This window comes from Variovorax sp. GW823-FHT02B07, from assembly GCF_058797695.1.
Map to the genome: position 1 here is coordinate 31,593 of NZ_JBXAJX010000003.1, position 225,912 is coordinate 257,504.

Consider the following 225,912-nt stretch of genomic DNA (forward strand, 5'->3'; position numbering starts at 1 on the left):
GGTGCTCAGCCCGGACGACGTGGAGGTCGACAAGCTGCTGACGTTGCTGTTCGTCGTGCTCAGACCTGTGGACAGGCTGGAGATACCGCTGGTAGCAGTGCTCAGACCAGACGACGTGGACGTCGAGAGGCTGTCGATGCGGCTGTTGGTCGTGCTCAGACCCGATGACGTGGAGGTCGACAGGCTGCCGACATTGCTGTTCGTTGTGCTCAGGCCAGTCGACAGACTCGAGATGCCACTGGTCGCCGTGCTCAGACCACTCGACGTCGATGTCGAAAGGCTATCGATGCGGCTGCTGCTGGTGCTCAGCCCGGACGACGTGGAGGTCGACAAGCTGCTGACGTTGCTGTTCGTCGTGCTCAGACCTGTGGACAGGCTCGAGATGCCGCTCGTGGCCGTGCTCAAGCCAGACGACGTCGATGTCGACAGGCTACTGACGTTGCTGTTCGTGGTACTCAGGCCAGTCGACAGGCTGGAGATTCCGCTGGTCGCCGTGCTCAGCCCGCTCGACGTCGAAGTCGAAAGGCTGCTGACATTGCTGTTCGTTGTGCTCAGGCCAGTCGACAGGCTGGAGATGCCGCTGGTCGCCGTGCTCAGCCCGCTCGACGTCGAGGTCGACAGGCTGCTGACGTTGCTGTTCGTTGTGCTCAACCCCGTGGAGAGGCTGGAGATGCCACTGGTAGCGGTGCTCAGGCCAGACGACGTGGACGTCGAGAGGCTGTCGATGCGGCTGTTGGTCGTGCTCAGACCCGACGACGTCGAAGTCGAGAGGCTGCCGACGTTGCTGTTCGTTGTGCTGAGGCCAGTCGACAGACTGGAGATGCCACTGGTTGCGGTGCTCAGACCCGACGACGTGGAGGTCGACAGGCTGCTGACGTTGCTGTTCGTCGTGCTCAGGCCCGTCGACAGACTCGAGATGCCACTGGTCGCCGTGCTCAGACCGCTCGACGTCGATGTCGAAAGGCTGTCGATGCGGCTGCTGCTGGTGCTCAGCCCGGACGACGTAGAAGTCGACAGGCTACTGACGTTGCTGTTCGTGGTGCTCAGGCCAGTCGACAGGCTGGAGATGCCGCTGGTGGCCGTGCTCAAACCGGACGAAGTCGAAGTCGACAAGCTGCCGACGTTGCTGTTCGTGGTGCTCAGGCCAGTCGACAGGCTCGAGATGCTGCTCGTGGCCGTGCTCAGTCCCGACGACGTCGACGTCGACAGGCTGTTGATGCGACTGCTCGCCGTGCTCAGGCCCGACGATGTGGATGTCGACAGGCTGGCGACGTTGCTGTTCGTAGTGCTCAGGCCGGTGGAAAGGCTAGAGATGCTGCTCGTGGTCGTGCTTAGGCCAGTCGAAAGGCTCGAAATACCGCTGGTGGCAGTGCTCAACCCCGTAGAGGTCGAGGTCGACAACGACCCCACTGCGCTGGCGACGGAGAACAACTGGCTGCCATTAATCGCATCGGTCGAAGTCGAGGTCACCTGGCCCGCAGCCACGTTGGTGATCTGACGTTCCTTCCCGCCAGAACCAACGCTCACCACGCCGACCGGCGCGGTGCCGGCAAATCCACTGAGCACCACCCCATTAACCGTCGCGCTGGAAACTGCGACCGCCACGGCGGTCGCACTGTTGCTGCCCAAAGCAACGCTGTTGTCAGTACCCGCCGTGGCCCCCACCCCAATCGCTACAGCGTTTTGACCAGCGCTTGCTGCACCACCACCCGCGGTCGAGCCGCCACCAATTGCCACGCTGTTTGTGCCGCCAGCGTTGGTATACCGGCCAATGGCCACAGCCTGATCACCCGAGGCCACGGAGCCACCACCGCCAGTTCCGTTTCCACCGCCGATGGCAACCGACGACACACCATCGGCATTTGCATCGTTGCCAAGCGCGAATGCACCAGCGCCCCCCGTTGCTTTAGCCCCAGAACCGATCGCAGTCGCACTCCCTCCCGCCGCGGTTGCCGCGGCGTCATGACCAATCGCAAGGCTGTAGCCACTGCTGCCGGTAGTGCGCGCCTTGAGGCCGATGGCGATGTCTGCCGTGCCAGATACAGCTGTGTTTTGGCCAATCGCGACTGAAGCACTGCCGCTAGCACTGGCCGCGTTGCCCAATGCGACCGTGTTGTCTCCCTGGGCATTGGCATTGAAACCGATGGCGAGTGCGTTAGCACCCTGTGCATTTGCGAGCCCCTTGGCCGTCGTCGTACCGGCGCCAATCGCGATGCCAGTGGTAGAAGCCGAACCGACCGTTGAGCTAGAGCCTATGTAGCTGGCACGCGCCACACCACTCAAACCGGCTGCAGCTGAAACCACGGCAACTGCTACAACCGCAGCCACCCGCGACTTGCTCTTCTTCCCCCGCGCCGAAGTGATTTCAGACGCCGCAACCCAGGCCCCCAGGGCTTCATTCCAGATACTTCGGTAAGACTTGTTCATATTCTTCGAGCTCGGTTCGCAGAGGGCGGGCGCGGTATCAACGGCGGAGGAAGGCAACGACCGCCCGCGGTTCGTCGCCCCAGCCAGGGTCGTAGTTACCCTGACGTTCACAATGGACGCGGTAATGTACGCAGCCGTTTACATTTGCAGCCATTTCGGTCTACCGGAAACCGTGAAATGATGATTTAGTTCACAAACTTTCACGATTGGCGACAAATCCGGGCGCGGCGATGTCGCTGTGGAACGTCGATCCGAACGCCCCGCCTAGAATCGCCGCCGCTGTCTGTCACAGCGGTTTTCCTCACAAAAGGTGCCCAATGAAGCCGTTTCTCCCCCGTTTCCTGGCCGCATGCACGCTGGCCCTGGCCGGTTCCTGCGCCCTGGCGCAGGACGGCAGTTCCGCTGACGAACTCATCCAGGCGGGCCTCAGCAGCCTCAAGCAGATCGACGAAAACCGGGCAGGAGAGATCTGGGACACCGCGTCGGCGTTTGTGAAGACTCGCTTTCCCAAGGCCGAATTCGTTGCCAACACGCAACGCTCGCGCCAGACCGTGGGCGTCGTGGCCCGCCGCGACTGGGCCAGCGTGACCCGCATCCGCTACCTGGACGACAGCACCGGCATCCCAGCAGGCCTGTACGCCAACGTCGACTTCGCCACCCGCCTGACCAACGACAAGACGGTCTTCGAAAAAGTCAGCTTCCGCCTCGAACCCCAAGGCTGGCGGCTGACCGGCTACGTCCCCCGCGAAAACCAATGACCACCGCCTCGGGTGCCGGCCTGCGCATCGGCATCACGATCGGCCTCCACCACGAGGCCGAGACCCTCTGGAACAACGGCATCAAGCAGAACGCCGTGTTCCTGGCGGAGGCGCTGAAGCACTGCCCCAGCGTCGCCTCGGTGGTGCTGGTCAACACCACCGCCACGCCCATCACCCCCGCCCTGCCCTGGGACCAGGCCCGCTGGCCGACCGTGACCTTCGAGGCGGCCAAGGACAGCGTGGACGTGCTGATCGAGCTGGGCGGCCAGATCGACGGCGACCAGACCGACCACCTGAAGCGCCGCGGCGCGCGGCTGGTGTCGTACTGCTGCGGCTTCGAGTACGTGCACGCGATGGAGTCGATGCTGTTCGGCAAGCCGCTGTGGGGCCGCAACCTGTTCATCAACCAGCGCTACGACGACATCTGGATGGTTCCGCAGGTGGCCCACATCAGCCAGCCGTACTTCGAGGTGCTGCGCCGCGCCGAGGCGCGCGCCGTGCCCTTCGTCTGGAGCCCGGTGTTCCTGCAAGAGCGCGCCCGCGCTCTGCCCGACGGCGGCGCGTACCAGCCGCGCAGCGGCCCGCGGCGGCTCAGCGTGATGGAGCCGAACATCAACGTGGTGAAGTTCTGCGTCTACCCCATCCTGATCGCCGAGCTGGCCTACCGCGCCCGGCCCGACGCGATCGGGCTGCTGCAGGTCACGAACGTGGAGCGCATGGCCAAGGACAGCATGGAGTTCATCACGCTGATGAACCAGCTCGACCTGGTGCGCCAGCATAAGGCGGTCTTCCTGGGTCGGCACGAGACCCCGGTGTTCCTGGCGCAGAACACCGACATCGTGGTCTCCCACCAATGGGAGAACCCGCTCAACTACTTCTACCTCGAGACCTGCTGGCAAGGCTATCCGCTGGTGCACAACGCGCACCTGTGCGCGGACCTGGGCTACTACTACACAGAAAACGACGTGGCCGCGGGCAGCGCCCGCGTGCTCGAGGCCGTCGACGGGCACGACGCGCAGGCCCAGGCCTACCGCGACCGGCAGCGCGCGCTGATCGGGCGCTACCTGCCCGGCGACGCAGTGGCCACGCAAACCTACGACACCCTGCTGCAGGGCCTGATGCAGCGCCCCGCCCGCTAGACCCACGGAGCCCCCTCGCATGCTCGACCCGTCCGAACTCCGGCACTTCTATCCCGTGATCGTGACGCCGAGCCACGACGGCAAGTTCTTCCAGAACTACGTGGCCTCATTGCTGAACTTCACCGTGAGCGCCGAGCGTGCCGGCATGAAGGTGCAGGTGCTGATGCACCAGGGCGAGAGCCTGGTCACACGCGCGCGCAACAACTGCGTGGCCCAGTTCCTGGCCAACACGGAATGGACCCACCTGTTCTGGATCGACGCGGACATCGGCTTCTCCGCCGAAGCGGCGTTCCGCCTGCTGCTGTCGGGCTACGACATCGCCGCCGGCGTGTACCCGCTCAAGCGCGAAGACTGGCCCGCCGGCGGCGTGGCGGCCGGCACCACGCAGCAGCAGTTCGAGGCCGCGTTCACGCGCTACACGGTCAATGCCAGGGCCGAAGAAGGCGCATCGCAGATCGAGCTCGAGGTGCAGCCCGACGGCTTCATGAAGATGACCGAGGCGCCCACGGGCTTCATGGCAATCCGGCGCGGCGTGTTCGAGCGGCTCATGACCGCCTACCCCGAGCTGCAGTACGTGCCCGACAGCATCGGCGAAGCCGACCGCGGGCTGCACTACCGCTTCTTCGACGTGATGGTCGACCCGGTCACGCGGCGCTACCTGTCGGAAGACTACGGCTTCTGCCGGTTGTGGTCGGGGCTGGGCGAGTCGATCTACATCGACGCCAACTCGAACCTGACCCACCAGGGCGCCAAGCTGTACCGCGGCGATTTCGCGCACTCGTTGCAGGCCTCGCTGCCCTACGCGGTGGGCGGCCCCGCCGGTATGGCGATGGTGCTGAAGGGCCAGGAGCACCTGAAGCCGAATCCGCCGCCGGGCTGACACCGGCAGCGAACGCCCACGAAAAAGCCCCGCCGAAGCGGGGCTTTTTCATGAGGCCGGCGAACCGATCATTTGATCGCTCGCCGGCTGCAACGACCCTCAGGCCGTGACCGTGTCCGCCACGCCCTTGTAGTCTTCGATCTTGTCGAAGTTCAGGTACTGGTAGATCTGCGCGCTGGACGCATCGATCACGCCCGTGGCGGCCATGTACTCCTCGCGGGTCGGGATGCGACCCAGGCGCGAGCAGATGGCGGCCAGTTCGGCCGAGCCCAGGTACACGTTGGTGTTCTTGCCCAGGCGGTTCGGGAAGTTGCGGGTGCTGGTCGACATCACCGTCGCGCCTTCGCGCACCTGTGCCTGGTTGCCCATGCACAGCGAGCAGCCCGGCATTTCGGTGCGGGCGCCGGCGTTGCCGAACACGCCGTAGTGGCCTTCTTCGGTAAGTTGCTGCGCGTCCATCTTGGTCGGCGGCGCGATCCACAGCTTGACCGGGATGTCGCGCTTGCCTTCGAGCAGCTTCGATGCGGCGCGGAAGTGGCCGATGTTGGTCATGCACGAGCCGATGAACACTTCGTCGATGGTGGCACCGGCCACGTCGCTCAGCGTCTTCACGTCGTCCGGGTCGTTCGGGCAGGCCACGATGGGCTCGTGGATCTCGGCCAGGTCGATCTCGATGACAGCGGCGTACTCGGCGTCGGCATCGCCCTTGAGCAGCTGCGGGTCCTTGAGCCAGGCTTCCTGCGCGGCGATACGGCGTGCCAGCGTGCGGGCGTCGGCGTAGCCTTCGGCAATCATCCACTTCATCAGCGTGATGTTGCTGTTGATGTACTCCTGGATCGGTTCCTTGTTCAGGTGCACCGTGCAACCGGCGGCCGAGCGCTCGGCGGAGGCGTCGCTCAGTTCGAAGGCTTGCTCCACCTTCAGGTCGGGCAGGCCTTCGATCTCGAGGATGCGGCCCGAGAAGATGTTCTTCTTGCCTTGCTTGGCCACAGTCAGCAGGCCCGACTTGATGGCGTACAGCGGAATCGCGTTGACCAGGTCACGCAGCGTGACGCCGGGCTGCATCTTGCCCTTGAAGCGCACGAGCACCGATTCGGGCATGTCCAGCGGCATCACGCCGGTGGCGGCCGCAAAGGCCACGAGGCCGGAGCCCGCGGGGAAGCTGATGCCGATGGGGAAGCGGGTGTGGCTGTCGCCGCCCGTGCCCACGGTGTCGGGCGTCAGCAGGCGGTTGAGCCAGCTGTGGATCACGCCGTCGCCCGGACGCAGCGAGACGCCGCCGCGGTTGGCCATGAACTCGGGCAGTTCGTGGTGCATCTTGACGTCGACCTTCTTGGGGTACGCCGCCGTGTGGCAGAACGACTGCATGACGAGGTCGGCCGAGAAGCCCAGGCAGGCCAGGTCCTTCAGTTCGTCGCGGGTCATCGGGCCGGTGGTGTCCTGCGAGCCGACCGAGGTCATCTTGGGTTCGCAGTACGTGCCCGGGCGCACGCCCTGGCCTTCGGGCAGGCCGCAGGCGCGACCGACCATCTTCTGTGCGAGCGAGAAGCCCTTCTTGGTGTCGACCGGGCTTTGCGGCAGGCGGAACAGCGTCGAGACGGGCAGGCCCAGGGCCTCGCGCGCCTTGGCCGTCAGGCCACGGCCGATGATCAGCGGAATGCGGCCGCCGGCGCGCACTTCGTCGAACAGCACGTCGCTCTTGACCTGGAATTCGGCGATGACCTTGCCGTCCTTCAGGGCCTTGCCTTCGTAGGGACGCAGTTCGACCACGTCGCCCATGTTCATCTGCGTCACGTCGAGCTCGATGGGCAGTGCGCCCGAGTCTTCCATCGTGTTGTAGAAGATGGGAGCGATCTTGCCGCCGAGGCAGACGCCGCCGAAGCGCTTGTTCGGCACGAAGGGAATGTCTTCGCCGGTGAACCACAGCACCGAGTTGGTGGCGCTCTTGCGCGACGAACCCGTGCCGACCACATCGCCGGCATAGGCCACGAGGTGGCCGCGCGCGCGCAGGTCTTCGATGAACTTCACCGGGCCGCGCTTGCCGTCTTCTTCAGGGACGATGCCGGGGCGGGCGTTCTTGTGCATCGCCAGGGCGTGCATCGGAATGTCGGGACGCGTCGTCGCATCAGGAGCGGGCGACAGGTCGTCGGTGTTGATTTCGCCAGCCACCTTGAAGATGCTGACGGTGATGCTCTGCGGCACTTCGGGGCGGCTGGTGAACCACTCGGCATCGGCCCAGCTTTGCAGCACGCCCTTGGCGTGGGCGTTGCCCTTGTCGGCCTTTTCCTTGACGTCGTGGAACTGGTCGAACATCAGCAGGGTCTTCTTCAGGCCCTCGGCTGCCACGGCGCCGACTTCGGCGTCGTCCAGCAGGTCGATCATGGGGCTGATGTTGTAGCCGCCGAGCATGGTGCCGAGCAGTTCGGTCGCGCGGGCGCGCGAGATGAACGCGTTCTTCTCGGTGCCGTGGGCCACGGCCGCGAGGTAGCTCGCCTTGACCTTGGCGGCGTCGTCGACGCCGGCGGGCACACGGTAGGTGAGCAGGTCCAGCAGGAAGGCGCCGTCCTTGGCATTCGCGCTCTTCAGGAGCTCGATCGCTTCGGCGGTCTGCTTCGCGCTCAGGGGCAGCGGCGGGATACCGAGCGCGGCGCGTTCGGCAACATGATCAACGTAGGCTTGCAACATCTTCTTTTCTCCGGAAACTAGGCTATCGGGCGTGCGCTGCGGTCTCTAGCGGCCAAGCAAGAGCCGCGCCGCACCCCGGGTTCGGTGCTCTTCTTACTTCTTGGCTGCGTCGGCACCTTCGAAAAGGGCCTTCGGCGGGTTCTTCTTCATCTCGTCGGCAAAGGCGACCTGAGCGGCGGTCTGGCATTCGTCGGCGATGCGCAGGCCGGCCTTCTGATTCATCAGCATCGACTTGTTGCCCAGCTGGAGCCACATGGCGCCGGCACGCGGGTCTTCGAGGCGGATGGCGCCGGTGCGGCTTTCGACCGGGTGCATGCGGTACTTCAGGCCCTTGGTGGTCACGGTGAAGAAGCCGGGCTTCTTCTCGTCGGGCGTGACGGTCACGTCGGCGCCGAGTTCGCACTGGGCCTTGCCGATGGACACGCGTTGCGCCACGGCCAGGTCGGACTCGGACAGCACGATGTTGGTGTCGTCGGCGATCGGCGTGACCTCTTCGACGGCCTTGGCCGCCTTGCGGGTCACCTGGCGCTTCGGCGGGGTCTTCTTGGCTTCGGCCTTGGCCGCGGCCGGCTTGGTGGCGGTGGCGTTCTGGGCCACGGCGGCGAAAGGCAGGGCCAGCGCAACGGCGGCGATCAGTGCAATTTTCTTCATGAGCGGGGTTCCTTCAGGCTGATTCAGTGGGTTTCAGGAGACCGCGATGCAAACCAGGCTTTCGCCTCGGAGGGCAACGCGCGCCCTGTTGCGTGGGCGCGCGTCAGGACCTGCCAGAAGTGGCGGTAGCTCGCGCGGTCGTGCAATGTGCCATCAATTTGTGTCGGTGCCCAATCCGCGTCTACGGCTTTTGTAATGATTTTTGTGGCAATTTGAATCTGCGCCTCGTCGGGCGCGAAGGCCTCGAGGATCGGCCGGATCTGGTTCGGGTGGATGCTCCACATGCGCGTGTAGCCGAATTCGGTGGCCGCCTTGCGCGCCGCCAGGCGCATCGCATCGGTGTCGTTGAACTCGGTGACCACGCAGTGCGAAGGCACCTTGCCGTAGGCATGTGCCGCCGAGGCCAGCGCCAGCTTGGCACGCACGACCAGCGGGTGGCTGAACTGCCCCGCCGCGCCCATGCCGTCGGCGGGAATGGCGCCGGCATGCGCCGACACGAAATCCATCAGGCCGAAGCTCAGCGACTGCACGCGCGGATGCGCGGCAATTTCGAAGGCGTTGTGCACCGCCAGGGGCGATTCGATGAGCACGTGCAGCGGCAACGTGGCGGCATCGGCCGCGTCGAGCGCGGCAACAGCCTGACACACATCGGCCACGGATTCGACCTTGGGCACCATGAGGTGGCTCAGCCGCTGGCCGGCGCGTCCGGCGATGGTGACCACGTCGCCGGCAAAAGCCGGGTGGTCGACCGGGTGCACGCGCACGCCGACGCGCATGCCGGGCTGGGCGGCCAGCGCGAGCTCGGTGACGAGCGCGGCATGCTCCGCCTCGCCGCCGACCGGGGCGCCGTCTTCGCAGTCGAGGGTGACGTCGAACACGCAGGCGCCGAACTCCTGCGCCATCTCGGCCTGGAGCGCGAGGCTCTTCTTCATGCGGGCTTCGACGCCGCTGTAGTGGTCGCACACCGGCAGGGTCACGGCGCCGGCCTGTGCGCCGAGCAGCACGTCCGCGGGATGGGCAGCGGCGGTCTTCGTCGTCATGCGTCTTTTTTCTTGTGCGCCACGATGAACATGCGCGGGAAGGCGAGCAGGCGCTTGCCGTCGGTGCGCACCGGATAGGCCTCGTCCACCCGGCGTTCGTATTCGGCGAGGTAGCTCGCCTGCAGGTCGGGCGGCAGGCGGTCGACAAAAGGCTTCAGGCCCGTGCCGCGCACCCATTCGACGATGGCCGCGGCGTTGGCCATCGGGTGCTGGTAGATGGTGTGCCAGACATCGACATGGGCCGCACGCGCGGCCAAGAGGTCGTAGTAGCCGCCGAGCGGCAGCAGCAAGGTGCGCAGCTTGTCGGCATCGCCGATGGGCTCGGCCCAGGGCGCTTCGGCCGCCACCGCGCGCATCAGGCGGTGCGTGGGCTCCTGGCGGTTGTCGGGCATCTGGACGGCGAGCACGCCGCCCGGGGCCAGCGCGTCGAACAGGCGGGGGATCAGCGTCTCGTGATCCGGCACCCATTGCAGGGACGCGTTGGCATAAATGAGATCGGGCGCTTCTGTTTCACGCGGCGCCCAGGTCGCGATGTCGCTCAACTCGAAGCGCGCCGCCGGCAGGCGCTCGCGCGCGCTGACCAGCATGGCTTCGGAGTTGTCGGTGCCCGTGACCTGCGCCGTCGGGAACCGATGTGCCAGCAGCTCGGTGGAATTGCCCGGTCCGCATCCGAGGTCGACCACGCGGGCGGCCTCGGCAAGCGGGACCCGCGCCAGGAGTTCCTGTGCGGGCCGGGTGCGCTCGTCCTCGTAGCGACGGTAGAGCGCGGGGTTCCAGTCGAGCATGCGGGCGGCTTGCTTGACTTACAGCAGGTGGGCGACGCCGGCGCGTTCGCCTTCGAGCTCTTCGAGCGTCTTGTTGATGCGTTCCTGGCTGAATGCGTCGATCTCGAGGCCTTCGACCAGCTTGTACTCACCGTTTTCGCAGGTGACCGGGAAGCCGAACATCACGTCCTTCGGAATGCCGTACTGGCCGTCCGACGGGATGCCCATCGTGACCCACTTGCCGTTGGTGCCCAGGGCCCAGTCGCGCATGTGGTCGATGGCGGCGTTGGCAGCCGAAGCCGCCGACGACAGGCCGCGTGCTTCGATGATGGCCGCACCGCGCTTGCCGACGGTCGGCAGGAAGGTGTTGGCGTTCCATTCCTGGTCGTTGATCATCTTGGCGACGCTTTCGCCGTTGATGGTCGCAAAGCGGTAGTCGGCGTACATCGTGGGCGAGTGGTTGCCCCAGACGGTGAGCTTCTCGATGTCGGCCACGGCCTTGCCGGTCTTGGCGGCGATCTGGCTGGCAGCGCGGTTGTGGTCCAGGCGCAGCATGGCGGTGAAGTTCTTGCGCGGCAGGTCCGGTGCCGACTTCATGGCGATGTAGGCGTTGGTGTTGGCGGGGTTGCCGACGACCAGCACCTTCACGTTGCGCGAAGCGACAGCGTTGAGTGCCTTGCCCTGTGCCGTGAAGATGGCGCCGTTGACGGCCAGCAGCTCGGCACGTTCCATGCCGGGGCCGCGGGGGCGCGAGCCGACCAGCAGGGCGTAGTCGGCGTCCTTGAAGGCGGTCATCGGGTCGCCGTGGGCTTCCATGCCGGCCAGCAGCGGGAAGGCGCAGTCGTCGAGCTCCATCATCACGCCCTTGAGCGCCTTCTGGGCCTTCTCGTCGGGGATTTCGAGCAGTTGCAGGATGACCGGCTGGTCTTTGCCGAGCATTTCGCCGGAAGCGATACGGAACAACAGGGCGTAACCGATTTGACCGGCGGCACCGGTAACGGCAACGCGGACAGGCTTTTTGCTCATGGGAAGACTCCAGAAGGTGGTGAAACGGGTTAGCGCTCTCGTGGGGCGCCGCGGTCCAGCGGGGGGAAGCTTTCCCGCGGCGCGGGACCGGGCCGCATTTTAAGCCGATTCGACAAAGGCCGTCTTATGTCTTATATAAGATATCCTCTGGGGGTCCGCCACGGCGCACCCCACCGCTGCCATGAACACGCCCTCCACCCTCGACGAGCCCACGACGCCGTCCTTCAGTCCGCTCTACCAGCAGATCAAGACCCTGATCCTGCAGAGCCTGCAGGCCGGCGAGTGGAAGCCGGGCGAACCCATCCCCAGCGAGATGGACCTGGCCGTGCGGTACCGCGTGAGCCAGGGCACGGTGCGCAAGGCGATCGACGAGCTGGCGGCCGAAAACCTGGTGGTGCGCCGCCAGGGCAAGGGCACCTTCGTGGCCACGCATGCCGAACAGCATGTGCAGTACCGTTTTCTGAAGCTCGTGCCCGACGCCGGCAGCCCGAGCGCCGAAGGCCCGGCCGAGCGCACCATCGTCGACTGCAAGCGCCTGCGCGCCTCGGCCGACGTGGCGCGCGCGCTGAGCCTGCGCACCGGCGACGCCGTGCTGCAGGTGCGCCGCGTGCTCGCCTACGGCGGCGTGCCGACCATCCTCGAAGACCTCTGGCTGCCCGGCGCGCCCTTCAAGGGCCTCACGGCCGACCGGCTGCGCGCCTGGCCCGGCCCGATGTACGCGATGTTCGAAACCGAATTCGGCGTGCGCATGGTGCGCGCCGAAGAAAAGATCCGCGCCGTGCTGCCCGATGCCGAACAGGCGCAGCTGCTCGACGTGCCGCTGCAGATGCCGCTGCTCAGCGTGGAGCGCGTGGCGCACACGTACCACGACATGCCGATGGAACTGCGCCGCGGCCTGTACCGCACCGACACCCACCACTACCGCAACCAGCTGGGCTGATCCGATGGCGCCGAAGAACCTCGCCCGCGCGGGCACAAACGCGCACACTCAGCCCGCGCAACGCGACCTCGAGCCCCGAGCATCCGACTGCCGCAGTGCGTTGACTCCTGTGCGTCCGATGCGCGATGGTGCATTGCAATAGAATTTTGCGTTGTTTGCATTCCGCAGAAGAAACAAAAGCGTTCGCTCTCAGAACAAGCCAACAAGTCACAAAGCCACGAAAGCCATCTCCCTATGACAGAGCTTGCAACTCCCCCCCGGCCGCCGCGTCGCGAATTCCGGAACATCAACGCCTTCACCGATCTCACGACCTACCGGCTGCCGCCGGCCGGCATCGTGTCGATCCTGCACCGCGTGAGCGGTGTGCTGATGTTCCTGCTGATGCCCTTCATCATCTGGATGTTCGACACCTCGCTGTCATCTGACTATTCGTTCGCGAAATTCAAGTCTGCTTTCAACATCGGCATCGGCTTCGCTCCGGGATGGTTCTTCAAGCTCGTCGCACTGGCGCTCATCTGGGCCTACCTGCACCACTTCATCGCCGGCCTGCGTCACCTCTGGATGGACGTGAGCCACTCCGCCGTGACCAAGGAGTTCGGTCACAGCTCGGCCATGTTCACGCTGGGCGCAAGCATCATCCTCACGTTGGCGCTCGGCGCCAAGCTGTTCGGCCTGTACTGAGAAGGAGCCAACCATGTCTGTGAATTACGGCTCCAAGCGCATCGTCGTCGGCGCGCACTACGGTCTGCGCGACTGGCTCAGCCAACGCATCACCGGCGCCCTGATGGCGCTGTTCACGATCATCCTGCTCGCGCAGTTGGTCTTCTCGCGCGGCCCCATCGGTTACGACCTGTGGGCCGGCATCTTCGCCGCACAGTGGATGAAGGTCCTGACCTTCTCCGTGATCGTTGCCCTGCTCTATCACGTGTGGGTCGGCATGCGCGACGTGTGGATGGACTACGTCCAGCCTGTCGCCATCCGTCTCGTGCTGCAAGTTTTCACCATCGTCTGGCTTGTCGGTTGTGCGGGTTGGGCCATTCAAGTGCTTTGGAAGATCTGACCCACCATGACCTACACAAAAGAAAACATCACCAAGCGCAAGTTCGACGTCGTGATCGTCGGTGCCGGCGGCTCCGGCATGCGCGCCTCGCTGCAACTCGCCCGTGCCGGCCTCAACGTGGCCGTGCTCTCCAAGGTGTTCCCGACCCGTTCGCACACCGTCGCTGCCCAGGGCGGCGTGGGCGCCTCGCTCGGCAACATGAGCGAGGACAACTGGCACTACCACTTCTACGACACGATCAAGGGTTCCGACTGGCTCGGCGACCAGGACGCGATCGAGTTCATGTGCCGTGAAGCACCGAAGGTCGTGTACGAGCTCGAACACTTCGGCATGCCGTTCGACCGCAACCCCGACGGCACGATCTACCAGCGTCCGTTCGGCGGCCACACGGCCAACTACGGCGAGAAGGCCGTGCAGCGCGCCTGCGCCGCGGCCGACCGCACCGGCCACGCAATGCTGCACACGCTCTACCAGAAGAACGTCGAAGCCCGCACCCAGTTCTTCGTCGAATGGATGGCGCTGGACCTCATCCGCGACAACGAAGGCGACGTGGTCGGCGTCACGGCCCTCGAAATGGAAACCGGCGACCTGCACATCCTGCAGGCCAAGACCGTGCTGCTGGCCACCGGCGGCGCAGGCCGCATCTTCGGTGCGTCCACCAACGCGTTCATCAACACCGGCGACGGCCTGGGCATGGCCGCGCGCTCGGGCATCCCGCTGCAGGACATGGAGTTCTGGCAGTTCCACCCCACCGGCGTGGCCGGCGCGGGCGTGCTGCTGACCGAAGGCTGCCGCGGCGAAGGCGCCATCCTGCTGAACAGCAACGGCGAACGCTTCATGGAGCGCTATGCGCCCACCCTGAAGGACCTGGCACCGCGCGACTTCGTCTCGCGCTCGATGGACCAGGAAATCAAGGAAGGCCGTGGCTGTGGTCCCAACAAGGACTACATCCACATGAAGCTGGATCACCTGGGCGCCGACACCATCCACAAGCGGCTGCCGTCGGTCTACGAGATCGGCATCAACTTCGCCAACGTCGACGTCACCAAGGAACCGATTCCCGTGGTGCCCACCATCCACTACCAGATGGGCGGCATCCCGACGAACATCAACGGCCAGGTCGTCATCCAGAAGGGTGAAGACAACAGCGCCGTGGTCAACGGCCTGTACGCCGTGGGCGAATGCTCCTGCGTGAGCGTGCACGGCGCCAACCGCCTGGGCACCAACTCGCTGCTCGACCTGCTGGTGTTCGGCCGCGCGGCCGGCAACCACATCGTCGAGTTCAACGACAAGCTCAAGGAACACAAGGAACTGCCCAAGGATGCGGCCGACCGCACCCTGCAGCGCCTGAACGAGCTCGAAGCCTCCACCGGCGGCGAGTACGCGCAGGACGTGGCCGGCGAGATCCGCGCCGTCATGCAGCAGCATGCCGCCGTGTTCCGCAAGCAGGCCTCGATGGACGAAGGCGTGGTCAAGATCGCCGCCGTGCGCGAGCGCGTCAAGTCGATCGGCCTGAAGGACAAGTCCAAGGTGTTCAACACCGCCCGCATCGAAGCGCTGGAAGTCGACAACCTGATCGAAGTGGCGCAGGCCACCATGGTCTCGGCCGCCGCCCGCAAGGAATGCCGCGGCGCCCACACGGTGGAAGACTACGAGCGTCCCGCGGACGACCCGGTCGCACCGCTGGGCCGCGACGACGCCAACTGGATGAAGCACACGCTCTGGTACAGCGCGGACAACCGCCTCTCGTACAAGCCCGTCAAGCTGCAGCCGCTGACGGTGGCATCCGTGCCGCCCAAGGTCCGCACGTTCTAAGAATATTTACAAGGTCCATACGATGAAGCGCACATTCCAGATCTACCGCTACGACCCGGACAAGGACGCCAAGCCCTACATGCAGACGGTCGAGGTCGAACTCGACGGCCACGAACGCATGCTGCTGGACGCCCTGATGAAGCTCAAGGCGCAGGATCCCACGCTGTCGTTCCGCCGCTCGTGCCGCGAAGGCGTCTGCGGCTCCGACGCGATGAACATCAACGGCAAGAACGGTCTGGCCTGCCTGACCAACATGAACACGCTCAAGGGCACCGTCGTGCTCAAGCCGCTGCCGGGCCTGCCCGTCATCCGCGACCTGATCGTCGACATGACCCAGTTCTTCAAGCAGTACAACTCGATCAAGCCGTACCTGCAGAACGACACCGTGCCGCCCGAGAAGGAGCGCCTGCAGTCGCCCGAAGAGCGTGAAGAGCTCGACGGCCTGTACGAGTGCATCCTGTGCGCGAGCTGCTCCACGAGCTGCCCGAGCTTCTGGTGGAACCCCGACAAGTTCGTCGGCCCGGCCGGCCTGCTGCAGGCCTACCGCTTCATCGCCGACAGCCGCGACGAAGCCACCGCCGAGCGCCTGGACAACCTGGAAGACCCGTACCGCCTGTTCCGCTGCCACACGATCATGAACTGCGTCGACGTGTGCCCGAAGAGCCTGAACCCGACCAAGGCCATCGGCAAGATCAAGGAACTGATGGTGCGTCGCGCCATCTGACGGTTTTTCCGAGAAGCCTTACTTATGTCGACCCCCGCCAACGCCCCCGATACGCTGCTCGGCGAACGTGCGCTGAGCAAGCTCAAGTGGCGTTGCCGGCGCGGCCTGCTGGAGAACGACCTGTTCATCGCCCGCTTCTTCGAGCGGCACGAATCCCACATGACCGTCGGTCAAGCGGGAGCGATGGAGACATTGATGGACCTGTCGGACAACGACCTCCTCGACCTGCTGCTGTGCAGAAAGGAGCCCGAGCCCGCATGGGCCGGGGCCGAGGTGGTCGCATTGCTGCAGCTGATGCGTACCGACGGCGCTCAGCGTCCCGCCATTTTTTCTCCTTCGTCCTGAATCCACCTCTGAAAGTAAACCGAAATGAAAGCATCCGATACCAAGGCCACGCTGTCGTTCAGCAATGGCGGCGACAACGTCGAACTGCCGATCTACAAGGGCACCATCGGGCCCGACGTGATCGACATCCGCAAGCTGTATGCACAGACCGGCATGTTCACGTACGACCCGGGCTTCATGTCGACCGCCGCCTGCCAGTCGGCCATCACCTACATCGACGGTGACAAGGGCGAGCTGCTGTACCGCGGCTACCCCATCGAGCAGCTCGCGACCAACTGCGACTTCATGGAAACCTGCCACCTGCTGCTCTACGGCGAGCTGCCGGACGCAGGCAAGAAGGCCAGCTTCACCAAGCTCGTGACGAACCACACGATGGTCAACGAGCAGATGCAGTTCTTCCTGCGCGGCTTCCGCCGTGATGCCCATCCGATGGCCATCATGACCGGCCTCGTGGGCGCCCTGTCGGCCTTCTATCACGACAGCACGGACATCAACAATCCCGAGCACCGCGAGATCGCCGCGATCCGCCTGATCGCGAAGATGCCCACGCTCGTGGCCATGGCCTACAAGTACACCGTCGGCCAGCCGTACATGTACCCGAAGAACGAACTCAGCTATGCAGGCAACTTCCTGCACATGATGTTCGCCACGCCGTGCGAAGAGTACAAGGTGAACCCGGTGCTCGAGCGCGCGCTCGACCGCATCTTCATCCTGCACGCAGACCACGAGCAGAACGCCTCGACCTCGACCGTGCGCCTGTGCGGCTCGTCGGGCACGAACCCCTTCGCGGCCATTGCAGCCGGCGTGGCCTGCCTGTGGGGCCCGGCCCACGGCGGCGCCAACGAAGCGGCGCTGAACATGCTGTACGACATCCAGCGCGAAGGCGGCGTGGAAAAGATCGGCGAGTTCATCAAGAAGGTCAAGGACAAGAACTCGAACGTCAAGCTGATGGGCTTTGGCCATCGCGTGTACAAGAACTACGACCCGCGCGCCAAGCTGATGCAGGAAACCTGCAACGAAGTGCTGACCGAGCTGGGCCTGGAAAACGACCCGCTGTTCAAGCTGGCCAAGGAACTCGAGAAGATCGCCCTGGAAGACGAGTACTTCGTGTCGCGCAAGCTCTACCCGAACGTCGACTTCTACTCGGGCATCGTGCAGCGCGCCATCGGCATCCCCGTGCCGCTGTTCACCGCGATCTTCGCGCTGGCCCGCACGGTCGGTTGGATCGCCCAGCTGAACGAAATGATCGGCGACCCCGAGTACAAGATCGGCCGCCCGCGCCAGCTGTTCGAAGGCTCGCCCAAGCGTGACGTGAAGCCGATCTCGGCCCGCTGATCGACCGGCTGCGGAACCTCCGCCCCCTGAAAAAGCTGCCTCCGGGCAGCTTTTTTATTGCCCGTTCGGCATGCCCCTCCTCGCCAGCCGGCAGCGAGGTCATCGCGCATCGCGATGGCAAAGGCTTCAAAACAGGAAGAAAATAGCCAACTCATCGCCAAACGCGATGCCCAAACCCCCATGAGCACGTCCGAACGCAACTTTGCCCGCCGCATCGACCTCACGTCGCTGCAGCTGTTCGTGGCCGTGTGCGAGCTGGGCAGCATCGGGCGCGCGGCGGAGCGCGAGTTCATCGCGGCCTCGGCCGTGAGCAAGCGGCTGTCCGACCTGGAAGCCACGCTCGGCACCGCCCTGCTCTACCGCCATGCGCGCGGCGTCGACCTCACGCCGGCCGGCGAAAGCCTGCTGCACCACGCCCGCTCGGTGCTCTACAGCCTCGAGAAGATGCAGGGCGAGCTCAGCGAATACGCCGACGGCGTGCGCGGCCACGTGCGCGTGCACGCCAACATCTCGGCCATCGTGCAGTTCCTGCCGGAAGACCTGGGCGTGTTCTCGCGAGCCCATGAGGCCATCAAGATCGACCTCGAGGAGCACCTGAGCAGCGAAGTGATCCGCGCGGTACAAGAGGGCGCGGCCGACCTCGGCGTGTGCCACGTGGCCGGCGGCGCGGGCGAGTTGCAGAGCCTTTCCTACCGCCACGACCGCCTCGCGCTGATCGTTCCCGAAGGGCACGCGCTGGCCGCGCAGGACGCGATCGATTTCGTCGACTCGCTGGCCTTCGACCACGTCGGCCTGCACACCAACAGTTCGATCTACGTGGCGATGCACGAAGCGGCGCTGAGCGCCGGCCGCAGCGTGAAGCTGCGCATCCACGTCACGGGCCTGGACGCCATGTGCCGGATGATCGACAACGGCCTGGGCATCGGCGTGATGCCGCAGCGCGCCTTCGAACTCATGCACAACGGCATCGGCCGCGGCCTCGTGAGCGTGACGCTCAACGACGCCTGGGCGGCGCGCGAGATCCGGCTGGTGGCGCGCGACTTCTCCACCCTGCCGGTGGCGGCGCGCACGCTGGTGAACCACCTGCACGTGGCGGCCGACTCGGCCGGCGCCACCGAACGACTCGCGGCCTAGACCGCGTCGACAGACAATCCATTTCCCCACGAAAGACAAGAGACCGACATGGCACGCACGCTCTACGACAAGATCTGGGACGAACACGTCGTCCACACCGAGGAAGACGGCACCGCGATCCTCTACATCGACCGCCACCTGGTGCACGAGGTGACCAGCCCGCAGGCCTTCGAAGGCCTGCGTGAAGCCGGCCGCAAGCTGTGGCGCATCAGCTCGGTGGTGGCCACCGCCGACCACAACACGCCGACCACCGGCTGGGAGCGCGGCTACGAAGGCATTGCCGACCCGACCAGCAAGGAACAGGTCACCACGCTGGACCACAACATCGCCGAGTTCGGCGCCGCCGCGTTCTTCCCGTTCCTGAGCAAGCGCCAGGGCATCGTGCACGTGATCGGCCCGGAAAGCGGCGCGACGCTGCCGGGCATGACGGTGGTCTGCGGCGACTCGCACACCTCCACGCACGGTGCGTTCGGCGCGCTGGCGCACGGCATCGGCACCAGCGAGGTCGAGCACGTGATGGCCACGCAGACGCTGCTGGGCAAGAAGGCCAAGAACATGCTCGTGAAGGTCGAAGGCAAGCTGCCCTTGGGCTGCACGGCCAAGGACATCGTGCTGGCCATCATCGGCAAGATCGGCACCGCCGGCGGCACGGGCTACACCATTGAATTCGCCGGCTCGGCCATTCGCGACCTGAGCATGGAAGGCCGCATGACGGTCTGCAACATGGCCATCGAGGCCGGCGCGCGCGCCGGGCTGGTGGCGGTCGACGAAAAGACCATCAGCTACGTGAAGGGCCGCCCGCTCGCGCCCACCGGCGTCGAATGGGACCAGGCCGTGAGCTACTGGCGCACGCTGCAGTCCGACCCCGGCGCGACCTTCGACGCCGTGGTCGAGCTTGACGCCACGCAGATCCAGCCGCAGGTCACCTGGGGCACCTCGCCCGAGATGGTGGTCGAGATCAACGGCCGCGTGCCCGATCCCGACAAGGAAAAGGACGCCAGCAAGCGCAGCGCCATCGAGCGCGCGCTGGTCTACATGGGCCTGGAGCCCAACAAGGCCATGAACGACATCTTCATCGACAAGGTGTTCATCGGCTCGTGCACCAACAGCCGCATCGAGGACATGCGCGAAGCCGCCGCCGTGGTGAAGAAGCTGGGCCAGAAGGTCGCGAAGAACGTGAAGCTCGCGATGGTCGTGCCCGGCTCGGGCGTGGTGAAGGAACAGGCCGAGCGCGAAGGCCTCGATGTGATCTTCAAGGCCGCGGGCTTCGAATGGCGCGAGCCCGGCTGCTCGATGTGTCTGGCGATGAACGCCGACCGCCTCGAGCCCGGCGAGCGCTGCGCATCGACCAGCAACCGCAACTTCGAAGGCCGCCAGGGCGCCGGTGGCCGCACCCACCTCGTGAGCCCCGCGATGGCCGCCGCTGCCGCCGTGCACGGCCATTTCGTGGACGTCCGTACGTTCGCCTGAACCCAGAGAGATTCACATGCAGAAATTCACCGTGCACAAGGGCCTCGTGGCCCCCATGGACCGCGAGAACGTCGACACCGACGCGATCATTCCCAAGCAGTTCCTCAAGTCGATCAAGAAGACCGGCTTCGGCGTGAACCTGTTCGACGAATGGCGCTACCTGGACGCCGGCTTTCCGGGCCAGGACCCGGCCAGCCGCAAGCCGAACCCCGACTTCGTGCTGAACCAGCCGCGCTACGCGGGCGCTTCGGTGCTGCTGGCACGCAAGAACTTCGGCTGCGGCTCGTCGCGCGAACACGCGCCGTGGGCGCTCGACCAGTACGGCTTTCGCGCGATCATTGCGCCGAGCTACGCAGACATCTTCTTCAACAACAGCTTCAAGAACGGCCTGCTGCCGATCGTGCTGCCCGAGTCGCAGGTCTCGCAGCTGTTCGACGAAGCCTTCGCCTTCCCGGGCTACACGCTGACCATCGACTTGGAGCGCCAGGTGGTCGTGAAGCCCGATGGCCAGGAGTTCGCGTTCGACGTCCAGGCCTTCCGCAAGTACTGCCTGATCAACGGGCTGGACGACATCGGCCTGACGCTGCGCCACAAGGACAAGATCAAGGCCTTCGAGACCGAGCGCCTGGCGCAGAAGCCCTGGCTCGCGCACACGATGATCTCGTGATCGGCGGCCTTTCCGTTTTCAAGAAAAAACCTCAGACCAACTTATGAAAATCGCAGTTCTCCCGGGTGACGGCATCGGCACCGAAATCGTGGCGGAAGCCGTCAGGGTGCTCGAAGTCCTCGACCTGAAGTTCGAGATGGAATCGGCCCTGGTCGGCGGCGCGGCCTACGAGGCGCACGGCCACCCGCTGCCCGAAGCTACGCTCAAGCTCGCCAAGGACGCCGACGCGGTGCTGTTCGGCGCCGTCGGCGACTGGAAGTACGACAAGCTCGACCGCCCGCTGCGGCCCGAGCAGGCCATCCTGGGGCTGCGCAAGAACCTGGGCCTGTTCGCCAACTTCCGCCCGGCCATCTGCTACGAGCAGCTGGTCGGCGCCTCGAGCCTGAAGCCCGAGCTGATCGCGGGCCTGGACATCCTCATCATCCGCGAGCTGACCGGCGACATCTACTTCGGCCAGCCGCGCGGGCGCCGCATTGCCACCGACGGCCACTTCCCGGGCGCCGAAGAGGCCTTCGACACGATGCGCTACTCGCGCCCCGAGGTCGAGCGCATCGCCCGCGTGGCCTTCGAGGCGGCCCGCAAGCGCAGCAAGCGCGTGACCAGCGTGGACAAGGCCAACGTGCTCGAGACCTTCCAGTTCTGGAAGGACATCGTGACCGAGGTCGGCAAGGAGTACCCGGACGTCGAACTCGACCACATGTACGTCGACAACGCGGCCATGCAGCTCGTGAAGGCGCCCAAGAAGTTCGATGTGGTGGTCACCGGCAACATGTTCGGCGACATCCTCTCGGACGAGGCCGCGATGCTCACCGGCTCCATCGGCATGCTGCCCTCGGCCTCGCTCAATGCGAGCAACCAGGGCCTGTACGAGCCCAGCCACGGCAGCGCGCCCGACATTGCTGGCAAAGGGGTTGCCAATCCTTTGGCTACAATCCTGTCCGCTGCCATGATGCTCCGCTTCTCCCTCAACCAGCCCGAAGCTGCCGACCGTATCGAGTCGGCGGTCAAGCACGTGCTCGCCTCCGGGCTGCGCACGGGCGACATCTGGTCCGAAGGCACGAAGCGCGTCGGCACCCGCGAAATGGGCGACGCGGTCGTAGCAGCCATCACCAAAAAGACGATTACCGGCTAACCGCAGCCCGCTTCGTCACGCCCTCCCCCGGCCGACGAGTCGGGGGCAAAAAAGACTGATTTTTTCTTTCTTCACTAAGGGCAAACTGAAATGGCGAACGCATCCAAGCAACCTCTGGTCGGCCTCGTGGGCTGGCGCGGCATGGTCGGCTCGGTCCTCATGGACCGCATGCAGGCCGAAGGCGACTTCGGCCTCATCGAGCCGGTCTTCTTCTCGACCTCGAACGCGGGCGGCAAGGCCCCGGCGATGGCCAAGAACGAAACCGCGCTGAAGGATGCGAACGACATCGAGGCACTGAAGAAGTGCGACATCGTCATCACCTGCCAGGGCGGCGACTACACCAGCGAGGTCTTCCCCAAGCTGCGCGCCGCCGGCTGGAACGGCCACTGGATCGACGCGGCCTCCACGCTGCGCATGAACGATGACGCGATCATCGTGCTCGACCCCGTCAACCTGCCCGTGATCCAGAACGCGCTCGCCAAGGGCGGCAAGAACTGGGTCGGCGGCAACTGCACCGTGAGCTGCATGCTCATGGGCGTGGGCGCCCTCTACAAGGCCGGCCTGGTCGAGTGGATGACCAGCATGACCTACCAGGCGGCCTCGGGCGGCGGCGCGCAGCACATGCGCGAACTGCTGACCCAGTTCGGCACCCTCAACGCCGAAGTGCGCGCCCTGCTCGACGACCCGAAGTCGGCCATCCTCGAGATCGACCGCAAGGTGCTGCACAAGCAGCAGAACCTGAGCGCCTCCGAAATCGCCAACTTCGGCGCGCCGCTGGGCGGCTCGCTGATCCCCTGGATCGACAAGGACCTGGGCGACGGCATGTCCAAGGAAGAGTGGAAGGGCGGCGCCGAGACCAACAAGATCCTCGGCCAGGGCGCGGGCTTCGGCACCGCCGCCACGCCGGTGGACGGCTTCTGCGTGCGCATCGGCGCGATGCGCTGCCACAGCCAGGCCCTGACCTTCAAGCTCAAGAAGGACGTGCCGGTGGCCGACATCGAAGCGATGATCGCCGCCGACAACCCCTGGGCCAAGGTCGTGCCGAACACGCGCGAAGCCACCGTGAAGGACCTGACGCCGGTGGCCGTGACGGGCACCATGGACATCCCGGTCGGCCGTATCCGCAAGCTGGCGATGGGCCCCGAGTACGTCGGCGCCTTCACCATCGGCGACCAGCTGCTGTGGGGCGCGGCCGAACCGCTGCGCCGCATGCTGCGCATCCTGCTCGAAGCCTGATGCGGGCAGCTCAGGGCCTTGAAATACAAAAATGTTGCCAAAAAGCAACACAGGATGTCATCGGAAGTATGCGCGCACTGGGTAGATCAGGCGCATTGCCTTGTCAGTGCATGTTGATGATGCTAACGTCCTCTTACAAATTCAGGGCCTGAGCCGCCCCTATCAGCATGACAAGACATCTGTTGCCCGCGGCCCGCCCTTCGGCCGCCCGCCCCGCCCTGCCGTCGAATGGCTGGCGCCTTTCCATCCTGGGTGCCGCTGCGGCCCTGACGCTGGGACTGGCCAGCGCCGACGCCAGCGCCTTCGCGCTGGGACCGCTGCGGGTGCAGTCGGCACTGGGCGAACCGCTGCGCGCCGAGATCGATGTCACTGAAATGGCCGCCAACGAGGCGGAAGGCCTGAAGATCAACATCGCCACGGCCGAAGCCTTCAAGAATGCAGGCATCCCGTACAACGCGGCCCTCGGCGACGTGAAAGCCACGCTGCAGCGCCGCGCCGGCGGCCAGTACGTGGTGCGCCTGGCCGGCAACCGTCCGCTCAACGACCCCTTCATCGACCTGCTGCTCGAAGCCAATGGCGCCTCGGGCCGCATCGTGCGCGACTACACCGTGCTGCTCGATCCGCCGGCCACGCGCCAGGCGGCAGCCGCGCCGGTGACGCCCATCGCGCCGCAGATCGCCACGCCGGTCGAGCGCCCCGCGCCCGCCCCGCGCGTGCGCCGCGAACCCGCGCCTGCAGTGGCCGCAACGCCCGCACCCGCTGCGGCTGCGCCGGCCCCTGCGGCCGCACCGGCTCCTGCGCCGGCACGTGCCGCCGTTGCTGCCCCCAGCGGCGGCAGTGGCGAGCAAGTCACGGTGCGCCGTGGCGACACCGCCGGCAAGATCGCCTCTACTCACAAGCCAGCCGATGTCTCGCTCGACCAGATGCTGGTCGCGCTGCTGAACGCCAACCCCGACGCCTTCGTCGGCGGCAACGTCAACCGGATGAAGGCCGGTGCCGTGCTCGACCTGCCGAACGCCGCCGCAGCGAGCGCCGTGCCGGCCGCCGACGCGCGCCGCACGATCACCGCGCAAAGCCGCGACTTCGGCAGCTACCGCCAGCGCCTCGCCGAAAACGCCCCGACCACCAACGTGGCCGCCGCGAGCCGCCAGGCCTCGGGCAAGCTGCAGGCCAGCGTGGAAGACCGCAATGCCGCCGCCAGCGCGCCCGACAAGCTCACGGTGTCGCAAGGCAACGCCGCCGCGCGCGCCGCCGATGAAAAGGTCGCCCAAGCCCGCCAGGCGCAGGACAGCAACAACCGCGTCGCCGAGCTCACGAAGAACCTCAACGAGCTGAACAAGCTCAAGGCCGGTACCGGCACGGGCACCGGATCGTCCGCTGCCGCCGCCGCGCCCGCAGCGCCGGCCACCACGCCCGGCATCGCCGTTCCCGCACCGCTGACCGGTGCCACGACGCCGACGCCGACGCCAGCGGTAGCGGCCGCTCCTGCGCCCGCCGCGGCCCCTGCTGCCGCAGCCACCGCACCGGCAACGCCGGCGCCGGCAGCCGCACCAACCGCTCCCGCTGCAACGGCCCCCGTCGCCGCGGCCTCCGCTGCAGCACCCGCCGCAGCCGCCGCACCGTCGGCCACCGACGCAGCCGCCCTGCCCGTGGCAGCCGCAGCCAGCGCTGCAGCCGCCGCCGCGCCCATCGTCGCTCCCAAGCCCGTGGTCAAGGCCGCACCGCCGCCGCCACCACCGGAACGCAGCTTCCTCGACGAGCTGCTCGACAACCCGCTGATGCTCGCGGGGGCCGCGCTGATCGCGCTGCTGGTCGGCTTCCTGCTGTACCGCGTGCTGGGCCGCCGCCGCGAAGAGATGAGCGAAAGCGTGTTCCTCGAAAGCCGCATTCCCAAGGACTCGTTCTTCGGCGCCAGCGGCGGCGAATCGGTCGACACCAAGAACCGCGGCGACTCCACCGTGTCGTCGCTGTCGTACTCGCCGAGCCAGCTCGACGCGGGCGATGTCGACCCGGTCGCCGAAGCCGACGTCTACCTCGCCTACGGCCGCGACCTGCAGGCCGAAGAAATCCTGCGTGAAGCGCTGCGCCTGAACCCGGACCGCACCGCGATCCACCTGAAGCTGCTCGAAATCCACGCCAAGCGCCGCGATGTGCGCGCCTTCGACGGCCTGGCCACCGAAGTGCACAAGCTGACCAACGGCGCGGGCTCCGAATGGAACCGCGTGGTCGACATGGGCAAGGACCTCGACCCGGGCAACCCGCTGTACGAATCGGGCACGGGCACCGCGCGTGGCGCCAGCCAGGCCGAAACCGCCGCATTCGCCGGCGCGCTGGCCGCGGCTGCCAAGCCGGCTGCTGCAGTCGCAGTCGCCGTCGTGGCACCGCCGCCCCCGGCCGCACCGCCCGTGGCGTCGGCTCCGCCGGCCTTCATGCCCTCGGTCGCGCCGCTGGACTTCGACCTCGACCTGACCCAGCCACCCGCACCGGCGCCCGCCCCCGTGGGTGCCAGCCTGCCGAAGTCGGTCTACGCGCCGACGGCCGCACCGGCCCCGCTGAGCAACGGCCACGCCGCAGCGCCTGTCGATCTCGAAAACGACTTCGACACGGCGCCCGGCGCCCTGACCGCCCACACGCGCCCCTCGTCGCTGAACGACGCCGAGCACAACACCCGCCCGGCCATGCTGCGCGATACGCTGCCCGCCGATTCCGGCTTCATCGAGTTCGACATGAGCGCCCTCGCCGGCCTGCCGGCCCGCTCCGCCGTCGCCGAAGCACCGCGCTCCGCGGCCGTGACCACCTCGCCGTCCGCCTTGGACGACGACGGTGACGACAACCCGCACGCCGTGAAGCTCTCGCTGGCCCGCGAACTGCAGGCCATCGGCGACGTCGAAGGCGCGCGCTCGCTGGTCGAGGAAGTCGAAGCCGAAAGCGCTGGCGACCTCAAGTCGCAAGCCAAGCAGCTGCTCGCCGAACTGCGCTGAGCCGGTTGCCGACTGCCCTTCTGATCGCTTCGTGAGGCTGGCACTCGGCATCCGCTACAACGGCCAGGCATACGAGGGCTGGCAGAGTCAGCGCTCGGGCCGCACGGTGCAGGACAAGCTCGAAGCCGCCCTCGCGAAGTTCGCCGGCCTGCCCGCCGGCAGCCGGGTCAGCACGCTGTGCGCCGGCCGCACCGACGCCGGTGTGCACGGGCTGATGCAGGTGGTGCACTTCGACACCGACATCGAGCGCGATCCTTTCTCCTGGATGCGCGGCACCAACCGCTACCTGCCCGACGACATCGCGGTGCAGTGGGCGCATCCGGTGCCCGCCGAATTCCATTGCCGCGCCAGTGCCCTGGCGCGTCGCTACGTCTACGTGCTCTCGCAGTCGCCCGTGCGGCCCAGCCTCGATGCGGGCCGGGTGGGCTGGTCGATGTACCCGCTCGACGGCGATGCGATGCGCGCCGCTGCGGCGCTGCTGGTGGGCCGGCACGACTTCAGCTCGTTCCGCGCCTCCGCCTGCCAGGCCCTCTCGCCGGTCAAGGACCTGCGGCGCCTCGAGATCACGCGCGTGGGCGACGGCGAGCGCTGCCGCTGGCACTTCGAGTTCGAGGCCGACGCCTTCCTGCACCACATGATCCGCAACCTGATGGGCAGCCTGGTGCGCATCGGCCGCGGCGATGAACGGCCCGAATGGATCACCGAGGTGCTCGAGGCACGCAGCCGCAAGGTGGCGGCGCCCACCTTCTCCGCCGACGGCCTGTACTTCCTCGGCCCGTTGTACGACGCCAAGTGGGGTCTGCCGGCCGAGGCCACGTTCCAGGGCGAGCGGGCTTCGTATGATGGCCCGCCATGACATCTCCCGCCCCCCTCGCCCCGCGCACCCGCATCAAGATCTGTGGCCTCACGCGTGAGGCCGACGTGGACGCGGCGGTCGAGGCCGGCGCCGACGCGATCGGCTTCGTGCTCTACCCGAAGAGCCCGCGCGCCGTGAGCGCCGAGCGCGCCGCCGAACTGGCCTCGCGCCTGCCGCCCTTCATCACGCCCGTGCTGCTGTTCGTGAACGCGGACGCTCCCGAAGTCCTGGCCTCCCTGGCCCGCGTGAAAGGCGCCATCGCGCAGTTCCACGGGGAAGAAACGCCCGAACAGTGCGAGGAAGCCACCGGCCCGGGACGCTTTCGTTACATGCGCGCCGCCCGGATTCCGCTGGGGGCTGCCGGGGCCGGCTTCGACCTCGTAAAATACGCGTCCGATTACTCCCGCGCCCAGGCCATCCTGCTCGACGCCCATGTCGAAGGTTATGGCGGAGGCGGCAAGGCTTTCGATTGGTCACTTCTTCCACCCGCCGTCGACGCTCACCTCGTCTTGAGTGGTGGGCTCACACCTGCAAACGTGAGCGATGGCATTCACAGCCTGCGGACGCGCTGCAAGACGCTGTCCGTTGATGTGAGCTCGGGCGTCGAAATCGACGGTCCCGGGCACAAGGGCCTCAAGGACGCCGGAAAGATCCGGGCATTCGTCGCCGCCGTGAGAGCCGCAGATGCGGCGAACACAGTCAAAGCCTCGGCTGCCGACGCTTCGTCCTTCTCCAGTTAGCCGCCGCACCCGATCGCATTCGGGCTGCGGCCCATCGATCGAGAACCATGCAAAGCCAATTTCAGGACTACCAGCAACCCGACGCCAGCGGCCACTTCGGCCCCTACGGCGGCACCTTCGCGAGCGAAACGCTCACGCACGCGATCAACGAGCTGCGCGACGCGTACGCCAAATTCAAGGACGACCCGGCCTTCCTGGCCGAGTTCCACTACGAGCTGAAGCACTTCGTCGGCCGCCCCTCGCCGATCTACCACGCCGCGCGCACCAGCCGTGAAATGGGCGGCGCGCAGATCTACCTGAAGCGCGAAGACCTGAACCACACCGGCGCCCACAAGATCAACAACGTGATCGGCCAGGCGATGCTCGCGCGCCGCATGGGCAAGCCCCGCGTGATCGCCGAGACCGGCGCCGGCCAGCACGGCGTGGCCACAGCCACCATCTGCGCGCGCTACGGCCTCGAATGCGTGGTCTACATGGGCAGCCAGGACGTGAAGCGCCAGAGCCCCAACGTCTATCGCATGAACCTGCTGGGTGCGACCGTCGTGCCCGTCGAATCGGGCAGCAAGACGCTGAAGGACGCGCTCAACGAGGCCATGCGCGACTGGGTCACCAACGTCGAAAACACCTTCTACATCATCGGCACGGTGGCGGGCCCGCACCCCTACCCAACCATGGTGCGCGACTTCCAGAGCGTGATCGGCACCGAGTGCATCGCCCAGATGCCCGCCATGCTCGCAGCCGACGGCATCACCGGTGAAGCCGAGGGCAAGCAGCCCGACGTGGTGGTCGCCTGCGTGGGCGGCGGCAGCAACGCGATCGGCATCTTCCACCCCTACATTCCGTTCGCGGGCACGCGCCTCATCGGCGTGGAAGCGGCCGGTGAAGGCCTGGACAGCGGCAAGCACGCCGCCTCGATCCTGCGCGGCAGCCCCGGCGTGCTGCACGGCAACCGCACCTACCTGCTGCAGAACGACGACGGCCAGATCACCGAGACGCACAGCATCAGCGCCGGCCTCGACTATCCGGGCGTGGGCCCCGAGCACGCCTACCTGGCCGACATCGGCCGCGCCGAGTACGTCGGCATCACCGACGTCGAGGCGCTCGAAGCCTTCCACTACCTGTGCCGCACGGAGGGCATCATTCCCGCGCTCGAATCCAGCCACGCCCTGGCCTACGCCCTGAAGCTCGCCAAGACCATGCGCCCCGACCAGTCCATCCTCGTAAACCTCTCGGGCCGTGGCGACAAGGACATCGGCACCGTCGCCGACCTGTCGGGCGTCGATTTCTACGACCGCCCCTCGATGCGCGGTCTGAGCGTGAAGGGAGGCAAGTGATGAGCCGCATTGCCGCCAAGTTCCAGGCCCTGCAAACGCAAGGCCGTCGCGCGCTGATCCCCTACGTCACCGCCGGTTTCCCCTTCGCCGACATCACGCCCGAGCTCATGCACGGCATGGTCGAGGCCGGCGCCGACGTGATCGAGCTGGGCGTGCCCTTCTCCGACCCGATGGCCGACGGCCCCGTGATCCAGAAGGCCGGCGAGGCCGCGCTGGCGCTGGGCGTCGGCATGAAGCAGGTGCTCGCCATGGTGGCCGCCTTCCGCACGAAGGACACGACCACGCCGGTCGTGCTCATGGGTTACGCCAACCCGGTCGAGCGCTACGACCTCGTGCACGGCAAGAAGGCCTTCATCCGCGACGCGGCCGCGGCCGGCGTCGATGGCCTGCTGGTCGTCGACTACCCGCCCGAGGAATGCGAGGACCTCGCCGCCGACCTGAAGGCCGCCGGCATCGACCTGATCTTCCTGCTGGCCCCCACCAGCACCTCCGAGCGCATGGCGCAGGTGGCGCGCATCGCGAGCGGCTACGTGTACTACGTGTCGCTCAAGGGCGTGACCGGCGCCGGCCACCTCGACACCGAGGCGGTCGGGCGCATGATCCCGCGCATCCGCGAGCACGTGAGCATCCCCGTCGGCGTGGGCTTCGGCATCCGCGACGCGCGCACGGCGCAGGCCATCGGCTCGGCGGCGGACGCCGTGGTCATCGGCACCAAGATCATTCAACTCATCGAAGACCAGCCCCGCGACAACGTGGTGCCCACGGTGCGCGAATTCCTGGCCGGAATCCGGGAGGCGCTCGACGCGCTGCCGGCCGCCACGGCCAAGAACGCGGCTGGTCGATAATCACTGCCCTCACAAGGAGCCCCCATGAGCTGGCTTGAAAAACTGCTACCCGCCAAGATCGCACAAACCGACCCGTCCGAGCGCCGCCAGGTGCCCGAGGGCCTGTGGATCAAATGCCCGGCCTGCGAGACCGTTCTGTACAAGACCGACCTCGAGCACAACCAGAACGTCTGCCCGAGCTGCAGCCACCACCACCGCATCGGCGCCCGCGCCCGCCTGGACGCCTTCCTGGACGCCGAAGGCCGCTACGAAGTCGGCCAGGAAGTGCTGCCGGTCGACGCCCTGAAGTTCAAGGACAGCCGCAAGTACCCCGAGCGCCTGAAAGAAGCGCTGGAGAACACCGGCGAAACCGACGCACTGGTCGTCATGGGCGGCTCGGTCCACAGCATCAGCGTGGTCGTGGCCTGCTTCGAGTTCGAGTTCATGGGCGGTTCCATGGGCAGCGTGGTCGGCGAGCGCTTCGTGCGCGGCGTCGAGACCGCCATCGAGCAGAAGGTGCCCTTCGTGTGCTTCACCGCCACCGGCGGCGCGCGCATGCAGGAAGGCCTGCTCTCGCTGATGCAGATGGCCAAGACCAACGCCGCGCTCACCCGCCTGGCGAAGAAGGGCCTGCCCTACATCAGCGTGCTGACCGACCCGACCATGGGCGGCGTGAGCGCCGGCTTCGCCTTCGTGGGCGATGTGGTGATCGCCGAGCCCAAGGCGCTGATCGGCTTTGCCGGCCCACGCGTGATCGAGTCGACCGTGCGCGTGACCCTGCCCGAAGGCTTCCAGCGCGCCGAGTTCCTGCAGACCAAGGGCGCGATCGACTTCATCAGCGACCGCCGCGAACTGCGCAAGACCATCGCCAGCACGCTGGCCATGCTGCTGCGCCAGCCGGCCGACGCGGTGCTCTGACCTTCACCGTAGCTCAGGCTTCGGCCTGAACGCCCGCACGCCGAAAGGCGGTGCGGGCGTTTTGCTGTCTGGGGTACCCCCGACGCGTCAGGCGCCGAGCCGGAACGCGAAGACCAGCAGGTTGCCCAGCACGATCGCCACCACCTGCAGCACCAAGATGGCGGCCAGCGGCGACAGGTCGACGCCGCCGATCAGCGGAATGAAGCGCCGGAACGGCCGCACCAGCGGCTCGGCCAGGCGCGAGATCAGGTCGAGCAGCATCGGCGACGCGCCCGGAATCCACGACAGCACCGCGTACACCACCAGCAGCGCCGTCAGGCCCGACACCGCCAGCTGCAGCAGGCCGACCAGCGACACCAGCGGCAGCGCCGTGATCCGCGCCAGGCTGCCGGCCAGCAGCCACAGCACCAGGAACTTGAGCATCACCAGCAGCCAGGCCGCGATCAGGCTCGCGAGGTCCCAGCGCTTCACCGCGGGCACGATGCGCCGCAGCGGCAGCACGATCCAGTCGGTGATGGCGAACACGAAACGCCCCAGCGGATTGCCGAAGGGCACGCGGTGGTATTGCATGTACAGGCGCAGCAGGCAGGCGCCGCCGAGCAGGCCGACGATCACGTCGAGAAGAAACGAGGGTATCTGGTACAACATGTCGGATGGGCAGGGAGGTGCGCACGCGCGCGACTGCTCCGATTCTGGACCACAAGCCTCGCCCCCGGCCACACCGCCCTACGGAACCCCATGCCTTTGCTCAGCGTCGTGCTCCCCACCTTCAACAGCGGCGAGTTCCTCATCGAGACGCTGCAGTCGCTGCAGGCACAGACCTTCACCGACTTCGAGCTGCTGGTCATGGACGACGCCAGCACCGACGGCACCTGGGAGCACCTGGCGGCCTTCGACGACCCACGCATCCGGCGGCACCGCAACGCCTGCAACGTCGGCCTGCCGGCCAACATGAATCTCGCGATGGCGATGGCCCGGGGCACCTACCTGGCGCGCGTCGACCACGACGACTGCGCCACGCCGGACCGCTTCGCCAAGCAGGTCGCGTTCCTGCAAAGCAACCCGTCGGTCACCGTCGTCGGCAGCCAGCTCGAGCACTTCCAGGACCAGGCCGGCGTCACCGGCCTGCCGCTGGACGACGCGACGATCAAGGCCCGCATGGTGGAGGGCTACGACTACCTCGCGAACCAGAGCACGACCGGGCGGCTGGACTTCTACCGCGCCCACGGGCTGCAGTTCGACCCCAACCTCTACGCCGTCGACGACCTCGGGTTCTGGGTCGATTGCATGCTGCACGGCGCGCGTTTCGCGAACCTGCCCGAGCCGCTGACGCGCTACCGCATCCACCCGGGCATGACCTCCCGCACCTTGCCGCGCGACCGGCTCTATGCCTCGAAGGACCGCATCTACCGGCGCCTGCTGCCGCTGGTCTTCCCGCGCCTGCGGGGCCGCGAGTGCGAACAGCTGCTCACGCTGTACCGCAACCCCGGCGACATGCCCCAGACCCTGGCCCACCTGGTCGACCTGCATCGCGCGGCGCACAGTGCCCTGTCCGAGGTCGACACGCGCTGGGGCCAGAGCGCCGGCGAGTGCCAGCAATCGATCCTGAACCTGCTCAACCACGCGCGCCACGCGTTCCAGACACAGGGGATACTGCGGCCCGAGCACGCGACCGTCCTCAACCTGATCCTTCAACCCAGCTGACCGCGGCGACTGGCCCGGCCCTTTTCAACGTGCGCATTCCTCTCTTTCCGCTCGGTACGGTCCTGTTTCCCGGCGGCCTGCTGCCGCTGCGTGTCTTCGAGGTCCGCTACCTCGACATGGTCGGCAAGTGCCGCAAGGCCGGCACCCCGTTCGGGGTCGTCAGCCTGACGAGCGGCGCCGAAGTGCGCAAGGCCGGCGCCGAAGCCGAAAGCTTTGCCGCCGTCGGCACGCTCGCCGACATCCGCACCTTCGACGCACCGCAAAGCGGCCTGCTGCAGATCGAATGCGTCGGCACACAGCGCTTTCGCGTGCGCAGCAGCGAGCTGCAGAAGCACGGCCTGTGGATCGCCGAGGTCGACGCCGTCGCCGACGATGTCGACCTCGAGATCCCCGACGACCTGCGCCACACTGCCACCGCGCTGCGCCGCCTGATCGACACCCTCGAAGAGCGCCGCCACGCGCAGGGCGACACCGTGCGCCTGCCGATCGGCGCGCCCTATCGCCTCGACGACTGCGGGTGGGTGGCCAACCGCTGGTGCGAGCTGGTGCCGATGCAGGTCGAACTGAAGCAGCGCCTGATGGAGCTCGACAGCCCGTTGATGCGCCTGGAGCTGGTCAGCGACCTGCTGGCGCGCACCGGTATCACCGACTAAACACGGCCCGCTGCGAGATGAGCCCGGCGCCGGTCCGCTTCCACTCGATCCTGCTGCGCGCGGGCGCGGAGGCCTTCGCGGACAACCACCGCGCCTACTGCGCCCGCTGGGGCTACGCGCACCGCCTGCACGCCATCGGCACGCCGCACAACAGCGCGCGCACGCTGCTGGTCTACAAGTACAGCGTGGTGAGCGCCGCGCTGGCCGATGCGCCCGATGGCACGCTGCTGGTCTTCGCGGACGACGACGCGGCCTTTCTCGTGCCCCTGCCCGCGCCGACCGTGATCGGCGACGCGCCCTACTGGATCGCCGAGAACGAGCACCACCACCGCCCCGAAGGCAGCTGCTTCATGCTGCGCGCCGGCCCCGAGGCCGCGGCTTTGGTGGCTTCCGTGCTCGACCGCCTGCGCACCGCGCCCGACGCGGGCACCGACCGCTGGGCGCACCGGGAGCTCGAAGGCTTGGCGGCCCATCCGCACCACCAGCTCATCGACGGCCGGCACTACCCCAACCTGCTGTTCGCCCGCTTCGGCCACTACCTGCCGGAGGTCTCGGCCTTCGTGCTCTCGTTCAATCCCGCGGTCCACATCGATGTCCAGGACATGCGGGTGCGGGGCCTCTTCGTCGCGCACCTGAACGCAGTGCTCGCGCGCGACGGCCAGCTCTACGACGACCTGCCGCCAGCCCCCACGGGCCAGCCGGACTACGAAGTACGCAACCCCGGCCGCCCCGTCGCCTTGCTGACCAGCTACACGCCCAACATCGCCGGCTACGCCACGCTGTCGGAACGCAACATCGCCGCGTACGCCGACCACCACGGCCACACCCACCACGTCTACCGGGACCTGCCCGCCGAGCTGCGGGGCCGCGTGGCCGGCAACTGGATCAAGCCCCCGCTGCTGCTCAAGCACCTGGCCGAGCACGAACAGGTCGCGTGGGTCGATGCCGACATCCTCATCCACGACCGCACACGGCCGCTCGCATCCCTGTTGCGCGGCCGGCCGGTGGCGCTGGCGCGCGACGTGTCGGGCTACGAATTCAACAGCGGCTTCATGGTGTTCTCGAACACGCCGGCCTGCATCGCCTACCTGGAGCGCGTGCAGGCGCTCATCGACGCCGTGCAGGACAAGCGCGGCGTCTACGCCTCGGGCGGTGACCAGGCCTTCTTCGTCGCCGCCTGGACCGAGGCCGGCGGCGACGCGGTCATGCCGCGTTCCGACGGCGTGTCCTTCAATTCGCACCCCGCGCTGTACGACGGCGACAGCTTCATGCTGCACTACATGGGCTACCCGGATCGCCTGCGCACGCTGGTGATGCAGCACGACGCCCAGCAGATCGCGCACCGCCACGCAGGCACGCCAGACGCCGAGACACCGCCGAACGGCTGAAAACGTTGAGGGTTAAGCTCTACTTTTGATAGCAACCCTCACAGAACTGACGGGCGCTTCAGGCCGATTCCGTTCAAGGCCGATGGGCTAAAATGCACGGCCCGCGCACACCCTCCCTCTTCTTGCTGCGCCCCCACACGCCTCCCATGTCCGACGAACAACTGCCCTCCTCTTCTCCCACGTCCACGGCCGACGACAACCAGCTCATCGTCGAACGCCGCGAAAAGCTCAAGCTGCTGCGCACAGCGCAGACCGAAGGCAAGGGGGTCGCGTTCCCGAACGACTTCAAGCCCGGCCACCGCGCCGCGGCGCTGGTCGAGCAGCATGGCGGCACCGAGCCGGAAGCCTTGGAAGCGCAGGCCGTCGCCGTCAGCGTGGCCGGCCGCATGATGCTCAAGCGCGTGATGGGCAAGGCCAGCTTCGCGACCGTGCAGGACGCCACCGGCCGCATCCAGCTGTACGTGACGCGCGACGCCATCGGCGAAGAGGCGTATGCCGACTTCAAGCGCTGGGACCTCGGCGACATCCTCGGTGCCGAAGGCACGCTGATGAAGACCAAGACCGGCGAACTGTCGATCAAGGTCAGCCGCCTGCGCCTGCTCACCAAGAGCCTGCGTCCGCTGCCCGACAAGTTCCACGGCATGGCCGACCAGGAGCAGAAGTACCGCCAGCGCTATGTCGACCTGATCACCGACGAGTCGGCCCGCGTGCGCTTCACCGCGCGCAGCAAGGCCGTGAGCGCGCTGCGCGAGTTCATGGTGGCCAACGACTTCCTCGAAGTCGAGACGCCCATGCTGCACCCCATCCCGGGCGGCGCGAACGCCAAGCCGTTCAAGACGCACCACAACGCGCTCGACCAGGAGATGTTCCTGCGCATCGCGCCCGAGCTGTACCTCAAGCGCCTGATCGTCGGCGGCTTCGAGCGCGTGTTCGAGATCAACCGGAGCTACCGCAACGAGGGCATCTCGGTGCGGCACAACCCCGAGTTCACGATGATGGAGTTCTACGCGGCCTACTGGAACTACCGCGACCTGATGGACTTCACCGAGACGCTGATCCGCACCATCGCCGACAAGGCCGTGGGCACGCAGCAGCTCACCTACGGCGGCAAGGCCGTCGACCTCACGCAGCCCTTCGAGCGCCTGACGATCCGCGAAGCGATCCTCAAGCACACCGATGCCGGTGACGGCGTGGACGACACCGCCTGGCTCATCAACGCCCTGCGCAAGCTCGGCCTGAGCGAAGAAAAGGACAAGCTCTCGCAGCGCAGCCTCGCCAGCCTGCAGGTGATGTACTTCGAGGAGACCGTGGAAGAGAAGCTCTGGCAGCCGACCTTCATCATGGAGCACCCGACCGAGATCTCGCCGCTGGCGCGCGCCAACGACGAGCGCCCCGAGGTCACCGAGCGCTTCGAGCTGTACATCACCGGCCGCGAATTCGGCAACGGCTTCAGCGAGCTGAACGACGCCGAAGACCAGGCCGCGCGCTTCAACGCGCAGGTGGCCGCCAAGGACAGCGGCGACGACGAAGCCATGTTCTACGACCACGACTTCGTGCGCGCCCTCGAATACGGCATGCCGCCCACTGGCGGCTGCGGCATCGGCATCGACCGCCTGATGATGCTGCTGACCGATTCGCCGAGCATCCGCGACGTGATCCTGTTCCCGGCGCTGCGCCGGGAAGGCTGACCCACCCGACGGGGACGCTGTCCGTGACCGACTTTCTCTGGCAAGACCGCGACAAGAAGGAATACGTCTACCCGTTCAACCCCAGGCCCGAGTGCCTGGACATGATCCAGCGTCCTCCCACGGTCGCCCTCGACATCGGGTGCGGCTCCGGTGGCGTGGGCCACGAACTGCGCCGGCGCCACCCCGGCTGCGAGCTCTGGGGCTGCGAGTTCAACGCCTCGGCGGCGCAGGTGGCGCGCGAACATTTCGACAAGGTCGTCGAGCAGGACGTGGAAACCGTCGACTTCGCCGCGATGGGCCTCACGCGCCCCTTCGACCTCGTGTGCCTGTTCGACGTGCTCGAGCACCTCGTCAATCCGTGGCAGCTGCTCAGCGGCCTGAAGCGCATCGTTGCGCCGGATGCGCAGATATTGGTCAGCCTGCCGAACGCGTCCAACCTGCCGATGCTGTACGACGCCATGCGCGGGCATTGGCGCTACACCCACTGGGGCCTGCTCGACTTCACGCACCTGCGCTTCTTCACGGACTTCGACGCGCGCAAGATGTTCTACCAGACGGGCTTTCGCGTGATCGACCACCGGCTCGACTACCTCGGCGAAGGCCGCGGCATCTACGAGCGCCACCAGGCCGAGCCCTTCCCCCTGGTGCTGACGCTGGGCGGGCTCTCGCTGCAGGTCGCATCGGCCGACGACCTGGCGCGGCTGTGCGCCGACCGCAACCTTTACCTGCTCAGCCCGCACCACGGCGACTTCCGCGACGACAGCGAGCGCGAGATGGCGTCGAACAGCTACCCGACGACCTACACCTTCGGCGGCTGAAGCGCGGCGCGCGCCGCCCGCTCAGCCCAGGCGCTTGGACCGCGCGTCGACGTCCGCCATGTACACCGACCGGTAGGGCCCCCCGAGCCCCACGAAGTGCACCAGCAGGCTGTCGTCGCCTGCCAGGTGCGGCGGCGTGTTGATGCTCAGCAGGTCGGTCACGACCGCGTCGCCGATCAGGCCGTGCTCGCCCAGCACCACGTTCGTGTAGTACTGGTCGCCCTGGCTGGCGTACACGGTCGACTTGTCGTCGACGCCGGTGATGCGCTCCCACAGCTGCGTGAGCAGTTCGAGGTTGCGCTCGGTGTGGCGAAACCCCATCACGCCCGAGTTGACGTCCCACGCGCCGATGTCCTTGGCGAACAGCAGGTCGCGGCCTTCGAGCAGCGGCTCGATACGTTGGGCCTGGTTGACGAACAGGGTGTCGGCGTCGATCCAGACCACCCACTGGTGCTGCACGAGATGCCGCTTCACGAGCCAGCTCTTCACCCAGGCGCCGCTGATCGACGGATCGAGCTCGTCCGGGATGGCGCGGTAGACGTGGTAGCCGTACCCGTGCCGCTCGCAGTAGCGCCGCACGTTGTGCTCCGACACGCGCGCGTAGTCGTTGATGTGGTGCGTGTAGAGCGTGACGAAGGCAATGGGCGCCTGCGGGTTGACGCATGAATACACGTCTTCCGAGATCGCCGGATAGGCCGGCGGCGGCAGCACGGGCTCGCCGTCGATCAGCGCCGCGTTCACCCGGCGCACCAGCAGGCGCTGCAGGTTCGCGTCGTGCAGCAGCTCGTCCACCACGCGGCCCTCGGCATCCAGCTCCACCAGAGGCGCCAGGTGCACCACGAAGATGCGGGCGGTGAACCAGTTCGCGATGCGCCACGAGACGTTCACGTAGCAGTCGCCGATGAGCCCGTTGCACGACAGCATGCCGGCCGGACGCAGCAGCGCCGCGGCGTCGAGGCGGGGCGTGACGCGCGCCACCACCTGGCTCGTCGCCCGGATGAGCGCATGCAGCAGCGCGCGGTTGGCCGCCGTGTTGCGCAGGATCATCAGGTTGCACAGCGGCAGGCCCTTGGGCCCGTCCACCACGAGCAGGTCGCGGCCTTCCATGAGCGTTTCGACGGCCACCGGGTGGAACACCACCGAATCGCCATCGAGAAAGAGCAGCCAGTCGCCCTCGTCAAGCCCGCGCAGGCGGCGCAGCATCTCGGCGTACTTCGCGCAGTCGCGCAGCGCGGGGTGCCCGGCGCGCTCGCTCTCCACCCAGGCATGGGGGTAGCCGAAACGGCGGCAGTAGTGGCTGTGGTTGCGTAGCACCGGCTCGTCGAGCCGGTCGAAGAAGGTCAGGCACAGCGGCATCGACGGCGTCCGGGTGGGGTGGTCATTGGGGCGCAGTCTATCGCGCGCTCCGGCCGACCCTCTACACTCTTGGGCCCTCCGATTTCCTGCTTGAATGAATCCCTTACGCACCCCGGCCATCGGCATCGATTTCGGCACTTCGAATTCCGCGGTTTCCTTTGCCTCCCCCGGCGAGGCCGCGCGCCTGCTTCCCATCGAGGGCAGCGCCACCACCCTGCCGACCGCCCTCTTCTTCAACGCCGAGGACCGCAGCACGCACTTCGGCCGCGACGCCATCGCGCTGTACCTGTCCGGCGTCGAAGGCCGGCTCATGCGCTCGCTCAAGAGCCTGCTCGGCAGCCCGCTGATGCAGGAGAAGACCGCCGTCTACGACGGGCTGGTCAGCTTCGAGGACATCATCGCGCGCTTCCTGCACGAGCTGGTGACGCGCGCCGAACGCGAGCTGGGCCAGCGCCCCGAGCGCGTGGTCATCGGCCGCCCGGTGCATTTCGTCGACGACGACGCCAAGCGCGACCAGCGCGCCGAGGAAAGCATGCGCCACGCCGCGCGCGCCGCCGGCCTGCGCGACGTGTCCTTCCAGTACGAGCCCATTGCGGCGGCCTTCGACTACGAGCAGCGCGTCATGCGCGAATCGCTGATCCTGATCGTCGACATCGGCGGCGGCACCTCCGACTTCACCGTGGTGCGCCTGGGCCCCGAGCGCATGGCGCGCCCCGACCGCGCCGACGACGTGCTGGCCACCAGCGGCGTGCACATCGGCGGCACCGACTTCGACCAGCGCCTGAACCTGGAGCGCGTGATGCCGCTGCTCGGGCTGCGCCACCTCGGCCCGAGCGGGCGCGAGGTGCCCAGCAAGGTGTTCTTCGAGCTGTCGTCCTGGCACCTGATCAACTGGCTCTACGCCCCGAAGGCCGTGCGCCAGGCGCGCGAGCTGCGCACCAGCTACAGCGACCGCCAGCTGCACGACCGCCTGATGACGGTGCTCGAGGAACGCCACGGCCACCGCATCGCCAGCGAGGTCGAACAGGCCAAGATCAACGGCTCGGTCAGCGACGCCGAAGTGCAGATCGACCTGTCGTGCATCGAGGCGGGGCTGGCTTCCGCGCTGACGCCGACCGACATGGCGCAGCAGCTCGCGGCGCCGCTGGAGAATGTGGTGGCCTGCGCCCACGCCTGCGTGAAGCGCGCCGGCCTGCGCAGCGGCGACCTCGACGCCATCTACCTCACCGGCGGCTCGTCGGCCCTGCGCCCGTTCCAGCGGGCGCTGCGCGCGAGCTTCGCGGGCGTACCGCTGATCGAAGGCGACCTGCTCGGCGGCGTCGCGGCCGGGCTCGCCTATTCGGCGCGCACGGCGGGGTGAGCCGCAGATGAAGTACCTGTCCGCGTACCCGCCCGCGCTGCTGGCGCAGGTGAGCGAGCTGATGGCGGCCGACACGCTCGGCGCCCTGCTGCGCGGACGCTACGCCGGCCTGCACGACATCCGCACCGACCGCGCGCTGTACGACTACGCCTGCGAGCTCAAGGGCGAGTACATGCGCAAGGCCGAGCCGCTGGCCAAGGCGGTGTTCGACAACAAGCTGCACGTGGTGCGCCATGCGTTGGGCACCCACACCACCATCGCGCGCGTGCAGGGCAGCAAGCTCAAGACCAAGCGCGAGATCCGCGTGGCCAGCCTGTTCAAGACCGTGCCGCTCGAATGGCTGCGCATGATCGTCGTGCACGAGCTGGCCCACACGCGCGAGAAGAACCACGACAAGCCCTTCTACGCGCTGTGCACGCACATGGAGCCCGAGTACCACCGCTTCGAGTTCGAGCTGCGCCTGTACCTGACGCACCTGGAGGCGGGCGGCGCGCCGCTGTGGCCCGCGGCCGTGGGCGCGCCGGCCGCGGACTGACCCGGTACAGTCCTCGCCCATGACCCTGCCACGGCTGCACTTCACGTCACTGTCCGAAGACGCGGTCTGCGGCGACATCGTGCGGACCTACCGCCTGGCGGCCGAGCGGCTGGGCTACCCGACGAGCTACACGCCGGCGAACATCGACCCCGGCGCGATCAACATCCTGTTCTTCTTCTGGAACTTCCCCTGGAAGAGCCTCGAGCCGTTCCACCCGAATTGCATCGTCGTCAACTTCGAACCGATGGTCGAAGGCACGCATGCCTGGAACGACCGTTACCTCGACCTGCTCCCGCGCTGCTACCTGTGGGAGTACAGCAAGACCAACTTCCATCGCCACCGCGAGCTCGGCTACCAGAACGCCGACTACGTGCCGCTGGGCTGGGAGCCCGACGCGGCCCGCATCCTGCCGTTGTCGGAAGTCCTGCCCGAGGAGGAGCGCGACATCGACGTCTGTTTCTTCGGTTCGTTCACGCAGCGCCGGATCGACGTGCTCGAGGCGCTGATGGCGCGCGGCCTGCGCGTCGAGATGACGCGCGGCGGATTCTGGACCCAGGCCGAGCGCGAAGACCGCATGCGCCGCGCCAAGGTCATGCTGAACCTGCACAACTGGGAAGCCTCCCGCGTGGTCGAGACGCCCCGGCTGTCGATCCTGCTGCGCCATCGCAAGGCCGTGGTCTGCGAGCTCTACCCCGACAGCGAGATCGACCCCGCCTTCCGCGATGCGGTGGTGGGCGTGCCCTACGACCAGCTGGTCGACACCGTGGTCGCGCTGGTCGCCGATGCGCCGCGCCGCGCGCAGCTCGAACGCGACGGGCTCGACACGCTCGAGCGGGCCTTCGCGCCGCCGGACATCGGCCCCGCACTCGAACGCTACTTCGCCTGGCGCGCCCAGCAGCCCGACCGCGTGCCGCCCGTGGCGATGCCGCGCGTGACGGTCTGCCTCACCGTCAGCGTGGTGCCCGACGGCAGCCGCGACGACTGGCTGCAGGACCTGCGCGACTGGACGACACAAGCCGACGTGGCGCTGGAACTGGTCGTGGTGGCGGCAGGCCTGCCCGCAGTGGCCGAAAGCGAGGCGCGCGCCATCGCCCCCGACCTGCGCTGGATCGCGCTGCCCATGGCCTGCGACCGCGCCACCTTGCGCAACCTCGCGCTCGCACAAGCCACCGGCGAGCACGTCGTCTTCGCCGATGCGGGCGACCGCGCCCTGCCCGGCCGCCTGCAGCGGCAAGCTGCACTGCTCACCGCCCGCCCGGACCTGGACATCGTCGGCTGCTGGAGCGAAACGGCGGCCGGGCCGCTGAAGTACGCCCAGCGGCACGACGAGATCGTGGCCGAAGCGCTGGGCCCCGAGCCGCTGCGGCTGTCGGCCTGCCTGGTGCGCCGCCGCTTCCTGGAACGCACCGGCGTGCGCCACGACCCCGAGTTCGCTGTCCATGATGCGCTGCAGATGCTGTGCCGCTGCATCGTGGCCGGCGCGCGCTTCGCGGTCATTCCCGAGCTGCTGCACCGCGCGGCACCGGTCGCGCCGCCGGCCGACCTCGCGCACGCCGCGTCGCTCGCCATGCGCGCGCGGCGCGCGGTGCTGCGCCATCTGCTGCCGCGCAGCCGCGTGGAAGACATCGACCTCATCGCCCAGCTCTACGCCCACCTGTGGCCGCCGCAGCGCGACTTCGCCGAACAGCTGCTGCGCACCGTGGCGCACGCCTGCGCCGCGCCCGCCGGCATGCCGCGAATCGACGCTGAAATGCTGACGCGCGCGCTGCGCACCGAAACCCTGCGGCTGCTGCAGGTGTTCTTCCAGGCCGGCCTGGCCGACAAGCCCTGGCTGGAGTCGCTGTTCGAGACGCCCGAGGTGGCCGCGTTGCTCGGCCCCGCGGCGAATCAGCTGCCGGTGCGGCCCTTCCGCGACTGAGCGCCGGCCAGCAGGCGTTGCGCCTGCAAGTAGCGCGTCGAGGCCGTGAGCGCCTGCCAGTCGAGCGCTTCGTCGCCCGGCAGCAGCGACCGGCGCCGCGCTTCGCTGGCCGCATCGCCCTGCCAGCGCCCGTCGGCCGCCGCAGCCGTGAAGCCGTCGAGCATCTCGTCCAGCGGCCGGCCTTCGCCGATGCTCTGGTTGCACAGCAGCGCGAGGTCGCAACCCGCTGCAAGGGCCGCCAGCACGGCGTCGGTGTAGCTCAGCAATTGGCCGTCGATGTAGCGACCGGCCTCCATGCTCAGGTCGTCGCTGAACACCGCGCCGTCGAAAGCGAAGCGCTGGCGCAGGATGTCCTTCAGCCATTTTTCGGAGAAGCCTGCCGGCCGCTTGTCGACCTTCGGGTAGATCACATGCGCGGGCATCACGGCCGCGAGCGTGCCGCCCAACCAGTCGTAGGGCCGTGCGTCGTCGGCCAGAATGGCCTTCAGGCTGCGCTGGTCGACCGGGATCTCGACGTGCGAATCGGCCTGCACGAAACCGTGCCCCGGAAAGTGCTTGCCGCAGTTGCGCATGCCCATCTGCAGCATGCCGTGCATCACGCTCTTGGCGAGCAGCGCGACCACGCGCGGGTCGCGGTGGAAGCTGCGGTCGCCGATCACGCTGCTGCCGCCGTAGTCCAGGTCGAGCACCGGCGCGAAGCTGAAGTCGACGCCGCAGGCGCGCAGCTCGCCGGCCAGCACCTGCCCGGCGGCGGTGGCGACCTGCGTGGCGCGCAGTGCATCGCGCATCCACAGCTCGCCCAGGCTGCGCATCGAGGGCAGCCGCGTGAAGCCGTCGGTGCGAAAGCGCTGCACCCGGCCACCTTCGTGGTCGACGCAGATCAACAGGTCGGGCCGGATCGCCTTGATCTCGGCGTTCAGCGCGGTCATCTGCGCGCGGTCCTGCCAGTTGCGGGTGAAGTGGATCACGCCGCCCACATGCGGGTTCGCGAGGCGCCGGCGGTCGGCGGGGGTGAGTTCGGTGCCGGCCACATCGATGAGGAGCGGCGCGTGGTTCAGTTCGGTCATGTCTGTCGATCGGTCGGCAAGGCGCAACGGCGCCGGAGATTCGTTCAGGCCTTTTCCACCACCACGAAGCTGGCGGCGTACTCGATTTCGTCGGTGACGGTCACGTGCGCCGTCAGGCCCTGCGCCTCGAACCAGTCTTTGAGTTCGCCGTGCAGCACGATCACCGGCTTGCCGCTGCGCAGGTTGGCGATCTCGCACAGGCGCCAGCTCATCGGCATGCGCATGCCCAGGCCGATGGCCTTGCTGAAGGCTTCCTTGGCGGAAAAACGCGTGGCGAGGTAGCTCAGGCCGCGCTTGGGCCAACGTGCAGCACGGGCCTGCCAGATGGCGAACTCGGCGTCGCTCAGGACCCGGCGGGCGAAGCGCTCGCCCTGGCGCTCGAAAGTGGCCGCGATGCGGCGCACGTCGCAGATGTCGGTCCCGATGCCGTAGATCATGCGGCGTCGGCGATGCAGCGCAGGTAGTCGCGCGTGGTCGCGGCGTACCCGAGTTCGAGCGCATCGGCGACGAAGGCATGGCCGATCGACACCTCGTGCACGCCGCGCACGGCGCGCAGGAACGGCGTGAGGTTGTCGCGGCTCAGGTCGTGGCCGGCATTGACGCCCAGGCCCGCCGCATGGGCGGCCTGCGCCGCGGCCACGTAGCGCGCGAGCACGGCGGCTTCCTGCGGCGTGCCGCGCGAGGCGGCGTAGCCTTCGGTGTAGAGCTCGACGCGGTCGGCGCCCACGGCCTTGACCGCGGCCATCATCTCGGGGATCGGGTCCATGAACAGGCTCACGCGCACGCCCAGCGCCTTGGCTTCGGCGATCAACGGGCGCAGGCGCTCGGCGTCTTCCGGGAAGCTCCAGCCGTGGTCGCTGGTCGACTGGGTCTCGCTGTCGGGCACGAAGGTGGCCTGGTGCGGCTTCAGGTCGCGCACGAAGTCCATCAGGTTGTGGAAGGGATTGCCTTCGATGTTGAACTCGATGCCCGGCCAGTCCTTGGCGAGCAGTTCCGACAGGTCGCTCACGTCGTGCGCGCGGATGTGGCGCGCGTCGGGGCGCGGGTGCACGGTGATGCCTTGCGCGCCTGCGGCCAAACAGGCCTGGGCCGCACCCACCACGCTCGGAATACCGAGGTGGCGCGTGTTGCGCACCAGGGCCACCTTGTTGAGATTGACCGATAGGGCCGTGGTGGCGCGAGGGAGGGAGGAGGAGGTGCCGGAGGTATCGCTCATGGACGCAATCGCTTTCTTCTCTTCGTTCATGCGCCGCCCGCACCGACCCGGAGGTCGTCGGTGGGGGTGACGGCAAGCCAGTGACAGTAGCCGCCGAGCGTCGTCCTGTCGATGTTGCCGGGCGCCATGTGGTCGTAGGCGCCGGCACGGAAATGGTGCTTGGACCAGTATTGGTCGGTGTGCCAGCCGTGGATGTGCAGCACGTCACCGCCCAGCCTGCGATCGGTGTACGGCAGGTGGTCGAGCAGGCCCAGCGAGCAGCGCTGCGGGTAGGTGCGCCGCAGCGCCAGCTCGCCGGCGTACATGGTGAGCACGTTCTTGCACCAGCCGGGCCACTCGCCCTGGAAGTCGCGGAACTCCTCGTCGAGCAGCTTGTGGCAGTAGTCCAGCTGGGCCTGCACGAAGTTGCCCACGAACTCGGTCGGCCCCAGCACCGACGCGCCGACGTTGTGCAGCCCCGAATGCGGAAAGCCCCAGCGCGCGCTGCATTCGGAGAGTTTGCGGCGCACCTCTTCCTGGTACGCATAGGCGCCGAAGCCGAAGCACAGGCCGGTCGGCTCGAAGCTGGCCAGCGCCGGCGTGACGAAGGTGTCGCAGTCGGTCTTGAGGATCGCGTCGTAGTTGCGGCACACGGCGAGCACCGCCGGGTCGCACAGGTTCGCGATCGAATTGATGTAGCCGTAGCCGGCCCATTCGGGGTGCTGGTCGGCGTAGGGCAGGCCCGGAATCACGACGATGCGGTCGTCGGTGGGCAGCTGCGCGATGACGTTCGGGTGGCACACCGCGATCAGCTCGCCGCCGCGCGCGAAGACACCGGAGACGATCATGCTCCGGTAGAGCCAGTGGAACTCGTCGACGATTTCTTTCTTGTCGTCGACGTAGACGAGGACACCCAGACGCATGGCTTCGGTTCTCAGGTTGGCGTTTCGATCGATCGTGCGCCGGGCTAGAGCGCTTGCAGGTCTCTCATCATCTGCCGCGTGCGCAGCGTGGTCACGCCGCAATGGTAGTTGAGCAAGGTGCGCAGCTGGTTTCGCAGGGCACTGTTGCTGCCGGCGTTCATGGTCGCGACCTCGCGCAGGGTGGCGGTGAACGGCGTGCGGTCGTCGAGCACGCTCTGCAGCACCTGCCAGTCGGCACCGGCCAGCGCGGCCTCGTCCTTGGCCGCCTGGCGCAGGCCGGCTTCGGGCACGAGGGTGTAGCGCGTGCGGGCCGCCAGCGGCTCCAGGGTGAGCGTCTGCACGTCGAGCGAGGGCAGCAGGCCGACCGAGCGCAACAGCAGCAGCTCGAAGGCGCGCAGCGCGGCGGCCTGCGTCGCGGCCTGGGCGCCCGCGTGGTCGCCGGCCAGCACCTGCACCACGCCGGCGTAGGCGTCGAACAGCGCCTCGTGCGCGTCGTCGCGCGCCAGCAGGCGCAGCAGCAGTTCGTTGACGTAGTAGCCCGAAAGCAGCGCCTCGCCGGTCGGCATGACGTGCCCGCCCATCCACTCGGCACCTTTGAGCGTGCGGATCTCGGCGTCGCCGCCGTAGTTGAGCTGCAGCGGCTGCAGCGGCAGCAGCACGGGACGGAAATTGGAACTCGGCCGCTTCGCCCCCTTGGCCACGAGCGCGATGCGCCCGTGGTGGCGGGTGAAGACCTCGAGGATCAGGCTCGACTCGCTCCAGTCGTAGCGATGGAGCACGTAAGCCGGTTCATGCGAAACGCGATGAGCGGCAGCCACTTCATTCGTAGCCGAAGGAGCGAACGCGCGCCTCGTCGTCGGCCCAGCCCGAGCGCACCTTCACCCACAGCTCGAGGAACACCTTGGCGTCGGCCAGCTTCTCGAGCTCGACGCGGGTTTCCATGCCGATGCGCTTGATGCGCTCGCCCTTGTCGCCGATCACCATGGCCTTGTGGCCGTCGCGCTCGACCACGATGGTGGCGGCAATGCGCAGCAGGCGCTTTTGGCCCTTCTTCTGGGGCGGCTCTTCCTCGAACTTGTCGATGATGACGGTCGAGGTGTAGGGCAGCTCGTCGCCCGTGAGGCGGAAGAGCTTTTCGCGCACCAGCTCGCCGGCGAGGAATTTCTCGCTGCGGTCGGTGAGTTCGTCCTCGTCGTAGAACCAGGGCTGCTCGGGCAGGTATTTCTCGCAGATGCCGAACAGGCGCTCGACGTCCTTCGAGTTCTTGGCCGACATCGGCACGAACTCCGCGAAGCTGTGCTTGGCCTGCATCGTCTGCAGCCAGGGCGCGATGTCGCCGCGGCGGTGCACGTTGTCCAGCTTGTTGGCCAGCAGCACCGTGGGGATGCCCTTGCCCAGCAGCTTGAGCACGCGCTCGTCGGCCGGCGTGAAACTGCCGGCCTCGACCACGAACAGGATCAGGTCGACATCGCCGACCGCGCCCTGCACGGTCTTGTTGAGCGACTTGTTCAGCGCGTTGGCATGCAGGGTCTGGAAACCCGGCGTGTCGACGAACACGAACTGCGTGGCGCCCAGCGTGCGCATGCCGGTGATGCGGTGGCGCGTGGTCTGCGCCTTGCGCGAGGTGATGCTGATCTTCTGGCCGACCAGCGCATTGAGCAGCGTCGACTTGCCCACATTGGGCTTGCCGACGATGGCGATCAGGCCGCAGTGCTGCGGCCCCGTGGCAGGCGTGTCGCCTGCGGTGTCTTCGGGTCCCGCTTCGGGATGGGTTACATCGTTCATTCTGATTTCACGCGGCGCCGCGTGCCTTGAGCCGGATCAACATGGCGGCCGCGGCAGCTTGCTCGCCGGCGCGGCGCGAGCCGCCGATACCGCGCTCGCGAAGGCCCAGCTCGGGCACCTCGCACTCGACATCGAAGGTCTGCTTGTGCGCTGCACCCAGCGTCGCTGCCACGCGGTACACCGGCAGCTTCATTTTGTGGCCCTGCAGCCATTCCTGCAATTCGGTCTTCGGGTCTTTCGCGGCGGCTTCCATGCGCGGATTGATCTCGACCGCCTCGTAGAGCCGGTGCACCAGCGCCTGCGCGGCGGCAAAGCCGGCGTCCAGGTAGACCGCGCCGATCAGCGCTTCGAGCGCGTCGGCCAGGATGGAAGGCCGGTTCGGGCCGCCCGAGCGGGCCTCACCTTCGCCCAGGCGCAGCAGCGGCGACAGCGCCAGTCCCAACGCGAGCCGGTGCAGCGTGTCCTGCTTGACCAGGTTGGCCCGCACGCGCGACAGGTCGCCCTCGGGCAGTTCCGAGAGACGGATGTACAGCAGGTGCGAGACGGCCAGGTTCAGCACCGAGTCGCCGAGAAACTCGAGGCGCTCGTTGTGGTCGGCCGAGAAACTGCGGTGCGTGAGCGCGAGCTGGAGCAGGCGCGGGTCCGAGAACGTGTACTGAAGGCGCGCCTGCAGCGCGACGAGGCTGCCGTCCACCTTCTTGTTCGACACCGCGGTCAGCGGGACGCGCCCTTGTATTTGAGCGTCAGGTAGGCCGGCCCGAACAGGGGGATCTCGCGCTCGTACGCATACGACACGACGACCTTGTCGCCCACCTTCTTGATCTCGAGGTCCCGGCCGCTGACCGACTTGAAGTCGTCGATGGCCTGAGCGCGGTCGAAGATCGCGCGGATCTCGGGCACCGTGGCGCCTTCCTTGGCCTTGTTGGCGGCCTTGTCGATGGCCTGCCATTCGATCAGCGTCGGAATGACCTGCGCGACGACAACGCCCACGCAGCCCAGCACCGCCGCGACGAACACCAGGCCGATGAACGAGATGCCGCGCTGGTGCGCGGCACTGCCACGGACGGACCGACTGTTGGTTCTCATGCCCTCTTACCCCTCGAACAGTAACGTTGACTGTTGATTAATTATTGAAACGGACCGATGCGACCGAGATCGCCGAAGTTCATCCAGACGAAGAAGGCCCTGCCCACGATGTTCTTGTCCGGTACGAATCCCCAGAAACGGGAATCGGCCGAATTATCGCGGTTGTCGCCCATCATGAAATAGTTGCCTTCGGGCACCTTGCACACCACGCCCTCGACCGAGTAGCGGCAGTTCTCGCGGAACGGGAAGTCGCTGGCACCCGGCACGAAGGCGGGGGCGTTCTCGTCGTTGAGGATCTTGTGCTGCTTGCCGCCGAGGTCTTCGTCGAACTGCTTCAGGATGCGCATCGACTCGCCATCGAGGTAGTCGGCGATCGGGGCCTTGCCCACCGGCTGGCCGTTGATCGTGAGCTTCTTGTTCAGGTAGGCCACCTCGTCGCCCGGGATGCCGACCACGCGCTTGATGTAGTCCATGCTGGGCTTGGGCGGATAGCGGAACACCACCACGTCGCCGCGCGCCAGCGGCGTGCCGTCGGTGAGCTTGGTGTTGACGACCGGCAGGCGCAGGCCGTAGGTGAACTTGTTGACCAGGATCAGGTCGCCGGTCAGCAGCGTGGGCATCATCGAGCCCGAGGGAATCTTGAAGGGCTCGTACAGGAACGAGCGCAGCAGGAACACCACCAGGATCACGGGGAACAGGCCCGCCGTCCAGTCGAGCCACCAGGGCTGCATCAGCAGGCGCTCGCTGGCCTTGGCATCGGTGGTGTCGACCTGGGTGATGCCCTGCCCCGCCAGCCGCGTGTTGCGTTCGGCGATGGAGCTCTCGAGCGTGGCGGCGGCGCGTTCGCGCTGCGGCAGGAAGTAGAAGCGCTCGGCCAGCCAGTAGACCCCGGTGACCACCGTGGCCACGAACAGCAGCAGCGCGAAGTTGCCTTCGAGCGCGCCGAAATACCAGGCGCCGACGTAGCTGGCGAACGCCGCGAGAACCAGGGTGGTGAGGTATGCCATGTTCGTGGTGATCAGTCTTCGACTTGCAGAATCGCGAGGAAGGCCTCTTGCGGGACTTCGACGGAGCCGATCTGCTTCATTCTTTTCTTGCCCGCCTTCTGCTTCTCGAGCAGCTTCTTCTTGCGGGAGATGTCGCCGCCGTAGCACTTGGCGAGCACGTTCTTGCGAAGTGCCTTGATTGTCTCACGCGCAATGATCGTGACCCCGATGGCCGCCTGGATCGCCACGTCGTACATCTGGCGCGAAATGATCTCGCGCATCTTCGACACCACCGCCCGGCCGCGGTACTGCGACTGGCTGCGGTGCACGATGATCGACAGCGCATCGACCTTGTCACCGTTGAGCAGGATGTCGACCTTCACCACGTCGGAGGCGCGGTACTCCTTGAACTCGTAGTCCATGGACGCGTAGCCGCGGCTCACCGACTTCAGCTTGTCGAAGAAGTCGAGCACGATTTCGCCGAGCGGCATCTCGTAGGTCAGCATGACCTGGCGGCCGTGGTAGGCCATGTTCAGCTGCACGCCACGCTTCTGGTTGGCCAGCGTCATGACGGAGCCGACGTATTCCTGCGGCATGTACAGGTGCACGGTGACGATGGGCTCGCGGATTTCCGCCATCTTGCCGACGTCGGGCATCTTGGACGGGTTCTCGACCATGATCACTTCGCCGTCGTTGCGCACCACCTGGTAGACCACGCTCGGCGCGGTCGTGATCAGGTCCTGGTCGAACTCGCGTTCCAGGCGCTCCTGCACGATCTCCATGTGCAGCAGGCCGAGGAAGCCGCAGCGGAAGCCGAAGCCCAGCGCCTGGCTCACTTCGGGTTCGTAGCGCAGCGACGAATCGTTGAGCTTGAGCTTCTCGAGCGCGTCGCGCAGCGAGTCGTACTCGCTGGCTTCGGTCGGGTACAGGCCCGCAAACACCTGCGGCTGGATTTCCTTGAAGCCGGGCAGCGCCTCGGTGGCCGTGGCGGCCGCGCCGCCGGTGCCGGGCCGGATCAGCGTGACCGTGTCGCCGACCTTGGCCGCCTGCAGCTCCTTGATGCCCGCGATGATGTAGCCCACCTCGCCGGCTTCGAGCGACGCGCGCGCTTCGTTGGCGGGCGTGAAGACGCCGATGCTGTCGGCGTTGTACATCGCACCCGACGCCATCATCTTGATGCGCTCGCCCTTCACGAGGCGGCCATCGACCACGCGCACCAGCATCACGACGCCGACGTACGGGTCGAACCAGCTGTCGATGATCATCGCGCGCAGCGGGCCGTCGGGATTGCCGCGCGGCGCGGGCATGCGCGCGACGATGGTCTCGAGGATGTCGTCGATGCCGACACCGGTTTTTGCGGAGCACGGAATCGCGTCGGTCGCATCGATGCCGATCACGTCTTCGATCTCAGTGCGCGCGTTGTCGAGGTCTGCATTCGGCAGATCGATCTTGTTGAGCACCGGCACCACTTCGACACCGAGGTCGAGCGCGGTGTAGCAGTTGGCCACCGTCTGCGCTTCAACGCCTTGCGATGCGTCGACAACGAGCAATGCGCCTTCGCATGCCGACAGCGATCGGCTCACTTCGTACGAGAAGTCGACGTGGCCCGGCGTGTCGATCAGATTGAGGTTGTAGACCTGTCCATCGCGTGCCTTGTATTGCAGCGCGGCGGTCTGCGCCTTGATGGTTATCCCACGCTCTTTTTCGATGTCCATCGAGTCGAGCACCTGCGCTTCCATCTCGCGTTCCGCGAGGCCGCCGCAACGTTGGATCAAACGGTCTGCGAGCGTCGACTTGCCATGATCGATGTGCGCAATGATCGAAAAATTTCTGATGTGATTCATCAACGGGAACGCTTAAGTACTTGAATTGGCTCGGGCGCCGAGGGGCGGGGCCAAGAAAAAAGGGCGCGTCTTCTGGAGACGCGCCCTGAACCAACAAGCAATGGCAACTGCAGTAGTTGGAACTTCATTGTAGGCAAAAAGGGAAGCACGTACATCCGGGAACAGGGTCCAAAGGGCTCGTTGCAGGTCCACAACATCAAAGATACTCACAACTTATCAACAGGATCGGTGGAGCAGTAGCTGAACAACTTGTGGGCGATCTGTGGAGCACCGGTGGACGGCTGTGTGACATCTCGCATCGTGAAGGCCATCGCCCTCTTTATGCGCTGACTGGCCGCCAGGAGCTGTCTATTCTACCGAAATTCGTCCTTAGCCCTTTTATAAGTTAGTGATCGCAAACAAATCTTGGCGTTTTCGAGGCCTCGGATTTTTTTAGAGGCCGGCGCCGAAGCGTCGTAAACACCTCGAAAAAATGGCCCCAAACCCGACTGCCGGGTGGGGCCACTTGACGCCGCCGCCGTATCAGCGTGCGGGTCGGATCAAGGCGTACTGCGCCCAGTCGCCTCGGCGGTAGAGCACGCTGAGCGACTTGGCCTTGTCCGCCTTGGCGACCGCCGCCTCGAATTCGCGGGCATTCGCCACCTCGAGATTGCCCACCGCCAGGATGACGTCACCCTCACGCAGGCCGGCCCGTGCCGCGGCGTCGTTGGCGGCATCGACCTTCACGCCGCCCTTCAGCTTGAGCTCTTTCTTCTGCGCATCGCTGAGGTCGCTGACCGCGAGGCCGAGTGACTTGAGGGCCGCGGAAGCAGACGGCTTCGCAGCCGGCTCGTCGCGGTCGGTTGCGCGCTTGGCGGGCTTGTCCGGCTCGATCTCGGCGATGGTCACGCTGAGGTCGCGCGAGCTGCCGCGGCGGAACACGGTCAGCGTGCTCTTGGTGCCCGGCTTGGTGTTGCCCACGAGGCGCGGCAGATCGCTCGGCTTTTCGATCGCCTTGCCGTCGAACTTGGTGATGACGTCGCCCGGCTCCACGCCGGCCTTCTCGCCCGGCGACCCGGCTTCGACGCCGCGCACCAGCGCGCCCTGCGCCTTGCCCAGGCCGATGGCTTCGGCCACGTCCTTGGTGACCTGGTCGATCTGCACGCCGATGCGGCCGCGCGAGACGCGCCCCGAGGTGCGCAGCTGCTCGCTGACGCGGATGGCCTCGTCGATCGGGATCGAGAACGAGATGCCCATGAAGCCGCCCGAGCGCGAATAGATCTGGCTGTTGATGCCCACCACTTCGCCGCGCATGTTGATCAGCGGGCCGCCCGAGTTGCCGGGGTTGATGGCCACGTCGGTCTGGATGAACGGCAGGTATTCGCCCGTGTCGCGCTGCTTGGCGCTCACGATGCCGGCGGTGACGGTGTTCTCCAGGCCGAAGGGCGAACCGATCGCCATCACCCACTCGCCCACGCGCAGCTTGGAGATGTCGCCCACCTTCACCGCAGGCAGGCCCGTGGCTTCGATCTTCACCACGGCCACGTCGGTGCGCTTGTCGGCGCCGATGATCTTGGCCTTGAACTCGCGCTTGTCGGGCAGCGTGACCAGCACCTCGGAGGCGTCTTCCACCACGTGTGCGTTGGTCATGACGTAGCCGTCGCCCGTCAGGATGAAGCCCGAGCCCACGCCACGCGGACGCTCTTCTTCCTGCTGCGGACGGTTCGGGCGCGGCCCCTGGCGCGGCGTGCCCGGCAGCGGCTGACCGAAGAAGCGGCGGAAGAACTCCTGCATCTCCTCGTCCATCTCGCCGTTGCCGCCGCCGCGCTGCGCGACCTTCTCGACGGTGCGGATGTTGACCACGGACGGACCGACCTGGTCGACCAGGTCGGTGAAGTCGGGCAGCGTGCGCGTCTGCGCATGCACCGACTCGACCGGCAGGAAAGTGGCGCCGGCCGTCAGCGCCAGCGCAAAGGCCAGCAGACCGGAACGAAGCTTGTGTCCCTCGACTTTGAACATCATCGGTTGTCTTTCAAAAAGAACAGAGCTGCAAATAACGACAGAGGCTATGAGTACCCGGCGCCGGCTTGGTTCAGCCCGAACGCCTGCACGGCGTCAGCCCATCGCCCGTCAGCGCGTGCGCGCGAGGCTCTGGGCAAAGGCATTGAGCGTCTGCTGCGGCACCTCGCCGACCGCGGTCAGCCACCAGTCGCTGGCCGGTGCGGGCAGTCGCCGGCGGATCGCGTTGGTGGCGCCGATGGTCAGCACGCCGTCGCCCGGCGTGCGCGTGGGATCGTAGCGTTCGATGAAGAGCGAGACCGTCGCCAGGCCATCGGAGAAGGTCCACTGGACGGTGGTCGCCTCGGGCTTGGGCGGCTTGCCGTCGCCGGCGGGCAGCGCGGGGCGCCGGAAGAAGCTTCGGGGCTTGAATCCGGCCACGGGTGTGCGCAGCATCCAGCCTTCGTCCTGCGCCGTGCTGCGCTCGAGTTCGAGCTTCTCGATGCGGTAGCCGTTCGTGTTGGCCATCATCTGCGCCAGCGCCTGCGCCTTCACGGGCGCATCGAGCTGCAGCTCGGAGAACGCCGACTGCTCGACCACGCGGGTGTCGCTGTCGACGGTCTGGAGCTTCACCACGAGGCCGGAGCGGCGTTCGCTCCAGATGCGGTAGCCGAAGCGCAGGCCGTCGCGCGGCACCAGCTGCACCACGTCGGCGTCGAAGCCCGCGACGCGATCCTTGCCGATGGCGCGCACGTCGTAGTAGTCGCCCACCGACGAATCGGGCTTGTCGGGCAGATTGGGGAAGAGATCGAGGTTCTCGCGCTTCTCGACCTTCACGACCTTCGCCTCGGGCAGGAAGGTCATCACGTTGCGGTTGCGCCGGAAGGTCGAGCGCGGCGGGCCCGACAGCGCTTCGATGCGCTCCAACTGGTGATCGCCGTCGCGCACGTGCCAGATGCGCGCGCTCGACAGGTCACCGCCCGGGGCCGACACCACGAAGGTGCCCACGTAGCTGCGCTGCCGCGCGCCCGCATGCATGCGCTGCAGCCACTCGGTCACGCCCATGGCCGGCGGTTCGTCGGTCTGCGCCGAGGGCACGCTCTTCGTGTTCGCCGCACCGTAGCGGGTCTGCGCGGTGGCCATCTGCCCCAGGCAAAGAACAGCAAACGCGAGCACCAGGGTGCGTGCGGAAATCGGCATATGAACAACGGTCATTGCAGGCGGCGACGGTCGCGCAATCAGCGCGTGGGGCCCTCGAAGGTGGCGTTGCGCAGGAAACCGGACGGCATTTGCGATGCACCACCGGCCTGCTGGTGGGCTTCGAGCAGCTGGTCAAGGCGCGGATCGCGCAGCATGACCTGCGGATTGCCGCTGCCGACCAGCACGCGGGTCGGCGTCAGGGCGCCGTTGCTGGGCAACGCACTGCCACCGGCAGCCGCCGCCAGAACCGAGTTCGCCACGGGCTGCTGCGCCGCTGCCAGTTGTGCACCGCCGCTCGGCACCGCGGCACCGTTGCCGACCAGCGTCCAGCTGATGGCCGCCACGGCCATCAGCGACGCGGCGCCGGCCACCAGCTTCCAGCGGAAAACCGGCTCGTTGGCCGCCTCGGCGCGTTGCCGCACGGGCATCGCGGCCGGCACGGCTGCCAGCGGTGCCACGGCCGCGGGCGGAGCGATCACGACCGGCTCCTGCGCCAGCCGCTGCTGGAAGCGCGCCAGGAAGGCCGAGGTGTCGCTGCAGCGCGAATGCGCCGACGAGCGCAGCACATCGCCCACCACGTGGTACGCGTGCCAGGCGTCGCGCGAGTCGTCCTCGGCGCAGACGGATTCGATCGCACGCGCGAACGCCTCGCCCTGCAAATGGCCGTCCGCCAGTGCGGACACCTGTTCCCGAACCGTCATCGTCTGATTCATGTCATTCACCTGCTGATCTACCAACGCTTGCCGGACTGGTTGTCCAGCAGCGGCTTGACCCTGGCCGAAATGGCCTCGCGCGCCCGGAAAATACGCGAGCGCACCGTGCCGATCGGGCAATCCATGACCTCGGCAATCTCTTCGTAACTCATCCCCTCGATCTCGCGCAGCGTGACCGCCTGGCGCAACTCGGTGGGGAGCGCTTCCATGGCAGCCTCGACGGCACTGGCGATTTCATTCGCCGCCATGACCGATTCGGGGGTTTCATCGCTGGTTGGTTCGTTTCCAGGACGGTAAGTTTCATCTTCGTCGTCCGAGGACGAACGCAGTGCGCTTTCGGAGACGGTCGGATCGCGCTTCATGTCCACCAGCGCCTTCTTGGCGGTGTTCACGGCGATCCGGTACAGCCAGGTGTAGAACTGCGCCTCGCCGCGGAACTGGTGCAGCGCGCGGTAGGCGCGGATGAAGGTTTCCTGGGCGATGTCCTCGATCAGGTCGACATCGCGCACCATGCGCCCGATCAGCCGTTCGATGCGGCGCTGGTACTTGATGACCAGCAGCTCGAACGCCTTCTGGTCGCCCGCGACGGTGCGCTGGACCAGCTGGAAATCGACCTCACCCGGGCGCGGCGCCTCCGCAGCCCCATCGGGCGACGCGGACTCCGGGGGCGCGGGCGGCAAGGAAGTGGTCATCGAAACGGGTCAGGGCGCATCGGCCGGAGCGGTCGCGCGCCAGGGGTCGCCAGCCGGCTCGGCCGCCGGGGGCCGCGCGTAGACCGCGCGGCGCACGTCGCGCCAGCGCTCAGGCATGGCCCGCTGCTCGAGCCAGACCCAGCGCGCAGCACGGCCAGGCTCGGCCAGGCGGATCAGCAGCAACGACTGGAAATCAAGCGCCACGATGGCGCGTGCAGCGAGCACGCCGCGCGACGGATCGGCACCGGTCAGCGACCAATGCGATCCGTCGAAGTGCAACGTGGCTGCACCGTCCCGCCGCAGGCCAAAGCCCGCGGCGACACCGGAAAAGACGACGCTGAGAAGCAGCAGCAACTGGCGCCAGCCATTGCTATCGAACAGATAGCAGGCCGCGCCCGCGCAGCAGACGCCCAAGGTCCAAAGAGCCAGGAGAATCCGGGTTGCACCGCGGGTGCGCCCCACCGGATAGGTCACCGACGGTGCGCTGTGCATGGGAGAGCGACGCTCAAGCGCGCTTGAACACCAGCGTACCGTTGGTACCGCCGAAGCCGAAGTTGTTCTTGACCGCGACATCGATCTTCAGATCGCGCGCCTCGTTGGCGCAGTAGTCGAGATCGCACTCCGGATCTTGGTTGAAGATGTTGATCGTCGGCGGGCTCTTCTGGTGATGCAGCGCAAGCACCGTGAACACCGATTCGATGCCGCCCGCGCCGCCCAGCAGGTGGCCGGTCATGGACTTGGTCGAATTGACGACGAGCTTCTTCGCGTGATCGCCGAACGCCAGCTTGACCGCGTTGGTCTCGTTGAGGTCACCGATCAGCGTCGAAGTGCCGTGCGCGTTCAGGTACTGGACCTCGTCGGCGTTGACACCCGCATTGGCCAGTGCCATCGCCATCGAACGGCGCGGGCCGTCGACGTCAGGTGCGGTCATGTGGTACGCGTCGCCCGTCATGCCGAAGCCGGAGACTTCCGCGTAGATCTTGGCGCCGCGCGCCTTGGCGTGTTCGTACTCCTCGAGCACCAGCACGCCGGCGCCCTCGCCCAGCACGAAGCCGTCGCGGTCCTTGTCCCACGGGCGCGAGGCCGTGGCGGGATCGTCGTTGCGGGTGCTCAATGCGCGAGGCGCGGTGAAGCCGCCGATGCCGAGCGGAGAGATGGTCGATTCGGCGCCGCCCGCGATCATGACGTCGGCATCGCCGTACTCGATCATGCGTGCCGACGTGCCGATGGCATGCAGGCCGGTTGTGCAGGCGGTCACGACGGCGATGTTCGGGCCCTTGAAGCCGTACTTGATCGAGACGTGGCCCGAGATCATGTTGATGATCGACGCCGGCACGAAGAACGGCGAAATGCGGCGCGGGCCGCGGCTCGCGTATTCGCCGTGCGTCTGTTCGATCATCGGCAGACCGCCGATGCCCGAACCGATGTTGCAGCCGATGCGCACGGCCTTTTCATAGGGCAGCGCGTCGCCGGTCGGCAGTCCGCTGTCCTGCACCGCCTGGATGGCGGCGGCGAGTCCCAGATGAATGAAGCGGTCCATGTGACGCGCTTCTTTCTCCGAGATGTATTGGGTGATGTCGAAACCCTTGACCTCACCGGCGAACTTGCAGGCGAAGGCGCTTGCATCGAACGCGGTGATGTTCGCAATGCCCGACTTCCCGGCCAACAGGTTGGTCCAGGATTCGGTTGCGGTGTTTCCGACAGGAGCGATGCAACCGAGTCCGGTCACGACGACGCGGCGTTTGGTCATGCCGGCAAACCTTTCTGGAAGCGCTGAGCAGCTGCCGATCGGCGCGGGCGGTTGAAAAAAGAGCCGCCGGCCGTCGTTGCAGTGTCAGCTGGCCGATCAGGCCTTTTGATTCTTGGTGGCGTAGTCGACGGCGTTCTGCACCGTCGTGATCTTCTCTGCGTCTTCGTCCGGGATCTCGATGCCGAACTCGTCTTCGAGTGCCATCACGAGTTCGACCGTGTCGAGCGAGTCAGCGCCGAGGTCGGCCACGAAAGCCTTTTCGTTCGTCACTTGGGACTCTTCCACGCCGAGCTGCTCGGCGATGATTTTCTTGACACGTGCTTCGATATCGCTCATTTGATTCCCTCTAAGGGTTGTAGGTAACTGGTGGATTTTAGCCGGGCGGCCCGTGGCATTTGCCCCGCGCTCCGGTACGGAAAAAGATTGCGCCTTTCGGCTACATGTGCATGCCGCCGTTGACGTGCAGCTCCTGCCCCGTCACGTACGAGGCCTGCGGCGATGCGAGGTAGGCCACCGCATGCGCGATGTCGGCCGGCTTGCCCAGGTGGCCCAGCGGGATCTGCGAGAGCAGCGCCTGTTGCTGGGCTTCCGGCAGGCTGGCCGTCATGTCGGTTTCGATGAAGCCCGGCGCGACACAGTTGACCGTGATGTTGCGGCTGCCGAGTTCGCGGGCCAGCGCACGGGTCATGCCCGACACGCCGGCCTTGGCGGCCGCGTAGTTGGCCTGGCCGGCATTGCCGGACGCGCCCACCACGCTCGTGATGCTGATGATGCGGCCATAGCGCTGCTTCATCATCGGGCGGATCACCGCGCGCGAGAGACGGAAAACGGCCTTGAGGTTGGTGTCGAGCACCGCATCCCAGTCGTCATCCTTCATGCGCATGGCGAGCGTGTCGCGCGTGATGCCGGCGTTGTTGACCAGCACATGGATCGCGCCGTAAGCCTGCACGATCTCGTCGATCAGGGCTTCGACGGCAGCGCCGTCGTTCACGTCGAGCGCACGGCCGCGGCCGTCGAACGCGCTCAGCGCCTGGGTGATCTTGGCGGCGCCATCGTCGGTGGTACCGGTGCCCACGACCTTCAGGCCGCGCTGCGCCAGTTCGAGCGCAATGGCAGCGCCGATGCCGCGCGTTGCGCCGGTGACCAGGGCGACCTGGCCTTCGAATTTGGGAGTGCTCATAAAAGAGAAAAAGTATCGGGGCCTGGCGGCGTTCAGCCGGCGAGCGATTGTCGGACGTCCGCGAGGGTGGCTGGGTCGTACACCGACGCGGCTTCCAGTTCGGGGGCGATGCGCTTCACCATGCCGGCCAGCACCTTGCCGGGACCGCACTCGATGATGGCGGTTGCACCGCGCAGTTTCAAGGCCTGAACGCTCTCGACCCAGCGCACCGGACCGGCGGCCTGGCGCACCAGGGCTTCGCGGATGCGGTCGGCATCGGTCTCGACGGCCACGTCGATGTTGTTGAGCACCGGAATCTCCGGCGCGGCCAGCGCCACGCTCGCGAGCTTCTCGCGCAGGGCTTCGGCCGCGGGCTTCATCAGGCTCGAATGGAACGGCGCCGACACCGGCAGCGGCAATGCGCGCTTGGCGCCGTTGGCCTTCAGCAGCTCGCAGGCCTTGTCGACCGCGGCTTTGCTGCCGGCGATCACGGTCTGCATCGGATCGTTGAAGTTCACGGCCTCGACCACTTCGGCGCTGCCGGGGCCGAACGTGGCGGTGGCTTCGGCGCAGCCGGCGACCACCTTGTCGGACGCCATGCCGAGGATCGCCGCCATCGCGCCAACGCCGACCGGCACCGCCTGCTGCATGGCCTGCGCACGGAAACGCACCAGCGGCGCGGCCTGCGCGAGCGTGAGCACGCCCGAAGCCACCAGCGCCGAATACTCGCCCAGCGAATGGCCCGCCACGACGGACGGCGTGGCGCCGCCTTCGGCCAGCCAGGCACGCCAGGCAGCCACGCCGGCCACCAGCATCACGGGCTGCGTGTTGGTGGTGAGCGCCAGCTCTTCCTTGGGGCCGTTCTTGATCAGTGCACCAATGTCTTCACCCAGCGCTTCGGAGGCTTCGCGCAGGGTTTCGGCCACGGCCGGGTGATCGCCCCAGGCGTCGAGCATGCCGACCGCCTGCGAGCCCTGACCCGGAAAGACAAAAGCAAAGGATTTCATTGTTGTTTCTTCGTCACCGCGCCGACGCCCGCTTCGGGGCGCCGCGACGCACTACAGATTCAATAGCACCGCGCCCCAGGTGAAGCCACCGCCCACGCCTTCCAGCATGAGGGTCTCACCCTTCTTCACCTTGCCCGAGCGCACGGCTTCGTCGAGCGCCAGCGGGATCGAGGCGGCCGAGGTGTTACCGTGCTCGTGCACCGTGACCACCAGCTTCTCGCGCGGCAGCTTCAGCTTCTTGGCCGTGCCTTCCATGATGCGGATGTTGGCCTGGTGCGGGATCAGCCAGTCGATGTCGGCTTCGGTCTTGCCCGCCTTGGCGAGCGTGGCGCGCGCGGCGTCCTCGAGCACGCGAACCGCCAGCTTGAAGACGGCCTGGCCGTCCATGTGCAGCAGCGGCGTGCCGAGCACGTTGCCGCCCGACACGTGGCCGGGCACGCACAGAATGCCGACGTGCTTGCCGTCGGCATGCAGGTCGCTGGCCAGGATGCCGGGCTCATCGGAGGCCTCGAGCACCACCGCGCCCGCGCCGTCGCCGAACAGCACGCAGGTGGTGCGGTCGTTGAAGTCGAGGATGCGGGAGAACACTTCGGCGCCGATCACCAGCGCGCAACGCGCGGTGCCCGTGCGGATCATCGCGTCGGCCACCGTCAGTGCGTAGACGAAACCGCTGCAGACCGCCTGGACGTCGAAGGCCGGGCAGCCGGCAATGCCGAGCTTGTGCTGGAGGATCGCGGCCGACGACGGGAACACCATGTCCGGCGTCGAGGTCGCGACGATGATCAGGTCGACGTCGCTCGCCTTGCGGCCGGCGGCTTCCAGCGCATGCTTCGCGGCTTCGAGGCCGAGATCGCTGCTGCTGACATCGGGCGCCGCGAAGTGGCGCGCGTGAATGCCGGTGCGCTCGACGATCCACTGATCGGAAGTTTCGATGCCGCGTGTCGCCAGATCCTTGGCAAGGTCGTCATTGGTGACGCGGCGAGGGGGCAGGTAACTGCCGGTGCCGGTAATGCGCGAAAAAGGGGTCATCAAGCGTGAAGGGCTGTCGCGTCGGCCGGCGCCGCCGACTCCTGCCGCGCGAGCAAAGGCGCGGCGTGGGCGATGCGGGCCCGCACGCGATCGAGCAGGTTGTTGCGAGCGGCATCATAAGCGCGATCCAACGCATGGCCGAAAGCCACTTCGTCGGCCGAGCCATGGCTCTTGAACACCAGCCCGCGCAGGCCGAGCAGGGCCGCGCCGTTGTAGCGGCGGTGATCCAGACGACCTTTGAATGCTTTTAGAACCGGGTAAGCAACAATAGCCGCCAGTTTCGTGAGAATGTTTCGCGAAAACTCGACACGAATGAACTCGCCGATCATCGACGCGACGCCTTCGCTGGCCTTCAGCGCCACATTGCCGACAAATCCGTCGCACACGACGATGTCGGTCGTGCCCTTGAAAATGTCGTTCCCTTCGACGTTGCCGTAGAAGTTCAGATCCTTGGAGTTGGCAGCTGCACGCAGCAGTTGGCTGGCCTTCTTGATGGTTTCGCTGCCCTTGATGGCCTCTTCGCCAATATTGAGCAGACCTACCGAAGGCGATTCGTTACCGGTCAATGCCGAAACGAGCGCCGAGCCGAGCACGGCGAACTGGAGCAGGTCTTCGGCATCGCAATCGACGTTCGCGCCGAGATCGAGCACGGTGGTCGCCCCACCCTTCACGTTCGGTAGCTGGGGCGCAATGGCAGGCCGATCGATGCCGTCGAGCGTTTTAAGCAGATAGCGCGCGATCGCCATCAATGCACCCGTGTTGCCGGCAGATATCGCCGCTTGCGCCGCACCATCCTTGACCTGCTGGATCGCGACGCGCATCGAAGAATCCTTCTTCTTGCGCAGGGCGATTTCGATGGGATCGTCCATGCCGACCACTTCGCTGGCCGGCACGATGCGGGCGCGCGGATGGTCGGCAAACCCCGCCAATGCGGCCGGCGCACCGACGAGCAGCAACGAGGCTTCGCTGTGCCGCTCGAGAAACGCGCGGCAGGCCGCGAGCGTGACACGCGGCCCATGGTCACCCCCCATGCAATCCACGGCGAGCGTGATTGCGGCGGGCGCAGCAGTGAGTTCGGGAGAAAAAGGCGCAGCCATCAAAACAAAGGCCCGACGCTACAGCAAAAGTAGCTTCGGGCCTTGGCCTTGGGATTCGAGATCAGGCTTCGGACTTGTTCTTGAGCACCTGACGGCCGCGGTAGAAACCGTTCGGGCTGATGTGGTGGCGCAGGTGCGTTTCGCCGGTGGTGGGCTCGACAGCGATGCCGGGCACGCCCAGGGCGTTGTGGGAACGGTGCATGCCGCGCTTGGAAGGCGACTTCTTGTTTTGCTGGACGGCCATGATGGCTCCTGGACGGTTAGGTGGGTGACTGGATGCGGGCTCAAGCGGTGGCAATGAGGCGAAAGCTCCGGCGGCATGCATGGAATGCCACGTTCTGCCTTTGCCTTGTATGCATTGCTGCTCACGGCGGCGCGCGCGAAGCCCATGATTATAGCCCAGCCAGAGAGAAAGGGCTACTTTCCCTCTTCGGGCTTGCGCGGACGCAACGCACCAAGCACGGCGAAGGGGTTCGGCTTGGCCTCTTCGGCCGCCTGGAAATCGTCGTCGCTGGAGGACAGGCGCACCGGCGTCGGGCACACGTCGTGGACCGGCATGACGGGGATTTCCATCAGCAGCTCGTCCTCGATCAACCCGCGCATGTCGAAGTCGCGGCTGACAACCAGCAGGTCTTCGTCGGACTCCTCATCTTCCGCCTCGGCCGTGGCCTCGTCGGCCACGAAACGGAACCAGCGGTCCACGAACAGTCCGGTATCGACCGGCGACAGGCAGCGCTGGCAGACCAGGGGCACGGTGGTTTCGACATCCAGGTGCAGCCAGGGCGTTGCCTTGCCGTCGGCGCCGGGGCGCTCTTCGCCGGTCGCTTCCCAGCGGACCACGGCATCGGTGGCCGGCGTCGCCAGTTCGGCGACCAGGCGTGCGAAACCCGGGACCGGATCGGCACCATCCAGCGTGGCAGCCGCCGCGGTGAACGCGGGCACATTGAGCCTTTCGGGGGCAAATTCTCTCTTCATCCGTCCCAGTCTAGCGCGCCGGCCGGCCTCCCAGGCGAGCAACCCGCCGAGCCGGTCGGGTCCGGTCGCTCACGCACAATCGCTGCATGCAACGCACCGTGATCCTCGCCTCGACCTCGCGCTACCGGCGCGAACTGCTCACCCGCCTCCATGTGCCCTTCGAGGTGCACGCCCCCGAAGTCGACGAAACCCCACTCGCAGGCGAGACGCCCCGCGCGCTGGCCGAGCGCCTAGCGCTGGAAAAAGCCAACGCCGTGGCCGCGCGCTTTCCCGAGGCGGTGGTGATCGGCTCCGACCAGGTCGCCGACCTCGCGGGCGAAGCGCTTGGCAAGCCCGGCGACCACGTACGAGCCACCGCCCAGCTGCGCCGCATGCGCGGCCAGACGCTGATCTTTCAGACCGCCGTGGCCGTTGTCTGCCATGCGACGGACTTCGTCCAGCGCGACATCGCCCCCGTGCGCGTGGTGTTCCGCGACCTCTCCGATGCCGCCATCGAACGCTATCTATTAGCCGAACAGCCCTACGACTGCGCCGGCAGCGCCAAGAGCGAGGGCTTCGGCATCGCGCTGCTCGATGCCATCGACAGCGACGACCCGACCGCGCTGGTCGGCCTGCCCCTGATCCGCACCTGCCGGATGCTGCGCGCCGCGGGGGTCGACCTGCTGTGACCACAAAAGGCAAGCTCTACCTCGTCCCCGCGCCGCTCGATTTCGGCTGCGACCTCCAGGCCCCGCTGCAGGACGCCCTGCCGCTGGGCACGCTGCAGGCCGCCGCCGGCATCACGCACTGGATCTGCGAGAACGCCAAGTCGGCCCGCGCCTACCTGAAGCGCATCGACGCCGTCGTGCCGCTGGCTGCGCCACTGCAGGCGCAGAACATCCAGGAACTGCCGCGCGAAGTGCACAAGAAAGGCGACCACGCCGGCCAGTTCGACGCCCGCCCGCTGCTGGCCGCCGCGCTCGAAGGCCACGACATCGGCCTGCTGAGCGAAGCCGGCATGCCCGCGGTGGCCGATCCGGGCTCATCGGTGGCACGCGCCGCGCACGACCTGGGCATCACCGTCGTCCCGCTCACCGGACCGGTGTCTTTGCTGCTGGCCCTCGCAGCAAGCGGCCTGAACGGACAGAACTTCGCCTTCGTCGGCTACCTGCCGCAGGATGGCGGCGAACGCCAGGCGCGCATCCGCGAACTCGAGGCGCTCGCACTCAAGACCGGTCAGACGCAGCTCTTCATCGAAACGCCGTACCGCAATGCCGCCCTGCTGCAGGCGCTGGTGCAGACGCTGCAGCACAACACCCGTCTCGCGGTGGCGCGCGGCCTGACGCTCGCCACCGCGCAGGTGCGCAGCGAGACGGTGAAAGCCTGGCGCGCCGCCAAGCCGCAGGCCACGACCGACGAGCGCCTGCCCGCCGTGTTCGCGATCGGGCGCTGAGGGTGGGGCCGGGCGTCACGGCCGGTACGCGCTGGGCGTCGCGCGCCCAGTTCTTCGCGTCGGGCTTCATCTTCGCGACCTGGGGCGTGCACGTGCCGACAGTCAAGGCGCACTACGCCATCGACGAGGCGCAGCTCGGGCTCGCCATGCTCGCGGCCGGTGCCGGCGCGATGGTCGGCCTGACCAGCGCCGGGCGCTGGATCGGCCGCCACGGCCCGCGCCGCATGGCCGCCCTCTGTGGTTGCATCTACGCCCTGCTGATCGCCGGCCTGATCGCGATGCCCGGCTATGCCGCGCTGCTGGGCCTGCTGGCGGTGTTCGGCCTGGTCACCAGCGTGTTCGACGTGGCGATCAACACCGAGGCCGCACAGCTCGAGTTGCGCGGCAATCAGCCGTTGATGAGCGGCATGCACGGCATGTTCAGCCTCGGCGGCATGGTCGGCGCCGCGAGCGGCAGCGCGGCGCTGGCCGCCGGCATGGCGCCGCAGACCCACTTGTGGACGGTGGCCGTGGTGATGATCGGGCTGGTCGCAATCGCGTCGACGCGCATGCTGCCCACGCCGGCCGCACCCGCCGACGGTGCGGCTGCGGCGGACCACGGCTTTCGTCTGCCACGCGGCGTGCTCGCGGTGCTCGGCGTGCTGGCCGCGCTGGGGCTGATCGCCGAGGGCGCCATCTACGACTGGAGCGTGCTCTACATGCAGCAGGAACTGGGCAGCCCGCAGCAGCAGGCCGCGCTGGCCTATGCGAGCTTTTCCGCCGCGATGGCAGCCGCACGTTTTGGCGGTGATGCGATGCGCGCCCGTTTCTCACCCACGGCCTTGCTGCGCGGCAGTGGCCTCCTCGCGGCGGGGGCGATGACGCTGGTATTGCTGACCGACCTGCCCTGGCTCGCACTGCTCGGCTTCGCAGGCGTCGGCGTTGGTTTCGCGAATGTGGTGCCGATCCTGTTCGGCGCCTCGGCCCGCGTGCCGGGCGTGGCGCCCGCCAATGGCATTGCCGCCGTGTCGGCCATCGCTTACTTGGGGTTCATGGCAGGGCCCGCGGTGATCGGCCTGCTGGCGCGGGTCAGCACGCTGACCGCCGCGCTCTATGTGGTGGTGGCCTTTGCCGCCGCGCTGGCGGCCTCGGCCCGGTTCACCGGCAGCGGCGACAGCAGCGCCGCCTGAAAAAAAGCCGCGCTCAGCGCAGCGCCGGCGAAGTCTTCAGCGCACTCACCGAGGCCGCGCCCATGGCGGCGCCGAACTTCTTGGCCAGCTTCTCGGCCACGTTGTCGCGGCGCGTGTAGTCGATGACTTCCTCGGCCTTGATCACCTCGCGTGCCACGAAGTCGACGTTGCCCAGCTGGTCGGCCAGGCCGAACTCGACGGCCTGCTCGCCGCTCCAGAACAGGCCGCTGAACAGGCCCGGGGTGTCGAGCTTGAGGCGGTCGCCACGGCCTGTCTTCACCACGTTGATGAACTGGGTGTGGATCTGGTTGAGCATCGACTGGGCATGCGCGCGCTGCGCGTCGTTCATCGGGCTGAACGGATCGAGGAAGCCCTTGTTTTCACCGGCCGTCAGCAGGCGGCGCTCGACGCCGACCTTTTCCATCACGCCGGTGAAGCCGAAGCCGTCCATCAGCACGCCGATGCTGCCGACGATGCTGGCCTTGTCGACGAAGATCTTGTCGGCGGCCGCAGCGATGTAGTAGGCCGCCGAGGCGCAGGTTTCTTCGACCACCGCGTAGACCGGCTTCTTGTGCTTGGCCTTCAGGCGCTTGATCTCGTCGTTGATGATGCCGGCCTGCACCGGGCTGCCGCCGGGCGAGTTGATCAGCAGCACCACGCCCTTGGCACCCTCGTCCTCGAAGGCCGTCTTCATGGCGGCGATCACGAACTCGGCGCTGGCGTCGCCGCCGTTGGCGATCTCGCCCTTGATCTCGACGACGGCCGTGTGGGCCGTGGTCTTGGCGGTGCTGGGCGTGCTGCGCGAGAACGCAAACCAGGCCAGGAACACGAAGAAGGCCAGCCAGCCCAGGCGCACGAAGGTCTTCCAGCGGCGCGTGGCCTTCTGCTCATTCAGGGAGGCGAACGCGAGTTTCTCGAGCGTGGCGCGCTCCCACCCGGGGCGCTGCGTGGGATCTTGGGCCATGGTGCGGGGGCTGTCTTGGGATGTCGTGAGGGGGACGGCCGGCTCCAGCGGTTCGAAACCCTGGGGTTCCCTGCGGTTCGGATCGGTCATGTCAGAAGGAAAGAGGTTGGAGGTTGGAGGTTCCAGTCAGTATGCCAGTGCACCACGCCGTCTTCTTCGCTCAGCGCGATCTTCACGAGCCCGCCGCGGCAGGGCCCGCCCGCGCATTCGCCGGTATCGGGCTTGTAGACGGCGCCGTGGGTGGCGCACAGCAGCCACTGGCCGCTGTCGTCGAAGAAGCGGTCGGGCTGGAAGTCCATCTCCATCGCCACATGGCTGCAGCGGTTGAGGTACGCATGCGGCAGGCCCTCGAAGCGCACCGCGAAGGCGCGGCAGGTTTCGCCGCCGTGGACCACGTCGAAGGGCACGGCGTTGCCGCCCTCGACCAGATCCGAGGCATTGCACAACGGGATGCGCTGGTCGCTCATGCAGCGTCCCTCAGGCGTTGTCGAGCAGCCAGGCCTGCAGCTCGGCGATCGACTGCGCCACGTACAGCGGCTTGAATTCGTCGAAGGTCGACGACGCATGCGCGCCGAAGCCCACGCCCACGCTGGCGCAGCCGGCGTTCTGCGCCAGCTGCAGGTCGTGCGTGGTGTCGCCGATCATCAGCGTGCGCTCGGCCGGCACGTCGAGCTCTTCCATCAGTTCGAGCAGCATGCGCGGATGCGGCTTGCCGAAGGTTTCGTCGGCGGTGCGCGAGGCGTCGAAGCGGTCGCGCAGCGCCACCGTCTTCAGGGCCTCGTTGAGGCCGCGGCGCGACTTGCCCGTGGCCACGGCCAGCTTGTGGCCGCGCGCGCGCAGCGCATCGAGCATGGGCAGCACGCCGTCGAACAGCACGAGGTCGTCCTGGTGCTGCAGGAAGTGGTAGCGGTAGCGGGCGCCGAGCTCGGGGTATTTTTCCTTCGGCACGTCGGGCGCCGCGCGCGCGAGCGCCTCGGCCAGGCCCAGGCCGATCACCCAGGCGGCATCGTCCTCGCTGGGCTTGGCGCCGCCGACATCGACCACGGCCGCCTGGATGCAGCGCACGATCAGGCGGGTGGAGTCGTAGAGCGTGCCGTCCCAGTCGAAGGCGATCAGGTCGAAGCGCGGGGGGCGAACGGAAGAATCAGTCATGGGCCGTGGGGGTGGGGTGTTGCGCCATCGCCTCGAGCGCCGCACGCGACATCAGCGCATGCAGCTCGGGCGGCAGTCCGGCCTGCAGCGCAATGCGCTCGCCGCTGGCCGGGTGGTTGAATTGCAGCCGCCACGCATGCAGGAACATGCGCTTGAGGCCGAGTTTGTGCAAGGCACGCTGCCGATCGGACTCGCCATATTTGTCGTCGCCGGCAATCGGATGCCCGGCCGAGGCCAGGTGCACGCGGATCTGGTGGGTGCGCCCGGTCTTGATGGTCACCGCCAGCAATGACAGCGGCGTGGCGTCGCCCGGCAGGCTGAGGCGGGCCAGCACGCGCACCAGCGTGACGGCGCGCATCGCGTCGGGGTGGTCCTTGGCGACCACGCGCACGCGGCGTTCGCCGGCACCGGCGCCCGAACCGTCGGGCAGCAGGTACTTGGCCAGCGGCGCGTCGAGCACCTTCTTGTTGGCGGGCCAGTCGCCTTCGACCAGCGCCAGGTAGGTCTTGCCGGTTTCGCGCTCGCGAAACTGGTCCTGCAATGCCACCAGTGCGCTGCGTTTCTTGGCGACCAGCAGGATACCGGAGGTTTCGCGGTCGAGCCGGTGCACCAGTTCCAGGAACTTGGCGCCCGGACGCGCCGTGCGCAATTGTTCGATCACGCCGAAGCTCACGCCGCTGCCGCCGTGCACCGCGACACCGGCGGGCTTGTCGATGGCCAGCACGGCCTCGTCTTCGAGCAACACCGGAAACTCGCGCGCCGGCGCGGGCGGCGTGGCGCCCTCTTCGGCGCGCGACGATATGCGGACCGGCGGAATCCGGACCAGGTCACCGTCTTCGATGCGGGTGTCAGCCTGGGCGCGGCCCTTGTTGATGCGCACTTCGCCCGACCGGATGATCCGGTAGACGTGCGTCTTCGGCACGCCTTTCAGATGGCGAAACAGGAAGTTGTCGAGCCGTTGCCCGGCGGATTCGGCGTCGACGGTCAGGAAGTGGATGGCGGCGTGCGGCGTGCCGGTGTCGGCGCCCGCGGGTCGATCCGCGGGATTTGGAGCCCCCGCGGGGCTTTTCTTCGCACCTATAATGTTTTTCACCAGCGCGGTCGTGTAAGTGCTTGATTAGACAGAAGTTTAGAGCACTGACGACCATGCTGTGAGGTCGATGCCGCTTTGGCGTCCAGCCCGCAAACCCCGCGCAATCGCGCAAAGTGGCAGGCCAGGCACCCAAGTCAAGCCGACACCCACGAAACACCGATACGGAATACCCAGCCTGCAGCTTCCAAGCTGCAGGCGGATCGAAGCGAGTCCCTTGTTGTGTTGATGCTGCTGATTCAAATATGCCTGCGCTGGTCGACCTGGTTTCGACCAGTCGCCTCAGGCATTGAATCGCCCGCAGTGCGCGCCACCCTTGCGCAATCAGCTATCAAAAAGATAGCTACCCAACACCGAATCTGGCTCGCGCCCATCCACGCGCCCCCACCCCGGCTGTCTTCTTGAGCTGACGCTCGAGAGGCCTGCTCGCGCCTGGCGCGGCAGTCACAGCATCCGGGGCCAAGCGGCAATTCCCTGGTTTCGCGGGCGTCGTCCGTGCATCGTTGGCTCGTCATGAGCCGGTAGAACGATACATATAAGGACAACGCATCATGAAGCGGATGCTGATCAATGCCACGCAGGCCGAAGAACGCCGCCTGGCCATCGTCGACGGGCAGAAACTGCTCGACTACGAAATCGAAATCGAAGGGCGCGAACAGCGCAAGGGCAACATCTACAAGGCGGTCGTGACCCGCGTCGAGCCGTCGCTCGAAGCCTGTTTCGTCGACTACGGCGAAGACCGCCACGGCTTCCTGCCGTTCAAGGAAATCTCCAAGCAGTACTTCGCCGAAGGCGTGTCGGCCAGCCAGGCCCGCATCCAGGACGTGATCCGTGAAGGCCAGGAACTCACCGTCCAGGTCGAAAAGGAAGAACGCGGCAACAAGGGCGCCGCCCTCACCACCTTCATCTCGCTGGCCGGCCGCTATGTCGTGCTGATGCCCAACAACCCCCGTGGCGGTGGCGTGTCGCGCCGCATCGAGGGCGACGACCGCGCCGAACTCAAGGAGGCGATGGACCAGCTCGAGTACCCGAAGGGCATGAGCATCATCGCGCGCACCGCCGGCATCGGCCGCTCGGCGCCCGAACTCCAGTGGGACCTGAACTACCTGCTCAAGCTCTGGACCGCCATCGACGGCGCAGCCAAGGGCGGCAAGGGCGCCTTCCTGATCTACCAGGAATCGTCGCTCGTCATCCGCGCCATCCGTGATTACTTCAATCACGACATCGGCGACATCCTGATCGACACCGACGACATCTACGACCAGGCGCAGCAGTTCATGGCGCACGTCATGCCCGAGCATGCCGCCCGCGTGAAGCGCTACCGCGACGACGCGGCCCTGTTCAGCCGCTTCCAGATCGAGCACCAGATCGAGTCGGCCTACGCCCGCACCGTGCAGCTGCCTTCGGGCGGCGCCATCGTGATCGACCACACCGAAGCCTTGGTCTCGGTCGACGTGAACTCGGCCCGCGCCATCAAGGGCGGCGACATCGAAGAGACCGCCACCCGCACCAACCTCGAAGCCGCCGACGAAGTGGCCCGCCAGATGCGCCTGCGCGACCTGGGCGGCCTGATCGTCATCGACTTCATCGACATGGACGAGTCGAAGAACCGCCGCGAAGTCGAAAGCCGCCTGCGCGACGCGCTCCGGCAAGACCGCGCCCGCGTGCAGTTCGGCTCGATCAGCAAGTTCGGCCTGATGGAAATGAGCCGACAGCGCCTGAAGCCGGCGCTGTCCGAAGGTTCGTCGATCCCCTGCCCCCGTTGCGGCGGCTCGGGCCACATCCGCGACACCGAATCGAGCGCGCTGCAGATCCTGCGCATCATTCAGGAAGAGTCCATGAAGGACAACACGGCCGCCGTGCATGTGCAGGTGCCCGTGGAAGTCGCCTCGTTCCTGCTGAACGAAAAGCGCCCCGAAATCGCCAAGATCGAGCTCAAGCAGCGCGTCACCGTGCTGATGGTGCCCAACAAGACGCTCGAAACGCCAAACTACAAGCTCGAGCGCCTGAAGCACGACGATCCGCGCCTCGATCACATCGAAGCCAGCTACAAGATGGCCGACGAGATCGAAGACCCGACCTCGGTCACGCGCCGTTCGCAAGAGCCCACCAACAAGCAGACGCCGGTCATCAAGGGCGTGCTGCCCGACGCACCCGCGCCCGTGGTGCCGCCCAAGCCCGAAGCGGTGCGCGCTGCGCCTGCTCCCGCACCGGTGGCCCCGCCCGCGGTGGTCGCTCCGGCCCCGGCACAGACCGGCTTCATGGCCTGGATCAAGAGCTTCTTCGGCGGCGCCTCGCCGGCACCCGCACCGGCACCGGCCCCCAGCGCCATTCCGGTCGAAGCACCGAAGCCCCGCCGCGAAGGCGGTCGCCCGGGCCGTGACGGCGAAACGCGCGGTGCGCGCGGCGCCGATGGCGAACAGCGCCGCGGCGGACGCGGCGGCGAAGGCCGTGGCGAAGGCGGCGGCCGTTCGGGTGGACGCGACGGCGACCGCCGTGGCGGACGCGGTGGCGAGCGCCGTGAAGGCGGCGGTGGCGAACGCCGCGGCGAAGCTCGCAACACCGAGCAACGCAACGACAGCATCAACCCGGCACGCGAGCAACGCGAGCCCCGTGAAGCACGCGCACCGCGCGACGGCGAACAACGCCGTGGCGGTCGCGGCGAGCGCCGCGAAGGTGGCGAAGGCCGCAACGCGCCGGCCGAAGCCCTGCTCGACGGCAACCTGAACCTCGACGCGCAGCAGCAGCAGCCGGCACCCGGCGGCGACGAGAACGGCAATGCCGCAGCGGAACGCGCACCGCGCGCCCGCGGCGAGCGCCGTGAACGTGGCGAGCGCGGCGAGCGTGGTGAACGTGGCGGCGAACGCAACGAGCGCGGTGAGCGCAACGGCGACGCACAGCAGCAACAGCCGCGCGACGAAGCCGCCGCCGGCGACGGCGAGCGCCAGCCCCGCAACGGCCGTGGCGACGAGTCGCGCGGCCCGCGCGGTGAGCGCAACGACGGCCGCCGCGAGCGCCGCAACGACGCGCCTGCCGCCAACGAAGGCGACGCACGCGCGGCCGAATCGGCTGCCGCCGGCGATGCCGAGCAAGGCAACAACAACGAAGGCAACGAGCAGCAAGCCCCGCGCCGCGAAGGCGAAGAGCGCCGCGGCCGTTCGCGCGACCGCTACGGCCGTGACCGCCGCGAACGCGGTCCGCGTGACGACGCCGGCAACGAAGCCAACGGCGCAGACGCCGCACCGGTCGCCGAAGGCGCCGTGGCTGCCGAAGGCCAGGCCGAGCGCCAGCCTCAGCAGCAACTGCCGCTGGTGGCGGAAGCCGCTGCCGTGGCGGTGGTGGCCACCGCTGTCGAAGTGCGCGAACCGGCACCGCAGGTGCAGGAGCAGCAGCGCTTCGAGCGCCCCGCCGCGCCCGCACCGGCACCCGTCGCAGCGCCCATCGTGGTCGAAGCCGCAGCCAAGCCCGCAGCAGCAGCGCCCGCCGGCAACGGCCGCGCACTGCCCAAGGTGCAAGCCTTCGAACTGCCGTTGAACGAACTCGCGCAGATCGCCGAAAGCTCGGGCCTGCAGTGGGTCAACTCGGATGCCGAGCGCATCGCGCAGGCGCGCGCCGCGATCGCCGCCGAGCCGAAGCCGGTGCACGTGCCGCGCGAACGCCCGCCGGTGATCGTGCTGGACGAAGGTCCGTTGGTGCTGGTCGAAACGCGTCGCGACCTCGGTTCGATGTCGCTGCCGTTCGAACAGCAGCAACAGCAGCCGCAGGAACAGCAGCGCTCGCTCTGAGCCCTGCTCCCTCGCAAATGAAAACGGCGCCTTCGTGGCGCCGTTTTTTTTGCTTCGGAGTTCAGGCCTGCTGCGGCAGTGCCTCGACGCCGGGCAGGTCCGGCATCTCCAGGATCAGCTGCCCGAAGCGGCAGGCGCAGGGCGTCTTGCCGTTCTCGCTCCAGATCAGCGAGAAGTTCACGCTCGGCAGCGGCGGCAGGCCGTAGCGGCCGTCGACGATCTTCATGCCCGGCTCCACCTCTTCGCGCGTGAGCACCGTCACCGCGAGCCCCGCCAGCACCGCCGCGCGAATGCCCTGCGGGCTGGCCGAGGTGAAGACCACGTGCCAGTCGAGCGACGACGCGAGATCGAGCGCCGACCCGGCCACCTGCCGGTTGACGCACGGCTTCGGAAAGAAGGCCAGCGGCAGCGATGCGCCCTTCGGCGCCTCGAAGGCCTCGGCCGCAGCCCACACCAGTTGCGTGCGCCGCAGGCAGGTGCCCTCCACCACGTCGGGCGGCGACATCACGACCGCGAGGTCGAGCTCGCCGGCGCGGATGGCCGCGCGCAAGTCGGTGTGCATGCTCACGCAGACCTCCATGCGCACCGCCGGGAACCCGCGCGCGAACTGCGAGAGCAGCGGCGGCAGGCGGTCGCCCATGAAGTTGTCCGGCACGCCGAAACGCACCACGCCCGAGATCGGCGAGGGCTGAAAGCGCCGCGTCATCGCGTCGAGCGTGTCCAGGATCTGCGTCGCGTAGCGCAGGAAATCTTCACCGTCCTCGGTCACCGTGAGGCGGCGCGTCGTGCGGTGCAGCAACGGCCGACCCACCTGCTCCTCGAGCTTGCGGATCTGGTGGCTGATGGCCGACTGGGTCAGGTGCAGACGCTCGGCGGCGCGCGTGAAGCCGCCGGTTTCCTTGACGGCCACGAAGGCGCGCAACAGCGTGGGGTCGAAGTCCATGGCGAGTTTTGATCAATGATGTTTCCTAATGAATTCTAGGAAATCAAATCATTTCCATCATGAAGAGGGTTTCACCAGAATCGGCCGCTCTGCCTTTTTGGAAACCGTCCGATGTCCCTCTCCCCTGCCGGCAAGAACCGGATCGCCCTGTCCGCGGTCTGCCTGATTGCCTTGATGTTCGGCCTGGAAATCTCCAGCGTGCCGGTCATTCTTCCCACGCTCGAAAAATCACTGCATGGCGACTTCAGCGACATGCAGTGGATCATGAACGCCTACACCATCGCCTGCACCACGGTGCTGATGGCCGCCGGCACGCTGGCCGACCGCTACGGCCGCAAGCGCGTGCTGATCGTCGGCGTGGTGCTGTTCGGCGCCACCTCGCTGGCCTGCGGCGTCGCGGGCAATGCGCCGGTGCTGATCGTCAGCCGCTTCCTGCAGGGCCTGGCCGGCGGCGCGATGCTGATCTGCCAGCTCGCGGTGCTCTCACACCAGTTCCAGGAAGGCAAGGAGCGCAGCAAGGCCTTCGCCATCTGGGGCGTGGTGTTCGGCATGGGGCTGGGTTTCGGGCCGATCGTCGGCGGCGCGATCGTGGCGCTGTCGAGCTGGCAATGGGTGTTCCTGGTCCATGTGCCGCTGGCCGTGGTGGCACTGGCGCTGGTCCTGGGCAGCGTGGAAGAGTCCAGCGACCCCGATGCGAAACGGCTCGACCTGCCGGGCATCGTCACGCTGTCGCTCGCGGTGTTCGGCCTCACCTACTTCATCACGCAGGGGCCGGGCCTTGGGTTCGCGAGCCCCGTGGCCATCAGCATCCTCGTGGCGACGCTGGCCTGCTTCGCGGTCTTCGTGTGGGTGGAAAAGATCAACCCGCACCCGATGTTCGACTTCTCGGTGTTCCGCATCCGCAATTTCTCGGGCTCGATCGTCGGCTCCATCGGCATGAACTTCAGCTTCTGGCCGTTCATGATCTACCTGCCGATCTACTTCCAGAGCGGCCTGGGCTACGACGCCGTCACGGCCGGCTCGGCGCTGCTGGCCTACACGCTGCCCACGCTCGTGCTGCCGCCGCTGGCCGAGCGGCTGTCGATGCGCTACCGGCCCGGCGTGGTCATCCCGGCGGGGCTGTTCGTGATCGGCCTGGGCTTCGTCGCGATGCGCTGGGGCAGCGGCGTGGCGCACGCAAGCTGGCTCACGCTGCTGCCCGGCTGCCTGCTGGCCGGCATCGGGCTGGGGCTGACGAACACGCCCGTCACCAACACCACCACCGGCTCGGTGTCGAGCGCGCGCGCGGGCATGGCCTCGGGCATGGACATGAGCGCGCGGCTGATCACGCTGGCCATCAACATCGCGCTGATGGGCTTCCTCCTGCTCGAAGGGATTCACTCGCATCTGAAGAGCGCCCTGTCGGCATCGCTCGATGCAGAGCAGCTGCGCGCGCTGGCGGAAAAGGTCGCGGCAGGCAGCTTCGCCTCGCTGCCCGAGCAATTCCCGGCGCTGGCGCAGGCCGATCCGTCGGGCACCGCCGTGCATGCGGCGCTGGTGCACAGCTTCGGCTGGGTGATGCTCTACGGCGGGATCGGGGTGTGGGTGCTGGCCGGCTTCAGCCTGCTGATCTTCGGCAACGGCAAGCCGTCGGTACGAACAACGGGCCTGGCGACCGCAAAGGAATCCGCGTGCTCCTGAGGCCAGGACGCACGACGGAACCAGAAAACGCTCAGGGCGTGTTGTCGACCTGCGCCGCGCGCTTCCACGCGTCGGCCGCCTGCGCGTGGTCTTCGCGCGCCTCGGCCAGCTGGGCCAGCGCGAGCCAGGCGCGCCGGTAGAGGTCGGGGTCCTGCAGGCCCAGCCCGGCCTGCGTGAGCAGCTGCTGGGCCTTGCCCCACAGCTGACGCTTCATGCAGGCCATGCCGGCGAGGTACTGCAGGTTGGCGTCGCGCGGGTTATTGCGCTGCGCGCTCTCGATGCGTGCGAGCCAGTCGGCGTCGACCGAGTCGAGCCCCGCCTCGAGCGCGCGCGTGAGCTTCACGCGCAGCCCGTCACCGAGGCCGCGCGGGTTCGCCACCATGCGCTCCCAGGCCGGCAGCAGCCAGCCGCGCGCCAATGCCAGGTCGCCACGCAGCGCGACCATGCGCTGGGCCGCGTGGATGGCCACTTCGGGCATCTGGCGTTCGGCGGAATCGAGTTCGGACCACGCACGCAGCAGCTGTGCCGGGTCGTGCGCGCCGGTCAGCAGCTCGGTTGCGAGGCCGCGCACGATGCTTTGCGCCGCCGCGTCGGAGAAGGCGCGGTGCTTGGCCAGCAGGCGCGCGGTGTCGAGCGCCTCGACCGTGCGACGGTCCTGCCGCGCGGCCTTGAGCCGCAGCCGCAGCGCCAGCGTGCGACGCTGCGCGCCCTGCGGCAGTTCTTCGAGCCGTGCGAGCGCGGCCGTCGGGTCGCGGTCATCGAGCGCCCAGCGTGCGGCGCGCAGTTGCACGCCTTCGCGGGTTTCAGGGCTCGCGAGCACGGTGCGGTCGGCGCTTTCGTTGAGAGCCTGCTGCAGGTGGGCGTCGCGCGCGGCCTTGTCCTGCAGGGCCTGCGCGCTTTCAGCGGCCAGCAGGTGCGACAGCACGCGCACCTGCTGCGCCTGCGGCAGCTCGGCGCCGAGCGCGGCCAGTGTTTTTTCCTGCGTGAGCGCGGCCTGCGCGGCCTTGCGGGCGCGCGAGAAGCGGCCGGCGATCAGCTGCACCATCGCATCGAGCAAGGCGGAGTGCAGCATGCGTTCCTTCTGCTGCAGCCGCCAGTGGCGCGCCTGCGTGGGCAGCGAGAACAGCGCCGCGAGCGCGCGCAACGCAACGTGCAGCAGCACGAAGGTCAGCAGCAGGATCACGAGCACGAGGTTCAGCGAGAGGTCGACCCGCCACGGCGGCCAGAACACGGTGATCGTGCCCTGGTTGTTGCCGGCGAAGAGCGCCACCGCCGCGGCGACGGCGAACAGCGCGAGGAGCCAGATTGCAGCGCGCATGAGCGGATCAGCGCCCTGCGGCCGCGGTGGTCAGCGCGGCCAGCGTGTCGTCGATGCGCACCGGCTCCGTGCTGCGCACGAGCTGCTGCAGTTGCTGCAGCTGCGTGGCCGCGGCCTGCGTGCGGCGCGAGGCCGGATCGAAATAGCGGTTGAGCGATGTGGTGACCTGGCCCAGTTCGCCGCGCGCGGCGTCCATCTGGCGCGACAACAGCGACAGCCGCGCGTTGAGCAGCTTGAGCTTGAGGTTCTCGCGCAGGAAGTACGACTGCTCGGGCGCCAGCAGCACCGCCTCGGGGCTCTCGATGCGGCCCACGCGCACCAGCGAGCGGGCCTCGCCGCGGATGGTCAGCAGCACACGCTGCCACCAGGGCGCATCAGCGGGAATGGGTTCGGGACGCCAGGCGTTGACGCCGTTGCCGCGCACGGCCACCGCGTTGAGCGTGGGCAGGTCGTCCACGCTGCGCACCAGTTCGTCGAGCTTCTGCAGCGCTTCGGCGCTGTCGGTGCTGGCGCTGCTGCGCAGGCGGTCGGCATCGCGCTGCATGGCGCGCTGCACGGGCGCCAGCCGCGGTTGCGCGGCGCGTGCGATGCGCAGGTCGCCGGCCTTGAGCGCGGCGAGCAGCGGCTCGAGGCTGCCGGTGACCTGTGCCTGCTGCAGCGCGAGGCGCACGGCGGATTCGATGTCGATCACCAGGTTCTCGTCGCGCGAACGCGAGAGGCTTTGAATGAGTTCTTCCAGCTGTGAGCGCTGCAGCGCGACTTCGGCCACGCGGGTCTCGATGAGGGCCACGCGGGCGGCGGCATCGCGCACCGTGTCGCTGGCCTGGCGCGCCAGCGTGCGCGCTTCCATCGACTGGGCGGTGGCCTCGGCGCTCTGGCGCGCGAGCTGTTCCTTCATGCCGCCGACCTTCTGCCACAGCGCGATGGTCGACAGCAGCGCGATCAGCGCCACGAGGGCCACGAGGCCCATGCCGATGCGTGCCAGCAGGGTGGCCGCAGCCGCCTGGGCGGCGGGCGTCTGGTGCGGCGCCACCGTGGCGGGCACCTGCACCGGGGCGGCGGAAGGGGGAGAAAGGTCGTCGGACGGGGACGCGGCGCTCATGCGAAGGATTCTATCGACGCGATCAGCGCTTCCCGCAGGGGTGTGCAGACACGCAACGCCCCGAAACCCGCGGCCTGTGCGGCTTCGCCGATGCGTGCATGGGTGGCGATGGCGCGCGCGGCCTGCCACGAGGTGCCCGGCATGGCGCGCTGCAGGTTGCCGATGGCTTCCGAGCTGCTGAAGAGCCAGATGCCGTGTCCGCCTGCGGCTTCGGTCGCGATACGGCGCTGCGCCTCGTCGAGCGCGGGCGCGAGGCGCCGGTAGGCCACGACGGTGTCGCGCACGCCGCCGGCGGCATCGATCTCGCGGGCCAGCCATTGGCGCCCGGCCGGCTGGCCGGCCTCGTCGCCGCCGCGCACGATGAGCACGCGCACGCCCGGCGACACCTGCCCGTGGGCCAGCGCCCACAGCGCCTCGGAGTCGAAGCGCGTGGCGCCGGGTGGCGGCGCGTCGATGGCGGCGGGCGGCACGCCGGCACGCAGCAGTGCGCGCTCGGTGCCCGGGCCGGTGGCCCAGAAGCGGCAACCGGCGAGTGTGGAGGTGCCCCGGTGCTGGAAGAAGTGGTCGACGGCTGTGGCGCTCACGAACATGAGCGCCGCGTAGTCCGCGAGCCGCGCCCAGGCGGCGCGCAGCGGTTCCACATCGAGCGCCGGCGCAATGGCGATCAGCGGCAGCGCCACGGCCTCGAGCCCGGCCGACTGGAAATCACGGACCCACGCCGCCGCTTCGTGCGCCGGCCGCGTGACGATGACAGGCCCCGCGCGCATCGCTCGGCGCCCACCGTGATCAGTGGGCACCGGCGTCGCGCAGCAGCCCGGCGGCGCGCTGGCCGAGGGCATCGGCCCCCGCGAAGTCGCCGGCCTCGGCCAGCGCGTGCACACGCACCAGCGGCGCATCGCCTTCCGGGTCGCCCCAGGCGGCGTCGATGCGCAGCGTGCCGTCGGCCTGCCGACGCGCATGGGCCGCGAGCGGCATGGAACAGCTGCCGCCCATCGCGCGGCTCACGGCGCGCTCGGCGGTGGTGCTGAGCCAGTCGCCGCGGTGCGCCAGCGGCGCCAGCAGGTCGATGAGGTCCTGGCGGTCGGCGCGCACCTCGATGCCGAGGGCGCCCTGCCCTGCGGCGGGCAGCATGGTGTCGGGGTCGAAGGCGACGCGGATGCGGTCTTCGAGGCCCAGCCGCTTGAGCCCGGCCGCCGCCAGCACGATGGCGTCGTAGTGGCCTTCGTCGAGCTTGCGCAGGCGGGTGTCGAGGTTGCCGCGCAGCGGTTCGATGCGCAGGTCGGGCCGCTGCGCGCGCAGCAGCACCACGCGGCGCAGGCTGGAGGTGCCGACCACCGCGCCCTGCGGCAGCTCGTCGAGCGAGGCGTAGCGCGGCGACACCAGCGCGTCGCGCGGGTCTTCGCGCTCCAGCACGCAGGCCAGCGTGAAGCCCTCGGGCAGCTCCATCGGCACATCCTTGAGCGAATGCACGGCGATGTCGGCGCGCCCGTCTTCGAGCGCGGCTTCGAGTTCCTTGACGAAGAGGCCCTTGCCGCCGACCTTGCTCAGCGTGCGGTCCAGGATCTGGTCACCACGGGTCGTCATGCCCAGCAGGCTGACGCTGTGGCCTCGTTCTTGCAAAAGCGTTTGCACGTGTTCGGCCTGCCACAGGGCCAGCCGGCTTTCGCGCGTGGCGATCACGATGTTGCTCAAGATCGCTCCCAAAAAAGTACATGGTTTCTGACCTCTGGAATGCTAGCATGTTGCGCCGCAGCAACGGAGGCGGCGCGTCCATTCAAGTCCCCAGGAACAACATCGAATGAAAGCCAGCAAGACTCCTGCATCTCCCGCCAAGCGCCGCCAGACCGAAGACCAGCCATTGATCGACGACATCCGGCTGTTGGGCCGAATCCTCGGCGACGTGATCCGGGAGCAGGAGGGCGACGAAACCTACGCGCTGGTCGAGAAGATCCGCACCCTGTCGGTGTCGTTCCGGCGCGACGCCGACCATGCCGCCGACCGCGCGCTGAAGAACCTGCTCAAGGGCCTGAGCGCCGCCGAAACGGTGCGCGTGATCCGCGCCTTCACCTACTTCAGCCACCTGGCCAACCTGGCCGAAGACCGCCACCAGATCCGCCGCCGCACCGAGGCCGAGCGCGAAGGCGTGCAGGCCGACGGCGACCTGCAGACCGCCCTGGCCCGCATCCGCAAGGCCGGCATCAAGCCCGACGAGATCGTCGCCTCGCTGGCCCACAGCTACGTGTCGCCCGTGCTCACGGCGCACCCCACCGAAGTGCAGCGCAAGAGCATCCTCGACGCCGAGCGCGCCATCGCCCTGCTGCTGACCACGCGCGACGAGATCAAGCTGCGCCAGAACGCCTACGCCGGCGGAAAAGACGCGCTCTCGCCCATCGAGCTGGCCGACAACGAAACCCAGGTGCGCATCCGCGTCACGCAGATCTGGCAGACGCGCATCCTGCGTTTCTCCAAGCTCACGGTGGCCGACGAGATCGAGAACGCACTGAGCTACTACGAAGCCACCTTCCTGCGCGAGATCCCGCGCGTGTACGCCGACCTCGAGAAGGCGCTGGTGCAAGGCGGGCAGACGCCCTCGGTCGCGCCCTTCCTGCGCATGGGCCAGTGGATCGGCGGCGACCGCGACGGCAACCCCAACGTCACGGCCGAGACGCTCGAGTACGCGCTGAGCCGCCAGTCGGAACTCGCGCTGCGCCACTACCTCACCGAGGTGCACTACCTGGGCGGCGAGCTGTCGCTGTCGGCCACGCTGGTCGATGTGTCGGTCGAGATGCAGGCGCTGGCCGAGCGTTCGCCCGACACCAATGAGCACCGCAAGGACGAGCCCTACCGCCGCGCCCTCACCGGCGTGTACGCGCGCCTGGCGGCCACGCTGCGCGAACTCAGCGGCGGCGAGGCCGCGCGCCATGCGGTCGCGCCGCAGAACCCGTATGCCAATGCCGAAGAATTCCTGGCCGAACTGCGCACCATCGAAGAGTCGCTGGTCGAGAAGCACGGCACCGTGCTCGCGGCGCCGCGCCTGCGCCCGCTGATCCGCGCGGTGGAGGTGTTCGGCTTCCACCTGGCCACGGTCGACCTGCGCCAGAGCTCCGACAAGCACGAGGCCGTGATCGCCGAGCTGCTGGCCACCGCACGCATCGAGCCCTCGTATGCGTCGCTGGCCGAAGAGGCCAAGCAGACGCTGCTGCTCAAGCTGCTCGACGACGCCCGCCCGCTGCGCGTGCCCGACGCCGACTACTCGCCGCTCGCCCGAAGCGAGCTGGCCATCTTCGCGGCCGCGCGCACCGCGCGTGCGCGCTACGGCGCGGCCGCCATCCGCCACTACATCATCAGCCACACCGAAACGGTGAGCGACCTGCTCGAGGCGCTGCTGCTGCAGAAGGAAGTGGGCCTGCTGCGCGGCGCGATGGACAGCAACGCGACCTGCGACCTGATCGTGGTGCCGCTGTTCGAGACCATCGAAGACCTGCGCAACGCCGCGCCCATCGTGCGCGCCTTCTACGCGCTGCCGAACATCCAGGCGCTCATCGAGCGCTCGGGCGCCGAGCAGGACGTGATGCTGGGCTACTCCGACAGCAACAAGGACGGCGGCATCTTCACCAGCAACTGGGAGCTGTACCGCGCGGGCATCGCGCTGGTGTCGCTGTTCGACGAGCTGAACAAGAAGAAAAAGAACCCGATCCGCCTGCGCATGTTCCACGGCCGCGGCGGCACGGTGGGACGCGGCGGCGGCCCGAGCTACCAGGCCATCCTGGCGCAGCCGCCCGGCACGGTGCGCGGCCAGATCCGCCTCACCGAGCAGGGCGAAGTGATCGGCTCGAAGTACGCCAACCGCGAGATCGGCCGGCGCAACCTCGAGACGCTGGTGGCCGCCACGCTCGAAGCCACGCTGCTGCCGCAGGGCAAGTCAGCGCCGGCGAACTTCCTCTCGGCCGCAGGCGAACTCTCAACCGCGAGCATGGCCGCGTACCGCAAGCTGGTGTACGAGACCCCGGGCTTCGGCGACTACTTCTTCGGCTCCACGCCGATCCGCGAGATCGCCGAACTCAACATCGGCTCGCGCCCCGCTTCGCGCAACCCGAGCCACAAGATCGACGACCTGCGCGCCGTGCCATGGAGCTTCAGCTGGGGCCAGTGCCGCCTCACGCTGCCGGGCTGGTTCGGCTTCGGCTCGGGCGTGGAGCAGTTCCTGGCCGCCGCCGGCACCGCCGCGGGCAAGAAGGAGCGCCAGGCGCTGCTGCAGCGCATGTACGCGCAGTGGCCGTTCTTTCGCACGCTGCTGTCGAACATGGACATGGTGCTGGCCAAGAGCGACCTCGCGCTGGCCTCGCGCTATGCCGAGCTGGTCACCGACCGCAAGCTGCGCCAGAAGGTGTTCTCGATGATCGAGGCCGAGTGGCAACGCACCTCGGATGCGCTCACGCTCATCACGGGCGCCAAGCAGCGGCTCGAGGGCAATGCCGAGATGCAGCGCTCGGTGCGCCACCGCTTCCCCTACATCGACCCGCTGCACCACCTGCAGGTCGAGCTGATGCGGCGTTATCGCGCGGGCGACGGCGGCGAGCGGCTGCAGCGTGGCATCCACATCTCGATCAACGGGGTGGCGGCGGGGCTGCGCAACACGGGCTGACCTGCACACCGCCTCCATGGACAAAGGGCGCCTTGTGCGCCCTTTCCTACGTGCGCTGTCGGCAATGAGGTACCTGTAAGGTCATTTAAAAGGGTACGGTCGGGACACGTTCACAGTTCTCGCAATCGCGCGGCAGCTCGAAGTCGTTTCACAGGAGCCCGTTGCAATGTCCATCCCGCAGTCCCTTTCCCATTCGCATGTCGATTTCGTCGGCAGCGATTTCGAAGCCCTGGCTTCCCACATGCACCACTGTGCACGTGCCCATGGGCGATGGTTCTCGCTGCGAAGCCACATGCAACGTGTGCGCGCGCTCGCTGCGGGCCGCATTGTCACGATGGCCTGCGTAGCCGTGGTGTTGGGCATCGGCCTGTTCGCGGTCACTTGAGCGCCGCTGCCGTCGTCGACCGCCTCCAAGGGCTCAGTCACTACGCCCGGACCCTTCTGCTCGGTCCGCACGACCCGGTAGCCCTCCCGATCCGCGCCGAACTCTTCGGCGCCCAACGTTTCGAACAGCACGGCCACAGCCTGGCCCGTGCCCAGGTGGTGGAAGACGAACACCACCGCGCGCGCGAAGGCGCGCCCTTCTTTCCGCGGGTCGACGAAAACCTCGAGTCGCTGCGCGCCGCCTTCGACTACATCGCGCTGATCTCGCTGAGCGGGCGCTATGTGTCGCCGGCGGCCGAATGGCTGCTCGACAACTTCCACCTCGTCGAGGCGCAGCTCCAGCAGATCCATGACGGCGTGCCGCGCAGCTACTACGCACGCCTGCCCAAGCTCGTCACGCCGCCGCTGGCGGGGCTTCCGCGCGTGTACGGCATTGCGTGGGCCTATGTGGCGCACACCGACAGCGTGCTCAACAAGACGCTGTTCACCGCCTTCCTCAACGCGTATCAAGACATCGACGAGCTGATGCTCGGCGAGCTGTGGGCGCTGCCCACCACCCTGCGCGTGGTGCTGCTCGAAAACCTGCGCCGCGTGGCCGAGCGCATCGCCGAGAACAAGGTCGCGCGCGAGATCGCGCATGCCGCGTGGGACGCGGCGCCGCACCTCTCGGTGCAGGACCTCGACGTGCTCTACCGCGCGCTGCAAAGCCACGGCCTGCAGGACAGCTACCTCACGCAGCTGTGGCAGCGCCTGCCCGTCGAGCACGGCGACGACATGCCCGCGCTGGTGCGCTGGACCGAGCAGCACTGCCCCAACGGCCCGGCGTTGATCGGCGACGCGCAGAACGCGCAGGCCGCCGCCAACCTCACGGTCGGCAACATCATCACGACCTTGCGCATGATCGGCCAGGTCGAGTGGAGCGACCTCATCGAGCCGGTGAGCCGCTCGCTGCGCGTGCTGCGCGAACTGCCGAGCTTTGCGAACGAGAGCGAACTCACGCGCCAGCAGATCACGCATGCGATGGAGCAGGTGGCGCGCAGCACCGAACGGCCCGAGCGCGAAGTGGCGCAGGCCGTGGTCACGCTGGCATCGGGCGCGCCGGCCGACGAAGCCGGTGCCGAGACCGACCGTGCCGACGGCACTGCGGGCTATTACCTCTTCGGCCAGGGCCGGCCCGCGCTGATCGCTTCGCTGCAGGCGAACGCAGCGCCGGGCCAGGCCACACGCACCGCGCACACACGCCCCGCGCGCAGCCATCGCGGCTGGCGCCTGCCTGTCTACGTGGGGTCCGTCGCCCTCGGCACTGCGCTGCTGCTGGCCGCCGTGCTGCACAGCCTGCCGCATCGCGGCGACTGGACCACCGTCGCGGCGTTGCTGCTGCTCGCGTGGCCGCTGTCCGAAGCGCTGATTGCACTGGCGCAACGCATCATGGCGGAGTCGGTGCGCGTGCAGGCCCTGCCACGCCTCGATTTCGCGAACGGCATTCCCGAGCGGCACCGCGCGCTCGTCGTCATGCCCACGATGCTGGGCTCGACCGCGAACAACGCCAGGCTCGCGCACCGGCTCGAACTGCATTGGCTCGCCAACCGCGAGCCCCACGCGCAGTTCGCACTGCTGACCGACTGGGCCGACGCTTCGCAAGCGGCGATGCCCGACGACGCGCCCTTGCTCGACGACGCCCAGCAGCGCATCGCCGCGCTCAACGCCAAGTACCCGCCGGCCGAAGGCGCCGCGCCGCGCTTCCTGCTGCTGCACCGCCCGCGCAGCTGGAGCGAGACCGAGCAGCGCTGGATGGGCTGGGAGCGCAAGCGCGGCAAGCTCGAAATGCTGATGCGCCTGCTGGCCAGCGGCGACGCCAGCGGCTTTCTTCCGCTCGCACCGGGCCAGCAGCTCGCGCCCGGCCGCACGCCCTATGTGCTGACGCTCGACAGCGACACCGGCCTGCCGCCCGGCGCGCTGCGCGACCTCGTGTCCATTGCCGCGCATCCGCTGAACGCGCCCGAGATCGACATGCCGAGCCGGCGCGTGGTCGCGGGCTTCGGCATCCTTCAGCCGCGCATCGTCACGCCGTTCCCGATGCGCAGCGAGCGCTCCTTCTTCCACTGGGTGTTCGCCGGGCAGTGCGGGCTCGACCCGTACGGCAGCGGCGCCTCCGACATCTACCAGGACGTGTTCGGCAGCGGCTCCTTCACCGGCAAGGGTTTGCTCAACGTGCGCGCGGTGCACGCCACGCTGAACGACCGCCTGCCCGACAGCGCCGTGCTGAGCCACGACCTGCTCGAAGGCAGCGTCGCGCGCTGCGCGATGGTCAGCGACGTGGTGCTGGTCGAAGACCATCCGCACCATGCCGGCGTGGCCGCCTCGCGCGTGCACCGCTGGGTGCGCGGCGACTGGCAGCTGCTGCCGCTGATGTGGCGCGCGCGCCGTTTCGGCATCGACGCGCTGGGCCTGTGGAAGATGAGCGACAACCTGCGCCGGTCGCTGGTGGTGCCGGCGTCTTTCGCGCTGCTGGTGCTGGTGATCTTCACGCAGGCCATGCCGCTGGGCTGGGCGCTGGCCGCCGTCGGTGCGGCGCTCACGCTGGGGCCGCTGCTGGGCGCGCTGGCCGGCCTGGTGCCGACACGCCGCGCCATCGAGCTGCGCCACTTCTTCGACGCGGGCGCGGTCGAGCTGCTACGCGCCCTGGCCGGTGCGGCCTGGCAGTTCGTGCAGCTGGCGGCGCAGACGCGCCTGCTGCTCGACGCGGCCTTCCTCGCCACCTGGCGGCTGGTCGTGAGCCGCAGGCACCTGCTGCAGTGGACGACGGCCGACCAGGCGCAGGCGCAATCGAGCCAGCGCCTGAAGCCCTTCGTGCGCAGCGCGGCCCTCAGCAGCGCGGTGTGCCTGGTGCTGGCCGTGCTCGCCAACTGGAGCGCCTGGCCGGTGCTCGGTCCCCTGCTCTTCGTGCTCTGGTCGCTGGCGCCCATTGCGGCCTGGTGGGGCAGCCGTGTCGACGTGCACGCCGAAGACCCGCTCGCGCCCGCGCAACGCAGCTACCTCGAGACGCTGGCGCACGACACCTGGCGCTTCTTCGAGCACGTGGTCGGCCCGGACGACCACCACCTGCCGCCCGACAACCTGCAGCTCGAGCCGCAGCCGACCCTCGCGCACCGCACCTCGCCGACCAACATCGGCATGTACCTGCTGGCCACCTGCTGCGCGCGCGAGTTTGGCTGGATCGACACACAAGCCTTGCTGGCGCGCCTCACGGCCACGCTCGACACCGTCGACCGCATGCACAAGCACAACGGCCACCTGTTCAACTGGTACGACACGCAGACGCTCAAGCCGCTGCCGCCGGACTATGTGTCCAGCGTGGACAGCGGCAACTTCGCGGGCCACCTCGTGGCCGTGGCGCAGGCCTGCCGCGCCTTCGCGGCGGACGCAAGCTGCCAGCCCCATGAAGCCCCCGCACTGGAAGCACTGGCCCGACGCTGCGACGCGCTGCACGACGGCATGGATTTCAGCGGCCTCTACGATGCCAAGCGCCACCTGTTCCACATCGGCCTGCGCGTCGAAGAGAACGTGCTCGACGCGAGCTACTACGACCTGCTGGCCTCCGAATCGCGGTTGTTGAGCTTCCTGGCGATTGCCAAGGGCGACGTGCCGCGCCGCCACTGGATGGCGCTGGGCCGGCCGTTCCTTCTGGTGGGCTTCCAGCCCAGCTTGAAGTCGTGGTCGGGCTCGATGTTCGAGTACCTGATGCCGGCGCTCGTGATGACCGAGCCCACCGACGGCCTGCTGCAGGTGGCCAACGCCGCGGCCATCGCCGAGCAGCAGGCCTTCGGCCGCGCGCAGAACATGCCGTGGGGCGTGTCCGAGTCGGCTTACTTCGCGCAAGACCATTCGCTCGCCTACCAGTACTCGCCCTTCGGCGTGCCGCGCCTGGCGCTGCGGCGCACGCCGCCGACCGACCGCGTGGTGGCGCCCTACGCCAGCCTGATGGCCGCGCCGTTCGCGCCCGAAGCGGCGGTGCGCAACCTCGAGCTGCTCGAATCGCTCGGCGCGCGTGGCGAGTTCGGTTTTCACGACGCGATCGACTTCACCACCTCGCGCCAGGCCGAGGGCCAGGACTTCACCGTCGTGCGCAACTTCATGGCGCACCACCAGGGCATGTCGCTGGTGGCGCTGTGCAACGTGCTGCGCGACGATGCGCCGCGCCGCTGGTTCGGCAGCGCCGCGCTGGTGCAGGCGCACGAGTCGCTGCTGCACGAGCGCACGCCGCGCCAGATCATCGGCAGCGCCGACCCGCGCACGCCGCCCGAGCCCAGCCAGGCCGAGCTGGCGCCGCTGTTCCAGCCGCGCGTGGTCGACCCGACGGGGCCGGGCTTCCAGCCCACGCACCTGCTGTCGAACGGCCGCTACACGGTGGCGCTGCGGGCCAACGGCGCGGGCGTGAGCCGCTGGCGTTCGTTCAACGTGACGCGCTGGCGCGACGATCCGCTGCGCGACAGCTACGGCACTTTCTTCTACGTGCGCGATATCGAAAGAGACGGAGGGCAAGCCGAGCTCACCTCGCTCACCGCCCTGCCCGCGCCCGGTGCCGACTGGCACTACCGCACCCGCTTCCTGGCCGACCAGGTGCAGTTCGATGCGACCGGCCCCGGGCTGCAGGTGCGCACCACGGTGCTCATCAGCCCCGAGGACGACACCGAGCTGCGCCACATCACGCTGCACAACTCGGGCGACGAAACGCGCACGCTCGAACTCATCTCGTACTTCGAGCCGGTGCTGTCGAACCCCAAGGCCGACGAGGCGCATCCGGCCTTTGCCAACCTGTTCGTCGAATCGCGCTGGGAACCGGCATGGCGCGCGCTGCTGCTGTCGCGCAAGCCGCGCCTGCATGGCGATGCGGTGGTGGCCGCGGTGCACTTCGTGGCCTCGGTCGATGCCAACGTGCTGTCGATCGACTGCATGACCGACCGGCGCGCCTTCATCGGCCGCAACTGCACGCTGGCCGACCCTGCGCTCGACCCGCAACCGCTCACCGCCCAGGGCAAGCAGGTGAACGGCCTGGACCCCATCGCCTGCCTGCGCGTGCGCCTGTCGATCGCGCCGGGCACCACCGCGCGCCTGAGCTTCGCCACCGCCGCCGACGAGAGCATCGAGGCGCTGATGCCCTGCATCGACCGCTACCTGCAGCCCATGCACGTGGAGCGCGCCACCCGCATGGCCGCCACGCTGGCGCAGGTGCGGCTGCGCGACCTGAGCATCGCGCCCGCGCAGAACCTGGCGCTGCAGGACCTGACGACCATCCTCACCTACACCACGCCGCGCGTGATGCGCGACCGCGGGCTGATCGACCTGCGCCAGATCTGGCGCTTCGGCATCTCGGGCGACAAGCCCATCGTGCTGGTCTACATCCACTCGATGAACGGCATGGGCCTGATCAACACGCTGCTGCGCGCGCAGCCGTGGTGGGGCTTCGGCGGCGTGGCCTGCGACCTGGTGGTGCTCAACAGCGAACCGAACTCGTACCTCATGCCGCTGCAGCGCGAGATCGAGATGCTGCGCACGCGCGTCGCGCAGCAGACACAGAACAGCTTTCCGCGCAACGACACCGCCGGCTTCTACCTCTTGCGCGACCAGGACGTGGTGCCCTCGGAAAAGGCCGCGCTTTCCAGCCTGGCGCGCGTGGTGTTCACGGCCGACGGCCGCGCGCTCGAAGTGCAGGTGGCGGCGTTGCATGAGGCACGCAGCCCGACGATTGCGGACGACAGCAGCGCACCGATTCAACATCGCACGCCGCTGTTGACGAGACAAGCAACCTCGCCGGCCAACACGCCCCCCACCGGCGACTTCGATGCCGAGAGCGGCGAGTTCCACTTCGAGGTCGGCCCCGACCGCCGCACGCCGCGCCCCTGGATCAACGTGATCGCCAACGCCACCTTCGGCTTCCAAGTGTCCGAGTGGGGCACCGGCTACACCTGGGCCGGCAACAGCCGCATGCACCAGGTCACGCCGTGGTCGAACGACCCGGTGCAGGACCCGGCCTTCGAGCACTACCTGCTGCAGGACGTGGCGACGCGAGAGATGCTGCCGCTGACACCTGCCGGCGGTGGTGACGGCACCACCCGCCACCGCGTGCGGCACGGGCAGGGCTACACCGTCTTCGAATGCCGCCAGGGCGACCTCGTGCTCGAAACCACCTTCTTCGCGGACCGCGACGAGGCCGTCAAGCTGGTGCACGTGCGCGTGCGCAACGAAGGCGCCGGCCAGCGCCGCCTGCGCGCGCTCGCGATGGTCGAGTGGCAACTGGGCGCCGCACGCGGCGAACGGCGCACCGTGCATTGCTGGAAGCCCGAAGACCAGCCGGCCGTGTTCGGCCAGCAACGCGAATCGAGCGCGGGCTTCGGCGGCAGCGCGGCCTTCCTGCTGCTCGCAGGCCTGCAGGGCGCGACGACCGGGGCCACGCAATGGACCTGCGACCGCAGCGAGTTCTTCGCCGGCCGCGGCATCGTCGAAGTGCCCGACACGCTGGCGCGGCGCGCCGGCAGCGGGCTCGATGCCTGCGCGGCGATTGGCGGGGAGTTCGTCGTGGCGGCGGGCGAGACCGCGAGCTTCAACTTCGTGCTGGGCCACGCGGGCAATGCCGACGCGGCGCTCGAGCTTGCGCGCCGCTGGCGGCAGCGCGACGTGCCCGAGGCGCTGGCGCAGGTGCGCGGCTTCTGGGACGAGCTGCTGGGCCGCCTGCAGGTGCGCACGCCCGACCCGCTGTTCGATGCGCTGGTCAACCGCTGGCTCGTGTACCAGACGCTGGCCTGCCGGCTCTGGTCGAAGGCCGGCTTCTACCAGGCCGGCGGTGCCTTCGGTTTTCGCGACCAGCTGCAGGACGCGATGGCCTTCGCGCTCACCGACCCGCCGCGCCTGCGCGCGCAGATCCTCGTGAACGCGGCGCGCCAGTTCCCCGAGGGCGACGTGCAGCACTGGTGGCACATGCCCGGCGGCGCCGGCGTGCGCACGCATTTCTCCGACGACCTGCTGTGGCTGCCGTACGCGTCGGCGCACTACGTCGAGGTGACGGGCGATGCCTCGCTGCTCGACGAGATGGTCGGCTTCATCGAAGGCCCCGGCATTCCCGAGGGCGCCGAAGACGCCTACTACGCGCCGCAGAACAGCGGCCGCATGGCCACCGTGTTCGACCATGGCGCGCGCGCCATCGACCGCAGCCTGAAGACCGGCGTGCACGGCCTGCCGCTGATGGGCACCGGCGACTGGAACGACGGCATGAACCGCGTCGGCCACGAGGGCCGTGGCGAATCGGTGTGGCTCGCGTGGTTTTTGTGCAGCGTGGTCGAGCGCTTCGCGCCTATCGCCGAGGCGCGCGGCGAACACGAACGCGCCGCGCGCTGGACCGAAGCGCGCACGGGCTGGATCGCCGCGCTGCACGACGCCGGCTGGGACGGCGCCTGGTTCCGCCGCGCCTTCTTCGACAACGGCGCGCCGCTGGGCTCGTCGATCAACGGCGAGTGCCGCATCGACCTGATCGCACAAGCCTGGTCGGTGCTGTCGGGCGCCTCGGACGCGGCCCACACCGGCCCGGCCATGGCCGCCATCGGCAAGCACCTGCACGACGAACCGGCCGGCCTGCTGCGGCTGCTGGCGCCGCCTTTTTCCCAGTCAACCCACAACCCGGGCTACATCCAGGCCTATCCGCCGGGCGTGCGCGAGAACGGCGGCCAGTACTCGCACGGCGCCGTGTGGGCGCTGATGGCGCAGGCGCTGCAGGGTGACCATGAAGCCGCCTGGCAGAGCTTCGAGGGCCTGAGCCCGGCCCACCGCGCAAAGCACCCCGAGCGCGGCCCGGTCTACGAGCTGGAGCCCTATGTGATGGCGGGCGACGTCTACGGCGCCGCGCCCTATGTGGGCCGGGGCGGCTGGAGCTGGTACACCGGCTCGGCCGCGTGGCTGCATCGCGCGGCCGTCGAGACCTTGCTGGGCCTGAACGTGAAGGGCAGGCAGTTGTCGATGACGCCGCATGTGCCCGCGCACTGGCCAGGCTTCGAGCTCGCGCTGCGGCTCGGCCAGCACCGGCTCACACTGCAGTGGGGCACCGTCGAAGGCGCCGCCGCGCCCACGCACCACGTGGCGGTGGGCGAATGGATCGACTGGCAGGCGCTGCCGGCGGATGCGGTGCTGCGGGTCGCTCAAGCGGCAGGCAAGGGGCAGATGACGGCGTAGGTTATGGTCCGGACCCGCTTTCACCCCGCGCATTCATGACCAAAATCCAGTTCCGCCGACGCGTCATCGTCCTGATCCTCCTGTGCGTGGCCGTGGGCGGCGGCATCGTGCGGCACTACGCGGCGCCCGGCACCACCACGCGCGACATCGCCACGCTGCTGATGGTGCTGTGGGTGCCGATCATCGGCAACGTGATCGGGTGGCTCATCGGCAAGCTGCCGCGCCGCACGCCCAAGCAGGCACCGCCCGCGGGCTTCGACGCGCGGCCCGAGTTCACGCCGCACCTGGCCGTGGAACTCACCTTCCGCCGTCCCTCGGTGCCGGCGCAGGACGTGCCGCTGGGCCCCGGCGAATACCGGGGCGCGCTGGTGCTCGACACCGAAGGCTTCTCGGCGCGCTGGCGCGTGCCGCAGGGCATATCGCTCGCGCGCGGCACGCCGGTCGCGCTCGACATCGAATTTCTCTCGCCGGCCGTGGCGCAGCCGAAGTTCGTGCAGGGCACGGCCTTTCGCGTGCTGGTCGACGAATCGTTCGTGGCCGACGGACAGGCGATCGAGTTGCGCCCCGCCCACACTTAATCTCGGCAACTCAAAAAGACGGTGATGGCGAAAGGCGCCATTGCCGCATCCCCGGGCGGCTTCAGGCACCAAAGGGGTCGATTGTTCGCCGCAGGGAAACTGTCTACTGCTCCACCGCCCCTTGGTCGCAAGGCGGCCGGCTCGCACACTCCAATGCCCCCTCACCGGCATTGGCGTCTTCATCGCCGATGCGTTCAAGGACTGCATCTCCATGATGAATTCTTCCGGCAGCACCCCCTGCATCGACGACCTGGCGGCGCCCGCGCGCGACGCCGTGGCCGCCCCCACCCGCTCCGCGTGGCTCGCGGTCGGCTCCATCGCCGTCGGCACCTTCGCGATGGTGTCGACCGAGTTCATGCCCATCGGCCTGCTCACCGACATCGCGCGCGGCCTGAACGTGTCGGACGGCACGGCCGGCCTGATGATCACCATGCCCGGCGTGCTCGCCGCCTTTGCCGGGCCGGCGCTGATCGTCGCGTCGGGCCGGCTCGACCGGCGCACGGTGCTGATCGCGCTCACGCTGCTCCTGATCGCCTCGAACCTGCTGGCCGCGTTCGCGCCCAACTTCACGACGATGCTGGTCGCACGCCTGATGCTCGGCCTGGCCGTGGGCGGCTTCTGGACCTTCGCGCCCGCCGCTGCCACGCAGCTGGTGCCCGACGCCTCGAAGGCGCGCGCCATGTCGCTGGTGCTGGCCGGCGTGTCGGCCGCCACGGTGCTCGGCGTGCCCGCGGGCTCGTGGCTGGGCACGATGTTCGGCTGGCGCGCCTCGTTCGCCGTGACTGGCGCCCTGGCCGCGGCGGTGCTGCTGGTACAGCTGTGGCTGCTGCCCGCCATTCCGCCGCAACGTGCCATCGGTGCGCGCGACCTGCTCACGCCGCTCACGCGCCGCATGGCGCAGGTCGGCCTGCTCGCGGTGCTGTTCTTCATCGCCGGCCACTTCGCGGCCTACACCTACCTGAAGCCGCTGCTGCAGCAGGTGTTCGGCCTGCAGGCCAACGCGGTCTCGACGCTGCTGCTGGTCTACGGCGCGGTGGGCTTCATCGGCACCTTCCTGGGCGGCAGCCTGGTGGCGCGCAGCGTGCGCGGCACCACCTTGCTGGCGGCGCTGATGCTCGCCACCGCGCTGCTGCTGTCGACGCTGATCGGCACCGGCATGGTGGCCGGCGCGGTGGTGGTGGTGATCTGGGGCGTGGCCTTCGGCCTGATCCCGGTGGCGCTCACCGGCTGGATGATGGAAGCCGTGCCCGACGCGCAGGAAGCCGGCCAGGCCCTGCTGGTGACGGGCTTCCAGGTGGCGATCGCCTCGGGCGCGCTGATCGGCGGCCTGATGGTCGACAGCCGCGGCATCTCGCCCACGATGGTGCTCAGCGGCGTGCTGGTGCTGATCGCCGCGCTCATCGTCGGCACGCTGGGCCGCGCACGCGGCGGCGCGGTGCCGCTGGCGGCGATTCCGGAGTAAGTACCTTCAACGGCGGCCGGGCTTCCTGCCGGCCGCCACGATCGCCTCGAGCACCGTGCGCAGCGCCTTGTTGAGCGGCTTGTCGCGACGGATCACCACCGCCAGCGTGCGGTGCATGCGCGGGGCCAGGCGGCTGGCCTTCAGCGCCGGATGGGCACCGCGCCCCGCCATCGACATGCCGGGCACCAGGCCGTAGCCCAGCCCCGCGGCCACCATCTCCTTCATCGCCTCGACGCTGCCCAGCTCCATCACGGGCTGCGGCTGCAGGCCCTCGGCGGCAAACCAGCGATCGACCAGCTTGCGCGTGTTGGCCGCGGGCTCGAACAGCACCAGCGGCAGCGTCGCCAGGTCGGCCGGCGTGACGCGAGCCTTGAGCGGCGCGAGGTCGGCGCGGCCGATGGCGACGAACTCGTCGTCGCACACCGGAATCACGCTCAGCGAACGCCCGGCCGCGGGCAGCGTGACCAGCGCGAGGTCGATGCTGTTGTCTTCCACCTTGCGCACGTGCTCGTCGGTGTTGCCGGTGCTCACCACCACGCTGAGCGCCGGGAACGCCTCGCGCAGCTGGCGCAACACGGCCGGCAGGAAGTACAGGCAGGCCGTCGCGCCCGTGCCCAGCCGCACGCGGCCCGTGACGCCGCGCGCATGGTCGGCCACCGCGTCGACGGCGTTCTCGACCGCCGCCTCGATCTGCGGCACATGGCGCAGCAGCTCCGCGCCGGCCGGCGTGGCCCGCGCGCGCTTGCCGACGCGCTCGATGAGCCGCACGGCGAGCCGTCGTTCGAGCTGGCGCACCTGCAGGCTCACGGCCGGCTGCGACAGGCCGAGCCGGTCGGCCGCGGCGGAGAAGCTGCCGGTGTCGATCACCAGGGCGAAGGTGGCGAGCTGGTCGAGGTTGAGGTTCTTTTCCAAAGTATTTCTTATGCGCTGCATAGGTTGACCAAGCTTCACTTATCGATCCCGGCTCGTCAAGATCGACCCATGCCCTCTCCCACCCTCGCTCTCGCCACGCTCGACATCGCCGATGCCGAGCCCCACCACATGGCCCGCGTGCAGGCCATCTACAGCCACTACGTGCAGCACGACCTGTGCTCGTTCGAAGAAGAAGTGCCCCCCGTCGCGCAGATGCAGGCGCGCCGCATCGACGTGCAGGAACGCGGCCTGCCGTACCTCGTGGCGCTGAAGGATGGCGAGGTGGCCGGCTACGCCTACGCCGGCCCTTACCGCACGCGCTCGGCCTACCGGCACACGGTGGAAGACTCGATCTACGTCGCGCCCGACATGCACGGCCACGGCATCGGCACGGCGCTGCTGCAGGCGGTGATCCACCGCTGCACCGAGGCGGGCTTCATGCAGATGGTCGCGTGCATCGGCCACAGCGGCAACGCGGGCTCGCAGCGGCTGCATGCGCGCCTGGGCTTCGAGAGCGTCGGCGTGCTGCGCCACGTCGGCTTCAAGTTCGGCCGGTGGGTCGACACCGTGCTGATGCAGCGTGCACTGCGCTGACCCCACCCCGGCGGCGCCGCGGCGCGGATGGCTCGCGCTGCTGTGCGCGAGCCGGCTGCTGCAGGGGATGATCGTCACGGCCTACTCGGGCGTACTGCCGTTCATGCGCGACGACTGGCAGATGACGGCCGCGCAGGCCGGCTCCATCCAGAGCGCCTGGCACGTGGGCTACATGAGTTCGCTGTTCGCCGTGGGCCTGCTGGCCGACCGCTTCGGCCCGCACCGCATCTTCGCGGTCGGTGGCGCGATCGGCGCGGCCGCCTCGCTGGCCTTCGCCCTCTTCGCGCACGACCACCGCTCGGCCCTGCTGCTGTACGGCCTGGCGGGCCTGTGCGCGGGCGCCTCGTACACGCCGGGGCTGCAGCTGCTGTCGCTCAACGCCGGGCCGGCGGTGCGCGGGCGTGCGATGGGCCTGTTCCTCGGCGCGGCGTCGATGGGCTATGCGCTGTCGCTCGCGGTGGTGGCGGGGTTCAGCGTGGTGGCGCACTGGCGCACCGGGCTGCTGGTGGCGGCGGGCTGCACCGTGATGGGCGTGCTGCTGGCCCAGCTCGCGCTGCGGCGCATGGCACCGCCCGTGCCACGGGCCGCCGGTGCGCCGCGCGAAGGCGTGCTGCAGGCCCTGAACGCAACCGTGCGCGACCGGCCCGCGATGGCCGGCAACTGGGCCTACGCCTTCCACTGCTGGGAGCTGATGGCACTGTGGGCCTGGCTGCCCGCCTACCTCATGGCCTCGTCCCGTGGCGGCGCGACCGCGTGGCCGGCCGCGGGCATCGCGCTGGCGGCGTTCGCGCACCTCGTGAGCGTGTTCGGCAGCGTGGTGGGCGGCGCCGCCTCCGACCGGCTGGGCCGCGCGCGCGTGATGATGATCGCCACCCTCGCGAGCCTGGCCCTGTCGTTCAGCTTCGGCTGGATGTGGACCTGGCCGCTGTGGGCGCTGGCCGCGATGGCGGCGCTGTACAACCTGCTGGCCATCGCCGATTCGTCGGTCTACTCGACCGCGCTGGCCGACGTGGTGGCGCCGCACCGGCTCGGCGTGGCGTTCTCGGTGCGCTCGGTGATGGGCTTCGGCGCGGGCGCGCTCAGCCCCTGGGTGTTCGGGCTGGCGCTCGACTGGGGGCAGGCGCGGTTCGGCTTCGGCAGCACGTACGCGTGGGTCGCTGCCTGGAGCTCGGTCGGGCTCGGGGCGCTGCTCGGGCCGTGGATGATCGTCCGTTTTTCCCGCCTTAGCGCGGCAGTGCCTGCGCCCCGCGATAGCCCAGCATCGCGTCGTACAGATCGGTTCGCCGGTCGCGGTGCAGGTCGTTGAGCGGCGTCCAGATCGGCGCGGAGCGCGCGGCGCCCAGGTCGACGTCGGCATAGAGGATGGTTTCTTCCTCGGGCCCGGCGATGCGCCCCATCGGCCAGCCGTTGGTGCCCGCGATCAGCGAGTTGCCCATGAAGCCCGTGCCGCGCTCCTGGCCCACGCGGTCGGCGGTGGCGATGAAGACGTTGTTGGCGTGCGCGGCCGTCATCGTCAGGTAGGCCGCCATGCACACGCCGCTGGCGTCGTACAGCGGCGGCGGTGTCCAGACCCAGCCCGTGGGCACGCAAATGATGTCGGCGCCCTGCTGCGCCACGATGCGCGGCGCCTCGGGAAACCAGATGTCCCAGCACACGAGCAGGCCGATGCGGCCGATCTTCGTCTCGAACACCGGGTAGCCCTCGTTGCCGGGCGTGAACCACAGCTTCTCGTTGTTCCACAGGTGGGTCTTGCGGTAGCGGCCGATGTAGCCCTCGGGGCCGACGAGCACGGCCGTGTCGAACAGCTGCATGCCGTCCTGCTCGGCCAGGCAGCCGACGAGGTACACGCCGTGCTTTGCCGCGAACGCGACCCAGCCCTGCACCGTGGGGCCGTGCGGCACGGGCTCGGCGTGGGCGAAGGCCTCGGCGCGGCCGTTGAAGCAGTAGCCGGTGGTCGCCAGTTCGGGCAGCACGATGAGCTGCGCGCCGCCGGCCACCGCCGCTTCGAGTTGTGCGCGCACCGCGGCGGCGTTGCGCGCGAGGTTCTCGACGCCGACCTGCGGGTCGAACTGCACGACGGCCACGCGCACGGGGCTGGCGCGCAGGCCGGGCACGGCGTCGCCGCCGGAGGGAATGTTTACTGGGACGGTCATGGCCATTTTAGGTTTCAAATTAAAACCAGATGGATGCTAACGGCATCGGTTTTAATTTGCAACCAACTCGGCGCTACGGTCTAATCCCGCCATCCCCGAGGACGCACAGGACAAACACACGATGGCCAGGAGAAAAAGTCTGAGGTTCGACGCCTGCCCGATGGCGCGCGCCCTCGAGATCGTCGGCGACCAGTGGTCGCTGCTGATCGTGCGCGACGCCTTCGACGGCATGCGGCGCTTCGGCGAGTTCCAGCAGAGCCTGGGCGTGGCCAAGAACATCCTGGCCGACCGGCTGAAGTGGCTGGTGCAGGAAGGCGTGTTCGACCTCGTGCCGGCCTCGGACGGCTCGCTCTACCAGGAGTACGCGCTGACGGCCAAGGGACGCGGCCTGTTCCCCGTGGTCGTCGGCCTGCGGCACTGGGGCGAGGCGAACCTATTCGCGCCCGGCGAGCCGCATTCGGTGCTGCTGGAGCGCGAGAACGGTGAGCCGGTAGCGCCGATCGACCTGCGCACGCGCGACGGCCAGCCGCTCGACCCCGCCGCGACCTTCGTGAAGAAGCTGCCCGTCACGGCCCCCTGACCGCGCCGCCCGCTCAGTCGTTGCCGATCGGGTACTCCAGCGCGACGCGGATCTGGCGCGTGTTGAGTTCGGCCTGCGCCTTGTTGTTGCGGTGCTCGCCGTAGCGCAGCAGGAAGGCCAGGCCCTTGGCGCTGCCTTGCTGGACCATGTAGCGCAGCCAGAGGTCGCGCTCCCAGTGCCGGCCGCCCTGCCCGTAGCCCAGCCATGCGTAGCCTCCGCGCGGCGGCACCCGGCTGCCGTCGATGCCACTGCCGCGGATGTAGGCCGCGCCCAGGCTCAACCCGGGCGCGCCCCAACGCGCGGCATCCACTTCGTACCGCAGCTGCCACGACCGCTCATGCGGCGCATTGAAGTCGGACAGCTGCGCCGCATTGCCGAGCCAGACGGCGCCGCGCGTCACGTAGTCGAACGGCGTGTCGCCCGCGACCTTCTGCCAGCCCAGGCCCACGCGGTGGGGGCCGTGGGTGTAGCTGGTCATGAGGCTCGCGGTGGTGTTGTCCACCGGGCCGGCCAACGCGCGGCCCGTGTCCTTGCTGCGGTACACCTGCAGGTCGAAGGACAGCGCACGCTTCTCCGGGAGCGGCACCGTGTAGTGGGCGCCCAGGTAGCCCGTGCGCCAGGTGTCCTCCAGGCGTCCGACATAGGCCGTGAGCGACAGCGAAGCGCTGCCCTTCCAGGTGCCGCCGGCAAAGTCGAACACGTCGCCGCGCGGTGACTTCGGGTCGAGGTAATTGACGATCAACGGGTGGTTCGTGCCGCGCGCATGGCGGTCGGTCGACCCGGTGAAGCGGCCGGCCTGCAGCGTGAGCGTGTCGAACTCGCGGCTCGTCAGCAGCCAGCCGCGCATGGTCTCGGGCAGCAGGCGGGAATCGGACGCGCTGAAGACCGGCGTCTTGACGCGTTGCTCACCCACCGTCAGCACGGTGGCGGAGATGCGCGCCTTCAGCGCCACGCCGCCGCGCGCGATGCCGTCCTGCGCGTAGCCCGCGCCGTCCACCGGCAGCATGCGGATCTTGCCGACGCGCAGATCGTCGCCGTCGAGGCTGCGCGCGAGCGAGGCATGCGCGTCGACGCCGAAGCCGATCCAGCCCGGGGTGAAGCCAGACGCGAGGGTGCCCATGACGCCGTAGCCCCACTCCTGCGCGTAGTCGCTGCGCCGCGCCTTCGGCAGCGTGGCGTTGCGCCCGCCGTTGCTGCGGTCGCCGTGCAGGTAGCTCCGGTGCTCGTACACGCTGCGCTGGAGCACGTGCCAGCGCGTGTCCTCGACGAAGCCGCCGCCTTCGGCCGCGAGGGCGGACGTGCCCAGCATCGCGAGGGCCGCGCCGCAGACCCGCTTCATCGCCGGCCCTTCAAAGGTACTTGAGCCACGCGATGTCGCGGCGCCGCGCCTTCAGGGCGGCGAAGGCGCGCACCGCCGGATACAGCGCAAAGGCCAGCACCCCGGTGACCAGCCACACCATCCAGACGGCGTCGAAGCCGAACAAGCGGCCCTGGTTGGGGCCCCAGATCGCCTCGGCCCCCAGGTAGAGGAACTTGAGCACGTACAGGTGCAGCACGTAGAAGAACATGGGCGCCGCGCCGAACACGGCCAGCGGTGCGAGCCAGGGCGCGCCCTGCCGGCGCTCGAACAGGCGCAGCAGCCACAGCCCCGCGCCGAGCGTCAGCGCGATGAACAGCAGCGACGGCGGGTACTTCGTGACGTTGAGGAAGGCCATCACGGTCGTCAGCGCGCTGTCGCCTGCTGCCCAGGGCTTGTCGCCGTAGGCATCGAGTGCGCGCAGCGCCACGAAGCCAATGAGCAGGCCCACGGCCCACGCGAGCAGCCGCCGCTGGCGCTGCGACGCATCGGCGCCGGGCAGGAACCACGGCCCGGCGACGTAGCCCAGCGCGATCACGCCGATCCACGGCAGCAGCGGGTACGACGTGCGCAGCCTCAGGGCCTCGGACACCTCGATCCAGCCCCGGTCGTGCAGCACCGCCCAAGGCACGTGCAGCACATGGCCGACGGGAAAGTGCACGCCGTCGAGCAGGTTGTGCCCCGCCACCAGCACCACGCCCAACACGACCAGCGCCCGGCGCGGCAGCCACACCAGCGCCGACAACGCCAGCATCGACAGCCCGATCACCCAGATCACCTGCAGGAACACGGTCGCCGGCGGGAACTGGAAGGTCCAGGCAAAGTTGACGACCGTGACCTCCAGCAGCACGAGGAACAGGCCCCGCTTCCACAGGAACGAGGACGCCGCCGCGCGGCCGTCCGCCTGCTTCGCGCCGTAGAGAAAGGCCGACAGCCCGGTCAGGAACACGAACACCGGCGCGCACAGGTGCGCCAGCAGGCGACCGAAGAACAGCGCCGGCGGCGTCTGCGCCACGAGCATCGGGTCGGGCACCTGGTGGTGCAGGTAGAAGGTCTCGCGCACGTGGTCCAGCAGCATGAACAGGATCACGAGGCCGCGCAGCGCGTCGATGGAGAGCAGCCGGGCCGGGGCGCCGGCCCCGGGTGGCAAGGAAGCGGATGAAACGTCGGGCATTTAATTATTGCGAATTGATTCGCAATAATTTACAGCATCGGACGATGCACCCTCCTGAAGGGTTTGAAGGGCCGGTTTATTCGCCGAGCAGTTCGCCGATCGGCTGCAGGTCTTCCACCCGGTCGCAGATCGACTTGATGACCATGGTGATCGGGATGCCCAGCAGCAGCCCCCAGATGCCCCACAGCCAGCCCCAGAAGATCACGCCCACGAACACCGCCACCGGGTTCATGCGGCTGGTGCGGCTGGTGAGCCAGGGCATCAGCAGGTTGCCCACCACCGTGTGGATGGCCAGCGACACGCCGCCCACCAGCAGCGCCATCTCGATGCTGCTGAACTGCAGGAAGGCCACGAGCCCCGCCGCCACCAGCACGATCACCGAGCCGATGTAGGGAATGAGGTTGGTGACGGCCGCGATGATTCCCCACACGGCCGCGTTCTCCACGCCGAGCAGCCAGAACGCCAGGCCGGTGGTCAGCCCCACCAGCCCACTCACCAGGATCTGCACCAGCAGGTAGCGTTCGATGTTGCGCGTGATGTCGTCCAGCACGTGCACCGTGACCTTCTTCTTCTGCAGGCTGGGCCCGGTGATCTTGATGAGCTTGCGCCGGAAGGTGTCGCCCGAGCACAGCGCAAAGTAGGTGAGGAAGGCCACCAGCGTGAGCTGCCCCAAGGCGTTGAGCAGGCCGACCGTGCCGCTGAGCAGGTAGTCGCGCACGTTGAAGCCCGGCCGCTCGATCACGACGCGCGCCACGCCCTTGCGCGAGGCGACGCGCGCGGAGTTTTCCTCGGCCGCTTTCTCCAGCTGCGCGGCGGCCTGCTGCACGCTGTCCAGCGGGGTGGCGCTGGCGTTCTTGTCGCGGCGCATGGCCTGGCCGAGTTTTTGCGCGGCGACCGGCAGCGAATCGAGCAGCTGCGAGGCGCTGCCCGAGAGCGAGTAGCCGGTCCACCCGAGCCCGCCGAACAGGCCCAGCAGGATCGCCGCCGCGCCGATCCAGCGCGGCACGTACCAGCGGTGCAGGCGCTCGACCAGCGGCGACAGCGCGTAGTTCAGCAGCAGGCTCAGCATCAGGGGCACGAACACGGCCTGCCCCCAGCGCAGCGCGAAGACGCTGGCGAGCACGGCCAGCACCACCAGCGAGGCGCTGCGCACGTCGACCGGCATGTGCAGCACGAAGCGCCTGCGCAGGGCGGAGGTCGCCTCTTCGGCGGTCGCGCTCGGTTCGACCGGCGCTGCGGGCTCGACGGGGTCGACCGGCGGCGCCGGCACCGGTGCGGGCGCAGGCGGCGGCTCATCCGCAGCCACCGGCCGTTCAGGCGCCGGTTTCGGGCCGGCCGGGGTGTCGTCGGTCATCGCGATTCCTTCAGCATCTCGCGCACCGCGGCCAGCTGGCGGCGCGACACCGCCACGGGCTCGGGCACCGAGTCGAGCCGCAGCGCCCAGCCTTCGGCGTCCTCGCCGTCGTCGTAGCGCTCCAGCGCGCGGATCGCCGCGCGCGCCACCAGCGCGTTGCGGTGCACGCGCAGGAAGCGATGCGGGTAGCGCTCCTCGAAGTCGTTGAGCGAGCCGTCGAGGATGTGGCTGCGCGTGGCGGTGCGCACCGTGAGGTACTTGTATTCGGACTTGAGGTAGAGCACCTCGGACAGCGGCACGCGCTCGGCGCGGCCCCGGTCCTGGATCAGCACGCACTCGGGCGTGGCCTCGGTCGCCGGCTGGGCGGCGCGGCGCTCCTTCAGGAAGCGCTCGACCTTCTGCAGCGCCTGCTGCAGCCGCTCGGCGCGCACGGGCTTGGTGAGGTAGTCGACCGCCTCCAGCTCGAAGGCCGTGACCGCGTGGCTGGCGTGCGCCGTCACGAACACCACGGCCGGCGCGTCGGGCCGGCTGCGCAGCGCGCGCGCCACCTCGATGCCGTCGACGCCGGGCATGTGCACGTCGAGCAGCACGAGGTCGAGGTCCATCGCGGCCAGGTGGGCCAGCGCCTCTTCGCCCTGCGCGGCCTCGGCCGCCACCTCGGCGGCGGGCGAGGTGCAGTCGCGCAGCAGCGTGCGCAGGCGCGAGCGGGCCAGGGCTTCGTCGTCAACGATCAGGGTCTTGAGGCTCATGATTCGGCGGGGATGGCAATGCGTACGCGGTAGTTCTTCTGGTCCATGCCGGCGCTGAACTGCATCTGCATGTCGTGCAGCAGGCGCAGCCGCTCGCGCACGTTGTCCAGGGCGATGCCGTGGCCGCGCGGCAACGGCTCGTCGGCCCAGCGCAGCGGCGGCAGGCTGTTGACCACCTCGATCACGACCATGCCACCGCGACGCTCGGTGCGGATGCGCAGCTTGCCGCCCTCGGGGCTGGGCTCCACGCCGTGCTTGATGGCGTTCTCGACCAGCGGCTGCAGCAGCAGCGGCGGCAGGCGCGCGTCGCTGGCGGCGGCATCGAGGTCCCAGCGGATGCGCAGGCGCTCGCCGAAGCGCACCTGCTCGATGGCCAGGTAGCGCTCGGCCAGCGCGATCTCGTCGGCCAGCGTGCCCGATTCGCCCGGCACGGTGAGCGCCTGGCGGAACAGCTCGGCCAGGTCTTCGAGCATGGTCTCGGCCTTGGCCGGCTCTTCGCGCACCAGCGCGATGGCGCTGTTGAGCGTGTTGAACAGGAAGTGCGGGCGGATGCGCGACTGCAGCTCTTCGAGCCGGGCCGTGGTGGCGGCCGGCGTCTGGCCGCGCGCGCGCAGCACCATCGCCGCCATCACCAGCCCCGCGAACAGCGCGCCGGCCAGCGCGCTGGCCAGCCAGGGCGCGCTGGCGATCACGCCGGTCAGGCGCAGCAGGCCGCAGCCGTACAGCGAGGCCACGGCGCCCAGCACGGCGCCGGCGGCGTACTGGCCCGGGGGCGGCAGGCGCCGCAGCTGCTTCTTGAGCCCGCAGGCCGCCACCAGCCACAGCAGCGTGGCGGGCAGCGCGCCGCCGGTGACCGTGGCCGCCTGCACCAGCCATTCGCCGAAGGAGCCGACCACGAACAACGTGGCCACCGCCACCACCGCTTCGACGAACACCACGGTGCGCAGCACCACGCCAATCTGGCAGGCGTCGAACAGCGCCGGGCCGCCGCGCACGGGCGCGCGCGCGCGTTCCGGGGACGAAGCGGACGTGGAGGGGGAGCTGGCCGATAAAATCGCCGGGTTGCGCATCGCAGACATCAGATCCATCGGGTGACCAACCCATTATTGCCTTCCTGGACGGCTCCCATGACCCAAAACCAACTCGACAAGAAATCCGAAGCCTGGTCGGCCCTGTTCTCCGAACCGATGAGCGACCTGGTGAAGCGCTACACCTCCAGCGTCTTCTTCGACAAGCGCCTGTGGCAGGCCGACATCGAGGGCTCGCTGGCGCACGCCGGCATGCTCGCGGCCCAGGGCATCATCAGCGTGCAGGACCACGCCGCCATCGAGCGCGGCATGGCGCAGATCCGTGGCGAGATCGAGGCCGGCAGCTTCGAATGGAAGCTCGACCTCGAGGACGTGCACCTGAACATCGAGGCCCGCCTGACCCAGCTCGTGGGCGACGCCGGCAAGCGCCTGCACACCGGCCGCAGCCGCAACGACCAGGTCGCCACCGACGTGCGCCTGTGGCTGCGCGGCGAGATCGACCTCATCGGCGACCTGCTGGTTGAGCTGCAGAAGGCGCTGGTGGACATCGCCGAGAAGAACGTCGAGGTGATCCTGCCCGGCTTCACCCACCTGCAGGTGGCCCAGCCCGTGAGCTTCGGCCACCACATGCTGGCCTACGTGGAAATGTTCAGCCGCGACGCCGAGCGCATGGGCGAGGTGCGCAAGCGCGTCAACCGCCTGCCGCTGGGCGCCGCCGCCCTGGCCGGCACCAGCTACCCGCTGGACCGCGAACTCGTGGCGCGCACCCTGAAGATGGACAGCGTCTGCCAGAACAGCCTGGACGCCGTGAGCGACCGCGACTTCGCGATCGAATTCACCGCCGCCGCCAGCCTGTGCATGGTGCACGTGAGCCGCCTGAGCGAAGAGCTCATCATCTGGATGAGCCAGAACTTCGGCTTCATCAACATCGCCGACCGCTTCACCACCGGCTCGTCGATCATGCCGCAGAAGAAGAACCCCGACGTGCCCGAGCTGGCGCGCGGCAAGACCGGCCGCGTGGTCGGCCACCTGATGGCGCTCATCACGCTCATGAAGGGCCAGCCGCTGGCCTACAACAAGGACAACCAGGAAGACAAGGAGCCGCTGTTCGACACCGTCGACACGCTCAAGGACACCCTGCGCATCTTTGCCGAGATGATCGGCGGCATCACCGTGAAGCCGCAGGCCATGGAAGCCGCCGCGCTGCGCGGCTACGCCACCGCCACCGATCTGGCCGACTACCTCGTGAAGAAGGGCCTGCCCTTCCGCGACGCGCACGAAACCGTGGCCCACGCCGTGAAGGCCGCCACCTCGCACCAGGTCGACCTGTCGGAGCTGCCGCTGGCCGTGCTGCAGCAGTTCAACCCGAACATCGAGAAGGACGTCTACGACGTGCTGAGCCTGCGCGGCTCGCTCAACGCCCGCAACGTGCTGGGCGGCACCGCGCCCGTGCAGGTCAAGGCTCAGGTCGCCCGCCACCGCGCGCGCCTGGGCTGAAGCCCGCGGCCGCACCACCGAGGGCCGCGCTTCATGTTCTACGCCATCCCGCTCGAAAACAAACCGAGCTGGCGCAACCCGCCGTGGATGACGGTGCTGCTGATCCTCCTGAACATGCTCGTGTTCTGGGGGCCGCAGCGCAGCGAAGAAAACGGCCGCGAGCGCGCGGCGCAGTTCTACGTGCAGAGCGTGCTGCCCGAACTGGAGCTGCCGCCCTTCGTCGAGTGGCTCGAAAAGACCGACCCCAAGCGCGGCAAGCTGGCGCGCCGCATGCTGGCCCATGAAGAGGCCTACCCGCAGCTGCTCGAAGGCCTGCAGAACGACCAACCCTTCCTGAAGAAGCTGCGCGCCGACCAGGTCGTGAAGCCCGCGAACCCGCGCTTCGACGAATGGCAGCGCGACCGCCGCCAGTACGAGGCGATGCTGCCCGCGCCGTTCACCGCGCGCTGGTCGCAGGACTACGGCAAGGACGCCGAATTCAAGCCCTGGACCTGGCTCACCGCCGCCTTCCTGCACGGCAGCACGGGCCACCTGCTGGGCAACATGCTGTTCCTCTTCCTGTTCGGCTTCTCGGTCGAGCTGGCGCTGGGGCGCGGCACCTACCTGAGCTTCTACCTGCTGGGCGGCGTGGGCTCCGCATTGCTGGCCGGCTGGGCCTATGCGGGCAAGGGCGGCTACGGGCTGGGCGCCTCGGGCGCGATCTCGGCATTGATGGGCATGTACGCCGTGATGTACCGGCTGCGGCGCATCCGCTTTTTCTACCAGCTGTTCTTCTATTTCAACTACGTCACGGCGCCCGCCCTGCTGCTGTTGCCGGCCTGGATCGTCAACGAGCTGGTGCAGCACTGGATCGGCGGCCAGGGCATCGCCTACATGGCCCACCTGGGCGGCCTGCTGACGGGCGCCGCGCTGATGGCCGGCGCCATGTGGCTGGGCCGCGTGAAGACGCCCGAGACCGTGAAGTCGGAAATGGTGACCGACGACCACCGCTTCGAGCAGCACGTGGCCGCTGCGCGCAGGCTGTCGGCGGCGATGAAGTTCGAGCCCGCGTGCGTTGAATGGCGCGCCGCCGCCGCCCTGCGCCCCGGCGACACCGACACGCTGCGCGCCTGGTTCCACACTGCGCGCCTGCAGCCCGCCAGCGACGATTTCCACCAGGCCGCGCGCCGCATCTTCCGCCTGCCCGCCACCGACGCCGACACCCTGGCGCTGCAGCACGCCAGCTTCACGACCTACCTCGACCAGGCCAAACCGGGCGTGCGCCTGAAGCCCGACGACATGGCCCGGCTGGCGCGCCGCTTCGCGCGCATCCGCCAGTTCGGCGATGCCGACAAGCTCTGCCGCATCCTGCTAAAGACCGCGCCCGACCACCCCGAGCTGGCCGACACGCTCTCGGTGTGCGCCAACGGGCTGCTGCACGCGGGCGAACGCGATCGCGCCCTGGGCCTGCTGCCGCACCTGCTGCGGCTGGCGCCCAACGACATGGTCACGCGCGCGTTGCAACGCACGTAAAAAACCCGGCGCGAGGCCGGGTTCGTTGATGAAGCGCCGCTGCGCTTACTTGTCGTTGTGCAGGTAGGTGGCCTGCTTCGGCAGCAGCAGGCTGACCAGGAAGGCCACGCCCATCATCGCCGTCACGTACCAGTAGAAGTACGACTCGTGGCCGATCGACTTCAGGCCCAGCGCCACGTACTCCGCGCTGCCGCCGAAGATGGCGTTGCCCACCGCGTACGACAGGCCCACGCCCAGCGCGCGCACTTCGGGCGGGAACATCTCGGCCTTCACGATGCCGCTGATCGAGGTGTAGAAGCTCACCACCGCCAGCGCCAGCGTGATCAGCACGCCGGCCATCAGCGGGCTGCTCACGTTTTGCAGGTTGCTCAGCACGGGCACCGTCATCAGCGCGCCCAGGGCGCCGAACAGCAGCATGTTGCTGCGACGGCCAATGCGGTCCGACAGCGCGCCGAACAGCGGCTGCATGCACATGTACAGGAAGAGGCACGCCGTCATCACGTTGCTGGCGGTCTTGATCGACATGCCGGCCGAGTTCACCAGGTACTTCTGCATGTAGGTGGTGAAGGTGTAGAAGATCAGCGAGCCGCCGGCCGTGTAGCCCAGCACGACGAGGAAGGCGCGCTTGTGGTGCTTGAACAGCTCGGCGACGCTGCCGGCGCCCTTGGCGGCGCGGGTCTTGGTGCTGGCGGTCTCGGTCAGCGTGCGGCGCAGCATCAGCGCCACGACGGCGGCCAGGGCACCCAGCACGAAGGGAATGCGCCAGCCCCAGGCCTTGAGCTCGGCCTCGGTGAGCAGCTGCTGCAGCACCACCACGGCCACCACGGCCAGCAGCTGGCCGCCGATCAGCGTGACGTACTGGAACGACGAGAAGAAGCCGCGCTGGCCGCGCATCGCCACTTCGCTCATGTAGGTGGCGGTGGTGCCGTACTCGCCACCGACCGACAGGCCCTGCAGCAGGCGCGCGGCCAGCAGCAGCGCGGGCGCCCAGGCGCCGATCTGCGCGTAGGTGGGCAGGCAGGCAATGACCAGCGAGCCGACGCACATCATGACGACCGAGGTCACCATCGACGTCTTGCGGCCCTTGCGGTCGGCCAGCCGGCCGAACAGCCAGCCGCCGATCGGGCGCATCAGGAAGCCGGCGGCGAACACGCCGGCGGTGTTCAGCAGCTGGACCGTCGGGTCCGACTTGGGGAAGAACGAGGGCGCGAAGTAGATCGCGCAGAAGGCGTAGACGTAGAAGTCGAACCACTCCACCAGGTTGCCGGACGAGGCGGCAAAGATGGCGAAGATGCGCTTGCGCTTTTCCTCGAAGGTGTAGGGGGTGGTGTCGCGGGTCGCGTCCGGGCTGGAAGCGCCGGCGCTCGTGCTGCTGCTGGCAATGGCGGTCATGCGGGGGGTCCTTGTCTCTGGCTGCAGCCCCCGCGAAGCCCGCGGAAAGCCGTGCCGGGGAGTCTGGTCCGCCGGGGGCGCGCTGTCGTCCGTAGGGCCCCCGCCGCGGGACTGCGTACCGGTACGCAGGGGTAAACCCTAAGTTCCAGCCAGAGGTTGGGGCGCCTTCAGGGCGACGCTCCCGCCGACGGGGCACCTTGCTCCGCGAATGTCCCCCGGGCTTCGCCCTCCTCCTTGATTTCGCTGCGCAAGGCGCCCCATCGGCGTGAGCGTCATCAGTGCAATCGTTGATCGGCGAGCACCCACAGCGTGCCCTGTGCCCAGGGCACTGGGTGCTTCCCGCAGCGAAATCAAGGAGGAGCCGAAGGCGGGGGACATTCGCGGAGGGAAGTACCCGGTGGCCTGGGCACGCGCCCCGAACGGCCCCTACAACCCGTGCTCGCGCAGGAAGCGATCCAGCTCCAGGCTGCTCGAAAAGCCCAGCTTCGCGAACATGTGCGCCCGGTGCGTTTCCACCGTGCGCAGCTCCAACGGCGCGAGTTCCTGCGCGATGCGCTTGTTGGGCAGGCCTTCGGCCACGAGCCGGGCGACCTGCATCTCGCGCGGCGTGAGCTTGGCCCACAGCGCCTGCGCGGCCTGCCGGGCCTGGCGGCGCACGGCGATCTCCTCGGCCTTTTGCAATGCCTTGGCGATGCTGTCGAGCAGGCGCTCGTCGTTGCAGGGCTTTTCCAGCCAGCCGAAGGCGCCGTTCTGCACCGCCTCGACCGCCATCGGGATGTCGCCGTGCCCGGACAGGAAGATCACGACCAGCGGGCTGTCCTGCGCGCGCAGCGCGTCGAACACCTGCAGCCCGCTCATGCCCTCCATGCGCAGGTCGAGGATGGCGCAGCCCGGGCGCTGCAGGTCGGCGCCGGCCAGGAAGGCCTCGCCCGAGGCAAAGGCCTGCACCGCATGGCCGCGCGACAGCAGCAGCAGGCCCAGGGAGCGGCGCACGGCCTCGTCGTCGTCGACGACGCACAGGTGGTTGGCAAGCAGGGGTGCGTTCACGGGGAAGCCTCCAGTTCGAGGGTGAAGACCGTGCCGCCGCCGGGCCGGTCGGCAAACGACAAGCGGCCGCGGTGGGCCTCCACGATGGTGCGGCAGATGTTCAGGCCCAGCCCGAGCCCGCCGGCCTTGGTGGTGAAGAAAGGCGCGAAGACCTGCTCGGCCAGCGCGGCGTCGATGCCCGGGCCGTGGTCGGCGATGCGGATGTGCACGCGGCCTTCGCGCAGTTCGGCCTCGACCTCGACCATGCGCCGCTCGGGCGGCGTGCCCTGCTGCATCGCCTGCAGGCTGTTGGACAGCAGGTTCAGCAGCACCTGCTCAAGCAGCACGCGGTCGCCGCGCACCGGCGGCAGCGCGGGCGGAATGCGCACCTCGGCGCGCACCTGCCGCTGGCGCATCTCGCCCTGCAGCAGCGCCAGCGCATTGGCCACCAGCGCGGCCACGGCGCAGTCTTCGGTGCCGGCGGTGCGCTGGCGCACGAAGCCGCGGATGCGCCGCACGATCTCGGCGCTGCGCTTGGCCTGCGCCACGGTCTCGTCGAGGCTGCTGGCCAGCAGCGGCTGGTTGCCCTGCGCGGCAAAGGCCTTGGCGGCGCTGGCGAAGTTGCTCAGCGCCATCAGCGGCTGGTTGAGTTCGTGGGCCAGCGTGGAGGCCATCTCGCCCAGGCTGGCCAGGCGCTGCGCGTGCTGCAGCTGCTCGTCGTTCTGGCGCTGGCGCAGCTCGGCGCGCTTCTGCTCGGTGATGTCGACCACCGAGCTCATCCAGCCGCTGTGGCGGCCGTCGGCGTCGATGAGCCGCGCGGTGTAGACCATGGTGATGACCTCGTGCCCGTCGCGGTGCCGCAGGCGCGACTCGAAGCCCGAGCGCGCGGGCTGCCCGCTCATCATGGCCTCGTAGTGGAACCAGTGCTGCGTCACGTCGTCGGGGTGCCAGTAGGGGTACGGCGGCAGCCGCCCCAGCAGCTCGTCGGCGCCGTAGCCGGTCATCTCGCAGAAGGCCGGGTTGACGTAGATGATGCGGCCCTGCAGGTCGCGCGCGCGCATGCCAACCAGCAGCGAGTCTTCCATCGCCTTGCGGAAGGCGTGGGCCTGGTCCAGCTCGTGGGTGCGCTCGCGCACGCGCAGCTCCAGGTCGCGCCGCGCGTCGCGCTGCTCGGCGAAGCGGCGCTCGCGCAGCCGCCAGTACAGCGCGCCCAGCAGCAGCACGCCGGCGCCCAGCAGGCCGAGCATCCAGGTGCGCTCACGCGCGCGGGTGACTTCGGCGTGGTCGGCCATCACCGTCAGGGTCCAGCCCAGGTCGGGCAGCGGCTCGTCCACGGCGAGGAAACGGCGCGCCTTGCCGCCGACCGTGGTGCGCACCAGGTAGCCCGGCGCGCCCTCGAGGTGCTCGACGCGCCAGGGCAACGGCGCGAAGCGGGTGCGCGCGCCGTACTGCTGGTCGTGCTCGATGCCGGCCAGGTCGGCGGGGCTCAGCGCCCGCGTGGCCTGGTACATCCAGCCCGGCACCGAGCTCAGGAACACGATGCCGCGCGCGTCGGTCAGCAGGATCGGATCGCGCACGAAGGCCCAGGCGTCGTGCAACTGGCGCAGGCTGACCTTGACGGTGACCACGCCCAGCACCTCGCCGCCGCCCTCGGCGCGCACCGGCGCCGACATGAACAGCCCCGGCTCGCCCGTGGTCTGGCCCACGCCGTAGAACAGGCCACGCCGCCCGGCCCGCGCATCGAGAAAGTACGGCCGGTTGGCGTACGACTCGCCCACGAAGCTCTGCGGCGTGGCCCAGTTGCTCGCGGCCAGCGTGAGGCCCTGCGGGTCGGTGAGGTACAGCGCGTCGGAGCCCGCGAGGCGGTTCACTTCCTCGATGTGGTGGTTGGCGCGCTGCCGCGCGGCGGGGTCCTGCGGATGGGCCAGCACGGCCAGCACGTCGGGGTGCATGCCGGCGGTGAACGGCAGGTAGCCGTACTTGCCGGCGGCGTCGCGCAGGCCGAGCACGTGCACTTCCATGGCGCGGCGGATCGAGTCGGCCTGGAAGTTCGCCTCGCGCCGCGCGGCCCACTGGCCGGCCACGGCGATCAGCAGCAGCGCCAGCGCGACGGCAGCTGCCCAGGCCACCAGCGCGCGGCGGCGGGAGCGCGTCGGCGATGGAGATGAAGGAGCAGGAAGGGACGGTTCGGGCGTGAGGGGCGGCATGGGAGGCGGGTCCGCAGGTCCGGCCGGCGCGGCGTGCGGAATTTTGCCCTGATCCGCGGGCCGGCCCTCTCTCAGGCCGCCGGCCGCAGCAGCCAGCGCACTTCCTGCGTCTGCTCGCTCTCGGGGTAGCGGGCCTCGAGCGTGGTCAGGATCGGCTGCGCCATGTCCGTGCGGCCCAGCCCCTGCACCAGCGCGCGGGCCGCGAGTTCGTAGGCCTGCGGGATCGCCGCGTGGCCGCGGAAGCGCTTGTCGAAGCCCGACAGCAGCGCGAGCGTGCCGTGCGCGTCGCCGCCGCGCCATTCGGCGCGGGCCATCGCGATGACCATCGCCGGGTCGTCGAGCACGAAGGTCTTGTCGATGGCGCGGCAGGCCTTGAAAACCTTCAGCGCATCCGATGCGAGGTCGCGCCGCATCAACAGCGGAATGAAGCGGCGCGCGTGGTCGAACAGCGTGTCCTTCTTCTCGGGCATGAGCGCCAGCACGCGGTGGTAGCGGCGCTGCGCGGCCAGGTCGTCGGCGTCGGCGGTGCGCTGCGCCTCGTAGGCGATGCCGAGCGCGGCGGCCAGGTCGCCGTCGGTGATGCACTGCGCCACCTCGGCGTCGGTGCGCTGCGCGGCGATCTGCGCGGGCGTGCGGCGGTCGGCCGGCGCGCCGATGTCGGCACCCGCGCCGGGCACGAGGTCGATGCCGAAGGCGTCGTGGTGCTGGTACATCACGTAGCCCAGGAGGCTCGCCATCACCCAACCGAAGTAGATGAACGCGAAGTTGACGATCGGCAGCACGATGCGCCCGTCGAACACCGGCAGCACCATCGAGATCGCCACCTGCGCGCCCGTGCTCAGCAGGAACAGGAAGAAGCACAGCAGCGCATAGGGCCAGCCGATGGTGCGCATCGCGTCCATCACGTAGCCCGGGTTCATGGCCTGGAAGAAGCTGCCCGACTGCACCAGCACGATCACCGCCGCCGGGAAGGTGAAGGACATGATGAACAGCCCCACCGTGCCCAGCACCGGCTCGTACCACGCGAGCCAGCCGATGAGCATCGTCTGCACCAGCGAGATGGCGAAGAGCTTCCACGGCAGGTAGGTCCACTCGTCGCTCGACTCGCGCCCGAAGTCGGCCGAGTCGCGGATGCCGCGCGCGCCCAGCGCGATGACCTTGAAGCCGTAGCGGCTGGCCGCCAGGATGATGCCGACCTCGATGACGACGAAGGCCAGCGCATCGGGCAGGAAGAACACGGCCTCGAACAGCAGGCTGCAGAACGACAGCACCAGGCCGTAGGCCAGCGGCCGCAGCTGGAGCGGAAAGGCGAAGAAGCTGTTGAGGCGGTGCCAGAACGGCGGGGGCGGCGGCAGGGAGTCGCGGTCGATCATGGCGGGGCCTGTGGCGTTGCTGCTGCGGCTACTTGCGGAAGAAGTCGCTCTGGCTCATGGCGCCCGCGCCGCCCATGCGCACCACGGTGACGCCGTTGGAATGCACGAGGCGCATCTGGCCGAGTTCGCGCTCCAGGCGCTGGGTGAAACTGCTCTTGTACTGCAGCACCGACTCGCCCATCTTCAGCACGCTGGTGCCCGTGACGGTGGCGCTCTTGCGGTCGGTGGCCACCTCGATGCTGTCGATGTGGTAGTCGTACTCGATGGTGAGGATGCCGCCCATGCGGTCGCCGACGGTGCGGAACAGCTCGATGTTCTCCTTCACCGTGTCGCAGGCTTCGTCGCGGTTCTGGGTGGTCTCGAGGGTGCGGCCCATGGCCGTGACCTTGCTCTCGATCACCGCCTTGCGGCTGAGCTGCTTGCAGATCGCCTCGGCGTCGCGCGAGTACACGGCGTGGGCGTCCTTCCGGTAGTAGTCGCGCACCATCGCCTCGTCGAGCTTGCGGCCGCCGACAAAGAAGAACCACGCGCCCACGCAGAGCGCGATCACGATCGCAATTTGCTTCATTCCCACCCCCGCGCGCACGCGGTCCCGCTCCGTTTTGCGGCGCAGTATACGTTGCCGAATGTTTCCAAACGGCGGCGCGGCGGGGGTTCTCAGTGCTTCAGCCAGCGCGGTAGAAGATGTAGTCGGCCTGGTACTTCACGACCTGTTTCTGGCCCATGTTCGTGGCGCCACAGGCGGCGGCGGGGGCCACGCCGCCCTGCGTGGCGACGCGCTGGATGTAACTCACGCCCTGCATGGCGCCCATGCCGGTGGCGGGGTTGGCCTTCACCAATTGGTGGGGAATGTTGCCGGTGCCGTTCGGCGCCACCGCCACCTGCGTGGCCGTGACCTTCGAGCCGTCCGCGTTCTCCCAGGTGGCGGGCGGGCCGTAGTACTTGCCGACCTGCTTGCCGGCGCGGTCCATCAGCTTGGCGTCGGGGCCGACGAAGACCCACTCGTGCGCGCCCGGCGTGTTGGCCTTGGCGCGGCATTCGTAGGTGATGTCGCCGGCGCCCACGGTTTCCATGGCCACGCGGTGGCCGGCGGGCACCTTCACGGCATCGGGCAGGCTGGCCTGCGAGAACATCGGCAGGGGCTTGGCGCCCATGCCGGAACAGGCGGCCAGGCCAAGCGCCGCTGCAATGGTGGAAGCCAGGACGGTCAGGGTGCGGATGTGCATGGTCGTTTCCTCGGTGTGTGTTTGATCGGTGGTGAAAGAGAAAGAGCCGCCGTCTGGAGTTCTGCATCTCGACGCCCCCTGCCCCGTGTACGCAGCCCGGCGGCCAATGGATTCAGGCGGGCCGCGCTGAATCCGCCGCCCCGGCCGGGCCGTACCTCGGACATGCGCACCGATGCCCCACAATCCGCCGATGACCGCACCCAGCCCCGACGCCGAACTGATGGCGCTGATCGACCGGATCGGCCATCGCGACGAAGCCGCCCTGCGACAGCTGTACGACCGCACCGCGCCCCGCCTCATGGGGCTGGCGATGCGGGTGGTGCGCCAGCGCGAGTGGGCCGAAGACGTGCTGCAGGAGTCCTTCCTCACCATCTGGCGCGTGGCCGGCGACTACCGCGCCTCGCTGAGTCCGCCGCTGGCCTGGCTGGGGCTCATCGTGCGCAGCCGCTCGCTCGACCTGCTGCGCCGCCGCACCGCCGACCGCGCCCAGCTCACGCAGGAATTCGACGAGCTGATGGCCGACACCTTCGAATCCGACACGCCCAACCCGGCCGACATGGCCGATGCGAGCGAGCAGGCCTGGGCACTGCACCAGTGCCTGAGCCAGCTCGAGGGCCGCCAGCGCGAGGTGGTCAGCCTGGCCTACCTGCGCGAGATGAGCCACGGCGAGCTGGCCGAACAGCTCAAGCTGCCGCTGGGCACCGTAAAGACCTGGATCCGGCGCGGGCTCGAGAAGCTGCGCACCTGCATGGGCCGCTTCGCCTGATCACGAGACCCGCCCCATGAACCTCCTTGCCCACCCCGAACTGCTCGAACTGCTGGCCGCCAGCCATGCGCTGGGCACGCTGCGCGGCGGCGCCCGCCGCCGCTTCGAAACCCTGGCGCGCGAGCAGGCGCCCGTGCGCGCCGCCGCGCTGGTCTGGCAGGGCCGGCTGGCCGGCATGACCGAACTGCAGCAGCCCGTCACGCCCGACCCGGCCGTCTGGACCCGCATCCGCAACCTGATCGACGCCGAGCAGGCGCAGCAGGCCCTCGAGCGGCAGCGCGACAAGGCCGCGCCCATTGCGTCTGCATCGACCGGCGGCTGGCTGCGCAGCCTCGCGCTGTGGCGCGGCGCCGCCGCGGCCGGTGCGCTCGTGGCCGTGCTGGCCGTGGGCGTGGGCCTGAACCTGCGCGAGCAGCTGATCAACGCGCCCGCCGTGCAGTACGTGGCCGTGCTGTCCGACGACAAGGCCGCCGCCTCCATGCTCGTGACCTTCGACCCGAAGAAGAAGCAGCTCGTGCTGCAGCGCGTGGGCAGCTTCCGCGAAGGCGCCGACAAGTCGCTGCAGCTGTGGGCCCTGCCGCCCGGCGGCGCGCCGCGCTCGCTCGGCGTGCTGGACAATGCACCGGCGCTGCGGCTGGCCGCCTCGGAATCCGATGTGCGCGTGCCGGCGCTGGCGATCAGCCTGGAGCCCAAGGGCGGCGTGCCGAGCGCGGGCGGCCCGACCGGGCCGGTGCTGTTCCATGGGCCGCTGATCGAAAAAACGCTCTGACCCTGTCCTGAATTCCCTGTCTCCTGTCCGTTCGATGCCTTCGATGAAATCCGTCCGCGCGGCGGCGCTGCTTCTTGCAGCCGCCCTCACCTTCACTGCCCAGGCCCAGGCTCAAACCGCAGCCGCCGCCTTCCCCTACGAAGCCGACGGCGCCACGGCCGCCGACACCGCCTCCGCCTACCTCGCCGCCAAGGCCCGCTGGCACAACGAACTGGCCGCCTTCGCGCGCGCCGACCAGGAGCGCTTTCCGCAACCCGGCGGCGTGGTGTTCGTGGGCAGCTCCACGGTGCGCATGTGGACGCGCCTGTCGCAGGACTTTTCCCGCGTGCCGGGCGGCATCGTCAACCGCGGCTTCGGCGGCTCGACGCTGGCCGACTGCGCCCTGTTCGCGCGCGACCTCGTGGTGCGCTACAAGCCCCGGCAGGTGGTGCTCTATGCGGGCGACAACGACCTGGCCGAGGGCCGCACGCCGCTGCAGGTGCTCGACAGCTTCGCGCGCTTTGCCAACACGGTGCGCGCCGAGCTGCCCGACGCGCGCATCAGCTTCATCTCGGTCAAGCCCAGCCCGTCGCGCGAGCAGCTCATGCCGCAGATCCGCGAGACCAACCACGTGATCTCGGCCTACCTGAACCTGCTGCCCAACAGCGAGTACATCGACATCCACACGCCGATGCTCGGCGCGGATGGCCGCCCGCGCCCCGAGCTGTTCCGCGGCGACCGGCTGCACCTGACGGACGAGGGCTACCGGCTGTGGCAGTCGGTGGTGGCGCCGCACCTGCCGATGCCGCCTGCGGTACAGCCCTGAACGGACCTCCCGCTGTCCGATGGCATGAAGCGGCGCGATTCAGTCGCGAGACACCGCGGAACCGGCTTTGCCGGGCTGCAGGTGTCGCCCCCGGTAGGGGGTAGGAGAAGCGACACGAAGTGCGCGAAGCCTGGGGGCGAGTTCTTTCACGCCGGCGCAGGCTCCGAAGGCACATCGTCCGCCGGCGGCGGCACGTCGGCGCCGCGCGTGAAGCGCGCCACGAAGTACATCCCCGCGAACACCGCCGCCAGCAGCAGGCCGTCGCCCCACCAGGGCCGCGCCATCTGGTTGTCGCCGTAGAAGGCCAGCACCAGCAGCACCGCCACGAGGTGCGCGCAGAACACCGGCAGCGAGGCCGAGCCCATGGCCTCGAGCCAGTGCAGGCGCGGGATCTTGCGCATGAGCCAGGGCCCGAAGCGCACCGCCAGGATGCCCAGCGCCACCAGGTTCACGATCCGCAGCGGGCCGAGCTGCCACTTGTCGAACAGCAGGTTCATTTCCACGTCGCCGCCGAACGGCGCCTGGCCGTTGATGCCGGTGTGGCGCCAGTAGAAACCGTAGAGCGCAATGCCCGCCGCCAGCACCAGCAGCCAGGCCGGAAAGCGCAGCGGCCGGGCGTCGGGCGCGTTGCGGCTGGCGCCCAGGCACAGGCCGGCGAACCACAGGAACTGCCAGGCGTAGGTGTTGAAGGCGCCCATCTCGTGGAACGGCACCGGCACGCCGAGGTAGCGCACCGCCAGCCCGTAGACCCATTCGCTGAGCCCGAACTGCGCCATCGCCCAGACCGTGGCGCTGGCCACCATCACGAGCGTCCAGCCGTGGCGCATGGCGAAGGCCAGCACCCAGGGGCTCATGAGCATGAAGAAGATGTACATCGGCAGGATGTCCAGCAGCGGCGGCTCGTAGATCAGCAGCAGCCCGAACAGGAAGCCGTCGCGCGGCTCGGCCAGGTAGTACGACACGAGGTTCTTGACCGCCGGCTGGTCGATGTGCACGCCGAGCGCGGCGATCACGGTGAACAAAAACAGCAGGATCGCCGCCTGGCACAGGTAGACCTTGAGCACGCGCCGCCAGAAGGCCTGGCGCATCGAGTCGACCCCGCGCACGTGGCCGATGCGGCTGTAGACCAGCCCCGCCACGAAGGCCGACAGCAGCACGAAGCCCTCGGCGGCCGACACGAAGCCGAAAGGCTGACCCAGCGGATCGGTCAGCCGCGTGGGCAAGTGGGTGACGGTCATCAGCACGAGCATCAGCCCGCGCAAGGCGTCTATTTCCCAGTAGCGTTTCATTCGGTCGGCGGCGAGGTCTTGGTGGCGGTCTGCGCAGCGCACGCACGACGTCAGCGATTGTAAGAAGACCGGCGTACGTCGACCGAACACGCGCGTCAAACACGGACGGCCTATGACGCTTGGCACTCCCGGAGCGCCATGCAAATCGGCTACGCTGCGCGCTGCCTCAAGGTGGAGAACTCCGTGAACCGTTTCATTCCGACATTGCTACTGGCCGCCGGCGCGCTCGCGGCGGGCCCGGGCTTTGCACTTCAGATCACCAGCCTGACCCCGCAGGGCGAAGTGGCGCGCGTGCGCCAGGTCGTCGCCAAATTCGATCAGGCGGCGGTCAACTTCGGCGACCCCAAGGCGCCCGCGCCGCTCACCGTGAGCTGCTCGGACGCGCAGGCCGGCAAGGGCACCGGCCGCTGGACCGACGCCAAGGCCTGGGTCTACGACTTCGAGAACGACCTGCCGCCCGGCGTGCGCTGCTCGGTCACCCGCATTCCCACCTTCAAGCCCGCCGGCGGCGGCGAGCTGACCGGCCCCGAACGCTATCAATTCAATAGCGGCGGCCCGTTCGTGCGCAACTACATGCCGGGCACCTACGCCCGCATCGACGAACAGCAGATGTTCGTGCTCGAGCTCAACGGCGCGGCCACGATCGACAGCGTGCGCCAGAACGTCTGGTGCGCGGCCGACGGCGTCGGCGAACGCATTCCGGCCAAGCTGCTCGAGGGCGAGGCGCGCACCGAGCTGCTCAAGGCCTTCCACCGTGAGAAGGAAGCCGCCAAAGACCCGCTGCGCTTCATCACGATGCAGTGCAACCGCACGCTCACGCCGGGCGCCAAGGTGCAGGTCGTCTACGGCAAGGGCGTGGCCACGCCGTCGGGCGTCGCCAACAACGTGGAACGCCGTTTCGACTACCAGGTGCGCGAGCCCTTCGCCGTGTCCTTCACCTGCGAGCGCGAGAACGCGCAGGCCGCCTGCCTGCCGCTGCGCCCGATGCAGCTGCAGTTCAATGCACCGGTGACGCGCAAGGTGGCGTCGCAGATCGTGCTCAAGGGCGACGGCAAGACGATCAAGGCCACGCTCGAAAGCGGCGGCGGCTCGCAGAACGACGACGACGTGGTCAACAGCGCGAGCTTCGGCCCGCCGCTGGCCGAGAGCACGCAGTTCAGCGTCGAGCTGCCTTCCGGCTTCCAGGACGCCTCGGGCCGCGCGCTGGGCACGCCCGGCAGCTTTCCGCTGAAGGTGGCGACCGGCGCGATGCCGCCGCTGGCCAAGTTCGCGGCCTCGCCCTTCGGCGTGATCGAGCGCCTGGCCGAGCCCGGCACGCCGGCCATGATGCCGGTCACCGTGCGCCGCGTGGAGCCGCAGCTGATGGTGCAGGCGCTCACGCCCGGCAAGGTGAGCGACCTCAACCCCAAGACCGACGCCGAGATCATCGCGTGGTACCGCAAGGTGCGCCGCTACGACAGCTACACGGTCAGCCGCGACACCGCGCGCCGCGACGTGAAGGGCGCCCTGCCCCCGGTGATCGACAAGAACGAACGCTCGCACGTGCAGACGCGCATGGTGTCGCTGCTCGGCGGCCAGCCCGGCGTGAAGGCCCTGGACATGCCCAAGGCCGAGAGCGGCGACCCGCGCCCCTTCGAAGTGGTCGGCATCCCGCTGACGCCGGGCTTCCACGTGCTGGAGATCGCCTCGCAGAAACTCGGCGAAGCCCTGCTCGACGAGCGCTACAACGCCGGGCGCACGATGTACGTGCGCACCACCGCGCTGGCCACCAACCTGGCCGTGCACTTCAAGCTGGGCCGCGAAAACTCGATGGCCTGGGTCACCACGCTCGACAAGGGCAAGGTGGTGGCGGGCGCCGAGGTGCGCGTGTCCAGCTGCGACGGCAAGGCCGTGGCCACCGGCACCACCGACGCCAGCGGCATCGTGATGCTCAACGGCGTGTCGCCCGATGCCCCCAGCTGCAACGGCCCGAACGAGTACGAGACCAGCGCCTGGTTCGTGAGCGCGCGCGCCAAGGACGACAAGGGCGTGGAAGACCTCGCCTTCACCTGGAGCGACTGGCAGCGCGGCATCGAGCCCTGGCGCTTCAACGTGCCCACCAGCCTGGACGTGCGCCCCGACGGCATCGCCCACACCATCTTCGACCGCACGCTGCTGCGCGCCGGCGAGACGGTGTCGATGAAAAGCCTGCTGCGCACGCAGACCAGCAAGGGCTTCGGCCTGCCGGCAGACCGGCCCGACACGCTGGTCGTCACCCACATGGGCAGCGGCCAGCGCTTCACCCAGCCGCTGGCCTGGCGCAAGACCGCCACCGGCGGCCTGAGCGCCGAGAACAGCTTTGCCATTCCGCCGGCCGCCAAGCTCGGCGTGTACCAGGTCGAGCTGCGCAACGGCGACAAGGACGGTGAGAGCAGCGACGAGGGCTACAACCGCAGCTTCTCCACCGGCATCTTCCGCGTCGAGGAGTTCCGCCTGCCCGTGCTCGAAGGCCGCATCGCGCCCACCGAGAAGAAGCCGCTGGTGGCCGCCACGAGCGTGCCCACCGACGTGCAGATCAACTACGTGGCCGGCGGCGGCGCCGCCAACCTGCCGGTGCGCGTGTCGGCCATGGTGCGCGGCAAGGGCCTGAGCTTTTCCGACTACGACGCCTTCAGCTTCAACCCGCCGCGCGCCGCCGGCGACGGCAGCGAAGCCGCCACCGCCGCCGACACGAGCGCCGGCGAGGAAGACCTCAACAGCGTGAACGACACCCGCGTGATCGCCGACAAGCTGCCGCTCACGCTGAACAAGGACGGCGCCGGCAAGGTCACGATCGACAAGGTGCCCAAGGTGAAGGCCGCGCGCGAGCTGCTGCTCGAAGCCACCTACGCCGACCCGAACGGCGAGGTGCAGACCATTCGCAGCACGCAGACGCTGTGGCCCGCGTCGGTCATCGCCGGCATCAAGACCGAGGGCTGGGTCTCCACCAGCCAGAAGCTCAAGTTCCAGGCGCTCGCGCTCGACCTCACGGGCAAGCCCCAGGCCGGCGTGACGCTCAACGTGCGCGCCGTGGCGCGCATCACCACCACCAGCCGTAAGCGCATGGTGGGCGGCTTCTACACCTACGACAACAAGACCGAGACCAAGGACATCGGCACCGTCTGCTCCGGCAAGAGCGATTCGCGCGGCCTGCTGCTGTGCGAGTCGGAGCTGAAGGAGGCCGGCGAGGTCGAGCTGGTGGCCAGCGCCACCGACAGCGACGGCCGCAGCGCCAGCGCCGTGAGCTCGGTCTACGTGACCAAGCAGGGCGAACTGTGGTTCGGCGGCGAGGACAACGACCGCATCGACGTGCTGCCCGAAAAGAAGAGCTACCAGCCCGGCGAGGTCGCCAAGTTCCAGGTGCGCAGCCCCTTCCGCTTTGCCACCGCGCTGGTGGCCGTGGAGCGCGAAGGCATCATCGAAACGCACGTGGTGCAGCTGGACGGCAAGGACCCGACGGTCAGCCTGCAGGTCAAGCCCGAGTGGGGCCCGAACGCCTACGTGAGCGTGCTCGCGCTGCGCGGGCGCCTGCGCGAAGTGCCGTGGTACAGCTTCTTCACCTGGGGCTTCAAGGCACCGCGCGAGTGGTGGACCGCCTTCTGGTACGAGGGCAAGGAATACGTCGCGCCCACCGCGATGGTCGACCTGAGCAAGCCCGCCTACCGCCTGGGCATGGCCGAGATCCGCGTCGGCACGCGCGCGCACCAGATCGACGTGACCGTCACCAGCGACAAGCCCAGCTACCCGATCCGCAGCAAGGCGCAGGTCACCATCACCGCCAAGCTGCCCGACGGCAAGCCGGCCGCCGGCGCCGAAGTGGCGCTGGCCGCGGTCGACCAAGCCCTGCTGGAGCTCATGCCCAACGACAGCTGGAACCTGCTCAACGCGATGCTGCAGCGGCGCAGCTGGGGCGTGAGCACCTCCACCGCGCAGATGGAAATCGTCGGCCGGCGCCATTACGGGCGCAAGGCCGTGCCCGCGGGCGGCGGCGGCGGCAAGGGCCAGACGCGCGAGCTGCTCGACACCCTGCTCGTGTGGAACCCGAAGATCGTGCTCGACGCCAACGGCCAGGCCGTGGTGACGGTGCCGCTGAACGACGCGCTCACCACCTTCAAGATCGTGGCCGTGGCCGATGCGGGCACCAGCCTGTTCGGCACCGGCCAGGCCAGTATCCAGGCCACGCAAGATTTGCAGATCATCAGCGGCCTGCCGCCGCTGGTGCGCGAGGACGACCAGTTCCGCGCGCAGATCACCTTGCGCAACACCACGCAGAAGCCGATGAAGGTGGAAGCCACGCCGCGCGCCACGCTGCTCACGCTCGAAACGCAGACCGTCGACATTCCCGCCGGCGAATCGCGCGAGGTGGCCTGGAACGTGACCGCGCCCGCCCAGCTCGCGCAGACGCGCGCCGAAGCCATCCTGTGGGAGATCGAGGCGAAAGACACGGTCGGTGGCGCGCGCGACGCGCTCAAGGTGCGCCAGCGCATCGTGCCCGCCGTGCCGCTCACGGTGCAGCAGGCCACGCTGGTGCAGGTCGACGGGCCGTTCACCCTCGACGTGGCACCGCCCGCCGACGCCCTGCCCGGCCGCGGCGGCCTGAAGATGTCGCTGCAGCCCAAGCTGGCCGAAGGCCTGCCGGGCGTGCGCGACTGGTTCGCCAACTACCCCTTCAGCTGCCTCGAGCAGAAGACCAGCAAGGCGGTCGGCCTGCGCGACGCGAAGATGTGGCAGGGCGTGCTGGCCACGTTGCCCACCTACCTGGACAGCGACGGCCTCGCCAGCTACTTCCCGCCGCGCGACGGCGAAGCCAACCGCGGCAGCGACATCCTCACGTCGTACCTGCTCGCGGCCACGCACGAAGCGGCGCAGCTCAACCCGGCCTTCGCGCTCGCCGACGACGCGCGCGCACCGATGGAATCGGGCCTGATCGCGTTCGTCGAAGGCCGCGTCACGCGCGAGTTCTGGAGCCCGCGCAAGGACCTGGACGTGCGCAAGCTCGCCGCGCTCGAAGCCTTGTCGCGCTACGGCAAGGCCAAGGGCAGCATGCTCGGCAGCATCACCATCGCGCCGAACCAATGGCCCACCAGCGCGGTGATCGACTGGGTCAACATCTTGAAGCGCGTGAACGACGTGCCGCAGCGCCAGCAGCGCCTGGACGAAGCCAACAACGTGCTGAAGGCGCGCCTGTCGTACCAGGGCACCAAGCTCATCTTCAGCACCGAGCAGGACGACTACTGGTGGTGGCTCATGACCAACGGCGACGTCAACACCGCGCGCCTGCTGCTCACGGTGATGGACGACCCGGCCTGGAAGGACGACATCGGCAAGCTCGCCAACGGCTTCATCGGCCGCCAGCAGAACGGCGCCTGGCACACCACCACCGCCAACCTGTGGGGCGGGCTGGCGCTGGAGAAGTTCAGCAAGGTGTTCGAGAGCACGCCGGTGGCCGGCATCACCGCCGCCACGCTGGGCGCGGTGAAGGCGCAGGTCGACTGGAGCAAGGTCGAGCGCGTGAAGGCCAGCGACGCGACCGGCACCCCGAACCAGACCACCATGTTCGGCGCCCCCGCCTCGCCGGGCAACCTGCGCAACAACACGATGTTCCTGCCCTGGTCCGCATCGCCCACGGGTGCGCCCGTGCGCGACACGCTGCTGGTGACGCAGCAGGGCACCGGCAAGCCGTGGCTCACGCTGCAGTCGCTGGCCGCCGTGCAGTTGAAGGCGCCGTTCGCGGCGGGCTACACGCTGAAGAAGACCGTCACGCCGGTCGAGCAGGCCGTGGCCGGCAAGTACACGCGCGGCGACGTGCTGCGCGTGAGCATCGAGGTCAACGCCAGCGCCGACATGACCTGGGTCGTGATCACCGACCCGGTCCCGGGCGGCGCCACCATCCTGGGCAGCGGCCTGGGCCGCGACTCGCAGATCGCCACGCAGGGCGAGAAGAAGTCGGGCAGCGGCTGGCCAGCGTTCGAGGAACGCAGCTTCGAGGCCTTCCGCAGCTACTACGAGTACCTGCCCAAGGGCGTCGTGAAGATGGAATACACCGTGCGCCTGAACAACGTCGGCGACTTCGCGCTGCCGCCCAGCCGCGTAGAAGCGATGTACGCGCCCGAGATGTTCGGCGAGACGCCGAATGCGCGGGTGAAGGTGGAGGCGGCGAAGTAACGGGGCACCTCACGGTGAAGGCGGGCCGTCATCCCGCCTTCACCGCGCCTCGTCACCATCGCGGCGAACCTACAACCTGGAGGACCCCATGGGCCTGGCCATTTGCGTCGGCATCCTCGCCGACCTGATCGAGAACGATCCCGAGGGCGCCGAACACTTCGAGGCAGATTTCGCCGCCGCGAACCGCAAGCTCGCCGAAGCCGGCCTGCCGCCGCACGTGGAACCCCGCAGCCTGCCGCCGCTCGAATCCCGCGCGCCGCTGGACGGCCTGCCCTACTCGTTCATCCACTACCTGCGCCGCGCCTACGCACACCGCGTGACGACGCCCGGATGGATGGCCACACCGCTGCCGGAAGACACCGATCCCACGGAAGACGAGACGCTCGAAGACGTGGCCGGCATGTTCGAAAGCCATCTGCTGTGCCACTCCGACGCGGAAGGCTTCTACCTGCCGGTCGACTTCGACGAAGTGATCTTTGCCGAGGAAGACGAGACCGACCTGCCCGGCGGCATGCTCGGCTCGTCGTACCGGTTGCTCGAAGAACTGGTGCTGGTCGCCCCCGCGCTCGGCATCACGCTCTCGGACGGCGAGCTGTCGGACGAGGAAGCCGCGCGGCTCAGCGACAGCATGGGCGAGGACGAAGGCCTTTACCGCGAGATCGAATCGTGGCTGCTGCTGTACGAATCGGCGCGGCTGAGCATCGCGCACAAGACGGCGATCGTTTTCACCTGAGGGCGATGCGGCTGATCGATCGGCTGTAAGGTCCGCAGACCATGTTCGAGACCACCATCCACTGGGTCCGCGACATACAGCCGCATCGGCTGGGCCTGATGGCACGTCCGCGCGGCGGCGACCTGCTGCGCGCCGAGGTGGCGTCCTGGCAGCGTGCATCGCTGGACATGGTGGTCTCCCTGCTCGAGGCACAGGAAATCAGGGCACTTGAACTCCGGGAAGAGCCTGCGCTGTGCGCCGAACATGGGATCGTGTTCCGGCATTTCCCGATTCCGGACCGAGGCCTGCCGGCATCGCAGCAGGACGCGGCGGCCTTCATTGCCGAACTGGGCGCCGAACTGGCGAGCGGAAAGGCCATCGCCATCCACTGCCGCGCCGGCATCGGCCGCACGGGCCTCATCGCGGGCAGCCTGCTGCACGGGCTCGGCGTTCCGCGCCAGAACATCTTCCACCTGCTGAGCCGCTCGCGGGGCGTCGACATGCCTGACACACCGGAGCAGGCGGAATGGGTCGCGCAGTACATCCTCGGCACCCACCGCCCACCGCCCCCATGAAGAAGTCGATCCGCATCGGCCGCGCGCCGGTCGATCCGCAGGCACCGTCGGAAGGCGGGCACGACGGATCGCTCTCGTGCCCCAAGCCCTGGGACGCACTCGAAGCCACCGCCACGCCCGGCATCCGGTATTGCAGCGACTGCGGCAAGAACGTGTTCCAGGTGAACACCACCGAAGAGGTGCGCGAGGCCGCCCTGCTGGAGCGCTGCATCGCGGTCGCGGACGACAGCGCCCATGCCCGCGCACACGACAGCGCAACGAACACACACGACACCCGCCCCATGACGCCTCCAAACCGCATTCACTTCGCCGGCAACCCCTGGCCCGAAGGCCATCCCGTCAAGGAGTTCCGCTGGACAGCGTCCGTGAGGAACAACGAGGTGTGGTTCGACCTGCACCTGCGCAGCGAAGACTACGACGCCGAGCGCGAGATCGACGAGCCGGAAGACGAGGACATCGATTACCCCTCCGACTGGGACGCGCCCGGGGTCTGGACCAACTACCACCGCTGCACGCTGTCGTCGACCGCCTGGGGCGACGGCGGCGGCTTCGCGGTCTGCGCACTGTCCGACTTCAGCTTGGCGCACATCGACGGGCTCGAGGTCAGCATCGACCTGCCGCCGCCTGAAGACATGGAAGACAACGTCTTTCACATCTACCTGCTCGGACACGACGCCGCGGCCCACCACCGCATCCGCTTCGACCGCATCGCGGGCACCGACCGCTTCGACATCACGTGGACCGGAAAGATCGCGCTGGCCTACGCGGGCGACTACACCTACAAGTACGACTTCAGCGCGCGGCTGCACGATGTCAAAGTACCGCGCATTCCCGCATGAACGCTGCCGTCCATTCCCATGAAGCGCCTGCTCGAAATCCGCACCTACCGCCTCAAGCCCGCCACCCTCGACGACTTCCACCGCGCGATGCATGAACGCGCGGTGCCCATGCTGCGCAGCAAGGGCATGGACGTGGTGAGCTACGGCCGGTCGGACCACGAGGAAGAAAGCTACCACCTCGTGCGCGCCTACGCGAGCCGCGAGGCGCTGGAGGCCGAGCAGGCGGCGTTCTATGGTTCCACCGAATGGCGCGAGGGCCCGCGCAGCGCGCTGGTCGACCGCATCGAGACCTACCTGAACACGCTGCTGTGGCTCTCGCCGGAGGGCGTCGACAGCCTGCGCGCGCTCAACGAACCAGCGCGTTGAACATCGGTCGACGACGCACGGTGCGCGGGCCTACACTGCGCCTCCCGCCATCCCCCCAACTCACTGGAGAAACGCATGAACACCCAGGAAATCGCCGCCAAGCTCGTGGCGCTGTGCAAAGCAGGGACATTCGATGAAGCCCAGGCGCTCTACGCGCCCGAGGCCGTCAGCGTCGAGGCCAGCGCGCCGCCCGGCATGTCGCGCGAGTCGGTGGGCCTGTCGGCCATCCGCGCCAAGGGCGAATGGTGGGTCGCCAACCACGAGGTGCACTCGTTCCAGGTGGCCGGCCCCTGGCCGCACGACGACCGCTTCATCGTTGGTTTTCGCTTCGACGTGACCATGAAGCCCACGGGCCAGCGCTTCACGATGGAAGAGATGGCGCTGTACACCGTCAAGGACGGCAAGATCGTGCGCGAAGAGTTCTTCTACGACGGCGACTGAGCCCGGGCAGGCGCGCTCCGCGACCGGATCGCCCGTCTGCTTCACCATTGTTGACGATTGAATCGTTCTCTCCATGGCAACGCCAATGGGCACCTCCCGCCTTCTGAACTAACGTCGAAACCGGCGCCTGCACGGGCTGTCAGGCAGGCGCACCGGCGTTCATTCACAGAGGGAGGAAATCATGGTCACAGGACTCCACGTCACGCAACAACGCTCGTTCACCAACCCGGCGGACTACGAGGCTTTCTCGCTGATCCGCGTGCACAACCAGCGGCTCGCGCCGCTGGGCGGGCGCAACGCCTGGGTGGTGCTGAAGACGAACGCCGGCAAGCGCTGCTGCCGCATGATCCGGGGCATCGGCCGCGACCCGGGCTTCCCCGAAGACGGCATCGAGATCGACTACGAAACCCGGCTCGCGCTGCAGATTCCCAAGAGCAGCATCAACATGCAGGGCTTTCACGGCTGCGCGATGGAAATCCGCCGGGCCACCGCGCTGGAGGTGCTGCGTGCGCACTGGGACCACCCCGATCCCGCCTACCGCATCCCGCTGCAGATCAGCCTCGTGAGCTTCGTGCTGGGGGTGATCGGGCTGGGGCTGGGTGTCCTGAGCCTGAAATAGCCTTTCCCCGGCGGGTGCTGCGCAAGAAAACGCGATTTCGCTAGACTGGCCGCGCGGCCCTTGCGCCGCGCCTGACCGGAGCATTCGCCATGTGCCGCAGCATCAAGACCCTCTACAACTTCGAGCCCCCTGCCACCGAGCAGGAGATCCGCGCCGCCGCCCTGCAGTTCGTGCGCAAGCTCAGTGGCTTCAGCGTGCCCTCGCGCGCCAACGAGCAGGCCTTCGAGCGCGCCGTGGACGAGGTGGCCGCCACGGCCGCGCGGTTGATCGAATCGCTGGTGACCACGGCCGAGCCGCGCGACCGTGCCATCGAGGCCGAGCGCGCCAAGGCGCGGTCCGCGCTGCGTTTCGGCGCACCGGCTTCGACCTCGGACGCATGAAAAAGACTTCGTTCCCGCGCTGAACGGCGCACCGCCCTTCCCTCTCTCCTTCCCTCTTTTAGGAACACCCATGCCCATCGAACTCTGGCTCGCCTTCGTCGCCGCTTCGGCGCTGCTGCTGATCATTCCGGGGCCGACCATCCTCACGGTGATCAGCTATTCGATGTCGCACGGCCGGCGCGCCAACGTGCCGCTGGTGGCCGCCGTGGCGCTGGGCGATTCGACCGCGCTGGTGGTGTCGCTGCTGGGGCTGGGCGCGCTGCTGGCCACCTCGGCCTTCTGGTTCACGGTGGTGAAGTGGGTCGGCGGCCTGTACCTGCTGTACCTGGGCATCAAGCTGCTGCGCGCGGGCATCTCGTCCACCGAGACCGCCGCGCCGGCCGCACCGGCCTCGCGCTGGCGCCTGTTCGCCAACACCTACCTGGTGACGGCGCTGAACCCCAAGGGCATCGTGTTCTTCGTGGCCTTCCTGCCGCAGTTCATCAGCCCGGGCGCCGACGTGTCGCAGCAGATGTGGGTGCTGGCCCTGACCTTCGTGGCGCTGGCGACGCTCAACGCCACGCTCTACGCGGTGTTCGCCAGCTCGGCCGGCCGGCTGCTCGCCTCGCCGCGCGCGCAGCGGCGCTTCCACCTGGCGGGCGGCTCGCTGCTGAGCGCGGCCGGCCTGTGGGCGCTGATGGCGCGCCGCGCCACCTGAGCACATCCACGCACACGAAAAAAAAGACCACGGGGCTGCGTGCCTCGCGGTCTTTTTCTTTGGGGGCCTTCGGCCCCGGCGTCAGTAGCGGTAGGGGTTGTTCGGCCGGCGGTCGTAGCGATTGGGCACGCCGTCGTTGTCGCGGTCACGGTCGTAGCGGTTGGGCACGCCGTCGCGGTCGCGGTCGTAGCCGTGGCCGCGCGGGGGCGGGCCCCGGTCGTAGGGCGCGACCACGCAACCAGCCAGGATGGCCGAAGCGGCCAGCAGAAGCGCGAGTGTTTTCGTCATGCGGAGTTCTCCTTGGGTGGGGCTGTACGGTCGGGCGCGCCTCCTGCGAGCCCGTACCGTATTGAAGCCCCGCTGCGTGCGCATCGGGTGTCCAGATGCAGGCGCTTGTGTGAAGTTCGTTACCGGATGTGGAACCTTTGCCTGCGCTTGAGCACGCCGTAGCGACGTGGCACGATCCCGCCGATGACCGCCACGCAGCCCCAGCCCTCCTTGCCCGACCTCGCACGGCTGCGCCGCGTGCGCGACCGCATCGACCGCGAGCACGCGCAGCCGCTGGACGTGGAAGCGCTCGCGCGCGACGCGAACATGTCGGCCGGGCACCTCAGCCGCCAGTTCCGCCTGGCCTATGGCGAGTCGCCCTACGCCTACCTGATGACGCGGCGCATCGAGCGCGCGATGGCGCTGCTGCGCCGCGGCGACCTGAGCGTGACCGAGGTCTGCTTCGAGGTCGGCTGCGCCTCGCTGGGCACCTTCACCACGCGCTTCACCGAGCTGGTGGGCGTGTCGCCCGGCGTCTACCGGCGCGAGGCGGCGCAGGCGACGGCGGGCATGCCGGCGTGCGTCGCCAAACAAGTGACGCGGCCGATCAGGAATCGAGAAGCGCGAAACCCCGCCTCGCACCTAGCATGACGGCCCGACACAACCACGGACCCTCGCCATCATGAATCTCAGCATCCATTCGAGCTTTCTTCCGCACACCGACCCGCAGGCCTCGCTCGCCTTCTACCGCGACACCCTCGGCTTCGAGGTGCGCAACGACGTCGCCTACGGCGGCATGCACTGGATCACGGTCGGCCCGGCCGGCCAGCCCGCCACCTCCATCGTGCTGTACCCGCCGGCCGCCACGCCCGGGCTCACCGACGACGAGCGCCGCACCATCGCCGAGATGATGGCCAAGGGCACCTTCGCCTCGCTGCTGCTGGCCACGCCCGACCTGGAAGGCACCTTCGAGCGGCTGCAGGCCCGCAACACCGAGATCGTGCAGGAACCCACCGACCAGCCCTACGGCGTGCGCGACTGCGCGGTGCGCGACCCGGCGGGCAACCTGATCCGCATCCAGCAGACACGCTGAGCCGGCCTCCGGCGCCGCAGCCCCCTGACCTCCTGCACGGGCGCCGCCGTCGTGGCGGCCCCGTGTCCCTTCCAGAGAAAGACCCGATGAGCAGCAAGGCCCCGAAGAAGGAAACAAAGAGCACGAAGGACGCGAACGGCAGGCACGCCGCCGACCACCACGACCTCATCCGCGTGCAGGGCGCGCGCGTGAACAACCTGAAGGACATCAGCGTCGAGCTGCCCAAGCGGCGGCTCACGGTGTTCACGGGCGTCTCGGGCTCGGGCAAGAGTTCGCTGGTGTTCGGCACCATCGCGGCCGAGTCACAGCGGCTCATCAACGAAACCTACAGCGCCTTCGTGCAGGGCTTCATGCCGACGTTGGCGCGGCCCGAGGTCGACGTGCTCGACGGCCTGACCACCGCGATCATCGTGGACCAGGAGCGCATGGGCGGCGACCCGCGCTCCACCGTCGGCACCGCGACCGACGCCAACGCGATGCTGCGCATTCTCTTCAGCCGCCTGGGCAAGCCGCACATCGGCTCGCCCAGCGCCTTCGCGTTCAACGTGCCCTCGGTGAAGGCCACCGGCGCCATCACGGTGGAGCGCGGCGCCAGCAAGACCGTGAAGCAGACCTTCAGCCGCACCGGCGGCATGTGCCCGCGCTGCGAAGGCCGGGGCGCGGTCACCGACTTCGACCTCACCGCCTTCTACGACGACAGCAAGTCGCTCAACGAAGGTGCGCTCACCATCCCGGGCTTCAGCATGGAAGGCTGGTACGGGCGCATCTTCAACGGCTGCGGCTTCTTCGACCCCGACAAGCCGATCCGCAAGTTCACGAAGAAGGAGCTCGACGCCCTGCTCCACAAGGAGCCGACCAAGATCAAGATCGACGGCATCAACCTCACCTACCAGGGCCTCATTCCGCAGGTGCAGAAGTCGTTCCTGGCCAAGGACGTCGAGGCGATGCAGCCGCACATCCGCGCCTTCGTGGAGCGGGCCGTGACCTTCACCACCTGCCCCGACTGCGGCGGCACGCGGCTGAGCGAGGCGGCGCGTTCGTCGCGCATCAAGAAGCTCAACATTGCCGAGGCCTGCGCGATGCAGATCAGCGACCTCGCCACGTGGGTCGGCGGCCTGAACGAGCCCTCGGTGGCGCCGCTGCTGGCCAAGCTGGCGCACACGCTCGATTCCTTCGTCGAGATCGGCCTCGGCTACCTCAGCCTCGACCGCCCCTCGGGCACGCTCTCGGGCGGCGAGGCGCAGCGCGTGAAGATGATCCGTCACCTGGGCTCCTCGCTCACCGACGTGACCTACGTCTTCGACGAGCCCACCATCGGCCTGCACCCGCACGACATCCAGCGCATGAACGAGCTGCTGCTGCGGCTGCGCGACAAGGGCAACACGGTGCTGGTGGTGGAACACAAGCCCGAGGCCATCGCCATCGCCGACCACGTCGTCGACCTCGGCCCCGGCGCGGGTTCGGCGGGCGGCACGGTCTGCTTCGAGGGCAGCGTGGAAGCGCTGCGCGCCAGCGGCACGCTCACGGGCCGGCACCTGGACGACCGGGCCGCGCTCAAGAAAAAGCTGCGCCAGCCCACCGGCGCGCTGCCGATCCGCGGCGCCAAGGCGCACAACCTGCGCAACGTCGATGTCGACATTCCGCTGGGCGTGCTGGTGGTCGTGACCGGCGTGGCGGGCTCGGGCAAGAGTTCGCTGGTGCACGGATCGATTCCCGCCGGCGCGGGCGTGGTGGCGGTCGACCAGGGCGCCATCCGCGGCTCGCGGCGCAGCAACCCAGCCACCTACACCGGCCTGCTCGACCCGATCCGCAACGCCTTCGCCAAGGCCAACGGTGTGAAGCCGGCGCTGTTCAGTGCCAACTCCGAGGGCGCCTGCCCCACCTGCAACGGCGCGGGCGTGATCTACACCGACCTGGCGATGATGGCCGGCGTGGCCACCATCTGCGAAGAGTGCGAGGGCAAGCGCTTCCACGCCTCGGTGCTCGAACACCGCTTCGGCGGGCGCGACATCAGCGAGGTGCTCGCGATGCCGGTGACCGAAGCCACGGCCTTCTTCGGCGAGGGCCCGGCGCGCACGCCGGCCGCGCACGCCATCCTGCAACGCCTGGCCGACGTGGGCCTGGGCTACCTGAGCCTGGGCCAGCCGCTCACCACGCTGTCGGGCGGCGAGCGACAGCGGCTCAAGCTGGCCACGCACATGGCCGAGAAGGGCGGCGTGTACGTGCTCGACGAGCCGACCACCGGCCTGCACCTGGCCGACGTGGCGCAGCTGCTGGCCCTGCTCGACCGGCTGGTGGATGCGGGCAAGTCGGTCATCGTCATCGAGCATCACCAGGCGGTGATGGCGCACGCCGACTGGATCATCGACCTGGGCCCCGGCGCCGGCCACGACGGCGGGCGCGTGGTCTTCGAGGGCACGCCGGCCGACCTGGTCGCCAAGCGCGCCACGCTCACAGGACAGCATCTCGCGGCGTACGTCGGCACCTGACGCGCCCGGGGACGAGCCCCGCAAGGCATGGCGGAGAATGGGCCGTCTCCGCTTTGCCTGCCGCCCCGCGGCCCCGTCTGCTGCGATGCCTCTTGCGTTCTCGTTTTCTTCCACCGCCCGGCACACCCTGGCCGTGGTCCTGCTGACGGCAGCCGCTGCACCCTCCGCCTGGGCGCTGGCCAGCTTCGAGGAGGTGAAGCGCGACTTCCGTTCCTCCGAGACCGCCGTGCTCGACCGCCAGGGAGAGCTGCTGCAGCGCGTGCGCACCGACCCCACGGTGCGGCGCGGCCAGTGGACCGCGCTGGCCGACGTGTCGCCCGCGCTGCGCGCGGCCATGGTGCTGAGCGAGGACAAGCGCTTCTACGAACACAGCGGCGTCGACTGGCGCGCCGCCTCGGCCGCGGCCTGGGGCAACCTGTGGAACACGCGCACGCGCGGCGCCTCGACCATCACCATGCAGCTGGCGGGCCTGCTCGACGACGACCTGCGCCGCGCGGCGGGCGGGCGCAGCTTCACGCAGAAGATCGGCCAGACCGTGGCCGCCACGCAGCTGGAGCGCCGCTGGCGCAAGGACCAGATCCTCGAGGCCTACCTGAACACGGTGCCCTTCCGCGGCGAGATCGTCGGCATCGACGCGCTCTCGCGCACGCTCTTCAGCAAGGCCCCGAGCGGGCTCGACGCGCGCGAGGCCGCCGTGGCCGCCGCGCTGGTGCGCGCGCCCAACGCCCGCCCCGCGCTGGTGGCGCAGCGCGCCTGCGAGGTGCTGCGCGTGATGGAGCCCGGCGCCAGGACCGACTGCGAGGCACTCGACATGTTCACCAGCGCGGTGGTGCAGCGGCGTGCGTTCGAGCCCAACGAAGGCATCGCGCAGCATGCCGCGCGGCGGGTGCTGCGCGAGCTGCGTGATGCCGGGGATGCAAAAGCCACCGCGCCCACCAGCGTGCGCACCACGCTGCGCGCGCCGCTGCAGCGCTACGCGCTCGACAGCCTGCAACGCCACCTGCGCGAACTGCGCGACCGCCACGTGGAAGACGGCGCGCTCGTGGTGCTCGACAACGCAAGCGGCGAGGTGCTGGCCTGGGTCGGCTCCTCGGGCCCGCTGAGCCAGGCCGCCGAGGTCGACGGCGTGACCGCGCTGCGCCAGCCCGGCTCCACGCTCAAGCCGCTGCTGTACGCGCAGGCCCTGGCCGAAAAGCGCATCACGGCGGCCTCGCTCATCGAAGACTCGTCGGCGCAGATCAGCACCGCCAGCGGCCTCTACATTCCGCAGAACTACGACCGCCGCTTCAAGGGCCCGGTGTCGGCGCGCACCGCGCTGGCCGCCTCGCTCAACGTGCCGGCCGTGCGCACGCTGGTGATGGTGTCGCCCGAGGCCTTCGCGCGCGAACTGCGCGCCGCCGGCCTGCCGCTGCGCGAGAGCGGCGACTACTACGGCTACAGCCTGGCGCTGGGCAGCGCCGAGGTGTCGCTGCTGTCGCTGACCAATGCCTACCGCATGATGGCCAACGGCGGACGCTTCGGCGCGACCACGCTCACGCCGCGCCCGCCTGTGCCGGCTGGCAAGGCGAAGCCCGCAGAGGCCGCGCCGCTGCTCGACCCGCGCGCCGCCTTCATCGTCAGCGACATCCTCTCCGACCCGAACGCGCGCACGCGCACCTTCGGCCTGGACAGCATCCTCTCGACCCGCTTCTGGACCGCCGTGAAGACCGGCACCAGCAAAGACATGCGCGACAACTGGGCCGTGGGCTGGTCGCAGCGCTACACGGTCGGCGTGTGGGTCGGCAACGCCAGCGGCGCCTCGATGTGGGACGTGAGCGGCACCAGCGGCGCCGCGCCCGTGTGGGCCGAGGTGATGCGCTTCCTGCACGCGCGCGAACCCAGCCGCGCGCCCGCGCCGCCCGCCGGGCTGGTCGAGGCGCGCGTGAGCTTCGGCCCGGGCGCCGACGGCAGCCCGCTCGAAGCGGCGCGCAGCGAATGGTTCTTGCAGGGCACCGAGCAGCCGCTGTTCGCGCTCGACACCGGCATGGCGAGCGACGCCGCCTCGGCGCGCATCACGGCGCCGGCCGACGGCACGATCCTGGCGCTCGACCCCGACATTCCACCGCAGCGCCAGCGCGTGCGTTTCGAGTCCGAAGGGCGCGGCGTGCAGTGGCGCATCGACGGCAAGTTCCACGCGCGCGGCAACAGCGCGCAGTGGCTGCCGTGGCCCGGGCGGCACCTGATCGAGCTGGTGGACGCCAGCGGCAAGGTGGTCGACCAGCGCCGGGTCGAGGTGCGCGGCGCGGGCGTGGTGGCGGCGAAGGGCGCGCGCCGATGAACGCGCCGACGAGTGCGCCGACGAACGCGACGCTGTCCATGCCCCGCTGGCTGTCGCTGTGCCTGGGCCTGCTGCTGTTGGTGCTGTGCCTGGCCGGCCCGCGTACCGCGCAGGCCAAGCCCGTGCCGGTGCCGCCGATGAGCTCGCGCGTGGTCGACCTCGCGCAGGCGCTGCCGCCCGGCGAGGCCGAGGCGCTGCGCGCGCAGATCGCCGACATCCAGGGCCGCACCCAGGCCCAGCTCGCCGTGCTCATCGTGCCGACCACGGGCGAGGACACCATCGAGAGCTACGCCACGCGCGTCTTCGCGAAGTGGCGGCTGGGCCGCAGCGACGCCGACGACGGCATCCTGCTGCTCGTGGCGCAGAAAGACCGCCGCATGCGCATCGAGGTCGGCACCGGGCTCGAAGGCACGGTGACCGACATCCAGGCGGCCCGCATCATCGACCGCGAGATGGCACCGCGCTTTCGCGAGGGCGACTTCGCCGGCGGCGTGCAGGCGGCCGTGGGCGCGCTCGCGCGGCTGCTCGACGGCGAGGTGGGCGTTGTCGCGCCCGAGTCGCAGCAGATCGTCGTGGACCGCGCCGCCGCACCCGACGAAGAGAAAGTCACCAGCCTGACGAGCGGCGGCCACGTCACGCCCGAGGGCTGGGGCCTGATGGGCGTGGTGCTGTGGGGCCTAGGCCTGGGCATCTGGCACGGCCGCGGCGTCCCGCGCGACACGACGCGCGGCAGCTCGGCCTCGCGGCGTGCCGAAGAGAAACAACGCAAGGGCCAGCGCAAGGGCAGCGCGCGCCCCGAACCCTGGGCCGACGCCCTGGCGGCGATCGAGCCCGAACCGGCGCGTGCGCGTCCTGCCCCGCGCGACCTGCGCCTGATGCTCGGCCTGCTCGGGGCCGGCCCGCTGGCGGCCGGCGCGGCGCTGCTGAATCCGGCCATCGCGCTGGTGCTGGCGATGCCGGCGATCTTCGGCTACGGCCTGGGCTTTCTCTGCGGCATGTCGCGCACGGCCGCCATCTTCATGGGCGGCTTCGTGCTCGTGATCGCGTCGCTGGTCGCCATCGCGTGGACGGTCGGCGCCGACCGCTTCTGGTGGGGCTTCCTGTGGGCGCTGTGCCTCGGCGGCGTGACGCTGTTCGCGGTGATCATCGTGCGCTGCATGGTCAACACCTTCCAGCGCAGCGTGGTCAGCTTCCTCGTCCGGCTGGTCATCGTGGCGGGCATCTGCGGCTACGTGTTCCACATCACCTCGCCCGGCCCGGTGCCGGACACCTCGTGGATTCCCATCGCGCTGGCGGCGTTCTTCTCGATGCTGATCGGCTTCCTGCCGCCCGGCGTCTGGGAATCGGGCAGCAGCGACGACGACGACAGCGGCTGGAGCAGCAGTTCATCATCGTCTTCCTCGTCGTCGTCCTCCTCCTCGGACAGCGGCGGTTCGAGCAGCGGCGGCGGCGCCTCGGGCAGCTGGTAAAGCGGGCGGCCGGACACCCGCCGCGCCGCCTTCATGCCCCTCCCGCCGACCGCGTCTTTTTAACAGTGGTTAAATTCATCCAATCATTCAATGAATAAGCCGCCCTGATCCCATGCTCGTCCAACCGCCCCGCACCTCCCTGGCCGACGCCGCCGCGAACAGCATCCGTACCGAAATTGCGGCGGGCCGCTGGCCCATCGGCTCGCGCATTCCGATCGAGCCCCAGCTGGCGCAGCTGCTGGGCGTGAGCCGCGGCACGGTGCGCGAGGCGGTGAAGACGCTGGTGTCGCGCGGCCTGCTCGAGGTGCGGCAGGGTTCGGGCACGTACGTGCGCTCGGGCTTCGACCCCTCGGCCAGCCTGCAGAAGCTGCGCCTGGCCAGCCTGCGCGACCAGTTCGAGGTGCGCCGCGCGCTCGAGGTCGAGGCCGCCCGGCTCGCCGCCGTGCGCCACACCGCGAAAGACCTGCGCCGGCTGAACGCCCTGCTCGACAAGCGCGGCCAGCCCGACCTGGCCGACGGCGGCGCGGCCTTCATCGAGCGCGACCTGGCCTTCCACCTGGCCATCGTCGATGTGTCGGGCAACCTGGCGCTGGTCGAGACCTGCCGCTTCATCACCGGCTACATCAAGGAAACCATCGCCAGCACGCTGAGCGCCAGCCTGCCCGAGCCCGACGAGGCGGCGCACCGCGCCATCGTCGAAGGCATTGCCAGCCGCGACCCCGAGCGCGCCGCCGCCGCCGTGCGCGAGTTGATGGCGCCGACGCTCAACGCGCTCGCACTGGGCACCGCATGAACTCCATGACCTTGCCCACGGGTGTTGCTGCGCGCACCCAGGCGGCGCCATCGGGCGCCGAAGAACTGCTGATCGACGCCGAAGTCGACAGCCTGCCCGCGCCGCGCCCCACGCCGACGCCCAGCCGGGGCCGCCGGCTGTTGCTGGGCCTGACGGTGGTGCTCATCGCCTTCAACCTGCGGCCGGTGTTCGCCAGCCTGTCGGTGGTGCTGCCGGAAATCATCCGCGCCACCGGCCTGTCGGCCACCGCCGCCAGCCTGCTGACCACGCTGCCGATCGTCTGCCTGGGCGTGTTCGCGCCGATGGCGCCCTGGCTCGGGCGCCGCTTCGGCACCGAGCGCACGCTGCTGGGCTGCATGGTGCTGATCGGCGTGGGCACGGTGCTGCGCGGCACCGGCAACATCCCGCTGCTGTTCCTGGCCTCGGCCATCGCGGGCAGCGGCATCGCGGTGTCGAACGTTCTGCTGTCGGGCCTGGTGAAGCGCGACTTCGCGAAGCAGGCTGCGCTGATGATGGGCCTGTACACCATGGCCGTCTGCGGCGGCGCCGCCAGCGCCGCGGGCCTGACGGTGCCGCTGGAGCACGCGCTGGGCGGCGGCTGGACGCTGGCGCTCGCCATGTGGGCCGTGCCGGCCGCGCTGGTCACGTTCATCTGGGCGCCGCAGGCGCTGCCGCTCAAGCCGGTGGCGAGCGAATCGGGCTTCACCGTGCGCGGCCTGTGGCGCGACCGGCTGGCCTGGCAGGTGACCTTCTTCATGGGGCTGCAGTCGGCCCTGGCGTACATCGTGATGGGCTGGCTGGCGCCGATCCTGCGCGAGCGCGGGCTCAGCGGCGAAATGGCCGGCTACGTGGTGTCGCTGTCGGTCATGACGCAGGTCGTGACCTGCCTCGTGGTGCCGGCGCTGGCCGTGAAGCTGCGCAACCAGCGCGCGCTGGCGGTGGTGCTGTCGGCGATGACGGTGGCGGCCATGCTGGCCATGCTGTTCGCGCCGCTGGACGCCCCCGGCGGCATGTGGACCTGGGCCGTGGTGCTGGGCATTTCGCAGGGCGGCACCTTCGCGCTGGCGCTCACGATGATCGTGCTGCGCTCGCCCGATTCGCACATTGCCGCGCACCTGTCGGGCATGGCGCAGGGCGTGGGCTACATGGTGGCGGCCTTCGGCCCGCTGCTGGCCGGGCTGCTGCACGGCTGGACCGGCAGCTTCCACGCCTCGGCGTGGCTGTTCGTCGGCCTGGGCGTGGTGCTGGTCATGGCGGGGCTGGGCGCGGGACGCACGCTGCACGTGGGTGCGGTGACGGTACCGCGGCACTGAGCCGCAGTCTGCTGCCTGCCTACTGCAGCCCGCCGTCGCAGGCGGTCGGCTTCCGGGCGCTGTCGTCCGTAAAGTCCACGCTGGTGCGCTTGTTGCCGGCCGGCCCCGTGTGCGCCGGCCATTCGCTCTGCAGCCAGGTGTAGCGCCACACATACGGACCACCGGCCTTCGCCGGCGCGTCGTAGGCGATGCGCAGGCTGCCGCGGCTTTCGTCGTGGCAGTGCTTCGAGGTCTTGTATTCCTTCTCGCTGAAGCAGGCGCGGATCGACCGCGAGCACCAGTACGGGATGCTCTCGCGCGCGGCCTTGGCGCGCTGCCCGGGCGGCGTGTCCAGCGGCACGAAGTCGGCCGTCACATAGGACGCGCCGCCGCCCGAATAGCTTTCCGATTCGTGCTGGGTCACGGCCACGGCCCAGCGGCCTTCGGCCAGCGGGTAGAGCACCGGCGCGAGGGCCAGGTGCAGCTCGGGGTGGTCGCTGGGGCGGTCGCGCTGCTGCGAGGCCACGTAGGTCGAGAAGTCGTGCAGCTGCGCGAGCTGCCAGGTGTCGGCGCCGGCGTCGCGCTTCAGGCGGGCCATGGCCAAGGGCTTTTCCGAGGTGAGCAGATAGTCGCCGGGTGCGCCGCCGTCGCGCGGGCGGTGCAGCTTCAGCGCCCGCGCATCGCAGGGCTGGGGCAGCAAGGCGCACAGGTGGGCGCGCCACATGGCATCGACGGCCTCGGGCGTCTTGACAGCCACGAAGACCTGCGCGGCAGGCGCGGCGAGCAGGGGGCCGGCCGGCAGCGCCGCGAGAAGACCGACGATCCCGGCAAGAGGCAGCTTTTTCATGGGGCGCAATGGTAGCCATCGCGCGAAGCCCTGGCAGAGGGGTCATCGGGGTTTCTCCGGCCGCGCCCCGGCCCGACCGGGCGACAATGGGGGGCTCCGGCGAAAGTCCATTTCGCCCAATGAAATTTCAGCCCTCTCGACAACCCAGAACCTACGGAAGCAAGCGCATGAGCACGAAGCAACCCACCATCGTCTACACCCTCACCGACGAGGCGCCCCTGCTGGCGACCTACGCCTTCCTGCCCATCGTGCGCGCCTTCACGGCTCCGGCCGGCATCAACGTGACGACGAGCGACATCTCGGTGGCCGCCCGCATCCTGGGCGAGTTCCCCGAGTTCCTGAGCGACGACCAGAAGGTGCCCGACAACCTGGCCGAACTGGGCAAGCTCACGCTCAAGCCCGAAGCCAACATCATCAAGCTGCCCAACATCAGCGCCTCGGTGTCGCAGCTCAAGTCGGCCATCAAGGAACTGCAGGGCAAGGGCTACAAGATCCCCGACTACCCGGAGAACCCGACCTCGGACGAGGACAAGGACATCCGCACGCGCTACAACAAGTGCACCGGCAGCGCCGTGAACCCCGTGCTGCGCGAAGGCAACTCCGACCGCCGCGCGCCCCGCGCCGTGAAGGAATACGCCCGCAAGAACCCGCACAGCATGGCCGAGTGGAGCCAGGCCTCGCGCTCGCACGTCTCGCACATGCACGGCGGCGACTTCTATCACGGCGAAAAGTCCATGACGCTGGACCGCGCCCGCAACGTCAAGATGGAACTGCTCACCAAGAGCGGCAAGACCATCGTGCTCAAGCCCAAGGTCGCACTGCTCGACCGCGAAATCATCGACTCCATGTTCATGAGCAAGAAGGCCCTGCTGGCCTTCTATGAAAAGGAAATCGAAGACGCGCACAAGACCGGCGTGATGTTCTCGCTGCACGTCAAGGCCACGATGATGAAGGTCTCGCACCCCATCGTGTTCGGCCACTGCGTGAAGATCTTCTACAAGGAAGCCTTCGAGAAACACGGCAAGCTGTTCGACGAGCTGGGCATCAACGTCAACAACGGCATGGTCGACCTGTACAACAAGATCGCCACGCTGCCCCAGAGCACGCAGGACGAGATCAAGCGCGACCTGCACGCCTGCCACGAAGGCCGCCCCGAGCTGGCCATGGTCGACTCGGCCAAGGGCATCACCAACTTCCACTCGCCCAACGACGTGATCGTGGACGCCTCGATGCCCGCCATGATCCGCAACGGCGGCAAGATGTGGGGCGCCGACGGCCGCCTGAAGGACGTGAAGGCCGTGATGCCCGAATCGACCTTCGCCCGCATCTACCAGGAGATCATCAACTTCTGCAAGTGGCACGGCGCCTTCGACCCCAAGACCATGGGCACCGTGCCCAACGTCGGCCTCATGGCCCAGAAGGCCGAAGAGTACGGCTCGCACGACAAGACCTTCGAGATCCCCGAAGACGGCGTGGCCAACATCACCGACCTGGACACCGGCGAAGTGCTGATGAGCGAAGACGTGGAGCAAGGCGACATCTGGCGCATGTGCCAGGTCAAGGACGCCGCCATTCGCGACTGGGTGAAGCTGGCCGTCAACCGCGCACGCAACTCCGGCATGCCGGTCGTGTTCTGGCTCGACGCCTACCGCCCGCACGAGGCGCAGCTGATCACCAAGGTCAAGATGTACCTGCATGAGCACGACACCACGGGCCTGGACATCCAGATCATGAGCCAGGTGCGCGCCATGCGTTACACGCTGGAGCGCGTCGTGCGCGGCCTGGACACCATCAGCGCCACCGGCAACATCCTGCGCGACTACCTGACCGACCTGTTCCCCATCATGGAACTGGGTACCTCGGCCAAGATGCTGTCGATCGTGCCCCTGATGGCCGGCGGCGGCATGTACGAAACCGGCGCGGGCGGCTCGGCCCCCAAGCACGTGCAGCAGCTGGTGGAAGAAAACCACCTGCGCTGGGATTCGCTGGGCGAATTCCTCGCGCTGGCCGTGAGCCTGGAAGACCTGGGCCTGAAGACCGGCAACGCGCAAGCCAAGATCCTGGCCAAGACGCTCGACGCCGCCACCGGCCAGCTGCTGGACAACAACAAGAACCCGTCGCCCAAGACCGGTCAGCTGGACAACCGCGGCAGCCAGTTCTACCTGGCCATGTACTGGGCACAAGAGCTCGCCGCGCAGACCGAGGACAAGGACCTGCAGGCCAAGTTCAAGAAGCTCGCCGAGACGCTCACCGCCAACGAGAAGAAGATCGTCGACGAACTCGCGGCCGTGCAAGGCAAGGCCGTGGACATCGGCGGCTACTACCTGGCCGACCCGAAGAAGTACGAAGCCGTGATGCGCCCGAGCGCCACGCTGAACGCGGCGCTGGCACCGGCGGCCTGATCCCGCTGCGCCTGCGTCTTCCGGGTCTGCACTGACCCGGAAGCCCCCACACCAACGGCCTGTCGCTCACGCGGCAGGCCGTTTGTTTTTGCGTTTGTCTTTGCGTCTGCTGCCGCGCAGCGCGAAACTAGACGCCGATTCCCCCGCCCCCATTCCACTGCAAGAGAAAAGAAAGGCAGGCCCCTCATGAAACTCCGTCTGCTTGTGACTGCTGCTGCCGCCTCGACCCTGCTCGTGGCCGCCGGCGGCGCCCACGCCCAGAGCAACTGCGACACGCTGCGCGCCGAGATCGAAGCCAAGATCGCCGCGTCGGGCGTGACGAACTTCAGCGTCGTCACCGTCGATGCCACCGCCACGGCAAGCGGACAGGTCGTGGGCAGCTGCGACCTCGGCACCAAGAAGATCGTCTACCAGCGCGAAGGCGGCGCGGCCTCGCCGGCCCCTGCATCCCCATCAGCCCCCGCACCGCGCGGCGAACCGATGCTCACCGAGTGCAAGGACGGCTCGGTGTCCATGGGCGGCAGCTGCAAGCCCTGAGCCGAGGGCAGCATCGCGTGATCTGGCCCGCCCTGCGCCTCTTCTTCGGCCTGTTGACCCTGGCGGCGATCGGCTGGCAGCTGACGATCCATGTGCGCATGGGCTTCAACGTCGTCAACTTCTTCAGCTTCTTCACCAACCTCTCGAACCTGTTCGCGGCGATCGTGCTGGTGCTCGGCGCGCGCCGCCTCTGGCAGCCGGCGTCCACGGGGCCCGACGAAGGGCTGCGCGCCATCTCGGCCGTGAACATGGTGGTGGTCGGCATCGTCTTCTCGCTGCTGCTGCGCGACGTCGACCTCGGCGCGCTGCGGCCGTGGATCAACACGCTGCTGCACTACGTGATGCCGTGCGTCGTGCTGCTCGACTGGCTGCTGCAACCGCCGCGCACGCGCCTCGGCGGCCGGCATCTGCTGTGGACGCTGGTCTTTCCGATGGCCTACCTGGTCTACACGCTGGTGCGCGGCAGCCGCACGGGCTGGTACCCCTACCCTTTCCTCAACCCTGCCAACGTCGACGGCTACGGCGGCGTGGCCCTCTACGCCGCAGGCATCGCGCTGACCTTCGGGTTGGCGGGATGGGGGCTGCTGGCGTTGGGGAACCGGCTGGGCCGGCGCGGCCTGTAGCACCGTTCGATCACTTTCATTCCATGACCCACGTCTTCACTCTGCATCGAGAAAGCCTCAAACGCCGCTTCGCCGTCTACGTTGTCGTTGCCCACTCGCAAGACGACGCGCGGCTGTACGTCGGCAAGACCGGCGACAACCGCATGGGATGCAACCCGCTGATCTCCCGCTGCGGCAACCACTTCTCGTACAACGACATCCACAGCCAGATCCGCAACGAACTCAGCGATCACGAAGAGCGCGACTACACCTACGTCTTCGATCACTTCGACGACTACACCGACGACGAGTTGCTTCGCCGCACGCGCATCGACCGGATCAACGAGATGGAGCGCTGGCTCAACCAGGAGGTCCAGGCGATGCTGCAGAGCTTCGACTGCACCAACCTGACGCTCCTGAACGTGTACCAGGGCGTTGGCCATGTGCCGCAGGCCAAGCGCGCCAGTCGCGCGGCGTTCCGCACGACCGAAGCACAACAGAAGATCGACGCCATCGTCGAGGCCGTGCGCAAGCACTGCGCCCAATTGCCCTGCGTGCCAGCCAAAGCCCGCACCTCGTGATCCGGCCCCGGCCGGGTGCCGCCCAACGTTTTCGCAGGATCAGGCAAAAACCTCGTTCGATCCGGATACCGCCTCAGGCCCCTTCGCCCCGAGACTCATCCCCATGCCCGGCGCACCCTTCGCGCCATGGCGCATCGACCCGCATGAGGAGTTTTGTATGAGTGCAATCCAGGACACAGTGGTTCTCGTCACCGGCGCCAGCAGCGGCATCGGCGAGGCGACGGCGCGGCGGCTCGCGCGGCGCGGCGCCCATGTGGTGCTCGGCGCGCGCCGCACCGAACGGCTCGCGGCGCTCGCGGCCGAGATCAATGCCACCGGCGGCTCGGCGAGCTTCCGGCGGCTGGACGTGACGCACCGGCCCGACATGGAGGCCTTTGCCGAGTTCGCCCTCGACACGCACGACCGCATCGACGTGCTGGTGAACGCCGCCGGCGTGATGCCGCTGTCGCCGCTGTGGCAGCGCAAGATCGAGGAGTGGGAGCTGATGATCGACGTCAACCTGCGCGGCATGCTGCTGGGCGTGGCGGCCGTGCTGCCCACGATGCAGGAGCAGGGCTGGGGCCACATCGTCAACGTCGCGCCGGTGGCCATGGGCGGCGCCACGCCCGACTCGGCCGTGTACCACGGCACGCAGTACGCGGTGCAGGCGATCTCCGAAGGGCTGCGGCGGGAACACGCGGGGCGCGTGCACGTCTCGCTGGTGAGCCCCGACGTGGCCGAGGCCGCCGACCCGCTGGCCGAGCGCATCGCCGACAGCTACGCCTTCGAGCGCATGCGCACGCGGCGGCGGCTGACGACGCCGGTCGACGGCGTGGCGCGCGCCATTGCGGGTGCGATCGAGGGCGCGCGCTACGGCATGGCGGGCCCCGGCTGGCGCCCGGCCCCGACGCCGCGGCCGAAGCCGGCGGCACCGGTGTACTGACTGAACGCCGAACGTCAGTAGCTCTTGTACGGCAGGAACTTGCCCGACAGCACCACGTTGACGCGGTCGCCCTTCGGGTCGGGCTGGCGCTGGATGTCCATGCTGAAGTCGATCGCGCTCATGATGCCGTCGCCGAACTCTTCATGGATCAGTTCCTTGATGGTGGTGCCGTACACGCTCACCACCTCGTACCAGCGGTAGATCAGCGGGTCGGTGGGCACGGGCGTGGGCAGCGAGCCCTTGTAGGGCACGACCTGGAGCCACTTCTGCTCCTCGGGCGTGAGGCCGAAGATCTTGCCGACGACCTTGGCCTGCTTGTCGTCGAGCGTCATCTGGCCGAGGCAAGCCGCGGTGGTCCACTCTTTCGACAGGCCGACCTTTTTGGCCACGTCGGCCCACTGGATGCCCTTGGACACCTTCACGGTGATGATCTTCTCGGTGACGTCGTTGCGGTTCATGCGGCTTGGCTCCTGGGTATGAAGGGATGCGACAGGGCAAGCAACAGGCATGCCCGTTGTCGGCCCCTGCGCCTCAGCGCTCCCAGCGGAACTTGCGCTCCGACTCCGCGATGGGCTGGTCGTTGATGCTCGCGTAGCGCCTTTGCATCAAGCCGTTCTGCGCAAACTCCCAGTTCTCGTTGCCATGGCTGCGGAACCACTGGCCCGCGGCGTCGTGCCATTCGTACTCGAAGCGCACCGCAATGCGGTTGTCCATGAAGGCCCACAGCTGCTTCTTCAGGCGGTAGTCGTGCTCACGCTCCCACTTGCGCGACAGGAACGCCACCACCTGCGCGCGGCCGTTGACGAAGTCGGCGCGGTTGCGCCATTCGGTGTCGGGCGTGTAGGCCAGGCTCACGCGCACGGGGTCGCGCGAGTTCCAGGCGTCTTCGGCGGCCTGGACTTTCTGGAGGGCGGATTCGAGGGTGAAGGGCGGCAGCGGCGGGCGGGATTCCATGGCGGTCTTTCAGTCAAGAAATGAAGTGATGAAGGCCCGCAATGTGCCATGAGTAGACAGACCTGTCTACATGCCTACAATCGCCGCATGGACATCTCTGCACTGCCCGCGCGCGAGCGCATCCTGCTCACGGCGCACGAGCTCTTCTATGCCGACGGCATCCGCGCCACCGGCATCGACCGCGTGATCGCCGCGTCGGGCGTCACCAAGGTCACCTTCTACCGGCACTTCCCCTCGAAGGACGACCTGGTGCGCGCCTTTCTCGACCATCGGCATGGCGTGTGGATGGCCTGGTTCGTCGATGCGCTGGGCCGGCGCGACGCGCAGCAGCGCATCGCGCAGGGGCAGGCGCTGCCGGTGCTGGCCGACGTGATGGCCGAGTGGTTCGCCGACCCGCTGTTTCGGGGCTGTGCCTTCATCAACTCGGTGGTGGAAGTGGGGGCCAGCGTGGCCGGTGCCGCCGACATCGCGCGCGAGCACAAGCGCGAGATGGTCGAGGTGATCGCCGGCCTGTTGCCCGACGGCCCGCAGCGCATGGCCATTGCACAGGCGGCCGCCCTGGGCGTCGACGGCGCCATCGTCAAGGCGCAGATGGGGGATGCGGCGCTGGCGCGCGAGGCGGTCGACGACCTGCGGCGGCTGCTCGATGCGCTGGTCGCCCTTCGATAACATCGCATCGCTCACTCCTTCCCAAAACACATGGCATCGACGCGACTTCCCTCGACCCAGGGCCTGCAGGCCTTCGAGGCCGTCGCGCGGCTGCGCAGCGTGAACGTGGCGGCCGAAGAGCTCAGCGTGACGCCCAGCGCGGTCAGCCACCGCATCCGCCAGCTCGAGACGCAGCTCGAGCTCAAGCTCTTCACGGGCAACGACTTCGGCCTGAGCGCCGACGGCGTGGCCTACCTGGCGCGCGTGCGCGAGGCCATCGCGGCGCTGCAGCAGGTGCCGGGGCGCGAGCCCGCGTCGCAGGTGCGGCGGCTGCGCGTGGCGGTCACGCCCACCTTCTCGCGCCAGATGCTGCTGCCCCGGCTGGCCGAGTTCCGCGACGCCTACCCGACCATCGAGCTGATGCTGCAGGTGACCATGCCGGTGCGCAACTTCACGGCCGAAGACGCCGACATCGAGCTGCGCTTCGGCACCGGCCCGTTCCACGACCGCGAGTTCTGCCAGCTGCTGGCCGACGACGTCTCGCCGGTGTGCAGCCCGGCCTACCTGGAGCGACACGGGCCCTTCGAGCAGCACTTCTCGACCGATGCCGAGGTGGCGCGCGTGCAGATGCTGCGCACGCCGCTGGAGTCGTGGCGCATCTGGTTCAAGGCCTGCGGCATCGGCCTGCCCGAGCCGGCCGTGGGCCACCAGTTCAACGACCTGGGGCTGGCGCTCGATGCAGCCGCCGAAGACTTCGGCGTGGTGCTCATGCACCTGCGGCTGGGCCGCGCCTGGCTGGACAACGGCCGGCTGGTGCGCCTATCGCCGCACAGCGCGCCCTCGCCCAACGCCTACTTCCTGTGCTGGCGCCCCGGCACCATGGAGCGCTGGGAATGCGCCACCTTCGTCGAATGGCTGCGCCAGGCGCTGCGCGAGCCGGGCTGAATAATTTTCAGCCGGGGTGTGGGCTTTTTTCAGGTGACCGGCGCGTTTCCCCTGCAGACTCGACCCCCGGCGCTGCCGTGGCCCGCATGGGCTGCAGCGCGCCGCGCCCCCATAACACCAGCCAGGAGACTCCCCCGTGCCCGACCTTTCCAAGATCACCTGCATCGAAGACCTGCGGGCGATCGCCCAGCGGCGCGTGCCGAAGATGTTCTACGACTACGCCGATTCCGGCGCCTGGACCGAGGGCACCTACCGCGCCAACGAGAGCGATTTTCAGAAGATCAAGCTGCGCCAGCGCGTGGCCGTGAACATGGAAGGCCGCTCCACCCGCACCACCATGATCGGCCAGGAGGTGGCCATGCCCGTGGCCATCGCGCCCACGGGCCTGACCGGCATGCAGCACGCCGACGGCGAAATCCTGGGCGCGCGCGCGGCCAAGGCCTTCGGCATTCCGTTCACGCTCTCGACCATGAGCATCTGCTCGCTGGAAGACATTGCCGAAAACACCGACCGCCACCCCTTCTGGTTCCAGCTCTACGTGATGAAGGACCGCGACTTCATCGAACGCCTGATCGACCGCGCCAAGGCCGCCAACGTGTCGGCGCTGCAGCTCACGCTCGACCTGCAGATCCTCGGCCAGCGCCACAAGGACATCAAGAACGGCCTGTCGACGCCGCCCAAGCCCACCATCAAGAACCTCATCAACCTGGCGACCAAGCCGCGCTGGTGCATGGGCATGCTGGGCACCAAGCGCCGCACCTTCGGCAACATCGCCGGCCATGCCAAGGGCGTGAAAGACCTGTCGTCGCTGTCGTCGTGGACCGCCGAGCAGTTCGACCCGGCCCTGAGCTGGGCCGACGTCGAATGGATCAAGAAGCGCTGGGGCGGCAAGCTGATCCTCAAGGGCATCATGGACACGGAAGACGCACGCCTGGCCGTGGCCAGCGGCGCCGACGCGCTCATCGTCTCCAACCACGGCGGGCGCCAGCTCGACGGCGCGCCCTCCTCCATCGCCGCGCTGCCGGCCATCGCCGACGCCGTGGGCAGCCAGATCGAAGTGTGGATGGACGGCGGCGTGCGCAGCGGCCAGGACGTGCTCAAGGCCCGCGCCCTGGGCGCGCGCGGCACGCTGATCGGCCGCAGCTTCCTGTACGGCCTGGGCGCCTACGGCCAGGAAGGCGTGACGCGCGCGCTGCAGATCATCCACAAGGAACTGGACATCACGATGGCCTTCTGCGGTCGCACGCAGATCGACGATGTGAAGTCGGACATCCTGCTGCCGGGGACGTTCTGACAGGCGGCTGAAGACCTCGTCGAGGGCGGGCCGATGCGGCGGCGGAGTGCTCAGCGCGACGCGAGGCTTTCCATGTAGACGCAGAACATGTCGGCCATCGCATCCGCCCAGGCCTCGATCTCGGCGTCGGTGCGGGGACGCTCGGAGAACTCTTTTCCCACTGCGCTGAGCGTCGCCACGATCAGGTCGCCTGCCATCTGGCGCGTGGCGTCGGAGGCCGCTGGCAGCGCCTGCTGCATGAACACGCGGACGATCTCGTCGCCAGCAGCGCGCACCTCTTGTGCCTCGGGTGCGTCGCGATAGAACGGCGCAGCGTCGTCGAGCGCCGTTCGCACGTCGGCTTCTTCACACTCGGAGCGGACGAAGGCGTGCGTGAGCAGGCGCAGGCGCTCGAGTGCGGGCCGCTGCGTATCCCCGAGGATGCCGCGCATCATCTCCGTCGTCTGCCGCCATTCATCGCTCTGCAGACGGAACAGGATCGACGCCTTGTTCGGGAAGTATTGGTAGACCGACCCGACGCTCACGCCCGCCCTTTCGGCGACGCGCGTCGTCGTGAAGCGGCGCACGCCCTCTTTCGCCAAAACCTGAACAGCGGCCTGAAGAATGGCCCCAAGAAGGTCGGCCGAGCGCGCCTGCTTGGGCTGTCTGCGAGAGGAGATCGAGGGGCTCGGGCGGTCGGTCATGGGAGCGTGGCGGAACGCGAATGGAAAACATGAAGGGTTCTTCATAGTATTTCCCATCTGCTTTTCACACGAAAGAACCCCGTGACCACCTTGACCACCGCACCCCTGGCGCCCTTGCTGGACCGCCTGTTCCAGGAGGCCAGCGCGGCCACCAGTCCGGCCATCGCCGACGTGAGTCCGGAGGAACGCCACCGGCTGATGCACAGCAAGACCGAGTACATCGCGCTCTACAGCCGGCTCAAGGATCTGTGGCTGCCGGTGTCGCGCGAGACCGGCGTGCTGCTGTACCAACTGGCGCGCAGCACGAACGCGCGCCACATCGTGGAGTTCGGCACCTCCTTCGGCCTGTCCACCCTGTACATGGCAGCGGCGCTGCGCGACAACGGCGGCGGCCGCCTGATCGGCAGCGAGTTCGAGCCCTCGAAGGTCGCCAGGGCGCGCGCGCACCTGGCCGAAGGCGGCGTGTCCGACCTGGTCGAGATCCGCGAAGGCGATGCGCTGCAGACGCTGGCGGTCGACCTGCCAGCCTCCATCGACCTCTTGCTGCTCGATGGCGCGAAGGCGCTCTACCCCGACGTGCTGGCGCTGGTCGAACCGCGCCTGCGGCCGGGCGCGCTGATCGTGGCGGACAACGCCGACCACAGCCCGGAATACCTGGCGCGCGTGCGCTCGCCTGACAGCGGGTACCTGTCGGTGCCGTTCGGCGGTGATGTGGAGTTGTCGATGCGGTTGGGGTGAGGTCTTTCTCGCAACCTCCATCGAAGAGAGATTGCAATGAAAGCACGAGGGCCCGTCGGCAGCTCGATGGTCTCTCGTGATCCTACGGGCCTCCGACCTTCGTGAAGGTCGCGCCATAGCGAGTGAGGCAAGCGGTTGCGGCGGTGGTCTCAGGTACCAGCGTGGTGACCATGCGCCGCTCCTTCATGCGCGAGATGGTGACGATTCCATCGTCTCGCAATTCCGCAGCCATCAGCTTGTTGGTCATTGAGATGGAATCTACCCGGTAGCCCCAAGCACGCTTGACGAGCCTTGCCTGAGAAAACGCTGCGTAATTCATCACCGTGTCCCATCCATCGAAGATGCAGTCGGCGAGAAGCCCTTGTTTGCTCGGGTCATAGCGCCCCTCGATGATGGTCTCGAACGTCTCAGCCGTCATTGCGATCGGATACTGCGTGCAGCCCGATATCGCCATCAAGGCCGTGATCGAGGCCCAGATCTTCCAACGAGATTTCATTCGCTCTTCGCTCCTGGTTATAGGGGCGACAGCATAGCGTGACCCATTGGCAGGTGCCCCAACTTGCGCGTGCACAGCCCGATCTCGCCGCACATGAGTGAACGCACGGAAAACCCGCAGGCCCGGGAAGCGGCGCTCGTGAAACAAGAGACGATCTATCTCCCGCTGGTGAGACACGGTCTGCAAGTGGCAGCCGCGGCCATGCGGCATCACCTGCAGGCGTCGCGCGTCCGATGGAGCGGAGAGTCCGTCGCACCGGGCGGCTGACGCCAGCCGACAAACTCAGTCCGCGTACACCCCCGCCGCCTTGATGATCGGGCTCCACTTCGCGATCTCCGCCGCCACGAACTTCTTGTGCCCCTCGGGCTCGATGCGGCCGTCGGTGGCGACCACGGCGCCGAGCGCTTCCTCGCGCTTGATGAAATCGGCGTCCTTCAGTGCTGCCTTCAGCGCATCGCTGATCTTCTTGAGCACCGGCGCGGGCGTGCCCTTGGGCGCGTACAGGCCGTGCCAGATCGTCACCTGGAAGTTCTTCAGGCCGGCCTCGTCGAGCGTGGGCAGGTCTTTCAAGAGCGGCGTGGTCAGGCGCTTGGGCGTGGTCACTGCATAGGCCTTGACCTTCTTCGCCTCGATCTGCGGCGAGGTGTTGGTGCTCTGGTCGCACAGGAGGTCGATCTGGCCACCGATCAGGTCGGTGATGGCGGGCGCCGTGCCCTTGTAGGGCACGGGCGTCATCTCGGTCTTCGTGGCGCTCTGGTAGAGCAAACCGCACAGGTGCGAGGCCGAGCCGATGCCCGCGTTGCCCAGGTTGATCTTGCCCTTGTTGGCGGCGATCCAGGCGGTCAGTTCCTTGTAGTTGGTGGCCGGCAGGCTGGGCTTGGCGATGAGCGTCATGGGCACGTCGTTGACGATACCCAGGTACTCGAAGTCGGTCTCGACCTTGAACGGCACGTTGCGCACCAGCGTCGGCACGGTCGCCATCGCGATGTGGTTGAGCAGCAGCGTGTAGCCGTCGGGGTTGGCGCGCGCCACCTTGGCCGCGCCGATGGAGCTGCCCGCGCCGGGCACGTTGTCGATGATGACGCTGGCGCCGCCCAGCGGCTTGCGCAGCGCCTCGGCGAGGTCGCGCGCCACGCGGTCGGTCGGGCCGCCGGCCGCGAAGGGCACGACGATGGTCACGGGCTTGCCCGCGGGAAAGTCTTGCGCGTGGGCGCACACAGCCAGGGCCAGCGCCGCGAGGGCGAACAGTTTTTTCATGGAGATCTCCGTCAAGGTCAAAAAGAAAAATCAGGGCGCACGTGAAGGCACGCGGCTTTCGAGCGTGGGCGGTTGCCACTCCGGCTGGATGTGGCAGCCGTTCTTGCCGTCGGTGTCGTAGCGCGGCATGAGCGAAGCACAGCGCTGCGCCAGGCTCTGCGGCGTGGGCTTCTCGCCCTTGTCGATCCAGTCGAGCAGCGCGCCGAAGAGCGCGGGATATTCCGAATCGCTGAGGTAGCTGTGCTCGCGCTCGGCGCTGAAGCTCTGCACCAGATGCCCGCCGGTGCCCGCCGCGTCGCGGATGCGGCGGTAGGCGTTCTCGAGTTCGACAAACGCCGTGGGGTCGTCGATGGCATGCAGGCCCACGGTGGGCAGCGAGGTGCGGCCGGTGGGCTGGCTGTCGGCCGCGAGCGCGCCCTGGGCCTGCGGGTCGGCCGCGTAGCGCAGCACGCCGGCATTGAGCGCCGCATCGTCGCTCGAGCCGCTGTAGACCACGCCGATGTTGCCGAAGGGGTTGCGCCCCTTCAGGCGCTGCTGCACGAGGTCCTGGAACAGCCAGGTCGCCCAATTCAGGTGGCCGACGAGCGAGCGCTCGGGGATCTTCACGACCGAGAGAATCGTCTTCAGCCGCGCCGCCTGCTCGGGCGTGCGCTGCGCGGCCGGCGTGCCGACGCCGGTGCAGTCCTTGACGCGCGCGGCGAGCTCGGCGCGCGTGAGCTTCGCGTCCATCGGCAGGCCCATCCACAACGGGTACTGCGGCTCGTCGGGCTTGGGATGGTTGCGGCAGACGTACTGGTAGACCACGCGCAGGTCGAGCCGGAAGTCGTAGGCGCTGTTGCCGCCGCCGAGCACGCCGCTGGTGAGCAGCAGGCCGTCGTAGGGCGACTTCGCATCGCTCACGGGCGCATAGAGCTCGGCCGCCTTCGCCGCCACGCCCGCGCCGTAGCTCTGCCCATGCAGCAGCGTGCGCTGGGGCTGGCCGAAGTGGCGCACGACGATCTGCCGCAGCCGCTCGGTGTCTTCGGCCGCCATCGTCACGCCGTAGCCGCCGCGCCGGTAGGTGGAGCCGGCCCAGGCATAGCCTGCTTTCACGGTGACGGCCCAGCGCTTGAGGTCTTCCTCGCTGCGTGCGAGCTTGGGCGCGCCGGTTTCAGGGCCGCCGTGCGCGTGCATCACGAGCACGCCGCGCTGCCAGTCTTTCGGGATGGCAATCCAGTAGAACGAGCCCGCGCCGTCTTCACCGGTGTAGCAACGTGCGGTCTCGGGCACGGGCGACGGGCAGGCCGTGGGCTTGGGCGCGGTGGCGGGTGCCGCGTGCGCGGACAGCAGCGGCGGCGCCGCCAGCAAGGCGAAGGCGGCAAGTTGCGAGAGGTATTTTTTCAATGGCGTACTCCAAGGTCCAGCGTCGCGTTCGCTCCGTCGGTGGTGACGAAGGCCACGACGCCGCTGTTGAAGATGAGATGGCCCGGCCGGCCGGCGCCGGCCTGCGCCACGCCGAGCACCGGCGTGTCGTAGCCCAGTGTGGTGGCCGCGCCGCCGAGGTTGAAGGCGGTGCCGACCACGGTGGCCTCGCGGCCCTCGCCCTTCACGCTGGCCATGGCATAGCTGCCGTCGGCCGCGCCGGGCATCAGCGTCTGCTGCACCGCGAGCAGGCGCAGGCCCGGCTGGATGACGGTGGCCGCGCCGCTGCTCGTGTCGCCCGCCGGCACGGCGGTGGCCACGCGGCGCAGGTACAACGGCGTCGACACGCCGTTGACCAGCCCGATCACCACCGAGCCGGTGAGCGTGCCGCCCTCGGTCTCGGCGGTGCCGCTCGACGAGGTCGAGGTCGTGTACATGTCGAAGGCACCGCGCGCCGTGCTGTAGCTGAGATAGCCCTTCTCGGTGTTCTTGCAGGTCTGGTCGTAGGTCATGAAGCTGTTCGACGCCGGGCTGCGGCAGAACTGGAAGGTGCCCGCATTGCGCAGCCGCCCCGCCGACGAGAACGCCGCCGTGGTGCCCGCGCCGAGCTGTTCCACGCCGGCCGCATTGAAGATCAGCGACACCGAGCGGAAATCCGTCGACGGCGACACGTTCTGGAAGGTGTTCTGGAACGCCACCAGCGGCGAGAAGCCGCTGCCGCTCGGCGGGTTCACGCCACCCAGCAGCACGCCGCCGGCACCGAAGCTGAACACCGCCCCGCTCTCGCCGCTCGTGTAGCTGCAGCTGCCCTGCGACACGAGCGAGCCGCTGCGCTGCGTGCCGACCCGCGTGGGTACGTGGCTGGCATCGATGGTCACGGTGTAGGCCATGGTGGCCGGATCGATCTGCACCTGCAGTTCCTCGCCGAAGCTGTTGCCGCCTTTGTAGCGCGTCGCGCTCGCCGGCAGGTTCGGGCAGGCGAGCGGGTCGCCGACCTCGGTCACGCAGCTGTAGTTGACGGCCGCATCGAGGCTGCCGCTGCCGCGGTACTTGGGCCACGACGGAAACTGGCACAGCGGGCGCGTGCGACCGTAGCTGCCGGCCACGGCGTCTACCGCCACGGGCGTGGCGGGCGCCAGGCCGGCCTCGACCCAGCCTTCGAGCGCCGCGAGCGAGTCCCAGTTGGGAATGAAGCTGCCGGTGCCGTGGCCCATGCCGGGCACGGTGTAGAAGCGCACGTTCTGCGTGACCGCGGCCTGGCCCAGCGTGGCGACGAGCTGCCGGTAGTAGTCGATGGTCGAGTTGGGACTGATCACCTCGTCGGCCAGGCCGTGCAACATGATCAGCTTGCCGCCGCGCGCGAAGAAGGGCGCGAGGTTCGGATCGGTCGCGTCGGTGAGCTTCGACACCTCGGCCACGCGCGCCGCATACGTGCCGGGGTTCTGCGGATCGAAGGTGAGCGTGTTGAAACCGGCATCGCGCGTGACGAAGAACTTCACCCACTGGTCGCCCGTGACGTACATGTTGGCGTCGGCCGAGGTGGCGGGGTTGCCCGGCGCCTTGCGCGTGCCAAGGTCGCGCGTGGTGTACGGGCCGGCCACCAGCGCACCTTCGAGCAGGTTGTAGCCGCCCGCGCGCTTCACGCCGTTGGCCAGCGAGTACGTCGTGAACTCCAGCGGCGATTCGATGGCGTGCACTGTGTCGATCTGCGCGTCCGACAGGCAGGTGTCCGCCGTGTCGGCACCGTTGGGGCAGCGCAGCGAGGCAAGGATCTGCGTGTTGAGCTGGCGACAGCTCTCCACATTGCTCACGATGTTGTCGATCGCGCCGTCGAGCTTGTCGCAGGCCTGCATCGCGGCCTTCTGCACCAGCAGCGTCTCGGTGAGGTTGAGCCAGCCCTTGGCGTCGTTGTTGTACAGCGCGCGTCCCACTGCCACGTTCGACAGGCGCGTGCCGGTGTAGTTGAGCGCGGGCTCGTTGGCGATCACGCCGTCGTAGTCCTGCGGCCAGCGCTGGATGTAGCTCAGCGCGTCGCGCCCGCCGGTCGAGGTGCCGAGAAAGTAGGCGTGTTTTGGCTTGACCGCGTAGCGCGCGAACACCAGCGCCTGCGCCACGTCGCGCGTCTTCTTGAGCGACTGGCCGCCGTAGTTGGCCAGCTGCTCGTCGTTGGCCGCGAACTTGCCGTCGGTGATGCTGCTCGACTGGTGGCCCGAGTCGTCGCCGTAGGTGGCGTAGCCCAGCGCCAGCGGCGCGGGCTTGCCGGCGGGGCCGAAACGGATGACCTCGGTGCCGTCGATGAGCACGCCGTCGAAGCCGCCGCCGCCGAAGTGGATGGTCTTCTGGTTCCACTGTTCGGGCAGGTTGACCGCGAAGTGGATGAGCTGCGAGGCCGGGTCCACCGGCGCGATGGTGCCGCGCACGCGGCAGTAATCGCCCAGCGTGTTGCCCGCGTCGCCGGCGGCCACGGGCGTGGCACTGGTGACGGTGGCGCCCTGCGTGGGCGGGCTAATCAGCGCGGCCGGCAGGCTCTTGCCGGCCAGGTCGGCGCAGGCCACGACGGGCAGCACGGGCGGGGGCGGAGTGCCGGGCGGCTCCTCGGCGGGCGGGGTGTCGCCGCTGGCGGGCGGCGGGGTCGGCAGGAAGAAGCCGGGGCCTCCTCCTCCCCCGCTGCCGCCACCGCAGGCGGCCATGACCAGCGACGCGCAGATCAGCGCAACGACGACACGAAACTTCGAGGCAGGGCGCGGTGTGCGCATGGATTTGTCTCCGGCATGCAGCCTCGGTGGACTGCTTTTTGAATAGGCGGCCGGACGATAGATTCCGTGTGACCTAGGGTCAAATAAAATAACAAGGCCTATTCAATACAAAAAACATATGGACATACGCGCCCTGAGGTACTTCGTGGCCGTGGCCGGCACCGGCCACATGACGCGCGCCGCCGAGCAGCTGGGCATCCAGCAGCCGCCGCTGAGCCTGCAGATCAAGGCGCTGGAGCGCGAGCTGGGCGTGCTGCTGTTCAAGCGCCATCCGCGCGGCGTGGCGCTCACCGACGCCGGCCGGCTGTTCCAGGCCGAGGCGCTGCGCATGCTGCAGGACATGGAGGCCATGAAGCAGCGCATGGCGCGCGTGGCCCAGGGCCAGACCGGCACGCTGGCGGTCGGCTTCACCAGCTCGGCCGCCGCGCACCGCTTCATGCCCGAGGCGCTGCGCGCGTTCCGCCGCGCGCACCCCGGCGTGGAGCTGCAGCTGCGCGAAGACAACGCCGCCGAGCTCACCGAGGCGCTGGCCGCGGGCCGGCTGCACTGCGGCCTGCTGCGCGTGCCGGTGGCGCGGCCCGAGGGGCTGGTGTTCGAGACGCTGCTGCGCGAGCCCGTGTGGGTCGCGATGCCGAGCGATCACCGCTTCGCGCCGCCTGCCCATGGCAAGAAGCCCGCGAAGCCGCTGCCGCTGTCGAAACTCTGCGAAGAGGGCATCATCCTCGTGCGCCGCCCGGGCGCGCCCGGCCTCTATGCCGAGCTGCTCGCGCTGTGCCACGCGCAGGGCCTGCGCCCGCGCGTGGTGGCCGAAGTCGATCGCATGATGACCAACCTGAACCTCGTGGCCGCAGGCGTCGGCCTGTCGGTGGTGCCGACCTCGATGACCGGCGTGCACGCGCACGCCATCGCCTACACGCGGCTGGCCGACGGCGGCCAGCTCGACGCACCGCTCACGCTGGTGTCGCGCGCCGACGAAGACAACCTGCCGGCGCGGCACTTCGCGGCGCTGCTGCGCGGGCTGGCCGAGGGGAAGCCCGCCGCATGACCGTGCCGCTGCTGCGCCGCCATTTCCTGCAACGCGTCGGCTTCGCGGCGGTGTGCGCGTTGCCGCATCTGTCGCACGCGGCCTCGTCGCCCTGGCCCAGCCGCCCGGTGCGCCTGATCGTCGTCTACCCGCCGGGCGGCGTGAGCGATGGCATGGCGCGCGCGCTGGCCGAGCCGCTGGCGCAGTCGCTGGGCATGCCGGTGCTCATCGAGCACCGCGCCGGCGCGGGCGGCAGCCTGGGCATGGACGCGCTCGCACGCGCCACGCCCGACGGCCACACGCTGGCCTTTTCGGCCATCAGCCCGCTCACCCTGCACCCGCTGCTCGCGCGTGCGCCCTACGACCCGCTGCGCGCCTTCGCGCCCGTAGCCAGCGTGATGCGCACGCCGGTGCTGGTCGTCGGCACGCCGGCCTTCGCGGGCCGCGGCTTTGCCGAGTTGATCGCGCTGGCGCGCCGCCAGCCCGGCGCGGTGCGCTGGGCCACCTCGGGCGTGGCCACCATCGGCCACATGGTGCTCGCGCAGGTGCGCCTGCAAAGCCGCACCGACATCACGCACATCCCCTACCAGGGCGGCGGGCCGCAGCTCAACGATGCGCTCGGCGGGCAGTTCGAGGTGCTGTCGACCAACGTCGCGGCGCAGCAGCTGCAGTACATCGAAGGCGGTCGGCTGCAGGCGCTGGCAGTCGGCGCGCCCGCACGCATCGAAGCCTTGCCGGCGGTGCCCACGCTCGCGGAGCTGGGCTACGAGAAGGCGAACCGCGATTCACTGTTCGGCATCTTCGCGCCCGCCCGCACGCCGGCGGCAGTGGTGCAGCGCCTCAATGGCGAGATCAACCGGCTGCTGCAAGGCGACCCGTTGCGCGCGCGCCTGCGCGAGGCCTACAACCTGCCGGCCGGCGGGAGCATCGAGGACTTCGCGCAGGAGATTGCGGCGGACCGGCGGCGCAACCGCGCGCTGGTGGCGGGGGCGCGGGCGCAGTTCGACTAGGGCTGCGCGGCCACCCAGCCGAAGCCCGCGTACCAGGGGCTGAAGCGCGCCGGGCGCTGTTCGATGTCGACCTGCTTCACCGCCGTGGTCAGCGCCGGCGACACGTTGCGCAATGCCATCACGATCCATGCACGGTCGAGCTGTTTGAGCAGGCGGGCCTCGCAGCCGGGGCTCTCGCGCAGGCCGACGGGCGCCAGGCCCAATTGCACCGAAACATGCCCCTGCGCGGCCGCCCGTTCCCAGAGCACGCGCTTGCGCTCCGAGCCCAGCAACGTCAGCTGGCGCAGTTCGTACGTGCCGGCCGGCAGCACGCCGGGCACGGCGTTCACCTGCAAGCGCACGTCCTTGCCCAGGCCGTTCCGGTCGGCCCCGAAGAGCCACTCGAAGTGATCGGTGGGCACCTGCGCCTGGATCGCCATCAGGCAGGGCGCGGGCAAGGGTTGCGTGCCCCGCAGCGTCTGGCGCGTGAGCACCATCAGCTCGGCGGTCTTCGACACCAGCGACAACGGGACCGGTGCCTGGTCGCCCGCCACGATCTGCGCGTCGATCGCGGTAGGCAACGTCGGCACGGTGGCGGCGTTGGCCGCATGCGCCAGCACCTGCGGGAACAGCACAGGCATCGTCTTGCCATTGCCGAAGCTCTCGCCCGTGGCGATCTCCAGGCGATCGGCGGTCAGGCGGTAGTAGCTCGGCAGCGTCGCCTCGACGTCGTAACCGCCGCGGCGCGTGGTGACGCGTTGGTAGAACTCGCGCGACGTGCTCGCCAGCAACGGCTGCAGCGCGCGCACCAGTTCATGGCGCTGCGCTTCGCTGACATTGTTCAGGTCGATGCGAATGCGGTTGGACGGGTAGGTAAAGAGCTTGGCCATGCCTCGCTCGAGTTCCGCCTTGTCCGGCGCGCGCGTCACGTAGAGAACAAAGCCGCCCACCAACGCGGCAATGCAGGTCCCCCACGTGAAGTAGCTCGTGACCTTGCGAAAACGGTCGGCGGCCCGCGAAGTGCCCATCCACCCCGCCAGCGCCTCCCGGACGCCAAAGAGCACGACGCCGAGAACCAGGACGCCGAACATCAGCAGCACCACGGTGGCTGCATTGAAGGCGAAACTCAAAAAGCCCATGCCGCTGCGTTCAGGCGCAGCGCCCGACAACTCCAAGCAACGCGTCAGTCCTCCGCGCGCCAGAGCCGCGGATAGTCGCTCACGAACCCGTCCGCCGTGACGCCCAGCACCTCCGCGTAATCGAAGCGCTTGGCCTCGTACGCGTACGTGCTGTCGCTTCGCCGTTCATAGCGCTGCATCAGCTCGCTGAGCCCGCCGTCTTCGATGTCGACCCAGGCCGCCGGTGCATCGGCGCTTTCGCCGGGTGCGAGGTTCAGGCGGCGCAGTTGCAGCAGGTTGGTGGCGGGCGTGAAGCCCAGGTCGAGGTCGACGCAGTGCGACATGTCGGACACGGCTTCGTCGTTGAGCTTCCAGTGGCCGCGCGCGTCGCGCGTGATCGACAGGTCGACGGCCGACTCGCCGAGCCAGCCGCGCACCGTGCCCCATTGCGTGTGCCAGAGCAGGTCGCAGCGCACGCGGTAGTGCAGCTGGGCGATGCGTCCGCCCTCGGTGCGGAACACCGCCGCGCCGTCGAGCTGCCAGGCCGAGGCATTGCGTTCGAGGCGACAGGCATCGTGGCCCGGTGCATCGAGCCTGCGCCAGAGGATGGAGGCGACGGTTTGCATATGGCGCGGATCATGGCACCGGCATGCCGCGGGGCGCAAGCGGCATCCCGCAAAATGCCCTGCATGTCGAAAGCCCTTTCCGCGTCGTTGTCTGCCCTTTTCACCCTCCTGACAGCCAGCGCAGGCCATGCGGCCACCGCACTGAAGGACGGCGACATCATCTTCCACACCTCGCGCTCGGCGCAAAGCGTGGCCGTGCAGCGCGCCACCGGCTCGCGCTACAGCCACATGGGCATCGTGCTGCTGCGAGAGGGCAAACCCTACGTGTTCGAGGCGGTCTCGACGGTGCGCTACACGCCGCTGGCGCAATGGACCGCACGCGGCAACGGCGGGCGCTACGTGGTGAAGCGGCTGCGCGATGCCGACACGCGGCTCACGCCCGGCGCCGTGGCGCGCCTGCATGCGCGCACCTCGGACTTCGCGGGCCGCCCGTACGACCTGACCTTCGAATGGTCGGATTCGCGCATCTACTGCTCGGAACTGGTGTGGAAGCTCTACGACCGCGCACTGGGCGTGCGCATCGGCGAGCTGCAGAAGATCCGCAGCTTCAACCTCGGCGACCCGGCCGTGCGCGCCAAGATGCGCGAGCGCTACGGCGAGGCCGTGCCCATGGACGAGCCGGTGATCTCGCCGGTGGCGATGTTCGACTCGCCGCTGCTGGTGACGGTCGAATCGCGCTGACGACCCGCTACTGCACCGCCGCCAGCACGCTGTCGAGAAACTGTTTCGCCGGCGTGCCGAAATCTTCAGGGATGTAGTCGCGCGAGAAGTCGCGCGCAAACGCCGCTTCGAGGTCCTCGTGCGAACCGAGGTAGTCGGCGATCTCGGCGCGCAGCGCGGCCAGCTCGGCCTCGGTGCTCGACTCGCGGTACGAGGCCATGATCTCGGCGCCGGTCTCGCCGAAGAGGATGTCGGCGTCCTGGCCGAAGTAGACCTTGGTGAGGTGGTCGATCAGTTCGAATCGCATCGTGGGTCGTAGGGGAAAAATCAGAACGGATGGGCGGTGAGGATGTAGAACGGCTTGCCGTTGTACGTGCGCATGTTCAGCGTCACGCGCACCTTGGTGAGCTGGCTCACGGCAGTGCTGCCGCGCTGCACGCCGATGCCGACCACGGCGGCGATGTCGTGCTCGAAAGCCACGGGCTTGGAGCCCACCGCCGCGGAGCGCGACCACGCGCGAATGGCCCGTGCGTTGGCGCGCACGGTCTGGCTGATGGCCGACTCGGCGGTGGCCAGGTCGAAGAACGACGACGAGCGCTGCAGGCTGGGCTTCTTCGCGAAGCGGTCGAACAGTTCCTGCGCCGACTTGCCCACGTGCTCGCGGATGGTGTGGCCGCCGGCCTTGGAGCCCGCAATGCCCTCGTGCTCGATGAGGCGCACGGGCTCGAGCTTGAAGCGGCTCGCGCGCACCGCGATGACGCGCGATGCGGCCAGCCCGCCGGCCACGAAGAGCGGCACCGCCACGTCGACCGCGAGCCCCACCTGCGCGCCGGTTTCGGGCGAGGCGCCCAGCGCCTGCGCGGTGGCGTCGGCGGTGAGCGCGGTGGCCGTGCGCTGCGTCTGGCCGGTCCAGATCTGGCGCGCGGCCGTGGCGGTGACGTCGCTGCCGTGCGCGCCCAGCACCACGCAGCCGACCTTGCTGGCCATGGTGGGCTCGGGGGCCACGCACAGCACGCCGGCGCCGACCAGTTCGATCACGCCGCCGATCAGCGCCGCCGTGCCCCAGAGCCGGTTGCTGAGGCTGGCCGACTCGGGCACGTCTTCGCCGCCGAGCACCGCCGCCATCTGCACCGGCGTCAGCGCGACCGACAGGCCGCCTTCCACCTCGTCGTCACCCATCGTGCATTCCTTTCCGTTCACCACCTGCGTGGGGATTGAAATTCCGCCGCATTCTTGCACGCGACACCGGGGCGGGCGAACATGCCCGGAGAGCGAGACAATTGTCACCGTGAGTTTCCAGCCCGCGCCGCCCCCGGCCCCTCCGATCCGCCGCATTGCCCACCTCGACATGGACGCGTTCTACGCGTCCGTCGAGCTGCTGCGCTACCCGCAGCTCAAGGGGCTGCCGGTGGTCATCGGCGGCGGGCGGCGCCGCGTCGACGAGGCGATCCGCGAACTGCCCGAGGGCGCCACGCTGGCCGACATTCCGATCGAGGCCTTTCCGCGCCTGAAGGACTACACGGGGCGCGGCGTGATCACCACCGCCACCTACCCCGCGCGGCAGTTCGGCATCGGCTCGGCCATGGGGCTCATGAAGGCCGCCAAGCTGTGCCCGCAGGCGCTGATCCTGCCGGTCGATTTCGACGAGTACCGGCGCTTCTCGCGCACCTTCAAGCAGGTGATCCTGGACATCGCGCCGCTCATGGAAGACCGCGGCGTGGACGAGGTGTACATCGACTTCACCGACGTGCCCGGCGGCCAGCGCGACGGCGGGCGCTCGCTGGCGCGGCTGATCCAGAAATCGATCTTCGACGCCACGGGCCTCACGTGCTCGATCGGCGTGGCGCCCAACAAGCTCATCGCCAAGATGGCCAGCGAGTTCGAGAAGCCCAACGGCATCTCGGTGGTCTACGAACACGACCTCGAAAGCCGCATCTGGCCCCTGCCCTGCCGCAAGGTGAACGGCATCGGCCCGAAGGCCGACGAAAAACTCAAGCGCTTCGGCATCGAGACCGTGGGCCAGCTGGCGGCACGCGAGCGCGGCTGGCTCATCGACACCTTCGGCAAGGCCACCGGCGCGTGGATGCACGAGGTGGCCTGGGGCCGCGACAACCGTCCCGTCGTGACCGAGAGCGAGCCCGTGTCGATGAGCCGCGAGACCACCTTCGAGCGCGACCTGCACGCGGTGCGCGACCGCGCCGAGCTGGGCGCGATCTTCACGCACCTGTGCGAGAAGCTGGCCGAAGACCTGCAGCGCAAGGGCTACGTGGGCAAGACCATCGGCATCAAGCTGCGCTACGACGACTTCAAGATCGCCACGCGCGACCAGACCATCGACCGTTTCACCGACGACGGCAAGACCATCCGCCAGGTCGGCGGCCAGTGCTTGAAGCGCGTGCCGCTGGAGCGGCCGCTGCGCCTCTTGGGCGTGCGCGTGGGCGCGCTGGCCAAGGCCGGCAGCCCCGAGGCGCTGGCGCCCGCTGGCAACACTCGCAGCGCGGCGCCGGTGGCGACCACGGCGTCGCTCTTCTGACACCACCATGATTCGACGCTGGCTGAGACGCATCGCCCTCACCCTGCTGGGATTTCTGCTGGCCATCACGCTGTACGTGGCGGTGGCCTGCGCGCTGGTCTTCCTGCCGGCCCACACGAAACCACCGGCCGAGCCTGCGACCGTCGAGGCCTGGGTGCTGAGCAACGGCGTGCACACCGACCTGGTGTTTCCGGTCCGCTCGGCCACCATCGACTGGTTGCAGCTCTTTCCACTGTCCGACTTCAAGGCACCGCCACCCGATGCCGAGTTCGTCGCCATCGGCTGGGGCGACCGCGAGTTCTACCTGCACACGCCGACCTGGGGCGACCTGACAGCCGCGCGCGCCTTCGGGGCGCTGTCGGGCGGCAACCGTTCGCTGCTGCACGTGACCTACCTGCAGCGCGCGCAGCTGCGGCGCGGGGCCTACAAGCTGCCGCTCTCGCAGGCGCAGTACGCGCAGCTCGTGGCCCATGTGCGCGCCACGCTGCCTTCAGGCCGCGCGGTGCCGATCGCGGGTGCGCACTACGCGAACGACGATGCCTTCTACGAAGCCCGGGGCAGCTATCACCTGTTCGAGACCTGCAACACCTGGACGGGGCGCGGCCTGCGCCAGGCAGGCGTCACGGTGAGCCGTTGGACGCCCTTCGACTTCAACGTGACGTGGCATCTGCAGCCGGTGCTGCAGCCCTGACGATCTTCAGGGCTTGGGCACGCCTGCCGACCAGGTGGGCCAGTTCTTCACGATGTGATCGACCACGCGCGTGCCTACCAGCGCGATGTTCTCCACCGTCTCGGCAAAGCCGCCCGCCGTCTCGCCCGGTGCCGGGTCCAGGTGCTGCAGCGTGCTTTCCTTCGGGTTGCCCTGGTCGAAGTTGACCGCGCCGCGCAGGCTCATCACGCGGTCGGTGCCGTGGGTGCGCTTGATCACGAGGGTGATGGCGGCGGCTTCCATTTCGGTGATCACGTAGTCGTCGGCGCCATACAGCTTGGCGATGTACTGCGCCTGCTTCGACATGCCCGGGCCGTGGAAGAAGGTGTCGCCCGTCATGTGCGTGCCGGTGCCCACGAAGGGGGCGCGGCGCGCGGCGGCGTCGGGGTAGCGCAGGCGGTACTTGCGGGCCGATTCCGCGTCCTTGAGCGGCGTGTCGGCCGACAGCTTCATGGCCCAGCCGACGAGGTCGGGGTTGAGCTTGAAGCGGCGGTACTCCTCGTAGCCCTTGCGCGGCATGAAGGTGGGCTCGCCGGGCTTGTTCTCTTCGGGGGCCCAGCGGTGGCCGAGGTCGTAGTCGACCAGCCAGGTGGCCCAGCTCACCTCGCCGATGGTGCCGCGCTGGGGCGGCGTGCCGGCCACGCCGGAGATCACGTAGTAGGCCTGCGAGAAGTCGAACTTCGGGTTCAGCAGGATGGCCTGCATCGACGACGACGAGTTGACCTTGCCCATGCCCAGCACCGCGCCGCACACGCCGTCGGCGTTGCAGTACACGGGCTGCAGCGCGCCGGGCACGGCCACGGGCGTCGCGCCCTTCCAGTAGCGCTCGTACCAGTGCTGGAACTCGCCGGCGCGGTCGCCGGTGTTCTGGCCGATCTCGAACATGGCGGCCACGAACACCTTCACCTTGACGGGGGCGGCGGCAGCAGCGCGGGTGTCGGCCGTGGGCGAGGTGGAGGCACAGGCCGTGGCGAGCAGCACGGCGCCGCACAGCGCCAGACCGCGGCTGCCCAGGGAGAAGCGACGGGAGTTCAGGAGGGACATGGGTGGAATCCGAAGAGAAGGAAGGAAAGGAAAGCGCGCCTCGGCAACAGCGTGCGGCGTCCTACACCGCACGATTGTCGATGCTGGCACAAGCGCGATGTCATGCCTTCGATGCAAACCCCATGCCGGCCCGCACCGGCTGCCACCTCAGCGCTGGCCGGCGGACTGGTCTACGTGAACCCCGGCATGCCGGGCATCCGCCGGCTGAAGTGGGGCGACGGCTTTCGCTACCGCGACGCGCTCGGCCGCTGGCTGCGCGATGCCGACGCGCTCGCGCGCATCCGCAGCCTGGCGATTCCGCCGGCCTACACCGAGGTGTGGATCTGCCCGCTGCCGCAAGGCCACCTGCAGGCCACGGGCCTGGACGCACGCGGCCGCACTCAGTACCGCTACCACCCCGGCTGGCGCGCGCTGCAGGACGGCACCAAGTTCGAGCGCCTGGCGGCCTTCGGGCGCGCCCTGCCCCGTTTGCGCGCCCGCGTGGCGCGCGACCTGCGCACGGGCACCAAGACGCCCGGTCGCGCGCAGGTGATCGCCACGCTGGTGCGCTTGCTCGACACCACGCTGCTGCGCGTGGGCAACGAGGCCTACGCCAGCAGCAACGGCTCGTTCGGCCTCACCACGCTGCGCAACCGCCACGCGGCGGTGCAGGGTTCGGCGCTGCGGCTGCGCTTTCGCGGCAAGAGCGGCGTGACGCACGAGGCCCGCGTCGACGACCCGCGCGTGGCCCGCGTGGTGCGCCAGTGCCAGCAGCTGCCGGGGCAGGCGCTGTTCCAGTACACCGACGAGACGGGCGAGGTGCGCGGCGTGTCGTCCAACGACGTGAACGACTACATCGCCGACGCCACCGACACAGGCAAGGGCGAAGGCGAGCGCTTCACCGCCAAGGACTTCCGCACCTGGCACGGCACGGTGCAGGCGCTGGAGCTCACGCGGCGGGCCTGTGCCTGGGAAGGCGAGCGCCGGCCCGGCGCCAGGGACATCCTCGTGGCCGTGGCGCGGCAGCTCGGCAACACGCCGGCGGTCTGCAAGAAGGCCTACGTGCACCCGGCCGTGCTGGCGCTGGGCGAGGCGCTGGCGCGCGCGGACGACACGGCGGCGACGGGCACCTTGCTGGAGAAGATCGCGGCCCGTGCCGCCACGACCGGCCCGGCGCGCGGCCTGGTGGCGGCGGAGCGGCGATTGCTCGCCTTCCTGCGGACGACTCAGCCCGCCGCGAGGGCGAAGCGCACGGTGTCGGCGTCGAGCAGCACGGCGTAGCCGAGGTCTTCGGCCAGGTTCTGCAGCGCCACGGTGTCGATGGCCAGGGCGCGCGGCGCGCGGTGGGCGTCGAGCACCGCGTTCGCGCCGCCGGCCTCGCGCACCCGGGCGTGCAGGCGCAGCGCGTCGGTGCCGTCGGGTTCGATGCGGATGGTGCCGGCCTCGTCCGCGCCGTCGTGCAGGTAGCCCAGCGCGCCCAGGAACAGGTAGCGCAGCGCGGCGGCATTGGGCCAGCGCGGCTCGTCGTCCTGCGGGGCGGCGAGCGCCTCGTCGACCTCGAGCGCCACGCCGTGCAGGTCGAAGGCCGAGCGCATCAGCGTCATGCACTGCGCCACCAGCGCGCTGCGCGTGATGCCGTCGTCGGTGGTGGCCAGTTCCCAGTCGCGCAGCGAGCGGATCGCGGCCACCAGCTCGGACACCTGGCTGTCGATGAGGTTCACCCGCTCCTCGCAGGCCGCGGGGTCGACGGGGTCGGCCGCCACCTGCCGCTTGAGCATCAGCACCGCCATGCGGATCACCGAGACGGGCGCCGTCATGTCGTGCCGCAGCGCCGGCAGGGCGCGCGTGAGCAACTCGTGGCGCACGCCGGCCGCAATCCAGCTGCGGGCGCTGGGAGACGACTTCATCGCGGCGCAGCGGCCCGCAAGGGCGCGCGGCCCGTGGGACGAGAGGCGGCAGGGAGCACGGTCAAGGCAGGATTCCTGAAGGCGGGAACAAGGCCACGAGTATCGGCCCCGCTCCGCGCCGCGGCTGTAGGAGCCTGCCTACGCGCGCCCTGCCCGCCGGGCCGCACCTTCAGCGCGCGCTCAGGGTTTGCCGAGGTAGGTGCGCACGTCCTTCACCTCGACCCCGGCGGCCGCGACGGCCGAGCGCAGCTGCGCCTCGGTCACGCCCAGCGTCTGGGTCCAGTAGCGAACTTCGTGGAGTTCGTTGACATTGATGCGGGCCGCATCCTGCGGTCCGCGCTTGCTCAGGTCATCGGCCATGGCGTGGATTCCTTGTTGAAGGCTCCCACGATGCGGCCTGCACGGCGCATCGGCTGGCGGACAGCAGCGCGGCTCCTTGCAGGATAAGTCCGAGAGCGCGTTGCAGATGTCCGGAAGCAGCGGGCCGGCGCAACGCGGCGCACCTATCGTCCCCGCTCCTTCACTTCATCCGCCGCACCCCATGACCCCCGAGCAGAACAAGCGCGCCGTCGTCGACGCCTGGAAGGCCTTCGCCAGCCGCGACCCGCAGCGCGTGCGCGCCGCCTTCACCGACGACGCCGAATGGCTGGCGCCCAAGGACAACGCCACCGGCGTGGCCCTGGGCTTCACCGACCACATGATCGGGCCGCAGACGATCGTGCGCTTCCTGGTCGAAGAGTTTCCGAAGCTGTTCGTGGCCGACGTGTCGGTGGACTTCACCCACCTGCTCTGCGAAGGCGACACCGTGGTGCTGGAGATGCGCCTGCAGGCCACGCTCGCCAGCGGCCGGCACTACGACAACGACTACTGCTTCATCCTCGAGTTGCGCGAGGGCCGAATCGCCCGCATGCGCGAGTACATGGACACGCAGAAGGGGCGCCGCAGCGTCATCGGCGACCTGCCGGCCGACCTCAGGGCAGCCGGGCCCTCGCTTGCAGTTCCCGCTTGAGCAGCTTGCCGTTGGCGGTGGTCGGCATCGCGTCGATCACCTCGATGCGCGCCGGCCGCTTGTAGGGCGACAGGTGCTCGGCCAGGTGCGCGCGCAGCGCCGCCTCGTCGAGCGACGCGCCAGGGTTCAGCTCGACGAAGGCGACGATCTGCTCGTTGCCGTCGGCCTCGGGCACGCCGACCACGGCGCACAGGTGCACGCCGGCGAAGCGGCCGATCACCGCCTCGACCTCGGCCGGGTACACGTTGAAGCCCGAGCGGATGATCATTTCCTTCAGCCGCCCCACCACGAACAGCGCGCCGTCGGCGTCGAAGCGGCCGAGGTCGCCGGTGGCGTACCAGCCGCCGGGGCGCATCACCAGTGCGGTGGCGGGCGCGTCGCGGAAGTAGCCCAGCATCAGGCCCGGGCCGCGCAGCCAGATCTCGCCGGTGTCGCCGGGTGCGACCTCCGTGCCCTCGGCCGTGACGATGCGCCCCTCGCCGCCTTCGACCACGTAGCCGGCCGAGGTGTCGGCGCGCGGCGCCTCGGTGCGCGTGAGGAACACCGAGCCCGCGTACTCCGACAGGCCGTAGCCGTAGTGCAGCGGCTGGCCGAACAGCCGCTCCACGCGCTGCTTGAGCGCCGGGTCGAGCGGCGCGGAGCCGGTGTACACATAGCGCAGTTGCGGAAAGCGCGGCGCCAGCTGCTGCGCCTCGATGTGCGCCAGCAACCGCGCGTACATGGTCGGCGGCCCGAGCAGGTTCGACACCTGCCCGTGCGCCAGCGCCTCGAGCATGTCGGCCGGCGAGAAGCTGCCGCGCAGCACCAGCGCGGCCCCGCCCGTGAGCGCGGCCATCAGCACGGTGCCGATGCCGAAGATGTGGGTCATGGGCAGGAAGGCGTAGACGCGGTCGCGCGTGTCGAGCGCACGCACCGCCGCCGACACGCGGCCGAAGTGCAGCAGCCCGCGGTGCGACACCATCACGCCCTTGGGCGTGCCCGAGGTGCCCGAGGTGAAGATGATCGCGGCGGCATCGGCCAGCGCCGCATCGGGCTCGGGACGGGCATCGGCGCGCGCGGCGGTGAACATCACGCCGGGCAGCGTCGCCGGCACGGCCGACGCGCGCTGCGCATGCGTGCGCGCCGCGTCGGACGCGTCGGTGGTGAAGCCACACAGCCGCGCGTCGGCGCGCTCGGCAATCGCCGCGATCTCGCCCGGCGACATGCGCGCGTTGACGCCGCACGACCACGCGCCCACACGGCTGCAGGCCAGCAGCAGCGCGATGTGGGCGGCGCAGTTCTCGGCCACCAGCAGGACGCGGTCGGTCGGCCGCACGCCGGCGGCGAGCAGGTCGTTCGCGGCGGTCTCGACCATGGCCTGCAGCGCGCCATAGGTGGTGGTGCCATCGGGTTCGTGGAGAAACACCGCGTCCGGCGTGCGGGCCGCGCGGTCTTCGAGCAGGTGATGAATGCGGGGCTGCATCGGCTATTCCGCCTCGATGCCCTTGGAGGCGCTCGCCCACAGCTTGCGGTCCGACACGCCCTTGGTCGCCAGCACTTCCGGCGCACCCGTCCAGACCTCGTAGCCCTGCTCGCGCAGGCGGTGCGCGATGTCTTCGCGCGCCAGCATCTTCTGCGCCGCGGCGTTCACGCGCGCCACCAGCGCCGGGTCCATGCGCGCCGGGCCGTACAGGCCGAACCAGCCGCCCACGTCGTAACCAGGCACGCCCGACTCGATCATGGTCGGCACGTCGGGCAGCATGCGGTTGCGCTGGCGCGAGGTGACGGCCAGCGCGCGCAGCTTGCCCGACTGGATGAAGGGCCGCGAGGTGGCGATGATGTCGAACATCATCGGCACGGTGCCGGCCATCACGTCGGCCAGCGCCGGGGCGCTGCCCTTGTAGGGCACGTGCGTGAGCTGCACGCCGCTCATCTTCTCGAGCAGCGCGCCGCTCAGGTGGTTCGACGCGCCCACGCCCGCCGAGCCGTAGAACAGCTTGCCGGGCTTGGCCTTCGCATACGCCAGCAGCTCGCCCACGTTGCGCACCGGCAGGTCGTTGTTGACCACCAGCACGTTGGTGTAGTCGACCAGCGGCGCCAGCGGCGTGAGGTCCTTCATCGGGTCGAAGGGCATGCTGCGCTGCACGTTCGGGTTGATGGTGATGGTCGGGCTCGCGCCGAAGAACAGCATCGCGCCGTCGGGTGGCGCCTTGGCCACGGCGTTGCCGCCGAGCGAGCCGGCGGCGCCGGGCCGGTTGTCGACGATCACCTGCGTGCCCAGCTCCTGGCCCAGCGCGGGCGCCAGCAGGCGCGCGGCGCCGTCGACCGGCCCGCCGGCCGAATAGCCGACCACCAGCTTGATGAGCGGCGGCAGCGGCTGCTGCGCGAAGGCGCGGTGCGGCAGTGCGGCCAGCGCCGCGCCGCCCGCCAGCGCAGCCATGAGCTGGCGGCGCGAAAAGAGGTCGAGGGATTGCATGAGCGTTGTCTCCAGTTGTGTATGTCTTTGGCGGCTCACATCGCTCAGGCCGGCAAGTCCAGGACTTGCCGCGCGAGGATGTTGCGCTGGATCTCGTTCGTGCCGCCGTAGATCATGGCGGCGGTGGAGCCGATGAGCGGCGAGAGCACGTTGAAGCTCTGGCCGTCGAGCACCTGGTCGCCCGCGACCGCGCCCTGCTCTTCGCCGGCCTCGACCAGCAAGGCGCCGATGCGGTGGTAGGTCTCGCTGGCCCAGATCTTCAGCAGCGACACCGACGCGGGCAGCGGCTTGCCCGCGCGCACGATGTCGGCGAAACCCGTGTACGCGGCCGACAGGTCGAGCACGTCGAGCCGCAGCGCCGCGAAGCGCTGTGCGAACACCGGGTCGGCGAACAGGCGCCGTGCCTGCCCGAGCCGCGCCAGCTGGCCCAGCGCGTACTGCGACTGCTTGGGGCTGCCCAGGAAGATGCGCTCGAAACCCAGCAGCGCCTTCGCGATGGTCCAGCCGCCGTGCAGCCGGCCCACGAGCTGGTCGGCCGGCACGCGCACGTTGTCGAAGAAGACCTCGCAGAACTCGGGCTCGCCCGCCAGCGTGTGGATGGGCCGCACGGTGACGCCCGGCGTGCGCAGGTCGCACAGCAGGAAGCTGATGCCCTCCTGCTTGCGCGCGCCCTTGTCGGTGCGCACGAGCATGAAGATGTGGTTCGCATCCTGCGCGAGCGTGGTCCAGATCTTCTGGCCGTTCACGACGAAGTGATCGCCCTGCGCATCGCGCCCCGCCACTGCCTCGGTGCGCAGGCCGGCCAGGTCGGAGCCGGCATTGGGCTCCGAATAGCCCTGGCACCACACGTGCTCGCCGCTGAGGATGCGCGGCAAAAAGCGCTGTTGTTGTTCGGGCGTGCCGTGCTGGATCAGCAGCGGCCCGATCATCACGATGCCCTGGTCGGGCGCGCGCGCCACGCCGTGCTGCTCCAGCTCCTCGATCCAGGCGATGAGCTTGTCGGCCGGCAGGCCCATGCCGCCGTGCGACTGCGGCCAGGCCGGCGCGATCCAGCCCTGCGCCGAGAGCGTGAGGTACCACTCGCGCACCTCGCTCCAGCGCGCGCGGTGCGACAGGTAGCGCAGATGCGCCGGATAGCGCTGCTGCAGGAAGCCGCGCACCATGCGGCGGAACTCGGCCTCGGGCATGGCGGACCAGTCGGTGGTGCGCGCGAGGAACTCGCCGTTCCAGGCCACCGCACCGCTCGCAGCGGCCTCGGCCTCGCCGGTCAGCGCGGCATGCCGGCGCTGGTGCGCCGTGGCATTGCCCAGCCACGCCGACAGACACAGCACGCGCTTGTAGAACAGGCTCAGGTCGCACTCCTGCGTGTAGCCGATGGCCCCGTGCAGCTGCACCGCCGCGCGCGACGCCTGCAGCGCGGCAGCGGTGCAACGCGCGTTGACGCGGCTGGCCTCGGCTTCGAGCCGGTCAGAAGGCAAGGCGCCGTCGCTTGCCAGCGCCAGCACCTCGTTGAGCGTGGCCTGCGCCACCTCGAGGTGGATGAACATGTCGACGCTGCGGTGCTGCAGCGCCTGGAAGCTGCCGATGGCCTTGCCGAACTGCGAGCGCGTGCGCAGGTAGGCCAGCGTCTGCGCCAGCATCGCCTGCCCTGCGCCGAGCAGCTCCGCGGCCTGCAAGATTTGTCCGGCCGCGAGCGCCTGGCGCAGCGCCTCCTGCGCGGCCGGCCCGCTGGCCAGCACGGCGTCGGCCGGCAGCACGACCTCTTCGAAGCGAAGGTTGGCTGCCTGGCTGCCATCGACCAGCGGCACGAGCGTCTCGCTCACACCGGCTGTGCCGCGCGGCACCCACAGCAGCACGGCGTCGTCCTCGCCGCGCGCCGACACCAGCCAGCCGCTGGCGGCGGCGCCGGGCAGCACCATGAACTTGTCGCCCTGCAGCAGCACGCCACCCCCTTGACCCGCGCGCGCCTCGCAGCCGCAGGCCAGCGGCACGGCGCTGAGGTCGCCCGCGCTTTCCTGCCAGGCCAGCGCGGGCAGGCTGCGGCCCGCCACCAGCTCGGCCAACAGGGCACGCGCAGCCGGCGTGTCGAGCCGCGCCAGCAGCAGCGCGCTCAGGCCCGCCACCGCCAGCAGCGGCTCGGGTGCCGCGTGTTCGCCGGCCGCGCGCAGAATTTCGGCGGCGCCGTCGAGCCCCAGTGCGAGGCCGCCGGCCGCTTCGGGCGCCAGCATGCCGGGCCAGCCGAGCGCGGCGATCTCGCCCCAGCCTTGCGCCTCGTCGGCCTGCGGGTGTTCGGTGCGGGCGCGGCGTCGCGCGGTGGCGCCGCTGCGGGTGAAGTAGTCGAGCGCCGCTTCGCGCACGGCCAGGAGTGAGTCGGAATCCATCGCGCTGTCTGCCTTTTCTTTTCCGTTGCAATGACGGATCGCAGCGTGCCCGAAGACCCCGCCGGCGGGCATTCGCGATTGCGGAAGGGAGGGTTTCGCAATCACTGAGCGCCTGCGGGCGCGTGCGGGGATAGATTTGCGGCCATGACAAAGATCAAGAAATCCCTGCACACCGACCTCGGCCACAGCACGCCCGACAAGATCACCGTGCGCGGGCGCGACCTGCCCTCGGAAATCCTCGGCCACCTCAACCTGGGCGACATGGCCTTCCTGGAGCTGACCGGCCGCATCCCGACGCCGCAGGAGTCCGTGACCTTCAACGCCATCGTCGTCACGCTGGTGGAGCACGGCGTGACGCCCAGCGCGCTGGCCGCGCGGCTCACCTACGCCGGCGCGCCCGAAGCCTTGCAGGCCGCCGTGGCCGCCGGCCTGTGCGGGCTGGGCACCGTGTTCGTGGGCAGCACAGAAGGCGCCGCGAAGATGCTGTACGAGGCCATTCCCTTCGGCGAGAAGCCGAGCCGTCCGCTGGCCGACATGGCCAAGGACATCGTGGCCGACCACCGCGCGCGCAAGATCATCGTGCCGGGCCTGGGCCATCCGCTGCACAAGCCGATCGACCCGCGCACGCCGCGCCTCTTTCAGATCGCGGCCGAGAACGGCCTGTCGAGCCACTACGTCGCGCTGATGCAGGCCGTGCAGGAAGAGGCCGAGCGCGTGTCGAGCAAGTCGCTGCCGATCAACGCCACGGGCGCCATCGGCGCCATTGCGGCCGAGTTCGGCTTTCCGTGGAAGATCATCCGCGGCTTCGGCGTGATGGCGCGCGCCATCGGCCTCGTGGGCCACATCCTCGAGGAGATCGACGACCCGATGGCCATCGAGATCTGGCAACGCGTCGAAAAAGAAGCGGGCGGCCCCCGCCAGGACTGAACACGATGATCGCTACCGACAACCGTTTCCCCGACATCCGCGACGCCGTGCGCGACCTGTGCGCGCAGTTTCCCAACGAGTACTTCCGCAAGGTCGACGAGGCGCGCGCCTACCCCGCCGAATTCGTCGACGCACTCACCCAAGCCGGCTGGATGGCCGCGCTGATTCCGCAGGAATACGGCGGCTCGGGCCTGGGCCTGACCGAAGCCTCGGTGATCATGGAAGAGATCAACCGCTGCGGCGGCAACTCGGGCGCCTGCCACGGCCAGATGTACAACATGGGCACGCTGCTGCGCCACGGCAGCGAGGCGCAAAAGCGCCAGTACCTGCCGAAGATCGCCAGCGGCGAACTGCGCCTGCAATCGATGGGCGTGACCGAGCCGACCACCGGCACCGACACCACCAAGATCAAGACCACGGCCGTGAAGAAGGGCGACCGTTACGTCATCAACGGGCAGAAGGTGTGGATCTCGCGCATCCAGCATTCGGACCTGATGATCCTGCTGGCGCGCACCACGCCGCTGGCGGACGTGAAGAAGAAGTCGGAAGGCATGTCGATCTTCATCGTCGACCTGCGCGAGGCCATCGGCAAAGGCATGACGGTGCGGCCCATTCTCAACATGGTGAACCACGAGACCAACGAGCTGTTCTTCGAGAACCTCGAGATCCCGGCGGAGAACCTCATCGGCGAGGAAGGCCAGGGCTTCAAGTACATCCTCGACGGGCTGAATGCCGAGCGCACGCTGATCGCAGCCGAGTGCATCGGCGACGGCTACTGGTTCATCGACAAGGTCACGGCCTACACGAAGGACCGCGTGGTGTTCGGCCGCCCCATCGGGCAGAACCAGGGCGTGCAGTTCCCGATTGCCGAAGCCTTCATCGAGACCGAGGCCGCGAACCTGATGCGCTACCAGGCCTGCCGCCTGTTCGACGCGCGCCAGCCCTGCGGCGCGCAGGCCAACATGGCGAAGTACCTCGCGGCCAAGGCGAGCTGGGAGGCGGCCAATGCGTGCCTGCAGTTCCACGGCGGCTTCGGCTTTGCGTGCGAATACGACATCGAGCGCAAGTTCCGCGAGACGCGGCTGTACCAGGTGGCGCCGATCTCGACCAATCTCATCCTGAGCTACGTGGCGGAGCACATGCTCGGCCTGCCACGCTCGTTCTGAAGGACTGCACATGAACGCCATCGATCACCCCAGCAAGGTGCTCGCGACCTTCGCGGCCGAGCTGAAGTTCGCCGACATTCCCGCGCCCGTGCTGCGCCGCACCGAAGACCTGATCCTCGACTGGCTCGGCTCGGTGCTCGCGGCCCGCACGGCGCGGCCGATACGCAGCATCGAGCGCTTCGCTCAGATGATGGGCCCCGCTGAAGGCCCGAGCGAAATCCTCACCTCGCGGCGCACCAGCTCGCCGCTGTTCGCGGCGATGGTCAACGCGGCGGCCTCGCACTACGTGGAGCAGGACGACGTGCACAACGGCTCGGTGTTCCACCCCGCCGCCGTGGTCATCGCACCCGCACTCGCAGTGGCACAGAGCCTCGGTGCCAGCGGCGCGCAGCTGCTGACGGCCGTGGTCGCGGGCTACGAGGTGGGCATCCGCGTCGGCGAGTTCCTGGGCCGGTCGCACTACCGCACCTTCCACACCACGGCGACGGCGGGCACGCTCGCGGCGGCCGCGGCGGTGGGCCGGCTGCTCGACCTGTCGCCGCAGCAGATGCTGCATGCCTTCGGCTCCGCCGGCACGCAGTCGGCCGGTGTGTGGGAATTCCTGCGCGACGCGGCCGATTCGAAGCAGCTGCACTGCGCGCACGCGGCGGCCAGCGGGTTGATGTCGGCCTACCTCGCGCAGGACGGCTTCACGGGCGCGGCGAAGATCCTCGAAGGCGCGCAGGGGCTGGGCGTGGGCATGTCGAGCGACGCCGATCCCGCGAAGCTCACCGACGGCCTGGGCACGCGCTGGACGCTGGCCGAGACCTCGTTCAAGTACCACGCCTCCTGCCGCCACACACACCCGGCCGCCGACGCGCTGCTGCAGGTGATGGAGCAGAACAAGCTCCAACCGGCCGACGTGTCCCAGGTCACGACCCACGTGCACCAGGGCGCCATCGACGTGCTGGGCCGCGTGACGGTGCCGGCCACGGTGCACCAGGGCAAGTTCTCGATGGGCACGGTGCTGGGCCTCATCGCCGTGCACGGCCGCGCAGGCCTGGGCGAGTTCGACCGCGACTTTCTCTCGCCCGAGGTCTCGGCCTTCCGCGAGAAGGTGACGATGGCGCTGGACGACGAGGTCGACACCGCCTACCCCGCGCGCTGGATCGGCAAGGTCAGCGTGCACACCGCCGACGGCCGCACGCTGGCCGGCCGCGTCGACGAGCCCAAGGGCGACCCCGGCAACAGCCTGAGCCGCGCCGAGATCGAGGACAAGATGCAGCGCCTGGCGCACTACGGCGAAGGCGCGACGGCCGACGAAGCGAAGGCGCTGTGCGAGCGCGTCTGGCAGCTGGCCGGCACGGCCCGCGTGGGGCGCTGGCTGGCCTAACGGGGTTCAGGCGAACAGCCGGCCCTGCCCCGGCGAGCGCGCATCGAGCCCGGCGGTGCGCACGAGGTCCCAGAAGCCCGCGGGCGAGCTGGACACCACGGGCACCCGCAAGCGCGCCTCGACCTCGCCCACGGCATCGAGCGTGACGAGGCCGCCGCACGAGATGAGGAGGCCGTCGGCGCCGGGCTGGTCCTCGAACACCTTCAGGCACAGGTCGACCAGCACCTCGGTCGACACCTGGCCCACGGCCTGCACGTCGGAGATGGCCAGGCCTTCGAGCGCCAGCGGTTCGAAGTCGCTCTGCTCGAGGTAGGTGCGCAGCTGCGTGTTGACCTCGTCGATGTAGGCGGTGGCGACCGCCACGCGCCGCACCTTCAGGTGGCGCAGGCCCGCAAGGATGGCGTCGCTCATCGTCGTGCAGGGCAGGCCCGTGGCCTGTTCCATCTCGCGCTTCAGCTGGCGGGTGAAAGCGAGGCCGCGAAAGAAGCTCAGCGAGGTGCCCATGAGGGAGACGGCGCTGGCGCCTTCCGCCTTGAGTTCCAGCGCCTTGCCGATGACCGAGTCGATCACCTCGGTGTAGCCGCGCGTGGAGATTTCGCCGAGGCCGAGGCCCTTGGCGCTGAAGCGGATGCGGTCGCCGTAGAGCAGCGGGCCGTCGACCGGCACGGCGCCGGCTGCGGGCGGAACGATGAGGCCGAGATGGGGTTGCGTCACCTCAGTTCCCCTCCGCCACGATGCGCTGGTCCGTGATGATGCGTTTCCATCGCGTCGTTTCCTCCGCCATGTCCTTGCCCAGCTGGGCCGGCGTGGCATAGGCGCGCAACGTGCCTTGCGCAGCGGCGGCCGTGCCCGTCTCGGGCATGTCGAGCACGGTCTTCACGGCGGCCGAGAGCTTGTCGACCACATCGTTCGGCGTGCCCGCCGGTGCCAGCAGGAAGATGCGCGGCGCCACGTCGAAGCCCGGCAGCGCCTCGGCCAGCGGTGTCACGCCTTCGGCACCTTCGAGCTTGGCGTTGTTCAGCAGCGCGAGCGCGCGCAGCTTGCCGGCCTTCGACTGCGCCATCGCAGCCGTGGCGCTCACCACGCCCAGCGGCACCTGGCCGCCGACCACGTCGGGCACGATCTGCGCCGCGCCGCGGTAGGGCACATGCACCACGAACGCGCCGGTGGATTGCTTGAGCATCTCGAAGCCCAGGTGCTGCACGGTGCCGACGCCCGACGACGCGTAGGAGTAACGGCCCGGATGCGCCTTGAGTTCCTTGACAAGTTCGGCGGGTGTCTTCGCGGGAAAGTCGTTGCCCGCGACGATCATCAGCGGCGACACGAAGGCGCCGGCCACGGGCTTGAAGCTGGTGAGCGGATCGATCGCGATCTTCGGCTGCAGCAGCTTGGCGATGAGCAAGGCGCTGTCGCCCATCATCAGCGTGTAGCCGTCGGGCGGCGCCTTGGCGACGAGGTCGGCCGCGATGAGGCCGGTGGCGCCGGTGCGGTTTTCGACCAGCACCTGCTGGCCCAGCACGGCGGGCAGGCGCGCGCTGAGCATGCGCGCGACCGCGTCGACGCCGCCGCCGGCCGAGTAGCCGACGACGATGCGGATGGGCTTGTCGGGAAACTTCTGCGCCCACGCGGCGGGTGCGGCGGCCAGCAGGCCGGCCAGGGCCAGAGCGGCCTGCAGGGCATGCCGGCGCGAGGGCCGCATGGCGTCTGTTCTTCTGTCGTTCATCTTGTCTCCGTGGTGGTCGGGATGCGCCGGCCGTCTGCGCGGCCTGGTCGTGGTCGGAAGTGTCGTCGGGTGGCGCTCAGGCCTTGCCTTTCCCGTGCGAGGTCGGCAGCTTCGCGAGCTCGCGCACGCGCTCGGCGTTGGGCGTGAAGCCCAGCCCCGGCGCCTCGGGCAGCGTGAGCCAGCCCTGGTCGGGCACGGGCAGGCCGTCGAAGATCTGCTTGAGCATCTGCACCGCGACGTAGTGGTACTCGACCAGCCCGCCGTTGGACACGCCCGCGTGCAGGTGCATGTTGTGGAAGGGCCAGGCGCCGCCGTTGTCGATGGGCACGTTGAAGGCCGCGGCCATGCCCGCGATCTTCAGGCACTGCGAGTAGCCGCCCGAGATGGTCACGTTGGGCTGCAGCACGTCGGCCGCCTGGTTCACCAGCAGGTCGCGAAAGCGGAAGGCCAGGCCCTCGTTCTGCCCGCAGGCCAGCGGAATGCGCGTGCGTGCGCGCAGCTGGGCCATCTGGCGCACGTCGTTCTGCGTGAGCGGCTCCTCGAAAAAGCTGATGCCGTAGGGCTCGATGCGGTGCGCGAGTTCGGTGGCATGGAACAGGTCGAGGCCGCAGTTGGCGTCGACGTACAGCTTGACGTCGGGGCCCACGGCCTCGCGCACGGCGGCCACGCGGCGCACGTCTTCGGCAATGACCTCGTCGAGCGGACGCGGCTCGTCGCGGCGCGCGAGCGCGTGGTTGCCGACGGTCATCTTCAGACGCTGGAAGCCCTGCGACACCCACAGCTTGGCGGCGGCGGCGAGCTGGTCGCGCTCGAAGAAGCCGAAGCCGAAGGTGGCGTACACCGGCACCTTGGCGCGCGCACCGCCGAACAGGCGCCACAGCGGCTGGCCCAATGCCTTGCCCTTCAGGTCCCACAGCGCGATGTCGAGCGCGGCGATGGTGTGGCTCGCGTAGCCGGTCTGGCCGCGCGGCGAGAGCAGCCAGTAGAGCTTCTCCCACAGGCGCTCGGTGGCCATCGGGTCTTCGCCGATCAGCGCGGGGCCGGCCACTTCGCGCACGGCGGCGGCAATGATTTCTTCTTCGGTGATGGCGGTCATGCCGTGGCCGACGAGGCCGGTGTCGGTCTCGATCTCGGTGAGGCACAGCGACAGCGAGGTCTGCTTGTTCAGGCCGACCACGTCGATGGTCACGGGAATGTTCAGCGGCGTGGCGCTGACGCGGATGATCTTCAAGGGTGTCTCCTTTGGTGTGCCCGCATCTTTGCGCGAGGGCCGCAGGAGAACAATTCGTTTTTGGCGAGTTCGAGCCTTCGCGCGGCGCGAAGGCTCGTTGCCCGATGGCCTCAGCTCAGTCGGGGCGGCCGAGGTGTTCGAGCACCGAGCGCGCGGCGGCCGTGAGCTCCTGCTGGCGGCGCACGCACAGCAGGTGGCGGCGCAGCGCCCAGGGCGCATCGAGCTTGAGGCAGCGCAGCTTGAGAATCTGCAGCTGCGGCAGGATGGCCGCATAGGGCAGCACGCCGATGCCCACGCCCTGCTCCACCATGCGGCAGACCATGTCGAAGCTGCCCACCTGCATGCGCACCTTGAGCGGCACCTGGGCCTCGAGCGCGGCGGCCAGCAGCACGCGGTGCAGCGCCGTGCCTTCGCGCACCACGATATGGTCGTGACGCAGCACCTCCGCCACGTCGATGCGCTTGCGGCGCGCCAGCGGGTGGTCGCGCGCGACCACCACGGCCAGCTCGTCGGTGCGGTAGGGCAGGCATTCGAGGCCGTCGGCGGGCGTCTGGCCCTCGATCACGCCGACGTCGGCCAGGCCGGCCTGCACGGCCTTCACCACCTCGGTGCTGGCGCGCTCCTGCAGGTCGATCTTGAGCACCGGGTGCAGGCGCAGGAACGAGCCGATCTGCGCCGGCAAAAACTGCGCGATGGTCGAGGCATTGGCCGTGATGCTGACCACGCCCGCCACGCCGTTCTGGAAATCGTCGAGCTCGGCGCCCAGCCGGTCCATGGCCGAGAGCACGGCGCGCGCATGCAGGAGAAGCCCATGGCCGGCCGAGGTGAGCGTGACGCCGCGCGCATGGCGCACCAGCAGCGGCAACCGCGCGCGCGCTTCGAGATCGGAGATGCGTTTGCTCGCAGCCGCGAGCGCGATGTGGCAGCGCTTGGCGCCTTCGCTGATGCTGCCGTGGTCGGACACGGCCACGAACAGGCGCAGCGACTTCAGGTCGGCGGACATGGCCCGTCGCGCCTCAGGTCAAAACGAGGTGATCGAACAGCTCGCGCGCGGAAGCCGGCAGCTGCTCGCGGTTGCGCGCGATGAGCTTGAGTTCGCGTTCGGCCCAGGCGTCGCTCAAGGGCACCGTGGCGATCCGCATCGCCATCGACAGCCGCTGCGCCGACGACGACGGCAGCACGCCGACGCCCACGCCGGCTTCGATCATCAGGCAGATGGCCTCGAAGCTGCTCACCTGGATGCGCGGGTTGAAGCCGCGCCCCGCAAGTTCGGCGCGGCGCTGCAGAAAGCGGTGGATCGCGCTGCCGTGGTGCAGGCCCACGTGCTGCTCATCGAGCGTGTCGGCAAAGGCCACCGACGACGCGCCCGCCAGCGGGTGTGTGGGCGGCACCACCAGCACGAGCTGGTTGCGCCCGAACGGGCGCGCATCGAACTCGCCGGTGTGCACGTCGCCCGCGAGGATGCCGATGTCGGCCTCGCCGTCGGCCACCGCGCGCACGATTTCTTCGCTCAGGTATTCGCGCAGATCGACCTGCACGGCCGGGTGCTGCGTGAGAAAGCCCGCAAGTTTTTGCGGCAGGTACTCGGTGATCGAGGTGGTGTTGGCGAACACCCGCACATGGCCCTTGATGCCCTTGCCGAAGTCCTGCATGTCGCAGCGCAGGTGCTCCATCTGCTGCATCACGCGCTTGGCGTGGTACAGCACCGCCTGCCCCGCCGCCGTGAGGCTCACGCCCTGCGCGCTGCGGTGCAGCAGCTTGCCGCCCACCGCCTCCTCCATCTGCTTGATGCGCGTGGACGCGGCGGCCAGCGAGATGCAGGCCTTCTCGGCGCCGCGCGTGAGGCTGCGCGCGTCCGCCACGTAGACGAACAGTTTCAGGTCGAACAGGTCGAAGTGCAGGTTCACCGGGCGGGCACGAAGGAAGCGGGAGGAACGCGCATTGTCCGGCGAACGGCGTCGCCTGCAGCCGCTTGCGGGTTTGTCCTCAGAAGGTGTGAATGAATCCGGACATGGCGGGTTCGCTCACGCCTTCTCAGACCGGGTCCCAGCTGAACACGTCGGCCGAGCGGTCCAGCGGGAAGAAACTGGCGCGCATCGCGGGCATGGCGTGCTCGGCGATGCTCTCGGGCGTCCAGCCTTCCGAGCGGTGGATGGAGCGCACCGGTCGCGGCTGACTGATGAGTGAGATCTCGTTGTTGCGCACCGAGAAGATCTGCCCGTTCACGTCCGCCGCCGCATCGCTCGCCAGGTACACCGCGAGCGGCGCCACCTTGGCGGGTGTCATCTGCTTGATCTTGTCGACGCGCGCGCGCTGCTCGTCGGTGTCGGTGGGAATGGCGCCGATCATGCGGCTCCAGGCGAAGGGCGCGATGCAGTTGGAGCGCACGTTGAACTTGAGCATGTCCAGCGCGATGGACTTCGACAGCGCCGCGATGCCGAGCTTGGCCGCCGCGTAGTTGGCCTGGCCGAAATTGCCGATCAGGCCCGAGGTGGAGGTCATGTGCACCAGCGCGCCCGAATTCTGTTCCTTGAAATGCGTCGCGGCCGCGCGGCTCACGAAGTAGGCGCCGTACAGGTGCACCTTGATCACCGCGTCCCACTCGTCGACCGACATCTTGTGGAAGAACCGGTCGCGCAGGATGCCCGCGTTGTTCACCACCGCATCGATGCGCCCGAAGCTGTCGACCGCGCATTCCACGATGCGCCCCGCGCTCGCGGCATCGGCCACGCTGTCAGTGTTGGGCACGGCCTGCCCGCCCGCCGCGCGGATCTCCTCGACCACCTGCTGCGCCGGCCCGGCACTGCCGCCGGCGCCGTCGAGCCCCGCGCCGATGTCGTTGACCACCACCTTCGCGCCATGTCGCGCCATCGCGAGCGCGATGTCGCGCCCGATGCCGCCGCCCGCGCCGGTGACGACGATCACTTTGCCTTCAACCATTTTGTCTCTGCTCCGGATGTTCGACCGCGGGTTCGCGGGATCGATTCCAGAATGCCACAGGGGGCGGGCTGCGGGTTCGGGAATTCCGAAGAGGGGCTTCGCCTGTGCCCTGTGAACTCAGCAGCGCGCGCTGGCCTTGAAGGCCGTCACCTGCTCTGGCGTCATGCGTTGCTGCGTGGCCCTGTTGATGTAGTTGGCCTCTTCGCGAATGGCCTGGAACGAACCGTCCGCCTGGCCGTACCAGACGACAAAGCCGCAATGGGTGTCCATGTTCTGGAACTGACTCACCAGGTCGGCCGCGATGTAGACACCAGGCCGCGGGGCCGACGGCGGGTTGTCATAGCGCGTGATCTTCCGGATGCGGCGGCTCGTGACCGGCCCGGAAAGCGCGTTGAACTCCTTCTGGGCAGCGCTCCAGCTTTCCTGCGAAACCGTGGCCTTCATCGAATCTGCAAAGAAGCCATAAGCCTTCGCAAAATCGCCCGAATCCTTGGCCTTCAGATATTGGTACGTCAGCGCCTCGACCTGCTTCTGGTCTTCTTCGGGCGTCGATGGCGGCTTCATCGTGGAGGGTGCGGCGGCCACCTTTTCCGGGGCGACCTGTCCGCATCGGATCTCCTGGCGAAGCGCCAGTTGGCCCGACGCCGCTGAAGAGGCCGGATCAACGGGCTCCTGACGTGCGAAGCTGTAGCGCCCGAAGGTGACCTGGTTTTCGCCGCACAGCTTCTGCGCCGTGGGCCCCAGTCGGGCTTGCCCGGCGGCAATTTCGAGCGGTTCGCTCACCTTGAGCGTCAACTCGTACGCGGCATTGCCGAGCTGCCTGACGGCAACTTCCTCGCCCGCGATGGCGGGACACGCGGTTGCCATGAACAGCAATGCGCCAGCCGTCGCGCGTGAAAGCACTGAACGCATTTTTTCTCCCCGATGGACAACGAGATAGCGACTTACTGCCGCGCCGTGCGGATGTTCTGCGGCAGCGCCTGCGGCCAGCTCGTGCGGAACGGGTTGATGTCCAGCCCGCCGCGCCGCGTGTAGCGCGCATACACCGCGAGCTTGGTCGGCTGGCACTGGCGCCAGATGTCCGTGAACATGCGCTCGGCGCAGGGTTCGTGGAATTCGTTGTGGTTGCGAAAGCTCACGATGTACGCCAGCAGGCCGGCCTGGTCGATGGGCGGGCCGCTGTAGCGGATCTGCACGCTGCCCCAGTCGGGCTGGCCGGTGACGAGGCAGTTGCTCTTCAGAAGCCGGCTGGTGAGGGTTTCGTTCACGTGCACCTGCGTCGTGTCGCTGCTCAGCAGCTCGGGCGCGGGCTGGTAGTGGGTGCATTCGATGTCGAGGCGGTCGAGGTCCAGGCCGTCGATCTCGTGCACCGGCTCGCGGTCGAACAGGTCGGGCGTGAGCAGCTTCACGCCGATGCCGGCCGACTGGTCGCTGCCGCGCCATGCGGCTTCGGAAAGGTCGGTGCGCAGGTGCTCGCGCACGGCATCGATGCTGGCGAAGGTGCTGTTGTTGAAGCTGTTGAGGTACAGCTTGAACGACTTGCTCTCGATGATGTTGGGCGTTTCGCACGGGATGGTGAAGTGCGCGATGGCCACCTGCGGCTTGCCGCGCGGGTTCAGCCAGCTCAGCTCGAAGGCGGTCCAGAGGTCGGCGCCGAAGAAGGGCAAGGCGCCGGCCTGGATGCCCATGGCTTCGCGCTGCGTGGTGCGTGCGATGGGGAACAGCAGCGACGGGTCGTATTTGTCGGCGTAGGCCGAGGCGCGGCCGAGCTGCGACTGTTCGGGGGTGTTGGGGTTCGTGTTGGGGTTGGTGGGGTCGTGGCTCATGGGGCGGTTCCGGCATCCGCCGCGTGTGCGAACGGAGCGATGTGGTGGGCGAGGATCGTGCAGACCTCGGGCGGCAGGTCGTGGCCCATGCCGGGCACGGAAATGAAGGCTGCACCCGGAATGCGTTGCGCCGAATCGCGGCCGCAGGCGATGGGCACAAGCGCGTCGGCGTCGCCGTGCAGCACCAGCGTCGGGCGCTGGATGCGCGCCAGCACCTGGGGGCGGTCGTCGTCGGCGCCGATGGCGAGCATCTGGCGCATCAGGCCGGCCGGGTGGTAGGCGCGGCGCATGCTGAAGGTGAGGCGCGTGGCCAGTTGCTCGTCGGTCTGCGGGTAGGCCGGGCTCTGGATGAGCCGCAGCAGCTTGATGCTGTGCGCGACCAGCGCGGCCTCGTCGTGGCTGCGCGGGCGCCGCATGAGCATGGCCCCGACCTCGCGGCGCGGACCCGGCAGGCCGCGCGCGCCGCTGGAGCTCATGATGCTCACGAGGCTGGCGGTGCGTTCGGGCGCGGTGGCGGCGATGCGCTGCGCGATCATGCCGCCCATCGAGGCGCCGACGATGTGGGCGCGGGCAATGCCCAGCGCGTCGAGCACGCCGAGCGAATCGAGCGCCATGTCCTGCAGCGTGTAGGCGCTGCGCACCTTCAGGCCGATGCGGTGGCGGATGGTTTCCCACACGAGGTTGCCGGTGCCCAGGTGGTCGAAGCCCTGGCTCAGGCCGATGTCGCGGTTGTCGTGGCGCACCACGCGAAAGCCCGCATCGACCAGCTGCTGCACGAACGCGTCGGGCCAGGCAACCAGTTGCATGCCCAGCCCCATGATCAGCAGGATGACGGGGCGCCCTTCGCCGCCGGTGTCGTCGACTTCGATCTGCAGGCCGTTGGCGGTGACTTTCATCGGGTCCCTGTTTTTCTTTTTACTTGAACTCGCGCTCGCGCAGCCACTTGGTGGCGACCCATTTCTCGCCCGCCAGAACCGGTGCGCCGCCGTGCAGCGTGCGGGTGGCGGGGTCGGGCCGGTCGTAGCTGAAGAAGACGCCGGTGCCGCGCACCGGGGCCACTTCGAGCCCGATGTCGGGGAAGGTGGTGGCGCCGCCCTGCTCGGGCTCCTGCAGGTACATCACGAGCGTGGCCACGCGCTGGCCGCCGCGCTTGAGGATGGTGGGCGTGCCGGGCTCGTGCGGGTCGAAGTAGTCGTAGTGCGGGCGGTACTGCGCACCGGGCGCGTAGCGCAGGATCTGCAGGCCCTCGCCGTACTCGAGCGGCCAGCGCAGCAGCATGGCCAGGCGCTGTTCGAGGCGCGCGACGATCTCGTTCTCGCCGCGCTCGAAGAACATGCCGTCGCTGGTGCGGTCGACGTTGAGCACCTCGCCGCCGGTGCGGGTCTCGACGGTGAGCGAGCGCGCCAGCCGCACGCGCGCGGCGGCGATCAGGCCTTCGCATTCCTCGACCGACAGCAGGTTGCCGAACACCACGACGCGCGGATGCCGCACGGTCTGCAGCACCTGCACGCGGCGGTCGCCGGCGTCGAGGTACAGCGGCGCGCCGTCGAGGTCGGGGCCGGGCATCTCGGTGCGCGCCGGCGCCAGGGCCGCCTCGACATCGGGGAACCCGGCCTCCAGCTGGGCCAGCGCGAGGTCGGTGGCGGCATCCTGCCAGCCGGCCGCCCGCATCGACATGCGCAACGCGGGCACCGAATGGCCGGCCGCGAGCTGGGCCACCAGCCATTCGCGCAATTCCGGACTGATCGCTTGGGACATGTCAGTGCTCCTCCACTCTGCAATGAGACCCGCAACACATGACTCCACGCAGTTCTTCGCCAGAAACACCGCGGAACCGGCTTTGCCGGGCCGCTGGTGTTGCCCCCTGGAAGGGGGTTGGCGAAGCGACACGAAGTGCGCGCAGCCTGGGGGTCATGCTAGCTTTCTTCTGAACACCAGCCTTTCGGCTGTCGACACATCGGCGTCGAAACCATAACCCTCGAGGTCGAATTTTTCCAGCGCCTTGGGCGTGGCCGCCTGGTGCAGCACGGCCCAGCGCGCCAGCAGGCCGCGGGCGCGCTTGGCGAAGAAGCTCACGATCTTGTACCTGTCGCCCTTCCACTCCTGGAACACGCATTCGACCACGCGGGCCTTGAGCACTTTCTGGTCGACCGACTTGAAGTACTCCTGCGAGGCGACGTTGACGACGACCGGCGTGCGGTCGGCCGCCAGGCGCTCGTTCAGGTGCTCGGCGATGCGCGAGCCCCAGAACGCGTACAGGTCCTTGCCGTGGCGGTTGGCCAGCGCGGTGCCCATTTCGAGCCGGTAGGGCTGCAGGCGGTCCAGCGGGCGCAGCAGGCCGTACAGGCCGCTGAGGATGCCCACGTGGTCCTGCGCCCAGGCGAGCTGGGCGGGCGTGAGGCTGCGGGCGTCGAAACCGCCGTAGACGTCGCCGTCGAAGGCGAAGGCGGCCTGGCGGGCGTTCTTCTCGGTGCTCTTGGACGACCAGGCGGCGTAGCGGGCCACGTTGAGGGCCGAGAGCTTGTCCGACAGGTGCATCAGCTCGGCGATGTCCTGGGGCGACTTCTCGCGCAAGAGCTTGATGAGTTCGACCGAGGGGCCGCGCGGGGCTTCGAAATGGGGTTGGGTGGCGGGGGTTTCGGAGGGGACGGGGGTGTCGTAGTCGAGCGACTTCGCGGGGGAAAGCAGGAACAGCATCAGTCGATTATGTGGGGCTGGGGTTTCCCCGGGCCGCCCCGGTAAAATCCCGGGCAATCCCACCCTGTCACCAACGGCACCCGAGGGTGCCGTTTTGCATTCCCCATGAGCGAACCTACCTCCCAGCCCGGCCTCGAGAGCCTGTCCAAATCGTTCGAACCCGCCGCCATCGAGGCGCACTGGGGCCCGGAATGGGAGCAGCGCGGCTACGCCAAGGCGGGCTTTCGCGGCACGCAGCAGCCCAAGGAAGGCGCCGAGTCGTTCGCGATCCAGCTGCCGCCGCCCAACGTCACGGGCACGCTGCACATGGGCCATGCGTTCAACCAGACGATCATGGACAGCCTCACGCGCTACCACCGCATGAAGGGCGCCAACACGCTGTGGGTGCCGGGCACCGACCACGCGGGCATCGCCACCCAGATCGTGGTGGAGCGCCAGCTGCAGGAACAGAAGGTCAGCCGCCACGACCTGGGCCGCAAGAACTTCGTGGCGCGCGTGTGGGAATGGAAGGAAAAGTCGGGCAGCACCATCACCGAGCAGATGCGCCGCATGGGCGACACGGTCGACTGGAGCCGCGAGTACTTCACGATGGACGACGACCTCTCGAAGGTGGTCACGCACACCTTCGTGAAGCTGTATGAGGAAGGCCTGATCTACCGCGGCAAGCGCCTGGGCAACTGGGACCCGGTGCTCAAGACCTCGGTGAGCGACCTGGAAGTCGAGAGCGAAGAAGAAGACGGCTCGCTCTGGCACATCGCCTACCCGCTGGAAGACGGCAGCGGCACGCTCACGGTGGCCACCACGCGCCCCGAGACCATGCTCGGCGACACGGCCGTGATGGTCCACCCCGAAGACGAGCGCTACAAGCACCTGATCGGCCAGCGCGTGAAGCTGCCGCTGGTGGACCGGCTGATTCCCATCATTGCCGACGACTACGTCGACAAGGAATTCGGCACCGGCGTGGTCAAGGTGACGCCTGCGCACGACTACAACGACTATGCCGTGGGCCAGCGTCACAAGCTCGAGGTGATCGGCATCCTGACGCTCGACGCGACCATCAACGACAACGCGCCTGAAAAATACCGCGGCATGGACCGCTTCGTGGCGCGCAAGGCCATCGTGGCCGACCTCGAGGCGCTGGGCCTGCTGGTCGAGGTGAAGAAGCACCGCCTCATGGTGCCGCGCTGCGCGCGCTCGGGCGCCGTGGTCGAGCCGATGCTCACCGACCAGTGGTACGTGGCCATGACGCGCCCCGGCGCCGACGGCCAGTCGATCGCGCAGAAGGCCATCGACGTCGTGAAGTCGGGCGAGGTGCGCTTCGTGCCCGAGAACTGGGTCAACACCTACAACCACTGGATGGAGAACATCCAGGACTGGACCATCTCGCGCCAGCTCTGGTGGGGCCACCAGATTCCGGCCTGGTACGACGAAGACGGCAAGGTGTACGTGGCCGAGACCGAAGCCGAGGCGCAGGCCAAGGCACCGGGCAAGACGCTCACGCGCGACGAAGACGTGCTCGACACCTGGTACTCGTCGGCGCTGGTGCCCTTCTCGTCGCTGGGCTGGCCCGAGAAGACGCAGGACCTGGCGCTGTACCTGCCCTCGACCGTGCTCGTGACGGGCTACGACATCATCTTCTTCTGGGTCGCCCGGATGATCATGATGACCAAGCACTTCATGGGCACTGTGCCGTTCAAGGACGTGTACATCCACGGCCTGGTGCGCGACGCCCAGGGCAAGAAGATGAGCAAGTCGGAAGGCAACGTGCTCGACCCGGTCGACCTGATCGACGGCATCGAGTTGCCTGCGCTGCTCGACAAGCGCACGCAAGGCCTGCGCAAGCCCGAGACCGCACCGGCCGTGCGCAAGAACACGCAGAAGGAATTCCCCGAGGGCATTCCGGCCTTCGGCGCCGATGCGCTGCGCTTCACCTTCGCTTCGCTGGCTTCGCTCGGCCGCAGCATCAACTTCGACTCGAAGCGCTGCGAGGGCTATCGCAACTTCTGCAACAAGCTGTGGAACGCCACGCGCTTCGTGCTGATGAACTGCGAAGGCCAGGACTGCGGCCTGCTGGAGCACACGAAGGAAGACTGCCAGGTCGGCGGCAAGGCGCACGGCTACCTGAAGTTCAGCCGCGCCGACTTCTGGATCGTCTCGCAGCTGCAGCGCGTCGAGGCCGAGGTGGCCAAGGGCTTCGAGGAATACCGCCTGGACAACGTGGCCAACGCGATCTACCAGTTCGCGTGGGACGAGTTCTGCGACTGGTACCTCGAGATTGCCAAGGTGCAGATCCAGACCGGCGACGACGCGCAAAAGCGCGCCACGCGCCGCACGCTGATCCGCGTGCTCGAGGCGCTGCTGCGCCTGGCGCACCCGATCATTCCGTTCATCACCGAAGAGCTGTGGCAGAAGGTGTCGAAGGTCGCGGGCCGCGAAGGCGCGTCGATCATGATCGCGGCCTACCCGCAGAGCCAGCCCGAGAAGATCGACGAAGCCGCAGAAGCGCACGTGGCGCGCCTGAAGGCGCTGGTCGACGCCTGCCGCACGCTGCGCGGCGAGATGAACGTGTCGCCCGCCACGCGCCTGCCGCTGTACGCGGTGGCCGACGACGCCGAGGGCGCGGCCTTCCTGCGCGACGCGGCCCCGGTGCTGCAGGCGCTGGCCAAGCTCAAGGAAGTGAAGGTGTTCGACGACGAGGCCTCGTGGCAGGCTGCCGCCGAAGCCGCGCCCGTCGCGGTGGTGGGCACGACGCGCCTGTGCCTGCACATGGAGATCGACAAGGCAGCCGAGAAGCTGCGCATCGGCAAGGAAATTGCACGCATCGAGGGCGAGATCGCCAAGGTGCACGGCAAGCTCGGCAACGAGGCCTTCGTGGCCAAGGCGCCGCCCGCCGTGATCGAACAGGAGCGCACGCGCTTGGCCGATTTCACCGCCACGCTGGAGCGCCTGCGCGGCCAGCTTGTGCGCCTCGGCTGACAGACGGGGTCCGGGTGGGGGATTAGGATTTGGTCATCGGCTTCGCGCCGTCCCTTCTCTCATCCCTCCTCTTTTTCCTGCTTCAAACGACACTGAACCGCCCATGTCCACTTCTTCCCCGACGCGCATCCGCAAGGCCGTATTCCCTGTTGCAGGCTTCGGCACCCGCTTTCTGCCGGCCACCAAGGCCCAGCCGAAGGAAATGCTGCCAGTCGTCGACAAGCCGCTGATCCAGTACGCCGTCGAAGAAGCCTATGCCGCGGGCATCCGCGACATGATTTTTGTGACCGGGCGCAACAAGCGCGCGATCGAAGACCACTACGACACGGCCTACGAGCTCGAAAGCCAGCTCGAAGCCAGCGGCAAGGACGCGCTGCTCGAAATCGCCCGTTCGGTGTCGCCCGACGACATGACCTGCTCGTACGTGCGCCAGCCGCGCATGCTGGGCCTGGGCCACGCCGTGCTGTGCGCCGAGCACCTGGTGGGCAACGAGCCCTTCGCCGTGCTGCTGGCGGACGACCTGATGGTCGGCCCTGTCGGTGGCCGGCCGGTGCTGGCGCAGATGACCGAAGTCTTCGCGCGCCTGGGCGCCTCGGTGCTGGCCGTGCAGGAAGTGCCGCTGGAACACGTCAAGCGCTACGGCATCGTGGCCGGCGAGAACGTGGAAGACGGCCTCGTGAAGGTCAACCGCATGGTCGAGAAGCCCAAGCCCGAAGACGCGCCCTCGCGCCTGGGCGTGGCCGGCCGCTACATCCTCACGCCCGGCGTGTTCGACGAGATCCGCAACCAGCCCAAGGGCGCGGGCGGCGAGATCCAGCTGACCGACGGCATCGCGGCGCTGATGAAGAAGGAATCGGTCTACGCCTACTCGTACAAGGGCATCCGCTACGACTGCGGCAGCAAGGAAGGCTTCCTGCAGGCGTCGGTGGAGCTGGCGCTGGCGCACCCTGAAGTGGGCGTGCAGTTCCGCGAGTACCTCAAGAGCCTGAAGCTCTGAGGGCGCTGCAAAGCGCTGAAAACAAAAGGGGCCGCGAGGCCCCTTTTTCTTTGGCCGGTTGCCGACGCTAGCGCCGCTTCAGCACGTGGATGAAGTCGCTGCCCACGGTCTCCTGCGCCACCAGTTCGTTGCCGGTCTGGCGCGCAAAGGCCTGGAAGTCGCGCACCGAGCCCGGGTCGGTCGACACCACCTTCAGCAGCTGGCCGCTCGCCATGTCGTTGAGCGATTTTTTCGCCTTCAGGATCGGCAGCGGGCAGTTGAGGCCGCGCGTGTCGATTTCGCGGTCAACTTGCATTGCCAGGCTCCGGCGGCAGGTTCAGGCCGCGGCGACGCTCTTCGTTTTCGGCCGCAGTGAAGAACACCGGCTCGTGGCCGCGCGTGCGCAGCCAGTCGGCCAGCGCGTAGCCGGTGCCGGCGGGCCAGCACCGCAGGTCGGGCAGGTCGTAGAGGCGGTAGTCCACCAGCTCGGGCGAGAGCTTCACCTCGCCGTCGGCCACCACGTGGTACGCGATGATGATCTGGTTCATGCGCTGGAAGTCGTAGGCGCCGACGAGCTTGGCGGCGCTGACGTCCAGGTTGGTCTCTTCCTTGACCTCGCGCGCGATGCCCTCCTCGGGCGTCTCGCCGGCTTCCATGAAGCCGGTGATGAGCGCGAACATCTTGCCCGGCCAGGCCGCATTGCGCGCCAGCAGCACCTGGCCGCGGTACTCGACGATGGCCGCCAGCACGGGCGTGGGGTTGTTCCAGTGCGTGTGGCCGCAGTTGGGGCAGCGCAGGCGCTCCTTGGGACCGCCGTCTTCCATCAACGCGATCCATTCGAGCGGGGTGGCGCAGGCCTGGCAGAACTTGGGATGGGGCATGGGAAGTCTCTCTGTTCTTTTTCTCGGGCGTGCGGCGCCCCGTGGGCGCCGCCGCAGTGTGAAGGGATCAGGCGGGGAAAACGCCCGTCGACAGGTAGCGGTCGCCGCGGTCGCAGACCACGAACACGATGGTGGCGTTCTCGACCTTCTTCGACACCTCGATGGCCGCCCACAGCGCGCCGGCTGCCGAGATGCCGCCGAAGATGCCCTCTTCGCGCGCCAGGCGCCGGCACATTTCCTCGGCATCGTCCTGGCTCACGCTGATTTCTTCGTCGACGCGGCTCGGGTCGTAGATCTTCGGCAGGTACTCGACCGGCCATTTGCGGATGCCGGGAATGCGCGAGCCTTCGGCCGGCTGCGCACCGACGATGCGCACCGCCGGGTTCTTTTCCTTCAGGTAGCGCGAGACGCCGGTGATGGTGCCCGTGGTGCCCATGGCGCTCACGAAGTGCGTGATCTTGCCCTGGGTGTCGGTCCAGATCTCGGGGCCGGTGGTCTCGTAGTGGATGCGCGGGTTGTCGGGGTTGGCGAACTGGTCGAGCACGCGGCCCTTGCCCTGGGCGACCATCTGCTCGGCCAGGTCGCGCGCGTATTCCATGCCGCCGCTCTTGGGCGTGAGCACCAGCTCGGCACCGAAGGCCTTCATGGTCTGGGCGCGTTCCACCGAGAGGTCCTCCGGCATGATCAGCACCATGCGGTAGCCCTTGATGGCCGCGGCCATCGCCAGCGCGATGCCGGTGTTGCCCGAGGTGGCCTCGATCAGCGTGTCGCCGGGCTTGATTTCACCGCGCTCCTCGGCCCGCTTGATCATCGACAGCGCCGGCCGGTCCTTGACCGAACCCGCCGGGTTGTTGCCTTCGAGCTTGCCCAGGATCACGTTGCCGCGCTTGGCGTTTTCCGCGGCGTGGATGCGTTGCAGGGCAACCAGGGGGGTCTTGCCGATGGCGTCTTCGATCGTCGGATAATTCATGCCAGCCACTGTGCCATAATTTTGGGCTTCCTTCCGGATGTGCCCGGGTGGTGAAATTGGTAGACGCAGGGGACTCAAAATCCCCCACCGAAAGGTGTGCCGGTTCGATTCCGGCCCCGGGCACCACGAGACGACACCGTCTCACCCCCACATCAAGAAACCCGCTCGCTTCACTGGCGCAGCGGGTTTTTCTTTGCCTCGCGGCCTTCCAGGCCGGGCAGCGCCCCACCCTAGCCAAGCACGTCGGCGAGCTTCACCTGCAGCGACAAGGCGGCCTGGTGCAGCAACTCGAACTCGTCGTCCGGCAGCGGCACGGCCGTGAAGTTGAAGTGGCACAAGGTGCCGGCGACCGCGCCCGAGGCGTTCAACAACGGAACGCCGTGGTAGCTGATGGTGTAGTCCCGCCCGGGATGCGTGGCGAAGCGCTCGTCCACGCTCGAGTCGTCGGTGCGGAACCATCCATCACGCAGGACAAAGGGACAGATGCTCGCCTCGAAGGGCACGATGGCGATGTTCTCGGGGATCAGCTCGCCTTGCTTGTCGTGCAGGTAGAGGCTCGTGACCAGGTCGGCGCGGATCTTGTAGATCCCGGTATACCGATGCGGCACGCGCGCGTTCAAGTAGGCGAGGACAGCCTGTGCGCCTTGATCGGCAAGCAACGCTTCAATCGTTTGGGGCATTCGTTTCGTCCGCTTCGCTTCGATCGGTTCGATCTGGAACCTGTCCTGCCATGGTACGCCCGGACCGATCTGTGAGAGCGGCCCCGGTCACCCGCTTCAGTCGAGCCGCCTGACAGGGCTGCGTCCTGGCGGTCCAATATGGCAGGACCACGCCCCCGACAATCCCTGCCCGTCCACGGCTTGAGTAAATCACCGTCGATCTTGCCTCTGTACAGCGCCTCTGAGCGCCACGGCGTGGAACATGACCATCGTGCCCGGCTCTTCCTTGCAGGCCTTGTCCAGATAGGCGTTGATCGTGTCAGCGGACAGCAGTCGGACCATGTCGTCCTTGTTGGTTGTTGTGTTCAAGCCTGTCAGAAAGCCCAGAACCCAGGAAGTCATCAGATGCGCCGCAATGGCATTTGGATCAGTTGGGGACGCTGCTCGGGCAGCGAGCCACAAACTGCAGCTGTCATCACGGACGCCGACACCTGCACCGTATGTGTCCGACGCCTTGGCGGCAGGCGCCATCACGAAGGCAGCAACAAGGGCAAGGGCAGTCGCAGAAAGGCGGGCTTTGATGAAGATCATGGAGCGAATTAGGCCTCAAGAAAAACCAAACTACACCCTTGAGATCAGCGGAACCCAACACCGCGTCGCGCCTTCCCTTCGTTGCGTTTCGCTGGTGACCGGCGCCCCTCCCTCTCTCCTGTGCAAGCCCGCCTACGCAGCCCTCAACGCCGCCACGGCGCGAATCTCCACCCGCAGCGCCGGGCGCGCCAGCGCGGCCACGCCGAGGATGGTCCACGCCGGGAAATCCTCGGTGATGTAGCGATCCTTCACCTCGCGAAAGCTCGCCAGTTCGTGCTCGACGTCGACGTGGTAGCTCACGATCTCCACCAGGTCGGCGAAGCCGAGCCCCGCGCTCTCGAGCACCACGCCCAGCCGCCGGAAGGCCCAGTCGGCCTGTTCCGCGGCGCTCTCGGGCACGCTGCCGTCGGCACGCAGGCCGACCTGCCCTGCCACGAACAGCAGGCCGCCGGCCTTGACGCCGGGCGCGTACTTGAAGGTGTCGAAGACGGCTGTCGAGCCGAAGGTCGGATGGCCGTCGGGGATGCGCACGCTCTGTTTGCTCACGGGTGCGTCCTTTCAGGCTTGCGCAGGCTGCAGGCCGGTGTGCACCGTCGGATGCGCGAGCCGCACGCGCAACTCGCGCTTGAGCCGCGTGTTGTCGAGGCGGCGCGATTCGCCCATGAAGCTCAGCAGTTGCAGCGGCAATTGCCGCTCGGCCTCGCTACGCGCCACGCGCGGTGGGCGGGGCATGCCGTAGAGGTCGGCGGCCAGGTCGAAGTAGTCGCCCATGCGCAGCTCGGTGTCGTCCGACGCGTGCACCACGCGCTGGGGCTTGCCGCGGAACAGCGCCGCCACGCAGGCGCGCGCGAGGTCGTCGGCGTGGATGTGGCTGGTGTAGACGTCGTCCTCGCGCCGCAGCACGGGCGTGCCGCGTTCCAGGCGACCGCGCGGCGTGCCGTTCTCGCGGTCGGGCGCGTAGATGCCCGGGATGCGCAGGATGCTGGTGCGCACGCCGGTGCTGCGGCCGAACCAGCGCACGGCGCGCTCGGCATCGACGCGCCGGTGGGAGCGCGGGGTGTCGGGGCGCACGCCGCGCGTTTCGCTCACGCGCGCGCCGCCGCAGTCGCCGTACACGCCGCTGGTCGAGCCGTAGACCAGCGCCGAGGGCAGCGAGCGCAGCCGCAGCGCCTGCGCCAGCGACACGGTGCGCTGGTCGCGCCACCAGGCCGCGCCGCCCTCGCGCGCGGGCGGCGCCAGGTGCACCACGCGGGTGGCGATGCCTGCCAGGCGGCGCAGGGTGGCGCGGTCGTCCAGGTTGCCCACCAGCGGCCGGATGCCGGCCGCGCGCAGCGCCGCAACGCGGTCGGCCGAGGACGTGAGCGCCACCAGCTGCATGCGCCCGCGCAGGTTGCGCGCCACGCGCTGGCCGACGTCGCCGCAGCCGACGATCAGCAGGCGCTCGCGCCGGAACCGGGCCGGCAGTGCGCCGGAGGGACTATTGATTGAAGGCAAAATCCGGGTTTCCTGTCTCAATTCAGTTGTCCCGGCCGCACGCAGCCGGGAAAGTTCACCCCCGAAGAATACCGATGACTGCTACAGCGCCGCACGAAGCGGGCTTTTCCATCACCGTCGAGCCCAGCGGGCGCCACTTCGTGGTCCAGGGCGACGAAACCATCCTCGCGGCCGGCATCCGCCAGGGCATCGGCCTCCCCTACGGTTGCAAGGACGGCGCCTGCGGCTCCTGCAAGTGCAAGAAGCTGTCGGGCGAGGTCACGCTCGGCCCGCACCAGAGCAAGGCGCTGAGCGCCGAGGAGCAGCTGGCCGGCTACGTGCTGACCTGCTGCGCCCACCCGACGAGCGACGTGGTGCTCGAATCGCGCCAGGTCACCGAGGCCGGCGCGCTGCCGATCCGCAAGATGCCGGTGCGCGTGATGGCGCTCACGCGCCAGTCGCACGACGTGATGATGCTGCGCCTGCAACTGCCGGCCGGCGAGCCGCTGCAGTTCTATGCAGGCCAGTACGTCGAATTCATCCTGCGCGACGGCGCGCGCCGCAGCTACTCGATGGCCAACGCGCCGCACACGGTGGCCGTGCCGGGCACGGGCCTGGAGCTGCACCTGCGGCACCTGCCGGGCGGCAAGTTCACCGACCATGTCTTCGGCGCGATGAAGGAAAAAGAGATTCTGCGCATCGAAGGGCCGTTCGGCAGCTTCTTCCTGCGCGAAGACTCCGACAAGCCGATGATCCTGCTGGCCTCGGGCACGGGCTTCGCACCCATCAAGGCGCTGCTGGAGCACATGCAGTTCAAGGGCATCGACCGCCCCGCCGCGCTCTACTGGGGCGGGCGCCGCCCCGAAGATCTGTACATGGACGCCTGGCTGCGCGAGCAACTGGCTGCCATGCCGAACCTGCGCTACGTGCCCGTGGTGTCGAACGCCACGCCGGAAGACAACTGGACCGGCCGCACGGGCTTCGTCCACCAGGCGGTGCTGGAAGACTTCACGGACCTGTCGGGCCACCAGGTGTATGCCTGCGGTGCGCCGATCGTGGTCGATTCGGCCAAGCGCGACTACGTGGCATTGGCCGGCCTGCCCGAAGAAGAGTTCTTCGCCGACGCCTTCACCACCGAAGCCGACAAGGCCCTGCCCTGAGCCTTCGCGCTCCCCTTTCCTTTCCGTAGAACAACATGAAGACGAGACACTTCCTCCTGACCCTGATCGCCGGCGCCGCGGCGCTCACCGCCGGCCACGCCGCAGCCCAGCAGCATCGCCCGATCCGCCTCGTCGTGCCCTACGCGGCCGGCGGCCCGATCGACAACACGGCGCGCATCCTGGCCGAGCAGGTGAAGGACACGCTGGGCGGCCCGGTCATCATCGACAACAAGCCCGGCGCGGGCGGCAACATCGGCGCCGACTTCGTCGCCAAGGCACCGGCGGACGGCCTCACGATCGGCATCGCGGCCACGGCCACGAACGCGGTGAACCCGTGGCTGTACAGCAAGATGCCGTTCAACGCCGCGACCGACTTCGCGCCGATCACCCAGATGGTGCGCGTGCCCAACGTGCTGGTGATGAACGCCGACACGGCCAACCGCCTGAACATCCGCACGCTGGCCGACCTGATCCGCTACGCCAAGGCCAACCCGGCCAAGCTCAACTACGCCAGCGGCGGCAACGGCAGCGCCGGCCACCTGGCGGGCGAGCTGTTCAAGAAGGAAGCGGGCATCTTCGCGGTGCACATTCCGTACAACGGCGGCAACCCGGCGCAGCTGGCGCTGCTGTCGGGCCAAGTCGACTTCAACTTCGACAACCTCGCCACGGCCGCGCCGAACATCCGCTCGGGCAAGCTGAAGGCGATCGCGGTCACGACGCTCAAGCGCAGCAGCGCCCTGCCCGACGTGCCGCCCGTGGCCGACACGCTCAAGGGCTTCTCGATCGACACCTGGTGGGGCCTGGTCGCACCGGCCGGCACGCCGCCCGAGGTAGTCGCGAAACTGAATCAGGCCTTCGTCGCTGCGCTGAACGCACCAGAAACGAAGACCCGCTTCGCCTCGATGCTGGCCGAGCCCGTCGGCAACTCGTCCGAGCAGTTCGGCAGCTTCATGAAGAGCGAACTCGCCAAGTACGAGAAGGTGGTCAAGGCCACCGGGGCGAAGGTGGACTGACGAGGTCGTCCAGGGGCGCTGCGGCCTGCGTGTCGGTGGCCGCAGCCACGACCGCCGCCGCTTCGGCCGCCCCGCTCTGGTAGGTGCGCAGGCCCGCGAGGTCGAGCACTTCCACGCCGCCATGTTCGATGCGCAACAGGCCGTCGCGCTGCAGCGCATGCAGCGCGCGGTTGGCACGCTGGCGCGACACCGCCGACAAGAGGCCAATCTCGTCCTGGCTCAGCCGCACGAAGCGGGTGGCGCGCGGATAGAGGATGGGGTCGAACAGGCTGGCCAGGCAACGCGCCACGCGCGCGTCGGGACCGAGCAGGCGATCGAATTCCATGAGGCCGATGAACAGGCTCAGTCGCGCATTGATGTGTAACAACAGAAACCGATTGAAGTCGATGCTGGTGGACATCAGCCGCTCGAAGCTGTGCCGCGGCACGCAGGCCACGCGCGTGGGCCGCAGCGCCACGCCGTCGTAGCGCCAGCATCCGGGGGTGAGCAGCGAGCCTTCGCCGCCCCAGCCGCCGGCGGTCACGCCGGTGAAGGTGGACACGCGCCCGTCGGGCAGCGACACCGACATCTTCATGAGGCCGTCGATCACGCCGATCCAGTGATCGGCGGGTTCGCCGCGCCGCACGACGAAGCCGCCGGCCGGCACCACGCGCTCGTGCGACTCCTGGACGACGCGGTCGAGTTCGTCGTCCGTGAGCGCGCGCGCCCACAGGCTCTCGCGAAGCATGTTCTCCAACGCGTTCGACATCGCGCCTCCTGCTGTCGTCCCTCGTGACATCGCATCGGCCGATCCGTCGCAGGCGCCGGTCGGCGGGGTCCGTAAGAAATGTCGTTGCAACGACATCTTCGGCGCGGCGATGGTGCCACAGTCATCCGCGTTCGCCAAACAACAAGGAGACAACGATGAAGCGTTCGAACAAGGACCCGCGCCCCGCACGCGGGCCGGACGACGGGGATGCGCACGGCCTGCGCCGGCGCGACGTGCTGGGCTACGCCACGGCCGCGCCGCTGGCATCGGCGGCGGCCGGCATCGCAGGGCTCGGCGCCCTCACGGCGCCCGCCTCTGCAGTCGCTGCGCTGCTGCCCATGACCCCGCCCGACACCACCGACCTGATCGACATCGGCGACGCGGTCACGCTGACCTCGCTGCCGACCATGCCGCTGGTGAAAGTGACGAACACCGGCGACGGCCGCGTGCGCCTGGCGCTGCCGCGCCTCGAAGTGGGCCAGGGCATCGCCACGGCCAGCGCGATGATGCTGGCCGACAAGCTGCGCCTGCCGCTGAGCGCCATCGAAGTCACGTCGGCCGACGCGAGCCCCGAGCTGATCTGGAACCAGCTCACGGGCGGCTCGTCGAGCGTGCGCTCGATGCACGCCGGCATGCCGGTGCTGGGCGGCCTCGGTGGCCTGCTCTCAGGCTCGACGCCTTCGGTGGTCGGCCAGCGCGTGACGCGGCTCGATGCGCTGGACATCGTCACCGGGCGCAAGAAGTTCACGCTCGACCAGGCGGTGCCCAATGCCAAGCCGACGATGGTGCGGCGCCCGCCAACCATCAACGGCAAGTTCGTCGGCATCAACAACCTGAACACGGTGATGGGCATGCCGGGCGTGATCGGCGTGGTGCCGATCCCCGCCACCAACGGCATCACGCCGACGCCGCCGGGCGTGGCAGTGATGGCCGAGACCTTCGGCCAGGCCTGGGCCGCGGTGAACGCGCTCGACGTGACCTGGGCCGCCGGCCCGCTCGACGGCGAGTCGAACGCCACCATCATGCGCAAGCTGAAGTCGTCGCTGCTGCCCTTCGCGCTGCCGCCGCTGGGCGCGCTGACGGTCGAGGCCGAGTTCGAGTTCGCGCCGGCCGCGCACTGCCCGATGGAAGTCGAATGTGCGATTGCCGACGTGCGGCCCGATCGCGCGGAGATCTGGGCCGGGCTGCAGAGTCCCATCGTCACCCAGCAGGCGGTGGCCGCCGAACTGGGCCTGCCGCTGAACAAGGTGGTCGTGCATGCGGTGCCCTCGGGCGGTTCCTTCGGGCGGCGCCTGTTCTGGGACCCGGTGCTGCAGGCGATCCAGGTGTCGAAGGCGCTGGGGCGCCCCTGCCGCCTGATGTACCACCGCACCGACGACATGCGCCACACGCGCATCCGCCCGCCGATCTACCAGAAGGCGCGCGCCACGATGCTGCTGGGCCAGGTCATCGCCTTCGAGCAGCGCATCGCCAGCGTGCGCCTGGACACGCGCCACGGCTTCGGCAACATGCTCGAGGCCGCCGCCATCGCGCTGCCCAATGCCTTCCCGCAGACGGTGGGCAACTTCGCGATCGAGCAGGTCATGTTCAAGACCATGGTGACCTCGCCCTACAACTTCGGCGTCACGACCAAGCTGCTGACGCCGGTGCCGATGGACATGAACACCTGCTCCTACCGCTCGGTGCACATCCAGCCCGCGCGGCTGGTGGAAGAGATCCTGGTCGACGAGATGGCCCGCGCCGCGCGCAAGGACCCGATCGCCTTCCGGCTCGAGTACCTGCGCCTGCCGCGCGCCCGTGCGGTGCTGAAGGCGGTGGCGGAGGCCGCGCAGTGGGGCAAGGCGATGCCGGCGGGCTTTGCGCAGGGCGTGGGCGTGCACCAGGAGTCGAAGTCCTTCACGGCCTGCATCGTCGAGATCGACGCGCGCGTGCCGGCGCAGGCCCGCGTGGTGCGCGCGACCATCGCCATCGATGTCGGCACGCCGATCAACCCCTCGGGCATCGAGGCGCAGCTGCAGGGCGGTCTGTGCGAATCGATCGCGCTGGTGCTGTCGGCGGGGCTGCACATCCAGAACGGCCTGCCGCTGGAAGGCAGCTACTCGCAGTACCACTTCTCGCGCATGAAGCACTACCCGAAGGACGTGAAGATCATCATCCTGCCGGCCAATGGCGAGGCCATCGGCGGGCTGGGCGAGGTCGGCCTGTCGGCGAGCTCGGGTGCGATCGCCAACGCCTATGGGCGCGCCACCGGCATCAAGCCGCGCAGCTTCCCGCTGAACTTCCCGGTCGACTTCACGCCGATCCCGCCGGGCAAGCTGCCCACGCCCGTCAACGTTCCGATCCCCGCCTGAGGAGACCCGCCATGCCTGTGCAATCTTTCAAGGTGAACGGCCAGAACGTCGACGTCGAGGCGCCCGACGACCTGGCGCTGCTGTGGGTGCTGCGTGACAAGCTCGGCATCACCGGCCCGAAGTACGGCTGCGGCATCAACGTGTGCAAGGCCTGCACCTGCCACGTCGACGGCAAGGCCGTGACGACCTGCTCGGTGCGCGTGTCCGACGTGCGCGGCCGCCAGGTGACGACCATCGAAGGCCTGGCCAACGGCAACACGCTGCACCCGGTGCAGCAGGCCTGGATGAACCTGGACGTGCCGCAGTGCGGCTTCTGCCAGCCAGGCCAGATCATGGCCGCGGTCGACCTGCTGCGCCGCACGCGCACCCCGACGGACGCCGACATCGACGCCATCGAGAACGTGTGCCGCTGCGGCACCTACGGCCGCATCCGCGAGGCGATCAAGGCCGCCGCCGCGATGATGGGATAAGGGACAGACGAAAAAACGGCCAGCCACCGCGCTCGGCGGTGCTGGCCGGTTGGCGCTGGCGGCGCTTACTCGCCGAGGTAGGCGGCGCGCACGCGCGGGTCGCGCAGCAGTTCCTTGGCGTCGCCGTTCATCGTGATGAGGCCCGACTCCATGACGTAGCCACGGTCGGCCAGCTGCAGCGCGCGGTTGGCGTTCTGCTCGACCAGTAGGATCGTGACGCCTTGCGAGGCCACGGTCTGCACCACCTCGAAGATCTTGTCGCACATGATGGGCGACAGGCCCATGGTGGGTTCGTCGAGCAGCAGCACCTTCGGACGCGCCATGAGCGCGCGGCCCATGGCCAGCATCTGCTGTTCGCCGCCCGACATCGTGCCGGCCAGCTGGTCCTTGCGCTCGCGCAGGCGCGGGAAGGTCACGAACACGCGCTCCATGTCGCTCGCGATCTCGGCCTTGTCGTTGCGGATGTAGGCGCCGATCTGCAGGTTCTCGGTGATCGTCATGCGCGTGAACACGCCGCGGCCCTCGGGCACCATCACGAGGCCCTCGCCCACCAGGTCCCAGGCGCCACGGCCCTTGATGCTGCGGCCCAGGAACTCGATGTCGCCCGCGCCGGCCGGCAGCGTGCCGGTGATGGCCTTCATGGTGGTGGTCTTGCCGGCGCCGTTGGAGCCGATGAGCGAGACCAGCTCGCCCTCGAACACGTCGAAGTCCACGCCCTTCACGGCCTGGATGCCGCCGTAGCCCACCTTCAGGCCGCGGACCTTGAGCAGGTTCTTGCCTGCGGCCTTGGCGGTGGCCGGTGCCGTCGCGGTTGCCATCGTTGCTTCTGCGGTGCTCATCTCAATGTCCTCCGGTGCCGAGGTAGGCCTCGATCACCTTTTCGTTCTTCTGTACCTCGACCGGGTTGCCCTCGGCAATCTGCTTGCCGTAGTCGAGCACGGTGACGCGGTCGCACAGGCCCATGATGAGCTTGACGTCGTGTTCGATGATCAGGATCGTGCGGTTGTCCTTGCGGATGCGGTCGATGAGCTCGCGCAGCAGGACCTTCTCGGTCGAGTTCATGCCGGCGGCCGGTTCGTCCAGCGCGATGAGCTGGGGGTCGGTGGCCAGTGCGCGGGCGATCTCGAGGCGGCGCTGGTCGCCGTAGCTCAGCGTGCGCGCCTTGTAGTCGGCGAACTTGCCGATGCCCACGTAGTCGAGCAGCTCCTGCGCGCGCTTGGCGATGGCCGCTTCCTCGGCCTTGAAGCCCTTGGTGCGCAGCATGGCGCCGAACACGCCCGAGTGCGTGCGGATGTGGCGCCCGACCATCACGTTCTCCAACGCCGTCATTTCGGCGAAGAGGCGGATGTTCTGGAAGGTGCGCGCGATGCCGGCCTTGGCCACTTCGTGCACGGCCGTCGGCTGGTAGGGCTTGCCGGCCAGCTCGAAGGTGCCGCTGTCGGGCGTGTACAGCCCGGTGATCACGTTGAAGAAGGTCGTCTTGCCGGCGCCGTTGGGCCCGATCAGGCCGTAGACCTGGCCGCGCTTGATGGTGATGCCCACGTCCGAGAGGGCCTGCAGTCCGCCGAAGCGCTTGGAGATGCCGCGAACGTCGAGGATGGTGTCTGTCGTCATGTCTGTGTGTCCTTGGCTCACGGATTGATGGACATGGGACGCGATGCCGCACCCGGCACTTCGTCGGCGGGGCTGTCGATGCCCGGTGCGTGGGTCTGGAGCGTTCCGGGCGCCACGGCCGCATGGGTCGGGTCGACGGGCGCGCCGTTCTTCTTCGTCAGCGTCTTGCCGTGTTCCGGCGAGGGCCACAGGCCGCGCGGACGCATCAGCATGATGACGATCATGGCCAGCGCGATGAACAGCTGGCGCAGGATGGACGCGTCGAGGCGGCCGTCGGTCATCGCCTGCAGCGGGCCGGCCACGTAGCGCAGCACTTCGGGCAGCGCGGCCAGCAGCACGGCGCCCAGGATGACGCCAGGCAGGTGCCCAAGGCCGCCCAGCACGACCATGGCGACGATCATCACCGACTCCATCAGGCTGAAGGACTCGGGCGACACGAAGCCCTGGAAGGCCGCGAACATCGCGCCCGACACGCCGCCGAAGCTGGCGCCCATGCCGAAGGCCAGCAGCTTCATGTTGCGGGTGTTGATGCCCATCGCCTTGGCAGCGATTTCATCTTCGCGGATGGCCATCCAGGCGCGGCCGATGCGCGAGATCTGCAGGCGGTGCGAGATGATGATGGTGGCCACCACCAGCGCCAGGAACAGGTAGTAGTACAGCGTGACCGAGGAGATCGTGAAGCCGTCGAACTTCCACGCCTTGCCGAGGTCCAGCCCCCAGAACTTGATGGAGTCGATCGCCGTGATGCCCTTCGGCCCGTTGGTGATGTTGATCGGCTGGTCCAGGTTGTTCAGGAACACCCGGATGATTTCACCGAAGCCGAGCGTCACGATGGCGAGGTAGTCGCCGCGCAGCTTCAGCGTGGGCGCCCCCAGCATCGCGCCGAGCACCCCGGCCACCACCAGCGCGAGCGGAACCACGATCAGGAGCGAGGTGTGCAGCCCGTTCGGGAACATCGCCTTGAACCACGGGAAGGTGTCCGAGAGGTGCGACGAGCCCATCAGCGCGTAGAGGTACGCGCCGACCGCAAAGAAGGCCACGTAGCCCAGGTCGAGCAGGCCGGCATAGCCGACCACGATGTTCAGGCCGAGCGCGAGCATCACGTAGAGCAATGCGATGTCGGCGATGCGCACCCAGGCGTTGCCCTGGGTCTGCAACAGGATGGGCAGCGCCAGCACGGCGACCACGCCGAGGATGTAGAGCGCGAGGTTCTTGCTGTTCTTCATGGTGTGCTGCTCCTCAGGCCCGGTCCGCCACGCGCTCGCCGAGCAGACCCGAAGGCCGCAGCGTGAGCATCACGATCAGCACGATGAAAGCGAAGATGTCGCTGTAGTTGCTGCCCAGCACGCCACCCGTGAGGGTGCCGATGTAGCCGGAGCCGATGGCCTCGATGAGGCCGAGCAAAATGCCGCCGACCACCGCGCCGGCCAGGTTGCCGATGCCGCCGAACACGGCCGCGGTGAAGGCCTTGAGGCCGGGCAGGAAGCCCATCGCGTGTTGCGCGATGCCGTAGTTGGAGGCGTACATCACGCCGGCGATGGCCGCGAGCACGGCGCCGATGATGAAGGTGGCCGAGATGACCATGTCGGGCCGGATGCCCATGAGCGCCGCGACGCGCGGGTTCTCGGCGGTGGCGCGCATCGCGCGGCCGAGCTTGGTGTAGTTGACCAGCCACATCAGGATCACGAGCGAGAACGCCGTGACGCTGAGGATCATGACCTGCGTGGGCGAGATCACGGCGCCGCCCACGTGGATGGGGTCGGTCGGCAGCAGGTTGGGATACGCCTTGTTGGTCGGCTTCCAGATGATCATGGCCAGCGTCTGCAGCAGGATCGACACGCCGATGGCGGTGATGAGCGGTGCGAGCTTGGGGCTGTTGCGCAGCGGCCGGTAGGCCACTTTCTCGATCACGAAGTTGAGGCTTGCCGCGACGACGCAGGCAATGATCAGCGCAACGAAGAGGATCAGCCAGCCCGGTGTGTTGGGCATTCCGTCCTTCATGAGACCGATGATGGTCCAGCTTGTGAGCGCCCCCACCATCAGCACTTCACCGTGCGCAAAATTGATCAGATTGATGATGCCGTACACCATGGTGTAGCCCAAGGCTATCAAGGCATACATGCTGCCGAGAACCAGACCGTTGATGATCTGCTGCAGCAATATTTCCATAACGCGATTCCCTATGTGTTGCACCTTGCGGGTGCCATTCACCTACCGAGGCACCGGTTTGGCGCCACTGGCTTGACAAGCAAAAAACCAGCCAACATGTGTCGCCGGCAGATTTGGTGGGCGGGATTGTAGACACGCCCCGGCGCTGTTTTGGGGCGGGATGACCGGGGTTTACCCGCTCACTTCATGCTGTATGCGCGTGAAGTCATGCAGATGCGCAAACCTGTATCAGCGATCTGAATTTGTGTTGAGGCGACGCAGTTCGCGCAGCTTTTCCGCGATGCGGATTTCGAGTCCACGCTCGACCGGTTCGTAGAACACTTGGCCTTCCAGGCCCTCGGGCAGGTAGCGCTCGCCGGCGGCGAAACCGCCCTCCTCGTCGTGCGCGTAGCGGTACCCCTTGCCGTAGTCGAGCTCCTTCATGAGCTTGGTCGGCGCATTGCGCAGGTGCATCGGCACCGGGCGCGTGCTGTCTTTCTTCACCAACGCGCGCACCGCGTTGTAGGCCTTGTAGACCGCGTTCGACTTGGGCGCGATGGCCAGGTAGACCACGCATTCGGCCAGTGCCAGCTCGCCTTCGGGGGTACCCAGTCGCTCGTAGACCTCGGCCGCATCGAGCGCCAGGCGCAGCGCGCGCGGGTCGGCCAGGCCGATGTCTTCGCTGGCCATGCGCACGAGGCGGCGCGCCATGTAGCGCGGGTCGGCGCCGCCGTCGAGCATGCGCACGAACCAGTAGAGTGCGGCGTCGGGGTCGCTGCCGCGCACCGATTTGTGCAGCGCGCTGATGGTGTCGTAGAACTGCTCGCCGCCCTTGTCGTAGCGGCGCATGCGCTCGCCGAGCACGCGCAGCAGCCACTCGTCGGTGATGTTCGTGAGCCTCTCGGCGCCGGCCGCAACGGCCAGGGTCTCGAGCGTGTTGAGCAGGCGGCGCGCGTCGCCGTCCGCGTAGGCGACCAGGCGGTCGATGGCCGCCTCGTCGATGGCCGGAACCGCCTGGATCGCTTGCGCCTTGGCAACGATCTGCTTCAGGTCGCCTTCGTTGAGCGACTGCAGCACGTACACCGCCGCCCGCGACAGCAAGGCCGAATTGACTTCGAAGGACGGGTTCTCGGTGGTCGCGCCGATGAAGGTGAAGAGGCCCGACTCGACGTGCGGCAGGAACGCGTCCTGCTGGCTCTTGTTGAAGCGGTGCACCTCGTCGACGAAGACGATGGTGCGCTGCTGCGTGAGCCCGTCGCGCGCGGCCGTGGCCTGCTCGACCGCCTCGCGGATGTCCTTCACGCCGCCCAGCACCGCGCTGATGCTCAGGAACTGCGCATCGAAGGCATCGGCCATGAGCCGCGCGATGGTGGTCTTGCCGGTGCCCGGCGGCCCCCAGAGGATGCAGGAGTGCGGCTGGCCTGACTCGAAGGCGATGCGCAGCGACATGCCCGGACCGAGCAGGTGCTGCTGGCCGATCACTTCGCCGAGCGTCTTGGGACGCAGGCGCTCGGCGAGGGGCTGGTGGGTGCGCGGGGCCAAACCGGGGACTGTCCTGCTGTGGGTGATTACTGCTTGAGCACGTCGGCACCCGCGGGCGCCTTGAAGTCGAAGGTGCTGGCGGGCAAGGCCGGGTTCACCTCGACCTTGCTGAACTTGAGCACCGAGCGCTGGCCGAAGCTGTCCAGGATCTCGAGGGCCGCGAGCGCGTCACCCTGGAAGCCGACCATCACGCTCTGCAGCTGGCCGTCCTTGTTCTTCGGTGTGGCCTTGACCCACTGCAGGCCGTCGCGCTCGGGCGCGGCTTCCAGTGCGAAATCGGCCTGCAGGGCGCGCAGGTCGGCCGCAGAGGCAATCAGCGCCGCGGGCGTCGAGCCCAGTGCCTGCGCCTGGGTGCGCTGCGTGACCTGGTTCAGGTCGGCGTCGTAGAGCCACAGCGTCTTGCCGTCGGCCACGATGCTCTGGGCAAAGGGCTTGCGATAGTCGAACTTGAATTTGCCGGGGCGATGGAATTCGAAGGTGCCGGTCGACGTCTTCACGCGGCCCGGCTGGCCCTCGCGCGGCGGGGCCGTCACGGTCTGGGTGAACTCGGCGCGGCCGGACTTGACCGTCTTCACGAAGGCTTCGAGGCTTTCGAGCCCGTCGGCCCAGGCACTGCCGGCCACCGTGCAGATCAGGCCGGCCAACAGCCAGAGGCGGGTTTTCTTCATGGGAGGTTCCTCGGAAAAACGTTGCTGCGATGCCCATCGACACTACCCGCCGCAGGTGCCGGCTTCTGTAGGCTTTCATGAAGATTTGCAGCAGCGCCGGTGCGCGTTTGCAAATTGCCTCTCAGCACGTAACCAGTCCTGGCGCGGTGGTGACGGGGGTCGTCGTCGATGGTGCGCCGGCGAGTCACTCCGCCTGGCGCGCGGGCACGAGGATCTCGCGCTGGCCGCTGCCGCTCATGGCGCTCACGAGGCCGGCTTTTTCCATGTCCTCGACCAGGCGCGCGGCGCGGTTGTAGCCGATCTTCAGGTGGCGCTGCACCAGCGAGATGCTGGCCTTGCGGTTCTTGAGCACGACCTCGACCGCCTGGTCGTACATCGGGTCTTTTTCGCCGTCGCCGCCACCGAGCAGGTCGCCGTCACCGTCGCCATCGACCGTGCCGCCTTCGAGCACGCCCTCGATGTAGTCGGGCTCGCCCTGGCTCTTGAGGTAGGCCACCACGCGATGCACTTCCTCGTCGCTCACGAAGGCACCATGCACGCGGATCGGCAGGCCCGTGCCGCTGGCCATGTAGAGCATGTCGCCCATGCCCAGCAGCGCCTCGGCGCCCATCTGGTCGAGGATGGTGCGGCTGTCGATCTTGGAGCCCACCGAGAACGCGATGCGCGTGGGGATGTTGGCCTTGATGAGGCCGGTGATCACGTCGACGCTGGGGCGCTGCGTGGCCAGGATCAGGTGGATGCCGGCGGCGCGGGCCTTTTGCGCAAGGCGGGCGATCAGCTCTTCGATCTTCTTGCCAACGACCATCATCAGGTCGGCCAACTCGTCGATGATGACCACGATGTGCGGCTCGCGCTTCAGCGGTTCCGGATCGTCCGGCGTGAGGCTGAAGGGGTTGTAGATGAACTCTTCCCGCGCCTTGGCTTCGTCGATCTTGGTGTTGTAGCCGGCCAGGTTGCGCACGCCGAGCTTGCTCATGAGCTTGTAGCGGCGCTCCATCTCGGCCACGCACCAGTTCAGGCCGTGCGCGGCCTGGCGCATGTCGGTGACCACGGGTGCCAGCAGGTGCGGGATGCCTTCGTAGACCGACATTTCGAGCATCTTCGGGTCGATCATGAGCAGGCGAACGTCGCGTGCCTCGGCCTTGTAGAGCAGCGACAGGATCATCGCGTTGATGCCCACCGACTTGCCCGAGCCGGTGGTACCGGCCACCAGCACGTGCGGCATCTTCGCGAGGTCGGCCACCACGGGGTTGCCGATGATGTCCTTGCCCAGGCCCATCGTGAGCATCGACTTGCCCTCGTTGTAGACCTGCGAGCCCAGGATTTCGCTGAGCTTGATCGACTGGCGCTTGGCGTTCGGCAGTTCGAGCGCCATGTAGTTCTTGCCGGGGATCGTTTCGACCACGCGGATCGACACCAGCGAGAGCGAACGCGCCAGGTCCTTGGCGAGGCCGAGGATCTGCGAGCCCTTGACGCCGGTGGCGGGCTCGATCTCGTAGCGCGTGATGACGGGGCCGGGCGAGGCGAGCACCACGCGCACCTCGACGCCGAAGTCCTTGAGCTTCTTCTCGATCATGCGCGAGGTCATCTCGAGCGTGTCGGAGGACACCGTTTCCTGGCGCACCAGCGCGGCGTCGAGCAGGTCGACCTGCGGCAGCTTGCTGTCGGGCAGTTCCTTGAAGAGCGGTTTCTGGCGCTCCTTCACGACGCGATCGCTGCGGGGCACCTCGGTCATCGCGGGCTCGATCTGCACGGGCGGCGATGCGGGGCGGCGCTTGGGAGCGACTTCTTCCTCTTCATCGTCGAAGCTCGGCTCGAGAGGGCCGGCGTCGCCGAACGCGGCCTCCTTGCTGGGGCGCATTTTCTTGGCGCGCGGCGCGGGCGCCAGCTCTTCCTCGTCGCCGGCGCGTTCGCGCGCGGCCTGCTTGCCCATGGCGATGTCGGCCGCCATTTCGCGCTTTTCACGGCGCGACTCGAACAACGAATAAGCCCGCGCGCCGATGCGCTCGGCGATCAGGCTCCAGGAGAAACGGAACACCAGCGCCGAGCCGATCACGCCGCCAGCGATGGCGACCAGCGCCGAGCCCGTGAAGCCCAGCCAGCGCACGCTCGCCGGCCCCACGAGGTAGCCCAGGGCGCCACCGCCCGAACCCGGCAGGTGCGATTCGAGCCGGTACAGGCGCGACCATTCGAGCACCGCGCTGGCGCACAGCAGCAGGACCAGGCCGAACCAGAAAGCGAGGCGGCTGCGGTTGAAGCGGCCGCGCGGGGGCTGTTCGACCGCCGGCGTCGGTTCGCCGCCGCGCAGCCAGCCGGCCAGCGACGAGAGCCACGCGCGCAGGCCCGCCGCAAGACACCACCAGACGGAATAGCCGGCAAGGAAGTAGCTGCCATCGGCCAACCAGGCGCCGATGCGGCCGCCCCAGTTCTTGATCTCACCGCCCGTGCCCGAGGTCGACCAGGCGGCATCGGACGGAGTGAAGCTCAGCATCGCCAGCAGCCAGAACAGGAGGGCTGCAAACCCGGCGATCAAGGTGATTTCGTGGGCGAAGCGCAGGGCGCGCAGGCGCACGGGTTGCCCTTCGGCAGCGGAAGAAGAGGAGGACGATTGAAGCGTATGGAGCGAATAGGTCATGAAAAGCACGGCGCCCGGCCCGAAAAAACGCAGGCCGGCCGCCCCGAACACTACAACAAAAGGCCGTGGACACCGAAAGCGCCCGGCCTATGGGCTCAGGTCAGCGTCAGGAGCCGGTCCTTGATGATCACCGAGCCGTCTTCCTGGGACTGGACGAAACCGCGCTCTTCCAGGTCCTTCATGACGCGGCTCACCATTTCGCGCGACGCACCGACCATCTTGGCCAGGTCCTGGCGGGAGATCTTGTCGCGGACCTTGAGGTTGCCCATGCCGTCCTGGCTGGCGAACTCGAGCAGCGCGCGGGCGACGCGGCCGTACACGTCCATCAGCGCCAGCGACTCGATCTTGCGGTCAGCGTGGCGCAGGCGCTGCACCAGGCCGCGCATGATGTTGTAGGCCATCGAGGAGTTCTCGGGCAGGCAGCGCGCGAAGGCGTCGCGGCCCAGCATGAGCACGTCGCACTGGATTTCGGTGCGCACGGTGGCCGAATGCGGCTCGTCGTCGATCAGGCTCATCTCGCCGAGGTAGTCGCCGGGGTGCAGCGTGGCCAGGATCACCTCGCGGCCACGGCTGTCGGCGCTCGTGACGCGGGCGCGGCCGGTCAGGATGATGTACAGCGCATCGGATTTCTTGCCCTGCTCCACGACGACCTCGGCGCGTTTGAAGCGCTTCTTGATGATCGCATCCGCAATGCTTGCGGACTGCGAGGCCGTCAACGACGCGAACAATGGAACGCGCCGAAGCAATTCAAGGTTGGACAGCATCGACATTAATCAATCCCTGAAACAGCGCGCGATGTGATCCTGATGCTGAGCCCATGGATTACTACAATCGCGCGCATTGAAAACACCGTGCACCCGGTGTTGAACCGGGCGGTGATACTCCCCACGTATCGCTACCACCCTGAAAATGTACACGCTGCCGCAGCGTCCATCCTAGGTTTTCTACTCATGTCCGCACCCCAACACGCCAAGGTTCTCATTCTGGGCTCCGGCCCGGCCGGCTACACCGCCGCCGTCTACGCCGCACGCGCCAACCTCCAGCCTTTGCTCATCACGGGCATCGCGCAAGGCGGTCAACTCATGACCACGACCGAGGTCGACAACTGGCCGGCCGACGTGCACGGCGTGCAAGGCCCGGAGCTGATGCAGCGCTTTCTCGAGCACGCCGAACGCTTCAAGACGCAGATCGTGTTCGACCACATCAACAAGGTCGACCTGAGCAAGCGCCCGTTCACGCTCACGGGCGACAGCGGCACCTACACCTGCGACTCGCTGATCATCGCCACGGGCGCCTCGGCCAAGTACCTGGGCCTGGATTCCGAAGAGAAGTTCATGGGCCGCGGCGTCTCCGCCTGCGCAACCTGCGACGGCTTCTTCTACCGCGAGCAAGAGGTCTGCGTGATCGGCGGCGGCAACACGGCCGTCGAGGAAGCGCTGTACCTCTCCAACATTGCAAACAAAGTCACACTCGTGCATCGCCGCGACAAGTTCCGCGCCGAGCCGATCCTGATCGACAAGGTCATGGAAAAAGTAGCCGAGGGCAAGATCGTGCTGAAGCTGCACAACCAGCTCGACGAGGTGCTCGGTGACGGCACGGGCGTGACGGGCATCCGAATCAAGAACACGCAGACCGGCGCCACCGAAGAGATCACGCTCAAGGGCTGCTTCATCGCGATCGGCCACCACCCGAACACCGACATCTTCCAGGGCCAGCTGGAAATGAAGGACAACTACATCCTGACCCGCTCGGGCCTGAAGGGCTTCGCGACGATGACCAGCGTGCCCGGCGTGTTCGCGGCCGGCGACGTGCAGGACAACATCTACCGCCAGGCCATCACCAGCGCCGGCACGGGCTGCATGGCTGCCCTGGACGCGCAACGCTTCCTCGAAGAGCACTGAGGCCTATCCCCACGGGGAACGGGGCGCCGGCCACCGGCCGGCGCGACCGGATTTCCCGTATCTGCGATGGTCCCCGGCCTCGCTGAGCCCGAAAGGGCTATAATCCGAGGCTTTGCCGAAACAGGGCCTACCTCCCACCGGGAGTCGGGTTGCGGCAAATCCGGGGTACCGCCACCCGTTTCTGGCGAGGTCAAGCTGCAAAACACCCTGCAATCGCCACGATTGCGCCGGTGCCAGCTGTTCAAGAAAGAGTGTCCACATGGCACGCGTATGCGACGTAACGGGCAAAGGCCCGATGGTCGGAAACAACGTTTCCCACGCCAACAACAAAACCAAGCGCCGGTTCCTGCCGAACCTGCAATACCGCCGTTTCTGGGTCGAGACCGAAAACCGTTGGGTTCGCCTGCGCGTTTCGAGCGCTGCACTGCGCCTGATCGACAAGAACGGTATCGATGCCGTGCTCGCAGACCTGCGTGCCCGCGGCCAAGCTTAAGGAGCTGAATCATGGCAACGAGCAAAGGCGGACGCGAAAAGATCAAGCTGGAATCCACCGCGGGTACCGGCCACTTCTACACGACGAGCAAGAACAAGAAGACGATGCCTGAAAAGATGTCGATCATGAAGTTCGACCCCAAGGCGCGCAAGCACGTCGAATACAAGGAAATCAAGCTGAAGTAATTCGGCCTGTTCTCCCCCAAAAAACCCGCTGCTCACCCAGCGGGTTTTTTATTGCCTGTCGTTCTTGTGAAAGCAGAAAAAGGCAGGCACAAAAAAGCCGACCCGCAGGTCGGCTTCTTCACTGAGCGAGGGCAACAGCGCGGGAGGCGCCGGCCCTTTGCCTCGTCAGGCGCGCGCAGCGCGCAGGCGGGTCGAGAACTCGCGCAGGCCGGCGATGCCACTGGCTTCCGCACGGTGACACCAGGCCGCCAGGTCGGCCGCCAGTTGCTCGCGCGATTGCGAGGTGTTCAGCCAGAGCTGGCGCAGCTCTTCGCGCATCGTGACCATCTTGTCGAGCACCGGGTGCGCAGCACGAGCCTGCACCAGATGGGTGCGCGCCGAGGCAGGCACCTTGTCGTCGTCGCGATGCAGCCAGCGCTTGGCCGCCTTGAGCACCGACAGGTCGGCGCCCTTGGCCTTCAGCACGTCGATTTCCTCGCTGGTCGCACGGCGCATTTCGCGGGCGTAGCCGGCCATCACTTCGTAGCGGTTGGCGATGACGGCCTCGAGCGTCTTCTCGTTGGCCACGGGCTGGATGTCGCCCATCTGCATCTTCGGCGGCACCTTCTTGACCTTGGCCCAGCCGAGCTTCTGGAACACCTGGATGTAGACCCAGCCGATGTCGAACTCGTACTTCTTGACCGAGAACTTGGCCGAAGTCGGGTACGTGTGGTGGTTGTTGTGCAGCTCTTCGCCACCGATGATCAGGCCCCAGGGCATGATGTTGCGGCTGGCGTCGGACGCCTCGAAGTTGCGATAGCCCCAGTAGTGGCCGATGCCGTTGATGATGCCGGCGGCGGTAATCGGGATCCAGAGCATCTGGACCGCCCACACGGTCAGGCCGAGCGCGCCGAACAGCGCCAGGTTGATCACCAGCATCAGGCCCACGCCTTGCCAGCTGTAGCGCGTGTACAGGTTGCGCTCGATCCAGTCATCGGGCGTGCCGTGACCGTAGCGCTCCATCGTTTCCTTGTTCTTCGATTCCTTGCGGTACAGCTCGGCGCCGCGCCAGAAGACTTCGTCGATGCCCTTGACCTGCGGACTGTGCGGGTCGTCGGCGGTTTCGCACTTCGCGTGGTGCTTGCGGTGGATGGCGACCCATTCCTTCGTCACCATGCCGGTGCCGAGCCAGAGCCAGAAACGGAAGAAGTGCGAGGGGATCGGACCGAGGTCCATCGCCTTGTGCGTCTGCGTGCGGTGCAGAAAGATCGTGACCGCTGCGATGGTGATGTGCGTGGTGACGAGCGTGTACAGCACGACTTGCCACCAGGCAATGTCCCACAGGCCGTGTCCGAGCCATTGGATGACCGCGTTCAGAACGGCGGAGTCAGGAAGCATCATTGAGTCAGGTACTCCATGGCCACACGAAGGTGCAGCCTTCAGGTAACCCGCGATTTTAGGATGTCAGGGCCAAAACGAGGCCTTTTGTCCTTCTGTCACACCGCAGATTTACCCTAGTTTGGAGCCCCGCGCCTATTTCCGGTTCCACACGGCGGCAAAAAAGCCGTCGGTGGCGTGGCGATGCGGCCACAGACGCAGGTAGCGCCGGCCGTCCTCCCCGCCCGCGCAAAGGGTCTCGGCGCCCTCCATCTTGAGCGCCTGGAGCAATTCCGCGGCATCCATGGGCACGAAATCGGGGTTCGCGGCGGCAAACGCCTCGGCGATGGCCTCGTTTTCCTCCGGCAGCACGCTGCAGGTGGCGTACACCAGCCGGCCGCCCGACTTCACGAGCCGCGCCGCGCTTTGCAGGATGGCGGTCTGTTTGGCCGTCAGTTCGGCCACCGACTTGGCCGATTGCCGCCATTTGAGGTCCGGGTTGCGGCGCAGCGTGCCAAGCCCCGAACAGGGCGCGTCGACCAGCACGCGGTCGATCTTGCCGGCCAGGCGCTTGATCCGGTCGTCGCGCTCGTGGGCGATCGCGGCCGGGTGCACGTTCGAGAGCTTGCTGCGCGCCAGCCGCGGCTTGAGCGCGTCCAGGCGGTGGGCCGATGTGTCGAAGGCGTAGAGCCGGCCGGTGTTGCGCATGGTCGCGCCGATGGCCAGGGTCTTGCCGCCGGCGCCGGCGCAGAAATCGACCACCATCTCGCCGCGCTTGGCGTCCAGCAGCAGCGCGAGCAGCTGGGAGCCCTCATCCTGCACCTCGATGGCGCCGCGCACGAACGCGTCGAGCTTGGTCAGCGCGGGCTTGCCGTCGATGCGCAGCCCCCAGGGCGAGAACGGCGTCACTTCCGATTTAATAGCAGCCTTCGCAAGCTCCGCCTTCACTTCCGCCCGCTTGTCGGTGAACGCATTGACGCGCAGGTCGAGCGGTGCCGGCTGCTGCAGGCTCTCGACCATCGGCCAGAAGCCGTCGCCCAGCTGCGCCTTGAGCGGCGCGACCAGCCATTCGGGCAGGTTGTGGCGATGGCGTTCGAGCAGGTCGTCCGGCTTGACGGCGTCGCAGTTGTCGAGCCAGCGTTTCTCGGTGTCGTTGAGCGCGCTCTTCAGGAAGTCGCGCGGGCCGTGAAAGCCCAGGATCGCCATGCGGCGCTCCTTCGAACCGCTGCCCGAGGGCGACAGGTGATCGAACAGCAGCTTCTTGCGAAGCACGGTGTAGACGGTTTCGGCGAGCGTCGCGCGCTCGCGCGGGCCGAACTCGCGGTGGTCGCGGAAAAAGCGCGAAACGACCTGGTCGGCCGGGTGATCGAATTTCAGGACCAAGCCGACCAGATCGGCGGTGGCCTCCAACAGGGCTTTGGGATGCATAGCCCCGATTGTCTCAGCCGGCCGGCCTCGCGGCCGAAACGCCTCAGGCGCCGCGCACCCAGACGGTCCCGAAGGCTTGCCGCTCGATGTCTTCCAGCGTGGGCGAATGCCCCGCCCAGAGCACGAGCGCCGCGCCCGGCAGGGTCAGTGTCTGCTCGAGTTCGCGGCACAGGTGCCAACGGTCCTCGTCGTCGAGCCCCGGCACCTCGACGAACACGATGTACGCCCGCCGCCAGGCGAACTCGCGCAGGTTCTTGCGCACCACCCACAGCCGCGACACGGGCAGGCAGCGTGCGATGTCGGCGCGCAGCTCGCCCAGCTCGTGGTCGTTCAGGTCGTGGCGCGAAATCTGGCTGAAGAAAGGCGTGTCGGTGATCTCTTCCCAGGCGCGTGCCTCGGCCTCCTCCGCCTCCTTGAGCCGCGCGCGCCACAGCTTGAGCCCCTGCTCGTCGTGCGACCCGGCTTCGGGATCTTCGAGCGAGGCGACGGCGTTCTTGGCCGCCCACCAGCGGCTGGCCACGCCCGACTGGTGCAGCCGTTCGAGCACGGCCAGGCGCTCGGCGCGCTCGCGCGCGGGCAGCATCTGGGCCAGCCCGCGCAGCGCGCCCGGATGGTCCGGTGCGATCCGCAAGGCGCTCTCGTAGCGCGCGCGCACCGGCGCCGCCGGGTCGAGCCGGCGCTCGGCGTCGGCCCACTCGACCATCTCGTCGGGCGTGTTGCGCTCGCCGCGGGCCGCCAGCACCGCGATGCGCTCGCGGATGCGCGAGCGGTGCGCGTGGTGCTGCTTCCAGTCGGCGGCATGGGCGCGACGCCAGGCGTTGTCGAAATGCGAGATCCACTTGTGCTTGTCGGCCAGCATGTCCAGCGCGGGCCGCTGCGACCAGGCCGGCAGCGCCGCCTTCTGGTTCAGCGCTTCCAGCCGGTCGCGCAACACCGGGTGGGTGTCGTCCAGGTCGCTGACGCGGCGCATGGCCTCGCGCAGCGCTTGGCGCGCGAACTCCTCGCTCGGCGGCGTGCGGGCGCGCTGCCGCAAAGCAGCAAAGGGGCCGGGCGGCAGCGGCTCGCGCTCGGCGCGCGCCCAATGCCAGGGCCAGAACTCGCTGGCGTACCAGTTGCCCTTGATGGCAACTTCGGTGAGCGCAGCCGCGGCCACCGCGGTGCCGAGCAGCCGGCCCGAGATGCGGTCGGCCTCGTACTCGTCCTGGCGGGCCAGCGCGAAGGTCTTGGCGGCGAAGCGCGGAAAGTACCAGCGGAAGAAGGCCTGCGACACCAACGCCATCACGCCCTCGTCGCGCTGCAGGCTGGCATCGAGCCGCAGCCACGACAGCCGCGTGCGGTAGATCCAGGCGCTCAGCCGGCCATGGTTGCCGCGCAAGTGACCGTATTCGTGGGCCAGCACCGACAGCAGGCGCTGCCGGTCCAGCATCATCAGCAGCGGCAGGCCGATGCTCAGCGAGTTGAGCGCACCGCCGAACAGGCCGAAGCGCGGCACCTGGCTGATGCTGGCGTTGAAGTTGTCGTCCAGGTAGACGCGGTGCACCGGCGGCCCCTTGATGCGCTCGCGGATGCGGTCCAGCGCCTCGAACAGCCCGGGCGCGTCGGCGCGCGTGAGCGGCTCGCCGTCGGGCTCGTCGAAATGCACCCAGAGCGCGCGCAGGGTCGCCCAGAACAGGCCCAGCGCGAACACGAGCAGCCAGCCGCGGGTGAAGTTGAAACGCCCGTCGGCCACCGAGACGACCACCCAGGCCACAATGCCCACCGCCAGCCCCAGGCAGGCCAGCACCCAGAGGTAGCCGAGCGCGGCGAACGCCGCGACGCCACGCCGGTAGCGCGCGCTGTCGTCCGCACTCGCGTGCTCGCTCAGGCGAACCAGGTGAACAAAATCCGCACGGTCCATCCGACTCCCGTCAAAGACTCATCCGACAGTTGTTACCGAAGAAAGAAGCCCCCGTTGAACGACAAAGACCTCCCTCCTCTGATCGAAACGCCCCCCGGCCGCTACCGCCACTACAAGGGCGGCGAGTACGACGTGATCGGCACCGTCCGCCACAGCGAGACGCTGGAGCCGATGACGCTGTACCGCGCCCTCTACGGTGCCCGCGGCCTGTGGGTCCGGCCCGCCGCGATGTTCGAGGAAACCATCGAGATCGACGGCCGCCCGCAGCGCCGCTTCACCCCGATCGACGCTCAGCCGCAGTGAACGTCCTTGACGCGGCCACGCGCGTCGACGCTGATGTTGAGCCGTCCGGGGTTGAGTTCCATCGTGACCGCCTGGTTCGGCTTGAGCACCCGCGCCGTGCCGGCGCCGGCGCGCGCACGTGCCGCGGCTTCGAGCTGGGGCGTCACCTGCTGGCCCACAGCAAAGCGGGCGCCCTCGGCGTTGCACTGGAAGACGGGCTCGGCCGGCGCGGCGGGCGCAGGCGCAGCGGCGCCCGGTGCGGGCGCGGGGGCCGGCGCGGCGCAGGCGGCCAGCAGGGCCGCGGTGGCCAACGTCAACAGTAGCGATTGGGTTTTCAAAGTTCTGTGCTCCCGAAAACCCAACAATATAAACAACTTTAAGCTTTGTGACTCAATGTATCCAACAGCCATCCAGCGATGGCGCGCGGATACAGCAGGTGCTCCTGGGACAGCACCCGGGCGGCCAGCGTGGCCGCCGTGTCGTCCGGCAGCACCGGCACCACGGCCTGCGCCAGGATCGGCCCGTGGTCGAGCTCCGCCGTGACCTGGTGCACCGTCACCCCCGCCACCTTGCAGCCCGCCTCGATGGCGCGCTGGTGCGTGTGCAGCCCCGGAAAGGCCGGCAGCAGCGAGGGGTGGATATTCACCAGCCGCCCGGCGTAGCGCGCCACGAAGCCGGGCGTCAGGATGCGCATGAAGCCCGCCAGCACCACGAGCGCCGGCGCGTGGGCGTCGACCGCCTCGGCCAGCGCCGCGTCGAAGGCCTCGCGGCTGTCGAAGGCCTGGTGCGGCACCACGGCGGTCGCGATGCCGTGCGACGCGGCCAGCGCCAGCCCGCCGGCCTCCGCCTTGTTGCTGATGACGGCGGCGATGCGCGCGCCGAAGCGCTCGGCCCAGCGGTCGCGCTCGGCGGCGCGCACGATGGCCGCCATGTTCGAGCCGCCGCCGGAGATCAGGATCACGATGTTCTTCATGGGAGGCCGGGATTATCCGTGCCCCGCCAACACCCCGATCAGCCTCCCGTCGACCCGCACGCTGGCGTGCTTGTCGCGACGCGGACACCGGATCGCAGCACGACCGTGCTAAAACTCGCAGTTCCGGAGACACCCCCGCGTCTGCGGTGGACCGATCAACACAGCGAGGCACGCATGGATTTGAGCTTCACACCCGAAGAACAGAAGTTCCGCGAAGAAGTTCGCGCATGGGTCAAGGACAACCTCCCCCAGGAGATTTCGCACAAGGTGCACAACGCGCTCGAACTGACGCGCGACGATCTGCAAGGCTGGGCCAAGATCCTCGGCAAGAAGGGCTGGCTGGGCTACGGATGGCCCAAGGAATTCGGCGGCCCCGGCTGGACCGCCGTGCAGCGCCACCTGTTCGAGGAAGAAACCGCACTGGCCGGCGCGCCGCGCATCATCCCCTTCGGCCCCGTCATGGTGGCCCCGGTGATCATGGCCTTCGGCAACGCCGAGCAGCAAAAGCGCTTCCTGCCCGGCATCGCCAGCGGCGAAGTCTGGTGGAGCCAGGGCTACAGCGAACCCGGCTCGGGTTCCGACCTCGCCTCGGTCAAGACCAAGGCCGAGCGCAAGGGTGACAAGTACATCGTCAACGGCCAGAAGACCTGGACCACGCTCGGCCAGCACGGCGACTGGATGTTCAACCTCGTGCGCACCAGCAACGAGGGCAAGCCGCAAACGGGCATCAGCTTCCTGCTGCTCGACATGAAGTCGCCCGGCGTCACCGTGCGCCCGATCAAGCTGATCGACGGCGGCGTCGAGGTGAACGAGGTGTTCTTCGACAACGTCGAAGTGCCCGCCGAGAACCTGATCGGCGAAGAGAACAAGGGCTGGACCTACGCCAAGCACCTGCTCTCGCACGAGCGCACCAACATCGCCGACGTGAACCGCGCCAAGCGCGAACTCGAGCGCCTCAAGCGCATCGCCAAGAGCGAAGGCGTCTACGACGACCTGCGCTTCCGCGACGAGATCGCCAAGCTCGAAGTCGACATCGTCGCCCTCGAGATGATGGTGCTGCGCGTGCTCTCCGCCGCCACCTCGGGCAAGAACTCGCTGGACGTGGCGGGCCTGCTCAAGATCCGCGGCAGCGAGATCCAGCAGCGCTACGCCGAGCTGATGATGCTGGCCGGCGGCCCCTACTCGCTGCCGCTGATCCGCGAAGCCATGGAAGCCGGCTGGCAGGGCAACTTCCCCGGCGGCAATCCGGCGCTGGCACCGCTGGCATCGACCTTCTTCAACATGCGCAAGACCACGATCTACGGCGGCTCGAACGAAGTCCAGCGCAACATCGTGGCGCAAACCGTCCTGGGCTGAGGAGACACCAACATGGATTTCAATTTTTCGGAAGACCAGGACCAGCTGCGCGACGCCGTTCGCAAGTGGGTCGACAAGGGCTATGACTTCGAACGCCGCCGCGGCATCGAGGCCAAGGGCGGCTTCTCGCGCGAAGCTTGGGACGAACTGGCCGAGCTCGGCCTGGGCGGCCTGTACATCAGCGAAGACGACGGCGGCCTGGGCATGGGCCCGGTGGCCGGCATGGTCGTGATGGAAGAACTGGGCCGCGGCATCGTGCTGGAGCCCTTCGCGCAGACGCTGATCGCCGGCGCCGTGCTCGGCGGCTACGCCGACGCGGCCACCAAGGAAAACTGGCTGCCGCGCATCGCCGGCGGCCAGGCCCTCGTGGTGCTGGCCTACCAGGAGCGCAAGGCGCGCTACCGCCTCGACGTGTGCGAGGCCACGGCCGTCAAGTCGGGCAACGGCTACTCGCTGACCGGCGCCAAGAGCGTGGTGCCCGTGGGTGACGAGGCCGATGCCTTCGTCGTGCCCGCCAAGGTCGACGGCAAGATCGCCCTCTTCCTGGTCGAGCGCAGCGCCAGCGGCGTCGAAGCCCGCGGCTACGGCACGCAGGACGGCGGCCGCGCGGCCGAAGTCGTGTTCGACAAGGCCGACGCCACGCTGGTCACGGCCGACGGCCTGACCGCGCTCGAATACGCGGTGGATGTCGGCATTGCCGCCACCTGCGCCGAAGCGGTCGGCGTGCTCGACAAGACGCTCGACGTCACCATCGACTACATGAACCAGCGCAAGCAGTTCGGCGTGGTCATCTCCAGCTTCCAGGCGCTGCGCCACCGCGTCGCCGACATGAAGATGCAGCTGGAGCTGGCACGCTCGATGAGCTACTACGCGACGCTCAAGCTCAACGCCCCGGCGGACGAACGCCGCCAGGCGCTGGCCCGCGCCAAGTACCAGCTGGGCACGTCGATGCGCTACGTGGCCGCGAACTCGGTGCAGCTGCATGGCGGCATCGGCGTGACCGACGAATACATCGGCAGCCACTACTTCCGCAAGCTCACGCAGCTCGAGCTCACCTTCGGCGACACGCTGCACCACCTGGGTGAGGTTTCTGCCCGCATGCAGGACACGGCCGGCGTCTTCGCCTGACGACTGTTTGTCGATAGCATCCAACGCCCGCCCGCCTTGCGCCGGCGGGCGTTTTCACTTGCGGGGCCCCAGCCCCCTGCCAGGAGAGAGACAGACATGCCTTCCCGCCGCACCCTGCTTGCCTTGGCCCTTGCCGGAAGCACCGCCGTCACCTTGCTGACCGGCTGCGCCACCTCCGCGCCCTCTTCCACCGAGCGTCCGCCCATCGTCTTCATGCACGGCAACGGCGACTCGGCCGCGCTGTGGCAGACCACGATCTGGCGCTTCGAATCGAATGGCTGGCCGCGCGAACGGCTGTTTGCGCTCGACCAGCCGAATCCCCTGGCCCGCGACGACGATGCCGTGGCCCAGCCGGGGCGCAGTTCCACCGTCGAGTCGGCCGCGTTCCTGCGCGCCGAGGTCGAGAAGGTGCTGAAGGCCACGGGCGCGCCCAAGGTCGTGCTCATCGGCAATTCGCGCGGTGGCAACACCATCCGCAACTACGTGCAGAACGGCGGCGGCGCGGCCGTGGTGAGCCATGTGGTGCTCGGCGGCAATCCGGCGCACGGCATCTGGAAGGTGAAGGGCCTGCGCGAGAACAACGAGTTCTCGGGGCTCTCGGCCTTCATGCAGCAGCTCAATGCACCCAAGGGACCGAACGGCGACGAGGTCACGCCCGGCGTGCAGTGGCTCACGCTGCGCTCGGACACCAACGACAAGTACGCCCAGCCCGACGGCCTGTGGATCGGCGCGCCGGGCCAGCCGACGAACATCGGCTTCGACGGGCCGGCGCTCAAGGGCGCCACCAACCTCGTGCTGCCGCGCGTGGACCACCGCGAGACCTCGTTCTCGCCGGCCGCCTTCGCGGCGACCTGGCGCTTCCTGACCGGCCAGGCGCCGACCAGCACGGCGGTGGCGCCGGAATCGAAGGTCGTGCTCGACGGCCGCGCGACCGGCGCGGACAACCTGGCACTGACAGGCGCGCGCGTCACGGTCTTTGCCGTCGATCCGGCCTCGGGTGCGCGGCGCGGCGAGGCGGCGCACCAGCAGACGGTCGGCGCCGACGGTCGCTGGGGCCCGTTCAGCGCGCAGCCCACGGCGCGCTACGAGTTCGTGCTCGACGTGCCCGGCCAGGGCACCACGCACATCTACCGCAGCCCGTTCGTGCGCAGCAGCGGCGTCGTCAACCTGCGGACCGAGCGCCTGGCGCCGGCCGAGAGCGGCGCGGGCGCGGTGGTCGTCTTCACGCGCCCGCGCGGCTACTTCGATGCGCAGCGCGACACGATGAACTTCGACGGCCAGAGCCCGCCCCCCGGCGTGCCGGCCCAGGGCGCGGGGCAGTCGAGCTCGCGGCTGCGCGTCGCGGCCGGCGCGCCGCAGCGCACGGTCAGCGCCGAGTTCAACGGCGAGCGCCTCACCGGCCAGAGCTGGCCCGCCGCGCAAGGGCACGCGACGGTGCTCGAGCTGACGTACTGAACGGCCATGAACGACACGACCCCCTTCGTCCTGACGGCGCGCGACGCGCGCGGCGTGGTCACGCTCACGCTGAACCGCCCCGCCGCCTTCAACGCGTTGTCCGAAGGCATGCTCGGCGCGCTCGAACAGGCGCTCGGCGCGGTCGCCGCCGATGACACGGTGCGCGCCGTCGTCATCGCCGCGGCGGGCAAGGCCTTCTGCGCGGGCCACGACCTGAAGGAGATGCGCGCCGAGCCCTCGCTCGGCTACTACCAGCAGCTGTTCGACCGGTGCGGCGCGATGATGCTGTCGATCCAGCGGTTGCCCGTGCCGGTGATCGCGCGCGTGCACGGCATCGCGACCGCGGCGGGCTGCCAGCTGGTCGCGGTCTGCGACCTCGCGGTGGCCGCGAGTGACGCGCGCTTTGCGGTCAGCGGCGTCAACGTCGGCCTCTTTTGCGCCACGCCTGGCGTCACGCTCTCGCGCAACCTGGGTCGCAAGGAAGCCTTCGAGATGCTGGTGACGGGTGAATTCATCAGCGCCGAGGAAGCGCGCGAGAAAGGCCTGGTCAACCGGGTCGCGCCGCCCGAAGGGCTCGATGCCGCCGTCGAGGCACTGGTCGCCAGCATCGTCGCCAAGCCCCGCACGGCGCTCGCGCTGGGCAAGGCGCTGTTCTATCGCCAGCTTGAAACCGGCATCGAGGCCGCGCTGGCCGACGCCAGCCAGACCATGGCCTGCAACATGATGGACGAGAGCGCGCTGGAAGGGGTGCAGGCCTTCATCGAGAAGCGACCGCCGGCCTGGAAGGGCTGAATGACAAAGGAGGCCGAGGCCTCCTTTTTTCTTGCGCGTCGGGTGTCAGATGTCGTGCAACCGGGACGACTGCGGCAGGTGCGCCATCAAGAACTCCATCTGGTCCGCCAGGATGCGGCGGTTGCGCAGGATGAAGTCTTCCCACAGGCTCGGCACATAGGGCGCGTACAGCAGCGGCATGTTCGCCTGCTCGGGCGTGCGGCTGCTCTTGCGGTGGTTGCAGGGCTTGCAGGCCGTGACCACGTTCATCCAGGTGTCGATGCCGCGCTGCGCGAACGGAATGATGTGCTCGCGCGTGAGTTCGTCTTCGTGGAAATGGCCGCCGCAATAGGCGCAGATGTTGCGGTCGCGCGAGAACAGCTTGCTGTTGGTGAGGCCCGGGCGCTGCGCGAAGGGGTTGATGCGCGGCACGCCCTTGGTGCCGATGATGCTGTTGATCGCGATCTGCGACTGCTCGCCCGTGATCGCGTTGTGGCCGCCACGGAACACGGCCACCTGCGCGCCCACTTCCCAGCGGACTTCGTCCGCCGCGTAGTGGATCACCGCCTGTTCCAGCGATATCCATGACTGGGGCAGCCCTTGGGCCGACAGCTTCAAGACCTTCACACACGCCTCCTCGAAACGAGAAAAACACGCAGAGACCAGAGACTCGGAATGCGTTGGCGACTCACGCCAACCCACCCACTGCGTCACAATATACCGGCTTTGTGACAAATCGGCCTGATTTGCCCATACGACGGGCATCAGGCGCTATCAAAAAGATACTCTCCCATGCAGGTTTTCCGCGGCTTCCGACACCCGGGCGTAGCTCCGGCCTGCGCCCTCACGATCGGCAACTTCGACGGCGTCCACCGCGGCCATCAGGCCATGCTGGCGCTGTTGCAGACCGAGGCCCGCCATCGCGGGCTGCCCAGCTGCGTGCTGACCTTCGAGCCGCACCCGCGCGACTATTTCGCCGCCGTCACCAAGAAACCCGACCTGGCCCCGGCCCGTATCGGCACGCTGCGCGACAAGCTGACCGAGCTGGCGGCCTGCGGCGTCGACCAGACCATCGTGCTGCCCTTCGACGGCCGGCTGGCATCCCAGTCGCCCGAGGCGTTCATCCAGAACGTGCTGATCGACGGCCTGGGCGCGCGCTACGTGCTGGTGGGCGACGACTTCCGCTTCGGCGCCAAACGCGCGGGCGACTACGCCATGCTCGATGCCGCCGGTGAAGCGCAGGGTTTCGACGTCGCGCGCATGAACAGCTACGAGGTGCACGGCCTGCGGGTGTCCAGCTCGGCCGTGCGCGAGGCGCTGGCCGAAGGCCGCATGGCCGACGCCCACACGCTGCTGGGCCGCCCGTACACGATCTCGGGCCACGTGGTCCACGGCCGCAAGCTGGGCCGGGCGCTGGGCGCCTCATCGCCGGGCAAGGACGACGGGTTTCGCACCCTCAACCTGCGCTTCAAGCACTGGAAACCGGCCGCCAGCGGCATCTTCGCGGTGCTGGTGCACGGCCTGGCCGAGCAGCCGCTGCCGGGTGTCGCGAACCTCGGCGTGCGGCCCTCGCTGGACGCCAACGACGTCAACGCGGGGCGCGTGCTGCTCGAGACGCATTGCCTGGAGTGGCCCTCGCCTCTGGGGGCCGAAGGGGCCTACGGTAAAATCGTGCGCGTGGAACTCCTGCACAAACTGCACGACGAATTGCGCTACACCAGCCTCGAAGCCCTCACTGCGGGCATCGCGAAGGATGGCCGCGACGCACGCGCGTTCTTCGCATCGACCCACGCCGAGACCCACCGCCAGACCACGCGCGACCGAATTTAGCCCTGCACGCCCCGTGCTGCCGCCCTTCGACAAGCTCAGGGCGAACGGCTATATCTTCCGCACCGACCGCTCAATGCAGTTCGGGCTGAGCCTGTCGAAGCCCCTCTGTTTCGCCGCACCCAACATGTCTGACGCCGCTTCCCCCAAAGATTACCGTTCCACGCTGAACCTGCCCGACACCCCCTTCCCGATGCGCGGCGACCTGCCCAAGCGCGAACCGGGCTGGGTCAAGGAATGGAACGACGAAGGCCGCTACCACCGCCTGCGCGACGCCCGCCACGGCGCGCCCAAGTTCATCCTGCACGACGGCCCGCCGTACGCCAACGGCCAGATCCACATGGGCCACGCGGTGAACAAGATCCTCAAGGACATGATCACCAAGGCGCGCCAGCTCGAAGGCTTCGACGCGCTGTACGTGCCCGGCTGGGACTGCCACGGCCTGCCGATCGAGAACGCCATCGAAAAGCAGTTCGGCCGCAACCTGAGCCGTGACGAGATGCAGGCCAAGAGCCGCGCCTACGCCACGGAGCAGATCGCCCAGCAGATGGTCGACTTCCAGCGCCTGGGCGTGCTGGGCGAATGGGACCATCCCTACAAGACGATGGACTTCGCCAATGAAGCCGGCGAGCTGCGCGCGTTCAAGCGCGTGATCGAGCGCGGCTTCGTGTACCGGGGCCTCAAGCCCGTGTACTGGTGCTTCGACTGCGGCTCCTCGCTGGCCGAGTTCGAGATCGAGTACGCCGACAAGAAGAGCCAGACCATCGACGTGGCCTTCAAGGCGCACGAGCGCGAGAAGGTGCTCAAGGCCTTCGGCACCGACCACACGATCCTGGGCGACATCTTTGCCGTGATCTGGACCACCACCGCGTGGACCATCCCCGCCAACCAGGCGATCAACCTCAACCCCGAGCTCGAGTACTCGCTGGTCGACACCGAGCGCGGCCTGCTGATCCTGGCCAACTCGCTGGTCGAGATGTGCATGACGCGCTACGCGCTCGACGGCAAGGTGCTGGCCACGGTCAAGGGCGAAGCGCTCGGCGGGCTCGAGTTCGAGCACCCGCTGTACGACGTGGATGCGGGCTACCAGCGCCTGTCGCCCATCTACCTGGCCGACTACGCCACCGCCACCGACGGCACGGGCCTCGTGCACTCGTCGCCTGCCTACGGCGTGGACGACTTCAACTCCTGCATCGCCCACGGCGTGGCGTACGACGACATCCTCAACCCGGTGCAGGGCAACGGCAGCTACGCGCCCGACTTCCCGCTGTTCGGCGGCCAGAACATCTGGAAGGCCGTGCCGGTGATCATCGCCGCGCTGCGCGACGCCAACCGCCTGCTGACCACCGAGACCATCACCCACAGCTACCCGCACTGCTGGCGCCACAAGACGCCGGTGATCTACCGCGCGGCCGCCCAGTGGTTCGTTCGCATGGACGAAGGCGAAGGCGTGTTCACGAAGGACAAGGCGCCCAAGACGCTGCGCCAGACCGCGCTCGACGCCATCGAGCAGACCAGCTTCTACCCCGAGAACGGCAAGGCCCGCCTGCACGACATGATCGCCGGCCGGCCCGACTGGTGCATCAGCCGCCAGCGCAGCTGGGGCGTGCCGATCCCGTTCTTCCTGCACAAGGATTCGGGCGAGCTGCACCCGCGCACCATGGAAATCCTCGACCAGGCCGCCGACATCGTCGAGAAGGGCGGCATCGAGGCCTGGAGCCGCGTCACGGTCGAAGACATCCTGGGCGCCGAAGACGCACCGAGCTACACCAAGAGCACCGACATCCTCGAGGTGTGGTTCGACTCGGGCTCGACCTTCTCGCACGTGCTGCGCGGCACGCACCCCAACGTGCACCACGAGACCGGCCCCGAAGCCGACCTGTACCTCGAAGGCCACGACCAGCACCGCGGGTGGTTCCACTCGTCGCTGCTGATCGCCTGCATGCTGGAAGACCGCGCACCGTACAAGGGCCTGCTCACGCACGGCTTCACGGTGGATGCCAAGGGCATCAAGATGAGCAAGTCGCTCAAGAACGGCATCGACCCGCAGGAAATCAGCAACAAGCTGGGCTCGGAAATCATCCGCCTGTGGGTGGCCGCGAGCGACTACTCGGGCGACATCGCGGGCGACGACAAGATCCTCGCGCGCGTCGTCGATGCCTACCGCCGCATCCGCAACACGCTGCGCTTCCTGCTCGCGAACACCAGCGATTTCGACATCGCGAAAGACGCCGTGCCGCTCGACCAGCTGTTCGAGATCGACCGCTACGCCCTGTCGCGCGCGGCGCAGTTCCAGGCCGAGATCCTCGCGCACTACCAGGTGTACGAGTTCCATCCGGTGGTGGCCAAGCTGCAGATCTACTGCTCGGAAGACCTGGGCGGCTTCTACCTCGACATCCTGAAGGACCGCCTCTACACGACGGCGCCGGGCTCGCTCGCGCGCCGCAGCGCACAGACCGCGCTGTGGCACATCTCGCAAGCCATGCTGCGCTGGATGGCCCCGTTCCTGAGCTTCACGGCCGAAGAGGCCTGGAAGATCGTGGGCACCGGCAAGGCCGGCGAGTCGATCTTCACGCAGACCTACAGCCAGTTCGCCGCACCCGACGAAGCGCTGCTCGCCAAGTGGGGCCGCATCCGCGAGATCCGCGACGGCGTCAACAAGGACATCGAGGCGGTGCGCGCCGAGGGCAAGGTCGGCTCGTCGCTGCAGGCCAACCTGCAGCTGAACGCACCGGCCGACGACCTCGCGCTGCTGGGCTCGCTGGGCGACGACCTGAAGTTCGTGTTCATCGCCTCGGCCGTGGCGCTGGCGGCGGGCGACACGCTGTCGACCGTGGTCACGCCGAGCACCGCGCAGAAGTGCGAACGCTGCTGGCACTACCGCGAGGACGTGGGCCACGACCCGGCGCACCCGACCATCTGCGGCCGCTGCACGAGCAACCTGTTCGGCGCGGGCGAATCGCGCAGCGTGGCCTGATGGCGACCGCACGTTCCGCCTCGTCGGCCTCGCGTTCGCGTGGCGCCAGCATCTGGCCGTGGCTCGGGCTGGCGACGATCATCGTGATCATCGACCAGTTCACCAAGACGCTGATCCTGGGCTACTACAAGCTCGGCGACGCGACCTACGTGACGAGCTTCTTCAACGTCGTGCGCGCGCACAACACGGGCGCCGCCTTCTCGTTCCTGGCCGACCACTCGGGCTGGCAGCGCTGGTTCTTCACGGCCATCGGCGTGGCGGCGGCGATCTTCATCGTCTGGATGCTGCGGTCGCACGCCGGCCAGAAGCTCTTCTCGTTCGCGATGGCCTGCATCCTGGGCGGCGCGATCGGCAACGTGGTCGACCGCATGATGCACGGCTACGTGGTCGACTTCCTGAGCTTCCACTGGGGCAACTGGTACTTCCCGGCGTTCAACGCGGCGGACAGCGCCATCACGCTCGGGGCGATCTGCCTGATCGTCGACGAGATCCGGCGGGTGCGCCGGGGCAAGTAAGCCAGTTCTCGAGACCAAAGGGGCCCACGGGCCCCTTTTTCTTTGGGCCGCGCTCTGTGCCCGCGGCCCCGGGGTTCTCCCCACTTCCCTGCCCTGTCATCGCGAAGTC

General features: G+C 68.5%; 205 protein-coding genes and 1 tRNA gene. 100 read left to right on the forward strand and 106 right to left on the reverse strand.

Annotated elements, in window-relative coordinates:
* The coding region (locus tag AC1RGU_RS17930; RefSeq protein ID WP_492740804.1) for an ESPR-type extended signal peptide-containing protein at positions 1 to 2,427 on the reverse strand (2,427 nt) is incomplete at its 3' end.
* Positions 2,428 to 2,744: 317 nt separating this feature from the next.
* Here AC1RGU_RS17930 and AC1RGU_RS17935 point away from each other — a divergent pair.
* From AC1RGU_RS17935 to AC1RGU_RS17945, 3 genes are read left to right on the forward strand one after another with little or no spacing between them, the layout of a single operon-like run.
* A complete protein-coding gene (locus tag AC1RGU_RS17935; protein WP_492697143.1) occupies positions 2,745 to 3,185 on the forward strand; it encodes a DUF4019 domain-containing protein in 441 nt (146 codons plus the stop codon).
* Entirely contained in the window at positions 3,182 to 4,324 is a 1,143-nt protein-coding gene (locus tag AC1RGU_RS17940; protein WP_492697145.1) for a DUF2827 domain-containing protein, read from the forward strand. Before AC1RGU_RS17935 ends, AC1RGU_RS17940 begins: the two co-directional genes overlap by 4 nt.
* Positions 4,325 to 4,343: 19 nt before the next feature.
* Positions 4,344 to 5,204, forward strand: coding sequence for a hypothetical protein (locus AC1RGU_RS17945; protein WP_492697147.1), 861 nt, complete (start codon positions 4,344 to 4,346; stop codon positions 5,202 to 5,204).
* Between the two features lie 99 nt (positions 5,205 to 5,303).
* Here the strand turns inward: AC1RGU_RS17945 and AC1RGU_RS17950 are convergent, their stop codons facing one another.
* The 5 genes from AC1RGU_RS17950 to AC1RGU_RS17970 form a co-directional block, all read right to left on the reverse strand.
* Positions 5,304 to 7,889, reverse strand: coding sequence for a bifunctional aconitate hydratase 2/2-methylisocitrate dehydratase (locus tag AC1RGU_RS17950; protein ID WP_307586708.1), 2,586 nt, complete (start codon positions 7,887 to 7,889; stop codon positions 5,304 to 5,306).
* A gap of 93 nt (positions 7,890 to 7,982) precedes the next feature.
* A complete protein-coding gene (locus tag AC1RGU_RS17955; RefSeq protein ID WP_062479718.1) occupies positions 7,983 to 8,540 on the reverse strand; it encodes a hypothetical protein in 558 nt (185 codons plus the stop codon).
* Positions 8,541 to 8,563: 23 nt separating this feature from the next.
* Positions 8,564 to 9,580 carry an HpcH/HpaI aldolase/citrate lyase family protein gene (locus AC1RGU_RS17960; protein ID WP_492697149.1) on the reverse strand — a complete coding sequence of 339 codons (1,017 nt, stop codon included), beginning with the start codon at positions 9,578 to 9,580 and terminating at the stop codon, positions 8,564 to 8,566.
* Positions 9,577 to 10,365 carry a trans-aconitate 2-methyltransferase gene (gene tam, locus AC1RGU_RS17965; RefSeq protein WP_062479714.1) on the reverse strand — a complete coding sequence of 263 codons (789 nt, stop codon included), beginning with the start codon at positions 10,363 to 10,365 and terminating at the stop codon, positions 9,577 to 9,579. Before tam ends, AC1RGU_RS17960 begins: the two co-directional genes overlap by 4 nt.
* A gap of 18 nt (positions 10,366 to 10,383) precedes the next feature.
* The gene (locus AC1RGU_RS17970) at positions 10,384 to 11,370 is read right to left on the reverse strand and encodes a malate dehydrogenase (protein ID WP_042578072.1); all 987 of its coding nucleotides are present in this window, start codon (positions 11,368 to 11,370) and stop codon (positions 10,384 to 10,386) included.
* 181 nt (positions 11,371 to 11,551) lie between these two features.
* Here AC1RGU_RS17970 and AC1RGU_RS17975 point away from each other — a divergent pair, with 181 nt between their 5' ends.
* The 18 genes from AC1RGU_RS17975 (at position 11,552) to accD (ending at position 30,881) form a co-directional block, all read left to right on the forward strand.
* Entirely contained in the window at positions 11,552 to 12,310 is a 759-nt protein-coding gene (locus tag AC1RGU_RS17975) for a GntR family transcriptional regulator (RefSeq protein WP_070062271.1), read from the forward strand.
* A 234-nt stretch (positions 12,311 to 12,544) separates the two neighbouring features.
* On the forward strand, positions 12,545 to 12,991 hold the full coding sequence (gene sdhC / locus AC1RGU_RS17980) for a succinate dehydrogenase, cytochrome b556 subunit (RefSeq protein ID WP_492697152.1): 447 nt from the start codon (positions 12,545 to 12,547) through the stop codon (positions 12,989 to 12,991).
* A 13-nt stretch (positions 12,992 to 13,004) separates the two neighbouring features.
* Positions 13,005 to 13,370 (forward strand): succinate dehydrogenase, hydrophobic membrane anchor protein, encoded by a 366-nt coding sequence (gene sdhD / locus AC1RGU_RS17985; protein WP_159273216.1) that lies wholly within the window; start codon positions 13,005 to 13,007, stop codon positions 13,368 to 13,370.
* A gap of 6 nt (positions 13,371 to 13,376) precedes the next feature.
* Positions 13,377 to 15,185: a succinate dehydrogenase flavoprotein subunit gene (sdhA, locus tag AC1RGU_RS17990; RefSeq protein WP_095949551.1), complete on the forward strand. Its 1,809-nt coding sequence runs from the start codon at positions 13,377 to 13,379 to the stop codon at positions 15,183 to 15,185.
* A 22-nt stretch (positions 15,186 to 15,207) separates the two neighbouring features.
* Positions 15,208 to 15,909: a succinate dehydrogenase iron-sulfur subunit gene (locus tag AC1RGU_RS17995; protein ID WP_062479706.1), complete on the forward strand. Its 702-nt coding sequence runs from the start codon at positions 15,208 to 15,210 to the stop codon at positions 15,907 to 15,909.
* Between the two features lie 24 nt (positions 15,910 to 15,933).
* Entirely contained in the window at positions 15,934 to 16,254 is a 321-nt protein-coding gene (locus AC1RGU_RS18000; RefSeq protein ID WP_062479704.1) for an FAD assembly factor SdhE, read from the forward strand.
* Between the two features lie 24 nt (positions 16,255 to 16,278).
* On the forward strand, positions 16,279 to 17,589 hold the full coding sequence (gene gltA / locus AC1RGU_RS18005; protein WP_062479703.1) for a citrate synthase: 1,311 nt from the start codon (positions 16,279 to 16,281) through the stop codon (positions 17,587 to 17,589).
* A 180-nt stretch (positions 17,590 to 17,769) separates the two neighbouring features.
* On the forward strand, positions 17,770 to 18,723 hold the full coding sequence (locus tag AC1RGU_RS18010; RefSeq protein ID WP_492697155.1) for a LysR substrate-binding domain-containing protein: 954 nt from the start codon (positions 17,770 to 17,772) through the stop codon (positions 18,721 to 18,723).
* A gap of 48 nt (positions 18,724 to 18,771) precedes the next feature.
* Positions 18,772 to 20,193 carry a 3-isopropylmalate dehydratase large subunit gene (gene leuC, locus AC1RGU_RS18015; protein WP_492697157.1) on the forward strand — a complete coding sequence of 474 codons (1,422 nt, stop codon included), beginning with the start codon at positions 18,772 to 18,774 and terminating at the stop codon, positions 20,191 to 20,193.
* 16 nt (positions 20,194 to 20,209) lie between these two features.
* Complete coding sequence (gene leuD, locus AC1RGU_RS18020) at positions 20,210 to 20,860, forward strand: 3-isopropylmalate dehydratase small subunit (protein ID WP_062479700.1); 651 nt, start codon at positions 20,210 to 20,212, stop codon at positions 20,858 to 20,860.
* Positions 20,861 to 20,903: 43 nt separating this feature from the next.
* On the forward strand, positions 20,904 to 21,992 hold the full coding sequence (leuB, locus tag AC1RGU_RS18025; protein WP_159275653.1) for a 3-isopropylmalate dehydrogenase: 1,089 nt from the start codon (positions 20,904 to 20,906) through the stop codon (positions 21,990 to 21,992).
* 90 nt (positions 21,993 to 22,082) lie between these two features.
* Positions 22,083 to 23,228 carry an aspartate-semialdehyde dehydrogenase gene (asd, locus tag AC1RGU_RS18030; protein WP_070062265.1) on the forward strand — a complete coding sequence of 382 codons (1,146 nt, stop codon included), beginning with the start codon at positions 22,083 to 22,085 and terminating at the stop codon, positions 23,226 to 23,228.
* A gap of 182 nt (positions 23,229 to 23,410) precedes the next feature.
* Positions 23,411 to 26,209: a FimV/HubP family polar landmark protein gene (locus tag AC1RGU_RS18035; protein ID WP_492740802.1), complete on the forward strand. Its 2,799-nt coding sequence runs from the start codon at positions 23,411 to 23,413 to the stop codon at positions 26,207 to 26,209.
* A 31-nt stretch (positions 26,210 to 26,240) separates the two neighbouring features.
* Positions 26,241 to 27,065, forward strand: a complete 825-nt coding sequence (gene truA, locus AC1RGU_RS18040) for a tRNA pseudouridine(38-40) synthase TruA (protein WP_159275650.1) — start codon at positions 26,241 to 26,243, stop codon at positions 27,063 to 27,065.
* Complete coding sequence (locus AC1RGU_RS18045; RefSeq protein WP_369646099.1) at positions 27,062 to 27,805, forward strand: phosphoribosylanthranilate isomerase; 744 nt, start codon at positions 27,062 to 27,064, stop codon at positions 27,803 to 27,805. Before truA ends, AC1RGU_RS18045 begins: the two co-directional genes overlap by 4 nt.
* Positions 27,806 to 27,852: 47 nt before the next feature.
* Positions 27,853 to 29,139, forward strand: a complete 1,287-nt coding sequence (gene trpB, locus AC1RGU_RS18050) for a tryptophan synthase subunit beta (RefSeq protein ID WP_159273209.1) — start codon at positions 27,853 to 27,855, stop codon at positions 29,137 to 29,139.
* On the forward strand, positions 29,139 to 29,984 hold the full coding sequence (gene trpA / locus AC1RGU_RS18055; protein ID WP_492697162.1) for a tryptophan synthase subunit alpha: 846 nt from the start codon (positions 29,139 to 29,141) through the stop codon (positions 29,982 to 29,984). The genes trpB and trpA overlap by 1 nt, the downstream gene beginning before the upstream one ends.
* Before the next feature lie 24 nt (positions 29,985 to 30,008).
* Positions 30,009 to 30,881, forward strand: coding sequence for an acetyl-CoA carboxylase, carboxyltransferase subunit beta (accD, locus tag AC1RGU_RS18060; RefSeq protein WP_062475492.1), 873 nt, complete (start codon positions 30,009 to 30,011; stop codon positions 30,879 to 30,881).
* A gap of 87 nt (positions 30,882 to 30,968) precedes the next feature.
* Here the strand turns inward: accD and AC1RGU_RS18065 are convergent, their stop codons facing one another.
* A complete protein-coding gene (locus tag AC1RGU_RS18065; RefSeq protein ID WP_492697164.1) occupies positions 30,969 to 31,529 on the reverse strand; it encodes a YggT family protein in 561 nt (186 codons plus the stop codon).
* Between the two features lie 90 nt (positions 31,530 to 31,619).
* On the opposite strand from AC1RGU_RS18065, the gene AC1RGU_RS18070 reads away from it, so the two are divergent.
* From AC1RGU_RS18070 to AC1RGU_RS18090, 5 genes are all read left to right on the forward strand, one after another.
* Complete coding sequence (locus tag AC1RGU_RS18070) at positions 31,620 to 32,585, forward strand: glycosyltransferase family 2 protein (RefSeq protein ID WP_492697166.1); 966 nt, start codon at positions 31,620 to 31,622, stop codon at positions 32,583 to 32,585.
* Positions 32,586 to 32,614: 29 nt separating this feature from the next.
* A complete protein-coding gene (locus tag AC1RGU_RS18075; protein ID WP_369646096.1) occupies positions 32,615 to 33,238 on the forward strand; it encodes an LON peptidase substrate-binding domain-containing protein in 624 nt (207 codons plus the stop codon).
* Positions 33,239 to 33,255: 17 nt separating this feature from the next.
* Positions 33,256 to 34,626: a glycosyltransferase family protein gene (locus AC1RGU_RS18080; protein ID WP_492697168.1), complete on the forward strand. Its 1,371-nt coding sequence runs from the start codon at positions 33,256 to 33,258 to the stop codon at positions 34,624 to 34,626.
* A 146-nt stretch (positions 34,627 to 34,772) separates the two neighbouring features.
* Positions 34,773 to 36,314 (forward strand): lysine--tRNA ligase, encoded by a 1,542-nt coding sequence (gene lysS, locus AC1RGU_RS18085; protein WP_062475499.1) that lies wholly within the window; start codon positions 34,773 to 34,775, stop codon positions 36,312 to 36,314.
* Positions 36,315 to 36,337: 23 nt separating this feature from the next.
* Positions 36,338 to 37,132 carry a class I SAM-dependent methyltransferase gene (locus AC1RGU_RS18090; RefSeq protein WP_062475502.1) on the forward strand — a complete coding sequence of 265 codons (795 nt, stop codon included), beginning with the start codon at positions 36,338 to 36,340 and terminating at the stop codon, positions 37,130 to 37,132.
* Positions 37,133 to 37,153: 21 nt separating this feature from the next.
* Here the strand turns inward: AC1RGU_RS18090 and AC1RGU_RS18095 are convergent, their stop codons facing one another.
* Positions 37,154 to 38,488, reverse strand: coding sequence for a galactosyl transferase GMA12/MNN10 family protein (locus tag AC1RGU_RS18095; RefSeq protein ID WP_492697170.1), 1,335 nt, complete (start codon positions 38,486 to 38,488; stop codon positions 37,154 to 37,156).
* Between the two features lie 94 nt (positions 38,489 to 38,582).
* Here AC1RGU_RS18095 and AC1RGU_RS18100 point away from each other — a divergent pair, with 94 nt between their 5' ends.
* From AC1RGU_RS18100 to AC1RGU_RS18110, 3 genes are read left to right on the forward strand one after another with little or no spacing between them, the layout of a single operon-like run.
* Positions 38,583 to 39,848, forward strand: coding sequence for an Hsp70 family protein (locus AC1RGU_RS18100; RefSeq protein ID WP_492697172.1), 1,266 nt, complete (start codon positions 38,583 to 38,585; stop codon positions 39,846 to 39,848).
* A gap of 7 nt (positions 39,849 to 39,855) precedes the next feature.
* The gene (locus AC1RGU_RS18105; protein WP_492697173.1) at positions 39,856 to 40,383 is read left to right on the forward strand and encodes a YgjP-like metallopeptidase domain-containing protein; all 528 of its coding nucleotides are present in this window, start codon (positions 39,856 to 39,858) and stop codon (positions 40,381 to 40,383) included.
* A 19-nt stretch (positions 40,384 to 40,402) separates the two neighbouring features.
* Positions 40,403 to 42,301 (forward strand): glycosyltransferase family A protein, encoded by a 1,899-nt coding sequence (locus AC1RGU_RS18110; protein WP_492697175.1) that lies wholly within the window; start codon positions 40,403 to 40,405, stop codon positions 42,299 to 42,301.
* On the opposite strand, the gene nagZ is transcribed toward AC1RGU_RS18110, so the two are convergent.
* The 23 genes from nagZ to AC1RGU_RS18225 form a co-directional block, all read right to left on the reverse strand.
* On the reverse strand, positions 42,271 to 43,368 hold the full coding sequence (gene nagZ / locus AC1RGU_RS18115) for a beta-N-acetylhexosaminidase (protein ID WP_492697176.1): 1,098 nt from the start codon (positions 43,366 to 43,368) through the stop codon (positions 42,271 to 42,273). The genes AC1RGU_RS18110 and nagZ overlap by 31 nt on opposite strands.
* 44 nt (positions 43,369 to 43,412) lie before the next feature.
* Entirely contained in the window at positions 43,413 to 43,805 is a 393-nt protein-coding gene (gene acpS, locus AC1RGU_RS18120) for a holo-ACP synthase (protein WP_492697178.1), read from the reverse strand.
* Complete coding sequence (locus AC1RGU_RS18125; RefSeq protein WP_492697179.1) at positions 43,802 to 44,584, reverse strand: pyridoxine 5'-phosphate synthase; 783 nt, start codon at positions 44,582 to 44,584, stop codon at positions 43,802 to 43,804. Before AC1RGU_RS18125 ends, acpS begins: the two co-directional genes overlap by 4 nt.
* A 26-nt stretch (positions 44,585 to 44,610) precedes the next feature.
* Positions 44,611 to 45,486 (reverse strand): DUF7164 domain-containing protein, encoded by an 876-nt coding sequence (locus AC1RGU_RS18130; RefSeq protein ID WP_492697180.1) that lies wholly within the window; start codon positions 45,484 to 45,486, stop codon positions 44,611 to 44,613.
* 44 nt (positions 45,487 to 45,530) lie between these two features.
* Positions 45,531 to 46,304, reverse strand: a complete 774-nt coding sequence (gene recO / locus AC1RGU_RS18135) for a DNA repair protein RecO (protein WP_492697182.1) — start codon at positions 46,302 to 46,304, stop codon at positions 45,531 to 45,533.
* 1 nt (position 46,305) lies between these two features.
* On the reverse strand, positions 46,306 to 47,271 hold the full coding sequence (gene era / locus AC1RGU_RS18140; protein WP_492697184.1) for a GTPase Era: 966 nt from the start codon (positions 47,269 to 47,271) through the stop codon (positions 46,306 to 46,308).
* 7 nt (positions 47,272 to 47,278) lie between these two features.
* The gene (rnc, locus tag AC1RGU_RS18145) at positions 47,279 to 47,965 is read right to left on the reverse strand and encodes a ribonuclease III (protein WP_056572447.1); all 687 of its coding nucleotides are present in this window, start codon (positions 47,963 to 47,965) and stop codon (positions 47,279 to 47,281) included.
* A gap of 20 nt (positions 47,966 to 47,985) precedes the next feature.
* The gene (locus AC1RGU_RS18150) at positions 47,986 to 48,357 is read right to left on the reverse strand and encodes a DUF4845 domain-containing protein (RefSeq protein ID WP_062475531.1); all 372 of its coding nucleotides are present in this window, start codon (positions 48,355 to 48,357) and stop codon (positions 47,986 to 47,988) included.
* 41 nt (positions 48,358 to 48,398) lie between these two features.
* Positions 48,399 to 49,364: a signal peptidase I gene (gene lepB / locus AC1RGU_RS18155; RefSeq protein ID WP_062475534.1), complete on the reverse strand. Its 966-nt coding sequence runs from the start codon at positions 49,362 to 49,364 to the stop codon at positions 48,399 to 48,401.
* Positions 49,365 to 49,375: 11 nt separating this feature from the next.
* Positions 49,376 to 51,187, reverse strand: a complete 1,812-nt coding sequence (gene lepA / locus AC1RGU_RS18160; protein WP_492697185.1) for a translation elongation factor 4 — start codon at positions 51,185 to 51,187, stop codon at positions 49,376 to 49,378.
* 522 nt (positions 51,188 to 51,709) lie between these two features.
* Complete coding sequence (locus AC1RGU_RS18165) at positions 51,710 to 53,188, reverse strand: DegQ family serine endoprotease (RefSeq protein ID WP_062475536.1); 1,479 nt, start codon at positions 53,186 to 53,188, stop codon at positions 51,710 to 51,712.
* Between the two features lie 108 nt (positions 53,189 to 53,296).
* Positions 53,297 to 54,364, reverse strand: a complete 1,068-nt coding sequence (locus tag AC1RGU_RS18170) for a MucB/RseB C-terminal domain-containing protein (protein WP_240531181.1) — start codon at positions 54,362 to 54,364, stop codon at positions 53,297 to 53,299.
* Positions 54,365 to 54,402: 38 nt separating this feature from the next.
* The gene (locus AC1RGU_RS18175; protein ID WP_307586666.1) at positions 54,403 to 55,077 is read right to left on the reverse strand and encodes a sigma-E factor negative regulatory protein; all 675 of its coding nucleotides are present in this window, start codon (positions 55,075 to 55,077) and stop codon (positions 54,403 to 54,405) included.
* 17 nt (positions 55,078 to 55,094) lie between these two features.
* Complete coding sequence (gene rpoE, locus AC1RGU_RS18180) at positions 55,095 to 55,769, reverse strand: RNA polymerase sigma factor RpoE (protein ID WP_492697188.1); 675 nt, start codon at positions 55,767 to 55,769, stop codon at positions 55,095 to 55,097.
* A 9-nt stretch (positions 55,770 to 55,778) separates the two neighbouring features.
* A complete protein-coding gene (locus AC1RGU_RS18185) occupies positions 55,779 to 56,261 on the reverse strand; it encodes a hypothetical protein (protein WP_492697190.1) in 483 nt (160 codons plus the stop codon).
* Between the two features lie 13 nt (positions 56,262 to 56,274).
* Positions 56,275 to 57,519 carry a beta-ketoacyl-ACP synthase II gene (gene fabF, locus AC1RGU_RS18190; protein WP_095746467.1) on the reverse strand — a complete coding sequence of 415 codons (1,245 nt, stop codon included), beginning with the start codon at positions 57,517 to 57,519 and terminating at the stop codon, positions 56,275 to 56,277.
* Positions 57,520 to 57,615: 96 nt separating this feature from the next.
* Positions 57,616 to 57,855 (reverse strand): acyl carrier protein, encoded by a 240-nt coding sequence (gene acpP, locus AC1RGU_RS18195; protein ID WP_007830471.1) that lies wholly within the window; start codon positions 57,853 to 57,855, stop codon positions 57,616 to 57,618.
* A gap of 100 nt (positions 57,856 to 57,955) precedes the next feature.
* Complete coding sequence (fabG, locus tag AC1RGU_RS18200) at positions 57,956 to 58,699, reverse strand: 3-oxoacyl-ACP reductase FabG (protein WP_062475549.1); 744 nt, start codon at positions 58,697 to 58,699, stop codon at positions 57,956 to 57,958.
* 32 nt (positions 58,700 to 58,731) lie between these two features.
* Positions 58,732 to 59,685 carry an ACP S-malonyltransferase gene (gene fabD / locus AC1RGU_RS18205; protein WP_492697192.1) on the reverse strand — a complete coding sequence of 318 codons (954 nt, stop codon included), beginning with the start codon at positions 59,683 to 59,685 and terminating at the stop codon, positions 58,732 to 58,734.
* A gap of 51 nt (positions 59,686 to 59,736) precedes the next feature.
* Positions 59,737 to 60,714 carry a beta-ketoacyl-ACP synthase III gene (locus AC1RGU_RS18210; RefSeq protein WP_070062242.1) on the reverse strand — a complete coding sequence of 326 codons (978 nt, stop codon included), beginning with the start codon at positions 60,712 to 60,714 and terminating at the stop codon, positions 59,737 to 59,739.
* A complete protein-coding gene (gene plsX / locus AC1RGU_RS18215) occupies positions 60,714 to 61,811 on the reverse strand; it encodes a phosphate acyltransferase PlsX (RefSeq protein ID WP_139702424.1) in 1,098 nt (365 codons plus the stop codon). The genes AC1RGU_RS18210 and plsX overlap by 1 nt, the downstream gene beginning before the upstream one ends.
* A gap of 61 nt (positions 61,812 to 61,872) precedes the next feature.
* Complete coding sequence (gene rpmF / locus AC1RGU_RS18220; RefSeq protein ID WP_057592299.1) at positions 61,873 to 62,055, reverse strand: 50S ribosomal protein L32; 183 nt, start codon at positions 62,053 to 62,055, stop codon at positions 61,873 to 61,875.
* A 173-nt stretch (positions 62,056 to 62,228) separates the two neighbouring features.
* On the reverse strand, positions 62,229 to 62,786 hold the full coding sequence (locus AC1RGU_RS18225) for a YceD family protein (RefSeq protein ID WP_492697729.1): 558 nt from the start codon (positions 62,784 to 62,786) through the stop codon (positions 62,229 to 62,231).
* A gap of 86 nt (positions 62,787 to 62,872) precedes the next feature.
* Between AC1RGU_RS18225 and AC1RGU_RS18230 the strand changes: the two genes are divergently transcribed.
* Genes AC1RGU_RS18230 through AC1RGU_RS18240 form a run of 3 tightly spaced genes read left to right on the forward strand, consistent with a single transcriptional unit; the run spans position 62,873 to position 65,387 of the window.
* Complete coding sequence (locus tag AC1RGU_RS18230) at positions 62,873 to 63,454, forward strand: Maf family protein (protein ID WP_492697194.1); 582 nt, start codon at positions 62,873 to 62,875, stop codon at positions 63,452 to 63,454.
* Positions 63,451 to 64,218 (forward strand): SAM-dependent methyltransferase, encoded by a 768-nt coding sequence (locus AC1RGU_RS18235; RefSeq protein ID WP_492697196.1) that lies wholly within the window; start codon positions 63,451 to 63,453, stop codon positions 64,216 to 64,218. The genes AC1RGU_RS18230 and AC1RGU_RS18235 overlap by 4 nt, the downstream gene beginning before the upstream one ends.
* Before the next feature lie 2 nt (positions 64,219 to 64,220).
* Positions 64,221 to 65,387, forward strand: a complete 1,167-nt coding sequence (locus tag AC1RGU_RS18240; protein WP_492697197.1) for an MFS transporter — start codon at positions 64,221 to 64,223, stop codon at positions 65,385 to 65,387.
* Between the two features lie 13 nt (positions 65,388 to 65,400).
* Here the strand turns inward: AC1RGU_RS18240 and AC1RGU_RS18245 are convergent, their stop codons facing one another.
* The 4 genes from AC1RGU_RS18245 to AC1RGU_RS18260 are packed head-to-tail and all read right to left on the reverse strand — an operon-like array spanning position 65,401 to position 68,596.
* On the reverse strand, positions 65,401 to 66,441 hold the full coding sequence (locus AC1RGU_RS18245; RefSeq protein WP_056572114.1) for a S49 family peptidase: 1,041 nt from the start codon (positions 66,439 to 66,441) through the stop codon (positions 65,401 to 65,403).
* Positions 66,438 to 66,818 carry a Rieske (2Fe-2S) protein gene (locus AC1RGU_RS18250; protein WP_492697199.1) on the reverse strand — a complete coding sequence of 127 codons (381 nt, stop codon included), beginning with the start codon at positions 66,816 to 66,818 and terminating at the stop codon, positions 66,438 to 66,440. Before AC1RGU_RS18250 ends, AC1RGU_RS18245 begins: the two co-directional genes overlap by 4 nt.
* 10 nt (positions 66,819 to 66,828) lie before the next feature.
* Positions 66,829 to 67,503, reverse strand: coding sequence for an HAD family hydrolase (locus AC1RGU_RS18255; protein WP_369646079.1), 675 nt, complete (start codon positions 67,501 to 67,503; stop codon positions 66,829 to 66,831).
* Positions 67,496 to 68,596 (reverse strand): RluA family pseudouridine synthase, encoded by a 1,101-nt coding sequence (locus AC1RGU_RS18260; protein ID WP_492697200.1) that lies wholly within the window; start codon positions 68,594 to 68,596, stop codon positions 67,496 to 67,498. The genes AC1RGU_RS18255 and AC1RGU_RS18260 overlap by 8 nt, the downstream gene beginning before the upstream one ends.
* 548 nt (positions 68,597 to 69,144) lie before the next feature.
* Between AC1RGU_RS18260 and AC1RGU_RS18265 the strand changes: the two genes are divergently transcribed.
* Entirely contained in the window at positions 69,145 to 72,378 is a 3,234-nt protein-coding gene (locus tag AC1RGU_RS18265; RefSeq protein ID WP_492697202.1) for an Rne/Rng family ribonuclease, read from the forward strand.
* Between the two features lie 61 nt (positions 72,379 to 72,439).
* Here AC1RGU_RS18265 and AC1RGU_RS18270 read toward each other — a convergent pair whose 3' ends face one another.
* Positions 72,440 to 73,321 carry a LysR family transcriptional regulator gene (locus AC1RGU_RS18270; protein WP_492697203.1) on the reverse strand — a complete coding sequence of 294 codons (882 nt, stop codon included), beginning with the start codon at positions 73,319 to 73,321 and terminating at the stop codon, positions 72,440 to 72,442.
* 111 nt (positions 73,322 to 73,432) lie between these two features.
* Between AC1RGU_RS18270 and AC1RGU_RS18275 the strand changes: the two genes are divergently transcribed.
* Entirely contained in the window at positions 73,433 to 75,001 is a 1,569-nt protein-coding gene (locus AC1RGU_RS18275; RefSeq protein ID WP_492697205.1) for an MFS transporter, read from the forward strand.
* Between the two features lie 31 nt (positions 75,002 to 75,032).
* Here the strand turns inward: AC1RGU_RS18275 and AC1RGU_RS18280 are convergent, their stop codons facing one another.
* From AC1RGU_RS18280 to hemC, 4 genes are read right to left on the reverse strand one after another with little or no spacing between them, the layout of a single operon-like run.
* Positions 75,033 to 76,319, reverse strand: coding sequence for a heme biosynthesis protein HemY (locus AC1RGU_RS18280; RefSeq protein ID WP_062482750.1), 1,287 nt, complete (start codon positions 76,317 to 76,319; stop codon positions 75,033 to 75,035).
* Between the two features lie 7 nt (positions 76,320 to 76,326).
* Positions 76,327 to 77,421 (reverse strand): uroporphyrinogen-III C-methyltransferase, encoded by a 1,095-nt coding sequence (locus AC1RGU_RS18285; RefSeq protein ID WP_062482753.1) that lies wholly within the window; start codon positions 77,419 to 77,421, stop codon positions 76,327 to 76,329.
* Complete coding sequence (locus tag AC1RGU_RS18290; protein ID WP_159275619.1) at positions 77,418 to 78,188, reverse strand: uroporphyrinogen-III synthase; 771 nt, start codon at positions 78,186 to 78,188, stop codon at positions 77,418 to 77,420. The genes AC1RGU_RS18285 and AC1RGU_RS18290 overlap by 4 nt, the downstream gene beginning before the upstream one ends.
* Positions 78,189 to 78,207: 19 nt before the next feature.
* Complete coding sequence (gene hemC, locus AC1RGU_RS18295) at positions 78,208 to 79,113, reverse strand: hydroxymethylbilane synthase (protein WP_492697207.1); 906 nt, start codon at positions 79,111 to 79,113, stop codon at positions 78,208 to 78,210.
* Positions 79,114 to 79,219: 106 nt separating this feature from the next.
* Between hemC and ppc the strand changes: the two genes are divergently transcribed.
* The 5 genes from ppc to AC1RGU_RS18320 all read left to right on the forward strand — a co-directional run bounded on the left by ppc (position 79,220) and on the right by AC1RGU_RS18320 (position 92,710).
* Positions 79,220 to 82,066, forward strand: coding sequence for a phosphoenolpyruvate carboxylase (ppc, locus tag AC1RGU_RS18300; RefSeq protein WP_070062227.1), 2,847 nt, complete (start codon positions 79,220 to 79,222; stop codon positions 82,064 to 82,066).
* A 166-nt stretch (positions 82,067 to 82,232) separates the two neighbouring features.
* On the forward strand, positions 82,233 to 82,451 hold the full coding sequence (locus AC1RGU_RS18305; protein ID WP_492697209.1) for a hypothetical protein: 219 nt from the start codon (positions 82,233 to 82,235) through the stop codon (positions 82,449 to 82,451).
* Positions 82,448 to 90,670 (forward strand): glycoside hydrolase family 94 protein, encoded by an 8,223-nt coding sequence (locus AC1RGU_RS18310; protein WP_492697211.1) that lies wholly within the window; start codon positions 82,448 to 82,450, stop codon positions 90,668 to 90,670. The genes AC1RGU_RS18305 and AC1RGU_RS18310 overlap by 4 nt, the downstream gene beginning before the upstream one ends.
* A 35-nt stretch (positions 90,671 to 90,705) precedes the next feature.
* Positions 90,706 to 91,248, forward strand: a complete 543-nt coding sequence (locus tag AC1RGU_RS18315) for a hypothetical protein (RefSeq protein WP_492697212.1) — start codon at positions 90,706 to 90,708, stop codon at positions 91,246 to 91,248.
* Positions 91,249 to 91,459: 211 nt separating this feature from the next.
* Positions 91,460 to 92,710, forward strand: coding sequence for an MFS transporter (locus AC1RGU_RS18320; RefSeq protein WP_492697214.1), 1,251 nt, complete (start codon positions 91,460 to 91,462; stop codon positions 92,708 to 92,710).
* Between the two features lie 6 nt (positions 92,711 to 92,716).
* On the opposite strand, the gene AC1RGU_RS18325 is transcribed toward AC1RGU_RS18320, so the two are convergent.
* Positions 92,717 to 93,643, reverse strand: coding sequence for a LysR family transcriptional regulator (locus AC1RGU_RS18325; RefSeq protein WP_159273180.1), 927 nt, complete (start codon positions 93,641 to 93,643; stop codon positions 92,717 to 92,719).
* 48 nt (positions 93,644 to 93,691) lie between these two features.
* On the opposite strand from AC1RGU_RS18325, the gene AC1RGU_RS18330 reads away from it, so the two are divergent.
* Positions 93,692 to 94,216, forward strand: coding sequence for a GNAT family N-acetyltransferase (locus tag AC1RGU_RS18330; RefSeq protein WP_492697216.1), 525 nt, complete (start codon positions 93,692 to 93,694; stop codon positions 94,214 to 94,216).
* Entirely contained in the window at positions 94,203 to 95,522 is a 1,320-nt protein-coding gene (locus tag AC1RGU_RS18335) for an MFS transporter (RefSeq protein ID WP_492697218.1), read from the forward strand. The genes AC1RGU_RS18330 and AC1RGU_RS18335 overlap by 14 nt, the downstream gene beginning before the upstream one ends.
* On the opposite strand, the gene AC1RGU_RS18340 is transcribed toward AC1RGU_RS18335, so the two are convergent.
* Complete coding sequence (locus AC1RGU_RS18340) at positions 95,440 to 96,369, reverse strand: nitrilase family protein (protein WP_492697220.1); 930 nt, start codon at positions 96,367 to 96,369, stop codon at positions 95,440 to 95,442. The genes AC1RGU_RS18335 and AC1RGU_RS18340 overlap by 83 nt on opposite strands.
* A gap of 121 nt (positions 96,370 to 96,490) precedes the next feature.
* On the opposite strand from AC1RGU_RS18340, the gene AC1RGU_RS18345 reads away from it, so the two are divergent.
* The gene (locus AC1RGU_RS18345) at positions 96,491 to 96,949 is read left to right on the forward strand and encodes a winged helix-turn-helix transcriptional regulator (RefSeq protein ID WP_095746483.1); all 459 of its coding nucleotides are present in this window, start codon (positions 96,491 to 96,493) and stop codon (positions 96,947 to 96,949) included.
* Between the two features lie 13 nt (positions 96,950 to 96,962).
* Here the strand turns inward: AC1RGU_RS18345 and AC1RGU_RS18350 are convergent, their stop codons facing one another.
* The 5 genes from AC1RGU_RS18350 to AC1RGU_RS18370 form a co-directional block, all read right to left on the reverse strand.
* Entirely contained in the window at positions 96,963 to 98,288 is a 1,326-nt protein-coding gene (locus AC1RGU_RS18350) for an OprD family outer membrane porin (RefSeq protein ID WP_492697222.1), read from the reverse strand.
* A 10-nt stretch (positions 98,289 to 98,298) separates the two neighbouring features.
* Entirely contained in the window at positions 98,299 to 99,480 is a 1,182-nt protein-coding gene (locus tag AC1RGU_RS18355; protein WP_492697224.1) for an acetyltransferase domain-containing protein, read from the reverse strand.
* Between the two features lie 76 nt (positions 99,481 to 99,556).
* Positions 99,557 to 100,834, reverse strand: coding sequence for an AI-2E family transporter (locus AC1RGU_RS18360; protein WP_492697226.1), 1,278 nt, complete (start codon positions 100,832 to 100,834; stop codon positions 99,557 to 99,559).
* Positions 100,831 to 101,583: a LytR/AlgR family response regulator transcription factor gene (locus AC1RGU_RS18365; protein WP_492697228.1), complete on the reverse strand. Its 753-nt coding sequence runs from the start codon at positions 101,581 to 101,583 to the stop codon at positions 100,831 to 100,833. The genes AC1RGU_RS18360 and AC1RGU_RS18365 overlap by 4 nt, the downstream gene beginning before the upstream one ends.
* Positions 101,580 to 102,653: a sensor histidine kinase gene (locus tag AC1RGU_RS18370; RefSeq protein ID WP_062474364.1), complete on the reverse strand. Its 1,074-nt coding sequence runs from the start codon at positions 102,651 to 102,653 to the stop codon at positions 101,580 to 101,582. Before AC1RGU_RS18370 ends, AC1RGU_RS18365 begins: the two co-directional genes overlap by 4 nt.
* Positions 102,654 to 102,710: 57 nt before the next feature.
* Here AC1RGU_RS18370 and argH point away from each other — a divergent pair, with 57 nt between their 5' ends.
* Positions 102,711 to 104,108 carry an argininosuccinate lyase gene (gene argH / locus AC1RGU_RS18375; protein ID WP_095746486.1) on the forward strand — a complete coding sequence of 466 codons (1,398 nt, stop codon included), beginning with the start codon at positions 102,711 to 102,713 and terminating at the stop codon, positions 104,106 to 104,108.
* Positions 104,109 to 104,141: 33 nt separating this feature from the next.
* Positions 104,142 to 105,620: a rhomboid family intramembrane serine protease gene (locus AC1RGU_RS18380; RefSeq protein ID WP_492697230.1), complete on the forward strand. Its 1,479-nt coding sequence runs from the start codon at positions 104,142 to 104,144 to the stop codon at positions 105,618 to 105,620.
* Between the two features lie 45 nt (positions 105,621 to 105,665).
* Here AC1RGU_RS18380 and AC1RGU_RS18385 read toward each other — a convergent pair whose 3' ends face one another.
* From AC1RGU_RS18385 to AC1RGU_RS18410, 6 genes are all read right to left on the reverse strand, one after another.
* Positions 105,666 to 107,012 carry an MFS family transporter gene (locus tag AC1RGU_RS18385; RefSeq protein ID WP_095949595.1) on the reverse strand — a complete coding sequence of 449 codons (1,347 nt, stop codon included), beginning with the start codon at positions 107,010 to 107,012 and terminating at the stop codon, positions 105,666 to 105,668.
* Positions 107,013 to 107,438: 426 nt separating this feature from the next.
* A complete protein-coding gene (locus AC1RGU_RS18390) occupies positions 107,439 to 108,059 on the reverse strand; it encodes a response regulator transcription factor (protein WP_056572153.1) in 621 nt (206 codons plus the stop codon).
* Positions 108,056 to 110,245, reverse strand: a complete 2,190-nt coding sequence (locus tag AC1RGU_RS18395; protein WP_492697232.1) for an ATP-binding protein — start codon at positions 110,243 to 110,245, stop codon at positions 108,056 to 108,058. Before AC1RGU_RS18395 ends, AC1RGU_RS18390 begins: the two co-directional genes overlap by 4 nt.
* A gap of 71 nt (positions 110,246 to 110,316) precedes the next feature.
* A complete protein-coding gene (locus AC1RGU_RS18400) occupies positions 110,317 to 111,618 on the reverse strand; it encodes a hypothetical protein (RefSeq protein WP_492684656.1) in 1,302 nt (433 codons plus the stop codon).
* 28 nt (positions 111,619 to 111,646) lie between these two features.
* Entirely contained in the window at positions 111,647 to 112,186 is a 540-nt protein-coding gene (locus tag AC1RGU_RS18405) for a hypothetical protein (RefSeq protein WP_307586602.1), read from the reverse strand.
* 97 nt (positions 112,187 to 112,283) lie between these two features.
* Positions 112,284 to 112,844 carry a DUF3455 domain-containing protein gene (locus tag AC1RGU_RS18410; protein ID WP_492697235.1) on the reverse strand — a complete coding sequence of 187 codons (561 nt, stop codon included), beginning with the start codon at positions 112,842 to 112,844 and terminating at the stop codon, positions 112,284 to 112,286.
* Between the two features lie 190 nt (positions 112,845 to 113,034).
* On the opposite strand from AC1RGU_RS18410, the gene AC1RGU_RS18415 reads away from it, so the two are divergent.
* Genes AC1RGU_RS18415 through AC1RGU_RS18425 form a run of 3 tightly spaced genes read left to right on the forward strand, consistent with a single transcriptional unit; the run spans position 113,035 to position 115,184 of the window.
* Positions 113,035 to 113,610, forward strand: coding sequence for an RNA polymerase sigma factor (locus tag AC1RGU_RS18415; protein ID WP_235944176.1), 576 nt, complete (start codon positions 113,035 to 113,037; stop codon positions 113,608 to 113,610).
* A 16-nt stretch (positions 113,611 to 113,626) separates the two neighbouring features.
* On the forward strand, positions 113,627 to 114,379 hold the full coding sequence (locus AC1RGU_RS18420; protein WP_492697237.1) for an anti-sigma factor: 753 nt from the start codon (positions 113,627 to 113,629) through the stop codon (positions 114,377 to 114,379).
* 43 nt (positions 114,380 to 114,422) lie between these two features.
* Positions 114,423 to 115,184: an SGNH/GDSL hydrolase family protein gene (locus tag AC1RGU_RS18425; RefSeq protein WP_492697239.1), complete on the forward strand. Its 762-nt coding sequence runs from the start codon at positions 114,423 to 114,425 to the stop codon at positions 115,182 to 115,184.
* A 146-nt stretch (positions 115,185 to 115,330) separates the two neighbouring features.
* Here AC1RGU_RS18425 and opgC read toward each other — a convergent pair whose 3' ends face one another.
* Positions 115,331 to 116,473, reverse strand: coding sequence for an OpgC domain-containing protein (gene opgC / locus AC1RGU_RS18430; RefSeq protein WP_492697241.1), 1,143 nt, complete (start codon positions 116,471 to 116,473; stop codon positions 115,331 to 115,333).
* A gap of 183 nt (positions 116,474 to 116,656) precedes the next feature.
* Between opgC and AC1RGU_RS18435 the strand changes: the two genes are divergently transcribed.
* The 9 genes from AC1RGU_RS18435 to AC1RGU_RS18475 all read left to right on the forward strand — a co-directional run bounded on the left by AC1RGU_RS18435 (position 116,657) and on the right by AC1RGU_RS18475 (position 127,285).
* The gene (locus tag AC1RGU_RS18435; protein WP_492697731.1) at positions 116,657 to 122,656 is read left to right on the forward strand and encodes an alpha-2-macroglobulin family protein; all 6,000 of its coding nucleotides are present in this window, start codon (positions 116,657 to 116,659) and stop codon (positions 122,654 to 122,656) included.
* An 88-nt stretch (positions 122,657 to 122,744) separates the two neighbouring features.
* Positions 122,745 to 123,389, forward strand: coding sequence for a putative DNA-mimic protein (locus AC1RGU_RS18440; RefSeq protein ID WP_492697243.1), 645 nt, complete (start codon positions 122,745 to 122,747; stop codon positions 123,387 to 123,389).
* A gap of 41 nt (positions 123,390 to 123,430) precedes the next feature.
* Positions 123,431 to 123,943, forward strand: a complete 513-nt coding sequence (locus tag AC1RGU_RS18445; protein ID WP_492697245.1) for a phosphatase domain-containing putative toxin — start codon at positions 123,431 to 123,433, stop codon at positions 123,941 to 123,943.
* Positions 123,940 to 124,782 (forward strand): hypothetical protein, encoded by an 843-nt coding sequence (locus tag AC1RGU_RS18450; RefSeq protein ID WP_492697247.1) that lies wholly within the window; start codon positions 123,940 to 123,942, stop codon positions 124,780 to 124,782. The genes AC1RGU_RS18445 and AC1RGU_RS18450 overlap by 4 nt, the downstream gene beginning before the upstream one ends.
* An 18-nt stretch (positions 124,783 to 124,800) precedes the next feature.
* Positions 124,801 to 125,148: an NIPSNAP family protein gene (locus AC1RGU_RS18455; protein WP_492697249.1), complete on the forward strand. Its 348-nt coding sequence runs from the start codon at positions 124,801 to 124,803 to the stop codon at positions 125,146 to 125,148.
* Between the two features lie 75 nt (positions 125,149 to 125,223).
* On the forward strand, positions 125,224 to 125,589 hold the full coding sequence (locus tag AC1RGU_RS18460; RefSeq protein ID WP_062474347.1) for a nuclear transport factor 2 family protein: 366 nt from the start codon (positions 125,224 to 125,226) through the stop codon (positions 125,587 to 125,589).
* Between the two features lie 181 nt (positions 125,590 to 125,770).
* Entirely contained in the window at positions 125,771 to 126,208 is a 438-nt protein-coding gene (locus AC1RGU_RS18465) for a hypothetical protein (protein ID WP_062474348.1), read from the forward strand.
* A gap of 89 nt (positions 126,209 to 126,297) precedes the next feature.
* On the forward strand, positions 126,298 to 126,588 hold the full coding sequence (locus tag AC1RGU_RS18470) for a DUF2277 domain-containing protein (RefSeq protein WP_070062202.1): 291 nt from the start codon (positions 126,298 to 126,300) through the stop codon (positions 126,586 to 126,588).
* A 70-nt stretch (positions 126,589 to 126,658) separates the two neighbouring features.
* Positions 126,659 to 127,285, forward strand: a complete 627-nt coding sequence (locus tag AC1RGU_RS18475; RefSeq protein WP_492697252.1) for a LysE family translocator — start codon at positions 126,659 to 126,661, stop codon at positions 127,283 to 127,285.
* Between the two features lie 81 nt (positions 127,286 to 127,366).
* Here AC1RGU_RS18475 and AC1RGU_RS18480 read toward each other — a convergent pair whose 3' ends face one another.
* Positions 127,367 to 127,573 carry a hypothetical protein gene (locus AC1RGU_RS18480; RefSeq protein ID WP_062474353.1) on the reverse strand — a complete coding sequence of 69 codons (207 nt, stop codon included), beginning with the start codon at positions 127,571 to 127,573 and terminating at the stop codon, positions 127,367 to 127,369.
* A gap of 183 nt (positions 127,574 to 127,756) precedes the next feature.
* Between AC1RGU_RS18480 and AC1RGU_RS18485 the strand changes: the two genes are divergently transcribed.
* From AC1RGU_RS18485 to AC1RGU_RS18515, 7 genes are all read left to right on the forward strand, one after another.
* Complete coding sequence (locus AC1RGU_RS18485; protein WP_159273156.1) at positions 127,757 to 128,203, forward strand: helix-turn-helix transcriptional regulator; 447 nt, start codon at positions 127,757 to 127,759, stop codon at positions 128,201 to 128,203.
* A gap of 31 nt (positions 128,204 to 128,234) precedes the next feature.
* Entirely contained in the window at positions 128,235 to 128,645 is a 411-nt protein-coding gene (locus AC1RGU_RS18490; protein WP_390341833.1) for a VOC family protein, read from the forward strand.
* Between the two features lie 86 nt (positions 128,646 to 128,731).
* The gene (locus tag AC1RGU_RS18495) at positions 128,732 to 131,134 is read left to right on the forward strand and encodes an ATP-binding cassette domain-containing protein (RefSeq protein WP_492697255.1); all 2,403 of its coding nucleotides are present in this window, start codon (positions 128,732 to 128,734) and stop codon (positions 131,132 to 131,134) included.
* A gap of 85 nt (positions 131,135 to 131,219) precedes the next feature.
* Positions 131,220 to 133,451, forward strand: a complete 2,232-nt coding sequence (pbpC, locus tag AC1RGU_RS18500; protein ID WP_492697257.1) for a penicillin-binding protein 1C — start codon at positions 131,220 to 131,222, stop codon at positions 133,449 to 133,451.
* The gene (locus tag AC1RGU_RS18505; RefSeq protein WP_492740803.1) at positions 133,448 to 134,920 is read left to right on the forward strand and encodes a TPM domain-containing protein; all 1,473 of its coding nucleotides are present in this window, start codon (positions 133,448 to 133,450) and stop codon (positions 134,918 to 134,920) included. The genes pbpC and AC1RGU_RS18505 overlap by 4 nt, the downstream gene beginning before the upstream one ends.
* 112 nt (positions 134,921 to 135,032) lie before the next feature.
* Positions 135,033 to 135,713, forward strand: coding sequence for a FadR/GntR family transcriptional regulator (locus tag AC1RGU_RS18510; RefSeq protein WP_095949614.1), 681 nt, complete (start codon positions 135,033 to 135,035; stop codon positions 135,711 to 135,713).
* Positions 135,710 to 137,026, forward strand: a complete 1,317-nt coding sequence (locus tag AC1RGU_RS18515) for a CynX/NimT family MFS transporter (protein ID WP_492697261.1) — start codon at positions 135,710 to 135,712, stop codon at positions 137,024 to 137,026. Before AC1RGU_RS18510 ends, AC1RGU_RS18515 begins: the two co-directional genes overlap by 4 nt.
* 19 nt (positions 137,027 to 137,045) lie before the next feature.
* Here AC1RGU_RS18515 and AC1RGU_RS18520 read toward each other — a convergent pair whose 3' ends face one another.
* The gene (locus AC1RGU_RS18520; protein WP_492697263.1) at positions 137,046 to 137,852 is read right to left on the reverse strand and encodes a hypothetical protein; all 807 of its coding nucleotides are present in this window, start codon (positions 137,850 to 137,852) and stop codon (positions 137,046 to 137,048) included.
* A gap of 167 nt (positions 137,853 to 138,019) precedes the next feature.
* Between AC1RGU_RS18520 and AC1RGU_RS18525 the strand changes: the two genes are divergently transcribed.
* From AC1RGU_RS18525 to AC1RGU_RS18545, 5 genes are all read left to right on the forward strand, one after another.
* Positions 138,020 to 140,254 (forward strand): NADP-dependent isocitrate dehydrogenase, encoded by a 2,235-nt coding sequence (locus tag AC1RGU_RS18525; RefSeq protein WP_492697265.1) that lies wholly within the window; start codon positions 138,020 to 138,022, stop codon positions 140,252 to 140,254.
* Between the two features lie 186 nt (positions 140,255 to 140,440).
* On the forward strand, positions 140,441 to 140,791 hold the full coding sequence (locus tag AC1RGU_RS18530; protein WP_492697267.1) for a DUF1161 domain-containing protein: 351 nt from the start codon (positions 140,441 to 140,443) through the stop codon (positions 140,789 to 140,791).
* A gap of 17 nt (positions 140,792 to 140,808) precedes the next feature.
* Positions 140,809 to 141,414 carry a Pr6Pr family membrane protein gene (locus AC1RGU_RS18535; RefSeq protein ID WP_492697269.1) on the forward strand — a complete coding sequence of 202 codons (606 nt, stop codon included), beginning with the start codon at positions 140,809 to 140,811 and terminating at the stop codon, positions 141,412 to 141,414.
* Between the two features lie 23 nt (positions 141,415 to 141,437).
* Positions 141,438 to 141,974 (forward strand): hypothetical protein, encoded by a 537-nt coding sequence (locus AC1RGU_RS18540; protein WP_492697271.1) that lies wholly within the window; start codon positions 141,438 to 141,440, stop codon positions 141,972 to 141,974.
* A 157-nt stretch (positions 141,975 to 142,131) separates the two neighbouring features.
* Positions 142,132 to 142,896 (forward strand): SDR family oxidoreductase, encoded by a 765-nt coding sequence (locus tag AC1RGU_RS18545; RefSeq protein WP_062478031.1) that lies wholly within the window; start codon positions 142,132 to 142,134, stop codon positions 142,894 to 142,896.
* A gap of 14 nt (positions 142,897 to 142,910) precedes the next feature.
* Here the strand turns inward: AC1RGU_RS18545 and cynS are convergent, their stop codons facing one another.
* Together cynS and AC1RGU_RS18555 are read right to left on the reverse strand one after the other, a co-directional pair.
* Positions 142,911 to 143,354: a cyanase gene (cynS, locus tag AC1RGU_RS18550; RefSeq protein ID WP_095746510.1), complete on the reverse strand. Its 444-nt coding sequence runs from the start codon at positions 143,352 to 143,354 to the stop codon at positions 142,911 to 142,913.
* Positions 143,355 to 143,427: 73 nt separating this feature from the next.
* Positions 143,428 to 143,850, reverse strand: coding sequence for a nuclear transport factor 2 family protein (locus tag AC1RGU_RS18555; protein ID WP_095746511.1), 423 nt, complete (start codon positions 143,848 to 143,850; stop codon positions 143,428 to 143,430).
* 87 nt (positions 143,851 to 143,937) lie between these two features.
* Between AC1RGU_RS18555 and AC1RGU_RS18560 the strand changes: the two genes are divergently transcribed.
* The 3 genes from AC1RGU_RS18560 to AC1RGU_RS18570 all read left to right on the forward strand — a co-directional run bounded on the left by AC1RGU_RS18560 (position 143,938) and on the right by AC1RGU_RS18570 (position 146,737).
* A complete protein-coding gene (locus AC1RGU_RS18560; protein WP_159273148.1) occupies positions 143,938 to 144,519 on the forward strand; it encodes a TetR/AcrR family transcriptional regulator in 582 nt (193 codons plus the stop codon).
* A gap of 30 nt (positions 144,520 to 144,549) precedes the next feature.
* Complete coding sequence (locus AC1RGU_RS18565) at positions 144,550 to 145,443, forward strand: LysR substrate-binding domain-containing protein (protein ID WP_307694871.1); 894 nt, start codon at positions 144,550 to 144,552, stop codon at positions 145,441 to 145,443.
* Positions 145,444 to 145,579: 136 nt separating this feature from the next.
* Positions 145,580 to 146,737: an alpha-hydroxy acid oxidase gene (locus tag AC1RGU_RS18570; RefSeq protein ID WP_307694872.1), complete on the forward strand. Its 1,158-nt coding sequence runs from the start codon at positions 145,580 to 145,582 to the stop codon at positions 146,735 to 146,737.
* A 50-nt stretch (positions 146,738 to 146,787) separates the two neighbouring features.
* Here AC1RGU_RS18570 and AC1RGU_RS18575 read toward each other — a convergent pair whose 3' ends face one another.
* Positions 146,788 to 147,420, reverse strand: a complete 633-nt coding sequence (locus tag AC1RGU_RS18575; RefSeq protein ID WP_492697274.1) for a TetR/AcrR family transcriptional regulator — start codon at positions 147,418 to 147,420, stop codon at positions 146,788 to 146,790.
* Between the two features lie 81 nt (positions 147,421 to 147,501).
* Between AC1RGU_RS18575 and AC1RGU_RS18580 the strand changes: the two genes are divergently transcribed.
* Entirely contained in the window at positions 147,502 to 148,158 is a 657-nt protein-coding gene (locus AC1RGU_RS18580) for an O-methyltransferase (RefSeq protein WP_492697276.1), read from the forward strand.
* Positions 148,159 to 148,240: 82 nt separating this feature from the next.
* Here the strand turns inward: AC1RGU_RS18580 and AC1RGU_RS18585 are convergent, their stop codons facing one another.
* The 4 genes from AC1RGU_RS18585 to AC1RGU_RS18600 form a co-directional block, all read right to left on the reverse strand.
* Entirely contained in the window at positions 148,241 to 148,654 is a 414-nt protein-coding gene (locus tag AC1RGU_RS18585; protein ID WP_492697278.1) for a hypothetical protein, read from the reverse strand.
* Positions 148,655 to 148,936: 282 nt separating this feature from the next.
* Positions 148,937 to 149,911, reverse strand: a complete 975-nt coding sequence (locus AC1RGU_RS18590) for a tripartite tricarboxylate transporter substrate-binding protein (RefSeq protein WP_095949624.1) — start codon at positions 149,909 to 149,911, stop codon at positions 148,937 to 148,939.
* Between the two features lie 30 nt (positions 149,912 to 149,941).
* A complete protein-coding gene (locus tag AC1RGU_RS18595) occupies positions 149,942 to 151,294 on the reverse strand; it encodes an alpha/beta hydrolase (protein WP_492697282.1) in 1,353 nt (450 codons plus the stop codon).
* Positions 151,291 to 154,068: a tannase/feruloyl esterase family alpha/beta hydrolase gene (locus AC1RGU_RS18600; protein WP_492697284.1), complete on the reverse strand. Its 2,778-nt coding sequence runs from the start codon at positions 154,066 to 154,068 to the stop codon at positions 151,291 to 151,293. Before AC1RGU_RS18600 ends, AC1RGU_RS18595 begins: the two co-directional genes overlap by 4 nt.
* A gap of 118 nt (positions 154,069 to 154,186) precedes the next feature.
* Here AC1RGU_RS18600 and AC1RGU_RS18605 point away from each other — a divergent pair, with 118 nt between their 5' ends.
* On the forward strand, positions 154,187 to 155,113 hold the full coding sequence (locus tag AC1RGU_RS18605; protein ID WP_492697286.1) for a LysR family transcriptional regulator: 927 nt from the start codon (positions 154,187 to 154,189) through the stop codon (positions 155,111 to 155,113).
* On the forward strand, positions 155,110 to 156,102 hold the full coding sequence (locus tag AC1RGU_RS18610) for a Bug family tripartite tricarboxylate transporter substrate binding protein (protein ID WP_492697288.1): 993 nt from the start codon (positions 155,110 to 155,112) through the stop codon (positions 156,100 to 156,102). The genes AC1RGU_RS18605 and AC1RGU_RS18610 overlap by 4 nt, the downstream gene beginning before the upstream one ends.
* Here AC1RGU_RS18610 and AC1RGU_RS18615 read toward each other — a convergent pair.
* Positions 156,099 to 157,220: a hypothetical protein gene (locus tag AC1RGU_RS18615; protein WP_492697290.1), complete on the reverse strand. Its 1,122-nt coding sequence runs from the start codon at positions 157,218 to 157,220 to the stop codon at positions 156,099 to 156,101. The two genes, AC1RGU_RS18610 and AC1RGU_RS18615, sit on opposite strands and share 4 nt — an antisense overlap.
* A 44-nt stretch (positions 157,221 to 157,264) precedes the next feature.
* The gene (locus tag AC1RGU_RS18620) at positions 157,265 to 157,825 is read right to left on the reverse strand and encodes a putative glycolipid-binding domain-containing protein (RefSeq protein WP_492697292.1); all 561 of its coding nucleotides are present in this window, start codon (positions 157,823 to 157,825) and stop codon (positions 157,265 to 157,267) included.
* A gap of 87 nt (positions 157,826 to 157,912) precedes the next feature.
* On the opposite strand from AC1RGU_RS18620, the gene AC1RGU_RS18625 reads away from it, so the two are divergent.
* Positions 157,913 to 158,506, forward strand: a complete 594-nt coding sequence (locus tag AC1RGU_RS18625; protein ID WP_492697294.1) for a YiiX family permuted papain-like enzyme — start codon at positions 157,913 to 157,915, stop codon at positions 158,504 to 158,506.
* 7 nt (positions 158,507 to 158,513) lie between these two features.
* Here AC1RGU_RS18625 and AC1RGU_RS18630 read toward each other — a convergent pair whose 3' ends face one another.
* Both AC1RGU_RS18630 and AC1RGU_RS18635 read right to left on the reverse strand, forming a co-directional pair.
* Entirely contained in the window at positions 158,514 to 158,792 is a 279-nt protein-coding gene (locus AC1RGU_RS18630; protein WP_070062176.1) for a contact-dependent growth inhibition system immunity protein, read from the reverse strand.
* Between the two features lie 20 nt (positions 158,793 to 158,812).
* Positions 158,813 to 159,664, reverse strand: a complete 852-nt coding sequence (locus AC1RGU_RS18635) for an RNase A-like domain-containing protein (RefSeq protein ID WP_390341795.1) — start codon at positions 159,662 to 159,664, stop codon at positions 158,813 to 158,815.
* Positions 159,665 to 159,833: 169 nt separating this feature from the next.
* Between AC1RGU_RS18635 and dinB the strand changes: the two genes are divergently transcribed.
* A complete protein-coding gene (dinB, locus tag AC1RGU_RS18640) occupies positions 159,834 to 161,018 on the forward strand; it encodes a DNA polymerase IV (RefSeq protein ID WP_492697733.1) in 1,185 nt (394 codons plus the stop codon).
* Between the two features lie 7 nt (positions 161,019 to 161,025).
* On the forward strand, positions 161,026 to 161,709 hold the full coding sequence (locus AC1RGU_RS18645; RefSeq protein WP_492697297.1) for a TIGR02117 family protein: 684 nt from the start codon (positions 161,026 to 161,028) through the stop codon (positions 161,707 to 161,709).
* A 6-nt stretch (positions 161,710 to 161,715) separates the two neighbouring features.
* Here the strand turns inward: AC1RGU_RS18645 and AC1RGU_RS18650 are convergent, their stop codons facing one another.
* Positions 161,716 to 162,771, reverse strand: coding sequence for a purine-nucleoside phosphorylase (locus AC1RGU_RS18650; RefSeq protein ID WP_492697299.1), 1,056 nt, complete (start codon positions 162,769 to 162,771; stop codon positions 161,716 to 161,718).
* Positions 162,772 to 162,873: 102 nt separating this feature from the next.
* Here AC1RGU_RS18650 and AC1RGU_RS18655 point away from each other — a divergent pair, with 102 nt between their 5' ends.
* Positions 162,874 to 164,031 carry a DNA topoisomerase IB gene (locus tag AC1RGU_RS18655; RefSeq protein ID WP_492697301.1) on the forward strand — a complete coding sequence of 386 codons (1,158 nt, stop codon included), beginning with the start codon at positions 162,874 to 162,876 and terminating at the stop codon, positions 164,029 to 164,031.
* Here the strand turns inward: AC1RGU_RS18655 and AC1RGU_RS18660 are convergent.
* Positions 163,977 to 164,657, reverse strand: coding sequence for a hypothetical protein (locus AC1RGU_RS18660; RefSeq protein WP_095746526.1), 681 nt, complete (start codon positions 164,655 to 164,657; stop codon positions 163,977 to 163,979). The genes AC1RGU_RS18655 and AC1RGU_RS18660 overlap by 55 nt on opposite strands.
* A gap of 180 nt (positions 164,658 to 164,837) precedes the next feature.
* Positions 164,838 to 165,017 (reverse strand): DUF3606 domain-containing protein, encoded by a 180-nt coding sequence (locus tag AC1RGU_RS18665; RefSeq protein WP_062477985.1) that lies wholly within the window; start codon positions 165,015 to 165,017, stop codon positions 164,838 to 164,840.
* Between the two features lie 181 nt (positions 165,018 to 165,198).
* Here AC1RGU_RS18665 and AC1RGU_RS18670 point away from each other — a divergent pair, with 181 nt between their 5' ends.
* On the forward strand, positions 165,199 to 165,666 hold the full coding sequence (locus AC1RGU_RS18670; protein ID WP_492697303.1) for a nuclear transport factor 2 family protein: 468 nt from the start codon (positions 165,199 to 165,201) through the stop codon (positions 165,664 to 165,666).
* Here the strand turns inward: AC1RGU_RS18670 and AC1RGU_RS18675 are convergent.
* From AC1RGU_RS18675 to AC1RGU_RS18685, 3 genes are read right to left on the reverse strand one after another with little or no spacing between them, the layout of a single operon-like run.
* A complete protein-coding gene (locus AC1RGU_RS18675; RefSeq protein ID WP_492697304.1) occupies positions 165,629 to 167,128 on the reverse strand; it encodes a class I adenylate-forming enzyme family protein in 1,500 nt (499 codons plus the stop codon). The two genes, AC1RGU_RS18670 and AC1RGU_RS18675, sit on opposite strands and share 38 nt — an antisense overlap.
* Positions 167,129 to 167,131: 3 nt before the next feature.
* A complete protein-coding gene (locus AC1RGU_RS18680; protein WP_489057872.1) occupies positions 167,132 to 168,121 on the reverse strand; it encodes a Bug family tripartite tricarboxylate transporter substrate binding protein in 990 nt (329 codons plus the stop codon).
* A 44-nt stretch (positions 168,122 to 168,165) separates the two neighbouring features.
* A complete protein-coding gene (locus tag AC1RGU_RS18685) occupies positions 168,166 to 170,502 on the reverse strand; it encodes an acyl-CoA dehydrogenase family protein (protein WP_492697306.1) in 2,337 nt (778 codons plus the stop codon).
* A gap of 144 nt (positions 170,503 to 170,646) precedes the next feature.
* On the opposite strand from AC1RGU_RS18685, the gene AC1RGU_RS18690 reads away from it, so the two are divergent.
* Genes AC1RGU_RS18690 through AC1RGU_RS18700 form a run of 3 tightly spaced genes read left to right on the forward strand, consistent with a single transcriptional unit; the run spans position 170,647 to position 173,967 of the window.
* The gene (locus AC1RGU_RS18690) at positions 170,647 to 171,429 is read left to right on the forward strand and encodes a citryl-CoA lyase (RefSeq protein WP_492697308.1); all 783 of its coding nucleotides are present in this window, start codon (positions 170,647 to 170,649) and stop codon (positions 171,427 to 171,429) included.
* Positions 171,430 to 171,434: 5 nt separating this feature from the next.
* Positions 171,435 to 172,595: an acyl-CoA dehydrogenase family protein gene (locus AC1RGU_RS18695; protein WP_492697309.1), complete on the forward strand. Its 1,161-nt coding sequence runs from the start codon at positions 171,435 to 171,437 to the stop codon at positions 172,593 to 172,595.
* 10 nt (positions 172,596 to 172,605) lie between these two features.
* Positions 172,606 to 173,967 (forward strand): MmgE/PrpD family protein, encoded by a 1,362-nt coding sequence (locus tag AC1RGU_RS18700; protein WP_492697310.1) that lies wholly within the window; start codon positions 172,606 to 172,608, stop codon positions 173,965 to 173,967.
* A gap of 6 nt (positions 173,968 to 173,973) precedes the next feature.
* Here the strand turns inward: AC1RGU_RS18700 and AC1RGU_RS18705 are convergent, their stop codons facing one another.
* From AC1RGU_RS18705 to yaaA, 11 genes are all read right to left on the reverse strand, one after another.
* A complete protein-coding gene (locus AC1RGU_RS18705) occupies positions 173,974 to 174,681 on the reverse strand; it encodes an arylmalonate decarboxylase (protein ID WP_492697312.1) in 708 nt (235 codons plus the stop codon).
* A 1-nt stretch (position 174,682) separates the two neighbouring features.
* On the reverse strand, positions 174,683 to 175,690 hold the full coding sequence (locus AC1RGU_RS18710) for a Bug family tripartite tricarboxylate transporter substrate binding protein (RefSeq protein ID WP_492697313.1): 1,008 nt from the start codon (positions 175,688 to 175,690) through the stop codon (positions 174,683 to 174,685).
* Positions 175,691 to 175,766: 76 nt separating this feature from the next.
* The gene (locus AC1RGU_RS18715) at positions 175,767 to 176,921 is read right to left on the reverse strand and encodes a mandelate racemase/muconate lactonizing enzyme family protein (protein WP_070062161.1); all 1,155 of its coding nucleotides are present in this window, start codon (positions 176,919 to 176,921) and stop codon (positions 175,767 to 175,769) included.
* Between the two features lie 115 nt (positions 176,922 to 177,036).
* A complete protein-coding gene (locus tag AC1RGU_RS18720) occupies positions 177,037 to 177,924 on the reverse strand; it encodes a LysR family transcriptional regulator (protein WP_492697314.1) in 888 nt (295 codons plus the stop codon).
* A 13-nt stretch (positions 177,925 to 177,937) separates the two neighbouring features.
* On the reverse strand, positions 177,938 to 178,828 hold the full coding sequence (locus tag AC1RGU_RS18725) for a LysR family transcriptional regulator (RefSeq protein WP_070062160.1): 891 nt from the start codon (positions 178,826 to 178,828) through the stop codon (positions 177,938 to 177,940).
* 127 nt (positions 178,829 to 178,955) lie between these two features.
* On the reverse strand, positions 178,956 to 179,861 hold the full coding sequence (locus AC1RGU_RS18730; RefSeq protein WP_492697315.1) for an SDR family NAD(P)-dependent oxidoreductase: 906 nt from the start codon (positions 179,859 to 179,861) through the stop codon (positions 178,956 to 178,958).
* Between the two features lie 117 nt (positions 179,862 to 179,978).
* Positions 179,979 to 180,773 carry a DUF4019 domain-containing protein gene (locus AC1RGU_RS18735; protein ID WP_492697317.1) on the reverse strand — a complete coding sequence of 265 codons (795 nt, stop codon included), beginning with the start codon at positions 180,771 to 180,773 and terminating at the stop codon, positions 179,979 to 179,981.
* A gap of 32 nt (positions 180,774 to 180,805) precedes the next feature.
* Positions 180,806 to 181,687 carry an NADPH-dependent 7-cyano-7-deazaguanine reductase QueF gene (queF, locus tag AC1RGU_RS18740; RefSeq protein ID WP_095949646.1) on the reverse strand — a complete coding sequence of 294 codons (882 nt, stop codon included), beginning with the start codon at positions 181,685 to 181,687 and terminating at the stop codon, positions 180,806 to 180,808.
* Entirely contained in the window at positions 181,684 to 182,583 is a 900-nt protein-coding gene (locus tag AC1RGU_RS18745; RefSeq protein ID WP_492697318.1) for an alpha/beta fold hydrolase, read from the reverse strand. Before AC1RGU_RS18745 ends, queF begins: the two co-directional genes overlap by 4 nt.
* Positions 182,584 to 182,602: 19 nt before the next feature.
* Complete coding sequence (locus tag AC1RGU_RS18750) at positions 182,603 to 183,445, reverse strand: 2OG-Fe(II) oxygenase (protein WP_492697319.1); 843 nt, start codon at positions 183,443 to 183,445, stop codon at positions 182,603 to 182,605.
* Between the two features lie 153 nt (positions 183,446 to 183,598).
* A complete protein-coding gene (gene yaaA, locus AC1RGU_RS18755) occupies positions 183,599 to 184,384 on the reverse strand; it encodes a peroxide stress protein YaaA (protein WP_369646012.1) in 786 nt (261 codons plus the stop codon).
* 105 nt (positions 184,385 to 184,489) lie between these two features.
* Between yaaA and AC1RGU_RS18760 the strand changes: the two genes are divergently transcribed.
* Positions 184,490 to 187,360, forward strand: coding sequence for a valine--tRNA ligase (locus AC1RGU_RS18760; RefSeq protein WP_159275552.1), 2,871 nt, complete (start codon positions 184,490 to 184,492; stop codon positions 187,358 to 187,360).
* A 103-nt stretch (positions 187,361 to 187,463) separates the two neighbouring features.
* On the forward strand, positions 187,464 to 188,357 hold the full coding sequence (gene galU, locus AC1RGU_RS18765) for a UTP--glucose-1-phosphate uridylyltransferase GalU (RefSeq protein WP_492697320.1): 894 nt from the start codon (positions 187,464 to 187,466) through the stop codon (positions 188,355 to 188,357).
* A 67-nt stretch (positions 188,358 to 188,424) separates the two neighbouring features.
* On the opposite strand, the gene AC1RGU_RS18770 is transcribed toward galU, so the two are convergent.
* The 3 genes from AC1RGU_RS18770 to cysM all read right to left on the reverse strand — a co-directional run bounded on the left by AC1RGU_RS18770 (position 188,425) and on the right by cysM (position 190,187).
* Positions 188,425 to 188,652, reverse strand: a complete 228-nt coding sequence (locus tag AC1RGU_RS18770; protein WP_056572272.1) for a sulfurtransferase TusA family protein — start codon at positions 188,650 to 188,652, stop codon at positions 188,425 to 188,427.
* The gene (locus AC1RGU_RS18775) at positions 188,642 to 189,217 is read right to left on the reverse strand and encodes an NUDIX domain-containing protein (protein ID WP_056572274.1); all 576 of its coding nucleotides are present in this window, start codon (positions 189,215 to 189,217) and stop codon (positions 188,642 to 188,644) included. Before AC1RGU_RS18775 ends, AC1RGU_RS18770 begins: the two co-directional genes overlap by 11 nt.
* Positions 189,218 to 189,284: 67 nt before the next feature.
* Positions 189,285 to 190,187, reverse strand: coding sequence for a cysteine synthase CysM (gene cysM / locus AC1RGU_RS18780; protein WP_062479803.1), 903 nt, complete (start codon positions 190,185 to 190,187; stop codon positions 189,285 to 189,287).
* A gap of 41 nt (positions 190,188 to 190,228) precedes the next feature.
* Here cysM and AC1RGU_RS18785 point away from each other — a divergent pair.
* Positions 190,229 to 190,313: transfer RNA gene (locus tag AC1RGU_RS18785), tRNA-Leu, on the forward strand.
* Between the two features lie 104 nt (positions 190,314 to 190,417).
* Here the strand turns inward: AC1RGU_RS18785 and AC1RGU_RS18790 are convergent.
* The 4 genes from AC1RGU_RS18790 to AC1RGU_RS18805 form a co-directional block, all read right to left on the reverse strand.
* The gene (locus tag AC1RGU_RS18790) at positions 190,418 to 190,867 is read right to left on the reverse strand and encodes a hypothetical protein (RefSeq protein ID WP_492697322.1); all 450 of its coding nucleotides are present in this window, start codon (positions 190,865 to 190,867) and stop codon (positions 190,418 to 190,420) included.
* Between the two features lie 189 nt (positions 190,868 to 191,056).
* Entirely contained in the window at positions 191,057 to 191,437 is a 381-nt protein-coding gene (locus AC1RGU_RS18795; RefSeq protein WP_492697323.1) for a hypothetical protein, read from the reverse strand.
* A 132-nt stretch (positions 191,438 to 191,569) separates the two neighbouring features.
* Positions 191,570 to 191,983, reverse strand: coding sequence for a RidA family protein (locus AC1RGU_RS18800; RefSeq protein ID WP_492697324.1), 414 nt, complete (start codon positions 191,981 to 191,983; stop codon positions 191,570 to 191,572).
* 12 nt (positions 191,984 to 191,995) lie between these two features.
* Complete coding sequence (locus tag AC1RGU_RS18805; RefSeq protein WP_492697325.1) at positions 191,996 to 192,931, reverse strand: SDR family oxidoreductase; 936 nt, start codon at positions 192,929 to 192,931, stop codon at positions 191,996 to 191,998.
* A gap of 74 nt (positions 192,932 to 193,005) precedes the next feature.
* Here AC1RGU_RS18805 and AC1RGU_RS18810 point away from each other — a divergent pair, with 74 nt between their 5' ends.
* Both AC1RGU_RS18810 and AC1RGU_RS18815 read left to right on the forward strand, forming a co-directional pair.
* Positions 193,006 to 194,070 carry a CDP-6-deoxy-delta-3,4-glucoseen reductase gene (locus AC1RGU_RS18810; RefSeq protein WP_492697327.1) on the forward strand — a complete coding sequence of 355 codons (1,065 nt, stop codon included), beginning with the start codon at positions 193,006 to 193,008 and terminating at the stop codon, positions 194,068 to 194,070.
* Between the two features lie 35 nt (positions 194,071 to 194,105).
* Positions 194,106 to 195,083, forward strand: coding sequence for a Bug family tripartite tricarboxylate transporter substrate binding protein (locus tag AC1RGU_RS18815; protein WP_492697328.1), 978 nt, complete (start codon positions 194,106 to 194,108; stop codon positions 195,081 to 195,083).
* Here AC1RGU_RS18815 and AC1RGU_RS18820 read toward each other — a convergent pair.
* Entirely contained in the window at positions 195,055 to 195,831 is a 777-nt protein-coding gene (locus AC1RGU_RS18820) for a Crp/Fnr family transcriptional regulator (protein ID WP_070062148.1), read from the reverse strand. The two genes, AC1RGU_RS18815 and AC1RGU_RS18820, sit on opposite strands and share 29 nt — an antisense overlap.
* Before the next feature lie 155 nt (positions 195,832 to 195,986).
* Between AC1RGU_RS18820 and AC1RGU_RS18825 the strand changes: the two genes are divergently transcribed.
* Together AC1RGU_RS18825 and AC1RGU_RS18830 are read left to right on the forward strand one after the other, a co-directional pair.
* Positions 195,987 to 198,182 carry a xanthine dehydrogenase family protein molybdopterin-binding subunit gene (locus AC1RGU_RS18825; RefSeq protein ID WP_492697329.1) on the forward strand — a complete coding sequence of 732 codons (2,196 nt, stop codon included), beginning with the start codon at positions 195,987 to 195,989 and terminating at the stop codon, positions 198,180 to 198,182.
* An 11-nt stretch (positions 198,183 to 198,193) separates the two neighbouring features.
* Complete coding sequence (locus AC1RGU_RS18830) at positions 198,194 to 198,652, forward strand: (2Fe-2S)-binding protein (RefSeq protein WP_056572291.1); 459 nt, start codon at positions 198,194 to 198,196, stop codon at positions 198,650 to 198,652.
* A 65-nt stretch (positions 198,653 to 198,717) separates the two neighbouring features.
* Here AC1RGU_RS18830 and AC1RGU_RS18835 read toward each other — a convergent pair whose 3' ends face one another.
* The 8 genes from AC1RGU_RS18835 to AC1RGU_RS18870 form a co-directional block, all read right to left on the reverse strand.
* Positions 198,718 to 199,491 carry an ABC transporter ATP-binding protein gene (locus tag AC1RGU_RS18835; protein ID WP_492697330.1) on the reverse strand — a complete coding sequence of 258 codons (774 nt, stop codon included), beginning with the start codon at positions 199,489 to 199,491 and terminating at the stop codon, positions 198,718 to 198,720.
* A 1-nt stretch (position 199,492) separates the two neighbouring features.
* Entirely contained in the window at positions 199,493 to 200,266 is a 774-nt protein-coding gene (locus AC1RGU_RS18840) for an ABC transporter ATP-binding protein (protein WP_056572293.1), read from the reverse strand.
* 17 nt (positions 200,267 to 200,283) lie between these two features.
* Entirely contained in the window at positions 200,284 to 201,492 is a 1,209-nt protein-coding gene (locus AC1RGU_RS18845; protein WP_062481017.1) for a branched-chain amino acid ABC transporter permease, read from the reverse strand.
* A gap of 13 nt (positions 201,493 to 201,505) precedes the next feature.
* Positions 201,506 to 202,435, reverse strand: coding sequence for a branched-chain amino acid ABC transporter permease (locus AC1RGU_RS18850; RefSeq protein ID WP_062481019.1), 930 nt, complete (start codon positions 202,433 to 202,435; stop codon positions 201,506 to 201,508).
* Between the two features lie 228 nt (positions 202,436 to 202,663).
* Positions 202,664 to 203,956, reverse strand: coding sequence for a replication-associated recombination protein A (locus AC1RGU_RS18855; protein ID WP_492697332.1), 1,293 nt, complete (start codon positions 203,954 to 203,956; stop codon positions 202,664 to 202,666).
* Positions 203,957 to 203,982: 26 nt separating this feature from the next.
* On the reverse strand, positions 203,983 to 204,624 hold the full coding sequence (gene lolA / locus AC1RGU_RS18860) for an outer membrane lipoprotein periplasmic chaperone LolA (RefSeq protein WP_307587047.1): 642 nt from the start codon (positions 204,622 to 204,624) through the stop codon (positions 203,983 to 203,985).
* Positions 204,625 to 204,808: 184 nt separating this feature from the next.
* Positions 204,809 to 207,259: a DNA translocase FtsK gene (locus AC1RGU_RS18865; RefSeq protein WP_062481035.1), complete on the reverse strand. Its 2,451-nt coding sequence runs from the start codon at positions 207,257 to 207,259 to the stop codon at positions 204,809 to 204,811.
* Positions 207,260 to 207,354: 95 nt separating this feature from the next.
* The gene (locus AC1RGU_RS18870) at positions 207,355 to 208,029 is read right to left on the reverse strand and encodes a Crp/Fnr family transcriptional regulator (protein ID WP_062481025.1); all 675 of its coding nucleotides are present in this window, start codon (positions 208,027 to 208,029) and stop codon (positions 207,355 to 207,357) included.
* 180 nt (positions 208,030 to 208,209) lie between these two features.
* On the opposite strand from AC1RGU_RS18870, the gene trxB reads away from it, so the two are divergent.
* The 3 genes from trxB (at position 208,210) to rpmG (ending at position 209,838) form a co-directional block, all read left to right on the forward strand.
* Entirely contained in the window at positions 208,210 to 209,160 is a 951-nt protein-coding gene (gene trxB, locus AC1RGU_RS18875) for a thioredoxin-disulfide reductase (RefSeq protein ID WP_062481027.1), read from the forward strand.
* Positions 209,161 to 209,419: 259 nt separating this feature from the next.
* A complete protein-coding gene (gene rpmB, locus AC1RGU_RS18880) occupies positions 209,420 to 209,653 on the forward strand; it encodes a 50S ribosomal protein L28 (protein WP_007830293.1) in 234 nt (77 codons plus the stop codon).
* A gap of 11 nt (positions 209,654 to 209,664) precedes the next feature.
* A complete protein-coding gene (gene rpmG, locus AC1RGU_RS18885) occupies positions 209,665 to 209,838 on the forward strand; it encodes a 50S ribosomal protein L33 (protein ID WP_007830291.1) in 174 nt (57 codons plus the stop codon).
* Between the two features lie 165 nt (positions 209,839 to 210,003).
* Here rpmG and AC1RGU_RS18890 read toward each other — a convergent pair whose 3' ends face one another.
* From AC1RGU_RS18890 to AC1RGU_RS18900, 3 genes are all read right to left on the reverse strand, one after another.
* Positions 210,004 to 211,218, reverse strand: a complete 1,215-nt coding sequence (locus tag AC1RGU_RS18890; protein WP_070062144.1) for a DesA family fatty acid desaturase — start codon at positions 211,216 to 211,218, stop codon at positions 210,004 to 210,006.
* A 132-nt stretch (positions 211,219 to 211,350) separates the two neighbouring features.
* Complete coding sequence (locus AC1RGU_RS18895; RefSeq protein ID WP_492697334.1) at positions 211,351 to 212,622, reverse strand: RsmB/NOP family class I SAM-dependent RNA methyltransferase; 1,272 nt, start codon at positions 212,620 to 212,622, stop codon at positions 211,351 to 211,353.
* Positions 212,623 to 212,665: 43 nt separating this feature from the next.
* Positions 212,666 to 214,519 (reverse strand): M48 family metalloprotease, encoded by a 1,854-nt coding sequence (locus AC1RGU_RS18900; RefSeq protein ID WP_492697336.1) that lies wholly within the window; start codon positions 214,517 to 214,519, stop codon positions 212,666 to 212,668.
* Between the two features lie 54 nt (positions 214,520 to 214,573).
* Here AC1RGU_RS18900 and AC1RGU_RS18905 point away from each other — a divergent pair, with 54 nt between their 5' ends.
* A complete protein-coding gene (locus AC1RGU_RS18905) occupies positions 214,574 to 214,822 on the forward strand; it encodes a DUF1653 domain-containing protein (RefSeq protein ID WP_492697338.1) in 249 nt (82 codons plus the stop codon).
* Here the strand turns inward: AC1RGU_RS18905 and AC1RGU_RS18910 are convergent.
* Both AC1RGU_RS18910 and purN read right to left on the reverse strand, forming a co-directional pair.
* The gene (locus tag AC1RGU_RS18910; protein WP_223301392.1) at positions 214,810 to 215,118 is read right to left on the reverse strand and encodes an I78 family peptidase inhibitor; all 309 of its coding nucleotides are present in this window, start codon (positions 215,116 to 215,118) and stop codon (positions 214,810 to 214,812) included. The genes AC1RGU_RS18905 and AC1RGU_RS18910 overlap by 13 nt on opposite strands.
* Positions 215,119 to 215,177: 59 nt before the next feature.
* Complete coding sequence (gene purN / locus AC1RGU_RS18915) at positions 215,178 to 215,774, reverse strand: phosphoribosylglycinamide formyltransferase (protein WP_070062139.1); 597 nt, start codon at positions 215,772 to 215,774, stop codon at positions 215,178 to 215,180.
* Between the two features lie 174 nt (positions 215,775 to 215,948).
* Here purN and AC1RGU_RS18920 point away from each other — a divergent pair, with 174 nt between their 5' ends.
* From AC1RGU_RS18920 to AC1RGU_RS18935, 4 genes are all read left to right on the forward strand, one after another.
* Complete coding sequence (locus AC1RGU_RS18920; protein WP_062482930.1) at positions 215,949 to 217,130, forward strand: acyl-CoA dehydrogenase family protein; 1,182 nt, start codon at positions 215,949 to 215,951, stop codon at positions 217,128 to 217,130.
* 12 nt (positions 217,131 to 217,142) lie between these two features.
* The gene (locus AC1RGU_RS18925; RefSeq protein ID WP_492697340.1) at positions 217,143 to 218,258 is read left to right on the forward strand and encodes an acyl-CoA dehydrogenase family protein; all 1,116 of its coding nucleotides are present in this window, start codon (positions 217,143 to 217,145) and stop codon (positions 218,256 to 218,258) included.
* Positions 218,259 to 218,354: 96 nt separating this feature from the next.
* A complete protein-coding gene (locus tag AC1RGU_RS18930) occupies positions 218,355 to 219,713 on the forward strand; it encodes an alpha/beta fold hydrolase (protein ID WP_492697342.1) in 1,359 nt (452 codons plus the stop codon).
* A 6-nt stretch (positions 219,714 to 219,719) separates the two neighbouring features.
* Positions 219,720 to 220,505, forward strand: a complete 786-nt coding sequence (locus AC1RGU_RS18935) for an enoyl-CoA hydratase (RefSeq protein WP_492697344.1) — start codon at positions 219,720 to 219,722, stop codon at positions 220,503 to 220,505.
* A 45-nt stretch (positions 220,506 to 220,550) separates the two neighbouring features.
* Here the strand turns inward: AC1RGU_RS18935 and AC1RGU_RS18940 are convergent, their stop codons facing one another.
* Positions 220,551 to 221,111 carry an HNH endonuclease gene (locus AC1RGU_RS18940; protein ID WP_062480919.1) on the reverse strand — a complete coding sequence of 187 codons (561 nt, stop codon included), beginning with the start codon at positions 221,109 to 221,111 and terminating at the stop codon, positions 220,551 to 220,553.
* Positions 221,112 to 221,276: 165 nt separating this feature from the next.
* Between AC1RGU_RS18940 and AC1RGU_RS18945 the strand changes: the two genes are divergently transcribed.
* The 3 genes from AC1RGU_RS18945 to lspA all read left to right on the forward strand — a co-directional run bounded on the left by AC1RGU_RS18945 (position 221,277) and on the right by lspA (position 225,803).
* A complete protein-coding gene (locus tag AC1RGU_RS18945) occupies positions 221,277 to 222,314 on the forward strand; it encodes a bifunctional riboflavin kinase/FAD synthetase (RefSeq protein ID WP_492697346.1) in 1,038 nt (345 codons plus the stop codon).
* Between the two features lie 124 nt (positions 222,315 to 222,438).
* Positions 222,439 to 225,288, forward strand: a complete 2,850-nt coding sequence (gene ileS, locus AC1RGU_RS18950) for an isoleucine--tRNA ligase (RefSeq protein WP_492697348.1) — start codon at positions 222,439 to 222,441, stop codon at positions 225,286 to 225,288.
* A complete protein-coding gene (gene lspA / locus AC1RGU_RS18955; RefSeq protein ID WP_062480914.1) occupies positions 225,288 to 225,803 on the forward strand; it encodes a signal peptidase II in 516 nt (171 codons plus the stop codon). Before ileS ends, lspA begins: the two co-directional genes overlap by 1 nt.
* The last annotated feature ends 109 nt before the right edge of the window (positions 225,804 to 225,912 follow it).

Coding starts and splice junctions, on each gene's coding strand:
- AC1RGU_RS18510 (WP_095949614.1), top strand. CDS start 135,033: ATGCTCGTCCAACCGCCCCGCACCTCCCTGGCCGACGCCGCCGCGAAC.
- AC1RGU_RS18555 (WP_095746511.1), bottom strand. CDS start 143,850: ATGGAATCCCGCCCGCCGCTGCCGCCCTTCACCCTCGAATCCGCCCTC.
- AC1RGU_RS18540 (WP_492697271.1), top strand. CDS start 141,438: ATGACCCACGTCTTCACTCTGCATCGAGAAAGCCTCAAACGCCGCTTC.
- AC1RGU_RS18490 (WP_390341833.1), top strand. CDS start 128,235: ATGAATCTCAGCATCCATTCGAGCTTTCTTCCGCACACCGACCCGCAG.
- AC1RGU_RS18285 (WP_062482753.1), bottom strand. CDS start 77,421: ATGAGCGCCGCGTCCCCGTCCGACGACCTTTCTCCCCCTTCCGCCGCC.
- AC1RGU_RS18245 (WP_056572114.1), bottom strand. CDS start 66,441: ATGACCGATCCGAACCGCAGGGAACCCCAGGGTTTCGAACCGCTGGAG.
- AC1RGU_RS18565 (WP_307694871.1), top strand. CDS start 144,550: ATGGCATCGACGCGACTTCCCTCGACCCAGGGCCTGCAGGCCTTCGAG.
- cynS (WP_095746510.1), bottom strand. CDS start 143,354: ATGAACCGCAACGACGTCACCGAGAAGATCATCACCGTGAAGGTGTCC.
- AC1RGU_RS18695 (WP_492697309.1), top strand. CDS start 171,435: ATGATCGCTACCGACAACCGTTTCCCCGACATCCGCGACGCCGTGCGC.
- AC1RGU_RS18410 (WP_492697235.1), bottom strand. CDS start 112,844: ATGCACATCCGCACCCTGACCGTCCTGGCTTCCACCATTGCAGCGGCG.
- AC1RGU_RS18745 (WP_492697318.1), bottom strand. CDS start 182,583: ATGAAAGTCACCGCCAACGGCCTGCAGATCGAAGTCGACGACACCGGC.
- tam (WP_062479714.1), bottom strand. CDS start 10,365: ATGCTCGACTGGAACCCCGCGCTCTACCGTCGCTACGAGGACGAGCGC.
- AC1RGU_RS18795 (WP_492697323.1), bottom strand. CDS start 191,437: ATGATCTTCATCAAAGCCCGCCTTTCTGCGACTGCCCTTGCCCTTGTT.
- AC1RGU_RS18925 (WP_492697340.1), top strand. CDS start 217,143: ATGGATTTCAATTTTTCGGAAGACCAGGACCAGCTGCGCGACGCCGTT.
- AC1RGU_RS18070 (WP_492697166.1), top strand. CDS start 31,620: ATGCCTTTGCTCAGCGTCGTGCTCCCCACCTTCAACAGCGGCGAGTTC.
- AC1RGU_RS18675 (WP_492697304.1), bottom strand. CDS start 167,128: ATGCAGCCCCGCATTCATCACCTGCTCGAAGACCGCGCGGCCCGCACG.
- AC1RGU_RS18130 (WP_492697180.1), bottom strand. CDS start 45,486: ATGCGTCTGGGTGTCCTCGTCTACGTCGACGACAAGAAAGAAATCGTC.
- asd (WP_070062265.1), top strand. CDS start 22,083: ATGGCGAACGCATCCAAGCAACCTCTGGTCGGCCTCGTGGGCTGGCGC.
- AC1RGU_RS18045 (WP_369646099.1), top strand. CDS start 27,062: ATGACATCTCCCGCCCCCCTCGCCCCGCGCACCCGCATCAAGATCTGT.
- AC1RGU_RS18830 (WP_056572291.1), top strand. CDS start 198,194: ATGCCTGTGCAATCTTTCAAGGTGAACGGCCAGAACGTCGACGTCGAG.
- AC1RGU_RS18525 (WP_492697265.1), top strand. CDS start 138,020: ATGAGCACGAAGCAACCCACCATCGTCTACACCCTCACCGACGAGGCG.
- AC1RGU_RS18280 (WP_062482750.1), bottom strand. CDS start 76,319: ATGCGCGCTGCAATCTGGCTCCTCGCGCTGTTCGCCGTCGCCGCGGCG.
- AC1RGU_RS18265 (WP_492697202.1), top strand. CDS start 69,145: ATGAAGCGGATGCTGATCAATGCCACGCAGGCCGAAGAACGCCGCCTG.
- AC1RGU_RS18655 (WP_492697301.1), top strand. CDS start 162,874: ATGCCTTCGATGCAAACCCCATGCCGGCCCGCACCGGCTGCCACCTCA.
- AC1RGU_RS18170 (WP_240531181.1), bottom strand. CDS start 54,364: ATGCCGATTTCCGCACGCACCCTGGTGCTCGCGTTTGCTGTTCTTTGC.
- AC1RGU_RS18760 (WP_159275552.1), top strand. CDS start 184,490: ATGAGCGAACCTACCTCCCAGCCCGGCCTCGAGAGCCTGTCCAAATCG.
- AC1RGU_RS18465 (WP_062474348.1), top strand. CDS start 125,771: ATGGTCACAGGACTCCACGTCACGCAACAACGCTCGTTCACCAACCCG.
- ileS (WP_492697348.1), top strand. CDS start 222,439: ATGTCTGACGCCGCTTCCCCCAAAGATTACCGTTCCACGCTGAACCTG.
- AC1RGU_RS18685 (WP_492697306.1), bottom strand. CDS start 170,502: ATGGATTCCGACTCACTCCTGGCCGTGCGCGAAGCGGCGCTCGACTAC.
- AC1RGU_RS18445 (WP_492697245.1), top strand. CDS start 123,431: ATGTTCGAGACCACCATCCACTGGGTCCGCGACATACAGCCGCATCGG.
- AC1RGU_RS18340 (WP_492697220.1), bottom strand. CDS start 96,369: ATGACCGTCCCAGTAAACATTCCCTCCGGCGGCGACGCCGTGCCCGGC.
- AC1RGU_RS17945 (WP_492697147.1), top strand. CDS start 4,344: ATGCTCGACCCGTCCGAACTCCGGCACTTCTATCCCGTGATCGTGACG.
- AC1RGU_RS18165 (WP_062475536.1), bottom strand. CDS start 53,188: ATGATGTTCAAAGTCGAGGGACACAAGCTTCGTTCCGGTCTGCTGGCC.
- AC1RGU_RS17960 (WP_492697149.1), bottom strand. CDS start 9,580: ATGACGACGAAGACCGCCGCTGCCCATCCCGCGGACGTGCTGCTCGGC.
- AC1RGU_RS18545 (WP_062478031.1), top strand. CDS start 142,132: ATGAGTGCAATCCAGGACACAGTGGTTCTCGTCACCGGCGCCAGCAGC.
- AC1RGU_RS18670 (WP_492697303.1), top strand. CDS start 165,199: ATGACCCCCGAGCAGAACAAGCGCGCCGTCGTCGACGCCTGGAAGGCC.
- AC1RGU_RS18825 (WP_492697329.1), top strand. CDS start 195,987: ATGAAGCGTTCGAACAAGGACCCGCGCCCCGCACGCGGGCCGGACGAC.
- AC1RGU_RS18365 (WP_492697228.1), bottom strand. CDS start 101,583: ATGAGCCTCAAGACCCTGATCGTTGACGACGAAGCCCTGGCCCGCTCG.
- AC1RGU_RS18665 (WP_062477985.1), bottom strand. CDS start 165,017: ATGGCCGATGACCTGAGCAAGCGCGGACCGCAGGATGCGGCCCGCATC.
- AC1RGU_RS18415 (WP_235944176.1), top strand. CDS start 113,035: ATGACCGCACCCAGCCCCGACGCCGAACTGATGGCGCTGATCGACCGG.
- rpmG (WP_007830291.1), top strand. CDS start 209,665: ATGGCAACGAGCAAAGGCGGACGCGAAAAGATCAAGCTGGAATCCACC.
- sdhD (WP_159273216.1), top strand. CDS start 13,005: ATGTCTGTGAATTACGGCTCCAAGCGCATCGTCGTCGGCGCGCACTAC.
- AC1RGU_RS18080 (WP_492697168.1), top strand. CDS start 33,256: ATGAGCCCGGCGCCGGTCCGCTTCCACTCGATCCTGCTGCGCGCGGGC.
- fabD (WP_492697192.1), bottom strand. CDS start 59,685: ATGAAATCCTTTGCTTTTGTCTTTCCGGGTCAGGGCTCGCAGGCGGTC.
- AC1RGU_RS18380 (WP_492697230.1), top strand. CDS start 104,142: ATGTTCTACGCCATCCCGCTCGAAAACAAACCGAGCTGGCGCAACCCG.
- AC1RGU_RS18395 (WP_492697232.1), bottom strand. CDS start 110,245: ATGCCGCCCCTCACGCCCGAACCGTCCCTTCCTGCTCCTTCATCTCCA.
- AC1RGU_RS18635 (WP_390341795.1), bottom strand. CDS start 159,664: ATGGGTGACGACGAGGTGGAAGGCGGCCTGTCGGTCGCGCTGACGCCG.
- AC1RGU_RS18605 (WP_492697286.1), top strand. CDS start 154,187: ATGGACATACGCGCCCTGAGGTACTTCGTGGCCGTGGCCGGCACCGGC.
- opgC (WP_492697241.1), bottom strand. CDS start 116,473: ATGAAACGCTACTGGGAAATAGACGCCTTGCGCGGGCTGATGCTCGTG.
- AC1RGU_RS18620 (WP_492697292.1), bottom strand. CDS start 157,825: ATGCAAACCGTCGCCTCCATCCTCTGGCGCAGGCTCGATGCACCGGGC.
- AC1RGU_RS18405 (WP_307586602.1), bottom strand. CDS start 112,186: ATGAAGCAAATTGCGATCGTGATCGCGCTCTGCGTGGGCGCGTGGTTC.
- AC1RGU_RS18930 (WP_492697342.1), top strand. CDS start 218,355: ATGCCTTCCCGCCGCACCCTGCTTGCCTTGGCCCTTGCCGGAAGCACC.
- AC1RGU_RS18790 (WP_492697322.1), bottom strand. CDS start 190,867: ATGCCCCAAACGATTGAAGCGTTGCTTGCCGATCAAGGCGCACAGGCT.
- AC1RGU_RS18175 (WP_307586666.1), bottom strand. CDS start 55,077: ATGAATCAGACGATGACGGTTCGGGAACAGGTGTCCGCACTGGCGGAC.
- era (WP_492697184.1), bottom strand. CDS start 47,271: ATGAACGATGTAACCCATCCCGAAGCGGGACCCGAAGACACCGCAGGC.
- AC1RGU_RS18185 (WP_492697190.1), bottom strand. CDS start 56,261: ATGCACAGCGCACCGTCGGTGACCTATCCGGTGGGGCGCACCCGCGGT.
- AC1RGU_RS18495 (WP_492697255.1), top strand. CDS start 128,732: ATGAGCAGCAAGGCCCCGAAGAAGGAAACAAAGAGCACGAAGGACGCG.
- AC1RGU_RS18065 (WP_492697164.1), bottom strand. CDS start 31,529: ATGTTGTACCAGATACCCTCGTTTCTTCTCGACGTGATCGTCGGCCTG.
- AC1RGU_RS18650 (WP_492697299.1), bottom strand. CDS start 162,771: ATGTCCCTCCTGAACTCCCGTCGCTTCTCCCTGGGCAGCCGCGGTCTG.
- galU (WP_492697320.1), top strand. CDS start 187,464: ATGTCCACTTCTTCCCCGACGCGCATCCGCAAGGCCGTATTCCCTGTT.
- AC1RGU_RS18230 (WP_492697194.1), top strand. CDS start 62,873: ATGCAACGCACCGTGATCCTCGCCTCGACCTCGCGCTACCGGCGCGAA.
- AC1RGU_RS18845 (WP_062481017.1), bottom strand. CDS start 201,492: ATGAAGAACAGCAAGAACCTCGCGCTCTACATCCTCGGCGTGGTCGCC.
- AC1RGU_RS18210 (WP_070062242.1), bottom strand. CDS start 60,714: ATGACCCCTTTTTCGCGCATTACCGGCACCGGCAGTTACCTGCCCCCT.
- AC1RGU_RS18920 (WP_062482930.1), top strand. CDS start 215,949: ATGGATTTGAGCTTCACACCCGAAGAACAGAAGTTCCGCGAAGAAGTT.
- AC1RGU_RS18870 (WP_062481025.1), bottom strand. CDS start 208,029: ATGTCGATGCTGTCCAACCTTGAATTGCTTCGGCGCGTTCCATTGTTC.
- AC1RGU_RS18095 (WP_492697170.1), bottom strand. CDS start 38,488: ATGCCGCTGTGCCTGACCTTCTTCGACCGGCTCGACGAGCCGGTGCTA.
- trxB (WP_062481027.1), top strand. CDS start 208,210: ATGTCCGCACCCCAACACGCCAAGGTTCTCATTCTGGGCTCCGGCCCG.
- AC1RGU_RS18600 (WP_492697284.1), bottom strand. CDS start 154,068: ATGCGCACACCGCGCCCTGCCTCGAAGTTTCGTGTCGTCGTTGCGCTG.
- AC1RGU_RS18690 (WP_492697308.1), top strand. CDS start 170,647: ATGACAAAGATCAAGAAATCCCTGCACACCGACCTCGGCCACAGCACG.
- AC1RGU_RS18590 (WP_095949624.1), bottom strand. CDS start 149,911: ATGAAAAAACTGTTCGCCCTCGCGGCGCTGGCCCTGGCTGTGTGCGCC.
- AC1RGU_RS18450 (WP_492697247.1), top strand. CDS start 123,940: ATGAAGAAGTCGATCCGCATCGGCCGCGCGCCGGTCGATCCGCAGGCA.
- lepB (WP_062475534.1), bottom strand. CDS start 49,364: ATGGCATACCTCACCACCCTGGTTCTCGCGGCGTTCGCCAGCTACGTC.
- AC1RGU_RS18560 (WP_159273148.1), top strand. CDS start 143,938: ATGGACATCTCTGCACTGCCCGCGCGCGAGCGCATCCTGCTCACGGCG.
- AC1RGU_RS18455 (WP_492697249.1), top strand. CDS start 124,801: ATGAAGCGCCTGCTCGAAATCCGCACCTACCGCCTCAAGCCCGCCACC.
- queF (WP_095949646.1), bottom strand. CDS start 181,687: ATGAGCCACGACCCCACCAACCCCAACACGAACCCCAACACCCCCGAA.
- AC1RGU_RS18475 (WP_492697252.1), top strand. CDS start 126,659: ATGCCCATCGAACTCTGGCTCGCCTTCGTCGCCGCTTCGGCGCTGCTG.
- AC1RGU_RS18820 (WP_070062148.1), bottom strand. CDS start 195,831: ATGTCGAACGCGTTGGAGAACATGCTTCGCGAGAGCCTGTGGGCGCGC.
- AC1RGU_RS18000 (WP_062479704.1), top strand. CDS start 15,934: ATGTCGACCCCCGCCAACGCCCCCGATACGCTGCTCGGCGAACGTGCG.
- lspA (WP_062480914.1), top strand. CDS start 225,288: ATGGCGACCGCACGTTCCGCCTCGTCGGCCTCGCGTTCGCGTGGCGCC.
- AC1RGU_RS18385 (WP_095949595.1), bottom strand. CDS start 107,012: ATGACCGCCATTGCCAGCAGCAGCACGAGCGCCGGCGCTTCCAGCCCG.
- AC1RGU_RS18290 (WP_159275619.1), bottom strand. CDS start 78,188: ATGCGCGCGGGGCCTGTCATCGTCACGCGGCCGGCGCACGAAGCGGCG.
- AC1RGU_RS18710 (WP_492697313.1), bottom strand. CDS start 175,690: ATGAACGACAGAAGAACAGACGCCATGCGGCCCTCGCGCCGGCATGCC.
- AC1RGU_RS18935 (WP_492697344.1), top strand. CDS start 219,720: ATGAACGACACGACCCCCTTCGTCCTGACGGCGCGCGACGCGCGCGGC.
- AC1RGU_RS18895 (WP_492697334.1), bottom strand. CDS start 212,622: ATGCATCCCAAAGCCCTGTTGGAGGCCACCGCCGATCTGGTCGGCTTG.
- dinB (WP_492697733.1), top strand. CDS start 159,834: ATGGACGCGTTCTACGCGTCCGTCGAGCTGCTGCGCTACCCGCAGCTC.
- AC1RGU_RS18100 (WP_492697172.1), top strand. CDS start 38,583: ATGAATCCCTTACGCACCCCGGCCATCGGCATCGATTTCGGCACTTCG.
- AC1RGU_RS18420 (WP_492697237.1), top strand. CDS start 113,627: ATGAACCTCCTTGCCCACCCCGAACTGCTCGAACTGCTGGCCGCCAGC.
- AC1RGU_RS18630 (WP_070062176.1), bottom strand. CDS start 158,792: ATGCGATTCGAACTGATCGACCACCTCACCAAGGTCTACTTCGGCCAG.
- AC1RGU_RS18305 (WP_492697209.1), top strand. CDS start 82,233: ATGTCCATCCCGCAGTCCCTTTCCCATTCGCATGTCGATTTCGTCGGC.
- AC1RGU_RS18255 (WP_369646079.1), bottom strand. CDS start 67,503: ATGACTGATTCTTCCGTTCGCCCCCCGCGCTTCGACCTGATCGCCTTC.
- AC1RGU_RS18815 (WP_492697328.1), top strand. CDS start 194,106: ATGAAGACGAGACACTTCCTCCTGACCCTGATCGCCGGCGCCGCGGCG.
- AC1RGU_RS18460 (WP_062474347.1), top strand. CDS start 125,224: ATGAACACCCAGGAAATCGCCGCCAAGCTCGTGGCGCTGTGCAAAGCA.
- AC1RGU_RS18370 (WP_062474364.1), bottom strand. CDS start 102,653: ATGCGCAACCCGGCGATTTTATCGGCCAGCTCCCCCTCCACGTCCGCT.
- AC1RGU_RS18125 (WP_492697179.1), bottom strand. CDS start 44,584: ATGAGCGATACCTCCGGCACCTCCTCCTCCCTCCCTCGCGCCACCACG.
- lolA (WP_307587047.1), bottom strand. CDS start 204,624: ATGAAGAAAACCCGCCTCTGGCTGTTGGCCGGCCTGATCTGCACGGTG.
- AC1RGU_RS18400 (WP_492684656.1), bottom strand. CDS start 111,618: ATGATCGACCGCGACTCCCTGCCGCCGCCCCCGCCGTTCTGGCACCGC.
- acpP (WP_007830471.1), bottom strand. CDS start 57,855: ATGAGCGATATCGAAGCACGTGTCAAGAAAATCATCGCCGAGCAGCTC.
- AC1RGU_RS18945 (WP_492697346.1), top strand. CDS start 221,277: ATGCAGGTTTTCCGCGGCTTCCGACACCCGGGCGTAGCTCCGGCCTGC.
- lepA (WP_492697185.1), bottom strand. CDS start 51,187: ATGAATCACATCAGAAATTTTTCGATCATTGCGCACATCGATCATGGC.
- sdhC (WP_492697152.1), top strand. CDS start 12,545: ATGACAGAGCTTGCAACTCCCCCCCGGCCGCCGCGTCGCGAATTCCGG.
- ppc (WP_070062227.1), top strand. CDS start 79,220: ATGAAAGCCAGCAAGACTCCTGCATCTCCCGCCAAGCGCCGCCAGACC.
- AC1RGU_RS18865 (WP_062481035.1), bottom strand. CDS start 207,259: ATGACCTATTCGCTCCATACGCTTCAATCGTCCTCCTCTTCTTCCGCT.
- AC1RGU_RS18010 (WP_492697155.1), top strand. CDS start 17,770: ATGAGCACGTCCGAACGCAACTTTGCCCGCCGCATCGACCTCACGTCG.
- AC1RGU_RS18840 (WP_056572293.1), bottom strand. CDS start 200,266: ATGACGACAGACACCATCCTCGACGTTCGCGGCATCTCCAAGCGCTTC.
- cysM (WP_062479803.1), bottom strand. CDS start 190,187: ATGAATTATCCGACGATCGAAGACGCCATCGGCAAGACCCCCCTGGTT.
- rpmF (WP_057592299.1), bottom strand. CDS start 62,055: ATGGCCGTCCAGCAAAACAAGAAGTCGCCTTCCAAGCGCGGCATGCAC.
- nagZ (WP_492697176.1), bottom strand. CDS start 43,368: ATGACCGAACTGAACCACGCGCCGCTCCTCATCGATGTGGCCGGCACC.
- fabG (WP_062475549.1), bottom strand. CDS start 58,699: ATGAGCACTCCCAAATTCGAAGGCCAGGTCGCCCTGGTCACCGGCGCA.
- AC1RGU_RS18350 (WP_492697222.1), bottom strand. CDS start 98,288: ATGAAGCGGGTCTGCGGCGCGGCCCTCGCGATGCTGGGCACGTCCGCC.
- purN (WP_070062139.1), bottom strand. CDS start 215,774: ATGAAGAACATCGTGATCCTGATCTCCGGCGGCGGCTCGAACATGGCG.
- AC1RGU_RS17995 (WP_062479706.1), top strand. CDS start 15,208: ATGAAGCGCACATTCCAGATCTACCGCTACGACCCGGACAAGGACGCC.
- AC1RGU_RS18470 (WP_070062202.1), top strand. CDS start 126,298: ATGTGCCGCAGCATCAAGACCCTCTACAACTTCGAGCCCCCTGCCACC.
- AC1RGU_RS18485 (WP_159273156.1), top strand. CDS start 127,757: ATGACCGCCACGCAGCCCCAGCCCTCCTTGCCCGACCTCGCACGGCTG.
- AC1RGU_RS18250 (WP_492697199.1), bottom strand. CDS start 66,818: ATGAGCGACCAGCGCATCCCGTTGTGCAATGCCTCGGATCTGGTCGAG.
- AC1RGU_RS18505 (WP_492740803.1), top strand. CDS start 133,448: ATGAACGCGCCGACGAGTGCGCCGACGAACGCGACGCTGTCCATGCCC.
- AC1RGU_RS18750 (WP_492697319.1), bottom strand. CDS start 183,445: ATGTCCCAAGCGATCAGTCCGGAATTGCGCGAATGGCTGGTGGCCCAG.
- AC1RGU_RS17940 (WP_492697145.1), top strand. CDS start 3,182: ATGACCACCGCCTCGGGTGCCGGCCTGCGCATCGGCATCACGATCGGC.
- AC1RGU_RS18360 (WP_492697226.1), bottom strand. CDS start 100,834: ATGACCGACGACACCCCGGCCGGCCCGAAACCGGCGCCTGAACGGCCG.
- AC1RGU_RS17950 (WP_307586708.1), bottom strand. CDS start 7,889: ATGTTGCAAGCCTACGTTGATCATGTTGCCGAACGCGCCGCGCTCGGT.
- AC1RGU_RS18900 (WP_492697336.1), bottom strand. CDS start 214,519: ATGGACCGTGCGGATTTTGTTCACCTGGTTCGCCTGAGCGAGCACGCG.
- sdhA (WP_095949551.1), top strand. CDS start 13,377: ATGACCTACACAAAAGAAAACATCACCAAGCGCAAGTTCGACGTCGTG.
- AC1RGU_RS18320 (WP_492697214.1), top strand. CDS start 91,460: ATGATGAATTCTTCCGGCAGCACCCCCTGCATCGACGACCTGGCGGCG.
- yaaA (WP_369646012.1), bottom strand. CDS start 184,384: ATGCTGTTCCTGCTTTCCCCCGCGAAGTCGCTCGACTACGACACCCCC.
- AC1RGU_RS18520 (WP_492697263.1), bottom strand. CDS start 137,852: ATGAAAAAGCTGCCTCTTGCCGGGATCGTCGGTCTTCTCGCGGCGCTG.
- AC1RGU_RS18515 (WP_492697261.1), top strand. CDS start 135,710: ATGAACTCCATGACCTTGCCCACGGGTGTTGCTGCGCGCACCCAGGCG.
- AC1RGU_RS18150 (WP_062475531.1), bottom strand. CDS start 48,357: ATGAGAACCAACAGTCGGTCCGTCCGTGGCAGTGCCGCGCACCAGCGC.
- AC1RGU_RS18585 (WP_492697278.1), bottom strand. CDS start 148,654: ATGAAATCTCGTTGGAAGATCTGGGCCTCGATCACGGCCTTGATGGCG.
- acpS (WP_492697178.1), bottom strand. CDS start 43,805: ATGATCTACGGCATCGGGACCGACATCTGCGACGTGCGCCGCATCGCG.
- AC1RGU_RS18355 (WP_492697224.1), bottom strand. CDS start 99,480: ATGCCCGACGTTTCATCCGCTTCCTTGCCACCCGGGGCCGGCGCCCCG.
- AC1RGU_RS17955 (WP_062479718.1), bottom strand. CDS start 8,540: ATGAAGAAAATTGCACTGATCGCCGCCGTTGCGCTGGCCCTGCCTTTC.
- leuC (WP_492697157.1), top strand. CDS start 18,772: ATGGCACGCACGCTCTACGACAAGATCTGGGACGAACACGTCGTCCAC.
- gltA (WP_062479703.1), top strand. CDS start 16,279: ATGAAAGCATCCGATACCAAGGCCACGCTGTCGTTCAGCAATGGCGGC.
- AC1RGU_RS18225 (WP_492697729.1), bottom strand. CDS start 62,786: ATGAAGAGAGAATTTGCCCCCGAAAGGCTCAATGTGCCCGCGTTCACC.
- AC1RGU_RS18610 (WP_492697288.1), top strand. CDS start 155,110: ATGACCGTGCCGCTGCTGCGCCGCCATTTCCTGCAACGCGTCGGCTTC.
- rpmB (WP_007830293.1), top strand. CDS start 209,420: ATGGCACGCGTATGCGACGTAACGGGCAAAGGCCCGATGGTCGGAAAC.
- AC1RGU_RS17970 (WP_042578072.1), bottom strand. CDS start 11,370: ATGAGCAAAAAGCCTGTCCGCGTTGCCGTTACCGGTGCCGCCGGTCAA.
- AC1RGU_RS18425 (WP_492697239.1), top strand. CDS start 114,423: ATGAAATCCGTCCGCGCGGCGGCGCTGCTTCTTGCAGCCGCCCTCACC.
- pbpC (WP_492697257.1), top strand. CDS start 131,220: ATGCCTCTTGCGTTCTCGTTTTCTTCCACCGCCCGGCACACCCTGGCC.
- AC1RGU_RS17935 (WP_492697143.1), top strand. CDS start 2,745: ATGAAGCCGTTTCTCCCCCGTTTCCTGGCCGCATGCACGCTGGCCCTG.
- AC1RGU_RS18735 (WP_492697317.1), bottom strand. CDS start 180,773: ATGCGTTCAGTGCTTTCACGCGCGACGGCTGGCGCATTGCTGTTCATG.
- AC1RGU_RS18315 (WP_492697212.1), top strand. CDS start 90,706: ATGACCAAAATCCAGTTCCGCCGACGCGTCATCGTCCTGATCCTCCTG.
- rpoE (WP_492697188.1), bottom strand. CDS start 55,769: ATGACCACTTCCTTGCCGCCCGCGCCCCCGGAGTCCGCGTCGCCCGAT.
- AC1RGU_RS18615 (WP_492697290.1), bottom strand. CDS start 157,220: ATGGGCTTTTTGAGTTTCGCCTTCAATGCAGCCACCGTGGTGCTGCTG.
- lysS (WP_062475499.1), top strand. CDS start 34,773: ATGTCCGACGAACAACTGCCCTCCTCTTCTCCCACGTCCACGGCCGAC.
- leuD (WP_062479700.1), top strand. CDS start 20,210: ATGCAGAAATTCACCGTGCACAAGGGCCTCGTGGCCCCCATGGACCGC.
- trpA (WP_492697162.1), top strand. CDS start 29,139: ATGAGCCGCATTGCCGCCAAGTTCCAGGCCCTGCAAACGCAAGGCCGT.
- AC1RGU_RS18270 (WP_492697203.1), bottom strand. CDS start 73,321: ATGGACTTCGACCCCACGCTGTTGCGCGCCTTCGTGGCCGTCAAGGAA.
- AC1RGU_RS18770 (WP_056572272.1), bottom strand. CDS start 188,652: ATGCAAGTTGACCGCGAAATCGACACGCGCGGCCTCAACTGCCCGCTG.
- AC1RGU_RS18660 (WP_095746526.1), bottom strand. CDS start 164,657: ATGAAGTCGTCTCCCAGCGCCCGCAGCTGGATTGCGGCCGGCGTGCGC.
- argH (WP_095746486.1), top strand. CDS start 102,711: ATGACCCAAAACCAACTCGACAAGAAATCCGAAGCCTGGTCGGCCCTG.
- AC1RGU_RS18645 (WP_492697297.1), top strand. CDS start 161,026: ATGATTCGACGCTGGCTGAGACGCATCGCCCTCACCCTGCTGGGATTT.
- accD (WP_062475492.1), top strand. CDS start 30,009: ATGAGCTGGCTTGAAAAACTGCTACCCGCCAAGATCGCACAAACCGAC.
- AC1RGU_RS18835 (WP_492697330.1), bottom strand. CDS start 199,491: ATGAGCACCGCAGAAGCAACGATGGCAACCGCGACGGCACCGGCCACC.
- leuB (WP_159275653.1), top strand. CDS start 20,904: ATGAAAATCGCAGTTCTCCCGGGTGACGGCATCGGCACCGAAATCGTG.
- AC1RGU_RS18850 (WP_062481019.1), bottom strand. CDS start 202,435: ATGGAAATATTGCTGCAGCAGATCATCAACGGTCTGGTTCTCGGCAGC.
- AC1RGU_RS18330 (WP_492697216.1), top strand. CDS start 93,692: ATGCCCTCTCCCACCCTCGCTCTCGCCACGCTCGACATCGCCGATGCC.
- AC1RGU_RS18730 (WP_492697315.1), bottom strand. CDS start 179,861: ATGGTTGAAGGCAAAGTGATCGTCGTCACCGGCGCGGGCGGCGGCATC.
- AC1RGU_RS18440 (WP_492697243.1), top strand. CDS start 122,745: ATGGGCCTGGCCATTTGCGTCGGCATCCTCGCCGACCTGATCGAGAAC.
- AC1RGU_RS17975 (WP_070062271.1), top strand. CDS start 11,552: ATGAACACGCCCTCCACCCTCGACGAGCCCACGACGCCGTCCTTCAGT.
- AC1RGU_RS18275 (WP_492697205.1), top strand. CDS start 73,433: ATGTCCCTCTCCCCTGCCGGCAAGAACCGGATCGCCCTGTCCGCGGTC.
- plsX (WP_139702424.1), bottom strand. CDS start 61,811: ATGGCTGCGCCTTTTTCTCCCGAACTCACTGCTGCGCCCGCCGCAATC.
- AC1RGU_RS18110 (WP_492697175.1), top strand. CDS start 40,403: ATGACCCTGCCACGGCTGCACTTCACGTCACTGTCCGAAGACGCGGTC.
- AC1RGU_RS18325 (WP_159273180.1), bottom strand. CDS start 93,643: ATGCAGCGCATAAGAAATACTTTGGAAAAGAACCTCAACCTCGACCAG.
- AC1RGU_RS18680 (WP_489057872.1), bottom strand. CDS start 168,121: ATGCAATCCCTCGACCTCTTTTCGCGCCGCCAGCTCATGGCTGCGCTG.
- trpB (WP_159273209.1), top strand. CDS start 27,853: ATGCAAAGCCAATTTCAGGACTACCAGCAACCCGACGCCAGCGGCCAC.
- AC1RGU_RS18345 (WP_095746483.1), top strand. CDS start 96,491: ATGGCCAGGAGAAAAAGTCTGAGGTTCGACGCCTGCCCGATGGCGCGC.
- AC1RGU_RS18105 (WP_492697173.1), top strand. CDS start 39,856: ATGAAGTACCTGTCCGCGTACCCGCCCGCGCTGCTGGCGCAGGTGAGC.
- AC1RGU_RS18575 (WP_492697274.1), bottom strand. CDS start 147,420: ATGACCGACCGCCCGAGCCCCTCGATCTCCTCTCGCAGACAGCCCAAG.
- AC1RGU_RS18720 (WP_492697314.1), bottom strand. CDS start 177,924: ATGTCCGCCGACCTGAAGTCGCTGCGCCTGTTCGTGGCCGTGTCCGAC.
- AC1RGU_RS18810 (WP_492697327.1), top strand. CDS start 193,006: ATGACTGCTACAGCGCCGCACGAAGCGGGCTTTTCCATCACCGTCGAG.
- AC1RGU_RS18775 (WP_056572274.1), bottom strand. CDS start 189,217: ATGCCCCATCCCAAGTTCTGCCAGGCCTGCGCCACCCCGCTCGAATGG.
- AC1RGU_RS18530 (WP_492697267.1), top strand. CDS start 140,441: ATGAAACTCCGTCTGCTTGTGACTGCTGCTGCCGCCTCGACCCTGCTC.
- AC1RGU_RS18480 (WP_062474353.1), bottom strand. CDS start 127,573: ATGACGAAAACACTCGCGCTTCTGCTGGCCGCTTCGGCCATCCTGGCT.
- fabF (WP_095746467.1), bottom strand. CDS start 57,519: ATGACCAAACGCCGCGTCGTCGTGACCGGACTCGGTTGCATCGCTCCT.
- AC1RGU_RS18890 (WP_070062144.1), bottom strand. CDS start 211,218: ATGATGCTTCCTGACTCCGCCGTTCTGAACGCGGTCATCCAATGGCTC.
- AC1RGU_RS18700 (WP_492697310.1), top strand. CDS start 172,606: ATGAACGCCATCGATCACCCCAGCAAGGTGCTCGCGACCTTCGCGGCC.